General features: G+C 53.7%; 228 protein-coding genes, 1 tRNA gene, 1 other RNA gene and 2 other annotated features (1 of these 232 running past the window's edge). Of the genes, 39 read left to right on the top strand and 191 right to left on the bottom strand.

Annotated elements, in window-relative coordinates; genetic code table 11:
- The 11 genes from mtaB to gpr form a co-directional block, all read right to left on the bottom strand.
- Positions 1–826, bottom strand: partial view of a tRNA (N(6)-L-threonylcarbamoyladenosine(37)-C(2))-methylthiotransferase MtaB gene (mtaB, locus tag AV656_RS02035; RefSeq protein WP_063178303.1) — the 5' portion only. The gene continues 518 nt to the left of window position 1, outside the view; the window shows 826 of its 1,344 coding nt (coding positions 1–826); it begins with the start codon at positions 824–826; its stop codon lies off the left edge, out of view.
- Between the two features lie 5 nt (positions 827–831).
- On the bottom strand, positions 832–1,581 hold the full coding sequence (locus tag AV656_RS02030) for a 16S rRNA (uracil(1498)-N(3))-methyltransferase (RefSeq protein ID WP_063178301.1): 750 nt from the start codon (positions 1,579–1,581) through the stop codon (positions 832–834).
- Entirely contained in the window at positions 1,562–2,533 is a 972-nt protein-coding gene (prmA, locus tag AV656_RS02025) for a 50S ribosomal protein L11 methyltransferase (protein WP_063178299.1), read from the bottom strand. The genes AV656_RS02030 and prmA overlap by 20 nt, the downstream gene beginning before the upstream one ends.
- A gap of 16 nt (positions 2,534–2,549) precedes the next feature.
- Positions 2,550–3,689: a molecular chaperone DnaJ gene (dnaJ, locus tag AV656_RS02020; RefSeq protein WP_063178297.1), complete on the bottom strand. Its 1,140-nt coding sequence runs from the start codon at positions 3,687–3,689 to the stop codon at positions 2,550–2,552.
- A 178-nt stretch (positions 3,690–3,867) separates the two neighbouring features.
- On the bottom strand, positions 3,868–5,697 hold the full coding sequence (dnaK, locus tag AV656_RS02015) for a molecular chaperone DnaK (protein WP_063178295.1): 1,830 nt from the start codon (positions 5,695–5,697) through the stop codon (positions 3,868–3,870).
- 58 nt (positions 5,698–5,755) lie between these two features.
- Positions 5,756–6,376, bottom strand: a complete 621-nt coding sequence (grpE, locus tag AV656_RS02010; RefSeq protein WP_082818566.1) for a nucleotide exchange factor GrpE — start codon at positions 6,374–6,376, stop codon at positions 5,756–5,758.
- 27 nt (positions 6,377–6,403) lie between these two features.
- Positions 6,404–7,432, bottom strand: a complete 1,029-nt coding sequence (gene hrcA / locus AV656_RS02005; protein ID WP_063178293.1) for a heat-inducible transcriptional repressor HrcA — start codon at positions 7,430–7,432, stop codon at positions 6,404–6,406.
- A gap of 93 nt (positions 7,433–7,525) precedes the next feature.
- Positions 7,526–8,665, bottom strand: coding sequence for a radical SAM family heme chaperone HemW (gene hemW, locus AV656_RS02000; RefSeq protein ID WP_063178291.1), 1,140 nt, complete (start codon positions 8,663–8,665; stop codon positions 7,526–7,528).
- A 54-nt stretch (positions 8,666–8,719) separates the two neighbouring features.
- A complete protein-coding gene (gene lepA, locus AV656_RS01995; RefSeq protein WP_063178283.1) occupies positions 8,720–10,549 on the bottom strand; it encodes a translation elongation factor 4 in 1,830 nt (609 codons plus the stop codon).
- 97 nt (positions 10,550–10,646) lie between these two features.
- A complete protein-coding gene (spoIIP, locus tag AV656_RS01990) occupies positions 10,647–11,465 on the bottom strand; it encodes a stage II sporulation protein P (RefSeq protein WP_156484776.1) in 819 nt (272 codons plus the stop codon).
- A gap of 22 nt (positions 11,466–11,487) precedes the next feature.
- Positions 11,488–12,543: a GPR endopeptidase gene (gpr, locus tag AV656_RS01985; protein WP_063178279.1), complete on the bottom strand. Its 1,056-nt coding sequence runs from the start codon at positions 12,541–12,543 to the stop codon at positions 11,488–11,490.
- Between the two features lie 162 nt (positions 12,544–12,705).
- On the opposite strand from gpr, the gene rpsT reads away from it, so the two are divergent.
- On the top strand, positions 12,706–12,957 hold the full coding sequence (gene rpsT, locus AV656_RS01980) for a 30S ribosomal protein S20 (RefSeq protein ID WP_063178277.1): 252 nt from the start codon (positions 12,706–12,708) through the stop codon (positions 12,955–12,957).
- 200 nt (positions 12,958–13,157) lie between these two features.
- On the opposite strand, the gene AV656_RS01975 is transcribed toward rpsT, so the two are convergent.
- Both AV656_RS01975 and holA read right to left on the bottom strand, forming a co-directional pair.
- Entirely contained in the window at positions 13,158–13,493 is a 336-nt protein-coding gene (locus AV656_RS01975) for a hypothetical protein (protein ID WP_063178275.1), read from the bottom strand.
- Positions 13,494–13,762: 269 nt separating this feature from the next.
- Positions 13,763–14,785 (bottom strand): DNA polymerase III subunit delta, encoded by a 1,023-nt coding sequence (gene holA, locus AV656_RS01970; protein WP_063178273.1) that lies wholly within the window; start codon positions 14,783–14,785, stop codon positions 13,763–13,765.
- Between the two features lie 174 nt (positions 14,786–14,959).
- Between holA and AV656_RS16025 the strand changes: the two genes are divergently transcribed.
- The gene (locus tag AV656_RS16025; protein WP_082818565.1) at positions 14,960–15,094 is read left to right on the top strand and encodes a YqzM family protein; all 135 of its coding nucleotides are present in this window, start codon (positions 14,960–14,962) and stop codon (positions 15,092–15,094) included.
- A 38-nt stretch (positions 15,095–15,132) separates the two neighbouring features.
- Here the strand turns inward: AV656_RS16025 and AV656_RS01965 are convergent, their stop codons facing one another.
- The 11 genes from AV656_RS01965 to AV656_RS01915 all read right to left on the bottom strand — a co-directional run bounded on the left by AV656_RS01965 (position 15,133) and on the right by AV656_RS01915 (position 23,730).
- Positions 15,133–17,406: a DNA internalization-related competence protein ComEC/Rec2 gene (locus tag AV656_RS01965; protein WP_082818564.1), complete on the bottom strand. Its 2,274-nt coding sequence runs from the start codon at positions 17,404–17,406 to the stop codon at positions 15,133–15,135.
- A gap of 20 nt (positions 17,407–17,426) precedes the next feature.
- Positions 17,427–17,987 (bottom strand): ComE operon protein 2, encoded by a 561-nt coding sequence (locus AV656_RS01960; protein ID WP_063178271.1) that lies wholly within the window; start codon positions 17,985–17,987, stop codon positions 17,427–17,429.
- 70 nt (positions 17,988–18,057) lie between these two features.
- Positions 18,058–18,675: a helix-hairpin-helix domain-containing protein gene (locus tag AV656_RS01955; RefSeq protein WP_063178269.1), complete on the bottom strand. Its 618-nt coding sequence runs from the start codon at positions 18,673–18,675 to the stop codon at positions 18,058–18,060.
- Between the two features lie 76 nt (positions 18,676–18,751).
- The gene (locus AV656_RS01950) at positions 18,752–19,495 is read right to left on the bottom strand and encodes a class I SAM-dependent DNA methyltransferase (RefSeq protein ID WP_063178267.1); all 744 of its coding nucleotides are present in this window, start codon (positions 19,493–19,495) and stop codon (positions 18,752–18,754) included.
- On the bottom strand, positions 19,492–19,839 hold the full coding sequence (gene rsfS / locus AV656_RS01945) for a ribosome silencing factor (RefSeq protein ID WP_063178265.1): 348 nt from the start codon (positions 19,837–19,839) through the stop codon (positions 19,492–19,494). Before rsfS ends, AV656_RS01950 begins: the two co-directional genes overlap by 4 nt.
- Positions 19,836–20,414 (bottom strand): bis(5'-nucleosyl)-tetraphosphatase (symmetrical) YqeK, encoded by a 579-nt coding sequence (gene yqeK, locus AV656_RS01940; RefSeq protein WP_063178263.1) that lies wholly within the window; start codon positions 20,412–20,414, stop codon positions 19,836–19,838. Before yqeK ends, rsfS begins: the two co-directional genes overlap by 4 nt.
- A complete protein-coding gene (locus AV656_RS01935; RefSeq protein ID WP_082818563.1) occupies positions 20,404–20,982 on the bottom strand; it encodes a nicotinate-nucleotide adenylyltransferase in 579 nt (192 codons plus the stop codon). Before AV656_RS01935 ends, yqeK begins: the two co-directional genes overlap by 11 nt.
- Positions 20,975–21,271 (bottom strand): ribosome assembly RNA-binding protein YhbY, encoded by a 297-nt coding sequence (gene yhbY / locus AV656_RS01930; protein WP_063178261.1) that lies wholly within the window; start codon positions 21,269–21,271, stop codon positions 20,975–20,977. Before yhbY ends, AV656_RS01935 begins: the two co-directional genes overlap by 8 nt.
- Positions 21,265–22,098: a shikimate dehydrogenase gene (gene aroE / locus AV656_RS01925; RefSeq protein WP_063178259.1), complete on the bottom strand. Its 834-nt coding sequence runs from the start codon at positions 22,096–22,098 to the stop codon at positions 21,265–21,267. The genes yhbY and aroE overlap by 7 nt, the downstream gene beginning before the upstream one ends.
- 13 nt (positions 22,099–22,111) lie before the next feature.
- Entirely contained in the window at positions 22,112–23,212 is a 1,101-nt protein-coding gene (yqeH, locus tag AV656_RS01920) for a ribosome biogenesis GTPase YqeH (RefSeq protein WP_063178257.1), read from the bottom strand.
- A complete protein-coding gene (locus tag AV656_RS01915) occupies positions 23,209–23,730 on the bottom strand; it encodes a YqeG family HAD IIIA-type phosphatase (RefSeq protein WP_063178255.1) in 522 nt (173 codons plus the stop codon). The genes yqeH and AV656_RS01915 overlap by 4 nt, the downstream gene beginning before the upstream one ends.
- A 137-nt stretch (positions 23,731–23,867) precedes the next feature.
- Here AV656_RS01915 and sigK point away from each other — a divergent pair, with 137 nt between their 5' ends.
- A complete protein-coding gene (gene sigK, locus AV656_RS01910; RefSeq protein ID WP_063178253.1) occupies positions 23,868–24,599 on the top strand; it encodes an RNA polymerase sporulation sigma factor SigK in 732 nt (243 codons plus the stop codon).
- A gap of 117 nt (positions 24,600–24,716) precedes the next feature.
- Here sigK and mtnN read toward each other — a convergent pair whose 3' ends face one another.
- The 15 genes from mtnN to cymR form a co-directional block, all read right to left on the bottom strand.
- Complete coding sequence (gene mtnN / locus AV656_RS01905; RefSeq protein ID WP_063178251.1) at positions 24,717–25,433, bottom strand: 5'-methylthioadenosine/S-adenosylhomocysteine nucleosidase; 717 nt, start codon at positions 25,431–25,433, stop codon at positions 24,717–24,719.
- Positions 25,434–25,457: 24 nt separating this feature from the next.
- A complete protein-coding gene (locus tag AV656_RS01900; protein ID WP_063178249.1) occupies positions 25,458–26,147 on the bottom strand; it encodes a YrrS family protein in 690 nt (229 codons plus the stop codon).
- 301 nt (positions 26,148–26,448) lie between these two features.
- Positions 26,449–26,919 carry a transcription elongation factor GreA gene (greA, locus tag AV656_RS01895; RefSeq protein WP_063178247.1) on the bottom strand — a complete coding sequence of 157 codons (471 nt, stop codon included), beginning with the start codon at positions 26,917–26,919 and terminating at the stop codon, positions 26,449–26,451.
- Positions 26,920–27,027: 108 nt separating this feature from the next.
- Complete coding sequence (udk, locus tag AV656_RS01890; RefSeq protein ID WP_063178245.1) at positions 27,028–27,666, bottom strand: uridine kinase; 639 nt, start codon at positions 27,664–27,666, stop codon at positions 27,028–27,030.
- The gene (locus tag AV656_RS01885) at positions 27,663–28,325 is read right to left on the bottom strand and encodes an O-methyltransferase (RefSeq protein ID WP_063178243.1); all 663 of its coding nucleotides are present in this window, start codon (positions 28,323–28,325) and stop codon (positions 27,663–27,665) included. The genes udk and AV656_RS01885 overlap by 4 nt, the downstream gene beginning before the upstream one ends.
- Before the next feature lie 90 nt (positions 28,326–28,415).
- Positions 28,416–29,543 (bottom strand): endolytic transglycosylase MltG, encoded by a 1,128-nt coding sequence (gene mltG / locus AV656_RS01880; RefSeq protein ID WP_063178242.1) that lies wholly within the window; start codon positions 29,541–29,543, stop codon positions 28,416–28,418.
- A gap of 195 nt (positions 29,544–29,738) precedes the next feature.
- Positions 29,739–30,038 (bottom strand): DUF1292 domain-containing protein, encoded by a 300-nt coding sequence (locus AV656_RS01875; RefSeq protein WP_063178241.1) that lies wholly within the window; start codon positions 30,036–30,038, stop codon positions 29,739–29,741.
- A 10-nt stretch (positions 30,039–30,048) separates the two neighbouring features.
- Entirely contained in the window at positions 30,049–30,468 is a 420-nt protein-coding gene (ruvX, locus tag AV656_RS01870) for a Holliday junction resolvase RuvX (protein WP_063178240.1), read from the bottom strand.
- Entirely contained in the window at positions 30,465–30,737 is a 273-nt protein-coding gene (locus AV656_RS01865; RefSeq protein ID WP_063178895.1) for an IreB family regulatory phosphoprotein, read from the bottom strand. The genes ruvX and AV656_RS01865 overlap by 4 nt, the downstream gene beginning before the upstream one ends.
- A gap of 70 nt (positions 30,738–30,807) precedes the next feature.
- Positions 30,808–33,441: an alanine--tRNA ligase gene (gene alaS / locus AV656_RS01860; protein WP_063178239.1), complete on the bottom strand. Its 2,634-nt coding sequence runs from the start codon at positions 33,439–33,441 to the stop codon at positions 30,808–30,810.
- A gap of 303 nt (positions 33,442–33,744) precedes the next feature.
- On the bottom strand, positions 33,745–36,240 hold the full coding sequence (locus AV656_RS01855) for an ATP-dependent RecD-like DNA helicase (protein ID WP_063178238.1): 2,496 nt from the start codon (positions 36,238–36,240) through the stop codon (positions 33,745–33,747).
- 17 nt (positions 36,241–36,257) lie between these two features.
- Positions 36,258–36,926 carry a tetratricopeptide repeat protein gene (locus AV656_RS01850; protein WP_063178237.1) on the bottom strand — a complete coding sequence of 223 codons (669 nt, stop codon included), beginning with the start codon at positions 36,924–36,926 and terminating at the stop codon, positions 36,258–36,260.
- Positions 36,927–36,938: 12 nt separating this feature from the next.
- Positions 36,939–38,054 carry a tRNA 2-thiouridine(34) synthase MnmA gene (gene mnmA / locus AV656_RS01845; protein ID WP_063178894.1) on the bottom strand — a complete coding sequence of 372 codons (1,116 nt, stop codon included), beginning with the start codon at positions 38,052–38,054 and terminating at the stop codon, positions 36,939–36,941.
- 20 nt (positions 38,055–38,074) lie between these two features.
- The gene (locus tag AV656_RS01840; RefSeq protein WP_063178235.1) at positions 38,075–39,220 is read right to left on the bottom strand and encodes a cysteine desulfurase family protein; all 1,146 of its coding nucleotides are present in this window, start codon (positions 39,218–39,220) and stop codon (positions 38,075–38,077) included.
- A 73-nt stretch (positions 39,221–39,293) separates the two neighbouring features.
- Positions 39,294–39,713: a cysteine metabolism transcriptional regulator CymR gene (gene cymR / locus AV656_RS01835; protein WP_063178233.1), complete on the bottom strand. Its 420-nt coding sequence runs from the start codon at positions 39,711–39,713 to the stop codon at positions 39,294–39,296.
- Positions 39,714–39,837: 124 nt separating this feature from the next.
- Between cymR and AV656_RS01830 the strand changes: the two genes are divergently transcribed.
- Positions 39,838–41,124 (top strand): replication-associated recombination protein A, encoded by a 1,287-nt coding sequence (locus tag AV656_RS01830; protein ID WP_063178892.1) that lies wholly within the window; start codon positions 39,838–39,840, stop codon positions 41,122–41,124.
- A gap of 399 nt (positions 41,125–41,523) precedes the next feature.
- On the opposite strand, the gene AV656_RS01825 is transcribed toward AV656_RS01830, so the two are convergent.
- From AV656_RS01825 to hisS, 4 genes are all read right to left on the bottom strand, one after another.
- Positions 41,524–42,288: a tRNA threonylcarbamoyladenosine dehydratase gene (locus tag AV656_RS01825; RefSeq protein ID WP_063178231.1), complete on the bottom strand. Its 765-nt coding sequence runs from the start codon at positions 42,286–42,288 to the stop codon at positions 41,524–41,526.
- A gap of 70 nt (positions 42,289–42,358) precedes the next feature.
- Positions 42,359–42,542, bottom strand: a non-coding RNA gene (gene ssrS / locus AV656_RS01820) — 6S RNA.
- Positions 42,543–42,606: 64 nt separating this feature from the next.
- Positions 42,607–44,373, bottom strand: coding sequence for an aspartate--tRNA ligase (gene aspS, locus AV656_RS01815; RefSeq protein WP_063178229.1), 1,767 nt, complete (start codon positions 44,371–44,373; stop codon positions 42,607–42,609).
- A 21-nt stretch (positions 44,374–44,394) separates the two neighbouring features.
- Positions 44,395–45,663, bottom strand: coding sequence for a histidine--tRNA ligase (gene hisS / locus AV656_RS01810; protein ID WP_063178227.1), 1,269 nt, complete (start codon positions 45,661–45,663; stop codon positions 44,395–44,397).
- 415 nt (positions 45,664–46,078) lie between these two features.
- On the opposite strand from hisS, the gene AV656_RS01805 reads away from it, so the two are divergent.
- Entirely contained in the window at positions 46,079–47,629 is a 1,551-nt protein-coding gene (locus tag AV656_RS01805; protein WP_063178225.1) for an N-acetylmuramoyl-L-alanine amidase, read from the top strand.
- Positions 47,630–48,338: 709 nt separating this feature from the next.
- Here AV656_RS01805 and dtd read toward each other — a convergent pair.
- The 7 genes from dtd to AV656_RS01770 form a co-directional block, all read right to left on the bottom strand.
- Complete coding sequence (gene dtd, locus AV656_RS01800) at positions 48,339–48,782, bottom strand: D-aminoacyl-tRNA deacylase (RefSeq protein WP_063178224.1); 444 nt, start codon at positions 48,780–48,782, stop codon at positions 48,339–48,341.
- Between the two features lie 18 nt (positions 48,783–48,800).
- A complete protein-coding gene (locus tag AV656_RS01795) occupies positions 48,801–50,996 on the bottom strand; it encodes a RelA/SpoT family protein (RefSeq protein ID WP_063178222.1) in 2,196 nt (731 codons plus the stop codon).
- Positions 50,997–51,114: 118 nt separating this feature from the next.
- Positions 51,115–51,633 carry an adenine phosphoribosyltransferase gene (locus AV656_RS01790; RefSeq protein WP_063178220.1) on the bottom strand — a complete coding sequence of 173 codons (519 nt, stop codon included), beginning with the start codon at positions 51,631–51,633 and terminating at the stop codon, positions 51,115–51,117.
- Entirely contained in the window at positions 51,624–53,972 is a 2,349-nt protein-coding gene (gene recJ, locus AV656_RS01785) for a single-stranded-DNA-specific exonuclease RecJ (RefSeq protein ID WP_063178218.1), read from the bottom strand. Before recJ ends, AV656_RS01790 begins: the two co-directional genes overlap by 10 nt.
- Positions 53,973–54,121: 149 nt before the next feature.
- Positions 54,122–54,490 carry a LapA family protein gene (locus AV656_RS01780; RefSeq protein ID WP_063178216.1) on the bottom strand — a complete coding sequence of 123 codons (369 nt, stop codon included), beginning with the start codon at positions 54,488–54,490 and terminating at the stop codon, positions 54,122–54,124.
- Between the two features lie 76 nt (positions 54,491–54,566).
- A complete protein-coding gene (secDF, locus tag AV656_RS01775; RefSeq protein ID WP_063178214.1) occupies positions 54,567–56,834 on the bottom strand; it encodes a protein translocase subunit SecDF in 2,268 nt (755 codons plus the stop codon).
- A 116-nt stretch (positions 56,835–56,950) separates the two neighbouring features.
- Positions 56,951–57,304, bottom strand: a complete 354-nt coding sequence (locus tag AV656_RS01770) for a post-transcriptional regulator (RefSeq protein WP_063178212.1) — start codon at positions 57,302–57,304, stop codon at positions 56,951–56,953.
- Between the two features lie 94 nt (positions 57,305–57,398).
- Between AV656_RS01770 and AV656_RS01765 the strand changes: the two genes are divergently transcribed.
- The gene (locus tag AV656_RS01765) at positions 57,399–58,910 is read left to right on the top strand and encodes a putative polysaccharide biosynthesis protein (RefSeq protein ID WP_063178210.1); all 1,512 of its coding nucleotides are present in this window, start codon (positions 57,399–57,401) and stop codon (positions 58,908–58,910) included.
- A 3-nt stretch (positions 58,911–58,913) separates the two neighbouring features.
- Here AV656_RS01765 and AV656_RS01760 read toward each other — a convergent pair whose 3' ends face one another.
- The 9 genes from AV656_RS01760 to AV656_RS16560 form a co-directional block, all read right to left on the bottom strand.
- Complete coding sequence (locus tag AV656_RS01760; RefSeq protein WP_063178208.1) at positions 58,914–59,555, bottom strand: DUF421 domain-containing protein; 642 nt, start codon at positions 59,553–59,555, stop codon at positions 58,914–58,916.
- 141 nt (positions 59,556–59,696) lie between these two features.
- The gene (yajC, locus tag AV656_RS01755; RefSeq protein WP_063178206.1) at positions 59,697–59,957 is read right to left on the bottom strand and encodes a preprotein translocase subunit YajC; all 261 of its coding nucleotides are present in this window, start codon (positions 59,955–59,957) and stop codon (positions 59,697–59,699) included.
- A gap of 39 nt (positions 59,958–59,996) precedes the next feature.
- The gene (gene tgt, locus AV656_RS01750) at positions 59,997–61,139 is read right to left on the bottom strand and encodes a tRNA guanosine(34) transglycosylase Tgt (RefSeq protein ID WP_063178204.1); all 1,143 of its coding nucleotides are present in this window, start codon (positions 61,137–61,139) and stop codon (positions 59,997–59,999) included.
- Positions 61,136–62,188: a tRNA preQ1(34) S-adenosylmethionine ribosyltransferase-isomerase QueA gene (gene queA, locus AV656_RS01745; protein ID WP_063178202.1), complete on the bottom strand. Its 1,053-nt coding sequence runs from the start codon at positions 62,186–62,188 to the stop codon at positions 61,136–61,138. The genes tgt and queA overlap by 4 nt, the downstream gene beginning before the upstream one ends.
- The gene (ruvB, locus tag AV656_RS01740) at positions 62,185–63,204 is read right to left on the bottom strand and encodes a Holliday junction branch migration DNA helicase RuvB (protein WP_063178200.1); all 1,020 of its coding nucleotides are present in this window, start codon (positions 63,202–63,204) and stop codon (positions 62,185–62,187) included. Before ruvB ends, queA begins: the two co-directional genes overlap by 4 nt.
- Before the next feature lie 44 nt (positions 63,205–63,248).
- Positions 63,249–63,854: a Holliday junction branch migration protein RuvA gene (gene ruvA / locus AV656_RS01735; RefSeq protein WP_063178199.1), complete on the bottom strand. Its 606-nt coding sequence runs from the start codon at positions 63,852–63,854 to the stop codon at positions 63,249–63,251.
- 216 nt (positions 63,855–64,070) lie between these two features.
- Entirely contained in the window at positions 64,071–64,832 is a 762-nt protein-coding gene (locus tag AV656_RS01730) for a polysaccharide deacetylase family protein (RefSeq protein WP_063178198.1), read from the bottom strand.
- A 399-nt stretch (positions 64,833–65,231) separates the two neighbouring features.
- Complete coding sequence (locus AV656_RS01725; protein ID WP_063178197.1) at positions 65,232–66,104, bottom strand: aminoglycoside phosphotransferase family protein; 873 nt, start codon at positions 66,102–66,104, stop codon at positions 65,232–65,234.
- Between the two features lie 6 nt (positions 66,105–66,110).
- On the bottom strand, positions 66,111–66,803 hold the full coding sequence (locus AV656_RS16560; protein ID WP_231877230.1) for a hypothetical protein: 693 nt from the start codon (positions 66,801–66,803) through the stop codon (positions 66,111–66,113).
- Positions 66,804–66,870: 67 nt separating this feature from the next.
- Between AV656_RS16560 and AV656_RS16555 the strand changes: the two genes are divergently transcribed.
- On the top strand, positions 66,871–67,239 hold the full coding sequence (locus AV656_RS16555; protein ID WP_063178195.1) for a hypothetical protein: 369 nt from the start codon (positions 66,871–66,873) through the stop codon (positions 67,237–67,239).
- Between the two features lie 306 nt (positions 67,240–67,545).
- On the top strand, positions 67,546–68,085 hold the full coding sequence (locus tag AV656_RS01710) for a transcription repressor NadR (protein WP_063178193.1): 540 nt from the start codon (positions 67,546–67,548) through the stop codon (positions 68,083–68,085).
- A 104-nt stretch (positions 68,086–68,189) separates the two neighbouring features.
- Here the strand turns inward: AV656_RS01710 and pheA are convergent, their stop codons facing one another.
- The 32 genes from pheA to AV656_RS01550 form a co-directional block, all read right to left on the bottom strand.
- On the bottom strand, positions 68,190–69,113 hold the full coding sequence (pheA, locus tag AV656_RS01705) for a prephenate dehydratase (protein ID WP_156484774.1): 924 nt from the start codon (positions 69,111–69,113) through the stop codon (positions 68,190–68,192).
- Positions 69,088–69,543 (bottom strand): ACT domain-containing protein, encoded by a 456-nt coding sequence (locus AV656_RS01700; RefSeq protein ID WP_063178191.1) that lies wholly within the window; start codon positions 69,541–69,543, stop codon positions 69,088–69,090. The genes pheA and AV656_RS01700 overlap by 26 nt, the downstream gene beginning before the upstream one ends.
- A gap of 60 nt (positions 69,544–69,603) precedes the next feature.
- Positions 69,604–70,896 carry a GTPase ObgE gene (gene obgE, locus AV656_RS01695; RefSeq protein ID WP_063178189.1) on the bottom strand — a complete coding sequence of 431 codons (1,293 nt, stop codon included), beginning with the start codon at positions 70,894–70,896 and terminating at the stop codon, positions 69,604–69,606.
- Positions 70,896–71,429: a Spo0B domain-containing protein gene (locus tag AV656_RS01690; RefSeq protein ID WP_063178187.1), complete on the bottom strand. Its 534-nt coding sequence runs from the start codon at positions 71,427–71,429 to the stop codon at positions 70,896–70,898. Before AV656_RS01690 ends, obgE begins: the two co-directional genes overlap by 1 nt.
- A gap of 165 nt (positions 71,430–71,594) precedes the next feature.
- Positions 71,595–71,879: a 50S ribosomal protein L27 gene (gene rpmA, locus AV656_RS01685; protein ID WP_063178185.1), complete on the bottom strand. Its 285-nt coding sequence runs from the start codon at positions 71,877–71,879 to the stop codon at positions 71,595–71,597.
- A gap of 12 nt (positions 71,880–71,891) precedes the next feature.
- Positions 71,892–72,215 carry a ribosomal-processing cysteine protease Prp gene (locus AV656_RS01680; protein WP_063178183.1) on the bottom strand — a complete coding sequence of 108 codons (324 nt, stop codon included), beginning with the start codon at positions 72,213–72,215 and terminating at the stop codon, positions 71,892–71,894.
- Between the two features lie 3 nt (positions 72,216–72,218).
- Positions 72,219–72,527 carry a 50S ribosomal protein L21 gene (gene rplU / locus AV656_RS01675; protein WP_063178181.1) on the bottom strand — a complete coding sequence of 103 codons (309 nt, stop codon included), beginning with the start codon at positions 72,525–72,527 and terminating at the stop codon, positions 72,219–72,221.
- Between the two features lie 12 nt (positions 72,528–72,539).
- Positions 72,540–72,612: a sequence feature (ribosomal protein L21 leader region), on the bottom strand.
- Positions 72,613–72,643: 31 nt separating this feature from the next.
- Positions 72,644–73,267 carry a site-2 protease family protein gene (locus AV656_RS01670; RefSeq protein WP_063178179.1) on the bottom strand — a complete coding sequence of 208 codons (624 nt, stop codon included), beginning with the start codon at positions 73,265–73,267 and terminating at the stop codon, positions 72,644–72,646.
- A gap of 19 nt (positions 73,268–73,286) precedes the next feature.
- The gene (locus AV656_RS01665) at positions 73,287–73,847 is read right to left on the bottom strand and encodes a peptidoglycan DD-metalloendopeptidase family protein (RefSeq protein WP_197462184.1); all 561 of its coding nucleotides are present in this window, start codon (positions 73,845–73,847) and stop codon (positions 73,287–73,289) included.
- A 345-nt stretch (positions 73,848–74,192) separates the two neighbouring features.
- Positions 74,193–75,194 carry a nuclease-related domain-containing protein gene (locus tag AV656_RS01660; protein ID WP_063178174.1) on the bottom strand — a complete coding sequence of 334 codons (1,002 nt, stop codon included), beginning with the start codon at positions 75,192–75,194 and terminating at the stop codon, positions 74,193–74,195.
- A gap of 113 nt (positions 75,195–75,307) precedes the next feature.
- Positions 75,308–76,108 carry a septum site-determining protein MinD gene (gene minD / locus AV656_RS01655; protein ID WP_063178173.1) on the bottom strand — a complete coding sequence of 267 codons (801 nt, stop codon included), beginning with the start codon at positions 76,106–76,108 and terminating at the stop codon, positions 75,308–75,310.
- 1 nt (position 76,109) lies between these two features.
- Positions 76,110–76,781, bottom strand: coding sequence for a septum site-determining protein MinC (minC, locus tag AV656_RS01650; RefSeq protein WP_156484787.1), 672 nt, complete (start codon positions 76,779–76,781; stop codon positions 76,110–76,112).
- A gap of 27 nt (positions 76,782–76,808) precedes the next feature.
- The gene (gene mreD / locus AV656_RS01645; RefSeq protein WP_063178172.1) at positions 76,809–77,333 is read right to left on the bottom strand and encodes a rod shape-determining protein MreD; all 525 of its coding nucleotides are present in this window, start codon (positions 77,331–77,333) and stop codon (positions 76,809–76,811) included.
- Positions 77,330–78,247, bottom strand: coding sequence for a rod shape-determining protein MreC (gene mreC, locus AV656_RS01640; RefSeq protein WP_063178171.1), 918 nt, complete (start codon positions 78,245–78,247; stop codon positions 77,330–77,332). Before mreC ends, mreD begins: the two co-directional genes overlap by 4 nt.
- An 18-nt stretch (positions 78,248–78,265) precedes the next feature.
- Entirely contained in the window at positions 78,266–79,282 is a 1,017-nt protein-coding gene (locus AV656_RS01635) for a rod shape-determining protein (RefSeq protein ID WP_063178170.1), read from the bottom strand.
- Positions 79,283–79,630: 348 nt separating this feature from the next.
- Entirely contained in the window at positions 79,631–80,326 is a 696-nt protein-coding gene (radC, locus tag AV656_RS01630; RefSeq protein WP_063178169.1) for a RadC family protein, read from the bottom strand.
- On the bottom strand, positions 80,323–80,928 hold the full coding sequence (locus AV656_RS01625; RefSeq protein WP_063178168.1) for a Maf family protein: 606 nt from the start codon (positions 80,926–80,928) through the stop codon (positions 80,323–80,325). The genes radC and AV656_RS01625 overlap by 4 nt, the downstream gene beginning before the upstream one ends.
- Positions 80,929–81,021: 93 nt before the next feature.
- Entirely contained in the window at positions 81,022–81,684 is a 663-nt protein-coding gene (locus AV656_RS01620; RefSeq protein WP_063178166.1) for a hypothetical protein, read from the bottom strand.
- A gap of 87 nt (positions 81,685–81,771) precedes the next feature.
- On the bottom strand, positions 81,772–82,527 hold the full coding sequence (locus AV656_RS01615; protein ID WP_063178164.1) for a prepilin peptidase: 756 nt from the start codon (positions 82,525–82,527) through the stop codon (positions 81,772–81,774).
- A 3-nt stretch (positions 82,528–82,530) separates the two neighbouring features.
- Entirely contained in the window at positions 82,531–83,208 is a 678-nt protein-coding gene (locus AV656_RS01610; protein ID WP_063178163.1) for a hypothetical protein, read from the bottom strand.
- Positions 83,205–83,990: a hypothetical protein gene (locus AV656_RS01605; RefSeq protein WP_063178162.1), complete on the bottom strand. Its 786-nt coding sequence runs from the start codon at positions 83,988–83,990 to the stop codon at positions 83,205–83,207. Before AV656_RS01605 ends, AV656_RS01610 begins: the two co-directional genes overlap by 4 nt.
- Before the next feature lie 3 nt (positions 83,991–83,993).
- A complete protein-coding gene (gene pilM, locus AV656_RS01600) occupies positions 83,994–84,914 on the bottom strand; it encodes a type IV pilus biogenesis protein PilM (RefSeq protein WP_063178161.1) in 921 nt (306 codons plus the stop codon).
- A 14-nt stretch (positions 84,915–84,928) separates the two neighbouring features.
- Positions 84,929–85,387: a prepilin-type N-terminal cleavage/methylation domain-containing protein gene (locus tag AV656_RS01595; protein WP_063178160.1), complete on the bottom strand. Its 459-nt coding sequence runs from the start codon at positions 85,385–85,387 to the stop codon at positions 84,929–84,931.
- 127 nt (positions 85,388–85,514) lie between these two features.
- A complete protein-coding gene (locus AV656_RS01590) occupies positions 85,515–86,720 on the bottom strand; it encodes a type II secretion system F family protein (protein ID WP_063178158.1) in 1,206 nt (401 codons plus the stop codon).
- Complete coding sequence (locus tag AV656_RS01585) at positions 86,720–87,760, bottom strand: type IV pilus twitching motility protein PilT (RefSeq protein WP_063178886.1); 1,041 nt, start codon at positions 87,758–87,760, stop codon at positions 86,720–86,722. Before AV656_RS01585 ends, AV656_RS01590 begins: the two co-directional genes overlap by 1 nt.
- A gap of 33 nt (positions 87,761–87,793) precedes the next feature.
- Positions 87,794–89,449, bottom strand: a complete 1,656-nt coding sequence (locus tag AV656_RS01580; RefSeq protein ID WP_063178156.1) for a GspE/PulE family protein — start codon at positions 89,447–89,449, stop codon at positions 87,794–87,796.
- Positions 89,450–89,478: 29 nt separating this feature from the next.
- Complete coding sequence (locus AV656_RS01575) at positions 89,479–90,891, bottom strand: VanW family protein (RefSeq protein WP_063178154.1); 1,413 nt, start codon at positions 90,889–90,891, stop codon at positions 89,479–89,481.
- Complete coding sequence (locus AV656_RS01570) at positions 90,878–91,735, bottom strand: preprotein translocase subunit SecG (RefSeq protein ID WP_063178152.1); 858 nt, start codon at positions 91,733–91,735, stop codon at positions 90,878–90,880. Before AV656_RS01570 ends, AV656_RS01575 begins: the two co-directional genes overlap by 14 nt.
- Before the next feature lie 27 nt (positions 91,736–91,762).
- Entirely contained in the window at positions 91,763–93,244 is a 1,482-nt protein-coding gene (locus tag AV656_RS01565) for a hypothetical protein (protein WP_063178150.1), read from the bottom strand.
- Between the two features lie 32 nt (positions 93,245–93,276).
- Entirely contained in the window at positions 93,277–93,792 is a 516-nt protein-coding gene (locus AV656_RS01560; RefSeq protein WP_231877227.1) for a prepilin-type N-terminal cleavage/methylation domain-containing protein, read from the bottom strand.
- Between the two features lie 2 nt (positions 93,793–93,794).
- Positions 93,795–94,370, bottom strand: a complete 576-nt coding sequence (locus AV656_RS01555; protein WP_063178146.1) for a type IV pilus modification PilV family protein — start codon at positions 94,368–94,370, stop codon at positions 93,795–93,797.
- 218 nt (positions 94,371–94,588) lie between these two features.
- Positions 94,589–95,773 carry a bifunctional folylpolyglutamate synthase/dihydrofolate synthase gene (locus tag AV656_RS01550; protein WP_063178145.1) on the bottom strand — a complete coding sequence of 395 codons (1,185 nt, stop codon included), beginning with the start codon at positions 95,771–95,773 and terminating at the stop codon, positions 94,589–94,591.
- Positions 95,774–95,848: 75 nt separating this feature from the next.
- Here AV656_RS01550 and AV656_RS01545 point away from each other — a divergent pair, with 75 nt between their 5' ends.
- Positions 95,849–96,715 (top strand): ATP-grasp domain-containing protein, encoded by an 867-nt coding sequence (locus AV656_RS01545; protein ID WP_063178143.1) that lies wholly within the window; start codon positions 95,849–95,851, stop codon positions 96,713–96,715.
- The gene (locus AV656_RS01540; protein WP_063178141.1) at positions 96,712–97,509 is read left to right on the top strand and encodes an ATP-grasp domain-containing protein; all 798 of its coding nucleotides are present in this window, start codon (positions 96,712–96,714) and stop codon (positions 97,507–97,509) included. Before AV656_RS01545 ends, AV656_RS01540 begins: the two co-directional genes overlap by 4 nt.
- Before the next feature lie 127 nt (positions 97,510–97,636).
- Here the strand turns inward: AV656_RS01540 and AV656_RS01535 are convergent, their stop codons facing one another.
- Positions 97,637–98,683, bottom strand: a complete 1,047-nt coding sequence (locus AV656_RS01535) for a nuclease-related domain-containing protein (protein ID WP_063178139.1) — start codon at positions 98,681–98,683, stop codon at positions 97,637–97,639.
- Positions 98,684–99,064: 381 nt separating this feature from the next.
- Positions 99,065–101,719: a valine--tRNA ligase gene (locus AV656_RS01530; protein ID WP_063178137.1), complete on the bottom strand. Its 2,655-nt coding sequence runs from the start codon at positions 101,717–101,719 to the stop codon at positions 99,065–99,067.
- Between the two features lie 48 nt (positions 101,720–101,767).
- Positions 101,768–101,991, bottom strand: a binding site (T-box leader).
- 62 nt (positions 101,992–102,053) lie between these two features.
- On the opposite strand from AV656_RS01530, the gene AV656_RS01525 reads away from it, so the two are divergent.
- Entirely contained in the window at positions 102,054–102,245 is a 192-nt protein-coding gene (locus AV656_RS01525; RefSeq protein ID WP_063178135.1) for a hypothetical protein, read from the top strand.
- Here AV656_RS01525 and AV656_RS01520 read toward each other — a convergent pair.
- The 23 genes from AV656_RS01520 to AV656_RS01410 all read right to left on the bottom strand — a co-directional run bounded on the left by AV656_RS01520 (position 102,204) and on the right by AV656_RS01410 (position 126,729).
- A complete protein-coding gene (locus AV656_RS01520; protein WP_063178133.1) occupies positions 102,204–102,953 on the bottom strand; it encodes a hypothetical protein in 750 nt (249 codons plus the stop codon). The genes AV656_RS01525 and AV656_RS01520 overlap by 42 nt on opposite strands.
- A gap of 516 nt (positions 102,954–103,469) precedes the next feature.
- On the bottom strand, positions 103,470–104,762 hold the full coding sequence (hemL, locus tag AV656_RS01515) for a glutamate-1-semialdehyde 2,1-aminomutase (RefSeq protein ID WP_269447376.1): 1,293 nt from the start codon (positions 104,760–104,762) through the stop codon (positions 103,470–103,472).
- Between the two features lies 1 nt (position 104,763).
- Positions 104,764–105,744 (bottom strand): porphobilinogen synthase, encoded by a 981-nt coding sequence (gene hemB / locus AV656_RS01510; RefSeq protein WP_063178129.1) that lies wholly within the window; start codon positions 105,742–105,744, stop codon positions 104,764–104,766.
- Positions 105,741–106,505, bottom strand: a complete 765-nt coding sequence (locus AV656_RS01505) for a uroporphyrinogen-III synthase (protein WP_063178127.1) — start codon at positions 106,503–106,505, stop codon at positions 105,741–105,743. The genes hemB and AV656_RS01505 overlap by 4 nt, the downstream gene beginning before the upstream one ends.
- Positions 106,498–107,427, bottom strand: a complete 930-nt coding sequence (hemC, locus tag AV656_RS01500; protein ID WP_063178120.1) for a hydroxymethylbilane synthase — start codon at positions 107,425–107,427, stop codon at positions 106,498–106,500. The genes AV656_RS01505 and hemC overlap by 8 nt, the downstream gene beginning before the upstream one ends.
- Positions 107,428–107,449: 22 nt before the next feature.
- A complete protein-coding gene (locus AV656_RS01495; protein WP_063178118.1) occupies positions 107,450–108,280 on the bottom strand; it encodes a cytochrome c biogenesis protein in 831 nt (276 codons plus the stop codon).
- An 85-nt stretch (positions 108,281–108,365) separates the two neighbouring features.
- Positions 108,366–109,727, bottom strand: coding sequence for a glutamyl-tRNA reductase (hemA, locus tag AV656_RS01490; protein ID WP_063178115.1), 1,362 nt, complete (start codon positions 109,725–109,727; stop codon positions 108,366–108,368).
- 351 nt (positions 109,728–110,078) lie between these two features.
- Complete coding sequence (gene yihA / locus AV656_RS01485) at positions 110,079–110,663, bottom strand: ribosome biogenesis GTP-binding protein YihA/YsxC (RefSeq protein ID WP_063178113.1); 585 nt, start codon at positions 110,661–110,663, stop codon at positions 110,079–110,081.
- Positions 110,660–112,984 (bottom strand): endopeptidase La, encoded by a 2,325-nt coding sequence (gene lon / locus AV656_RS01480; RefSeq protein ID WP_063178111.1) that lies wholly within the window; start codon positions 112,982–112,984, stop codon positions 110,660–110,662. Before lon ends, yihA begins: the two co-directional genes overlap by 4 nt.
- A gap of 123 nt (positions 112,985–113,107) precedes the next feature.
- Positions 113,108–114,379 (bottom strand): ATP-dependent protease ATP-binding subunit ClpX, encoded by a 1,272-nt coding sequence (gene clpX, locus AV656_RS01475; RefSeq protein ID WP_063178109.1) that lies wholly within the window; start codon positions 114,377–114,379, stop codon positions 113,108–113,110.
- A gap of 166 nt (positions 114,380–114,545) precedes the next feature.
- The gene (gene tig, locus AV656_RS01470; protein ID WP_063178107.1) at positions 114,546–115,832 is read right to left on the bottom strand and encodes a trigger factor; all 1,287 of its coding nucleotides are present in this window, start codon (positions 115,830–115,832) and stop codon (positions 114,546–114,548) included.
- Between the two features lie 101 nt (positions 115,833–115,933).
- Complete coding sequence (locus AV656_RS01465) at positions 115,934–116,911, bottom strand: tetratricopeptide repeat protein (RefSeq protein WP_063178105.1); 978 nt, start codon at positions 116,909–116,911, stop codon at positions 115,934–115,936.
- A 423-nt stretch (positions 116,912–117,334) separates the two neighbouring features.
- Positions 117,335–118,870, bottom strand: a complete 1,536-nt coding sequence (locus AV656_RS01460; RefSeq protein ID WP_063178103.1) for an oligosaccharide flippase family protein — start codon at positions 118,868–118,870, stop codon at positions 117,335–117,337.
- 97 nt (positions 118,871–118,967) lie between these two features.
- Positions 118,968–120,068: an amidase domain-containing protein gene (locus AV656_RS01455; RefSeq protein ID WP_082818555.1), complete on the bottom strand. Its 1,101-nt coding sequence runs from the start codon at positions 120,066–120,068 to the stop codon at positions 118,968–118,970.
- A gap of 519 nt (positions 120,069–120,587) precedes the next feature.
- Positions 120,588–120,661: transfer RNA gene (locus tag AV656_RS01450), tRNA-Arg, on the bottom strand.
- Between the two features lie 58 nt (positions 120,662–120,719).
- Positions 120,720–121,241 (bottom strand): metallophosphoesterase, encoded by a 522-nt coding sequence (locus tag AV656_RS01445; RefSeq protein WP_063178101.1) that lies wholly within the window; start codon positions 121,239–121,241, stop codon positions 120,720–120,722.
- On the bottom strand, positions 121,238–121,843 hold the full coding sequence (locus AV656_RS01440; protein WP_063178099.1) for an XTP/dITP diphosphatase: 606 nt from the start codon (positions 121,841–121,843) through the stop codon (positions 121,238–121,240). Before AV656_RS01440 ends, AV656_RS01445 begins: the two co-directional genes overlap by 4 nt.
- A 114-nt stretch (positions 121,844–121,957) precedes the next feature.
- Positions 121,958–122,452 carry a MarR family winged helix-turn-helix transcriptional regulator gene (locus AV656_RS01435; RefSeq protein WP_063178097.1) on the bottom strand — a complete coding sequence of 165 codons (495 nt, stop codon included), beginning with the start codon at positions 122,450–122,452 and terminating at the stop codon, positions 121,958–121,960.
- 70 nt (positions 122,453–122,522) lie between these two features.
- Positions 122,523–122,747 carry a helix-turn-helix domain-containing protein gene (locus AV656_RS01430; RefSeq protein WP_008301013.1) on the bottom strand — a complete coding sequence of 75 codons (225 nt, stop codon included), beginning with the start codon at positions 122,745–122,747 and terminating at the stop codon, positions 122,523–122,525.
- Positions 122,748–122,834: 87 nt separating this feature from the next.
- Entirely contained in the window at positions 122,835–123,293 is a 459-nt protein-coding gene (locus tag AV656_RS01425) for an acyl-CoA thioesterase (RefSeq protein WP_063178096.1), read from the bottom strand.
- Between the two features lie 198 nt (positions 123,294–123,491).
- On the bottom strand, positions 123,492–124,292 hold the full coding sequence (gene sdhB, locus AV656_RS01420; RefSeq protein WP_063178094.1) for a succinate dehydrogenase iron-sulfur subunit: 801 nt from the start codon (positions 124,290–124,292) through the stop codon (positions 123,492–123,494).
- A gap of 26 nt (positions 124,293–124,318) precedes the next feature.
- Positions 124,319–126,070: a succinate dehydrogenase flavoprotein subunit gene (gene sdhA, locus AV656_RS01415; protein ID WP_063178092.1), complete on the bottom strand. Its 1,752-nt coding sequence runs from the start codon at positions 126,068–126,070 to the stop codon at positions 124,319–124,321.
- A gap of 53 nt (positions 126,071–126,123) precedes the next feature.
- On the bottom strand, positions 126,124–126,729 hold the full coding sequence (locus tag AV656_RS01410; protein ID WP_063178090.1) for a succinate dehydrogenase cytochrome b558 subunit: 606 nt from the start codon (positions 126,727–126,729) through the stop codon (positions 126,124–126,126).
- 242 nt (positions 126,730–126,971) lie between these two features.
- Between AV656_RS01410 and AV656_RS01405 the strand changes: the two genes are divergently transcribed.
- On the top strand, positions 126,972–127,388 hold the full coding sequence (locus AV656_RS01405) for a DUF2507 domain-containing protein (protein WP_063178089.1): 417 nt from the start codon (positions 126,972–126,974) through the stop codon (positions 127,386–127,388).
- Positions 127,389–127,448: 60 nt separating this feature from the next.
- On the opposite strand, the gene AV656_RS01400 is transcribed toward AV656_RS01405, so the two are convergent.
- The 13 genes from AV656_RS01400 to zapA all read right to left on the bottom strand — a co-directional run bounded on the left by AV656_RS01400 (position 127,449) and on the right by zapA (position 141,051).
- The gene (locus AV656_RS01400; protein ID WP_063178087.1) at positions 127,449–127,820 is read right to left on the bottom strand and encodes a DUF1992 domain-containing protein; all 372 of its coding nucleotides are present in this window, start codon (positions 127,818–127,820) and stop codon (positions 127,449–127,451) included.
- Between the two features lie 12 nt (positions 127,821–127,832).
- A complete protein-coding gene (uvrC, locus tag AV656_RS01395) occupies positions 127,833–129,647 on the bottom strand; it encodes an excinuclease ABC subunit UvrC (protein ID WP_063178085.1) in 1,815 nt (604 codons plus the stop codon).
- 60 nt (positions 129,648–129,707) lie between these two features.
- Complete coding sequence (trxA, locus tag AV656_RS01390) at positions 129,708–130,022, bottom strand: thioredoxin (RefSeq protein WP_063178083.1); 315 nt, start codon at positions 130,020–130,022, stop codon at positions 129,708–129,710.
- A 198-nt stretch (positions 130,023–130,220) separates the two neighbouring features.
- A complete protein-coding gene (locus AV656_RS01385) occupies positions 130,221–131,198 on the bottom strand; it encodes an electron transfer flavoprotein subunit alpha/FixB family protein (RefSeq protein ID WP_063178081.1) in 978 nt (325 codons plus the stop codon).
- A 35-nt stretch (positions 131,199–131,233) separates the two neighbouring features.
- A complete protein-coding gene (locus tag AV656_RS01380; RefSeq protein WP_063178079.1) occupies positions 131,234–132,007 on the bottom strand; it encodes an electron transfer flavoprotein subunit beta/FixA family protein in 774 nt (257 codons plus the stop codon).
- 23 nt (positions 132,008–132,030) lie between these two features.
- Entirely contained in the window at positions 132,031–132,804 is a 774-nt protein-coding gene (locus AV656_RS01375; protein ID WP_063178077.1) for an enoyl-CoA hydratase, read from the bottom strand.
- A gap of 16 nt (positions 132,805–132,820) precedes the next feature.
- On the bottom strand, positions 132,821–133,408 hold the full coding sequence (locus tag AV656_RS01370; protein WP_063178075.1) for a TetR/AcrR family transcriptional regulator: 588 nt from the start codon (positions 133,406–133,408) through the stop codon (positions 132,821–132,823).
- A gap of 90 nt (positions 133,409–133,498) precedes the next feature.
- Entirely contained in the window at positions 133,499–135,196 is a 1,698-nt protein-coding gene (locus tag AV656_RS01365; RefSeq protein ID WP_063178073.1) for a long-chain-fatty-acid--CoA ligase, read from the bottom strand.
- Positions 135,197–135,549: 353 nt separating this feature from the next.
- On the bottom strand, positions 135,550–135,963 hold the full coding sequence (locus AV656_RS01360) for a DUF350 domain-containing protein (RefSeq protein WP_063178071.1): 414 nt from the start codon (positions 135,961–135,963) through the stop codon (positions 135,550–135,552).
- 119 nt (positions 135,964–136,082) lie between these two features.
- On the bottom strand, positions 136,083–138,443 hold the full coding sequence (locus tag AV656_RS01355) for an endonuclease MutS2 (RefSeq protein WP_063178069.1): 2,361 nt from the start codon (positions 138,441–138,443) through the stop codon (positions 136,083–136,085).
- 38 nt (positions 138,444–138,481) lie between these two features.
- Positions 138,482–140,191, bottom strand: a complete 1,710-nt coding sequence (polX, locus tag AV656_RS01350; protein WP_063178882.1) for a DNA polymerase/3'-5' exonuclease PolX — start codon at positions 140,189–140,191, stop codon at positions 138,482–138,484.
- 52 nt (positions 140,192–140,243) lie between these two features.
- A complete protein-coding gene (locus AV656_RS01345; protein WP_063178067.1) occupies positions 140,244–140,783 on the bottom strand; it encodes a CvpA family protein in 540 nt (179 codons plus the stop codon).
- 7 nt (positions 140,784–140,790) lie between these two features.
- Positions 140,791–141,051, bottom strand: coding sequence for a cell division protein ZapA (zapA, locus tag AV656_RS01340; protein WP_063178065.1), 261 nt, complete (start codon positions 141,049–141,051; stop codon positions 140,791–140,793).
- 90 nt (positions 141,052–141,141) lie between these two features.
- Here zapA and rnhC point away from each other — a divergent pair, with 90 nt between their 5' ends.
- Positions 141,142–142,083: a ribonuclease HIII gene (rnhC, locus tag AV656_RS01335; RefSeq protein ID WP_063178063.1), complete on the top strand. Its 942-nt coding sequence runs from the start codon at positions 141,142–141,144 to the stop codon at positions 142,081–142,083.
- A gap of 359 nt (positions 142,084–142,442) precedes the next feature.
- On the opposite strand, the gene pheT is transcribed toward rnhC, so the two are convergent.
- The 3 genes from pheT to AV656_RS01320 form a co-directional block, all read right to left on the bottom strand.
- A complete protein-coding gene (gene pheT, locus AV656_RS01330) occupies positions 142,443–144,854 on the bottom strand; it encodes a phenylalanine--tRNA ligase subunit beta (RefSeq protein ID WP_063178061.1) in 2,412 nt (803 codons plus the stop codon).
- Between the two features lie 12 nt (positions 144,855–144,866).
- Positions 144,867–145,904, bottom strand: a complete 1,038-nt coding sequence (pheS, locus tag AV656_RS01325; protein WP_063178059.1) for a phenylalanine--tRNA ligase subunit alpha — start codon at positions 145,902–145,904, stop codon at positions 144,867–144,869.
- A 353-nt stretch (positions 145,905–146,257) separates the two neighbouring features.
- Complete coding sequence (locus AV656_RS01320) at positions 146,258–147,019, bottom strand: TrmH family RNA methyltransferase (RefSeq protein WP_063178057.1); 762 nt, start codon at positions 147,017–147,019, stop codon at positions 146,258–146,260.
- 102 nt (positions 147,020–147,121) lie between these two features.
- Here AV656_RS01320 and sspI point away from each other — a divergent pair, with 102 nt between their 5' ends.
- Entirely contained in the window at positions 147,122–147,340 is a 219-nt protein-coding gene (gene sspI, locus AV656_RS01315) for a small acid-soluble spore protein SspI (RefSeq protein WP_063178055.1), read from the top strand.
- A 46-nt stretch (positions 147,341–147,386) separates the two neighbouring features.
- Here sspI and argF read toward each other — a convergent pair whose 3' ends face one another.
- The 4 genes from argF to wrbA all read right to left on the bottom strand — a co-directional run bounded on the left by argF (position 147,387) and on the right by wrbA (position 151,469).
- Positions 147,387–148,349 carry an ornithine carbamoyltransferase gene (argF, locus tag AV656_RS01310; protein WP_231877217.1) on the bottom strand — a complete coding sequence of 321 codons (963 nt, stop codon included), beginning with the start codon at positions 148,347–148,349 and terminating at the stop codon, positions 147,387–147,389.
- Between the two features lie 160 nt (positions 148,350–148,509).
- On the bottom strand, positions 148,510–149,598 hold the full coding sequence (locus AV656_RS01305; protein WP_063178054.1) for a M42 family metallopeptidase: 1,089 nt from the start codon (positions 149,596–149,598) through the stop codon (positions 148,510–148,512).
- A gap of 83 nt (positions 149,599–149,681) precedes the next feature.
- Positions 149,682–150,731 carry a hypothetical protein gene (locus AV656_RS01300; RefSeq protein WP_063178878.1) on the bottom strand — a complete coding sequence of 350 codons (1,050 nt, stop codon included), beginning with the start codon at positions 150,729–150,731 and terminating at the stop codon, positions 149,682–149,684.
- A gap of 114 nt (positions 150,732–150,845) precedes the next feature.
- Entirely contained in the window at positions 150,846–151,469 is a 624-nt protein-coding gene (gene wrbA, locus AV656_RS01295; protein ID WP_063178877.1) for an NAD(P)H:quinone oxidoreductase, read from the bottom strand.
- 151 nt (positions 151,470–151,620) lie between these two features.
- Between wrbA and AV656_RS01290 the strand changes: the two genes are divergently transcribed.
- Positions 151,621–152,775, top strand: a complete 1,155-nt coding sequence (locus AV656_RS01290; RefSeq protein WP_063178052.1) for an MFS transporter — start codon at positions 151,621–151,623, stop codon at positions 152,773–152,775.
- Between the two features lie 74 nt (positions 152,776–152,849).
- Here AV656_RS01290 and AV656_RS01285 read toward each other — a convergent pair whose 3' ends face one another.
- The 7 genes from AV656_RS01285 to AV656_RS01255 all read right to left on the bottom strand — a co-directional run bounded on the left by AV656_RS01285 (position 152,850) and on the right by AV656_RS01255 (position 159,746).
- Positions 152,850–153,635 (bottom strand): 3D domain-containing protein, encoded by a 786-nt coding sequence (locus tag AV656_RS01285; RefSeq protein ID WP_063178050.1) that lies wholly within the window; start codon positions 153,633–153,635, stop codon positions 152,850–152,852.
- A 122-nt stretch (positions 153,636–153,757) separates the two neighbouring features.
- Positions 153,758–155,299 carry a PAS domain-containing sensor histidine kinase gene (locus AV656_RS01280; RefSeq protein WP_197462183.1) on the bottom strand — a complete coding sequence of 514 codons (1,542 nt, stop codon included), beginning with the start codon at positions 155,297–155,299 and terminating at the stop codon, positions 153,758–153,760.
- 436 nt (positions 155,300–155,735) lie between these two features.
- On the bottom strand, positions 155,736–156,410 hold the full coding sequence (locus tag AV656_RS01275) for an SOS response-associated peptidase (RefSeq protein WP_063178046.1): 675 nt from the start codon (positions 156,408–156,410) through the stop codon (positions 155,736–155,738).
- Between the two features lie 87 nt (positions 156,411–156,497).
- Positions 156,498–157,322, bottom strand: coding sequence for a DUF368 domain-containing protein (locus tag AV656_RS01270; protein WP_063178044.1), 825 nt, complete (start codon positions 157,320–157,322; stop codon positions 156,498–156,500).
- Positions 157,323–157,460: 138 nt separating this feature from the next.
- Positions 157,461–158,420, bottom strand: a complete 960-nt coding sequence (locus AV656_RS01265; protein WP_063178043.1) for a rhodanese-related sulfurtransferase — start codon at positions 158,418–158,420, stop codon at positions 157,461–157,463.
- A 127-nt stretch (positions 158,421–158,547) separates the two neighbouring features.
- Complete coding sequence (locus AV656_RS01260; protein ID WP_063178041.1) at positions 158,548–158,814, bottom strand: hypothetical protein; 267 nt, start codon at positions 158,812–158,814, stop codon at positions 158,548–158,550.
- 23 nt (positions 158,815–158,837) lie between these two features.
- Positions 158,838–159,746 carry an NAD(P)/FAD-dependent oxidoreductase gene (locus AV656_RS01255; RefSeq protein WP_419865545.1) on the bottom strand — a complete coding sequence of 303 codons (909 nt, stop codon included), beginning with the start codon at positions 159,744–159,746 and terminating at the stop codon, positions 158,838–158,840.
- Positions 159,747–160,009: 263 nt separating this feature from the next.
- Between AV656_RS01255 and AV656_RS01250 the strand changes: the two genes are divergently transcribed.
- Complete coding sequence (locus tag AV656_RS01250) at positions 160,010–160,831, top strand: STAS domain-containing protein (RefSeq protein ID WP_063178035.1); 822 nt, start codon at positions 160,010–160,012, stop codon at positions 160,829–160,831.
- 140 nt (positions 160,832–160,971) lie between these two features.
- Positions 160,972–162,672, top strand: coding sequence for a M3 family oligoendopeptidase (locus AV656_RS01245; RefSeq protein WP_063178033.1), 1,701 nt, complete (start codon positions 160,972–160,974; stop codon positions 162,670–162,672).
- A 136-nt stretch (positions 162,673–162,808) separates the two neighbouring features.
- Here AV656_RS01245 and AV656_RS01240 read toward each other — a convergent pair whose 3' ends face one another.
- The 5 genes from AV656_RS01240 to AV656_RS01220 form a co-directional block, all read right to left on the bottom strand.
- Positions 162,809–164,767: a TRAP transporter permease gene (locus AV656_RS01240; RefSeq protein WP_063178030.1), complete on the bottom strand. Its 1,959-nt coding sequence runs from the start codon at positions 164,765–164,767 to the stop codon at positions 162,809–162,811.
- A 68-nt stretch (positions 164,768–164,835) separates the two neighbouring features.
- Entirely contained in the window at positions 164,836–165,846 is a 1,011-nt protein-coding gene (locus AV656_RS01235; protein ID WP_063178028.1) for a TAXI family TRAP transporter solute-binding subunit, read from the bottom strand.
- Between the two features lie 175 nt (positions 165,847–166,021).
- Positions 166,022–166,462: a hypothetical protein gene (locus tag AV656_RS01230; RefSeq protein WP_063178025.1), complete on the bottom strand. Its 441-nt coding sequence runs from the start codon at positions 166,460–166,462 to the stop codon at positions 166,022–166,024.
- A 107-nt stretch (positions 166,463–166,569) separates the two neighbouring features.
- Positions 166,570–167,841 (bottom strand): acetyl-CoA hydrolase/transferase family protein, encoded by a 1,272-nt coding sequence (locus tag AV656_RS01225; RefSeq protein WP_063178023.1) that lies wholly within the window; start codon positions 167,839–167,841, stop codon positions 166,570–166,572.
- Between the two features lie 130 nt (positions 167,842–167,971).
- A complete protein-coding gene (locus AV656_RS01220; RefSeq protein WP_063178018.1) occupies positions 167,972–168,922 on the bottom strand; it encodes a threonine ammonia-lyase in 951 nt (316 codons plus the stop codon).
- A 162-nt stretch (positions 168,923–169,084) separates the two neighbouring features.
- Here AV656_RS01220 and AV656_RS01215 point away from each other — a divergent pair, with 162 nt between their 5' ends.
- From AV656_RS01215 to AV656_RS01200, 4 genes are all read left to right on the top strand, one after another.
- Positions 169,085–170,146, top strand: a complete 1,062-nt coding sequence (locus AV656_RS01215; protein WP_063178016.1) for a fatty acid desaturase — start codon at positions 169,085–169,087, stop codon at positions 170,144–170,146.
- Positions 170,146–171,378: a sensor histidine kinase gene (locus AV656_RS01210; protein ID WP_231877216.1), complete on the top strand. Its 1,233-nt coding sequence runs from the start codon at positions 170,146–170,148 to the stop codon at positions 171,376–171,378. Before AV656_RS01215 ends, AV656_RS01210 begins: the two co-directional genes overlap by 1 nt.
- Entirely contained in the window at positions 171,375–171,980 is a 606-nt protein-coding gene (locus tag AV656_RS01205; RefSeq protein WP_063178014.1) for a response regulator transcription factor, read from the top strand. The genes AV656_RS01210 and AV656_RS01205 overlap by 4 nt, the downstream gene beginning before the upstream one ends.
- Before the next feature lie 130 nt (positions 171,981–172,110).
- Complete coding sequence (locus tag AV656_RS01200; RefSeq protein ID WP_063178012.1) at positions 172,111–172,611, top strand: DUF421 domain-containing protein; 501 nt, start codon at positions 172,111–172,113, stop codon at positions 172,609–172,611.
- A 57-nt stretch (positions 172,612–172,668) separates the two neighbouring features.
- Here the strand turns inward: AV656_RS01200 and AV656_RS01195 are convergent, their stop codons facing one another.
- The 8 genes from AV656_RS01195 to AV656_RS01160 form a co-directional block, all read right to left on the bottom strand.
- Entirely contained in the window at positions 172,669–173,652 is a 984-nt protein-coding gene (locus tag AV656_RS01195) for a zinc-binding dehydrogenase (protein ID WP_063178011.1), read from the bottom strand.
- Entirely contained in the window at positions 173,633–174,589 is a 957-nt protein-coding gene (locus AV656_RS01190) for an ArsA family ATPase (protein WP_063178009.1), read from the bottom strand. The genes AV656_RS01195 and AV656_RS01190 overlap by 20 nt, the downstream gene beginning before the upstream one ends.
- Before the next feature lie 13 nt (positions 174,590–174,602).
- Positions 174,603–174,881 (bottom strand): cory-CC-star protein, encoded by a 279-nt coding sequence (locus AV656_RS01185; RefSeq protein ID WP_197462182.1) that lies wholly within the window; start codon positions 174,879–174,881, stop codon positions 174,603–174,605.
- 39 nt (positions 174,882–174,920) lie between these two features.
- The gene (locus AV656_RS01180) at positions 174,921–176,657 is read right to left on the bottom strand and encodes a carbon starvation protein A (RefSeq protein ID WP_063178007.1); all 1,737 of its coding nucleotides are present in this window, start codon (positions 176,655–176,657) and stop codon (positions 174,921–174,923) included.
- 197 nt (positions 176,658–176,854) lie between these two features.
- The gene (locus AV656_RS01175; RefSeq protein ID WP_063178006.1) at positions 176,855–177,307 is read right to left on the bottom strand and encodes an NUDIX hydrolase; all 453 of its coding nucleotides are present in this window, start codon (positions 177,305–177,307) and stop codon (positions 176,855–176,857) included.
- Positions 177,308–177,318: 11 nt separating this feature from the next.
- Complete coding sequence (locus AV656_RS01170) at positions 177,319–177,798, bottom strand: SRPBCC domain-containing protein (RefSeq protein ID WP_063178005.1); 480 nt, start codon at positions 177,796–177,798, stop codon at positions 177,319–177,321.
- A gap of 84 nt (positions 177,799–177,882) precedes the next feature.
- Positions 177,883–178,659 carry an exodeoxyribonuclease III gene (locus AV656_RS01165; protein ID WP_063178871.1) on the bottom strand — a complete coding sequence of 259 codons (777 nt, stop codon included), beginning with the start codon at positions 178,657–178,659 and terminating at the stop codon, positions 177,883–177,885.
- Between the two features lie 62 nt (positions 178,660–178,721).
- Positions 178,722–179,444, bottom strand: a complete 723-nt coding sequence (locus tag AV656_RS01160; protein ID WP_063178001.1) for a YebC/PmpR family DNA-binding transcriptional regulator — start codon at positions 179,442–179,444, stop codon at positions 178,722–178,724.
- A gap of 154 nt (positions 179,445–179,598) precedes the next feature.
- On the opposite strand from AV656_RS01160, the gene selD reads away from it, so the two are divergent.
- The 5 genes from selD (at position 179,599) to AV656_RS01135 (ending at position 184,131) form a co-directional block, all read left to right on the top strand.
- The gene (gene selD, locus AV656_RS01155; RefSeq protein ID WP_063178869.1) at positions 179,599–180,639 is read left to right on the top strand and encodes a selenide, water dikinase SelD; all 1,041 of its coding nucleotides are present in this window, start codon (positions 179,599–179,601) and stop codon (positions 180,637–180,639) included.
- Positions 180,640–180,663: 24 nt separating this feature from the next.
- On the top strand, positions 180,664–181,746 hold the full coding sequence (mnmH, locus tag AV656_RS01150) for a tRNA 2-selenouridine(34) synthase MnmH (protein ID WP_063177999.1): 1,083 nt from the start codon (positions 180,664–180,666) through the stop codon (positions 181,744–181,746).
- Positions 181,747–182,057: 311 nt separating this feature from the next.
- A complete protein-coding gene (locus AV656_RS01145) occupies positions 182,058–182,786 on the top strand; it encodes a phosphate ABC transporter ATP-binding protein (RefSeq protein ID WP_063177997.1) in 729 nt (242 codons plus the stop codon).
- The gene (locus AV656_RS01140) at positions 182,783–183,541 is read left to right on the top strand and encodes an ABC transporter permease (protein WP_063177994.1); all 759 of its coding nucleotides are present in this window, start codon (positions 182,783–182,785) and stop codon (positions 183,539–183,541) included. The genes AV656_RS01145 and AV656_RS01140 overlap by 4 nt, the downstream gene beginning before the upstream one ends.
- Before the next feature lie 173 nt (positions 183,542–183,714).
- Positions 183,715–184,131, top strand: coding sequence for a universal stress protein (locus tag AV656_RS01135; RefSeq protein WP_063177992.1), 417 nt, complete (start codon positions 183,715–183,717; stop codon positions 184,129–184,131).
- Positions 184,132–184,436: 305 nt separating this feature from the next.
- On the opposite strand, the gene AV656_RS01130 is transcribed toward AV656_RS01135, so the two are convergent.
- From AV656_RS01130 to AV656_RS01110, 5 genes are all read right to left on the bottom strand, one after another.
- Positions 184,437–184,805, bottom strand: a complete 369-nt coding sequence (locus tag AV656_RS01130) for a DUF4440 domain-containing protein (protein WP_063177990.1) — start codon at positions 184,803–184,805, stop codon at positions 184,437–184,439.
- Between the two features lie 25 nt (positions 184,806–184,830).
- Entirely contained in the window at positions 184,831–185,241 is a 411-nt protein-coding gene (locus tag AV656_RS01125) for a carbonic anhydrase (protein WP_063177988.1), read from the bottom strand.
- A 272-nt stretch (positions 185,242–185,513) separates the two neighbouring features.
- On the bottom strand, positions 185,514–186,701 hold the full coding sequence (locus AV656_RS01120; RefSeq protein ID WP_063177986.1) for an MFS transporter: 1,188 nt from the start codon (positions 186,699–186,701) through the stop codon (positions 185,514–185,516).
- Positions 186,702–186,731: 30 nt separating this feature from the next.
- Positions 186,732–187,151, bottom strand: a complete 420-nt coding sequence (locus tag AV656_RS01115) for a MarR family winged helix-turn-helix transcriptional regulator (RefSeq protein WP_063177984.1) — start codon at positions 187,149–187,151, stop codon at positions 186,732–186,734.
- A gap of 101 nt (positions 187,152–187,252) precedes the next feature.
- Positions 187,253–187,528: a hypothetical protein gene (locus AV656_RS01110; RefSeq protein ID WP_063177982.1), complete on the bottom strand. Its 276-nt coding sequence runs from the start codon at positions 187,526–187,528 to the stop codon at positions 187,253–187,255.
- Positions 187,529–187,687: 159 nt separating this feature from the next.
- On the opposite strand from AV656_RS01110, the gene proB reads away from it, so the two are divergent.
- Positions 187,688–188,812, top strand: a complete 1,125-nt coding sequence (gene proB / locus AV656_RS01105; protein WP_063177980.1) for a glutamate 5-kinase — start codon at positions 187,688–187,690, stop codon at positions 188,810–188,812.
- On the top strand, positions 188,809–190,071 hold the full coding sequence (locus AV656_RS01100; protein WP_063177978.1) for a glutamate-5-semialdehyde dehydrogenase: 1,263 nt from the start codon (positions 188,809–188,811) through the stop codon (positions 190,069–190,071). The genes proB and AV656_RS01100 overlap by 4 nt, the downstream gene beginning before the upstream one ends.
- A 70-nt stretch (positions 190,072–190,141) precedes the next feature.
- Here AV656_RS01100 and AV656_RS01095 read toward each other — a convergent pair whose 3' ends face one another.
- From AV656_RS01095 to AV656_RS01085, 3 genes are read right to left on the bottom strand one after another with little or no spacing between them, the layout of a single operon-like run.
- Positions 190,142–190,456 (bottom strand): DMT family transporter, encoded by a 315-nt coding sequence (locus tag AV656_RS01095; protein WP_063178865.1) that lies wholly within the window; start codon positions 190,454–190,456, stop codon positions 190,142–190,144.
- Positions 190,456–190,797, bottom strand: a complete 342-nt coding sequence (locus AV656_RS01090) for a DMT family transporter (protein WP_063178867.1) — start codon at positions 190,795–190,797, stop codon at positions 190,456–190,458. The genes AV656_RS01095 and AV656_RS01090 overlap by 1 nt, the downstream gene beginning before the upstream one ends.
- 51 nt (positions 190,798–190,848) lie before the next feature.
- Entirely contained in the window at positions 190,849–191,448 is a 600-nt protein-coding gene (locus AV656_RS01085) for a TetR family transcriptional regulator (RefSeq protein ID WP_197462181.1), read from the bottom strand.
- 111 nt (positions 191,449–191,559) lie between these two features.
- Between AV656_RS01085 and AV656_RS01080 the strand changes: the two genes are divergently transcribed.
- Positions 191,560–192,051, top strand: coding sequence for a DUF2243 domain-containing protein (locus AV656_RS01080; protein ID WP_063177974.1), 492 nt, complete (start codon positions 191,560–191,562; stop codon positions 192,049–192,051).
- Positions 192,008–192,835 carry a cytochrome c oxidase assembly protein gene (locus AV656_RS01075; protein WP_331711543.1) on the top strand — a complete coding sequence of 276 codons (828 nt, stop codon included), beginning with the start codon at positions 192,008–192,010 and terminating at the stop codon, positions 192,833–192,835. The genes AV656_RS01080 and AV656_RS01075 overlap by 44 nt, the downstream gene beginning before the upstream one ends.
- 261 nt (positions 192,836–193,096) lie before the next feature.
- Here AV656_RS01075 and AV656_RS01070 read toward each other — a convergent pair whose 3' ends face one another.
- Positions 193,097–194,479, bottom strand: a complete 1,383-nt coding sequence (locus tag AV656_RS01070) for an MATE family efflux transporter (RefSeq protein WP_063177969.1) — start codon at positions 194,477–194,479, stop codon at positions 193,097–193,099.
- Between the two features lie 171 nt (positions 194,480–194,650).
- On the opposite strand from AV656_RS01070, the gene AV656_RS01065 reads away from it, so the two are divergent.
- Positions 194,651–195,127 (top strand): S-ribosylhomocysteine lyase, encoded by a 477-nt coding sequence (locus tag AV656_RS01065; protein WP_063177967.1) that lies wholly within the window; start codon positions 194,651–194,653, stop codon positions 195,125–195,127.
- 61 nt (positions 195,128–195,188) lie between these two features.
- On the opposite strand, the gene AV656_RS01060 is transcribed toward AV656_RS01065, so the two are convergent.
- From AV656_RS01060 to AV656_RS01035, 6 genes are all read right to left on the bottom strand, one after another.
- Positions 195,189–196,607, bottom strand: a complete 1,419-nt coding sequence (locus AV656_RS01060) for a sodium:solute symporter family protein (protein WP_063177965.1) — start codon at positions 196,605–196,607, stop codon at positions 195,189–195,191.
- Positions 196,608–196,728: 121 nt separating this feature from the next.
- Positions 196,729–198,477: an aminodeoxychorismate synthase component I gene (gene pabB, locus AV656_RS01055; RefSeq protein ID WP_063177963.1), complete on the bottom strand. Its 1,749-nt coding sequence runs from the start codon at positions 198,475–198,477 to the stop codon at positions 196,729–196,731.
- Complete coding sequence (locus AV656_RS01050; protein ID WP_063177961.1) at positions 198,467–199,063, bottom strand: anthranilate synthase component II; 597 nt, start codon at positions 199,061–199,063, stop codon at positions 198,467–198,469. Before AV656_RS01050 ends, pabB begins: the two co-directional genes overlap by 11 nt.
- Before the next feature lie 136 nt (positions 199,064–199,199).
- Positions 199,200–200,339 carry a M50 family metallopeptidase gene (locus AV656_RS01045; protein ID WP_063177959.1) on the bottom strand — a complete coding sequence of 380 codons (1,140 nt, stop codon included), beginning with the start codon at positions 200,337–200,339 and terminating at the stop codon, positions 199,200–199,202.
- Positions 200,333–200,632, bottom strand: a complete 300-nt coding sequence (locus AV656_RS01040; protein ID WP_063177956.1) for a TIGR04104 family putative zinc finger protein — start codon at positions 200,630–200,632, stop codon at positions 200,333–200,335. The genes AV656_RS01045 and AV656_RS01040 overlap by 7 nt, the downstream gene beginning before the upstream one ends.
- Before the next feature lie 18 nt (positions 200,633–200,650).
- A complete protein-coding gene (locus AV656_RS01035) occupies positions 200,651–201,160 on the bottom strand; it encodes a DUF1648 domain-containing protein (protein ID WP_231877213.1) in 510 nt (169 codons plus the stop codon).
- 127 nt (positions 201,161–201,287) lie between these two features.
- On the opposite strand from AV656_RS01035, the gene AV656_RS01030 reads away from it, so the two are divergent.
- The gene (locus AV656_RS01030) at positions 201,288–202,031 is read left to right on the top strand and encodes a glycosyltransferase family 2 protein (RefSeq protein WP_063177954.1); all 744 of its coding nucleotides are present in this window, start codon (positions 201,288–201,290) and stop codon (positions 202,029–202,031) included.
- A gap of 116 nt (positions 202,032–202,147) precedes the next feature.
- Here the strand turns inward: AV656_RS01030 and AV656_RS01025 are convergent, their stop codons facing one another.
- The 4 genes from AV656_RS01025 to AV656_RS01010 form a co-directional block, all read right to left on the bottom strand.
- Positions 202,148–202,897 carry a hypothetical protein gene (locus AV656_RS01025; protein WP_063177952.1) on the bottom strand — a complete coding sequence of 250 codons (750 nt, stop codon included), beginning with the start codon at positions 202,895–202,897 and terminating at the stop codon, positions 202,148–202,150.
- A 79-nt stretch (positions 202,898–202,976) separates the two neighbouring features.
- The gene (locus tag AV656_RS01020; RefSeq protein ID WP_063177950.1) at positions 202,977–203,408 is read right to left on the bottom strand and encodes a DUF1801 domain-containing protein; all 432 of its coding nucleotides are present in this window, start codon (positions 203,406–203,408) and stop codon (positions 202,977–202,979) included.
- An 18-nt stretch (positions 203,409–203,426) separates the two neighbouring features.
- Positions 203,427–204,335, bottom strand: coding sequence for a homoserine O-acetyltransferase MetA (metA, locus tag AV656_RS01015; protein ID WP_063177948.1), 909 nt, complete (start codon positions 204,333–204,335; stop codon positions 203,427–203,429).
- A 112-nt stretch (positions 204,336–204,447) separates the two neighbouring features.
- Complete coding sequence (locus AV656_RS01010; protein WP_063178861.1) at positions 204,448–205,533, bottom strand: SDR family oxidoreductase; 1,086 nt, start codon at positions 205,531–205,533, stop codon at positions 204,448–204,450.
- Between the two features lie 205 nt (positions 205,534–205,738).
- Here AV656_RS01010 and AV656_RS01005 point away from each other — a divergent pair, with 205 nt between their 5' ends.
- A complete protein-coding gene (locus AV656_RS01005) occupies positions 205,739–205,990 on the top strand; it encodes a DUF2188 domain-containing protein (RefSeq protein WP_063177946.1) in 252 nt (83 codons plus the stop codon).
- Between the two features lie 599 nt (positions 205,991–206,589).
- Positions 206,590–206,916, top strand: coding sequence for an ArsR/SmtB family transcription factor (locus AV656_RS01000; protein ID WP_063177944.1), 327 nt, complete (start codon positions 206,590–206,592; stop codon positions 206,914–206,916).
- 84 nt (positions 206,917–207,000) lie between these two features.
- On the opposite strand, the gene AV656_RS00995 is transcribed toward AV656_RS01000, so the two are convergent.
- Positions 207,001–207,975, bottom strand: a complete 975-nt coding sequence (locus tag AV656_RS00995) for a formylglycine-generating enzyme family protein (protein WP_063177942.1) — start codon at positions 207,973–207,975, stop codon at positions 207,001–207,003.
- A gap of 101 nt (positions 207,976–208,076) precedes the next feature.
- Between AV656_RS00995 and AV656_RS00990 the strand changes: the two genes are divergently transcribed.
- Entirely contained in the window at positions 208,077–209,681 is a 1,605-nt protein-coding gene (locus AV656_RS00990; protein ID WP_063177940.1) for a sulfatase family protein, read from the top strand.
- A gap of 38 nt (positions 209,682–209,719) precedes the next feature.
- On the opposite strand, the gene AV656_RS00985 is transcribed toward AV656_RS00990, so the two are convergent.
- The 5 genes from AV656_RS00985 to AV656_RS00965 all read right to left on the bottom strand — a co-directional run bounded on the left by AV656_RS00985 (position 209,720) and on the right by AV656_RS00965 (position 214,855).
- Positions 209,720–210,643 (bottom strand): cation diffusion facilitator family transporter, encoded by a 924-nt coding sequence (locus AV656_RS00985; RefSeq protein WP_063177938.1) that lies wholly within the window; start codon positions 210,641–210,643, stop codon positions 209,720–209,722.
- Positions 210,644–210,890: 247 nt separating this feature from the next.
- Positions 210,891–211,214: a hypothetical protein gene (locus tag AV656_RS00980; protein ID WP_063177936.1), complete on the bottom strand. Its 324-nt coding sequence runs from the start codon at positions 211,212–211,214 to the stop codon at positions 210,891–210,893.
- Positions 211,215–211,335: 121 nt separating this feature from the next.
- Positions 211,336–212,853, bottom strand: coding sequence for an osmoprotectant update ABC transporter permease/substrate-binding subunit OpuFB (gene opuFB / locus AV656_RS00975; protein WP_063177934.1), 1,518 nt, complete (start codon positions 212,851–212,853; stop codon positions 211,336–211,338).
- Positions 212,846–213,805 (bottom strand): ABC transporter ATP-binding protein, encoded by a 960-nt coding sequence (locus AV656_RS00970; RefSeq protein WP_063178858.1) that lies wholly within the window; start codon positions 213,803–213,805, stop codon positions 212,846–212,848. Before AV656_RS00970 ends, opuFB begins: the two co-directional genes overlap by 8 nt.
- A 96-nt stretch (positions 213,806–213,901) precedes the next feature.
- The gene (locus AV656_RS00965) at positions 213,902–214,855 is read right to left on the bottom strand and encodes an alpha/beta hydrolase family protein (protein ID WP_063177932.1); all 954 of its coding nucleotides are present in this window, start codon (positions 214,853–214,855) and stop codon (positions 213,902–213,904) included.
- 167 nt (positions 214,856–215,022) lie between these two features.
- Between AV656_RS00965 and AV656_RS16705 the strand changes: the two genes are divergently transcribed.
- The 3 genes from AV656_RS16705 to AV656_RS00955 all read left to right on the top strand — a co-directional run bounded on the left by AV656_RS16705 (position 215,023) and on the right by AV656_RS00955 (position 216,953).
- On the top strand, positions 215,023–215,199 hold the full coding sequence (locus tag AV656_RS16705; protein WP_331711542.1) for a hypothetical protein: 177 nt from the start codon (positions 215,023–215,025) through the stop codon (positions 215,197–215,199).
- Positions 215,163–216,023 carry an LLM class flavin-dependent oxidoreductase gene (locus tag AV656_RS00960; RefSeq protein ID WP_331711546.1) on the top strand — a complete coding sequence of 287 codons (861 nt, stop codon included), beginning with the start codon at positions 215,163–215,165 and terminating at the stop codon, positions 216,021–216,023. The genes AV656_RS16705 and AV656_RS00960 overlap by 37 nt, the downstream gene beginning before the upstream one ends.
- A gap of 216 nt (positions 216,024–216,239) precedes the next feature.
- Positions 216,240–216,953 (top strand): TerC family protein, encoded by a 714-nt coding sequence (locus AV656_RS00955; RefSeq protein WP_197462180.1) that lies wholly within the window; start codon positions 216,240–216,242, stop codon positions 216,951–216,953.
- Positions 216,954–217,216: 263 nt separating this feature from the next.
- Here AV656_RS00955 and AV656_RS00950 read toward each other — a convergent pair whose 3' ends face one another.
- Positions 217,217–218,035, bottom strand: coding sequence for a serine/threonine protein kinase (locus tag AV656_RS00950; protein ID WP_063177930.1), 819 nt, complete (start codon positions 218,033–218,035; stop codon positions 217,217–217,219).
- Positions 218,036–218,256: 221 nt separating this feature from the next.
- Here AV656_RS00950 and AV656_RS00945 point away from each other — a divergent pair, with 221 nt between their 5' ends.
- Complete coding sequence (locus AV656_RS00945) at positions 218,257–219,384, top strand: trans-sulfuration enzyme family protein (RefSeq protein ID WP_063177928.1); 1,128 nt, start codon at positions 218,257–218,259, stop codon at positions 219,382–219,384.
- A 60-nt stretch (positions 219,385–219,444) separates the two neighbouring features.
- On the opposite strand, the gene AV656_RS00940 is transcribed toward AV656_RS00945, so the two are convergent.
- From AV656_RS00940 to glmS, 9 genes are all read right to left on the bottom strand, one after another.
- Positions 219,445–220,338, bottom strand: a complete 894-nt coding sequence (locus AV656_RS00940; protein WP_063177926.1) for a PhzF family phenazine biosynthesis protein — start codon at positions 220,336–220,338, stop codon at positions 219,445–219,447.
- A gap of 21 nt (positions 220,339–220,359) precedes the next feature.
- Positions 220,360–221,112, bottom strand: coding sequence for an arylamine N-acetyltransferase family protein (locus tag AV656_RS00935; RefSeq protein ID WP_063177924.1), 753 nt, complete (start codon positions 221,110–221,112; stop codon positions 220,360–220,362).
- 49 nt (positions 221,113–221,161) lie between these two features.
- Entirely contained in the window at positions 221,162–221,707 is a 546-nt protein-coding gene (locus tag AV656_RS00930) for an NADPH-dependent FMN reductase (protein WP_063177923.1), read from the bottom strand.
- A gap of 296 nt (positions 221,708–222,003) precedes the next feature.
- Positions 222,004–223,851, bottom strand: a complete 1,848-nt coding sequence (gene asnB, locus AV656_RS00925; RefSeq protein ID WP_063177921.1) for an asparagine synthase (glutamine-hydrolyzing) — start codon at positions 223,849–223,851, stop codon at positions 222,004–222,006.
- A gap of 43 nt (positions 223,852–223,894) precedes the next feature.
- The gene (glnA, locus tag AV656_RS00920) at positions 223,895–225,220 is read right to left on the bottom strand and encodes a type I glutamate--ammonia ligase (RefSeq protein ID WP_063177919.1); all 1,326 of its coding nucleotides are present in this window, start codon (positions 225,218–225,220) and stop codon (positions 223,895–223,897) included.
- Positions 225,221–225,248: 28 nt separating this feature from the next.
- Positions 225,249–226,100, bottom strand: coding sequence for a diaminopimelate epimerase (gene dapF / locus AV656_RS00915; protein ID WP_063178854.1), 852 nt, complete (start codon positions 226,098–226,100; stop codon positions 225,249–225,251).
- A gap of 27 nt (positions 226,101–226,127) precedes the next feature.
- The gene (locus AV656_RS00910) at positions 226,128–227,360 is read right to left on the bottom strand and encodes an LL-diaminopimelate aminotransferase (RefSeq protein ID WP_063177917.1); all 1,233 of its coding nucleotides are present in this window, start codon (positions 227,358–227,360) and stop codon (positions 226,128–226,130) included.
- Positions 227,361–227,546: 186 nt separating this feature from the next.
- The gene (locus AV656_RS00905) at positions 227,547–228,338 is read right to left on the bottom strand and encodes a helix-turn-helix domain-containing protein (RefSeq protein WP_063177915.1); all 792 of its coding nucleotides are present in this window, start codon (positions 228,336–228,338) and stop codon (positions 227,547–227,549) included.
- 98 nt (positions 228,339–228,436) lie between these two features.
- Entirely contained in the window at positions 228,437–230,239 is a 1,803-nt protein-coding gene (gene glmS / locus AV656_RS00900) for a glutamine--fructose-6-phosphate transaminase (isomerizing) (RefSeq protein WP_063177913.1), read from the bottom strand.
- Positions 230,240–230,686: the final 447 nt, after the last annotated feature.

The raw sequence follows: 230,686 nt of genomic DNA, 5'->3' as shown, positions 1-230,686 counted from the left end.
TATATTTCCGGCGCATCCTCTTCAGCACGGTGTCCGAACCTGATTGGATCGGAATATGGAGGTGGCGTACGACGATATTGGACTCCTTCAGCACGCTGATCACTTCATCGGTCAGCTGGCTGGCCTCGATCGAAGAGATCCTGAGACGCTTCAGCCCCGGGACTTTTGCTTCGATGTCCCGGAGAAGCTGGGCAAGATTATAATCTTTAAGATCTTCCCCGTATCCGCCGGTATGGATGCCGGTCAGCACAATCTCCTTGTATCCTGCTTCGACAAGCTGCTGTGCCTGGCGGACGACTTCCTCCGGGTCCCGTGAACGCATCAGGCCGCGAGCCCAGGGAATGATGCAAAAGGTGCAGAAGTTATTGCATCCTTCCTGGATCTTCAGGGATGCACGTGTCCTGTCGGTGAACGCAGGGACATCCAGTTCTTCATAGACACGGTTTTTCATGATGTTGCCGACCGCGTTGATCGGCTGGCGCTCACGCCGGTACTGCTCAATGTAGCCGAGCAGTTTTGTCCGGTCCTGGGTGCCGACGACGATGTCCACGCCCGGAATCTCCATGATTTCGGCGGAGGACGTCTGGGCATAGCAGCCGGTGACGCACACGACGCCATCCGGATTGGTCCGGATGGCGCGCCGGATTACCTGCCGGCTTTTTTTGTCACTCGTATTCGTGACCGTACATGTATTGACGACGTAGACATCTGCCTGGCCCTCAAACTCCGCCCGCTCATAGCCGGCGTCTTTGAAAAGCTGCCAGATGGCCTCCGTCTCATAGTGGTTTACTTTGCAGCCCAATGTATGAAAGGCAACAGTCGACATGGGGCTCACCTCTTTCCTTCTATTTCGCTTGAAATGGCGGACAGCGCATAAAGCGGTGCCGTCTCTGCCCTGAGGATGCGTGGTCCGAGCGCAATTGGCCTGAATCCCGCTTCACGGAAACGCTCCGCTTCCGCACGGCTGATGCCGCCTTCGGGACCGAAGACGGCCAATACCTTCTGTCCATGATACACGTTTTCAAGCAGAGCGGCAATCGAGCCCCCGCTCCGGTCCTTGGCGGCTTCCTCATCCGCAATGAGAAGCAGATCGAATGACTTCGCAAGACGGATCAGGCCGTCCAGACCGGACACCTCCGAAATATCCGGTATGATGCTCCGGTGCGACTGCTCCGCCGCTTCCTTTGCGATCTTTCTGAGCCGGTCGACCTTTTTGCCGCTTTTTTTGCTGTCCCACTTCACAATGGACCGCTCCGCTTCAAAAGGAATCAGGCCGGTCATCCCCAGCTCCGTTCCCTTCTGTACGATGAGGTCCAATTTATCTCCCTTTGGAAGACCTGCCGCAACCGTCACTTTGACAGGCATCTCATTGGAAGGGAGTGCTTCTCCGTCCCTGCGGATCGCCACCTCGCCGTCTGCGAGTGCAATAATTTGAGATTCAAAAGCCTCACCGCCGGATACCGCGATCAGCCTCCCGCCTTCGGACATCCGCATCACCTTCGTGATATGCCTTGCATCATCTCCGGAAATCACCGCACGGCCGTTGGCGTCGAATGGTGCATCAAGAAAGTATCTCTGCATCCTGCCCACCTGCTTCCGGTTTCCGGGCGATGATGGCGGTCCAGTCTTCCATCACCATCACTTCCTCAATTCCGAAGCCGGAAGCTGCAAGCGCATCCTTCACATCATCCTTTTTCTGGGCGATGATACCCGAAGTGATGAAGAGGCCTCCCGGCTTCAGGACCCGGTAGGCATCTTCGGTGAAAGTGACGATCACTTCAGCCAGGATATTGGCGACCGCGACATCCGGACGGCCATCGTATGCATCCAGCAGGTTGCCCTGACGGACGTCGATCTGTCCGGCCAGCCCGTTCAGAGCCGCGTTCTGGCGGGCTGACTCTACAGCCACCTCATCCAGATCGAGTGCTGTGATCCTGCCGGCGCCGAGAAGCGCGGCACCGATCGACAGGACACCTGAGCCCGTGCCGATATCGACCACTTCGTCACCTTCCCGGACGGTCTTTTCAAGTGCCTGCAGGCACATGACTGTTGTCGGGTGTGTTCCCGTGCCAAATGCCATGCCCGGATCAAGCTCGATAATCAGCTCATCCGAGCCGAGCCTCTCATATTCTTCCCAAGTCGGCACGATTGTGAACCGCTTCGAAATTTTGACCGGGTGGTAATAGTCCTTCCAGGCAGTCGACCAGTCCTCCTCATCCACTTCCGACTGGGTGACAGAGTTCGGGCCGATATCGAGCCCGTAGGATACCAGATTGGAAATTTCGTTTTTCAGTTCATTCACCGTCTCGGGAAGGAAACTGTTCACCGGCAGATAGGCTTTGACAATGGCCCCCTCTGCCGGATAATCCGCCCTGTCCAGTTCATAAAGTTCGCCAAACCGGGTATCATGCTCGAGATCGGGTTCCCGGGAGTCTTCGATCACCACTCCGCTCGCTCCGGCTTCATAAAGGAGATTCGATACGGCCTCGACAGCCTCCGTGGAAGTATGCACCGCGATTTCCGCCCATTTCATGTAAATATCCGCCCTTTCAGTCACCCTTGAATGTACGCTTCAGACGATCAAAAAGCGAACTTTGATATTCGTCCGGAACATCTCCGCTGACAGCGGCAAAGTCCCGCATCAGCTGTTTCTGCTTTTCGGTCATCTTCGTCGGGGTGACGAGCTTGATGATGACGTGCTGGTCGCCCGTCCCGTATCCATGGACGTTCGGAACGCCTTTGCCCTTCAGGCGGAACGTGGTTCCCGTCTGTGTTCCGGCAGGAATCTTCAGCTTGACCTTGCCGTGTACAGTCGGGACCTCAACTTCATCCCCGAGGGATGCCTGTGCAAAGTTGACCCGAAGTTCCAGAAGGATGTCGTCGCCTTCGCGGACAAAGCGCTCATGCGGCCGCACACGGAATTCCACGTAAAGGTCGCCTGCCGGCCCGCCGTTTACGCCGGGTTCGCCCTGGCCGGAAACGCGCAGCTGCTGGCCGTCCTCGACGCCAGCCGGGATGTTGATCTTGATTCGTTTGCGTTTAGTAACACGGCCCGCACCGTGGCATTCGGAGCATTTCTCCGGGATGATTTTCCCTGTGCCCTGGCAGTTCGCGCATGGCCGGCGGTTGACCATCTGGCCGAACGGCGTCGTCTGCGTGACGCTCACCTGTCCTGAGCCCCCGCACTCCGAGCAGGTGCTGACGCTCGTGCCCGGCTTGGCTCCGTCGCCGCCGCAGGTGTCACAGGTCTCTTCCTTATTGACATCAATTTCTGTTTCCTTGCCGAAAACGGCATCCATGAAGTCGATCGTCATCGTATAGGAGAGGTCCGCGCCCTGGCGTGGCGCATTCGGATCGCGCCGTCTGCCGCCGCCTCCAAAGAAGGTGTTCAGAATATCGTCAAAGTCGAATCCTGCGGCACCGCCGCTGAATCCTCCGCCGCCGAATCCGCCCCCGCCGAAACCGCCCGCTGCATCGGCATGACCGAACTGATCATAACGGGCACGCTTGCTTTCGTCACTCAGGACTTCATAGGCTTCGGCAATTTCCTTGAACTTTTCATCGGACCCTTCTTCTTTGTTCAGGTCCGGGTGATATTTCTTGGACAGTTGCCTGTACGCTTTCTTGATTTCATCTTTACTTGCAGATTTCGTGATACCAAGCACTTCATAGTAATCACGCTTGCTCATAGTCTCACTCCTGACTCCCTTACATGACAATCATTGTACCATGCGGAAAATGGTCTTTCAAAAACGTTAAGATGACAGCACTGCCGCCCCTTCGGAATCTGTTCATATCCCGACGCACGGCTTTAAACAGTAGAAAAGCCAAAGCCGAAACACCGACTTTGGCTTTTCCGAGGGCGGATTATTTATTGTTCTTGTCATCGTCGACTTCTTCGAAGTCTGCGTCGACGACGCCGTCATCGGAAGATCCGCCGTCTTGCTGATCCTGCTGGGCCTGGGCCGCGGCCTGCTCATACATCTTGACTGACATCTGCTGGACAATTTCCATGAGCTTGTCTTTCTTCGTGCGGATGTCTTCAATGTCATCTTTTTCGAGAGCGGCTTTCAGCTCATCTTTCGCTTCTTCAGCCTGCTTCTTTTCCTCTTCGGAGACGTTGTCGCCAAGGTCGGAAATCGTCTTTTCAGTCATGAAGACCGCCTGGTCCGCTTCATTGCGGAGTTCGGCCTCTTCCTGACGCTTCTTGTCCGCTTCGGCATTTGCCTCCGCGTCCTTGATCATTTGTTCGATTTCTTCGTCGGACAGTGTGTTATCGGACTGGATGGTGATTCGCTGCTCTTTGTTCGTACCCAGGTCCTTCGCCTTGACGTTGACGATACCGTTTTTGTCGATGTCGAATGTGACCTCGATCTGAGGAATGCCGCGCGGTGCAGGCGGGATATCGGTCAGCTGGAAGCGGCCGAGCGTCTTGTTGTCGGCTGCCATCGGGCGCTCCCCTTGGAGAACGTGGATATCCACGGCCGGCTGGTTGTCCGCAGCCGTCGAGAAGACCTGAGACTTTGAAGTCGGGATCGTCGTGTTGCGGTCGATCAGCTTGGTCATCACGCCGCCCATCGTCTCGATGCCGAGGGAAAGAGGCGTCACGTCAAGAAGAACGACATCCTGCACGTCACCAGAGAGTACTCCGCCCTGGATGGCAGCACCCATCGCGACCACTTCGTCCGGGTTTACACCGCGGTGAGGTTCTTTGCCGGTCGCTTTCTTGATCGCATCCTGAACGGCAGGGATCCGTGTGGAACCGCCGACGAGAATGACTTGGTCGAGCTCGCTTGCGGAAAGGCCTGCATCTTTGAGGGCCTGGCGTGTAGGAACCATCGTGCGCTCGACGAGGCTTGCTGTAAGTTCGTCAAATTTCGCACGGGAAAGCGTCGTCTCAAGGTGCAGCGGGCCTGCTTCCCCTGCCGTGATGAACGGCAGCGAGATTTGCGCGGAAGTCACGCCGGACAGGTCTTTCTTCGCCTTTTCCGCTGCGTCTTTCAGGCGCTGCATCGCCATTTTGTCCTTGGACAGGTCGATGCCGTTTTCCTTCCTGAACTCTTCCACGAGCCAGTCCATGATCGCCTGGTCGAAGTCGTCGCCTCCGAGCGCATTGTCGCCCGCTGTCGCGCGTACCTCGAATACTCCGTCGCCCAGTTCGAGAATCGAAACGTCGAACGTACCGCCGCCGAGGTCATATACGAGGATGGTCTGCTCGCTGTCTGTTTTGTCAAGCCCATAGGCAAGGGCAGCAGCCGTCGGCTCGTTGATGATCCGCTCGACTTCGAGGCCGGCGATGCGGCCGGCGTCTTTCGTCGCCTGGCGCGCTGCGTCATTGAAGTAAGCCGGAACCGTGATGACTGCTTTGCTGACCTTTTCTCCGAGGTAGTCTTCCGCATACCCTTTAAGATATTGAAGGATCATCGCAGAAACTTCCTGCGGGGAATAGTCGCGATCTTCAGCTGACACTTTTTCATTTGTGCCCATCAGGCGCTTGACCGACATGATTGTATTCGGATTGGTGATCGACTGGCGTTTTGCCACTTCACCGACCTGGCGTTCGCTGTTCTTGAACGATACGACGGAAGGAGTCGTCCGGTTGCCTTCCGGGTTCGGAACGACTTTCGGCTCGCCGCCTTCCAGTACCGCTACTACAGAGTTGGTTGTTCCAAGGTCGATCCCGATGATTTTGCTCATTTTCCATTCCTCCTAAAATCAATGCATCGTGAAGCATTTATGCAAGTTGTTTATTCATTTATTCGTTTACTTTTACCATCGAAGGACGCAGGATCCGATCCTTCAGCATATACCCTTTCTGGAGTTCCTCCAAAACGGTATTGGACGGCTTGGAGTCGTCCTGGCCCTGCATGACGGCATGGTGGAAGTTCGGATCAAACTCCTTGCCTTCCGCCTCGATCTCCTCGAGCCCTTCCTTTTCCATGGCGGACTTGAAGGATTGGTAGATCATCTCCATGCCTTTTTTGAGGGCAAGCGCATCTTCGGACTTCACTTCCGCATCAAACGCACGGCCGAAGTTGTCCAGTACCGGCAGCAGTTCAAGCATTAGCCGCTGAGAACGGTATTTTTCGGAAGCCTGCATGTCCGCAGCTGACCGGCGCTTGTAGTTTTCAAAATCTGAGAGCAGACGAAGATACCTGTCTTCTTTCTGATCCAGCTCTTCTTCCAGTTCGGCAATGCGGGAGTCGGTTTTACCTTCGTTTTCCTGCTCTGCCCCTTCAACCGCCGTGGCTTCAGCTTCTGAAGTGCTGGCTTCCTCAGCCAGGTTTTCTCCCTCAACCGCAGCCGTCTTGACGTTCTCTTCATTCATCTCTTTGTTTTGATCATTGGACACGAAAAAACTCCTCCAAACTCTCATACTAACCGTTGTGTTGTTTGGGAGACATCATTTGAGATGCCGGCCCAATTCACGGGAGAGTCCCCGGCTCATGTAGTCGAGTACGGACACGACCCGCGCATAGTCCATCCTTGTCGGACCGACAATGGCGATCGCGCCCTTTCTTCCCTCTCCCGCTGTATAAGAAGCAGTGATGACACTGCAATCTTCCATGGCCAGGTGGCCGTTCTCAGAGCCGATGCGGATATGGATCCCATCAGCGCCGAGATCGAACAGCAGCGCGGCAAGCGGTTCGTCTTCCATATAGTGCATGACCTGGCGCGCCTTTTCGGGATTATTGAATTCCGGCTGGGTCAGCATGTTCATACGGCCGCCGAAGAACAGGCGCTCTTCCTCATTCGTGGCACTGATCGACTCGCGGAACGACTTGAACAGCTCGCCGTACCGGCCGACATGGCGGCGGAATATGCCTGAGATCTCGGTCTGCATCCGCCGGTCGATCTCATGGAGCGGAATGCCGACCAAGTGCTCATTGAGGATATTCACCATCCGTTCGATGTCGGAAGGATGAATCTCCTCCGGTATGTGGAAATTCCGGTGTTCGACGTGGCCGCCGTCCGTGACGATGATTGCAACCGCATAGTCATCGGACAGGGGGATAATCTGGAACCGTTTCACCTTGTGCTGACCGACATCCGGGCCGAGCAGAACGGACGTATAGGACGTCAGTTCGGACAAGATGTCGGCAGTCTTCCGGATAATCAGTTCCGTCTCCAGCAGCCGGTCGTCAAAGATGGAGCGTATCCGCTCAAGGTCCGTCCTTTCCAAGCTTCTGGTTCTCAGCAGATGGTCCACATAAAAGCGGTATCCCTTCTCGGAGGGCACCCTTCCCGAGGATGTATGCGTCTTTTCCAGAAGACCGAGTTCCTCAAGGTCTGCCATATCATTCCGGATAGTCGCCGCGCTGAACGGCACCGTTTCAAGTTTGGATAGTTGGCGCGATCCGACAGGCTGGGCCGACCGGATAAACCCGTCGACGATCGCTTGCAGAATATGCAATTGGCGCTCTGTCAGCAAGATCATCACCTCTGTTAGCACTCCGTTTTATCGAGTGCTAATATATACCCAATTTATCAAAAGCCATTCCGTCCGTCAATCAAACTGCGTGCGTTATCCGAGGAACTCCTGGAACACTTCATTGCCCAGGAAAATGCCCTTCCTCGTAAGACGGACGGATTCTCCGTCTGCCGCGAGCAGGCCCTGGTCTGAGAGTTCACGGATCTGGGAGCCGTATACCTCTTTCAGTTCCTTGCCGAACCGCTCCCTGAATGCGTCAAAGCGAACACCTTCTGTCATGCGGAGACCGAGGAACATCTCCTCTTCCATCTCTTCACTTGCAGTCACTTGGTGTTGCTCAAAAATCGGACGGCGGCCCTCCCCGACTGCATTCATGTATTTCTTGAGCGGACCATGATTGGAGTATCGGATGCCGCCTGCATATCCATGCGCACCCGCTCCGGCGCCGGCGTAGGAACGATTCTGCCAGTAGAGCTTGTTGTGGACCGATTCATAGCCTTCTTTGGCAAAGTTGCTGATTTCGTACTGTTTTAGGTCTGATGCCGACATACGTTCCATCAGCTTCAGGAACATATCCGCTTCCAGGTCTTCGCCGGGCAGCGGCAGCAGATCTTTGTTCATCAGGTTATAGAAGATCGTTTTGGGCTCCACGATCAGTGAATAGGCTGAGTAGTGCGGGAGTCCGAGCGAAAGAGCACGGTCGAGTGTGTCTTCCCACTGTGCCATTGTCTGTTCGGGCAGTCCGTACATCAGGTCGATGCTGAGATTTTCAAAACCCGCTTCCCGGGCCTGCCGGACGACGCGCTCCGCATCATTCGGGCTGTGGGTGCGGCCCAGCCGTTCCAGGAGTCCGGCGTCGAATGACTGCACACCGATGCTTAGCCTCCTGACTCCGTTTTCCCAAAGGATGGCAAGCTTGTCCGGGGTGAGTTCATCGGGATTGGCTTCAGTGGAAAACTCGATCAGGCGGTCTTTGGGGACGGCGCTATCAATATGGGCAAAAAGCTTTTCCAGCTGCCGGTCTTCAAGGGCTGTCGGGGTCCCGCCGCCCAGGAAGATGGTAAGCGGCCCGCTGCTGCCGAATATCCCTTCCCCGCTCATCATCCTTAATTCTTCGCCAAGGCAGTCAATGTATTCATCAACCGGCTGATTTTTGAAAAACACTTTGTTAAAATCACAGTAAAAGCAGATCTGATGGCAGAAAGGGATATGGATATAGAGACCGTCTGTCATGATGGATTTCCTTCTTTCATGCGAAAAAGGAGGCGGCCGCCTCCTTTTCCGGTGTTAGGATTTGTCCTCGTCCATGCTGAGGACGGCCATGAAGGCTTCCTGCGGCACTTCGACCGAGCCGACCTGCTTCATTCGCTTTTTCCCGGCTTTCTGCTTCTCCAGAAGCTTCCGTTTACGGGAAATGTCGCCGCCGTAACATTTGGCAAGGACGTTTTTGCCCATGGACTTGATTGTCGAGCGCGCCACGATCTTGTTTCCGATGGCCGCCTGTACGGGCACTTCAAACTGTTGCCTCGGGATAAGTTCCTTGAGCTTTTCCACAATCGCCTTGCCCCGCTCATAGGCGAAGTCCCGGTGGACGATAAAGCTGAGTGCATCCACTTTCTCGGCGTTCAGGAGGATATCCATCTTCACCAGCTTGCTCGGACGGTACCCGATCAGTTCATAGTCGAACGATGCATACCCTTTTGTATGGGACTTCAGCTGATCAAAGAAGTCATAAACGATTTCGGACAGCGGGATCTCATAGATGATGTTGACCCGAGTCGAATCCAGATAATCCATCGTCATAAAGTGGCCGCGCTTCCGCTGGCACAGTTCCATGACAGCCCCGACGTAATCGTTCGGAACCATGATGGAAGCTTTGACATACGGTTCCTGGACCTCTTCGATTTTCTGAGGATCCGGCATCAGCGACGGGTTGTCCACCTTCAGGACGGATTCGTCCGTCATGACGACATCATAAATAACACTTGGTGCGGTGGTGATGAGGTCGATCTTGAATTCACGCTCGATCCGCTCCTGGATGATCTCCATGTGGAGCAGGCCGAGAAATCCGCAGCGGAAGCCGAAACCGAGCGCCTGGGATGTTTCCGCCTCATAGGTCAGCGCAGAATCATTCAGTTCCAGCTTCTCCAGTGCTTCCCGCAAGTCATTGTACTTGGCCGTATCAATCGGATAAAGCCCGCAGAAAACCATCGGATTAAGCTTCCGGTATCCCGGGAGAGGTTCATCCGCCGGATTCGAGGCGAGTGTGATGGTATCCCCCACTCGGGTGTCCCCCACATTTTTGATCGCCGCTGTCAGGTAGCCGACATCGCCAACGGTCAGTTCGTCGCGTTTAGTGGCTTTTGGCGTGAAGACGCCTGCCTCCACGACTTCGAATTCCTTTCCGGTCGCCATCATGCGGATCTTGTCCCCGGGCTTTACCGTCCCTTCGACAATCCGGATGTAGGCGACGACGCCCCGGTACTGATCATAAAGAGAATCGAAAATGAGTGCCTTCAGAGGCGCTTCCGGATCTCCGGTCGGTGCCGGTACTTTTTCTACAACTTGTTCAATGATCTCTTCGATGCCGATTCCCGCTTTGGCTGAAGCATGGACGGCTTCGGAAGCATCCAACCCGATCACATCTTCAATCTCCTGCTTGACCCGCTCCGGGTCTGCAGCAGGAAGGTCGATCTTGTTGATGACCGGCAGGATCTCCAGGTCGTTGTCAAGCGCCAGATACACGTTTGCCAGCGTCTGGGCCTCGATTCCCTGTGCCGCATCAACGACAAGTATGGCCCCTTCACATGCAGCCAGACTCCGTGAAACTTCATAAGTAAAGTCGACGTGCCCGGGTGTATCAATGAGGTGAAGAATATATTCTTCACCGTCTTTCGCCTTGTATTTCAGCTGGATGGCATTCAGTTTGATCGTGATGCCCCGCTCACGCTCCAGGTCCATCGAGTCGAGGAGCTGGTCTTTCATCTCCCGTGAGGTCAGGGTTTCAGTTTTCTCCAAAATTCGGTCGGCCAGCGTGGATTTCCCGTGATCAATGTGGGCGATGATCGAGAAATTCCGGATGTGGTCCCGCCGTGCAAGTCGTTCTTCGCGATTCATGTTGTCCACTCCTCTGTAAACTAGTTTGAATTATAACAGTGGACAAAACATGATTCAATCGGGGCAGTATGAGAAAGCCATTGTTTTTGCCTGACGGTTACTCTCCTGCCAGCACCTGCGCCGAGGCTTTTGCTACTATGGCTGCTGTCCGGTTAAGCTCTTCCTCCGTATTTTCCGTCCCGCCCATCTCGATCAGCAGCACGTTCGGACCGAGGTCCTGGTTGTAGATGCCGTCGACCCCGTGGCCGCTTTTTCTGAAAATCCCCTTGGAAATGCCGGGTACGAGTTCGTTCATCCTTGCCGAGATCCTTTCCGCCAATTGCCGGTTTGCCTCATGGCCTCGATGATCTTCCCCGATGACGAAATAAACTTTTGCATACAGCCCGTCCGAATGCTCCAGTGTGGTTTTGCTTCTGCCGAGGGAATCCCTGTGGATGTCCATGACAAGATCATAGGTTCCTGCCTGCATCTGCTTTTGCACATAGGGCCTTATCGCCTTATAGGCGCGGCTGTGCGGAACTCCGTTTCGGCTCATCTCGCCTGCGTTGTCATAATTCATGACATCGAGTGTAATCCCGTTCATTCCGAAGTGGGAACTGAATGCCTCGCCGAGGTTCATGATATTCTCCTTGCTGTGCGAGACGGCGGTTTTCCCTTCCTTTGCCTGAAGAATCGGCGCAAACGCTTCGTGGGAATGGGTAAAGTACATCAGCGCCTTCCCGTTTCCTCCCGGTTCCGCAGGCTCCCCATCTTCCTCCACCTCAAAGTCAAACAGGTTGGCAGCGTAGACGAGCCTGCCTGATTCCGGTGCGGCCTCACGGACATCCGTCTGCAGGCCGGGGATCTTAACCGTGATGAACGGCATAAGGAACAGGAATAGGATGAGCCATGTATAGAACTGCCACTTTTTCTTCATCAAAAGAATCCCCCCTCCCGCACTATATGGCGGAAGCAGGGGATTCAGAACCGGGCGCTGCGGGCGACAGCCATTTCACGACGCCTGCCGATACAAGTGTTGCGTACTGCAAAATCCACGTGTCGGTCTCCTTCGGCGTGACGAACATGCTTTGCTCGTCCGATGAAAGAACTTCCTCGAACAGTTTCTGCTTATCTTCCTTCGACCATTGGGACCATTCTCCGAAAATCGGCTTGAGCACCGTTTTGTCGGTTTCTTTTGTTTTGTCGTGAAGCCATGGCGTGACGGCAAGAGCGGAGGAAGGAGCATTTTTCTCTTCTATTTTAGCTGCGATGTAGTTAAACACCGACTCAATCGCGTCGGACACCATGACAGGGCCGTCCACGACCGTCGGGACACCGATTGCAGTCACCGGAATTCCGAGGACTTCCTTCGAGATCTCTTTCCGTTCGTTGCCGACACCGGATCCCGGATGGATGCCGGTGTCCGTCAGCTGGATGGTCCTGCACAGACGCTTGCTGTCTCTTGCCGCCAGTGCATCAATAACAATGATCAGGTCGGGACTGATTTTGGTTGCCAGGGCATTCACAAAATCGCTGGTCTCAAATCCTGTCTGGCCGGTCACCCCCGCCGCGTAGGCGATCAGGCCGGGATCCTCCGAATAAAAAGCCGGGACGGCATCCTGAAGCCTGTCGATGGCATAGGGACCGACCGCGTCCGGCGTAACCGAACGGTTGCCGAGTCCCACGACGAGCACTTTTGGATTTTCAGGCAGGCCCAGCGGTGTATGCATCTCCCGCAGTTTGTCTGCCAATAGCTGTTCCAGTTCCACGAAGCCTTCCGAATCATCGGCTGTGAGGCCTGGAGCCGTAAGAGTAATATAGGTGCCGGATTTTCTGCCGATTTTTTCTGCGCCATTTTCGTCCACACGGATTTCCGTCACGATAAAACGGCCCTTCCGCTTTTCGCGGAAGTCGATGCCACTGGATTCTTTCAGTTTTTCCTTGTCCTTTTCGGTTCGGTGCCTGACCATTTCTTCCGTTTCGTCAAGCAGGTCCGTCCTTCCGAATTGCAACATGTCGCTCACCTCCAAATCAGTATGCCCGGGTGTCAAGGGAATATTCTTTGCGTTTCCTGATTGCAATCAACCTTCAGTTTTGATAGAATGTTGTCTGTTGCATAAAGGCAGGCCCGGACGACGGGCCGCTTCATGATCCGACCTTGAATGGAGGTGAATCCATTGGCAAACAGCAAACAAGCGATTAAACGAATCCGCCAGAACGAAACAGTCAGCGCACAAAACGCAACGCAGAAATCCGCGATGCGTACGGCGATGAAAAAAGCGGAAACGGCGATTGCCAACAATGACGAGAACGCACAAGAGCTTCTGAAAGATGCGATCCAAAAACTCGACAAAGCGGCAAACAAAGGGCTGATCCACAAGAACACTGTGGCCCGCCAAAAATCCCGCCTTACGAAAAAAGCCCAGTAATCGATGCTTGGCTTAAGACCGTCCTGATCCGGCCTGCTGGATTCGGGGCGTTTTTTTATGGACAACCCTACTATGCCTCATGAAATTCTTCTTATTCCGGATTGGTATGCAAAAAAACTCCCCGAAAATCCTTTCGCTTAAGAAATGCGAAGCATTTTCGGGGAGTTTTGCGGCTTGGCCATGCCATCAGGTTTCGTTAATCACAGAACCTGTGAGAGTGGCATCTGCTTTTTTTCTGCAGGCCTGAGGTAACGCCAGTAGACGACTTTTTCCGTTTCATCGACGCAGACGGCGATGGTAGTATGGATAAACTTTTTCGAAAAGATGTTTCTGAAGCCGACCGGCCGGTATTCCCAGCGGTCCAGTTCTTCTTCCCATTTTTCATATTCGTACACCGGCAGCATGCCCGCCACTCGTTTTTTCAGCCCGACTTTTCTTTTACGGTTAATCAGAATAGCTGTTGTTTCGGAACCTACCTTAATGACTGCATATTTGTATTCTTTCCTGAGCAAGCCGTGGATTTGATCATCCAACATTTTAATCACCTCATGGGAAGTTGTGGGTGGGTTTAACTTGGGCAGTGGCTTGGGCATTAACATGACTTTTATCAAAAGGCTCAGGGGCGGTAGACCATAATTTACACGTACTATACCCCGATTCAATCAGTGAAGCAACCCTTTAGAAATTATCTTTTTATTAAAATTTGAGGAACTTCCGGAACCCCTCCAAAAGGCGTATCACCTCATGGATTCAAGCTCAAAAAAAGACTGCAGTCCGGGCCTTTGGGCACGGTTCTGCAGTCTGTTCATTTCGTTTCGCTTACCTTCTGCATCAGCACCAGTTCGAGAACCCGTTCCCGGTTTCCTGATACCGTTTTAAGCCTGAGATCGGCGTCTGCGAGCCGGGAAAGCGTTATGAGCAGGCGGGCATCATCTGCCAGTTTCCGGTTTTCCAGAATCAGTTTGACCCGGTACGGGTGCACCTTGAGCTGCTTGGCGATCTGGTGCTGCTGGTAGCCTTTCTTCTTCAGGGCGTTCACCTGGATCATGAGCCGTACCTGATTGGCCAGAAGTGCGTTCAGGCGGATCGGCTCCTCCTTGTTCTGCAGAAGATCCCTGTAGATCGTGAGCGCCCTGGACGAGTCTCCCTGCATATAGGCATCGAGCAGTTTGAATGCATCGTCTTCAGGTGTCTTGGCCACAAGCAGGCTGACGGTGTCCTCACCGATGTCCCTTCCCTCTCCGGCATACAGCGCGAGCTTCTCCAGCTCCGAACGGAGACGGACCAGATCTTCTCCGGCCGTTTCAATCAGCAGCCGCACGGCACTTTCCGTGACGCCGCTTCCAAGGCGGGACGCCTCCTGCTTGACCCACGTTTCGACGTCATGGGTTTTCAGCGGTTCTGCTTCCATGCAGACGGCGTGCTTGCGGAACGCCTTCACCACTTTTTTTCGGGCATCCAGCTTTTCATAGGGGGCGAGAAACAGAACGACTGCACTTTCCGGAGGGTGGGCAAGCCAGTCCATCAGCCTGTCCAGGTCATGTTCCACTTTTTCCTTCGCCTTGTCGGCCGCTTTCAGAAACGACGCGTTTCTTGCGATAATCAGTTTGCGGTCACAGAAAAACGGAAACGTATCCGCTTCTTCTATCACCGCTTCGACCGGTGTTTCGTCCAGATCGAACGTGGTAAGTTCCGATGCGGCGGCATCGGGCATGGCATCCTTCAGCCGCTTCTCGGTTTCATCAAAAAAATACATTTCCGGACCACTGACAAGGTAAACCGGGGCAATCTCCCCTTTGGCCATGTTTCTCCAACTATCCGTAAACATCGTGAACACTCCGTTTCGCTTGAGCCTGTCCTTTTATTATACATGAAGCTGTACCGCGCCACAGTTTGTGAAAGTTTCATGAACCTCGTGTCATCCGGCAAGGATTACCCTTAACAGGATAGCTTTTTTCTATGTCATCCCTTATAATATGGGGGAACCATAGGAGGGGTAGCAATGAACGAATTCGAACAGAACCCGCAGACGAAGCGCAACGACGTCATCGACTCGGGCATTGGCTTCATCGTATCCTTTGTATTCTTTTCGCTGATCTTCGTCATTGCGACAGTTATTGAACTCGTTGCAGGCTGATCAGGGCGGAGGCTTCCGGCAAACCGGAGCCTCCTTTTTTATTTTCCTGATGATCGGTGATGCGTGACCGTCATGCCCTTTTCGGGATGGAAAGAATAGGTCATCGTTCCGTAATCCGCAGTGGAAACGGCGGGAAGTCCGGAATGGCTGAAACGTTCCGTGACTTCCGGGTGCGGATGGCCATACCTGTTTTCCCTGCCGGCGGAGAAAACGGTGATTGAGGGCCTGGCTGCCTCGATAAACGGCACACTGCTGGATGTCCGGCTTCCGTGATGGCCGGCCTTGAGGAGGGTCACCGGGAAAAGATTCCCGTACTCCCCGACAATCCTCTGTTCTCCTTCTTCCTCCAGGTCCCCCGTGAACAGTACGCGAAACGGTCCGTATTCCAGATGCAGGACGAGAGAGTCGTTATTTCCGCTGTATTCTGACTCAAATGGGCTGAGGTAACGGAAATGGATGCCCCCTTCCGTCCACCCTGTCCCCGCAGCCATCTCCCTGACCGGAATGCCTTTGTCCGCCGCAACCCCGATCATATCCGCATACCCTTCCTCCCCATTCGTTCCCGGTCCAATATGGATCTCGTCCGCCCGGATTTCCTTCAATACTTCATCCGCTGCTTCCGCATGATCCGCATCGGGGTGTGACAGGACGAGCTTGTCCACCCCGGTGATTCCCCTGCCCTTTAAAAACGGCACGACAACCCGCTCGCCGACGCCGGTTCCGCTTTTCACCTCCTGCCCCTCCTCCCCGCCGAAGAGAAGCCTTCCACCCGTATCGATAAGGATGACGCCGCGTCTGTATGGAAGTTCAACCAGTGCGGCGTCTCCCTGTCCGACATCGATGAAGGTGACATGAAGCGAGGGATCCGTGTATGGAACTGCATGGACAAGCAAGCAGGATGAGGCGAGAACAGCTGCCGCCGACCAGGCTTTGCGTCCTTCCAGAAGACAAAAAAACATCAGTACTGCCGCAATAAGCAGGAAAAGCGACGGCGGGTCCGGCCTGCCCGGTGTCCAAACACTCATCGGCAGTTCCGCGCACATCAGGATCAGTCCGGACAGTGCTTCGCGGAGCGGAACATAGATGCCAAACAACATCCCGGCCAGTTCCGGAAAAAGAAAAGTCAATATGAGCAGAATCAGGTTGGCAGGAAGGATGACAGCTGAAAACAGAGGGACGAACAGCAGGTTGGCGGCAAATGATGAAAGGGATGTCTCGAAGAAATGATAGAGGAGCACCGGTGTGACCGCGACCTGGCAAATTACTGTGACCAGCCATGCCTGGTGAAGGGCACTCCGTGCCGAAGAAAGGATGGTGGAAGAATGGATCAGCGAGAATGCTGCCAAATAGCTCATCTGGAAACCGGGTTTTGAGACGGCTTGGGGGTTGATGAGCAAGAACAAAATCATCCCGGCGGAAAGAAGAATATCCATACGGGGTTTTCCGGACTTTGATTCCGGAATCAGAAGCATCAGGGAGATGAGGACAGCCCGCCATACGGGCGGTGCTCCGCCGGCCAGTATCGCATAGACGGGAAGGAAGAGCATCAGGCCGGTCCTCACAATATGGGTTCTGACTCCCAGCCTGAGCAGGCCCTCCCTGAGCAGAAAAATCAGGATCCCGACATGAAGGCCGGAAATGGCAAACAGATGGGTGATCCCGAGTCTTCTATATGCCCGTTCGTCATCCGGGGCGGTGGCTGAGCGCTCGCCGATGATGAGTGCTTCCGCCTCCGCAGCGACCGATTCGGGAAAGTGTGACCGGATGTGGCTGCCCAGAGCCTCTCTCCATCTTCTGACCGCGGCGGACATTCCGGGTGCCGGACCTGCCGGCTCGGCATCCTGCAGCCTCAGGATGCCGGATGCCCCTTCGGAAAGCAGCCACTTTTCCATGTCAAAAGCGTAAGGATGGGCGGCAGGATCCGGTTCTTCCCTCTCTGACCTGATGAGGAAACGGTGACCGGCAATGCCTTCAAGAAAAAAACGGTCCCGTTCTTCTTCAGAGCGGAACCGGTAATTGACATACCATCTGTTGCCTGCGGGATCTTCTGCGAATCCTCTCAGAAGGCCGCCCGATTCCGACACTTTGTCCGTCCAGACAATCTCATCCGGTACGGACGGCCAATGATCCGTTTTTTTATCCAGGCTAAACCAGGCATATGAGGCTGCAGTGATTCCCATGAACGCCAGCCAGACGGCCGGGGGTTCCCTCTTCACGGCTGCGACCGCGGCGACAGGCAGCAGCAATGCCATAAACAGTGGAGAGACCGTACTTGCGGCAGCCGCAGCCAGGACAGGCAGCGCCAAATACATAACAGGATTTCCGATCAGCCTCAGCCGAATAGCGTTTTCACCTTCCTGTCATATGCCTCAAGCTCTTCCTCAGGCGTTCCGGCATCCTTCAGCCTGCCCAGAAGTTCTTCATAGAGCCCGATTTTCTCCTCTGCAAGAAAATCGACTTCGCGCTCCTCAAACGGAACCTTGAGCACCCGCACTCCGGCCTGCTGGAGAAGCTGCTGGGCATACTCATTGTTTTTATAATCCTCTGCATAGACCAGCTTGGATATCCCGGCCTGGATGATGGCTTTCGTGCACTGGAGGCACGGGAAATGGGTGACATAAATTTCTGCACCCGCAACCGGCGATCCGTATTTTGCACACTGCAGAAGCGCGTTCATCTCGGCATGGATCGTCCTGACACAATGACCGTCGACGACATAGCACCCTTTATCGATACAATGGTCGCCTCCCGATATCGATCCGTTGTAGCCTCCGGCGACAATCCGGTTGTCTCGGACGATCGTCGCTCCGACCGACAGTCTCGTGCATGTGCTCCGGAGTGCCAGCAGATGGCTCTGCGCCATGAAAAATTGATCCCAACTAATCCGCTCCATGAATTCCGCCTCCTGTAACTTTGCAAATCACTTATCCTCAGTGTATCGGTGTGCGCGCCGGGATTCAATGTCATTTTGCGGTGATGAGATCCTCGAGGGCGGCAAATGTCTTGTCACCGATCCCGGTGACATCCATGAGGCCTGCCGGATCATCAAAGGCCCCGTGCTCGCTGCGGTGGGCGATGATCGCTTCGGCCTTTGCGGGACCGATTCCCGGAAGGGTCATGAGTTCTTCTGCCTCCGCAGTATTGAGGTTCACCTTTCCTTCATCCGCTCCATAGACAGACGGCAGCAATGCGCCTGCTTCTTCGGAACCCTCCGGCATGAGGAATGGCACATAAATGACCATCTCATCCCGCAGCCTCTCCGCATGGTTGATCGCATCCGGCACTGCGTCCGGAAGGAAGCCGCCCGCCCTGGCGACAGCATCAATGACACGGTCCCCTTCCTCTGCCTTATAGACGCCCGGCTTTTCGACAGCCCCCTTCACATCAACAAAAATGACCGCTGCGGACGAATCCGCACGGTCATCGGCACTGATCGGGTCCATCCCGTCAGAAACTGGTATGAATGAATCCGCAGGCACGCCTGCGGTATGGCTCTTCGTATACAGGATAAACGTCAGGATCAGGACGGAAGCCGCAATCGGGGGGATCAGCTTCCTCCAGTTCATCTTCAGCCATTCCAAGAAAACGTTCCCTCCCGGGGATGGCGGTTCATGGAGTCCCCTTCACTATACCTGAAGTCCGACTATTTGGAAAGCTTCATTTTACAGCATGGAAAAAGATTCGTTCGCTGTTTTCAGATGGCGGGTCACCCGTCCAATCAGCGGTGACCGAACGGATGGTAAACCCCGTCTCTTCCAAAAGACGGTTGTAGGTATCCGGCGTGAAGGTCCGCTGCAGATGAAATTCCTCATGACGTTCATAGAGCCCGTCCTGCCGCCGTATGAAAAAGCTGATTTCCGATTCAACGGAAAGCGGCTCATCCCCGGGATACGTATGCCAGATATACGAAACATCTTCCAGGTCCGCAGTGAATGGCCCTTCAAGGAACAGTTCTGTCATCTTATAGGGGGAGTGGACATCAAACAGCAGGCGGCCCCCGGGATTCAATGCATCGTAGGCGTGCCTGAACACCGCGGCCACTTCCTCGGCCTCCGTCACATAGTTCAGCGAGTCGATTGCAATGACCGCCACATCATATCCGGAGTGCCCTTCCATCTCCTGCATCGGCTGCTCAAAAAATTCGCCATCAAGCCCGGATTCCCCAAAACGTTCCCTTGCAGCTGCAAGCATGTCCCCGGACAGATCAATCCCTGTCACCCGGAAACCGTCACGGGCAAATCGTTCTGTCAGCACCCCCGTGCCGCATCCGATGTCCAGCAGCCTCTGGCCTCCTGCGGGCCCGGCGGCCTCAAGGACCCGTTCGGCATAGCGGCCGTATGGGATGTCTTCCATGAGCAGGTCATAGACCGAAGCGAATGCCCGGTAGGATTCCCCATTCATTGATTTTCCATTTCCAGTTCCGGCGCATCTCCCCACAGGCGCTCAAGGTTGTAATATGCCCGCTCGTCCTTGTGGAAAACATGGGCAACCACATCGCCGAGGTCGACGAGGATCCAGCGTGCAGAGTCGAATCCTTCGAGCCGCTTGACGTTGTAGCCGGCTTCTTCCGCCTTGTCCTTGATCTCGCGGGCAATCGACTGCACCTGCCGGTCCGAATTTCCGTGGCAGATCAGAAAATAATCAGCAAGGAGCGATACCCCCTGCATGTTCAGAACGACCATATCGGCCGCCTTCTTATCATCAGCGGCATTGTATACCGTTTCAAGCAATGTCTGGTTTGTCATCGGTTCAAAGCACCCTTTCCTAGCGAGAGACTATCGTTGTAGCAGCGGAGCGTATCCGGATGGATGGCGGCGCGGACAGAGGCCAGGTACTGCAGATTGTGTGCACTGCAAGCCGTGAGCGCTGCGTCAAGCGAGCGTTCAGCCTCCGCCCTCAGATTCCCTGCACCCGGAAAATCCCTGCCCGGCTCAATCATGTCGGCAATGTATATGATTTTTTCAAGACGGGACATGCCGGCGCGTCCTGTAGTATGGAACCGGACGGCGGCCAAGATATCGGGATCCCGGATCCCGAATTCGTCCCGGGCGATAACTGCCCCGGCCGGGCCGTGCCACAACTCATGATGAAATTCGAGGACGGCGGCGGGATCCCCTTCAGCTTCCGTGATTCGCTTCAGCTCTTCCTTCGGCATGGCTTTCGCCACATCATGAAGGAGTGCGGCGGTCTCCGCTTTTTCTTTGTTTTCCCCGAAACGGTCCGCGAGAATCATCGCTGTTTCCATCACCCGCAGGACATGCTGATACCTGCCGGAAGGAAGTCGCCGTGCCACCTCGTTTTTAAGACGATCAGATTCCATATAATCCCTCCTCGCGGATAAAGCGGATCACCGGATCCGGGATCAGATATTTGACCGAACGCCCCGTTTCCAGCTTTTCCCTCAGTATGGTCGAGGACAGATCAATCTGAGGAATGCCGACCATTCTGACAGGGTAGCGGCCTGATGCACTGCTTCCCGGACGGGGGACGCCGATAAACTCCACTTTCTCAACAAGTGAATCGATGTCATGCCAGGTATGCAGGTTCTCGATGCTGTCGCCGCCGATGATGAACGAAAAATCGGTGTCCGGATCCCGTTCATGGAGCAGATCCATAGTCCTGGACGTGTATGAAATGCCACCCGACTCCACTTCGATTGGCTCGGCCGTAAAATCCGGGTTGCCCCTGATAGCCAGTTTTGTCATCTCGAGGCGTTGCCATGCGTCCGCATCGCCTTCCTTCAGTTTGTGCGGCGGTACGGCGTTGGGCATGAAGCGGATTTCATCGAGGCCTGCAGCGTCGCGGACGCCTTCGGCAATCATCAGATGGCCGATATGGGGCGGATTGAACGTCCCGCCCAGGATTCCGACCTTCCTCCGCTCACTCACCCGGAAGCACGAGACGCTTGTTGTCCCTCGACTCCCGGTAAAGAACGATCGTCTTGCCGATCAACTGAACGAGCTCGGCACGGGTCCTTTCGGAAAGCACCTGTGCGACGTCCTCTTTTTCCTCCGGTGCATTCTGAAGAATGGCCACCTTGATCAGTTCACGTTTTTCCAGCGCTTCGGAAATACCGCTGATCAGTTCATCGTTGATACCCTGTTTCCCTACCTGAAAGACGGGCTGCAGATGGTGCGCCTCGCTTCTTAGGAACCGTTTCTGTTTTCCGGTCAGCATATTGTTTCCTCCGTTTCTGCTATCAGCCGTTTTCTTGTTCCAAGCGTGTCCGGCATAAGGCCCGTCCATTCATTGAAGGCAAGCGCGCCCTGCCAGATAAACATGCCAAGGCCGTCCACGATTTCATTTCCGTTGTTCATCGCCGCTTTCAGGAAGTCGGTGTGAAGGGGGCTGTAGACAATATCCGCAACAACCGCGTCCGGGTTCAAGTGGTCCACGGCGACCGGCAGTCCGCTTGTTGCGGTCGACATGCCGACCGGGGTCGTCTGGATGATTATTCCGAATTCTCCAAGCCTTCCTGCCGCTTCTTCCAGCCCAAGTGCTTCGCCGCCAATCCGCTCGCAGAGTGCCTCTGCCTTCGCCACGGTGCGATTGCAGACAGCGATCTTCCCATACCCGCCTTGCAGCATGGCAAGGGCAATCCCGTTTGCCGCACCGCCGGCACCGATGATCAGCACACGGTCATTTCTCCGGGCACTGCCGATCCGCTCCTCCAGTGAACGGACAAAACCGGGCCCGTCTGTATTCATCCCCAGTAGGCGGCCGTCCTGGAGGACCTTGACGGTATTCACCGCCTGCATCTCCGCAGCAAGCGGATCCACTTCGTCAAGATAAGGGATGATGGCCTGCTTGTGAGGCACCGTCACATTCCATCCGGAAGCACCGAGGCGGCGGAGTGCGGCAACAGCGTCGCCTACCGTTCCTGCCGGGACATGGATCGGGACATAAGATGCATCGATGCCGTTTTCCCTGAACCACTCCTCATGCATGGCCGGTGATTTGGAATGGGAAACCGGGTCACCGATGACTGCATACCATTTTTTCATTTTGTTTTCCCCCTCAGATCAGAGAAGGCCGGAGCATGACCGCTACCCCTTCGGGGGCATGGACTGCAACGATTTTCCCTGCCTGCTGGACCGTAATCCAGCCTAGCCCCGAGATGACGATATCCGTTTTCTCTTCTCTGATCGAAAATTCATGGCGCACAAGTTCCGGAAATTCTTTCGCATCCGCTGTCGGAGGCGTGAGCAGGTCGCCTTTCTGCCGGTCATACAGGTCATCCGCCTTTTCGAGCTTCGTCCGATGGATGTCGAGCGCGTTGGAGATATGGACGGTAAAGGCCGTGCGCCCTCCCCTCAGATAATCGAAGCGCGCCAGCCCTCCGAGGAATAGCGTCTGCTCCTCGTTCAGCTGGAACACTTTCGGCTTAATCTCTTTTTTCGGTGTGATCACCTTCAGATCTCTTGCATCCAGGAGATGCGCCATCTGATGATGATTGATGATGCCCGGCGTGTCGTACATGGATTTCCCGTCATCCAGCGGGATATCGATCATATCCAGCGTGGTGCCCGGGAAGTGAGATGTCGTGATCACATCGTCGCCGCCTGCGACCTGCTTGATGATCCGGTTGATAAAGGTGGACTTTCCGACATTCGTGCAGCCGACCACATATACATCGCGGCCCGCACGAAGATCTTCGATGCGCCGGATTGCGCTGTCGATGCCGGTTCCCTTGTCGGCGCTCACAAGCAGGACGTCCTCCGGCTGCAGCCCGAGCTTCCGGGATTCAGATGTCATCCAGTGGATGAGTTTGTTTTCCTTAACCGATTTCGGCAGCAGGTCCGCTTTGTTGCCGACAAGAAGCACCGGGTTGGAACCTGCGAACCGGTGCATTCCCGGAATCCAGCTTCCGTTAAAGTCGAAGATGTCGACAATATAGACGACGAGCGCGTTCTTGGATCCGATTGTATTCAGGATTTTAAGGAAATCATCATCCGTCAGGGGCACGGGCTCGAGTTCATTGTAGTTCCTTAGCCGGAAGCATCTCCTGCAGAGCGGCATCTCCTTTTCAAGTGTCGCCGCCGGTGCATATCCCGGCGCTTTTTCGTCCTCGGTCTGCAGGACGGCCCCGCAGCCGATACAGGTTTTCTCCTCGGTCACTTGATCTCCTCCCAATCGATGAGCCCACGGTTTTTAAGCTTTTTCATGATGATCCGTTCGACCTTGCGGTTAAAACGGGTGGCCAGTCCGTCAGAGCTTGCGACCGGAACGACGAGCACGGTCTGCAGCCCGCTTCGGTTCCCGCCGAAAATGTCCGTCAGCAGCTGGTCGCCGATCACGACCACCTGTTCTTTGGGAAGGCCCATCTGGCGGACGGCCCGGCGGAATGCTCTCCCCATCGGTTTGCGCGCCTGATGGATGAACGGGATGCCGAGCGGGTCGGCAAACGCCTTGACGCGTTCCTCGTTATTGTTCGACACAATGGTCACATGGATGCCTGCTTCTCGCATATCCTTCATCCAGTCGATAATTTCCGCGGTCGCATCGGGCCTGTCCCATTCGACGAGCGTATTGTCCAGGTCGGTGATGACACCCCGGATCCCATTGCTTTTCAGTTTTTCCGGAGTCACCCGGAAAACATTCTTCACATATTCATTCGGCAAAAAAAGACGATACACCCGATTCACTCCATTGACTCTGAATTCTTTCCCGATTATACCACAGCGCCGCTCCGTCCCACATCCCGGGGCCGGTCATTCTCATGATTCCTCACATTGTGACATATGGTGGCAGAAACAACATTGGAGGTGTTGGCGTGAGCGGGATCTTCACTGCACTGCTTCAGCTGTGGGCGGATATCCCCGCGCTGGTCGGCTACCTGAAAGGCCAGGCGTTCCAGAAGCCGATGAATGCGGAGGAAGAAGCGGATTGCCTGAGGCGGGTGGCAGAAGGCGACGAAAGTGCGAAAGATGAGCTGATCGAGCGCAATATGCGCCTTGTCGCCCATATCGTGAAAAAGTTCCATCCACGTCATGAGCAGCTGGACGACTACATCTCGATCGGGACGATCGGCCTGATGAAGGCGGTCGGCAGCTTTACCCCGGATAAGAAAACCAAGTTTTCCACATTCGCCGCACGCTGCATCGAAAACGAAATCCTCATGCATCTCCGTGCCCAGAAAAAAGTCCAGAAAGATGTTTCCCTCTATGAGCCGATCGGTATCGACAAAGACGGATACTCCCTCCAGATCACCGATGTCCTGAAGGTCGATGAATCAACAGCCGATGACCGGCTGGAGCGGAAGGAGCGTTTCGACCGGCTGTACCGGCACCTGACCAAGCTCGATGAGCGAGAGCTCGAAATCATCCAGAGACGCTACGGCCTGCTGGACGACAATCCGATGACCCAGAAAGAGATTGCCGCGCAGCTGAACATTTCCCGAAGTTATGTATCCCGGATCGAGAAGCGGGCCCTCGTCAAGCTTTATCAGCAGTTCAAACACGAAAAAAGCCCCTCCCCCGTCGAGCGCGGGGGAAGGGCCGACTAAATCACTTTTCGGAACCGAGCTGGAACATCATGACGCCAGCGAGGATCCCGGTCACAATTAACGAACCTGCCATCAGATAAAGCACATTGTTCACTCCCTGTCCAAGTGATGATTCACTTATCCGATTATACCATGAGATTCCTGAAGATTCGAGACCGCACGCATGACTGCTTCCGCCGAATGTTTCGCTGCCTTCGGCAAAAACTCATCGAATGACATCGCCGACTCTTTGCCCGCAATGTCAGAAAGCGCCCGGATGACAACAAACGGCACGCCGAACTGGTGGCATACCTGCGCAACTGCAGCAGCCTCCATTTCGGAAGCCAGAGCATCCGGGAACAATTCACGCACCCGGGCAACGCGGTCTGCATCGGACATGAAGGAATCTCCGGTGATGATCAATCCTTCTGCGGATGCATGCTCACCGATTTCTTCTACAGCTTTGCGCGCTGCTTCCATGAGCCTTCCGTCTGCCGTGAATGCAGGAGGAAGCTGTGGCACCTGGCCGTGTTCGTAACCGAATACCGTCACATCCACATCATGGTGCCGCACTTCACTTGAAATCACGACCGTGCCGATTTCGTGGTCACTGCTGAATCCGCCGGCTGAACCGGTATTGATCACGGCATCCGGCCTGAACCGGTCAAGCAATACGGCCGTGGACATGGCCGCGTTCACTTTTCCGATTCCGCTCTTCAGAAGGATGACGTCTGCACCATTCAGTTTGCCGGCCGTGTACTCACTGTTCCCGGCAATTGTCGTCTCTCTTTCTTCGATCCGGCTGCGCAAAAGCTCGACTTCCTCTTCCATCGCGCCTATAATGGCTATTTTCATAACAGAATCCTCCGTTCCGCTCGGTCAATAGGCCCCTTCAAGCTTGTTCAGCTTGTCGAGCCGAACAGGCATCCAGCCTTCACCGTCCACCCATTCCAGGTGGACATTATATTTTTCGCTTTTATCTGCGGTCGATACGGTCCCGATTGATTTCTGGGGCCCGCCGCCGTTTTTTAAATACCATACGATCATGTCGCTTTCAGGGATTTCTGTGGCATACGACATGGCCTTGACCTTCTCTTGCCAGTCGATATGGCCTTTCTGGTAAACCGAGACATGTTCACCCGACTGTTCGGTGCCGATCGGCTTCCAGGAAGTGTCGACAATCGTCTCATCGACAACACCATCGTCTGACGGAGTTCGGATCACTTTGCCCGGCTGATCGGATTCCTGGTCTTCTTGCTTGCCGTTTTCAGCTTCCGGATCTGATTTTTCGGAGGCCGTTTTACGGTCTGCTGATTCTTCGTTATCTGCCTCATCAGCATCATCTCCGCCGTCTGCAGCCGGTGCATTTCCGCCATCCGGGCCGCTGCCGCCTTCCGTCTGTTCCGATCCTGTCTCACGCCCGCTGTCGGCTGCCTGGTCATCTCCGCCGGTGAAGATGCCCACCGCAGTGACAACGATCAGGACGAAGACGACGCCAATCAGGATATTCAAGATCCGGTTTGACTTCTGGCGGTTTCGCGCCACCCTGGAAAAATTCTGTTCTTCCATGCCATCTCCTCCCCCGGTTACTCTATCATAAACGAATCCCGCTTATTTGACGAAATGATTACCGGATTGTTTCAGTTTCATGAAGAGGAATTTTTTGCAGCCAAATAATCAGATTCCCTGAATCGTTGCAAACTCATTGAATGTGATGCAGGGCCGTTCACAGCTTCCGCTGCTGTCCGCAATGAAAAAAGCTGATTTCGGCAGAAGGATTCCCCCGCTTGCCGCAGTTTCCCGGGACCTTCTGCTTGAATCAGCCGTTTTAGCTTTTATTGCGTTTATGACAGGCCGCTGATTGCTGCAATCAGCTGATGGACGTAATCTCGACGTCCATCTCGCCCCCAGGCGTCATGATTTTGACGCGGTCGCCGACGGTACGGCCAAGGAGGCCTTTGGCGATCGGCGAGTCGTTTGAGATGCGGCCTTCGAACGGATCCGCTTCGGCGGAACCGACGATGGTATACGATTCCTCATCGCCGTCCATTTCCTTGAATGTTACGGTCTTGCCGAGCTGCACGCGATCGTCATCACCGTTGTCTTCGATGATTTCGGCATTGCGGATCATCGATTCGAGTGTGGAGATGCGGCCTTCGATGAACGCCTGATCTTCTTTGGCCGAATCATATTCGGAGTTCTCGGAAAGGTCGCCGAAACTGCGCGCAACCTTAATGCGCTCTACGACTTCCTTCCGTTTAACCGTTTTCAGGTACTCGAGTTCTTCAATCAGCTTCTCTTTTCCCGCCTGGGTCATCGGAAATTTTTTCTCTGTGGACATAAACAATCTCTCCTTCGCGTCTTTCCTTCATAAAAAGAATACTATGCCGCCCCGTGACCGGGAATGCGACATAGCGGAAATGTGATGGTTTTAACTGACAAGAGTATATTACAGATTTTGTGGAGATTCAAGAATTGTTTTTATTTTCGTCACCATCAGGTCAATTGCGACTTTATTCTCCCCGCCTTCAGGGATAATCAGGTCCGCATAGCGTTTTGTCGGTTCGATGAACTGATTATGCATCGGCCGGACGACCGACAGATACTGGCCAATCACTGAACTGATCGAGCGGCCGCGCTCTTCGATGTCACGCTGGATACGCCGGATGATGCGGAGATCCGCATCCGTATCGACAAAGAGCTTAATATCCATCAGGTCCCGAAGTCTCGCATCGTCCAGAACGAGGATTCCTTCGATGATGATGACATCTTTCGGCTCGATGGCCTCCGTTTTGTCGGATCGCGTGTGCAGCGCATAGTCATACACCGGGCGATTGACCGGACGCCCCTCGAGCAGTTCCTTGATGTGCTCGATAAGAAGATCCGTGTCAAAAGCGAACGGGTGGTCATAGTTCGTCTTCAGTCGTTCTTCAAATGCCAGTTCGGACTGGTCTTTATAATAATAATCGTGCTCAATCACGGTGACGGAATGCTCCTTCACGACATCGTAGATCGAGCGGGTTACGCTCGTCTTGCCGGAGCCCGAGCCGCCGGCGATTCCGATGATGAGCGGCCGTTTCTTCGTCATAACACTGCACCTTCTTCGGTTGATTCTTTTTTCGTACTGATCATCAGGCCATCGCCAACCGGCAATAGAGCCGAATCGTATCCGGGATGCGCCATGAGCCATTCCGTGAACGCCTTCAGCTTGCGGATCATCGTCCGGTTTTTCCTCGGAATGTCCGTCGGATCTTCGGCTGCCAGTCCATGCATGAACATGTTGTCACAATAAATCACGCCTCGGCCGGACAGCAGCGGCTCGTAAAGGTCGAAAAACCTTCTGTATTGGCCTTTGGCGGCATCGATGAACAAGGCATCAAACGGTCCTTCGGGAAGGCCCTCTCCAAGCTCGAGCGCATCTCCGCGGACAAGCCGTATCCGTCCTTCCGCAGACGACCGACCGATATTTTCTTCGGCCTTTTCCTGCATGGCCGGTTCGCGCTCGATTGTCACCACTTCCGTGCCCGGAAGAGCCTCCGCCATCCGGATCGCCGAATACCCGATGGCCGTGCCGATCTCAAGGATTCTTGCGGGACGCTGCACACGGAGGATCTGGAGCAGCGCCTCCATCCCCTCCAGCTGCATGATCGGCACCCTGTGGTCGCGGGCGTATTGCTCCATTTCCATGATCCGTTCCGTACGGGGCGGAATCAGCCCTTCCGAATACCGGCTATATTCGTGTTCCATCTTCACACCTGCTTATCCAAAAAAATACCCGTTCATCATAGCACTAATCACATGAAAAGAGAAGGAAAGCGAAAGCTCTCCTTCTCCGGGTCATTCCCCGCTCTTCAGATACTTGTCCCTGTTCTTGAGGTGTTGTTCATACGTCTTCGCGAAATGGTTAATGCCTGACGGGTCTGCAAGGAAATAGAGATAATCAGTCTCGGACGGATTGAGTGCAGCATCAATTGATGAGCTGCCCGCATTCGAGATCGGCCCAGGAGGCAGTCCCTGGTTCTGGTACGTGTTGTAGGCATCATCGATTTCGAGGTCACTGTACATCGTCCGCTCGAGATGCTTTCCGTGTGCATAAGCGACCGTAGGGTCCGTCTGGAGCGGCATGTCCTCTTCGAGCCGGTTTTCGAAGACACTGGCGATCGATTTGCGGTCTTCCGGAGTACGGGCCTCTTTTTCCACGAGCGATGCCATCGTCAGGACCTGATGGATGGTCCGTTCCTCTTCCGCGATCGCATCACGGTAAGGGGTGATGTTCTCGTCCGTCGCGCCGATCATCTGCTCAACCAGCATTTCCAGTGTCGGCTGCTCTTCAAACACCGGGTAGGTTGCCGGGAAGAGATAGCCTTCCAGCGGGAACTTGATCTGGTCGTCCAGGATTTCTTCGGAGAGAAGGTTCGGATACTTCGTGATCAGCTCTTTGATATAGGCTTCATCCGTGACGAGTTCCATAAATTCATCAGCCGTGAAGTCCGTGTTTTTCTCGATGACTTCGGAGATCTGCGCAAGGTTCAGGCCTTCGGCAATGGTGTACTGGAATACCGGCTCCCTGTAAACCTTTCCTGTTTTCAGACTCTGGAGAAGCTCATCCGGAGTCATGGCCCTGCTCATTTCATAAGTGCCGGCCTGGAAATCACTTTCGTTGTTGAATTTGGCGTAATACTTGAAGATCCTGTCATCTTTGATGACGCCGGCCTCTTCGAGCTTCAGCGCGATCGTGTCCAGGTTTGAACCGATCGGAATCTCCACGGTGACGGTATCTTCGGCATCCGGATCCACCGGTTTAAGCGCTCCCGCCACATATGAGTAAAGGATGGCGCCTCCGATGACCATGAGGAGCAGCGCGGCAAGGAAGATGATCAGGACGATTCGCCGGACCGTCTTTACCTCTTTCTTTTTTTCATTCATGCGTTCAAGCATGACCTGCTTTTTGGATCGGTCACTCATAAACCGTGTTCCCCCTCTGCATTTCGAGGCTATTATACATGAAACGACTACAACAGGAAAGGCGTTGCAGTAAACGCACATGTCGAGCCAGTTTGTAACGTCATGCGAAAAAGCCCCCCGTTTCTGCACTGCACGGAATGTGCAGTGCGCTCGGGGAGCTGTCCGGCAGGTTAGTGCCGGTTGAATCCTAAACTCTTACTCTTCTTCGTCGTCCTCTTCGTCTTCTGCGAGGAACGTATTGAGCATTTCTTCGATCATGTCCCACTCTTCGTCGGTCTCGATCGGCTTCAGCTCTCCCTGTTCACCCTCTTCACCCGGGATGAAAGAAGATGCCATGATCTCGATTTCTTCATTCTCGTCTTCTTCCGCTCCTACCGGGTAGTAAAGGACATACGATTTGCTGAACTGCTCTGCCTCAAATGTGAACAGTACCTCGCAAAGCTGCTCGTTGCCTTCCTCGTCTACAACCGTGATGTGCGCATCTCCGTGTTCCATTCAAATCACCTCATCCGTTTTTTCTGTCCAGCCAACCCTGCAGAATCATGACGGCTGCCATCTTGTCGATGACGCTCTTGCGCTTTTTGCGGCTTACATCAGCGCTGATCAGCATCTTTTCTGCCGCCATCGTCGTCAGGCGCTCGTCATATAATTCCACAGGAAGGGAAAATTCATCCCTCAGCAGGTCTGCAAAACGCTCGGACGCCTCCGCACGCGGACCCACTGTATTGTTCATATTCTTTGGGTACCCGACAACGAATGAAGTTACACCATACTCCGCAACCAAATCGCGGATGCGGCCGATGCCGAACTCGCCGGCCTCTTCGTCGATCTTGATCGTCTCGACACCCTGGGCCGTCCAGCCGAGCCCGTCACTCACGGCGACACCGATCGTCTTGGTGCCGACGTCAAATCCCATTGCCCTCATGAACGGCCCCCGTCATTTCCGGCAATATAGAATTTCACAAGTTCTTCGATGATCTCGTCCCGCTCAAGCTTCCGGATCATGTTGCGTGCATCATCATGCCGCGGGATGTATGCAGGATCTCCAGATAGGAGGTAGCCGACAATCTGATTGATGGGGCTGTATCCCTTTTCTTTCAGCGCGGTATGGACCTTCAGCAGAACTGTCCTCACCTCATCTTCCATCGGCTCTTCCGGAAAGTTGAACTTCATCGTTTTGTCGAATGAATCCATGGTCAGCACCCCGCTTTCCCTTGGGATGCAGCAAAACCTCGCATCCCATTATAAACGTACAGATCCGCATTTAAACGGATTTGACTAAATCATACACGGATTGCAGCGCTTCATCAAGTTTGGACGAGTCTTTTCCGCCGGCCATCGCCATATCCGGACGGCCGCCGCCCTTGCCTCCGCAGGTTTCCGCAACATGGCGGACGATATTCCCCGCATGATACTGCTTGCCTGCGATATTTTTGGTCACGCCGGCAGCAAGGGTCACTTTGCCTCCGTCAGCTGAACCGAGCACGATGACGCCGCTGTCCAGTTTTTGTTTGAGCTCGTCCATCATCGTGCGGAGCTGGTTGCCGTCTGCGCCTTCCACACGCGCCGCCACAACCGATACGCCGTCGACTTCACGGGCGGATTCCAGAATCGCTCCCAGCTGTCCTTGTGCTTTCTGTGCGGAAAGCGACTCCAGCTCACGCTTCAGTTCTTTCTGCTCAGCCTGCAGGACTGAGAGCTTTTTCAGGAGGTCCTTAGGGTTTGCCTTAAGCATCGAAGCTGCCCCGTCCAGGATCTCTTCCTCCTCCTTCATGTAGAGAAAGGCCTCCTTGCCCGTCAGCGCTTCGATCCGTCTTGTGCCGGCACCGATGCCGCCTTCGGATACAATCTTGAAGAGCCCGATTTCCGCCGTATCACGGACATGGCAGCCGCCGCACAGCTCAAGCGAGTACTCGCCGATTGAAACGACGCGCACGACATCCCCATACTTTTCTCCGAACAGGGCCATGGCTCCCATTTTCTTCGCTTCATCGATCGGATGGTAGGCGGTGCCGACACCGATGCCGTCCCAGATCCGTTCATTGACGATCCGCTCGACATTGGCAATCTCCTCATCAGTCATCGCACCGAAATGGCTGAAGTCAAAGCGCAGCCGGTCAGGACCGACATAGGAACCTGCCTGGTTGACATGTCCGCCGAGGACGTCTTTGAGCGCCTGATGGAGCAAGTGGGTCGCCGTATGGTTTTTCACAGTAAGGCGCCGCTGCGCTGCATCGACTTCCGCCTTCAGCGTATCACCTTTTGCCATCGTGCCGGCCTCCACCTTCACCGAATGGAGGTTTTGTCCGTTCGGCGCCTTGCGGACATCCTGTACGGATGCACGGAAAGCGTCGCCCGTCATCGTTCCATGGTCAGCGATCTGTCCGCCGCTTTCTGCATAGAACGGTGTACGGTCGAGGATGACCTGCACTTCCTCGCCCTCTTCCACTTTTTCCACAAGTTCTCCTGCGCTGACGATCGCAATGATCTTCGCACCTGCGACGAGGTGGTCATAGCCGATGAATTCACTTTCCTCATGGAAGCCGCCGAGTGCCCCGGACTGTACCTGCATCGAACCGACATCCTGCCGGGCGGCGCGGGCACGTTCACGCTGCGCCTCCATCTCGCGCCGGAAGCCTTCCTCATCGATGGTGAGGCCCTGTTCTTCCGCATATTCGGCCGTCAGTTCCTCCGGGAAACCGAATGTGTCATACAGCCTGAACGCATCCTCACCCGAAATCTCGGTACCGCCTTCCTCTTTCACCCGCCCGATGATACCGGACAAGATTGACAGACCTTCATTCAGGGTTTCATGGAAACGGTCTTCCTCGTTCTTGATGACCCGCTGGATGAATTCGGATTTCTCTGTGACCTCCGGGTAATAGCTTTCCATGATGCTGCCGACGACCGGAACGAGGCGGTACATGAATGGCTCATCAATACCGAGCTGTTTGGCGTATCGGACCGCGCGGCGGAGAAGACGCCTGAGTACATATCCGCGGCCCTCGTTTGACGGGAAGGCACCGTCGCCGACCGCAAATGCAACGGTGCGGATATGGTCAGCGATCACCTTGAATGCTGTGTCCTTTTCAGCGTCCACTCCGTAGCCGGCACCTGAAATCTGTTCGATTTCACGGATGATCTGGATGAATAGGTCAGTGTCAAAGTTCGTCGGCACATCCTGGACCACGGACGCAATCCGCTCCAGCCCCATGCCGGTATCGATGTTCTTGTTCGGCAGCGGAGTGTACGTGTGATCCGGGTTGTGGTTGAACTGGGAAAAGACGAGGTTCCAGATTTCCAGATAGCGCTCATTTTCCCCGCCCGGGTAAAGTTCAGGGTCGGAGAAGTCATCGCCGTAGGACGGGCCCCTGTCATAGAAGATTTCGGAGTTTGGACCGGAAGGCCCTTCCCCGATGTCCCAGTAGTTCCCCTCGAGACGGATGATGCGTTCTTCAGGAACGCCGACTTCATCGCGCCAGATCAGAAGCGCTTCCTCATCTTCCGGATGGACCGTGACAGACAGTTTTTCAGGATCAAAGCCGATCCAGTCCGGATGGGTCAGGAACTCCCATGCCCAGTGGATGGATTCTCGCTTAAAGTAATCACCGATCGAGAAGTTGCCGAGCATTTCGAAGAATGTGTGATGGCGTGCCGTCTTTCCGACATTCTCAATATCGTTCGTCCGGATCGCTTTCTGGGCATTCACGATGCGCGGGTTTTCCGGCACCACGCGACCGTCAAAGTATTTCTTGAGTGTCGCGACACCGCTGTTGATCCAGAGCAGGGACGCATCATCAATTGGGACGAGCGAGGCGCTCGGCTCGACCGAGTGGCCCTTTTCCTCGAAGAACTTCAGATACATATCCCTGAGTTCCGCAGAAGTGAATGATTTCATACTGGTTCTCCTCCTCGTTGTGTCGGCGGTACGGCAATAAAAAAATCCTTCGCCCCCTATGCAAAAGGGACGAAGGATCTGTTCGCGGTACCACCCTGATTACAGCAGCATCCGCCGCTGTCTCTCAAATGCCTTAACGCGGCGGACGGCAGGGATGAGCTGCACTCTGGAGTAGCTTTCCGCATCCTTGCCTGCGGGATCCCTTTCAGTCGGGGGAATCCTTCCTGTACCGGCGCAGTGCGTACTTTCTCCGTCATCGAATTGTCTTATACCACGCATTATAGTGAAAGGGGGCGCATGTTGTCAACGGCCATCCATGAAATCATATGGCGTCACCCCGTCCATGCCGACCATCGGGTCGATGGCCTGGTGGTTGGACAGGTTCAGAGACGGCTGAGCGGACGGCTCTGCAGCCGATGGCCGCTCCGCCTCCGCAGTCAGCTCTTCTTCCGGGTCTCTGGCCGCCGGACCGGTTTCGGGCTCCTGTCCGGACACGGAAGACTCCTTCTCTGCTGTCTCGGCGGAAGGCGCTTCACCGCCCGCCACACGCTCCATGAGCGTTGTCCTCCTGCTGAGGTCATCCGCCCGGGCAATGCCTTCCCTGAAAACATCCGGCTCACCGATGAGGATCAGGAAGTTCTTCGCTCTCGTCAGGCCGGTGTACAAAAGGTTCCTTCGCAGCATCCGCCGGTAAGTCCGGACGACGGGCATGATGACCGTGCCGAATTCACTCCCCTGCGATTTATGGATCGAAATACAGTAAGCGAGCGTCAGCTGGCTGAGATCTTTCCGCTCATAGGTCACTTCCAGGCCGTCGAAGGACACGACCACCATTTCCTTTTTATCGACGGTCTCGTTCGGCTTCATGATCGCGACCACTTCTCCGATGTCACCGTTGAACACATTGCTTTCAGGCTGATTGACGAGCTGAAGCACTTTGTCGCCGATCCGGTAGGTGATGTCGCCGAAGACGGTTTCTTTACGGCCTTCCTTTGCGGGATTGACGATTTCCTGGATCAGTCTGTTGAGGTTGTCGATGCCTGCAGGACCCTTATACATCGGAGCCAGAACCTGGACATCATGGATCGACTGCCCTTTCGAGATGGCGCTTTTCAGCACTTTCTCGACCGCTTCGGGAATCTGCGGCGTACCTGCTTTGATAAAGGAGCGGTCTGACGTCCTTTTCCCCAAATCATCGGATACACCGCCCCTTTTCACCTTGTGGGCAAGTTCGATGATCGATGAACCGCTGCTCTGGCGGTAGATATCGGTAAGCTCGACCGCGGGCACCTTCCTGGAGGCAAGCAGGTCTTTCAGCACTTGGCCCGGCCCCACCGGGGGAAGCTGGTCCTGGTCACCGACAAAAATGACCTGAGCCTCGTCAGGGATCGCCTTCATCAGCTGATGCGCGAGCCAGGTGTCGACCATCGACACTTCATCTATGATGAAGAGCCGGCCTTCCAGCTCCCGCTCCGTCTCCTCTTCCCGCTCCATTCCATTAAAGCCAAGAAGCCGGTGGATGGTCATCGCAGGCAGTTCGGTCGACTCGCTCATCCGCTTTGCCGCACGTCCCGTCGGTGCGGCCAGCACGATCGGGAAGGCTTCTTCCTTTTTCGCATAATCCTTCGGCTCAAGTGAAAGTCCATGGAGCTCGGCGTACAGTTCCACGAGCCCCCGGATAACCGTTGTCTTCCCAGTCCCCGGGCCGCCCGTCAGGATCATGAATGACGAATGGAGTGCAAGCTCGATCGCTTTCACCTGCGTTTTGGCATAAGTGACGCCCAGACGTTCTTCGATGCCGCCGAGCGCCTTCCTGATTTCCGACTGGGGAAAAGCATCCTTGTGCGATTCGTCTTCAAGCAGCGATACCACCTTGGACGCGATGCCGATCTCGGAAAAGTAAAGCGACGGCAGATAGCAGCGCTGCTGCTCGACGACGATCTTGCTTTCTTCTCCAAGTTCGATGATTGCCTGCGTGATCGCTTCGAAACTGATTTTGTGCGGTTGGCTCGCCTCAAGCAGCTTCTTGGCTTCCGGCAGGAGCGCCTCCGCCTCCATGAACACATGGCCATCCGACAGCGCCGCCATATTCAGGAGATGCAGCACCGCCGCCTTCACACGGTCCTTGTGGTCGCCGGTGATGCCGAGCCGGGCCCCGAGCTCATCCGCCCGCTGGAAGCCGACTCCCTCGATCTCCCCGATCAGCCGGTATGGATTCGTCTGCAGGATGCTGACGGTCTCCTCACGGTATGTCTGGTAGATGCGCATCGCAAGCTGCGGGCCGAACCCCCATTCATTCAGCGCGATCATGATCCTTTCCAGTCCCATGTTCTCCTGCAGGACGGAAACAATCGTCTCTTTCCGCTCGTCCGACAGCCTCGGCACACGGTCAAGGGCGGACGGGTCGTTCAGGATGAGATTGATTGTCTCTTTTCCAAGTTCCTTGACGACAGCCTGTGCTGTTTTCTGTCCAATTCCGGGAAACAGGTCGGAAGACAGATAGTGGACAAGTCCCGTCTCAGTGTCGGGCAGATCTTTCGTGAATACGGTCGCCTTGAACTGGGTCCCGTATTTCGGATGCTCCACGAGGCTTCCCCGGAACTTATATGTATCCTCCCCTTCAAGGGGAGGGAAATAGCCTGCAACGACAATCTCCTTGCCGTCATAGCCGGAGTCGGTCGCCGTGACTTTGACGCGGAGAATCGAAAAGAGGTTCTGCGGATTATGGAAGACCGTCGCGACTGGCCGGCCGGTCAGATACTGTTCGTCTTCTTTGAATAGGTCCATCTGCCCGGCCATACGCTCTCCTCCTTTGCTTACTCTTCCGACTGGCTGATCATATTGTAGACTTCACGGGCCTGGATATGGTCCGGGCTGATCGTGAATGCCTTCTCGAGATGGTTGAGTGCATGTCCCCGCTGTTGTGTGGAGACCGCATACAGCACACCGAGGTTGTAATGGGCGTCCGCGTTTTCGGGATCGTGTTCCGCAACATGCTTCAGCTCATCCATCGCTTCGCCAAACATCTCCAGTGAAGCCAGGAGGATGCCGTAGGACAGCCGGATCTGCATATCATCGGGCGCCAGCTCCCGCGCACGCTGCATGTACGGCAGCGCTAATTTCAGCTTGCCTGTGCGTTCAAGCGACTTGGCCAGCATGTAAGGGGCATCCGCGCCCTCGATGCCGCCGCGGATTGCCTTTTCGTAAAGCCTGCCCGCTTCCTCATATCGCTCAAGATTGTAGTAGAGGCCGGCAAGTCCGTATACGGCCGTCATGGAGCCGGGATCGAGCGCAAGCGCCTTCTGGAAGAATTTCTCCGCTTTCAGCGCTTCCTCCTCCCGCCCGATCGATGCGAGCAGGTTCCCAAAATTGATATAGCCGATCGGATCATCCGGATTGGCATCGATCGCCTCCGTGAATGCTTTTACGGCTTCTTCGTAGTCTTCGTTGCGGATCGCTTTGATCCCTTCGGTATTGTGGTCCATTCCTATCACTCCTCAGCCGACATAGTCCAGACGGCTGCCGTTTTTGTACACTTCATCAATTGTCCCGCCGCCGAGGCAGACATCTCCGTCATAGAACACGACCGCCTGGCCTGGCGTGATCGCACGGACGGGTTCATCAAATGTCACCGACGCGGTGCCGTCTCCGTGAAGCTTCACTTCGACGCCGGTATCCGGCTGGCGGTAGCGGAATTTCGCTGTGCAGCGGAATGTTTCCGGCTTCGCCAAATCAGACGTGAATCCGACCTGGACCGCCTTCAGGCTGTCGGAATACAGCGCGTCGTTGTGGAAGTTCTGGCCGACAAGCAGCACATTGCGCTTCAAGTCCTTCCCTATGACGAACCAAGGATCGCCTGCGCCGCCGATGCCGAGGCCGTGGCGCTGCCCGATCGTATAGTACATGAGCCCGTCATGCGCACCCATGCGCTTGCCGTCCATCGTTTCCATTGCTCCGGGCTGAGCCGGAAGGTATCCGGACAGGAATTCCTTGAAGTTCCGTTCACCGATAAAGCAGATGCCGGTCGAATCCTTTTTCGTTGCCGTTGCAAGTCCTGCCTCGAGGGCGATCTTGCGGACTTCAGACTTTTCCAGGTGGCCGAGCGGGAACATCACCTTCGACAGCTGGTCCTGTGACAACTGGTTGAGGAAATACGTCTGATCCTTGTTTTCGTCGACGCCGCGGAGCATGACGGATTCATCTTCACCGTGCTCCACGCGCGCATAGTGCCCGGTCGCCAGGTAATCCGCGCCAAGACTCACCGCATGGTCCAGGAATGCCCTGAACTTGATCTCCTTGTTGCACATCACGTCCGGGTTCGGTGTGCGTCCTGCTTGATATTCATCCAGGAAGTACGTAAATACTTTATCCCAATATTGTTTTTCAAAGTTGACCGCGTAGTAAGGGATGCCGATCTGGTTGGCAACGCGGATCACGTCTTCATAATCCTCTGTCGCCGTACAGACGCCGTTTTCATCGGTATCATCCCAGTTTTTCATGAAGATGCCGATCACGTCATAGCCCTGCTCTTTCAGGAGCAGCGCGGTCACAGATGAGTCGACGCCGCCGGACATACCGACGACGACGCGTGTATCTTCGGGTTTTTTATGGATTGCCATGTTTGTTCACCTTTCTATTGTCCTGCGAGTCTCCGGACCACGGCTGCAGTCTTTTCTGCAGCTGACCGGATGTCTTCCTCCGATAGGCCGTATCCGAAGCTGAAGCGGACGGAATTCCGAAGCTCTTCTGCACTTTCCCCGTGCATCGCAACAAGCACATGCGACGGATCGATCGACCCTGCCGTGCAGGCGGAGCCGCTGGAAACATGAATACCCGCCAGGTCCAGGTTCACGAGGAGCGATTCGATATCCGTACCCGGAAAGCTGAGGTTCAGGATATTCGGCAGTGTTTCCGCCCGGTCCGCATTCACACTGAACGCCGTACCGGTCTCCTTCAGGATACCGGTCATGATCTGTTTGAATGCCTCATGACGTTCACGGCGTTCTGCAAGAGATTCCTGTGCAATTTCAGCCGCTTTTGCAAATGCCGCAATGCCCGGCACGTTTTCCGTCCCGGCACGGCGTTTTCGCTCCTGTTCGCCGCCGGATGTCGGCGGCACGATTTTCGTGCCGTTTCTCTGGTAAAGGAAACCGATCCCCTTCGGCCCGTTGATCTTATGGGCAGAGGCGCTAAGCAAGTCGACACCGAACTCTTTGACATCAACCGGGATCTCACCGAATGCCTGAACCGCATCGGTATGGAAGGTCGCACTGTGCCCCTTCAAGATTTCTCCGATCTCCCTGATCGGCTGGATGGTGCCGACTTCATTGTTCGCCGCCATGATCGTGACCAGGATCGTATCCTCCCGAAGAGCATCCTTGACATCGTCGGGTGACACGCGGCCTTCCCGGTCGACCGGAAGCCACGTCACCTCGAAACCGCGCTTTTCAAGCCGCTTGCATGCGTTGAGAACCGCATGGTGTTCGATGCCGGTCGTGATGATATGTCGGCCCTCATCTGATCTCGCCTCAGCCGTGCCGAAGATGGCGAAGTTGTCGCTTTCCGTGCCGCCGCCCGTAAAAATCATCTCTTCCGGGCGCGCTCCGATCAGCCCTGCAACGGTTGCCCGGCTGTCATCAAGCAATTTTCTCGCAGCACGCCCCGTTCCATGGATGCTCGAAGCATTGCCGAAGGTGCTTGTGAGAAGTTCAGCATAGACACGTGCCACTTCCGGGTGGACCGGTGTCGTGGCGGCGTGGTCCAAATAGATTCCGTTCATCTTCAAAACCCTTTCCCAGCAGCGCTGCCGGCTCTTCGGTCAAGCCAAAGGGCAGACAGATGACATCAGGCCATCAAATGTAGAACATGTAGCCCTCGTCTTCACTGTCAGATTTCATGTTGATCAGATCTTCAATCGTGACCGTGTCGAGTACGTCCTTAACTGCGTCACGGATTCGCCCCCAAAGCTGACGCTGGGGCTGGGGTTCATCCTCGATCCCCTCAACCGGCTGGATCGGTCCTTCCAGGACGCGGATCACGTCGCCGGCCGAGATCAGGTGCGGCGGTTTTGCCAATTTATATCCGCCGTGCGCACCCCTTACACTTTTGACAAGCCCCGAGTTGCGGAGCGGCGGAACCAGCTGTTCGAGGTAAGCCTCGGACAGATCGTTGATTTCTGCGATTTTCCGGAGCGGAACTGGCCCGCTCCCGTATTGCCGGCCGAGCTCGATCATGATTGCGAGCCCGTAACGGCCTCTGGTCGATATTTTCATCGGTACACCTCTACCCTGCGGATTTCTATCCGCCATTATAGCACATCGATTCCCGCCCCCGCGCATGAAGAGTCCCGGGAGTAGATGTATAATGGAAGGATGGATGATAGAAAGGGCTGATTTCATGCAGAACGAACCGCTCGCCTACCGGATGAGGCCGAAAAATATCGACGAAATAGCTGGCCAGCAGCATATTATCGGCGAAGGGACCGCGCTGTACCGGATGATCAAGAACGGGCACGTGCCGTCCATGCTTCTGTATGGCCGCCCCGGTGTCGGAAAAACGTCCCTCGCGCATGCGATCGCGGGTTCAAGCGGCCTGCCGTTCATCGGGCTGAATGCCACCGTATCCGGCAAAAAAGACGTAGAGCGGGTCGTCGACGAGGCACGGGTCACGGGCAAGGTGATCCTCTTCCTGGACGAGATCCACCGCTTCAACAAACTCCAGCAGGATGCGCTTCTCCCGCATGTGGAGAATGGATCGATCGTCCTGATCGGTGCCACGACCGAGAACCCGTTCCACGATGTAAACCCCGCAATACGTTCGAGATGCGGAGAAATCCTTCAGCTGAAGGGTCTGGAAACAGCGGACATCGAGGAGCTGATCCGGAGGGCGCTCACTGACGAAGATCGCGGCCTGGGGCGGATGGATATCCAAATCACCGATGACCAGATCGTCCGCCTTGCGGAAGGAGCGGGCGGAGATGCCCGAAAGGCACTAACGCTGCTTGAGTCGGCAGTACTCGCATCCGATGAGGAAGACGGCACGACGACTGTGGAAGATGCGGTGATCAAGAGCCTGATCGGACGTACCGGCGTGTTCGGAGACAAGAATGGCTCCCACTTCTATAATCTCCTTTCCGCCCTCCAAAAATCCGTGCGCGGAAGTGATGCGGATGCCGCAGTCTTCTACCTTGCCCACCTCCTGGAGTCGGGTGACCTGACGGCCGTGTGCCGGCGGCTTCTCGTCATGGCCTACGAAGATATCGGCCTCGCAAATCCCGAAGTCGGCGCTCATGTTCTGGCGGCAACCCAGTCTGCGGAACGCCTTGGCATGCCGGAGGCACGGATTCCTCTCAGCGTGGCGGTCATCGAGATGTGCCTCTCGGAAAAATCAAATTCGGCCTACCGTGCGTTTGATGCAGCGGCATCGAAGATCCATGCCGGGGATACCGGGGAGATCCCCCAGCACCTCAAGGACGCCCACTACGCCGGTGCTGCTGCGCTCGGACATACCGGATACAAGTATCCGCACGACACCCCGCTCGGTGAGTTCGGAGGCTGGACCAGTCAGCAGTACCTTCCCGACAAAGTTGCGGATGAGCGGTTCTATGAACCCGTTATCGCCGGCAAGGAGAAGAAGATGGCAGGCATCTATAAAAAGCTGAAACAATTCATGACACAACCATAAAGAAGCCGTCCCGCCCGGGACGGCTTCTTTTAATTGGATGGCAGAGAGTTTCGGCATCCCGCAGGCCGGACCGGGCATATTCATGACAGCTGCGGGGCTTCAGGCAACATCGCTGTTCATCTTTCAGCTTGGGGGTCCTTATTTCAACTCGGGAGTCCTTGTTGCAACTCCAGAGTCCTTATTTCAACTTCTCGCCCCATGTTGCAACTTCGGAGCCCATGTTTAAACCCGGAAGTCCTTGTTGCAACTTCGGAGCCCTTATTTCAACCTGGAAATCCTTGTTTCAACTCAGGAGTCCATATTTCAATTTCTCGTTTCCGGTTAACATGAAGTATTTATTCATACACTTCCCCGGATAACAAATTAAAAAAACCGCTCCCGATTGGGAACGGATTTTATTTATTCGCCTTTTACACGCTTGATCTCAATGTCTTTTACGATGTCATTCAGTACCCAGGAAGCGCAGAACAATCCGGCGGTTGACGGGACGAATGCATTAGAAGCAGGAGGCATTTTGGCCTTCCGGATCTTGGCATCTGGCTTCCCCACCACCTCGTTCACTTCCTCTTTGGAAATGATCGGGCTTTCGTCGGAGAAAACGACCGGGACGCCTTTCCGGATGCCCTCCTTGCGAAGCGTCGTCCGGATCACTTTGGCAAGCGGATCGGTGTGAGTCTTCGAGATGTCTACAATCCGCAGCCGGGTCGGATCGGTTTTCCGGGCAACCCCCATGCAGGAAATCACCTTCACGCCGCGCTTTACGCACTCTTTGATCAGATGAATCTTGTAGGCAATCGTATCGGACGCATCAATCACATAGTCGGGATTCAGGTCGAACAGCTGGTCCGCAGTTTCTTCGGTATAGAACATATTGAGTGTGACCACTTCACAGTCCGGATTGATGTCCGCGATCCGCTCTTTCATGATGTCGGCTTTTTTCCGCCCGACAGTAGACAGGTAAGCGACAAGCTGGCGGTTGACGTTCGTGATGTCGACTTCGTCCTTGTCGATCAGGATGATCCGGCCGATCCCTGTCCGTGCGCAGGCTTCTGCCGCGAATGAGCCGACCCCGCCGACGCCGAGTATGGCTACGGTGGTCTGCCTGTAGCGGTCCAGCCCCTCTTTTCCTATGGAAAGTTCATTTCTGGAAAACTGGTGCAGCATGAGGGTTCCTTCCTTTCGCAATCAAAATAAAAGCCTCCCGCTCAGGCGGGAGGCGGTCAGTCAAAACGGGACAGATCCCGATCGTGCCGTCTTTGGGTAATCGTTTTGAACCCGCACAATGCAGGTGGGTGTCCTCACCGGCACGTTTGACTTCCCCGCTGGGGGGCATGCCAGCAATGCCGGTATTCGGACTCCCTTACGATTTAAATGTTCGGTCAAAACTGATAGACAAATAACGAACACATCAGGATCTGTATTGGAATTAATAGTAACATATCTGAATCTCGGATTCAACGCTGAATAGTTGTGGCTTACGCCTTATTTTCCTGTCCGGAGCTTTATACCCAATTCCTGGAGTTGCGCATCGGATACGCCGGACGGCGCTTCAACCATGAGGTCGCTGGCACTTGCCGTTTTAGGGAATGCGATGACGTCACGCAGGCTGGAAGAACCGGAAAGGAGCATCGCCAGCCGGTCAAGTCCGAATGCAATCCCGCCGTGCGGAGGCGTGCCGTAATCGAACGCGTCCAGGAGGAATCCGAATTGGGCCTTGGCCTCTTCCTCTGAAAATCCGAGTGCTTTGAACATTTTTTCCTGGATGTCGCGCTCATAGATCCGCAGGGAACCTCCGCCGAGTTCAAATCCGTTCAGTACCATGTCATAGGCCATCGCCCGGACTTCTTGCGGTTCCGTTCCAAGCTTTTCAATGTCTTCCCGGACCGGCATGGTGAACGGATGGTGGGCAGCATAGAATCGGCCGTCTTCTTCGTCATATTCAAACAGCGGCCAGTCGGTCACCCATAGGAATGCGTAACGGGATTCATCGATCAGGTCCCGCTCCTTGCCGAGTTTTTGCCGGAGCGCGCCGAGTGCATCTGCGACGACCTGCTTCTTGTCGGCAACGAAGAGCAGGAGGTCTCCGGATTCGGCTTCAAGCGCGGACTTCAGCTGTTCCCCGGTCTCGCCTTCGAAGAATTTGGCGATCGGCCCCTTCAGACCGTCATCCTCGACTTTCATCCAGGCAAGTCCCTTGGCACCGTGCCGGCCCGCAAATTCTCCGAGCGCGTCGATGTCTTTTCGGGAATAATCGCCCGCGGCGCCCTTGACGTTGATCGCCTTGACCTGGCCACCCGAGGACACCGCACCTGCGAACACCTTGAAGGAGGAGTCAGCGACGACTTCGGATACATCCTGAAGCTCAAGTCCGAATCGGACATCCGGTTTGTCGGAACCGTACCGGGCCATCGCCTCGTCATAGGTCATGCGCTGGAACGGCACAGGAACTTCGACTCCCTTGACGTCCTTCATGACCTTTTGGATCAGCGCTTCGTTCAATCCGATGACGTCTTCCATCTCGACAAAGCTCATCTCCATATCGATCTGGGTGAATTCCGGCTGACGGTCCGCCCGCAGATCCTCGTCCCGGAAGCATCGGACAATCTGGTAATACTTGTCGAACCCGGATACCATCAGCAGTTGCTTGAAAAGCTGCGGAGACTGCGGAAGCGCATAGAATTCCCCGTCATGGACCCGGCTCGGCACGAGGTAGTCACGGGCGCCTTCCGGAGTCGACTTTGTCAGGTACGGTGTCTCGACTTCCATGAAGCCGTTATCATCCAGGAAGTTCCGCACAGTCTTCATAATGTCCGAACGCATTTTGAATGTCCGGTACATTTCCGGGCGGCGCAGGTCGAGATAGCGGTATTTCAGGCGCGTTTCCTCGCCCACATTGGCTGCATCGTCAATGACGAACGGCGGATTCTTCGCTTCGTTGATGATGGTGATCTCTTCCGCCTGAACCTCGATCTTACCGGTTTTCAGATTCGGGTTCACCTGGTTCTCCTGACGGCCGACCACAGTGCCGCGCACCTCGATGACGAATTCGTTCCGCAGGCGGTCACCCGTCTGCATGGCCTCTCCCGAAAAGTCCGGGTTGAAGACGACCTGGACGATTCCCGTGCGGTCACGGAGATCGACGAAGATCAGACCGCCAAGGTCCCGGCGCCGCTGCACCCATCCTTTCAGGACGACTTTCTGTCCGCTCTGTGCCTCGGTGACTTCACCGCAATAGTTGGTTCTCTTCATGTCAGCTCTTCCTTCCTACACTCAAGATCTGCTTTTCAGGGTTTCTGCAAGACGTGCAAATTCCACCGTCTCCTGTGTGCCTTCCGCCATATTTTTGACGCCGGCCGCTCCGTTCTTCAGCTCATCTTCGCCGATTACGATAACATATCCGGCTTTCTGGCGGTCTGCCGCCTTCATCTGCGCCTTCATCTTCCTGTCCATATAATCCATATCGGCCGCGATGCCTTCCCGGCGAAGGTTACCGAGAATTTTCACCGCCTCTTTGCGGGATTCCTCGTCCAGAGCGACGATGAATGCATCCAGCTTGCTCTCGGTATCCGGCATTTTGCCTTCTGCCTCCAGCGCCATGAGGAAGCGCTCGATGCTCATGGCAAATCCGATGCCCGGCGCTTCCGGGCCGCCGATTTCTTCCGAGAGCCCGTTGTAGCGTCCGCCGCCGCAAAGCGTCGTAATGGCCCCGAATCCATCCGAAGTGCTCATGATCTCAAAAGCGGTGTGGTTATAGTAATCAAGGCCCCTGACAAGGTTCGGATCGACCACGTATTCGATACCGAGTGCGTCCAGTGCCTCTTTCACGTCTTCAAAATAGGCTGCGGAATCCGTGTTCAGGTAGTCGGTAAGCGCCGGTGCGGTTTTCATCAACGGATGATCCCGGTCCACCTTGCAGTCCAGGATCCGGAGCGGGTTTTTCTCCAGACGGTTCTGACAGTCACTGCAGAACTCCCCGATTGACGGCTTAAAATGGCTGATCAGCGCATCGCGGTGTGCGTTCCGGCTGTCCTTGTCGCCGAGCGAATTGATCACGAGTCGCAGATCCTTGAGTCCGGCACGCTGGTAGACATCCATCGCAAGAGAGATGACTTCCGCGTCGATGGCCGGCGAGGCGCTTCCGATTGCCTCTACGCCGAACTGCACAAACTGCCGGTAGCGGCCTGCCTGCTGGCGTTCATAGCGAAACATCGGCCCCATATAGTAAAGCTTCACCGGCTGATCCGGCGAGCCGAACATCTTGTTTTCGACAAATGCCCGGACAACCGGCGCGGTGCCTTCCGGCCGGAGGGTCAGCGAACGCCCGCCCCGGTCTTCGAATGTGTACATCTCCTTCTGAACGATATCCGTCGTGTCACCGACACTTCTCGTAAACAGTTCCGTCTGCTCGAAAACCGGTGTCCTGATTTCCTCATACCGGTAAAGCCGGCATGTTTCCCGGATCAGCGACTCGACCGCCTGCCAGCTTCCCGTCTCTTCGGGAAGCAGATCCTTCGTTCCTCTAGGCACTTTGAACATCATTGAATTCCCATCCTTCCCAGGAATGAAAAAAAGCCCCCGTCCCCTGCATCTCTGCAAGGGACGAAGGCTTATTTTTTGCCACCGCGGTTCCACCCTGATTGGCACAGCACGGCTGCGCCCACTCGGTCCGGGTAACGGCCGGTGCCGTCTTCTCCTACGCGGGGATGTTCTCCCTTTTCGAAGAAGAGCCTCTCGGATGTTGTTCACTGCCCGTGTCCTGCAGGCGGGATTTCAGCCCGGGTCCCACCCTCTCTTTTCAGGACAATGGGCCGCTACTTTTCCGGTCTGTGGCGTCCATTCCAGTTTCAATTAACCATTATGTTAATGACTTAAGAATCAACTGTCAACCGTTTTCGAAAAAGGTATAGAATTCTCCCTGCCTTAACCGTAAACTTATCCTAAAGGAGGTGGATAAATGAGAAACAAAAGAAAAATCGGATTATCCATCCTGCTTGTCTGCGGACTGCTGCTCGGCTTCCAGGGAACACCCGGCACTGCCAGGGCGGCGGGCACAGTGACTGTCGACACCGAGTCGATCAATGTGCGTTCGGGGCCGGGCCTCACCCACAGTGTGACCGGTTCTCTGAAACGGGGCAACACGGTCAAGGTGCTCGGTTCCGAAGGGGATTGGCTGTATGTGGATACAGGGTCATCCAAAGGGTATATCGCCGCCTACCTCACAAAGACATCCGCTGCCCCGGCATCCGGATCGGACACCGTCATCTCGCAGGTGGACAGGCTGAATGTGCGTGCACAGCCGACCACTTCGTCCGCGGTTCTGCTGAAGTTGAACCGCGGCGACCAGGCCACTTCCCGGGGAACATCGGGCGGTTGGACGGAAGTGACCGTGAACGGAACGAGCGGCTGGGTATCCAGTCAATACATAACCGCTTCTTCGGCAGAGCCGGAGAGCCAAAAAGTGAAGTCTGAGAATGAGACATTCACGGTCGCTGTATCTGCGCTCAACGTCAGGGAAAAACCGGACTTGAACGCCGGCAAAGCCGCAGTGGTCCGCGAGGGCGAGACCTATCCGATCACTGAAACCAGCGGGAACTGGGTCAGGCTCTCGATTGGCGGCAAGGAAGGCTGGGTCTATTCGTTCCATGGCATCCGCTCGTCCGGCGGTGTTTCCGAAGTCAGTTCCGACAGCGGATCAGAGGCGGAAAAAGAATCAGCAACCGTCACGATCCTTTATGACGGGACGAACCTCCGCAGCAGCGCCTCCACTTCCTCCCGGGTTGTGGACCTTGCAGCTGCAGGACAAACCTACAGCGGCGTTCCTGAAGGAGACTGGTACCGGATCTCACTTAACGACGGTGAGGAAGCCTATGTGGCGAGCTGGGTCGTCTCCGTCGGCGGCGAAGCAGCAGAACAACAGAAAGACAAAGAGAAAAAAGCCGACCGCAAGGCGGGAACGCTGAACGGGCTGACGCTCGTGATCGACCCCGGACATGGCGGCAATGACGGCGGAACAACCGGCATACGGGGGACGGACGAAAAAGACCTCACCCTCCCCACAGCGGAACTTCTGGCATCCAAACTGAGAGCCGCCGGTGCCGAGGTGATCCTGACCCGGGAAACCGATGAATACGTCGGCCTGAGAAAGCGGGTTTCGATGAGCAACCAGGCAGGTGCCGATGCGTTCATCAGCCTTCACTACGATGCAACAACCGACCACTCGGTCCGCGGATTCACGACTTATTATCAGAAGTCGATTGAGGAATCACTCGCAGAATCAGTCAACAAGTCACTCGGAAAATCAGTGAACCTGAAGGACCGGGGTGTCCAGAAAGGCAATTATCTCGTGCTGCGGGAAAACATGCAGCCGGCCATCCTCATCGAACTTGGTTTCCTGAGCAACCTGTCCGAAGAACGCCGAGTAAATAATCCGGAATACCGCGAACAGGCCACAGACGGCATTTATAAAGGCATTATCAAATACTTCGATTCCCAATTGGGAGAATAATAAAATGCTGCAGACCAAGAGAGCGCATGGCTCCTGAGTCTGCAGTTTTTTCATGTGGCTTTGTATAAGGCGTGTTGATTTCCGTTACGGGCGAACGCTTTCCGCGGGGAAGGCATCGAGCCTTCTGCGAAGTCTCTCCGCGCTTCCTTCTCCGCAGGAGTCGTCGCCCTCCACTCCAATCAACCCATCAATACATAATAGTAACGGGATAGCCTAGGGGGCCAGCAGATCGGATGAATGGTTACCTAGGTGGAGCGAGTGATTACCCGGCTGTCTCCCAATCGCAACCAACCCACTCCTAAATCCCAACCACGCCCAGTTGAATCACAACAAACACCGCCCGTCAGCAACGGCAGGAATTTCTGGTTTTTCTTCTAACCGGATGGCACTTTGGAGGTGAGATTTGTTCTATCTGATATCGACATCACTTGTTGTTTAAACTGCTAACTTGATAAAACAGGAATCGTTTGCCTAATACACTACATGGCGGATTAAAGCGGAGGGCCCGAGACTCCTGCGGGAAAAGCGTTAGCCGAAGACCCCGCAGGACGCAGTCCGAGGAGGCTAAGGCAACGCCCGCGGAAAGCGAGGGCCCGCAGCGTAAATCCGAATGGATTTTAAAGAGAAATCCTTTATAAAGAAAAAACTGCAGATATAGGAGACATCTGCAGTAAGTGTAGAACTATTTAAATTCTACTTTTTTAATAAGTCACTTCTTCGACTCAACAATCACGGTGACGGGACCGTCGTTGACGAGGCTGACGTCCATCATGGCGCCGAATACACCGGTTTCTACGTGAAGTCCGAGGTTCCGGAGCTCCTCGTTGAACTGCTCGTAGATCGGCTCGGCCTGTTCTGGCCTCGCTGCCTCCGAAAAGCCTGGACGGCGTCCTTTTGCAGTATCCGCATACAAGGTAAATTGGGACACCGAAAGCACGGAGCCGCCGGCTTCAAGGATCGACAGGTTCATCTTTCCGTTCTCATCTTCAAACAGGCGCAGGTTCGCGACCTTGTTCGCCACATACCGCACATCATCTTCCGTATCAGTATGGGTGATGCCGACAAGAAGCACATAGCCGCGGTCAATTGCGCCCCTCACATTTCCATCGACCGTGACGGATGCCTCCCCGCTCCTCTGGATGACCACTTTCATTCCAATCTCCCCCTTTACTCAGTTTGTGACCCGCTGGACGTAATAGATGTCGCGGATCTGCTTGATGCGTTCAACGATCCGGTGAAGGTGGGTGATGTTTGTGATCAGGAGCGTCATGTTGATGGTGGCAATCTTGTTTTTGTCGCTTTTCGCACTGACGGCCGTGATCACCGTCTTCAGGTCATTGACGATGTGCATCACTTCGTTCAGCAGGCCAGGCCGGTCGAACCCGGACACTTCGATATCCACCTGGTACTCCTTCTGTTTCCCTTCAGAACTGTTTGCCCATTCCACATCGATCAGCCGGCTATCGGAATCATCCGGCGACACATTCGGGCAATCTTCCCTATGCACGGATACTCCGCGGCCCTTTGTGATATAACCGACGATTTCGTCGCCTGGCACCGGACTGCAGCATCTGGACAGCCGGATCATCAGGTTTTCGATGCCCGGAACGATCACACCCGATTCTGTCTCTTTTTTCGGGGCGGGTGCGGCCATCTCTTTAGTGATCTTCTCCAGCTGCAGCTCGGCTTCTTTTTCTTTGCGGAGCTTTTCCGTCAGCCGGTTGACCACCTGCTGGACCGTGATGCCGTTAAATCCGACTGCTGCATGCATGTCCTCTTCATTGGCAAAGTTGAACTTGTCACATACCCGCTTGATGTTTTCATCGGTGAGGACCTCTTTTTTCGAGAGTCCCCTTTCCCTAAGCTCCTGCTCAATCATCTCGCGACCCTTGATGATGTTTTCATCACGCAGCTGCTTTTTGAAGAACTGCTTGATCTTGTTTTTAGCCTGCGAGGTATTGGCGATCTTGAGCCAGTCGCGGCTCGGCCCGAACGACTGCTTGGACGTCAGGATCTCGACGATATCCCCCGTGCTGAGCTCGGTGTCGAGCGGGACAATCTTGCCATTGACCTTTGCGCCGATCATTTTATTCCCGACTTCAGAGTGGACCCGGTAGGCAAAGTCGATCGGCACCGATCCTGACCGGAGCTCCAGGACGTCGCCGTTTGGCGTGAAGACGTAGACCATGTCTGAGAACAGGTCATACTTGAGCGATTCCATGAATTCTTCCGCATTTGATGACTCGTTCTGGAAGTCGAGGATCTCGCGGAACCAGGTCAGCTTGGAATCGAGGCTGTCCTGCTTTTCCTGGAGGTTTTTGCCTTCCTTATACGCCCAGTGCGCAGCCACCCCGTACTCTGCGATGCGGTGCATCTCATCCGTACGGATCTGAACCTCGAGCGGCTCGCCATGCGGACCGACGACCGTCGTATGGATCGACTGGTACAGGTTCTGTTTCGGCATGGCGATGTAGTCCTTGAACCGTCCCGGCATCGGCTTCCATAGTGTATGGATGATTCCGAGGACGGCATAGCAGTCTTTGATGCTCGAGACCTGGACGCGGATGGCGAGCAAGTCATAGATTTCATTGAACTGCTTGTTCTGCATGACCATCTTGCGATAAATGCTGTAGATATGCTTCGGCCTTCCGGACAGGTCGGTCTTGATGTTGACCTGTTCCAGTTCGTCGCGGATCTGATCCATGACCTTCCGGAGGTAATTTTCCCTCTCCGTCCGCTTCCGCTTCATCAGGTTGACGATCCGGTAGTACTGTTGCGGATTCAGGTAGCGAAGAGCCGTATCTTCCAGTTCCCACTTGATTGTCGAGATTCCGAGCCGGTGCGCAAGCGGGGCGAAGATTTCAAGCGTCTCCGCCGAAACGCGCCGCTGCTTTTCGGGGCTCGTATATTTGAGCGTCCGCATATTGTGAAGGCGGTCGGCCAGCTTGATCAGAATGACCCGGATGTCCTGTGCCATCGCGAGGAACATCTTCCGGTGGTTTTCCGCCTGCTTTTCTTCCTTCGATTTATACTTCAGCTTGTCCAGCTTGGTCACGCCATCTACCAGCCTGGCAACTTCCTCCCCGAACCGGGAAACAAGCTCTTCCCTCGTGACGCCGGTGTCTTCCACGACATCGTGCAGAAAACCCGCTGCCACCGTTTCCGGGTCCATCTGAAGTTCTGCCAGGATGCCAGCTACCTGCACGGGATGTGTAATATACGGTTCGCCCGAGCTCCTGGACTGCCCTCTATGTGCCGTTTCCGCCACTTCATAGGCATCCTTCACGAACTGGACGTGTTCCTCATTCATATAGGAGGAGACGGATGCGAAAACATCTTCCACCGTCATCACCGTATTTTTCGCCATGCCGTCCACCGCCTTTCCATTGCTTTTCTGATATAAATTAAAACTATTTTATCAAAAAAGCGCGTTTTTGCAAAAACGCGCCCTCGAATCAGACCCCCGGCTTCCGCCGGGGGCCGAATCAGTCTTCGTATTTCATCAGTGCGTGCACATCGTAGCCTTTCAGGCGTTCACGGCCGTCCAGGTAGGAAAGTTCGATGAGGAAGGCGCAGCCGGCCACTTCGCCGCCGAGCTCTTCAACCAGCTTGACGGTGGCTTCGACTGTGCCGCCGGTAGCCAGGAGATCGTCGACAATCAGGACTTTCTGTCCCGGTTTGATCGCATCACGGTGGATGGTCAGGACATCTTTGCCATACTCGAGGCCGTACTCGACCCTGATCGTTTCGCGCGGAAGCTTGCCTTCCTTCCGGACAGGCGCGAAGCCGATGCCGAGTGCATAAGCAACCGGGCACCCGATGATAAATCCGCGTGCTTCCGGACCGACAATGATTTCCGCCCCGACTTTCTTCGCGTACTCCACGATCTGGTCGGTCGCGTATTTATAGACTGGACCATTGTCCATGATCGTCGTAATATCCTTGAAGCTGATGCCCTCCTTCGGATAGTTCTCGACAATCGTCACATATTGCTTTAAATCCATAGTTGTTGCTCCTCCCGGGCGGGTTCGGGCGCATCCAGGATGCTGCCGATGACCCGCCGTAATTCCTGATAGGGCGAATAAAGTAAAGTCTGCTCTATATCGATCCGCCGCTCCAGCCCAGAATACGTTTCTGATTCGGACAGGTCCCGCTTAGGCGGGTTGCCCACGACTGCGGCGAGTCCGTCCTCCATTGTAACAAAACCGAGCTCAAAAAACACCTTTGTCATAAAAATAACCGTGTCCCGGCTCCAGCCTTTGTGCTTGGCAAGCCGCTCCCCTTCGCGCATCACGTGAAAGCTGCCCTGCTGCTTCAGGAACGCATAATACCAGCCGAACTGCTTCCTGTCCGGAATGCCCATGAAATAGCGGGATTCCGGCACATGGAAATGTGCATAGATCCGGGACGGACCGCAGGAACCGAGAAGTCCTTCAAGCTGTTCCAGGGAGTCGGGAAGATCCAAAAGAACGAGTGCAGACGAACGCGCAGGGTCCAGCTCCGCAGGCTGCACAATGTCTTTCCCGGTGTCTGCGCGGAACTTCCGGACACTTTCCTTTCTGAAGGCGACGAATACTGCATCATCCGGTATGGTAGGAAGCCATCTGGACAGCAGGCGCTCCCCGCGCACATCAAACAGCTGCCAGCCGTCCGATTTGAGGTCGGTCAGCATGAGCTGCGGCTTTTTCCTGCCGTTCCACTCGTTGATCTGCAAATCCCCCGCAAGGCTGACACGCGCATCCGGTGTCAGCTGGTCCTCCAGATGGCCGAGCCCGAATCCGACGACATCCAGCGTGTTGGCACCGTCCGATACGCTGAGCTTGAGATGGTTTTTCATCGACCCGATTTTACGGCTCGACTCCACGCCCAGATCGGGCAGGCAGTAAACCGGCTTGGCAAAGCCGACACCGTACGGACCGAGTTCAGTCAGGGATTCGATCGACGCGATATCGACTTCATCCAATGTCAGCCGGACGTCTACGTCCAGTGTGGGGATCAGGTCCTCATCCGTCAGCACTTCCTCGCCCTGCATGATGAGATTCTCCCGAAGCTGTCCGACATGTCCGATCGGCAGTGTCAGACCTGCTGCCATCGGGTGGCCTCCGAAGTGCGGGACGAGATCCGCATTTTTCTTGAGCTCCCGGTACATGTGGAAGCCCTCGATGCTTCTTGCAGATCCTTTCGCAATGCCCTTTTCCGGGTCCAGCGCGAGCACGATCGAAGGACGGTAATACTTTTCCGTGATCCTCGATGCAACGATTCCGACGACACCCGGATTCCATCCTTCTCCCGCGACCGTCAGCACATGAGGGACCGCATCACCATACGTATCCTCGATCTGCGCGATCGCCTCATCGGCGATGGAGGCGACCATCTTCTGCCGTTCCTTATTTCGGTCATTCAGCTGTGCGGCAAGCATCGAGGCTTCCGCCGCATCTTCCGTAAGGAACATACGGACGGCCGGCTCCGCGTCCCCCAGCCTTCCGAGCGCATTGATCCTCGGGCCGAATGCAAAACCAATGGTCTCTTCATTGATTTCCGGCTGACGCACATCCGACACGCTGCTAAGCGCCCGGACGGCCGGATTCGAAGTGTTCCTCAACTTCTCAATGCCCATCCTGACGATGAACCGGTTCTCATCATGCAACGGGACGAGGTCGGCAACAGTGCCGATCGCTCCGAAAATCAGTGAGTCTGCCGGAAATTCGCCGGTCAGTGCATGGGCAACTTTTAGTGCCACCCCGACACCGGCAAGCTCCCCGAACGGGTAGTTCCCTTCCGGATGCCGCGGATGAATGATGGCATCCGCCTGCGGCAGGACTTCGCCGGGCTCGTGGTGATCCGTGATGATCACATCCATGCCCATCTCTTTGGCCGCAGCCACTTGCTCATTGCCGGAAATGCCGTTGTCGACCGTCACGATCAGTGAGGCTCCGCGTTCGTAGACTTCGCGGAACAGGTCGGTATTCGGGCCATACCCGTGTTTAAATCGGTTTGGGATGACATAGAAGGCATCTGCACCAAGAGCAAGCAATGCTTTCATAAGGACAGTCGTGCTGGTGACGCCGTCCGCATCATAATCCCCGTAGACGGCGATCCTCCGCCCTGTCCGGATATGTTTATGGATCAGTTCGACTGCCTTGTCCATATCTTTCATGAGAAACGGATCGTGCCAGCTTTCCAGACCGATCCGGATGAACGCGGACGCTTTTTCCGGGTCCGTGAATCCCCGGGAAGCCAGAACCTTCGCCGCAATCGGCGAAAGCCCGAGGGCCCTACGGAGCTGTTCCGCCGCCTCGGTGTTGTTGTCCTGCGTCCTCCAGCGCTTCATCGATTCTATCATTCCATCACTTCCTTGGAGTCTATTATACATGAGAATGTGCCCCAGTACCCGGCTTGGCATAACTTGAAATCACATCCCGTACTCCGGAGGCAGCCGGTTTCATTGCGGTCCCTTTATTGCCGGGAAAATAAAAAACTCCTGACAGGTTGTCAGGAGTTGCGGCTGTCGCCGCCTAGGTTGTTGTCACGAATCTCTGCATCCTCCTCGGGAGTAAATGCCGAAGCGGCATGCTGAAGCGTGGCAATTTCGTTTTGCTGGTCAGCGATCATGATTTCCTTCTCGTTCACCTCACGCTCCAGCCTTTTGATCTTCCGCTGCTGCATGATGGTGCGGAACATCGACACGAATCCGCTCACCGCGGCACCGAGCAGCGCCGAAACCAGAATTACGATGATGAGCGGCCATTCAGACGTCCCGAATACATAGTTCACCGGTACCGGATCCACATTGACGATCGCGAACCAGGCCACAATGATGGCAAGGATGAGGCCCAAAAGCAATGTCCACTGGAATTTCATGGCGGTCCTCCTTTCCATACAAAAAAAGACAGGGCATACAGATGTATACCCTGTCCATTCCGGAGCGGAAACCTGGTCAGACGACCGGTTCATCGGAGCCCCAGTTCTTTTCTTTTTTCTGGACGTCGAGCGTCCCTTTCTTGTTGATCTCCCTCTTTTTGAGCTGCAGCCACAGTTGCGCTGCGATGAAGATCGACGAGTAGGTACCGGCGATCAGGCCGAACAGCAGTGCAAGCGAGAAGTTGCGGATCGATTCGGCTCCGAAGAAGATCAGTGCCAGGACAACGAGGACAACAGTTAGCACAGTGTTGACAGAGCGCCCAAGCGTCTGCCGGAGCGATTTGTTGACCACTTTTTTCAGGTCATCTTCCGTCTCAATCTTCTTCATCTTGTGCAGATTCTCCCGGATCCGGTCGAAGGTGACGATCGTATCATTGATCGAGTACCCGACAATGGTCAGGACGGCGGCGATGAAGGTGATGTCGACTTCAAGCCTCAGCAGGCTGAAGAGTGCAACCATGAAGAATGCGTCATGCAGAAGGCCGACGATTGAGGCAACACCCATCCGCCATTCAAATCGGAAGGCCACATAGATGATGATCCCGAGCATGGCAATGGCCAGTGCCTTGACCGCATTTTCCGCCAGCTCCCGCCCGACAGTAGGAGAAACGGTGCTGATATTCGGCTCATGGCCGTAAAGCTCACTGAGTTCCGCTTTGAGCCCGTTGATCTCGCCCTGACTCAAATCTTCCTTGTATCGGAAGACAGCCATATCCTTGTTTTCGCCCGAAATCAGAATATCTTCGGTCGGGTGGCCGGCCTCTTCAAGAGTAGCGGCTACCTCTTCCTGGGTCAGCGGCTCATTGGACAGCACTTCCACACGGGTACCGCTCGAGAAGTCGATTCCGAGGTTGAGCCTGAACATTCCTAGGACGACTGCGCCAGCAATCAGGAAGATGATGGAGGCCGTAAAGAACTTTTTCCGGTTCCCTGCGAAATCAAAACGGTCGAATCTCGTTGTGAGTTCGAGGACATCCATCTCTTCCTCTTTGGAATGGATATACTTTTTCGAAAGGCCGAAAGCACCGGGCTTGCCGTCCAGTATTCCGCTGTGCACAAGCAGCCCGAGCAGCAGGCGCGATCCCCAGACCGCGGTGACAAAGCTGAGCAGGATCGACAGGATGAGCATCGTCGCAAACCCTTTGACGGAGCTTGTCCCGAAGACGAACAGGACACCAGCCGCAATCAGCGTGGTGATATTCGCGTCAAGGATCGCCGTAAAGGAGGATTTTGCCCCTGCCTTGAATGCTTCCTTCACCGTACCGCCGATCCGGAGCTCCTCACGGATCCGCTCGTACGTCAGGATGTTGGCATCGACCGCCATCCCGACACCGAGCACGAGCGCCGCGATGCCCGGAAGCGTAAGAACACCATTCAGGAGATTAAAGACGAGCAGTACCAGATAAACATACACGGACAGCGTAGCCAGTGCCACAAAGCCCGCTACCCGGTAGTAAACGAGCATGAAGAGAAGGACAAGAGCGATGCCGATCGCCGCGGCGATGACTGTCTGCTCAAGTGCCTGCTCACCGAACTGGGCTCCAACCGAAGTCGAATAGATTTCTTCCAGATTGACCGGAAGCGCCCCCGCATTCAGGATACCGGCCAGATGTTTGGTTTCGTCAACCGTGAACGAGCCTGAAATCTCGACATCCGATGAAAGGATCGGCTTGGAAACATTCGGAGCGGAGATGAATTTCGGCTCTTGTTTCGTCGCTTCCTCTGCAAAGCTGTCAACGCCCTCTTCAAAGTCGAGCCAGATGACAAGCTGGTTGTTCGGGGCCATCGAGGCGATTTCGGAGGTGACCTCTCCGAACTTCTCAGCGCTCTTCAACTGAAGCGTGACGATCGGCTGTCCCTGATCACTGAACGTTGACTTGGCACCGCCTTCCACCAGATCATCACCGTCTAGCATCAGGCGATCATTGGTGTCGCGGAATGTCAGGTTGGCCTGTGTGGACAGCAACTCCCGTGCCGACTCCTGATCCTCGACGCCGGCCAGCTGGACACGGATCCGATTTCCGGACTCGATCTGGATGCTCGGCTCACTCACGCCCAGCACGTCAATCCGGTCGGTCAGCGCCCGGGCGGTATCAGCCACAACCTCTTCGGTGATCTCCTGGCCTTCACGAAGCGGTTCCACCTGGTAAAGCACTTCGAAACCGCCCTGAAGGTCCAGGCCGAGATTGACTTCCTGGGCGATCTGCTTGCCCGTTCCGCCAATTGTTGTGGCAAAGAGTACCAAGAGCAAAAGAAAAGCGACTATGCGCCCACGAGTTTTCATATGTGTTCCCCCTATTCAATTCGAAGAAAAAGACAGTGTCCTTCTACTTGCGGACACCTTTTTATAGACGCACAAAAAAAGCAACAGTTCCATTATGGAACACGTTGCCTGTCGTGTCAATTCGGCCTATTGGCTGTTTTTGGCTCCCCTTTTCGACCTTTTGGAGCGAGGAGCTCACGGAATTCTTCCTCATCCAGCCCGGCAAAACCGCTGCTTTCGGCTGCTTTTTTGAATCCTTCCACCTGCGTGTGGGTCATGTAGCGTGTGGGAGAGATGGACAGGATGTCACCCACGGCCTCATGGACCTGAATCGTCGCCGGATCCTTTTTGCGCCACAGCTTTCCGATGCAGTATGTCCACAGATCCTCTTCCGTGACGGAACCGTAGCCGTAGAAACTGAATTCATCGGCTTTGTTCGAAAGCGCCGGACGGACCCTCTCAAAGAGATTCCCGAAACCTTCCTGAACCACGTTGTCACATCCTCCGGGTGAGTCGTACGGGCCCTTGCTCCCGCATACGGATATTGTATAAGATTTCGGCCACCATGAGAAGGAAGTGTTCAATGTGTCGACATTTTTCCGGGGCACCGTCATCCTGATGGGCGCGGTCTTCCTGTCCAAGTTTTTCGGCTTCATCTACCGGATGCAATTTATGCGGGTTGCAGGGGAAGAAGCGGTCGGCACTTACATGACCGCCTATCCGGCGTTCATCTTCTTCCTTGCGCTGATCCAGCTCGGCCTGCCGATCGGCGTCGCCAAGGTCATCGCGGAACTGCACGCAAAAGGTGAACGGAGCGGCCTCCAGCAGGTGATGCGAACATCGGTCATCCTGTCCGTCGCCGCTTCAATTGTCCTCCTCCCGATGCTCATCCTGGGCGTTCCCTATTTGTCCGGGACGCTTCTCGGAAATCCGGAGACTTCTGTCGTCCTGTACATCTCGATGGCCGCACTGCCGATAGCGACCGCATCAGGGCTGATCCGGGGGTATTTTCAGGGCATTGCCCGCATCGAAGAGACAGCCTGGTCACAAATTCTCGAACAGACAGTCCGGATTGCCCTCATCAGCTTTCTTCTTCCGTTCTTTGCCGACCCGTCCCGCCCTGCGATGACGGCCGGCTACGCAATGGCCATCACCGGAGCGGCTGAAGTCGCGACCCTGCTTTATCTGTATATCAAGTACCGCCAGGTCAAAAAGGCTAAAAAACAAGATGCGAAGGGCTTTTACCCTCTGCGCCCGATCCTGTCCGTCTCTCTTCCGTCATCCGGGAGCCGGCTGTTCGGATCATTCACCTGGTTTCTGGAGCCAATTGTCTTTATCCGTGCGCTCGGCATGGCAGGAATCGGTGTCACAGCTGCGACTTCGCTGTACGGTGTGATCTCGGGTGTCCTCATCCCGTTGCTGCTGTTCCCGGCCTTTATCTCGCATGCACTGTCCGTCGTCCTCGTCCCTGCTGTCTCAAGTGCAGTTGCACTGAATGATGTCCGTCTTCTGCGGGAGCGCATCCATCTGTCGCTCCGGATTTCAGCGATAACGGGAAGCGTTGCCGCCGCTGTGTTTTTCCTCCACGGCGAAGAGATGGCGGTCAAGCTGTTTCATATCTCTGACGGCGGGGCATATATGCTGATGCTTGCACCGATTTTCTTCTTCTACTATATCCAGGGTCCCCTTCACTCCATCCTCCAGGCGATGCAGGAGGCAAAGGCCGCAATGATGAACTCCGTCTATGGAGGAATCGGGAAGTTGCTGGTCATGTTCGTCCTGGCTTCACAGCCGGGCCTTCAGGAAGCGGGTGCCGTCATGGCCATCGGTTTCGGAGTGCTTGTGACCTCATTTCTTCATATCGCAACACTGCGCAAAAAACGGGATGCCTCCACCGGTTTCACGATGTTCGTCATTCCGTATCTGTCCTTTATCCTGACCGTGGTCGCCCGGCCGCTGCTGATTGAGGAAGTGCCGTTCGGGATGCTCGGCGATATCATTGTCACATCTGGCTTCCTTCTTATACTGCTCTTGCTGTTCCGGTATTTCCGGCTTTCTGATCTGCAGACGGTCCGCAAGCTCGCCAAGCGGTTCTGATCATCAGCCCGTCTTGCCCTTTTTCTGAATGTGGATGCCATCCTTGTCAACGGTACAGAAAAAGATTTGTTCCGGTCCGGTATAGCCTGCTGCTTCCAATTCCCCCATCAGCCAGTTCATGTCCTTGCCGATCAGGGGAAGGTGCTCGGTCTGGACCACACCATCGGAGATCAGCGGCAGAATCGGACGGTCGCTGTCTTTTTCGAACACCGCCAAGTTTCCGCTCGGCTCCAGGAAAGCATAGGCCACGTTCCGTACGGAAGCCACTTGCTGCTCCCTGAGCTGCTGAAGCAGATCGTCGATGTTGTATCGCTGTTTTCTCATATTCTGTTCCTCAATCACACCGTTCCGGATGATGACCGCGGGGTCTCCCTCGACGACATCCCGGAACTTTTTGCTTTTGAGGGAGAAGTAAGAGGCCGAAACCTGAATGATGAGCAGGACGATAATCGGCAAGATGGCCAAAAACATCGAACTCTTCGGGTCTTCCAGAGCAAACGCAGCCACTTCGGCCATCAGGACGGAAATGACGAGGTCGACAACGCTCAGTTCCCCGAGCTCCCGCTTTCCCATCAGCCGAAGCACAATGATGAGCAGCACATACAGGAACACCGTCCGCCATACCACTGTCAGAAAATCTTCCATGATGCACCTCTTTTCCCGTTCAGTATGGGCATCGGTGCGGGAAACATTCAACGTGTCGGGCGAAGGTACCTCGTTTAGAAAACACAAAAAACCGCAGGCACAGTGGGACTCACCCGCTGTGCCTGCGGTCATTTAGACGGATCAGTTGTCGAGCACACGGCCGATAGCCGCGCGTTCGAACTGGAGACGGGTTCCGTCGGCGCATTTCACAAACACGGTCGCATCATCGACTGCATCGACCGTGCCGTGAAGGCCGCCGATTGTGACGATTTTGTCGCCGCGCTGAATTTCATTTTGCATTTTCTGTGTGGCTTTCTGCCGCTTTTGCGCCGGGCGGATCAGGAAGAACCACATGACGGCGAACATCAGAATCAGCGGCATCAGGGCTACTAATGTTTCCATTTATTTTCCCCCTTTCTGTATGGTACAAGTATACAAGCTTCAGAAGTTTTTTGCATTTGGTTTGTTGTATCCATACTGTTCAAAGAACTCTTCACGGAAATCACCGAGACGGTCTTCCCTTATGGCCTGCCTGACCTGCTCCATCAAGTTCATGAGGAAGTACAGATTGTGGTAGGATGTCAGCCGGATGCCGAACGACTCTTCCGCCTTAATCAAGTGGCGGATGTAGGCGCGGCTATAATTTTGGCATACATAGCAGTCGCAATTCTCGTCCAGCGGCCGGAAATCGCGCGCAAACTTTGCGTTTTTGACAACAAGACGCCCTTCACTCGTCATGAGTGTTCCGTTGCGGGCAATCCGTGTCGGCAATACGCAGTCGAACATGTCGATGCCCCGGATCGACCCGTCGATGAGCGCATCCGGAGATCCGACGCCCATCAGATAGCGCGGTTTTCCTTCGGGCAGAAGCGGCGTTGTGAAATCGAGTACCCGGTTCATGACGTCCTTCGGCTCTCCGACAGAAAGGCCCCCTACCGCATAGCCGGGGAAGTCGAGCGAGATGAGGTCCTGAGCGCTCTGGCGACGCAGGTCTTCGAACTCGCCGCCCTGGACGATGCCGAACAGTCCCTGGTCCCCCGGGCGGCTGTGCGCCTCCAGGCAACGTTCCGCCCAGCGGGACGTCCGCTCGACACTCGCCTTCATGTATTCATGGGATGCAGGATATGGCGGACATTCATCGAATGCCATCATGATATCCGAACCGAGCGCATTCTGGATTTCCATCGCTTTTTCGGGGCTGAGGAACAGCTTGCTGCCGTCGAGGTGGTGGCGGAAATGGACGCCTTCTTCCTCGATTTTCCTCATGTCACTCAGCGAGAAAACCTGGAATCCGCCGGAGTCGGTCAGGATGGCGCGGTCCCAGTTCATGAATTTGTGAAGGCCCCCCGCTTCCCTGATGATGTCATGGCCCGGGCGGAGCCATAGATGGTACGTGTTGCTCAGGATGATTCCGGACTTCATCTCTTTAAGGTCTTCCGGTGACATTGTCTTGACGGTGGCCTGTGTACCGACCGGCATGAATGCCGGAGTCTCGAACGAGCCGTGCGGCGTATGGACGATGCCGAGCCGTGCACCCGTCTGCTTGTCTTTTTTGATCAGTTCATAGGTGATCGCTGGAGTCATTCGCTTCTCCCTTTCTTTGGAGGCTTCAGGAACATCGCGTCACCGAAGCTGAAGAACCGGTAACGCTCGTCCACCGCATGCCTGTATGCATTCAGGATAATATCCCGGGACGAGAAGGCTGACACGAGCATGATCAGTGTCGACTTCGGCAGGTGGAAGTTGGTGATGAGCCCGTCGATTGCCTTGTATTCATATCCCGGGTAGATGAAGATCGATGTCCAGCCGCCGGCGGCGACAATCTCTCCGCCATGTTCGGTGGCGATCGTCTCAAGCGTCCGGGTCGATGTCGTGCCGACCGCAATCACACGGCCGCCCGCTTCCTTCGTTTTCCGGATCGCTGCGGCAGCTTCTTCGGAGACACTGTAATACTCGGAGTGCATCTCATGGCTCTCGATCGTGTCGACGCTCACCGGGCGGAATGTGCCGAGCCCGACATGGAGCGTGATGAAGACGATCTCGACTCCTTTATCCCGGATCTTGCCCAGCAGTTCCTCAGTGAAATGGAGCCCTGCCGTCGGTGCCGCCGCCGAGCCGCGTTCCTTTGCGAATACAGTCTGGTATCGGTCACGGTCATCCAGCTTTTCGTGGATATAAGGCGGCAGGGGCATTTCTCCCAGCCGGTCGAGCACTTCATAGAAAATGCCTTCATAGGTGAACTTGAACGTCCGCCCGCCGTGGTCTCCCAGACCGGTGCATTCCGCCTTGAGCAGCCCGTCACCGAATGTCACGACCGTTCCCGGCTTCACTCGCTTTGCCGGTTTGACGAGCGTCTCCCACTCGTCCCCGCCCTTGTCCGTCAAAAGCAGAACTTCTATCGTGGCCCCCGTCTCTTCTTTCGTTCCCAAAAGACGGGCCGGGAGAACCTTTGTATCGTTCAGGACCAGGCAGTCGCCCGGTTCGAAATACCCGAGGATATCCGAAAACTTGCGGTCCTCGAAATTGCCGGTTTCCCGGTCCACGACGAGCAGCCGGGATGCCGTCCGTTCTTTTAGCGGAGTCTGCGCGATCAGTTCTTCCGGCAGATGAAAATCAAAATCTTCTACATTCATGGTTGGTTCCTTCTTCCGTCGTCCGGCATTTCCATGCCGAAATGTTCATAGGCGCGCGGTGTGACCACACGCCCGCGTGGTGTACGCTGCAGGAATCCGATCTGCAGCAGGTAAGGTTCATAGACATCTTCAATCGTGGCCGATTCTTCTCCGATGCTCGCGGCGATCGTGTCAAGGCCGACCGGACCGCCCCGGAACCGCTCAATCATGGAAAGGAGCAATTTATGGTCGATGCTGTCCAGGCCGTGAGAGTCGACCTGGAGCAGCTCCAGGGCTTCCTGTGCAGCGGGAAGCGTGATCTGCCCGTTCCCGCGCACCTGTGCAAAGTCCCTGACGCGACGGAGCAGGCGGTTGGCGATCCGCGGCGTACCGCGTGACCGCATCGCCATCTCCTCCGCCGCTTCCCGTGTAATCGGGGCTTCGAAAATATCGGCACTCCTCACGACAATCTCTGCCAGCGCTGCCCGGTCATAATAGTCGAGCCGGAGCGGCACGCCGAACCGGTCCCGGAGCGGGGCAGACAGGGAGCCGGCCCTCGTGGTGGCTCCGATCAGCGTGAACGGCGGCAGGTCAAAACGGATCGATCTTGCATCCGGTCCCTTGCCGACGACGATGTCGAGACAAAAGTCTTCCATCGCCGGATACAGCACTTCCTCAACCGCACGGCTCAGCCGGTGGATCTCGTCGATAAACAGGACGTCCCCCGGCTCAAGCGAGCTGACGATGGCTGCAAGGTCCCCGGGACGCTCGATCGCTGGACCGCTCGTCGTCCGGAAATTGACGCCCATCTCGTTTGCGATGACCGAGGCGAGCGTCGTCTTGCCGAGGCCCGGAGGTCCGTAGAGGAGCACATGATCCAGGCTTTCCTCCCGCTGTTTTGCCGCCTCGATGAAAATACCGAGGTTGTGTTTGACCCGTTCCTGACCGATATACTGACCGAGCCGCTGGGGTCTGAGCGACTGCTCAAACCCGTCGTCGAATGCGGAGGCTTCGCCGGAAATCACCCGTTCTCCCATCAGTCCCCCTCCTTTCCTTCAGGTTGTTCAAAGCGGTTCGCCTTTTAACCCTGCTTCAGCAGCAGTGCCAGCGCCCGCTTCATGTAAGCTTCCGTATGATCCAGGGATTCTTTCTCGAGCTTCGGCCGGACCTTTGCGAGCTCCCGCTCCGAGTAGCCGAGCGCAGTGAGTGCAAGCATCGCCTCTTCAAGATCGTGATTTGAATCAAGAACCGCTTCCGGCTCAGTTTCCGTCATGAAGACGACTTCATCCGTCACGCCGTCCAGCTTTCCTTTCAGGTCAAGAATGATCTGCCGTGCGGTCTTTTTGCCGACGCCGGGGAATTTGACGAGGAACTTCTCATCTTCCGCCTCGATGGCTGCGACGACCTGTGCGGTCATCCCTCCGGCCAGTATCGCCAGCGCCCCTTTGGGCCCGATACCGGAGACAGTGATCAGCTTCCTGAACAGTTCCCGCTGCTCCGGAGCCTGGAAACCGATGAGCTGCATCACGTCCTCCCTGACATGGAGGTGCGTAAAGATCTGCTTTTCCTCATCCGTATGGAAGACATACGGATTGGGCGTGATCACCTGATAACCGATGCCGCCTTGTTCAACCGTGATATACTCGGGCGTCACCCTGGTGATGCGCCCTTTTATGTAATCGTACAAGCCGTGTTCCCCCTCTGCCACAATGAGTAGATTATAGCATATTGTCAGAACGCATTCCGGGACGATGTTTTGAGTGGTAAGTCGTTGGCATCCCATTTTAAAAGGCTCGTACAGCCGCGGCCTTCCAAATGAGTTACCAGGATCCGGGGAGATGCTATGAGACGAAGTTAAAAGCACCGGCCAAACCCGGGTGGTTTAGTCAGTGCCCTGTCTTTTTTAATCTTTCTTATTTTGGTTGTCAAGCTCAACTTGCTTTTCATGCTGATGATTTTCTTTTATAACCATAAGGTCTGAAATGGTCACAAATTTATAGCCTCTCCGTTTAAACTCCGGCAGGATTTGCTTTAACGCTTCTACAGTTTGGTGACGATTACCGCCGCCATCATGAAAAAGTACAACATTTCCCTCTCTTGCCCCGTCCGTGACTTTGTTCACTATTCTATTGACCCCAGGATTTTTCCAGTCCAAAGTATCCAAGTGCCAAGACCACATCACTAATTTATAGCCTTCTTTTGAAACGGCTTCTACCTGCTCATCCGTGTAAATTCCTTCAACAGGACGGAATAAATTCGTTTGGTTTCCGGTGATGGCGTGAATTGTCTCATGTGTTTTCCTGATTTCCCTGATTAATTCAGATGTCCTCATCCTTCGTTTGTGGGTGTATGTGTGATTTGCTATTTCGTGTCCCTCGTCAAACATCCGGAGCACGAGATCCGGGTTCTTTTCAGCATGCGCTCCGACTACAAAGAATGTCGCACTCGCATCATACTCTTCCAGGATATCCAATATTTCTGCCGTATATTTCCGGTGAGGACCATCATCAAAAGTCAAAGCAATGACTTTCTCTTCGGTGTTGATTTCCCAAAGGATTTGTCCCGCTTCCTCATAGTATTGTCTTCCTTTATCGGAAGCGTTGCTACTTTTAATTGCCACAAACAGGGCCATAATAAGGATTAAAGGCAATATCATTTTTTTCATGATGATCACACTCCCTCAAGCAGATTAATGCCGTTAGTATTCATCAATCAGCCGAGTAAATCCCTGTTCGTTTTTGGATGTCCTTCATTAAGCTTTGCTGGTGTTGTCCGACTGGTGGTTGCTGTGTTTTCGCGGAGCTGCCGGACGGCCAGGCGCCTAATTTGCCTTTCCTCATCCGCTCACCGTCATTCAGTTAGGTGTTTTACGTTTCTCATCATGCAGTTATCCGGGCCTTCGCGAGTTGACGAAGTTTTATTCTCTTCGCTTCCCGGCATAAGCAGGAGGATGGGGACAGGGGTGGCATCATGCTGGTATTTACATAATAAATATATCAGATGTTTATTGGCACAAAAATGCCGTGGATCTCTCATCTCTGAAAGAGACCCGCGGCAATAGCATTCATTGATCCGCGTGCTTTGATACCTGATAGCAGAGCGGGATCCAGGCGGACACGGCTTTTTCCGTGAACCGGTCCAGCTTCACTTTCATGTGCTTCTGTTTGTCTTCGTCAAGGGACAGCAGGTACAGCCATTCCCTCAGCAGTTCATTCGGGTAAAGCAGCAGATTGAACGACGACTCAGAAAGTGAGGCAAGTTCCGGCTGCTCGCCGCACAGATAATCCAGGTCGAAATCGACATGCGGCAGGACACGGTGGATCCAGAGCGCGGTTTCCGTACCGGCCGGACCGGTGCATGCCAGGTCAAAATCGATCATGACGTACTTGCCATCCGGGCCCTTCAGGAAATTGTGGTGGACGACGTCCCCGTGAAGGAGTGTGCAGTCCTCTTCCGGATCATACGTTTTCCTGATGGCCCTCAGCGCCTCCTCGGCGTGATAGACAATGGCGTCATAATTTGCACTTCCGATCAGAGGGAGCAGTTTCTTTTTCTGATTGCGAAACTTTGCAAGGCGGTCTTCCCATTTGGGGATCAGCGGATACCTGTAGAGCACCCCGGTGCCTTCCCAGTTCACCTGATCGGACGTTCCATGCAGTATGCGGAGAATGGATAGCGTCCGATCCCGCCCTGCCCTGCTTGAATAGTCGGCTGGTCTGGCACGGTCCAGCCAAGGCTGGATGACCGCCCGCTCATCCGCCGAACCAATGATCGGCAGGACATACGGGAAGCCGATATTTTCAAGTTCTTCATGAATCCGCCTTACTTTTCGTGCCTGCTGGACGGAATCATATTTCTTCAGAGAATATCGCTTACCGCCGACGTCCCATTTCCAGACGTTCTGCTTGATCTGTCGGATGTTGCCTCCGGCAGCCATGGATAATCAGTAGCCGCCGTATCCGAACGGTGATCCGCATACATTGCAGCATTGTCCGTGATGGTGTCCGTGATGATGGCCATAGCCCGGATAAGGCTGCATCGTTGGCTGCGGCCAGTAATTCCATGCGGCAGCCTGGATGGAATACGGCACGGCATGCCCGGAACCGGAGCCCGAGCCGCAGCCGCAGCCGCCAGGCGACTCAGCCGGGTACATGTGCATCGGGGCGTGGGACATGTGGTGATGGTGGACCATCGGCGACTCCGCTTCGTGCTGTTTACCCATATATGCATCCAGCGAGGATGAATAGGAACTTGATTCACCCATCTTCCAGCCCTGCTCCCGCGATTCATCCTCCGACATTCCCTCTGCCATAGGCAGTGTGTAGCCCGGTGCTGTCGGCATCTGCGGCATCTCCGGAGACTGTTCCATTTCATGGTACTGCATCATCTCCGGAGACTGCTCCATCTCATGGTACTCCATCATTTCCGGAGACTGCTCCATCTCCGAGTACTGCATCATTTCCGGATACTGCATCATTCCCGGATACTGCATCATTTCCGGATATGGCTGCATCATGTGATGGTGATGCATGTGATGATAAGGCTGCATCATCTGATGGTGATGCATATGACCATGGCCGCACATCGGGCAGCACATATCAAACACCGGCATGTAACAGAATGGCATTTGCATCATCGGAAGGACTGCCTCCTTCTCCGGCGGGCATGGTTGCATCGGCGAGGCCGGCATTTCCATTTCCGGCATGACCGGAGGCGGAGCCATCGACGACTCTTCTTCCATCATCGGCGGCTTTGGCGGTGGTGGCGGCGGGGCCATCGGAGACTCTTCGATCGGCATCAGCGGCGGCGGTGTTGGCTTTGGTGGCGGTGGTGGCATTGGAGCCGGCTTTGGCGGTGCTGGTTTCGGTGCCGGCTTTGGCGGTGCCGGTTTTGGCGGGGCTGGCTTTGGTGCAGGCTTTGGCGGTGCCGGCTTCGGTGCCGGCTTCGGTGCAGGCTTCGGTGCATGCTTCTCCATCGGCGGCGGTGGCATTTCCGGCGATTCCATCTCGTGCTTTTCCCTCATCGGTTTCTTCGGGCGTCCATCCTTGTATGGATGTTCAGCCGGCGGATGACCCTTGCCTTTCTTCGCATGATCCGGCAGGAAAATCTTCATCCCCGGTACGATGTAGTCCGGATTTGCCAGGTGAGCATTAAGCCGTTTAACTTCTTCAAAGGGAACCCCATACTGCCTGGAGATTTTCCAGAGGGTATCCCCTTTCTGCACTATGTGCACGTGCATTGCTTCTCCCCCTTCCATCGGTATAGCGTATGAACCCGCACTGGGCGATGACACTGAAACTTTGACAGACTCCGAGGACGTCTTCACAATAAGCTATGAGAAAACGAACAGCAGTTATGACGGGAAGGAGTCGAAGCCCATGGAAAAGTTAAAGGGGGACGAGCGGAGGGAACGGATCCTCAAGAAACTGAAAGACAGCAAACGTCCGATTAAAGGGGCAGAGCTTGCGAAAATTTGCGGTGTGAGCCGCCAGGTCATCGTCGGGGATATCACCCTCCTGAAGGCACACGGCGAGTCGATCATGGCGACGAGTTCAGGATATGTCCACCTCGGAGGCGAGGCGCCCGAGCGCCCAGGCGCCCGTTCGCGAAAGGTTGCCTGCACACACACACCGGACCAGACCGAATCAGAGCTGAACCTGATCGTCGACGCAGGTGCTTCGGTCCGCGATGTCACTGTCGAGCACCCGGTGTACGGTGAACTCAACGCGGCAATCATGGTCAATAACCGTCATGATGTGGGCCAGTTCCTTGCCCGGGTGCAGGATACCGGATCACCGTTTCTGCTGGAGCTCACCGGCGGCCCGCACCTCCATACCATTACCGCAGACAGCGAAGAAATCCTCGACCGTGCGGTGCAGGCGCTCAGGGAGCATGGATTTTTGACTGACGAAGCGTAAGAGGCGTTTGCGGCTTTCCTGATGTCGGAATATCGTACATCCGGCCAAATTGTACTAACGGACCAACCCCAGATCATCAGCCAAAACAAAAAACCGGACCGCGCTTAATTTTCGCGCGGTGCCGGTTTTATTTCATATGTCCTGTAGGTGCCAAGCGGCTTGACGACGCAGCCGAGTGCGGCGAGTTCTTCCATGGCGCCCTTCATCATCGGTTCGTCTTTTCCAGCGGCCACATCGACGATGAAAAAGTAGTCGCCGAGTCCCGTTTTCATCGGGCGGGATTCAATCTTGGTCAGGTTCAGCCGCCTCCAGGCAAATACCGACAGCACCTGGTGAAGCGCCCCGGAGCGGTTGTCCTTCGGCAGGTTGACCATGAGGGTCGACTTGACTTTATCCCCGCTGCCGGGCTTGCCGATCTCCCCCTCCCGCTTCGACAGAACGACAAAGCGCGTCCGGTTGAAGTGGAAGTCATTGATGCTGTCCTGCACGATTTTCAGGCCGTATTTCTCTGCCGCAAACCGGTTGCCGATTGCCGCAATCTGCAGCTCCGGATTTTCGGCCGCGTATTTTGCCGCACCGGACGTTGAGGTCGCCTGGATCAGCGGCACGCCGCGGAACCGGTAGTGCAGGAATTTGTGGCACTGGGCCAGCGCCTGCGGGTGGGAATGGATCGACTCCACCTCTTCCCACCTGTCCGCCTGCTCCGGGTGAACCATGAGATGCTGGTCGATCGGCTGCAGGATTTCGGCTGTGATATAAAGCTCCACTTCGTGGTAAAGGTAATCAACCGTCAGGGAGACGGCGCCTTCCAATGCATTTTCAATCGGGACGACCGCATAGTCCGCACGGTCTTCCGATACGGCTTCAATCGCTTCCGGAATGGTCGTATAAGGCATGAGCCAGTCCCCGTGGAACAGCCCGTCCGCCGCCAGATGAGTAAACGACGCCTCCGGTCCGAGATAAGCCACCCGTGTCACTGTTTCTTCCAAAACCTCTTCCCCCTTAATACGCGCCCGAGCTGACGACATCCGCAGATTCGATGAACGGCAGCCGCTTGAGCGTCTGCAGGAACGTGTTCAGCTCCATCGTCATCGCAGTCACGTCCAGGGAAAGCGTCACATTGGCCCTGCCCTGAATCGGGATCGTCTGGTGGATCGTCAACACATTGCACTGCGCCTCGGCTACGGTGCGCAGCAGTTCTGCCAGCGCCCCTTCCCGGTCCTCCAGCTGCATGAAGACCGTCAGGATCCGCTCCTGGACGACCGAATGGAACGGAAAGACCGTGTCGCGGTATTTATAGAATGCACTCCGTGACAGGCCGACCCGCTTCACGGCATCCCAGATGGTGGACTCCTCGCCATTCTGCAGGAGGCGCTTTGCTTCGAGCGTTTTCTGCATCGATTCCGTCAGGACGTCTTCCCTGACGAGGTAATAATTTTCATCCGAAACGTCTTTCATTGTTTCAGTCCTCTTTTCTTGGCCCGCCGGTTTGCCTGCAGGCCCCCTTATGGGCAGGTCTCAGTCAACGAATTCGAATTCGTATTCCATGATGCGGACTGTGTCTCCGTCCTTGACGCCGCGCTCGCGCAGCGCATCGTCAATGCCCATTCCGCGGAGCTGGCGGCCGAACCGGCGGACCGATTCCTCATGCGAGAAGTTGGTCATCTTGAACAGCTTCTCGACCGCCGGACCGCCGACCGTATACGCACCGTCGTCGTCCCGGCCGATGACGAATTCGTCTTTTTTCTCCGCTTCGAACTTGTACAGGACGTGGCGGGATTCTTCCACTTCCTCAGGGTCGTAAAGCGGGAATTCCGGCGTCTCTTCGAGAAGGTCCGCCACAGCGTACAGCAGATCCGACAGGCCCTGGCGTGTGATTGCAGAAATCGGATACACCTTTACATCGGACGGAATCTGCTCCTTGAATTCCGCGAGGTTCATTTCCGCCTCGGGCATGTCCATCTTATTGGCCACGACGATCTGAGGCCGCTCCGTCAGGCGGAGATTGTACTGCTCCAGCTCCTCATTGATCGTCTCGTAATCCTCATAAGGATCGCGGCCTTCCATGCCGGACATGTCGATGACGTGAACAATGACTCGCGTACGCTCGATATGGCGGAGGAACTGATGGCCGAGGCCGACGCCCTGGTGAGCGCCTTCGATCAGGCCCGGCAGGTCAGCCATGACGAAACTCCGCCCGTCACCGGAGTCCACGACACCGAGGTTCGGAACGATTGTCGTAAAATGATAATCGCCGATCTTCGGCTTGGCAGCGGAGACGACGGACAGCAGGGTCGACTTGCCGACACTCGGGAAGCCGACAAGGCCGACGTCCGCGAGCACTTTCAGCTCAAGGACGACTTCCAGCTCATAGCCCGGCTCGCCCTTCTCGGAAATTTCAGGTGCCGGATTGGCCGGTGTCGCAAAGCGGATGTTTCCCCGTCCGCCGCGGCCTCCTTTTGCGATGACCGCACGCTGGCCGTGCTCGGTCAGGTCCGCGATGATGGCGCCTGATTCCGCATCCGTCACCGTCGTGCCCGGCGGCACTTTGACGGTCATGTCTTTCGCATTTTTTCCGTGCATGCTCTTGCTCATCCCGTGCTCGCCGCGCTGGGCCTTGAAATGTCTCTGATAACGGAAATCCATCAGCGTACGGAGGCCTTCGTCCACTTCAAAAATGACATCGGCTCCCTTGCCTCCGTCGCCCCCCGCAGGACCGCCCATCGGTTCGTATTTTTCCCGGCGGAACGCGACCATTCCATTGCCGCCGTCCCCGCCTTTCACATAGATCTTTACGTGATCGACAAACATCACCGATCCACCTTCCTTCCAGCTACTGTCATGATCAGTTGTCCATCTTCCTCAGAATGATGGAACGTAAACCGTGCATCGGATGATGCCTCCGGCAATCCTTCTTCCAGTTCGTGAGGTCCCGTCAGCACGAAAGTGACCGACCACGTCCCGGACTCAGTCTTTACCCGGATCTGTGCCCCGTACTCCGCATAAGGGCTCAAGCCCTCCTGGAGTTCCGAGAACAGTTCTTCGAGAAATGCCTCCGTTTCCCGGTCGGCCCCGATGTCACCCCGGCCTTCCGCGGACACATCCAGTGATACCTCATATTCCGGGAAGCGCCAGCCAAAGGTCAGAAGCCATACTGCCAGACACGGCATGCCGGCGGACGCCAGTGCGGCTTCGTGCCGTGCCTGTTCCACGGCATCGTCGATCGCTTTCCGCACATCATCCTCCCTGCCGAGATCCAGCAGCATCCGAATCAGATGAAGGGTGTTCATATGATCGTGCCTCGAGTATTTCAGCAGTTCCTGTGCCGACAGCCGTTCTTCCATTGCAGTCACTTCCCGTCTCACAAAGTTCGTGTTCATCCCGTACGTACAGTATACCACTACAGGACACGCCTGTTTCAATGCAGGCGTCTAAAATCGGAGGTCTTTTTCGGGCAATAAAAAAGCGGGCCGCATGAGAATCATGCAGCCCGCTCATCCATCTGGTGCTTATTGAGCAGCCGGATAGACGCTAACTTTTTTCTTGTCGCGGCCGTAGCGCTCGAAGCGCACGACACCGTCAACCTTTGCGAACAGCGTATCATCGCCGCCGCGGCCAACGTTTTCACCAGGGTGGATTTTAGTCCCGCGCTGGCGGTACAGAATGGAGCCGCCGGTTACGAATTGGCCGTCCGCGCGCTTCGCACCAAGGCGTTTCGCTTCGGAGTCACGGCCGTTCTTCGTGGAACCTACCCCTTTCTTCGACGCGAAGAACTGGAGATCCAAACGTAGCATGTAGTCCACCTCCTATCGGTTGAAAGTCACTTTAATATGTTCACCATAGTCCCGCTCAATGGTCTGCAATGAAACGATCATGGACTTCAGGATCAGCTGGACGGATCCGTCTTCCGGATCCGGCACGCGGACGGACAAATATCCGCCATCGTCTCCGAGTTCCACATCGGGCTCCGTTTCCGTCAGTGCGTACACCGAGTTCACGGCGCCGAACGATACGGCCGAGGCCGCAGCGCAGACAAGATCCTTTCCATGTTCCGCGAAGTCCGCATGGCCGGTCATCTCAAATGAGGTGATGCGGCCATCTGATGTTTCATCCACAATTACCCGGATCACGGCTTACAGGTTGATGCCGTCGATGACGACTTTCGTGTAAGGCTGACGGTGACCCTGTTTCTTGCGGTAGTTTTTACGGCGCTTGTATTTGAAGACAACGATTTTCTTGCCGCGGCCGTGCTTGGCGATCTTACCTGTAACGGTTGCGCCTTCCACGTATGGAGCTCCGACTTTCACGTCGTCGCCGCCGACGAACAATACTTTATCGAATGTGATCGTCTCTTCGACGTCACCTGCGAGCTTTTCGATGTAGATCTCCTGGCCCGCTTCAACTTTAACTTGCTTGCCGCCTGTTTCAATGATTGCGTACATGCTTGCACCTCCTCTTAAACTAAGACTCGCCCTTCAAGGTGACCATTCGGTGCTTAGGACCTTGTTGGTGCGGTTGTAGTAGCACGGGTGCGCTACAAACCAACATGAAAATACTATCACAGACCCGACTTCCGGTCAACTGCCGGCTTCGGGAAACTTCCGGAATAAACGCGCTCCAGCACACGTTCATATTTTCGGTACCGCCAGTGAAGGATATTTTGAAGCAACAGGAACAGGGCAAGGAACAGATAAGGCGCCGACTGGGGCAGATAAAGGATGAAAAATACGGCTGCAGCAGCCGATACGGAAATAGATAATAGAATGAGTGCGATTTTTTGCTCAGGAAAGAAAATAAGCGCTGCCCGACCGCCGTCCAGCGGCAAAAACGGCAGCAGATTCAGGCCGAGCAGGGCCAGCTGTGTTGAGATGAGCAGGTCCCGCCCGGGCATCTGCACGAAAAATGAGATGGCCAGCAGAAGCGCAGTTGCGGCAGGTCCTCCTGCGACAATCAGCAGCCTGTCCGCTCTCGGCAATCGGGAAAAACGGGGTATCACGATTTCCCCGCCGTACGGCATGATGACGCATTGCCTCACGGGTCCGCCCGTCCACTTCGCAGCCAGCAGGTGACCGGCCTCGTGGAATAGGAGCGAGCCGAGGACGATCGCGTAGAATGAGACATTCCCGCTCGCAATGATGGCGAGCAGGAACGGGATCATGACCGGATGCATCCGGTACTTCATCCGCAGAGGACTCCGGTTGTCATTCCCCCGTCCCCCTCAGCGACGCCAGCCAGTTTTTCACACCTTCCGCATCCATCACATCGCCATCCCGCTGCACGCCCAGGAACATCGCCCCGGACTCCAGCTCCGCGATCGCCTCACCTTCGCCGACCGTCGTATACGGCAGCGTCAGAAACTTGCCGATAAATCCGTAGGTCACCGTATCCCCGTCATCATACTGTACTGTCACGGTCTTCCCCGTCTGGCGCGTATGTCCGGTATAGATGACCAGCCCGTCCCCCTTCGCCGTCACCGGAATGGTCGCAGCATACGACAGCACCACCCCTTCACGGAACGGCTGGAGAGTGGAAAACTCCGCCATCGCCGGCGTCGTCCCGTCGGCCGTCACCGGAATCGTCGTCTCCGGACGCCCCTGGTCCACGAACGACATCACCCATTTCTTCAGTACAGTCAGCTCCTCACCCGACCGCACCAGATGCGTGATCTGTGTCTTCATCACCTGATGCTCCTCCAGCTTCGCCACCCCGAACAGTACGATGGTCACAAGCAGCGCCGCCACCCATTTCTCCCTCCACCTCATCAGCACCACACCCCTGCGAAATGTTTTCTCTATCATATGTAGGAGGGGCCGGTGTGATGATAAATTGTTGAGAGATTTGGAGAGTGGGCGATTCAGGTGTTAACGTGTCACGTCAAGTGCCGTTACTCTAAATTAGGAGGCTTTACTCCAAGTGAGGGGTGCCTTACTCCAAACCAGGCATCCTTACTCCAAATGGGGGGTGCCTACTCCAAACTAGGCATCCTTACTCCAAATGAGAGGTGCCTTACTCCAAACTAGGCATTCTTACTCCAAATGAGAGGTGCCTTACTCCAGACTAGGCTTCCTTAATCAACTTAGACAATCTTAATCTAAAGTTGGCGGTGCTCATAATTTCTTTTTATACATCAAGTGGTTGATAAATTTCTCCAACCGATATTTCTCATCTAGGATCGTCCATTTTCTATTTCGATTTTGGTTCCCTTTATATTGACTTGATGATGATGAAGACAATAGTCTAATTGCGCTTTGAATATTGATTAAGCCCAGAAACCGCTGTGCATCGCTGCTAGTGATTTGTCCTCCAAACAAGATTCGGTACTCCTGCAGCACAGCAAGGTGGGCATCGTTTGATGAGGTATCGCAATTCTTACAAATCCATCTCCCATGGCCCCGCTCCATACCAATCCTAAAGCAAGATGGACACCTAACACCGAGTTTAATATCAGAAAATGCAAGATTATACCACCTCAAATAATGGTCTTGTCTTTCGCGGAACAGCAGGTCTAGCGTATCGGTCACAAATTGTAAATTCGTCCTCTTTAAAATCGCCCGATTCTCCTCCTCCAATTTCTCCACATACCCAGGCAGACGGTCGACCGGGAATATGGGTCTGCTTACGGGCCCCTGGATAATCAGCCCGTTATAGCTGGCGAGCACGATGGCTCCGTGGACCCGGACCGGCAATTCGATTGAAGCCAGGAAGCGTTCGGTTGCAGCGACTGCCCGGTTCAGCTGGTCTTCGGGGTTTCTCATGCCTTCGCGCATGCCATTTTTCATCCGGTAAAACTGTCCGGTGGCTTCGTCGAAGTAGAGTTCCCCTGTCATGTTCTTCACTTCCAGCACCAGCACAAATGCGGGATGCAACACGAGTGTATCCACTTGGACGAAGCGGCCGCCTGAAGGCACCATCACGTCCTTCAGCACTACCGGATTCTCCTTGAGTCTGGCTTCCTCCAGATAAAAGTCCGCTTTCTTCTCCCCGGCATAACCCGCGAGCCGCATCTCCATGTCGGCCCGGATGCGCTCATACCCGGGATGCTCCGCTGATACCCTCGATTCCAGCACCGCCAGTGCAGCGAGCCGCTCCGGCACACTCCGTTTCCCCACCGCCTTTTCCTCCCTTCCATCATGAAAAACCCCCATCCGCACGCCTGAACAGGCATGCGATGGGGGTCACATTGTCGAATCCGCTTATTTGCTCCCGATTTCCCGGGAAACGATTATTTCGTGAAAATGGACTTCAGCTTTCCTAAGAAGCCTTTTTTCGGTTCGTCCATGGACATGAGCGGAACCGATTCGCCGAGGATACGGCGGGCAATGTTGCGGTAGCCCGTTGCGGCGCGGTTGGCAGGATTGAGAACGACCGGTTCGCCTTTATTGGATGAAGAAATGACATTTTCGTCATCCATGACGATCCCAAGGAGGTCGATCGACAGGTGGGTCGTGATCTCGTTGACATCAAGCGCCTCGCCGGATTCCATGAGGTGGCGCTTGATCCGGTTGATGATGAGCTTCGGCGGCTCGATGCCTTCTTCCTGCTCGAGCAGTCCGATGATCCGGTCGGCGTCGCGCACCGCGGAAATTTCCGGTGTCGTGACGACGATTGCGCGGTCGGCGCCGGCGACTGCGTTCTGGTAGCCCTGCTCAATACCGGCCGGGCAGTCAATCAAGATATAGTCATATTCGCGCTTCAGTTCTGTGACAAGTTCCCTCATCTGCTCAGGCGAAACAGCGAGCTTGTCCGCTGTCTGGGCCGCCGGCAGAAGGAACAGCCGGTCCTCGAAGCGTTTGTCTTTCACCAGCGCCTGGTTTACACGGCAGCGTCCTTCCACCACGTCGACAAGGTCGTAGATGATCCGGTTTTCAAGGCCGAGCACGACGTCCAGGTTCCGGAGGCCGATGTCCGTGTCAATCAGGCAGACTTTCTTGCCTTGAAGGGCCAATGCAGTTCCAAGGTTGGCGGTCGTCGTCGTCTTGCCGACGCCCCCCTTCCCTGATGTCACAACGATGGCTTCTCCCACATTAGCTTCCTCCCTTGAATGTAGATAGGTACGGCCTCAGGATGCGGAGCTCCTGAAGTCGGTCGATGGCGATGAAGCCGCTCCGGTGGATGTAGGCACACTCCATTTCCGGACGTTCGGACAGAACCGTCAGTTCGTCCGTCATCGTCTCGACTTTATCGGCGATCATCAGATGCGTCGCTTCCAGCCAGGAAGCTGCGATGACCGCGTCCCGATTGCCTCCGGCTCCGGCGTGGGCGATGCCCTTCAGCCGGCCGAGGACAAAGATGTTCCCGTTCGCGATGGCCTTCCCGTTCGGGTTGACGTCACCGATGATGACGAGGTCGCCCTCCGCCTGTACGACCTGCCCGGAGCGCACGATTCCGACAAACGTCTCGGACTGGCTTTCCTTGATGAGGCGGTTGCACTCTTCCACACGGATGACGTCACTCTGCACTTTCGAAACTCGGAGATGGGGAGATTCTTGTACACAGTTGATGAGCTCCTTGACCTGCTCATCGGTGCAGTACCGGTTACCGAGGTGGAGCTGGATCTCCGTCGTCCCCTCAAGTGCCTCCTCCCGGACTTTCTGCTCCAGTTCCGACACCAGTTCGGAATAGGCGCATTGGTCGTCAAGGCGCAACACGAGGCCCGACTTCGTTCCTTTGATCATGACAAGCTGTTTTCTAGTCACTTGCGTCACCCCAATTCTCCTCCATGCTTACAACATTCCTTCCCTCTTCTGGATGCTCCGCCGGTTGGCAAGCGATTTGAACACCCAGCCCAACAGGACAAGGAACACCGAGTTGGCGATCATCGTCGGCAAAAGGCGGGTCGTGACGAATTCACCGAATGGCATCCCGATGAACCCGATCAGCGTGAAGAATCCGTACAGCGCCGTCTCAAGCACCGCCACAAGAAGCAGCGTAATGAGCGTAACGACGGCGATGTGTTTGTGGATATGCTTCACGGCCCAGATGGCCAGCAGGCAGACGGCCGGGTACAGGAAGGCGTATAGTCCAATAATATCAATGTGAAATAAATCGTACAAGAGTCCGAAAATGATTGCGTACACGAGGGCACGCTGCCGGCTGTAGTAGACTCCGACAAAGATCAGGAACATGATCAGAAACCGCGGGATGAGGAAGCGGAGTTTATCGCCGACCTCGATCGGCGAAAACAGGCCGAACACCGGCTCCACATAGAATAAAACGACGGCGACAAATGGAATGAGGAGCCGGATCATGAGCCGTCCCCGTCTTTCCCGCCATCCGCCGTTTTATCCATTGCCTCATCCGTGTTGCCGGCATCCGAACCGTCGACCGCAGTCGATGACCGCTTGGCGACGATGACATGCTCCAGCATCGAGAAGTCGGCAGCAGGTTTAATATGTGCCTGCTTCGTCAGTCCGAAGTCGTCCGTCGTCACCTCGGTGATTTCCCCGATCAGGAGCCCTTTCGGGAAGATGCCGCCGAGTCCGGAAGAAATGACCTTCTGGCCTTCCTTGATCTCGAAAGCAGAATCGATCCGCTTGAGAATCAGCTCACGCCGCTCGGTGTCGAATCCCTCAATGAGGCCGAACGCTTCCGTTTCGCCCGTGACAAGTGCGGATACCCGGAAATCCGGATCCTGAGTCGCAAGAAGCTGGACGGTTGACGTGAACGGCGTCGTGAGAATGACTTTCCCGATCAGGCCGTCTGCGGTCATGACCGCCATATTCTTCTTGACGCCGTGGGATTCGCCTCGGTCAATGACCACCTTCTCTTCCCATTGATCGGGGTTCCTTGCAAGGACCGATGCATGGATCGGTTCAAAGTCCCTGAGGTCATCCTCTTTGCCGACGATGTCCTTCAGCCGCTCATTCTCTTTCCGGACATCACTGAGTTCTGCCTGGACGGCTGCGTACTCGACGAGCCGTGAGCGCAGGCGCTGGTTCTCCTCATAGGTGTTCAGGAGTGAATCCACATCATCGACCAGGTCCGTTATGTAGTGTGCCGGCTTCGAGAACAGCTGCTGCCCGAAGCCGACGACATCTTTTACGATCTGTTCGGGCACGTTCGCGTGATCGCGGTCCCTGAGAGAGAAGAAGATCAGGGCGACCAGCACGATGACACCGACGAGGAGGAGGATCAGCCGTTTGTTAGAGAAAAACTGCGGCATGCTGCCATCACTCCCGTATTATCTGGCTTGCTGTTTCTTGATGACATCAAAATTGTCGAGCGCCTTGCCGGTGCCGATTGCCACACAGTCAAGCGGATCTTCCGCGATGGATACCGGCATGTTCGTCTCTTCCGCGATCACCTTGTCTAGATTGCTGAGCAGCGCGCCGCCGCCCGTAAGCACGATGCCGCGCTCCATGACGTCCGCGGACAGTTCAGGCGGAGTATGCTCGAGAGTCTTTTTCACGCCGTCGATGATTGCCGTGATGGATTCCTTGAGCGCTTCCGCGATTTCCTCGGAAGAGATCTCGATCGTTTTCGGAAGACCTGTAAGCAGGTCGCGTCCGCGGATCTCCATTTTCTCCGGCTTATCTGTAACGCTGGCGGAGCCGATCTCGATCTTGATCTGTTCGGCCGTGCGGTCACCGATGGTCAGGTTATAGGTTTTGCGGATATACGAAATGATTGCCTGGTCCATTGCGTCGCCGCCGACACGGATGGATTCGCTCGTAACGATGCCTCCGAGCGAGATGACGGCCACTTCCGTCGTCCCGCCACCAATATCGACGACCATGCTGCCGGTTGGTTCCCATACAGGCAGATTCGCGCCGATCGCAGCCGCAAACGGCTCTTCAATGGTGAAGGCGTCTTTTGCGCCGGCCTGGCGGGATGCGTCAATCACGGCACGCTGTTCAACCGATGTGATGCCGTATGGCACGCAGATCATGACATTCGGCTTTTTCCATGTACCGCCGGATGCTTTCTGTGCTTCGCGCAGGTAATACTGAATCATCGCTGTCGTGGTGTCGAAGTCCGCGATGACACCATCTTTCATCGGACGTGTCGCAATGATCGAACCCGGTGTCCGGCCGATCATATTCTTTGCATCATTCCCGACCGCAACAATCTCCCCGGTCTTGACGTTCTTCGCGACGACGGACGGTTCGCGGAGAACAATCCCCTTGTTCTTGATAAATACCAATGTATTTGCTGTGCCGAGGTCAATCCCGACATCTTTTGATCCGAGTCCAAACACGCTATTAATCTCCCTTTCTGCGCGGCCGTTACTGTTGCCGGTTTGAAATCATACACATCATTATAACGGATTCAGAGAGAAAGTGACAATCTTATATGAAGCTATAGCGTGTAATAGATTAAAGTAAGTATATTCTTGCTTTAGTTTGTAAAGTGTGGGTAGATTTGCGCTACAGGCCCTTGTTGGCCAACGCTTACGCTTTTGGCCACAGACGCCGTTCTTCGTGACGGCGTCCGCTAGTCCGCGGGCTGCGCTCTGCGGGGTCTTCGGCTAACGCTTTTCCCGCAGGTGTCTCGGGCCTTTTTGCTTCAATCTACATATCCAAGGTTAGGCAGCTCCGACCTTACATTAGATAAAGTCTCCTTCTTTAAGACTGAGGAATTTGTGGTCGCCGATGATGATGTGGTCGAGGAGGTCGATGCCGACGATTTTGCCGGCTTCGGCGAGGCGTTTGGTGACTTCGATATCTTCCGGGCTCGGGGCCGGGTTGCCGCTCGGGTGATTGTGGGCGCAGATGATGGAAGCCGCGGAGCGTTTGACTGCTTCCCGGAACACCTCCCTCGGATGGACGATCGAGGAGTTCAGGCTTCCTATAAATATAGTCCGGCTGTGGAGCACCTCGTTTTTCACGTTCAGGAACAACACGACAAAGTGTTCCTGATTGAGATTCGACATGTCCGGCATCAGATAGGCGGCGGCATCTTCCGGGGAACGGATGACATAACGCTCTGTCGACTGCTTGCGGGTAAGGCGCTTGCCGAGTTCGACGGCCGCCAGCAGCTGCACCGCCTTTGCTTCGCCGATGCCCTTCACTGATGTCATTTCTTCGAGTGTCGCGTGCTGCATGTCCTGGATCCGGTCGAAAAAGGCCAGCACTCGGTTGGAAAGCTGAAGGACCGATTCCTGTCTGGTCCCGCTCCGGAGCAGAATCGCGATCAGCTCCTGGTTGGACAGGCTCTCTGCCCCCTGATGGATGAGCCGCTCCCTCGGCCGGTCGGCAATGTGGAGCTCGCTGATCTTCGGCACATACAGATCCGTCGTCAAAGCCCGTCCCCCTCTCCGCCGATGATCACACCCATCTCATTCAACACCTCGAATACGTCAGCGACCGGAAGTCCGACGACCGCGTGATAATCTCCCCTGATTTCCTTCACAAACAGCGCGCCGCCGGACTGGATTCCGTAGGCGCCGGCCTTGTCCATCGGGTCGCCGGAGTCGACGTACCGGTCAACAACCCAGCCCGGGACATTTCTGAACTCGACATACGTCGTAACCGAAAACTTCCGCTCCTGTTCACCATCCGTCACGCAGACCCCTGTCGAAACGGAATGGACAGATCCGCAGAGCGACTCGAGAAACGCCTTCGCCTCTTCCCTGTCGGACGGTTTGCCGTACACTTGTCCCCCCTGATGCACGACCGTGTCCGACCCGATCACGACCGATCCCGGTTCATGTTCTGCTACATCCCACGCCTTCAGCCTCGCAAGCCGTTCCGCGTAGCGTGACGGTTCCTCCCCCTGCCGGATCGGCGGCTCTTCCACCTGTGGCTTCCGGACGATAAACGGGATCCCCGCCACCCCCATAAGCTCACTTCTCCTTGGTGATCCCGATGCGAGGATCACCTGCCGGTTCGTCTTGAATTCCATGTGCCATTCCCCCTAAACGGTTTGTTCCCATCATAGCCGAGCCGGGGGGATTAGAGAAATCTGCACTTTACAATTTCGGACATGAAAAATGCCTCAAAACTCGATTTTGAGGCACTCGGCTGCTTCGGCATATTGGCTGACCAGATGCAGCCTCATGATGGCAGGATCTTCTGTGATCCCTTGCACGGCGCTGACATTCTTTTTCCATCCTTCCGGCAGGGCATCATCTTTTGTCTTATCGTCAAATTTGAATTTTGCAGCGTCCTGGCCGGCAAGGAGAACCGGGAGTTTTCCGCTGGTTTCGGCAGGGCATGCTGCGGCGTCAACGGTGAATGGCTTGACGAAGGTATCCTTCACAACCGAGGCTCTCGCCTCCGAATCGGTCAGATGAATGGCCGACCAGAGATAGAACTTGTCCGCCACACGGACGATTGCTGCCTTGTCCAACTGGGCCTGAGACGAAAGGAAGCCGGATGCCGCATCGTAGCTTGAGAACATGCCGTGCTGAATGGCGAAGAACATCGTCTTCCTGTTGCCCGTCGCCTCTTCGCCTTCCCCTTTTTTCGCTTCTTCCTTCGCCGGTTGCGCATCCGCAGGCACCGTTTCCCCGGACTTCGTCGCCTCGGCGCCGCCCGACTCTCCGTCTTCCGACATGACGATAAACCCGAACAGCAGCACGCCGCCGATCCCCATCAGAAAGCCGTGCAGCATGGCCATCGCGATCGCCCCTCGCGAATACTTTTTCCGTAACCGCATGACACCACCCCTTTTAAGAAGAACGATACCAGCCTGACGATAAAAAAGGACAAGACGGCTGTCGTCTTGTCCTTTAAATTTATCGGGTTAAACAAACAGGTTCAGATACCAGCCGACAATCTCGCTCCCGTACAGGTAGGCAATCGTGGCGCCAAACGCGATCGACGGGCCGAACGGGACCGGCGTGCGCCTTCCCTTGCCCTGCCTCTTCAGGATGATAAAACCGGCAACCGCCCCGACCAGAGACGCGATGAACAGCGATAAAAATGAATTTGTCAGCCCGAGCACGAGTCCGATCACCACATACAGTTTGATGTCGCCCCCGCCCATGCCGCCCTTCGACACTATGGCAATCAGCAGAAGAAGCGCCGGCATAACCAGCGCCGCGGCAGGCCCGTCCCACCATGGCTCCGTGGGGAAGGCGATCCTGAGCAGGAGGATCGGAATACCAAGCGCAAGGAGAATCTTGTCGGGGATAAGCATATACGCAATATCCGAGACGGTGATGATGACGAGAAGCGACAGGAACAGCAGCGCCACAACCAGTTCACCGGAAAAACCGAACCGGAGATACGCGAGTGCAAAGACAATCCCGGTCAGAAGCTCCATCACCGGATACACCCAATGGATCTTCGAGCCGCAGCCCCGACATTTCCCCTTCAGGAAGACAAACGAGAAAAACGGCACAAGGTCGGCCGCCGTCAACCGCCGTTTACAACTTGGACAGCTGGACGGCGGCCGGACGATCGACTGCCTTTCCGGGACACGGAGTCCGACGACGTTGAAGAAAGAGCCGAAGACAAGACCGTATATAAAGAAGAGCACTGCCCATAGCCATGTCATCGGTCAGTTCCCCTGTTCCGATTTGTCTTCAAACTTAAACGGATCTTCCTTCATGGATGCCGGAGGCGCCGGTGCCTTTGGAACTTCTTCCTTAAGTGACTCGAGGTCGTCGCGGTAGAACGACGAGAAGGTCAGCTCCATCGGGATCGGCTCGTCCTCATCCGCTTCCTCCCGCTTCTCGGTAGGACCGGAAACACTGATGGCATCGGTGACGGTGATTCGCTCGAGCTTTTCCACTTCATCGATGAACGTGATGATGCCGTCATAATCCTTGGAAGTGATCTGGACCGTTGTCAGGAGCTCATCGACGCTTTCCACACCTTCCGGCGGGTTTTCGATCAGCATTTCGCCCGTCGAGAATGAAACACCCTGGATTTCTGTACCGGAGACGACTTCGGCCTTACCGACCTGCAGGAGGATGATTTCCTCGACCGGCAGCACCGGCACTTTCTGCTGGAGCGGCTGGCTGCTGGCCGGCTCGGTGTACTCAACACCGGCGACCTGCTGCTGGAGTGTCGAGAGCACCTGGCGTTCCGTCTGTACCGTCTGCTGGGCCTGAAGACGTTCATCACGGGCCGGGGTGAACAGCATGAAATACGAATACAGCAAAAGCGAAATAAAGAACAGGATGGAGACAAACAGGAGGATGGTTTCTTTCTTGTCCATATTCAGCCGGTTCACTGTCCATCTCCCCCTTCCGCAGTTCCGTCTTCAGGCTGTTCCCCAGCCGGATCCGTTTCCGTGTTGACGTTGACGTCGACGTCCTGATTTTGATCGACGTCCTGCTCCACATCGACATCGACATCGGTTTCTTCCCCTTCGGCAGGCGCTTCTTCCTCGCCTTCCACCGGTTCTTCACCGACTGCTGTTCCTTCCGCGTCGTCGCGGGTATCGACGAATTCGATCGTGTACACCGCACGGTAGCGCGGGACGAGTGTCTCATCAGGATTGTCCGGGTTGCCTTCTTCATCCGTTTCTTCCTCAAGCGGTTCCGCCGTCACTTCTGTCATCGCCGCAGTTTCAATGATCTCTGTCGCTTTCAGCCTAGCGAGATAATGGGCGGCCTGCTCGTAGCGGTCGAACTGGATGTCGAGCTCGGCCGTATGCGGTCCGGTATAGGTGAAGTCCATGATGAACCCTCGCAGCGGCAGGAGCGAGACAAGTTGGCGGAGGAGCAGCGCGGTCGGATACCGGTAGCTTTCCGCCCACTCGACCGTCGCCTCAAGCTGCTGGCGTTCGGCCATCGTGTCGGTTCCGGTCATGACGGAGCGAAGCTCCTCCTGACGGCCACGGATCTGCTCTGACTGGGCATTAAGACGGACCGCTTCGTCGGCATTCCGTTCCGCCATGATGAACAGCGTCAGCCAGAACAGGAGCGCCGCCGCAATAAAGGCCAGCGACACCAGAAGGGCCTTGGAGGCCCCCCTCTCCCGTTCCGGCAATAAGTTAATATCGACGAGCAATCGTTACACCTCTTTCAATGCCAGGCCGATCACCCGGTCGAATCTCGCAGGCCATTCCTGGCCTGACGCATCTTGCGCCGGACCGTTCAGGACATGCCCGGTTTCCTGGCCCATCTGTTCGCGGAAGAGCCGGTTCAGTTCCTCGGCCCCTTCATATTCACCCGCGATGAACAGACAGTCGATTGTCTCGTTGCCGTCCATCATATTAAATGTGTAGAAATTGATGATCTTTGATATTTCACGGTATGCCGCGTCAGGCGACCGGTCCTCATCATCTCCGAAGTCAATCGGCCGCATAAACAGCGGCTGATGATTGTGGAAGATCGAAACAGTCAGATTGCCGTCATGAAAATCGGCGATCAGGACGTTTCGTTTTTCTTCCAGTCCGTGCTGGATATAGGCAAGGCGGTACAGGGCGAGCGGGGCGATGTCACACTCCACGGGCTTCAGCTTCGCGCCGTCCAGCGCACGCTCATATTGCCGGATCACGCTTTCCTTCGTGGCAATAATGAGCGACTCCCGCTCTTCCCCTTCACCGGCATACGGCACGACGTCGAACAGCGGATCGTCGAACGGCAAATAAAGAGAAGAGCCGATCTCAATGAAGAAGTAGCCTTTCAGCTCATCTTCAGGGACATCGGCCGGAGTTTGCACTTTTCGGATCATGACATAATTATCGGGCGCGAGGAACCGGACACGCCTGCGTCCGATCCCCCACTGCCCGACCGCCCCCTCCACCGCCGCAGCGAGGGCCGCCGGATCGGCGACCTGGCCGCCATCGACAGCACCTGCCGGCAGAGGCACCTCACCGACCCGCTCAAGGACGAGCGGATCGGCAGACCGCAGCTCCGCGTAGCGGATCGCGTCGGATTCGATCGTCACTGACACGACGCGCTGACGGCGTTTGAAAAGGGATGGGGACATGGGGTCAACTCCTATTACTCGTCTATTGTAATTCCATCCTCATCATCTACTTCGCTACCCTTTGTGTCATCATCGTTAATACCTTGAATAGTAGCTCCAGTAAATGTTACAGATTTAGTACCCGAAAATACAATTGGTGTACCGGCTGGAGTTGTTAATGCATGTGGACTGTTTGCACTAACTGTTGAGGCATCTGGAATCTCGCCTGATGATTCCAAAAAGTTATCATTTTTCAGAATTTCTACCGTTACAGGTGTAACTGGAGAAGCTGTATCAGTGTAATACAATTGCGCGGCATTAATTACGTTAATTGCATCACTTTTAACAGCTGTGTATCGACTATTTTCCATGATATTTCCAATCGCCGGAATCGCAATCGCTGCAATGATTGCCAAAATGACAATAACCGCCAAGAGCTCGATCAGTGTGAGCCCTTTTTCCTCTTTTAATTTCTTTTGGACAAACTTCAACATAAGACTTTCCCCCTATGACTTTATGATTACTTCAAACCTATTATAGGCTAGATTAATAGATTTGCATAGATGTTCTCTCTTTTTTCTTTTCTACACATTTCGACCGTTTTCTTGTGGTTTTTCCTGCCTATCCCACCTGCTCGTACATGCTGAACATCGGAATCATGATGGCCATGACGATTGTTCCGACAATGATAGCCAAAAAAATCATCATGAGCGGTTCGATCAATGCCTTCATCCGCTCGGTTGCCGTTTCTACTTCTTTCTCATAGAATTCGGCGACTTTGACGAGCATTTTGTCGAGGGCACCAGTCTGTTCGCCGATTGCGATCATATGCGGGATGAGCGGCGGAAACGCCCAGTGGCCGTTCATCGGTGCTGCAATGGAGTTCCCCTGCTGGAGGGAGTTCCGCGATTCCCTCATGACTTTTGCAATAACGGCGTTGTCGACGATCCGTTCGGTGATCGTCATCGCCTGCAGGATCGGGACCGAACTCGTAAACAGCGAGCTGAGCGTCCGGGTCATCGTTGACAGCACCGATTTCTTCATCAAGTCGCCGATCAGTGGCATCCGGAGGAGGAACGTGTCAATCATGTACTTGCCTTCCTTCGTCCGGTTCATCACATAGATTCCGATGACAACCAGCAGAACAAAACCGACGAGAATATACCAATACTTCTGCATAAACTCACTCGCCCCAAGGACGAACAGAGTAATCGCTGGAAGTTCCGCATCCAGGCTCTCAAACATCTCGACGAACATCGGGACGATCGAGGTAAGCAGGAAGATAACGACTCCGAATGCAAGAACGAGCACGACGACCGGGTACACCATCGCCGAGACGACCTTTTGGCGGGTCGCATACGACTTTTCATAGTGGACGGCCAGGCGGTCGAGTGAGTCGTCGATCGTTCCGGATGCTTCACCCGCTGCAATCATATTGAGCGTGAGCGGCTCGAACACTTTTGGGTGCTTGGCCATCGCTTCACTGAGAGAGCCCCCGCCACGCAGGTCATCCCCGATTTCCGACAGGATCTTCCGGAACGGCTTGGACTCGACTTGCTGGGAGAGGATGGTGATCGCTTCGACGATCGTCACGCCGGCTCGGAGCAGTGTGGAAAACTGCTGAAGGAACATGATGAGCTGAGGCCGTTTTACCGGGCTGCCGATGGAAATTTCCTTCGTCAGTGTCGTCTCTGGCATCTCATTGATGTTTAGAACCCGTATGCCCTGGTCACGGAGCTTCAGCACCGCTTCGCGGCGATTGTCCGCCTGGATCGTGCCCTTCCTCACTCGTTTCCGGTCCCTGCCGTCATATTGATAGCGCGGCATCAGTGGTCCTCGCTTTCCAGATAGCCTTTGGCGATTTCACGGTCGATGGCCCCACTGTCGACCAGTGCCTGGACGGAAGTGGACATCGTATGCATGCCGGCTGCGCGGTTTGTCTGGATGACACTTGGGATCTGGTGAATCTTCTCCGTCCTGATCAGGTTGCCGATCGCCGGGTTGTTGATCATGATTTCCGTGGCGGCACGGCGCCCCTTGCCGTCCTTTGTCTTGAACAGTCGTTGCGAGACGACCGCTTTCAGGACACCCGCCAGCTGAATCCGGATCTGGGTCTGCTGGGAGGAAGGAAATACGTCAATAATTCGGTCGATTGTCGATGCCGCGCTCCATGTGTGGAGCGTTCCGAAGACGAGATGGCCGGTTTCCGCCGCTGTGATGGCAATCGAGATCGTCTCAAGATCCCGCATTTCCCCGACGAGGATCACATCCGGGTCCTGACGTAGTGCCGCACGCAACCCGTCCGCGAACGAATCGGTGTCGAAACCGACTTCCCGCTGGTCGATGATCGATGTGCCGTGATTGTGGACGAATTCGATCGGGTCTTCCAGCGTGATGATGTGCTTCCGCATTTTTTCATTGATGTGCCTGATCATTGCTGCAAGAGTTGTTGACTTCCCGGAACCGGTCGGGCCGGTCACGAGAATCAGGCCCTGCGGCGTTTCCGCAAGCTCCTTCAGAACTTCCGGCATTCCCAGGTCCTCGACACTCATGATCTTTGTCGGGATCGTCCGGAATGCGAGCGAAACGGAACCGCGCTGGCGATAGGCGTTCACCCGGAACCGGGAAATTCCGTGAACCGCATACGAGAAGTCCAGTTGCCCTTTTTCAAGAAAATCATCGTAAAGCGTCTCGGGGATCACCGCCTTCGCGATGTCTTCCGTGAACTGCGGCTTGTTGATTTCCTTGCCGTACCTCTTAAGTTCACCGTGGACACGGAAGATCGGCGGCACGCCCACCGAGAAGTGGATGTCCGAGGCACTGTAATTGAAGGCCGCCGTCAAAATAGAATCAATTGTTTCTTTCATCGATATTAATTGTTCATTCATCATTCATCCCGCCTAATCGAGCATCGCGACACGGAACACTTCTTCCGTCGTCGTGATTCCCTGTTTTACTTTGAGGAGGCCGTCATCCATGAGGAAGATCGTCTTGTTCCGGATGGCGATTTCCTTCATTTTTGCAGCCCCTTCGCCCCGGTTGATCGCCGAACGCATGTCATCGTCGACCACCAGTACTTCATGGATCGCGATCCGGCCCCGGTAACCGGACATGTTGCAGGACGGGCAGCCCGCCCCGCGCGTCACTTCCTCGATCTTGATTCCTCGCTTTGCGGAGATTTCCCGCTCGCGTTCCGTTGCCGGCATTTTCTCACCGCAGTCCCGGCATACCCGCCGGAGAAGCCGCTGGGCGACGACCGCGTTCAGCGAGGCCGTCACGAGGAATGGTTCCACGCCCATGTCGAGGAGACGGGTAATTGTGGAGACCGAATCGTTCGTGTGGATCGTGCTCAGGACAAGGTGGCCGGTCAGCGATGCCCGGACCGCTATATCTACGGTTTCCCTGTCCCGGATTTCCCCGACCATGATGATGTCCGGGTCCTGCCTGAGAATCGAGCGGAGCCCGGCAGCAAACGTCATCCCGACATTTGAATTCACCTGTACCTGGTTGATGCCGCCCAACTGGTATTCGACCGGATCTTCCACGGTGATGATGTTGACTTCCTCGCGGTTCAGCTGGTTGAGTGCTGCGTACAGCGTCGAGGACTTTCCTGAACCCGTCGGACCCGAGATCAGAACGATCCCGCTCGGCTTCATGATCTCTTTCGTGAACCGGTCCAAGTTGATCCGGTTGAATCCGAGCCGTCCCATGTCGGTCAGTGAACTGCTCAGGTCGAGAATCCGCATGACGATCTTCTCGCCGTAAACGGTCGGAAGGGACGATACACGCAGGTCGATCGGCCGGAAATCCACATTTGTCTTAATCCTTCCATCTTGCGGAACCCGGTGTTCGGTGATGTCCAATCCGGACATGATCTTGATTCGCGCCGTCACCATCGCCTGCATATGTTTCGGCAGTGCCCGTTCGTCCTTCAGCATGCCATCCACCCGGAACCGTACTAGCACCTTGTGCTCCCTCGGATCAAAGTGGATGTCAGATGCTTTCTGGACGACAGCAGCCGACAGGATCTGGTTGACAAGGCGAACAATCGGCGAGTCGAGGTCGGTAAGGCTCTCCTCGTCCTCTTCCTTGTTTTTCTGATCTTCTATGAACAGGTCATCAAACGTTTCTTCATAGAATTTGGCGATTGTCTTCTGGATGTCGTCCTGTGAGGCGAGGACCGGCTCGATCTGGAATCCGGTGGACAGCCGGAGGTCTTCAATTGCGATATAGTCAGTCGGATTGATCATGGCAACAAACAGCTTGTCCCCCTCGATTTTCAAGGGCACAAGCAGATTCCGCTTGGCGAATTCTTTTGACACGAGCGAGAAAATCTGCGGCTCAAAAGGATAACGGAACAGATTGACGTGAGGAATGCCCAACTGCAGCTCAAGCGTTTCAACCAGCTGCATATCCGTGATGAAGCCCTTTTGCACGAGCGCCTCGCCCAGCCGCTGCTCCTTCGGCTTTTCTTTCAGAACGGTTTCCAGCTGTTCAGCGGTGATATGGCCGGACTCGATCAGCATGTCTCCCAGCCGCATTCTGGCCTGCACCATCAGATCCTCCTCCTCTCTATGCATGCTTATCATGGCTCGATCGGATTGCCACCTTTGTCATAAATGATCTCTTCGCTGTCGTCTTGGTTAGAGTCACCATCATCCGTCGAACCCTCATCGGATCCTTTCCCGGTATTGCCGGATCCGCCAGTGTTTTCGGTGGAACCTCCGCCAGAACCTGTTTCGGAACCGTTATCGTCATTTTCCTCAGAGGTTTCCGAGCTATCGGAACCGTCAGCGTCATCATCTGTTTCCTTACCCTCGCCGTTCTCGGCAGCCGGCTGTTCCTTCGGTTTTAACCTGTGGACTTCGATCCGGTGGACAGGGGCATAGAAGTCAGTTGATACTTCCTCAACCGATTGCTCGATGGACCCGGCCGAGACATGCTTTAGGACTGTAACCCGGACTCCTTCTTCCCCCTCTTCATCAATTCTAGGGGAAGCTGTCCGTACATTTTCACTGAACTGTTTAATCGTCCGTGGGTCGAAGTTTTCCAAACCGGTGACCGATGTTGAGTAGTCATACATGAGCGGCAACCCTTCGAGTGCAACAGTCAGTGAATCGCCAGTGACATCCGTTCTGATCGTGAACGCAGATCCGTTAGGATTGGTGAATTTGAAATCCATGCCCGTGGAGATGTTGACTGCTGCCTCATAGCCGACAGGAATTCCTTCGGGAAGCCGGTCGCTGATGGACCGCTCATCGATGATGAAGTTAGTGTTGAGCACCGTTGCGTACAGGACGGAAGCAATCCGTGTCATCTCAGCCTCGGTCAGGGTACCGTTCTCCGTCGACTCTAGCATTTGAATGAATGATACGGATGATCCTGCTTCTACTAGATAACCGTCCAAAGCAGCCATGGCATTCAGAAGACCGTTGCTGACCGGTTGGCCGCTGAAAGTGGTAGAAGCCACCTGGTCAGCCGCAGAAAGCCGGTTGGCATCCATGAAGTCGGTGATCTGGATATTGGCCGGCATTGTCCCGGACCTTAGCCGCCGTTCGATCCCGTCTGTGATGGAACTGAGTTCCTGCTCCGTGAAGCTCAGCTCTCCAAAGTTTTGTGACAGGAGCGTACGTACCGCTTCCCCATTCACTTGAGCGAGCATCGGGTTTTCCTGACCGCTGGATGCGTTGTCGATTGTACCGTCAACATCATAAGAAACGGCCTCTTGCGGCAGCTGGAAAGAGGCGTCCTGGTAGACGATATTCACGTCAAAGCGGCCCTGCAAATCCGTTACCCCATCACTCAGCACCTTCACCGTCTCGGGTTCTTTGAAGTCAGACACATCGTAAGGACCGATATAGGTGTTCTCCCCGAAGTCTTTTGAAGGGAACAGGAGGTTCCCCGCAAGCATCGATCCGCCTGAAGCGAATATATAGAAGAAAAATGTGGAGGCGAGAACGCCCATAAATACCGATAATGATTTCTTATTGCTTTCCATCTTGTCCATCCTCCACAATCAGGTCTTCTTCACTTAAGAGCCCAAACGGGTCAGGCTCGGGTTCAGCTTCCTCGTTTTCCCTCTGCATCTCATCAGGAGGGTCAGGACGTGAAGACAGCCAGGATTCCAGATCCTCTTCGAGAAAGTCGTCTTCATCTGCCCAATCAGGTGCCGGGTGTCCGCTTTCTCCCCTCGGAGCTTCATGGGATGTTTGAATCGGCGTGCCGACGACCGGCAATTCATCGTCGTCGGTCAGCAGCCCGGCATTTTCCTCCGCTGAAGTGGGTATTTCAGGTTCATACTGCATCGGCTCTTCACGGAGCGCCCCCAATTTTGCAGTTTCTGCGGATGCAGCCGACTCTTCGCGTGTGACCTGGATTTTTAGAGGAGTGCTAATTTCCAGTTCGTCGTGGATTTCATCAGACTCTTCGTCCGCCGCAGCAGTTGTTTCGGCCGCTTGCAGTGACATCTGTGATCCTGAGCCATCCTTAATGGACTCTACTAGAAGTTCAAATTCATCCGCTTCGCTACGGGGCATTTGGGAATCGAACGACTCCTCACGGAAATCAACTGGTCCCACCAACACATCCGGGACATCTGCAACCGCCTCTTCGCCGGCACGCTTGCCGATCAGGACTGAAGCGGCAAACGAAAGCCCCAGCATGCCGAGGAAAGAATAGTAGAGAGTGAATTGGTTCTGCAGGTAGATGCCCGCAAGCGCGATGAAGAACCCAGAGGATGCAATGGTGACCAAGAGCTTACCTGCCTTCCCTTTCTGCATGAGCAAAAAGAGAATCGGAAATAGGATGATGGCCGCAATCACCAAGAAGATATAATCGAGCATGTCGGACCCTCTTTCAATGTTTCATAGTTAATAATCGACCTTGATGTCGTAATCTGAACCGATCACGTTCGGCTCTGAAATCTCAACCGTCGTCAGCTCCTTGATGCTGACGCCGCATGACTCGAGGAAGCCGGAATAGCTGTCCGCCTTTTGTACATAGGCGTTGTAATCGATCTTGTTCGGCTGCCGCTCTTCCATCACAAGCTTTTTCCCGCTCTCCGAATAGTAAATGAGCGATGCACTGTCGGAGATGACCAGCTCTTTTTTCAGGCGCTGGATGCCGGACGGGTCAAGGCGGTCGAGATCAATACAAAGCTTGGAGTAATCACTCACCTCAAAGTGCTGTCCCCACTCCAGCGGAGCAGGATTTTGAGACGTATTGCCCAGAATGAGGAAGTTGGTATTGTCCATATCCTTGATGTTGTTGCCGGTCTTCAGGCCTTTAACGATGATTTGCTGTTTGTTTCCGTCCTTACCCATATTCATGATGTTGTTGCCGGGATTGAGCGTACCGTTGATGATGAGGGTCGCTTTCTTCAGGTTGTTCATGTTGTTGAACTTGCTGTCGTCCATGACGGGGACGTAAACATTGATTCCGCTGAAATCGATATTGTTCAGGTTTTTGCACTCGGCAGCTCCCGTTCCGCATGCATCTCTGAGAAAATCTGAAGAGTGAACGGTGAAATCGGAAGGGTCCAGGCCTTTGTCTTTCAGCAATGCCACAAAGTTTTCAATCGACATCCCATCAATTTTGCAATGATAGGGAGCTTCCACCAGGTTTCCTTCTGTCTGATTCAGGATTCTGCCAATATAATCTGCTGTACATGATTCCGCAGGTTTGGAAGAGTTGAATACATCTTCATAAGTAAGGTCCTCTATTTCCTCAATCGTCGTAACCGGAACCCTGGAACCCTCATCCGGATTCAGGAAATAATCAGGTACTTGAATGGTAAGTGCGGCGGTAAGTTCATCTGTCCTTCCATTCGCCTGACCCTCGATTGGAAACTTGAATGTCACTTTTTTGATCGAAGGGTCGGCGGTATCCAAGGACGGAGTAACCTCGACAGCCGTTTTTCTGAACATTACATCGGTGTCGATCTCTTTCTGTACAGTTAGGCCAGATCTGCTTTTAAGCCCTCTAAGTTCATCAAAGAAGATACCTCTGATTGTTTTTTCGATCTCCTGTTCAAATGCATCCCTCTTTTGTTCTGTATCACATTTTTCCCCGACGGGAGGCGTGATACAGGCCCTGAGCTCATTCAGTTCTTTACGGGTTTCTACATTGATTACTGCAAGAAGCTCTTTGAATTGGGCGCTGAAATGCGCGGATTCATAGTCAATCCCGATTTCTGCCGCGGCCACGGCCTGTGTTCCTGTCTCCACCGTCCGCTCCTGCCGGGAATGATTCAGAGATCCGGCCATGAATGTGGCTGAAAAAGCGAGCAGCAGGGTGACGATCAGCAGGACAATCACCAATGTGTATCCTTGCTCATTCCTCACTCGTTTCATGATTGTCCCCTCCGACGATTTAAAAGTCCCACTCATTCTTTGTAACGCGTAAGCATAGTGGTCTGCGAAAATTCCCTTCCGCCGTCCATTTCCAGTGTTAGCGTCAACTTGACGTTTTCGGAAAAGGGATCGATCGGCAGCGTCAGCGGATCAATTGGATTTGCAGGATCAGGGGGAGACATCTGGATTCGGTCGATAGAAACTTCAACCGAGTAGCTTTCTGCAAATCGATCCTCAATTGGCGGTGACAGTTCGGAAGTGGTGCATGCCCCTCTTCTTGAACCGCCTTCTCTTTCGAAAACCTTGCGGACCAGTCCTGTGGCGCCCGGGTAAAGTTCATAGCAGTCGCCTGACCGGTGCGCATGTGTCAGTTGGGTAATCAGGAGATTCATCTCTTGCTGCAACTTCACCTTTTCGGTTTCAGCCGCCTGATATTTCGCACCGATTCCAAATGCCGTCATGGTGATCGTGAGTACAAGAGAAGCAAGAACAAGAACCGCCAGGAGTTCCGTCAGTGTCAGCCCCTTCTCGTTTTTAAGGCTTTCCATCTTCACGGACCCACCTCCGGTTTTCTTTCTACTTTCAGATAACCGTAGTTTTTTGATATCGGATTTGTGGAGGTTGCTGATTCATACACTTCTATTTTCATCTTTCTCAGGAAGAACGTATCGAACACTTCATCAAACTTCTTTATATCCGTACAATCATCCGAGCATTGATCCGGCTTTTGAACATGTGCCTCTACCCGGTTTCCGTTGTCCAGAGAATAGTTCAGTGTTATATCAAGAGCCCCCGGGTTTGTGGTCACTGAAAGCGAGGATTCAACGAGATCTGGCCGGTTTTTCAGAACCGTTTCCAATTGCCCGGCAATCAGGTTGTTGTCCGCTTCTGTCATTCCCGTGACTTTCTCCCACTTCAGTTCCAGCGGGATCGTTTTAAGAACCGAGGTCTCCTGCCTTGCCACATTCATCGTGTCCAGCTTCACTTCGGTCCGTTCGTTGAAAAGAGTCATCTGAGGGAAGAGGGTCATGATGCCGATGAAGACGATGCCGAGAATCACGAGGGTGGCGAGGATTTCGACAAGAGTCAGCCCCTTTTCGTTCCAATTCTGCCTGAATCTATTCATCTATCTCCCCTCCTCTTCACAATCTTCCTTCATTATCTTAAATCCGAGCCGTTTTGTCATGACTTTCCTACTTCTTTTTTCCTACAATTTCCGACATGCATGAAAAAAGACCGGTTTCCCGGTCTATCACCCCTGATAGATTCCACCACTTGCCTGTTTTCGGCCGACATAAAGTACGCGGTCGGCAATATTCCACCGTAACGCGGTTTCCTGGGAAATTACAGGAAAACAGGACGGATCATAGAGATTAGGGACAAGGACCCAGTAATGATGAGCGGCTTTTGCTGTCGATCTACTGCTCCTTTGCTGAGTTCGCTGATTGAAAGAATTGAGGCTCGGACGGTTGCGGACTCTGCAAGTGTTGAAGCAGGTACAGCATCCTGATCAGGAAAATCTAAGAACGTAACCGACGCGGCAATCGGTTCAAGCAGTTGAATGACCTGCTGGTAGTCTTTTCTGGCAAGCATGCCGATCATCAAATTGACTTTCGCATCATACCCGAATTGTTCCCGAACCGTCCGGACGAGCGCTTCAGCCGCCGCAGGATTATGGGCACCATCCAAGTAGACGTCCGGACTAATCTGTTCAAACCTTCCGGGGAGAAATGCAGTCTCCGCTCCTGTTCTCAGTTTTTCCGGATCCAGAGGAAACTCCGTCGCCTTCAGAGCTTCCGCGGCGAGCGCCAGGTTCACTTCCTGATGGGGACCTGATAGTCCCGGATGAATCCCGGGAATTGCGGTAAAGTCTCTTCCATAGATGGAGATCGGAGCATTGGCATCCTTTGCGACTCGTGTTACCTCCTCCAAAGCTTCAGGTTGGAGCGGGCCAATGATTCCCGGCTTTCCGGGCTTCAGGATTCCTGCTTTGTGCCAGGCAATTTCTTTAATTGTGCCGCCTAGAAAGCCAGTGTGGTCCAAGCCGATCGACGTGATGACGGATGCTTCCGGCACGATAACATTTGTGCTGTCAAACCGCCCGCCCATGCCTGCTTCAAGAAAAACAAGATCTGGCTGGTGGTTTTTGAAGATGAGAAATGCCGCGGTTGTGAGCAGCTCGAAATCGGTGAGCAGTCCCGAGATCCCGGCTTTTTTCATTTCTGCAAATGCAGCGTCGGCTTCTTTTTCCGTGATCGGCCGGCCATTAAGCCGGATCTGATCATGGAGATCCGTTGTTGCAGGAGACGTGAATGAGCCTGTCCGGAGGCCGTGCGCCCGGGCGATGGATTCCATGAAGGCCACCGTGGACCCCTTGCCGTTCGTGCCGGCAACATGGATATAACGCATTCCCCGTTCCGGATAACCAAGCTTGCCGAGTGCCTCTTCCATCGCCTCCAGCCCCGGACGGATCTCATCCGCGCTCATCAGTTCGTGCTTCTTTTGATAGAAATCCAGTTTTGGAATCAAAGCCGTCTCCTCCGTGTGGTAAACTTGTGATGAATTCATTTTAGCGTAGAGCGCGGTTTAAGTGGAGGAAGAGCGATGAAGAGTTGTTGGGTCATTTACAATGGCAGCCTCGTATCGGATAAGTTTGCGGACCAGGCACGTCTTGTTGCCGAGGCGGCGGAACGCGCCGGAGTCCTGGCCGAAATCCGGAAAAACTATGAGGTCATGATGGATCTGCAGCGAGGAATCGGTGCGCCGCCTTCATTCGTCGTGTTCTTGGACAAGGACATCCTGCTGGCCACCTGGCTGAAGGCATCCGGCATTCCGGTATTCAACGATCCGGAAGTGATCGAGACGTGCGACAATAAGGCCAAGCAGTACATCCGGCTGGCCCGGGCGGGAATTCCGATGCCGCGGACGGTCATCGCGCCGAAAGTCTATCCGAACTTCTCTATAGCCGGGACCGGATACTTCGAGCGGGTGCTCTCTGATTTCGGATTGCCGATGATTATCAAGGAAGGCCATGGATCATTCGGCGCAAAGGTGTACCTGATCGAAACGGAAGAGGCGTTTTATGAGAAGGTGGAGTCTCTTCGGGGCGTCGACTTCGTCTTCCAGGAGTTCATCACTTCCAGCCGTGGGCGCGACATTCGGGTGAACACGGTCGGCGGCCGGATCGTTGCGGCGATGTACCGGCACTCCGAGACCGACTTCCGGGCAAACATCACGAACGGCGGGGTTGCAGAGCCCGTGGAGCTGACTGATGAGCAGCAGCGGATTGCATTAGAGGCGGCAAGGGCTGTCGGTGCCGAATTCGCCGGTGTCGACCTCCTGTTCGGCCCGGACGGCCGGCCGCTCGTCTGCGAAGTCAATGCCGCCGCACATATCCGCAATATCTATCATGTGACCGGCATCAACGTTGCCGACGTGATGATTGAATACATATTGGAGAAACTGCAATGAAGCACGGCATTGTTTATTACCGTCCGGATGAGGCTGCCCGCAATGTCGGCTTCATCAAACTCCTGAAGCTTGCTGCCGAGCGCGCAGGCCTTTTGCTGACCTTATCGATGTATCCGGAAGACCTGTCGCCGGACGCCGACTTCGTCATCTTCAGGGAACGGAACCCGAAACTTGCACGTGAGCTGGAAAATGCCGGCCACCGACTGTTTAACCGTGCGAGGGTCAACCAAATCTCGAACGACAAATTCGCGACCTTTCAGCTGGCGACATTCATGGGGGTCCCTGCGGTTCCGAGCCGGCTCGTCGAATGCCCGGATGAATTGGACAGCTACCCGGCGGTCCTGAAGACCGTTGACGGACACGGAGGTGTCGAGGTCGCCCGGGTCCTCGACGAGATGGAAGCCGGCTGGTTCTTCACCCGCTTCATGGACCGCCGCATCATCGGCCAGCCCTTTATCGAATCCGGAGCCGCCGACGTCCGCCTCTTCATGGTCGGCAACGAACTTGCCGGCGCCGTCAAACGCACCGGCAGCTCCGGATTCAAATCCAACTATACGCTCGGCGGCCGCGTCGACCCGTACCGCCCGACACCGGACATGGTGCGCGCCGCCCAGCGCCTCACCCGCGCCCTGAAAAGCGACTACATCGGCGTCGACTTCCTCCTCCTCCCCGACGGAGGTTTCCTCCTGAACGAAATCGAGGACCCCGTCGGCGCCCGATCGCTCTATGAAACAAGCGACACCGACATCGCGGAAGTGCTGATGCAGCATATCAGGGTGAAGTTGAACGAATGATCCCCCGGCGGGTAGAGGCCGGGGGATTTTTGGTGTGGCGCGATGTGAGGGGGTTCCTGGTCTTTCGTTGTCTCTGCCTGGTCTCTCGTTGTCTTTGCCTGGTCTCTCGTTGTCTTTGCCTGGTCTCTTAATTGCTCTGCTTGGTCTTTCGCATGTTCTGCTTGGACTCTTGTTTATTCATCCGCTGCGTTCCATGAGATCTCCATTCATCAATAATGCTCTGCACGGTTGCCGACCGGTGAAATTCTGCATAGTCTGCCCGAAAACCGATGTATCCACCTGACCCGATACGAGTGACAGGCAGTTGCATGATTAACTTCCGTGCACTCTTGTGAGATTGATAATTGAATAAGGACAAACATTGCTGTGGAGTTATTGTCGAACTGATCAGCAGGAACCATGTCAGCAACATTTCCAGATGAGGCTTATGGCTGATCATCCTGCATGATTCGCATTCCCAGCTTCGTTCCGTCCGTTTCTTGAGATAGCTCCCACATCGATTACAAAGCATTCCACGGTAAAGTAATACCGAATTCATCTTGTAATGTTCACTATACGGAAAAGGTAAATAGGGCTTCGAATGATGTCGGAGTGAATTTGCGATGGATAACACTTTTTCGTTATCGATCACCGCAGGTTTGTTTATGTGAGAACGGATTTGAACACGGAGCTCACGCAATTTGACGACTGGCATCGCCGCTGGAATTGCCTCAATTACCGGATTATTCGCGAACACGACAAACCCCTGTATGTTTGTTCTTAGATCGAGAAGTTCCAGCCAATCATTCAGGTTACCGATTTGATCATGAAGTTGTGTGACCGGGCAATCAAAAGTCTGAATGATTCTCCCGGTATCATCGACTTTTCTCAGTTCGGCAGGCCCCTGATGAAAACGAAGCCTGCCGCCGATTTGTTTCGTCACCAGCAGGAGAATGCCGCTGCGTGCAATCAATGCAAAATCAATCTGGAACTGCAATCCGCCTAACAGTGGCAAGTTCAAGTTTTCAATGATGCAACAGTCCTCCGGAAGAGAGACAGAGCGAATGGTCTCCAATACCTTCCTCTCTCCGTCAGCTCCCGCCCGGACATTATTTAATTGCTTTTCCAGCTCACCATATTCCCGACTCCGTTCCGGCAGTCTAAAGAGTGCTTGTTCCATTGCAAACTCCAGCATCTTCGTGTCCCATTGGGTTCCTATCCCGACTACCCACTTTCCTTTTTCCCGAGCTTATCATGGCAGTGCACAGCATGGAACCACGTGGACCATCTTTCAATTTTGCGGCATCAATGTAACTCGAAAAATTAATCTTAAGTCACGTGTGGGATTGTCAGGTTTTCAATGCCCGGGTCTTTTCTCCTGGAACAGAGCTTGAAATAACGAAAGACCAAGAAGAGCTCTTGAATGTCCAAGTGTTTGGAATGAGAGTCCAAGCAGGCACAACGAGAGTCCAAGCAGAGACAATAAGAGTCCAGGAACCCCGTCTGCTCACAACCGCCACCCGCCCGCTCCCATCCAAAAAAACCCCGCCATCACCGGCGGGGGTCCATCTCATATTCAGATCTCTTTCAGTTCTGCAATGCGTTTTTGCACGGCGTCGTATTTCTCCTGGTAGTCTTTTTGCTTGGCACGTTCTTCTTCGACTACGGCTTCCGGGGCTTTGGAGACGAAGCGTTCGTTGGAGAGCTTGCCTTCGACGCGCTTCAGCTCGCCCTGCCATTTGCCCAATTCTTTCTCAAGCCGTGCGAGTTCCTCTTCGATATTGATGAGTCCCTCAAGCGGCATGAAGAGTTCGGCGCCGGTGACGACGGCGGACATGGATTTGTCCGGTGCAGCGAGGTCGCGGCCGATCTCGAGTGTTTCCGGGTTGCAGAAGCGCTCGAGGTACGCGCGGTTGTTTTCAAGCGCGGCCTGTGTCGAGTCGTCATGTGTGCGGATCGCGAGCGCGACTTTCTTGCTCATCGGCGTGTTCACTTCAGCACGGATGTTGCGGACCGCCTTGATGACATCCATGAGCGTCTTCATTACGCCGGCGCGCTGCTCATCGGACAGCGCCGGATCGGCGACCGGCCATTTGGCAGCGACAATCGACTCGCCTTCGTGCGGCAGGCTCTGCCAGATCTCTTCCGTGATGAACGGCATGAACGGGTGGAGCAGGCGCATCGTGTTGTCGAGAACGTAAGCGAGGATCGAGCGGGTCGTCTTCTTCGCTGCTTCGTCTTCGCCATACAAAGGCAGTTTCGCCATCTCGATGTACCAGTCGCAGAAGTCATCCCAGATGAAGTTGTACAGCGCGCGGCCGACTTCACCGAATTCGTATTTGTCGGCAAGCTTTGTCACAGTCTCGATCGTCTCGTTCAGGCGTGTGAGGATCCAGGCATCTGCCGCGGACTTCTCGCCGCTCAGGTCGATTTCCTCATACTTCAGGCCATCCATGTTCATCAGAGCGAAGCGGGATGCGTTCCAGATCTTGTTCGCGAAGTTCCAGACGGATTCGACTTTCTCGTTCGAGAAGCGCAGGTCCTGCCCAGGGGACGAGCCCGTCGCAAGGAAGTAGCGCAGCGAGTCCGCTCCGTACTGGTCGATGACGTCCATCGGGTCGACACCGTTGCCGAGCGACTTGGACATCTTGCGGCCGTCTTCGGCGCGCACGAGTCCGTGGATGAGAACGTCTTCGAACGGACGCTCGCCGGTGAATTCAAGGCCCTGGAAAATCATCCGGGAAACCCAGAAGAAGATGATGTCATAGCCCGTAACGAGAGCATCCGTCGGGTAGTAGCGCTTGAACAGCTCGTTTTCCTCATCCGGCCAGTTCAGCGTCGAGAACGGCCACAGTGCGGACGAGAACCAGGTGTCGAGGACGTCTTCGTCCTGCTTCCAGTTTTCCAAATCAGCCGGCGCTTCCATGCCGACGTGGATTTCTCCCGTTTCCTTGTGGTACCAGGCCGGGATCTGGTGGCCCCACCAGAGCTGGCGGGAGATGCACCAGTCTCGGATGTTCTCCATCCAGTTCAGGTATGTTTTCTCGAAGCGCTCAGGGACAAAGTTGACTTTCTCCTCGCCCTTCTGGAGCTCGACCGCGGCTTCCGCGAGCGGCTCCATCTTGACGAACCACTGTGTGGAAAGGTACGGCTCGACGACCGCGCCGCTCCGCTCGGAGTGTCCGACGGAGTGCATATGCTCCTCGATTTCGAAGAGCACGCCCATTTCCTGAAGGTCCTTCACGATCTGCTTGCGGCACTCAAACCGGTCCATGCCCTGATACTTGCCGGCACGCTCGTTCATCGAGCCGTCTTCGTTCATGACCAGAACGCGCTCGAGGTTGTGGCGGTTGCCGATTTCGAAGTCGTTCGGGTCGTGGGCCGGCGTGATCTTCACCGCACCGCTTCCGAAATCCATCTCGACATAGTCGTCCGCAACGATCGGGATCTCGCGGCCGACGATCGGCAGCTTGACCGTCTTGCCGATCAGGTGCTTGTAGCGCTCATCTTCCGGGTGTACGGCGACTGCAGTATCACCGAGCATCGTCTCCGGACGGGTCGTCGCAATTTCGATCGATCCCGTGCCATCTGCAAGCGGGTAGCGCATATGATAGAAGGCACCCTGTACGTCTTTGTAGATGACTTCGATGTCCGACAGGGCCGTCTTTGTCTGCGGGTCCCAGTTGATGATGTACTCGCCGCGGTAGATCAGGCCTTTTTCATACAGCTTGACGAAGACGGTACGGACCGCTTCAGACAGACCCTCGTCAAGAGTAAAGCGTTCGCGGGAATAATCGAGGCCGAGGCCTAGCTTCGCCCACTGCTCGCGGATATGCCCGGCATACTCCTCTTTCCATTTCCACGACTCTTCAAGGAATTTTTCGCGGCCGAGGTCGTAGCGGCTCTTCCCTTCTTCGCGGAGCTTGCCTTCGACCTTCGCCTGTGTCGCAATGCCGGCATGGTCCATACCCGGTAGCCAGAGCGCATCGCATCCCTGCATGCGCTTCATGCGGGTTAGGATGTCCTGAAGTGTCGTGTCCCAGGCGTGGCCAAGGTGGAGCTTGCCCGTGACGTTCGGAGGCGGGATGACAATCGTATATGGCTCCTTGCCGCTTTCCGGCTGCGCTTCGAAGAACTTGCCGTTCACCCACCATTCATATCTGCCGCGCTCGATCGACTGTGGATCGTACTTTGTCGGCAGGGACGTTTCCTGCTGTCCGTTCTGTTCCATCTCAACATCCTCCTTTTGTTTCCGGGAAATCAAAAAACCCTCCGTCCAATAAAGGACGAAGGGCTGACTTCGCGGTACCACCTTTAGTTCCGGCACGCAAAAACTGAGCGGCCGGCGCTCGAAACGATAACGGTCGTCTGACCGGCACTCCGCTACTCGATTCGCGGAGGCTGCTCACGGGCGACTTCGGACGGTGCTGACGGAAGCTCTCACCAGCCGCTCCCTCTCTCCTGACAACTACCGTTCCTACTCTTCCCGCTCACTGCATCGTTATCCATTTCGTTCATTGTACAAAACCGGCATCCGCCCGTCAATACGAAAGGAGGTGTTCCCCTTGAGAAAGAACTACAATCCGTGGCTCCTGCCGCCCTGCCTCCGGAAGATCCGCTTCTACTGCAAGATGATCATCATTCCAATTACTGTGTTCCAGCTGATCCGTACGCTCTTCGTCCCGACGACCGGAGATTTCCTCCTGCTCGTGGTGTTAATCGGACTCTGCGTCGCGTTTTACAAGGATCTTATATGAAGGATAGGAAAAGACGGTATACGTATCTTCCAGGCCCGCGATGAATGCCCTGACCTCATCCGGGCTGCTTTGTGATGTCTCGGAAGCTCCCACGGCGGCCCGGGGCTTTTCTGCAGGGACGGCTGCGGCAACAGGCTGTCTCAGCTCGGGCTCGGCAGCTGCGCGAACCGATGAAGATTCGGCTTCCTCAACCTTTGCCAGCTCCGGTGACCGGTGGTGGCTGCTGCTGCTTTCCGGCCTGGACGAAGATTCATCCTTTGCTTCCAGCACTTCCGCCTTCGGGGACTGCTCCGATTCATCCGACTCATCATCCATATTGCTGCCATACAGGCAGTCGACCTTCCAAGTGACACACAGTGCTCCGTCTTCATTGACATGAGCCCGGACGTCCTGCGACTTGATTGAAGCTCCCTCGCCCGTCTCAGAGGGAAGGTCGACATAGAGCGGTACCGCATATTCGAAGTAACCCGTCTCCCCGTCCATGTCGATTTCTTCGATCATCGTCGCGCCTTCCGGCTCGGGGGTTCCCCCTTCCCCGTCAAACACAGCCATGCACGTCAGGTGATAAATACCGGTCAGCCGGTAGGCATTTTCCGTATGCTCGTCCGTGTACTGGGGCGTCACATTCACTGATTCCGCACGCACCGGCTCACCGCAACCCTGCGGAAAGCGGAACGTCTGCTCCATCGTCCATGCCGACATCGCCATCTGCTTCTCCTCCTCTATGTTCGCGCATAAAACAATATATGCATCCGGACGCTCCAATATGGCGGGGTCGGGCGATGTATTTTTGGGCATTGAAGGTGATGAAGGAATTGGATGAAGAGCCGTCACTTGCAGCATAGCCGCCGGAGTTGAAATATGGACCTGCAACTTGCAACAAGGACGCTGAAGTTGAAACAAGGAACCGCAACTTGCAATATGTACGCCCGAGTTGAAATAAGGAACCGTAACTTGCAACATGGACGCCGGAGTTGAAATAAGGAGCCACAACTTGCAATATGTACGCCCGATTTGAAATAAGGAACCGCAACTTGCAACATGGACGCTCGAGTTGAAACAAGGAACCGCAACTTGCAACATGGACGCCGAAATTGAAACATGGATCCTTAAGTTGAAATAGAGAGCTTCAACCGCAATAAGGAGGGACATCTCCACTAACCTAATCACTCCCCCGCCCCAATAAAAAACCGCCCCATTACGGGACGGTTCACTTACAAATATTTATCGCTTCAGCTGCCCGAACACTTTGTGGAACGCTTCCACCGTGCGGTCGATATGCTCTTCTGTGTGGGCAGTGGAGATGAAGACGCCTTCGAACTGGGACGGCGGCAGGTAGATGCCTTCTTCCGCCATCAGCGCATAGTACTTGCCGAACAGTTCCGTGTCGGACGTCTTGGCGCTCTCGAAGTCGGTCACTTCCTCATTGGTGAGGAAGTAGCCGATCATCGAGCCGGCGCGGTTGACGGTGTGCGGGATGTTGTTTGCTTCAGCCGCTTCGCGGAAGCCGGCTTCCAGACGGTCGCCGAGTGCCTTGAAGTGGTCGTACGATTCAGGTGTCAGTTTTTGCAGGGTGGCAATCCCGGCAGCCATCGCGAGCGGGTTGCCGGATAATGTGCCGGCCTGGTAGATCGGGCCGGCCGGTGCGACCTGCTCCATGATCTCGCGCTTGCCGCCGAATGCGCCGACCGGCAGGCCGCCGCCGATGACCTTGCCGAGGCAGGTCAGGTCAGGTGTCACGTCGAACAGTCCCTGGCCGCTGTTGTAGCCGACGCGGAAGCCGGTCATGACTTCGTCGAAGATAAGGAGCGAGCCGTGCTGCTTGGTCACTTCGCGGAGACCTTCCAGGAAGCCTTCATTCGGAGGCACGACACCCATGTTGCCCGCAACCGGCTCGACGATCACCGCGGCGATGTCTTCGCCGTAGTTTTCGAATGCCTGGCGGACGGCGTCGAGGTCATTGTAGGCAACAGTGATCGTATTGCCCGCGATCGAAGCCGGGACACCCGGGCTGTCAGGCAGTCCGAGTGTCGCTACGCCGGAACCCGCTTTGATGAGGAGCGAGTCGCCATGGCCGTGGTAGCAGCCTTCGAACTTCAGGATTTTGTCACGTCCGGTCACTCCGCGTGCCACGCGGAGTGCACTCATCGTCGCTTCCGTGCCGGATGACACCATGCGAACCATCTCAATCGACGGGACGCGGTCGATCACGATTTTTGCAAGCTCGTTTTCGGCCAGCGTGGACGCGCCGAAGCTGGATCCTTTTTCCGCCTGCTCACGGATTGCCGCGACCACATCGTCGTCGGCATGGCCGTGAATCAGCGGGCCCCAGGACAGGACATAGTCGATGTAGTCATTGCCGTCGATATCCGTGATGACGGCTCCCTTGCCGCTTTCCATGAAAACCGGTTCCATGTCTACCGCCTTGAACGCGCGGACCGGCGAGTTGACACCGCCCGGCATCAGGTTGACGGCTTCGGAAAAGGCTTTTTTCGAGTTCTCATACGATCGGGCCAAATCAGTTCCCCTCCATGTATCGTACCGCATCTTTGGCGAAGTACGTGATAATCATGTCGGCGCCAGCGCGCTTCATCGAAGTCAGTGTCTCCATGACGATCTTTTCCTCGTCGACCCAGCCGTTCTGTGCGGCGGCCTTGATCATCGAGTACTCGCCGCTTACGTTGTAGGCGACGACCGGCATGCCGGAGAAATCCTTCACTTCGCGCATGACATCCATATATGAAAGCGACGGCTTCACGATCAGCATGTCCGCGCCTTCCTCGATATCGGACTGCGCTTCGCGGATCGCCTCAAGGCGGTTCGCAGGATCCATCTGGTAGGTCTTGCGGTCGCCGAACTGCGGCGTGCTTCCCGCAGCTTCGCGGAACGGGCCGTAATAGGCGGATGCGTACTTGACCGCATACGACATGATCGGCACATCTTCGAAGCCCGCCTCATCCAGCGCATGGCGGATTACTGTGACGAACCCGTCCATCATGTTCGACGGCGCGATAATATCCGCTCCCGCCTCGGCCTGGCTGACAGCCGTGCGTGCGAGCAGGTCGAGCGACGGATCGTTCAGGATCCGGCCATCTTCGATCAGGCCGCAGTGACCGTGATCCGTATATTCGCACAGGCAGGTATCGGCAACGACGAGCAATTCCGGGTGACGCTCTTTAATGAGGCGCGTCGCCTCCTGGACAATGCCGTGATCATGATACGCTTCGGTTCCTTCTGCATCCTTGTGCTCGGGCACGCCGAACAGGAGGACGGCAGGAATGCCGAGTGAAACGACCTCGTCCACTTCCGCACCGAGGTTGTCGAGTGACAGATTGAAAACCCCCGGCATCGAGCTGACTTCCGTGCGGATGTTTTTGCCTTCCGCCACGAAAATCGGATAGATCAGATCTTCCTTGTTCAGGACGGTCTCGCGCACCATCGACCGCATCGCTGCGGAATTGCGGAGGCGGCGATGACGTGCAAACTGAAGTTTGTTCATGACATTCCTTCCTTTCGGTTGCCTAATTCATGGACGAGGTCGAGCAGTGTGTACCGTTCGGGTTTGACATGGACTTCGGCCCCTGCTTCATGAAGCGCCTGTTCGGTCACATGGCCGATTGCACCGATTGTGAATCCGGTCCATCCTGTATCCTCGGCAATCTGCTCTTCGAATATCCGGACGGCAGAAGGGCTTGCAAACAGAACGGCGGTACGCCCGCCCTCTTTGAGCAGGCCGGTCACGCCGCGGATTCCCTCCTCGTCGGGCACCGTCTCGTAGACGGTCCATTCATCGACTTCATTCGGAAGTCCTTCCTTAATCGTCTCTTTCGCGAGGTCACCTTTAAGAAACAGGCAGCGCTCCGCTTCGTCGGAGACGGCCGGGAATTCCTCCACGAAACAATCTGCACTGAACGTGGTCGGGATAAAATCCGCCTTAAAGCCGATGTCTTCGAGTGCTTTGGCCGTCTCGCTTCCGACGGCCGCGATTTTCACGGGGATGTCTTCCGCTGTCAGGCCTTCCTGCTGCATCTTGCGGCCGAAAAAATGGACCGCGTTGGCACTAGTGAAAATCAGCCACTCATAGGAGGCGCAAGTCTGCATCCTGAGCGGATCGGTCGGAACCATCTTCTCTACGGTCTTGATGAGGGGCAGGATGACGGGGTCGCCGCCCTGCAGCTGGACGGAGGCTACCGCTTCCTTCGCCTTCGGGGTTCCGGTGAAAATCACCGTCATCCCGGAGAGGGGATGCTTGTCACTCATCAAGGTCCGCCTTCACTTTCCGCAGGACTTCGTCGGCACCCTGCTCTTTCAGCATACGTGCCGCCTCCTTTCCGGCATTGACCGGGTCGGCATCCATGACAGTTGCACGGAAGACATCATCCGCATCAGGCGAGGCAACAAAGCCTGTCAGGCGGATCTGTCCGCCGTCGACAACCGCGTGGCCACCGATCGGCACCTGGCAGCTTCCGTCCATCTCGGACAGGAACGTGCGCTCGGCCGTAACAGCCTGGTGAGTTGTCGGCTCGGTCAGTTTCGCAAGCTCACGGAGAAGCTCCTTATCGTCAGAACGGCATTCGATGCCGAGTGCGCCCTGGCCCACAGCCGGAATGCACTGATCCGGCTCCAGGTAATGGGTGACGAGATCTTTGTCCCAGCCCATCCGGTTCAGGCCGGCAGTCGCCAGGATAATCGCATCGTATTCCCCGTCGCGGAGTTTTCTGAGCCGTGTCTCGATATTCCCGCGGATCCATTTGATCTCAAGGTCCGGACGCATGAGGAGCAGCTGGGAGCTGCGGCGGAGACTGGATGTCCCGACAACCGCCCCTTCCGGCAGGTCTTCCAGGCGGATATGTCCGTTTGCGATGTAGGCGTCACGTGCATCTTCACGCTCCGGCACACAACCGATCGTCAGGCCTTCCTGGAGCACGGCAGGCATATCCTTCATGGAGTGCACCGCAAAGTCGATCTCTTTATTGATCAGCGCCTGCTCGATCTCCTTGACGAACAGTCCCTTGCCGCCGACTTTCGACAGCATGACATCCAGGATCTTGTCACCTTTCGTCACGATTTCTTTTACTTCAAATTCAAACGGCGCACCCGCTGCCTTCATCTGATCGATGAACCAGTTGGTCTGCGTCAGCGCCAGATTGGAACGTCTTGAACCGACAATAATCTTTCTCAAAAAGAACCCACCCTTTCAGATATCAGTACCAGAAATGAAACACGGATAACCTGCTGATCAGCAGGAAGTTCACGATCACCGCAAGAAACGCCAGAATATGGCCCCATGCGATATCAGGCCCGTTCAGTCTGCCGCGGTTCTGCATAACGAGCAGAACACAGTAGATCACGAAAAGCAGGAACGACCCGATGATCTTCGGGTCCCATACAGAGAACGGCCCCGCTGCGATAAATGCCCACTGCAGCCCGAGAATCAGGCTGACCAATAGGACAGGCACTCCGATAACCGCAGAGATCGTCATCGCCCGTCTTGCCTGGTCGAGTGACGGCAGCCTGCCCCATTGCCCGCCCCATTTTTTCTTTTTCAGTGTACGGTACAGCAGCAAGTAAAGAATCGCAAAAACGAACGACAGTGAAAAAGCCGTATAAGAGATCATCGCAGATGTGATATGGATAAACAACAGCTCCGAGATCAGTGCCTCACTGACTGCGCTGCCGGGCGTTCCCGCTTCACCAAATGCCGTAATGACGACTGCTGCAAAGCCGATCACGTTCAGGAAGAATACCGCAAAATCCGCCTTCCTGAAAAAGTGGACGACCAGTGACATTGTAATCAGCAGCCATGCGTAAAAGTTAATGCCTTCCGAGAGGCTGAGCACCGGAAAACGCTGCTCTTCCACAATATTTCCCACCAGGAACATCGTCTGCATCAGCCAGACAGCGGAGAGCGTGTAGAATGCCGCCTTCCGCGCCTTTGGCTGGCTGTTCAGGAAGTCGGTAAAATAAAACACGAGGCTGGCCGCATAGAGGACGACCATCACCTCATGCAGTCTGATCAGTCCGATTTCGGTCATTGAAACCCTCTGCTTTCTTATTAAAAAAGAGCGTTTCCGCGTCTATAGTGTATCACATAGATGCGGAAACGCCCTTTAAAAACAATCAGTGCACCGTTGACGGTTTCATGGCGGCAAGGCCGGCTTCCTTGGCCCGTTTTTCCTTTGCACGCACCGCCGTTTCGGCATACTCCTCCGCGACGGCTTCTTCAATTCCGAAGATTCGCTGGAACAGCTCCAGCTGCCGGGCGGCATCCGGTGATCCCGCAATTTCCTTGGCCTGCAGGATCGGTTCCTTCAGCATCTGGTTGATGATCGACTTTGTATGCTTGCTGAGGACTTTCTTCTCGCGCTCCGTCAGATCCGGCATCTTGTTGAGGATGCTTTCCATCGTTTCTTCCTGGATGGAGAGTGCCTTCTTGCGGAGTGCGGAGATGACCGGAACGACGCCGAGCGTGGTGAGCCATTCGTCGAAGGAGACAAGCTCCGTTTCGATCATGTCCATGATCTGGTCTGCGGCGCGACGGCGTTCGGCAAGGTTCGCTTCAACAATTCCATGCAGGTCGTCAATGTCGTAAAGGAAGACGTTCGGCAGATCGCCGATTTTCGGGTCGAGGTCCCGCGGAACCGCGATATCGACCATGAAGAGCGGCTTGCCTTTCCGAAGCTTTTCGACATTTTCCATCATATCGTGGTCGATGACGAAATCCTGCGCGCCTGTCGAACTGATCACGATGTCGGCCTCAAGCAACGAGCACTGGAGTTCATTCATCGGCTTGGCAGTACCGTTGAACTTCTCGGCCATCGCCTCCGCCTTGCTGAGCGTACGGTTGAGGACGGTCACTTTGCCGACTCCGCTTCCGTGAAGGTTCTTGATGGCCAGCTCGCCCATCTTGCCAGCTCCGACAATCACGACATGCTTGCGGTTGAGCGAACCGAAGATCTTCTTGGCCAGCTCGACTGCCGCATAGGATACAGATACAGCATTTTCACCGATCTCCGTTTCAGAATGCGCGCGTTTCGCATTGGTGATCGCCCGCTTGAACAGCTCGTTAAAGACCGTACCGGTCGTGCCATGCTCCTGACCAATCAGGAAGCTCGAGCGGACCTGGCCGAGAATCTGGGTTTCGCCGAGCACCATCGAGTCAATACCTGCAGCGACCTTGTACAGATGTCGAACCGCTTCGTCCTGCACTTCGATGGTGAGATACGGTTCGATCTCTTCCAGCTCCATCCCGAACCACTTCGCCAGGAAGCGTTTGACATAATAACGTACGGTGTGGAGCTGATCCCCGACGGCATAGATCTCGGTGCGGTTGCAAGTCGAGACAATGACATTCTCCAGGATGCTCTTTTCATTCTGCAGCGCCTGCATGGCCGCGGGAAGGTCGGACTCAAGGAAACTGAGCCGCTCCCTGAGCTCGACAGGCGCCGTCCGGTGGTTTACACCGACGACAATGGAATACATAAAGGTGTCACACCTCTCACGTTCATTTCACGGCTCCCATTATAGCACGTTTCGACAGAGCTTGAACGGCACAATTGTGAACAAGCCATGAAAGCCAATTTATAATGATTACAATCTAAGTATAGCAAATGGCCACCGGCGAATCAAAGGGCGTGCCTGATGTAAATAAAGGATATGGTTGACTATAAACATCCGGCCGCAAGATTAAACCTGGCGGCACTTCACTGTTCACGATTCCCGTTAATGTACCAATGTATGCGGATAAAGAATCATGCATGATTCAGGACAATCATCCGGGCACGCATAAAAGCGGCACCGGCCCTTCATTGGGACCTGCACCGCTTTCGTGTGTTACTTCATGCGTTCTTCGAGGACGGCCCATGCTTCTTCCTTGCCCTGCCCGGTTTCGGACGAGAAGAGGATCAGCGGGTCGCCTTCTTCAAGGTCAAGCGCTTCCTTGATGATTTTTCTGTGTTTCTGCAGCCTGCTTCTCGGAATCTTGTCGGCCTTCGTGGCAACGACGATCGTCGGCAGGTTGTAATGCTTCAGGAAATCATACATGAGGATATCATCCTCTGTCGGCGGATGGCGGAGGTCGATCAGCTGGATGACGGACTTGAGCTGTTCGCGGCCCGTCATATACCGCTCGATCATCTTGCCCCATGCCTCCCGCTCCGACTTGGATACTTTCGCATAGCCGTAGCCCGGCACGTCGACAAAATAAAAGGTCTCTTCGATTTTATAGAAGTTCAGTGTCTGCGTCTTCCCCGGCTTGGACGATGTGCGGGCAAGGCTTTTACGGCCGATCATCTTGTTGATGAATGATGACTTGCCGACATTCGAGCGTCCCGCCAGCGCGAATTCCGGATAACCCTCATCGGGATACTGTTCCGGCTTCACTGCGCTGATGGTGATCTCGGCTTGGTTGACTTTCATTTGCGTTCCTCCTCCAGCGCGATTTTCAGCACTTCCGTCACGTTGTTGACAGGATGGAACGTCAGCTCTTCACGGACAGTGTCGGGGATGTCCTCGATATCCCGTTCATTGTCCGCCGGAATGATGATGGTCGTCAGTCCCGCGCGGTGCGCGCTTAGTGTTTTCTCTTTCAGGCCGCCGATCGGCAGGACCCGGCCCCGGAGCGTAATTTCCCCCGTCATGCCGACTTCTCGCCGTACGGGGCGCTTCGTCAGCGCCGACACAAGCGCAGTCGCGATTGTGATGCCGGCAGAAGGTCCGTCCTTCGGAACAGCCCCTTCCGGTACATGGATGTGGATGTCCGTATCTTCATGGAAAGCAGGATTGATGCCGAGCTCATCGGCATGGGAGCGCACATAGGACAGCGCCGTCTGTGCAGACTCCTTCATGACATCCCCAAGCTTGCCGGTCAGGATCAGGTGTCCCTTGCCCGCGGACAGGGAAACTTCGATTTGGAGCGTGTCCCCGCCGACGGTCGTATAAGCCAGACCTGTTGCGGCACCGACCTGGTTTTCCTGTTCCGCCACCCCGTAGCGGAATTTTGGCTTGCCGAGCATGTCCGTGATGAGCTTAGGCGTCACCTGGACACGCTTGTTTTTCCCGGAGATGATCCGTTTCACTGCTTTGCGGGCGATGGCGGCAATCTGCCGTTCCAGCGAGCGGACACCCGCTTCGCGCGTATAGTATTGGATCAGATAGCGGAAAGACTCATCTGAAATGCGGAGCTGTGCCTTCGTCAGGCCGTGACGCTCCAGCTGTCTCGGATACAGGTGATTTTTCGCGATCAGCTGCTTTTCCAGCTCGGTATAGCCGGGAATTGTAATGATTTCCATACGATCCCGAAGCGGGCCCGGAATCATGCTGAGATCATTCGCGGTGGCTATGAACATGACCTTCGAGAGATCGTACGTTTCTTCAATGTAATGATCGCTGAAATTATGGTTCTGTTCGGGGTCGAGCACCTCGAGCATGGCTGAAGACGGGTCACCCCGGAAGTCGTTCGACATTTTGTCGATCTCATCCAGCAGGAAGACCGGATTGATCGTGCCCGACTTGCGCATTCCCTGGATGATCCGTCCCGGCATCGCACCGATATAAGTCCGGCGGTGCCCGCGGATCTCGGATTCATCCCTTACGCCGCCAAGCGCAATCCGCACGAACTTCCGCCCCAATGATGTGGCTATGGAACGGGCAAGGGACGTCTTCCCGACCCCCGGTGGCCCGGCCAGGCAGAGAATCGGCCCGCGGAGCGAACCGGTCATCTGCTGGACGGCCAAGTATTCGAGAATCCGCTCCTTGACCTGCTCCAATCCGTCGTGTTCGCGGTTCAGGATCCGTTCGGCGCGTTTCAGGTCGAGGCGGTCGTCTGTTTCCTCGGTCCAAGGGAGGGCGAGAAGCCAGTCGACATAGCTCCGGATGACGCCGCTTTCCGCGGCTGCGGCAGGAAGCCGTTCATAACGGTCCAATTCACGCAGTGCTGCGGTCAGTACATGTTTCGGCATGCCGGATTCCAAGACCCGCTCACGCAGTTCGGCCGCTTCCCCGCCCTTGCCGTCCGCATCGCCAAGTTCTGTCTGGATCGCTTTCATCTGCTCGCGCAGATAAAATTCTTTCTGCGTTTTTTCCATCGCTTCTTTGACGCGCTTGTTGATCTTTTGCTCCAGGCTGAGCACTTCCTGCTCATTGAGAAGCCGGCTGATCAGCCATTCGATCCGTTCCTTCACGTCAAACAGCTCAAGCACTTCCTGCTTGCCCGCGACCTTCAGCGGAAGATTGGCCGCCACCATATCGGCAAGTCGCCCCGGCTCGGATATATCCGCCACCGATTCATACGTCTCGTCGGTGATTTTCTTGGAGAGCTTGGAATATTTCCTGAACTGCTCGAGCATAGTCCGCATGAGTGCTTCGTGCTCGATGTCAGCTTCCAGATCCGGCTCGATCACTTCAATGTCGGCAGTCGAATAGGTCTCCCCGTCATCCAGCGCAATCAGCTTTGCGCGGTCGAGCCCCTCGATCAGCACCCTCATCGTGCCGTTCGGCAGTTTGACCGTCTGCTTCACTTCTGCAAGCGTCCCGATGCCGTACAATTCTTCAAGAGTCGGCTGTTCAACGGAAATATCACGCTGGGAAACGAGGAAAATCTGATTTTCTTCCACGATGGCCTGTTCGATTGCTGCCATTGACCGTTCACGGCCAACGTCGATGTGGAGCACCATTTTCGGAAACACCAGCATCCCGCGCAAAGGCAGGTATGGGATGCGATTTAGTTTAGTTGTCGGCATTAGGAGTCACCTCCATGTATTCATGTCCGTTTCAGGACGGGTTAAAACGCATATGTGCGAAAAGAGCCGGCATCCGCCCGTGCCGTTCCAGACGGCAGAAGGATGCCGGCTCTTCCTGTAGGATCAAGCCGATGTCTTTTCGTTATCAGAACCGTTGTCGATCGGATCCCCGTTTTCATCCAGGAGAATCGGAGACGCCCCGTCGGTGACGGCTGCCTTCGTGATGATGCAGTCCAGCACATCTTCACGGGAAGGCAGGTCATACATGACATCGAGCATGATTTTCTCGATGATTGACCGGAGTCCGCGTGCGCCTGTCTTGCGCTCAATCGCCTCGGCGGCGATGGCACGGAGTGCTTCTTCTTCAAAGGTCAGACGGACACCGTCCAGCTCGAGCATCTTCTGATATTGCTTGACGACCGCATTTTTCGGTCCGGTAAGAATCTGGACAAGCGTGTCTTCATCCAGCTGCTCCAGGCTTGCGAGAACAGGCAGGCGCCCGATAAACTCGGGGATCAGGCCGAAGCGCAGCAGGTCTTCCGGAATCAGACGGGAAAGAAGGGACTCTTCTTCGTCCGCGTTTGCCTTCTCGGAACCGAAGCCGATGACTTTCTTGCCGATCCGGCGCTTGATGATGTCTTCGATGCCGTCGAAAGCTCCGCCCACGATGAACAGGACATTCGTTGTATCGATCTGGATGAATTCCTGATGCGGGTGCTTTCGTCCGCCTTGTGGCGGGACACTTGCAACCGTTCCTTCAAGAATCTTCAGGAGCGCCTGCTGGACCCCTTCGCCCGAGACGTCGCGTGTAATGGACGGATTCTCGGATTTCCGGGCTACTTTATCAATCTCATCGATATAGATGATGCCTTTTTCGGCACGCTCGACATCATAGTCCGCGGATTGGATCAGCTTCAGCAGAATGTTTTCGACGTCTTCGCCGACATAGCCGGCTTCCGTCAGGGACGTGGCATCCGCCATGGCGAACGGCACGTCGAGGATGCGCGCCAGTGTCTGGGCCAGGAGTGTTTTACCGCTCCCCGTAGGCCCGATGAGCACGATATTGGATTTCGCCAGTTCCACATCATCGATCTTGGAGTTGGAATTGACTCGTTTGTAGTGGTTATATACTGCGACGGACAATGCCTTTTTCGCACGGTCCTGCCCGATCACGTATTCGTCGAGGATGGTCTGGATATCGCGCGGTTTCGGAACATCCTTCAGCTCGAATCCTTCTTCGGTGCCGACTTCCTCTTCGACGATTTCGGAGCACAGCTCGATGCATTCGTCACAGATATAGACACCCGGACCTGCAACCAGCTTGCGGACCTGTTCCTGTGGTTTGCCGCAGAAGGAGCAGTTCAGGTTTTCATTTTCATCGTTGAATTTAAACAAAGTCGTTCACCCCTATTCAAGTGACAATCTTACAAGATTGCCTAATCGTTGGCAAACATTTCGTACCGGTCGTGCATCGCACAGAAAACTCCCGAATGTATGAAAGAAGGCGCTGGAGTCAACCGGCGCCTGTTTCTTTCATTTTTCTCCATATGGCAGGAGGGGATTATTCGTTGATTTTCGCGTTTTCGACGAGGAACTCGATCGTTTTCTTGAAGCGGATATCGTTTTCGAGCATTTCCGTGCCGCCGAGGATCTGCTTGATCTGCTCGGTGTCCATGTTGAACTGGCCGGACATCGTCTGGAGCTCTTCCTGGATATCTTCTTCGTTAACCGCTACGCCTTCCGCTTCTGCGATGGCTTCAAGAACAAGGGATACACGTACGCGTGTTTCCGCATCTTCCTTCATCTGTGCGCGGAGGGCAGCTTCGTCCTGGCCGGAGAACTGGTAGTACAGGTCAAGTGTCATGCCCTGCTGCTGGAGCCGCTGTCCGAATTCCTGGACCATGCGGTCAACTTCGCTCTCGACCATCACTTCAGGGATGTCGATGTCTGCGTTTTTCGCAGCCTGTTCAACCAGTTCGTCACGGAGTGCCGCTTCGGAAGCATCTTTCTTTTCCTGGGCAGTCTGTTCCTTCAGCTTGCTGCGGAGCTCATCGAGGCTTTCGACTTCGCTGTCCACTTCTTTTGCGAACTCGTCGTCAAGTTCAGGAAGTTCACGGCCCTTCACTTCATGAACCGTCACTTTGAACGTTGCCGGCTTGCCTGCGAGCTCTGCTGCGTGGTATTCCTCTGGGAAGGAAACTTCCACGTCTTTCGATTCACCGGCTTTTACGCCGACCAGCTGCTCTTCGAAGCCCGGGATGAAGCTGTTGGAACCGAGCTCAAGCTCGTAGCCTTCTGCTTTTCCGCCTTCGAATGCTTCGCCGTCAGTGAAGCCTTCGAAATCGATGACGACTGTGTCGCCTTCTTTTGCCGGCTCATCTTCTTTGATGACGAATTCGGCATTGCCCTGGCGGCGGTCGTTCAGCTGCTCTTCGATTTCTTCATCAGTGACAGCCGTTTCCTGACGCGTGACTTCGAGGCCTTTGTAGTCGCCGAGTTTGACTTCAGGCTTGACCGTTACGTTCGCCTTGAAGACGACCGGCTGGCCCGCTTCAATTTCCTCGACATCGATTTCCGGCTGTGCCACCGGGTTGATGCCTGCTTCGTCGATCGCGTTCGTGTAGGCTTCAGGCAGGACTGCGTCGATTGCATCCTGATAGAGGGATTCTACGCCGAACATCTGCTCGAAGATCTTGCGCGGAACTTTCCCTTTGCGGAAGCCCGGTACGTTTACTTGCTTGACCACTTTTTTGAATGCCTGGTCCAGGCCCTTGCTGAATGTTTCTGCAGGGACTTCAAACGTGAGGATCCCCTGATTACCTTCTTGCTTTTCCCAATTTACTGCCATGTTTACATACCTCCAGACGATATAATTCGCTTTGCAGCGCTTGCGTTCACTGGTTTGACAACTTTCTCAGTATAGCACAGATGTGTCCATATTCAAGAATTTCATAGTTGCCGTCTGTTGTGAAAAAGTTCGATTTTGTTGATAAGGTCGATGACCGGATGTGCGCCGGCATCGGTGCCGTCAAACAGGCTTTCGATATATGTATGGTACGCGTCGGCAACCTCCTCTGCTGACAGGCCCGGCCATTCAAACGGATAGGCGGTGAACCGGTAGGTACGAAGGAGCTGGGCGGCGATCTGCTCTTTTGATGGGTCCTGCGCAAACTGTTCTTTCAGAATCGCCTCCACCTCACCGGCCTTCTGCATATCCTCGGGCCCGGGCAGCCGTGCCGGATCGACGGTTTCCTCCGTTCCGAACTTCCTGACCGTCACCGGGGAAGAATAACCGATGCCGGCAAGAAGCACAAGCGAATAGGTTTTTAAAAGGGGCGAAGCGTCCTCATGTGCCGCCAGGGCCGCCAGGAATTCACCCCATGCCGGCAGCTCGTGATCCGGCACAGACGACAGACGGCTGTGCTGTTCCCCCTCCGGAAGGGAAAGGAACTCATCCAGTCCCGGCGGCTTATCCGGTGTTTCGGGCGGCTCGTCGTAGCGGTCCATCAGCCTCCGGTTAAGTCCCTGGAGATAAAGGAACTTCTCCCGCCTGTCCGGCGGAATGATGCCTTCATCAAGCAGTGCGGAGATCGTATCTTCCACCTCATCGTAATCGCGGAGCTGGATGCAGATGGAAAGATAAAGTTCCATCGCCTCGATGTAGTTGGCGGGACCCGCCTGCAGATACCGTGTGGCAGCCTCTTTGGCCTCCGTGTACTCCCGGAGTTCGTATAGGGAGACGGTCAGCGCACCGAGAAGGTTGGCATGGCCGGCTTCATAGGAGAGGGCCTGGCGGATGAGCGGGACTGCATCGTCATACCGTTCTTCGGAGACCGCACGCAGCCCGTCATCCATCAGCCGTTCGAAAGTGCCCGGCATGACGATGACTTTGCCGTGTTTTCTGAGCTGTCGCCTCTTCCTGCGCATCCGTTCCCATCCCCTCTCTTTCCATCCATGATAGCATAGCCGCCTTACCCTGTGCATATGCTTTTCCGCCGTGCAAAATCCGTGTCCGAAGTTTTCTTTTGCGTAAAAAGAAAAAGCACCGCCATCCGGCGATGCTGTTGACGTCCCAGGAGGAATTCTTTTATCGTTGATTTAACAGCATTCTCGGTTGTCGATGTGTAAAATGAATTTTACGTTCTACTATTCATATGCTTTATTAACCTACATTAAAGTTCTTGAACTTTTACCACTTGGTCTGGCTCAATTTCATTCGTCATGAGTTTCAATCCACTTATTTAACCAATCTATTTCCTCTTGAGATATTTCTTGCTCTGTTTCCCTTTGATTAATATTCAGTTGGGATTCTTCACATATAATAAACGCTTCCTTATAATTTCCATTTAGTTAGCGATAACTTCTAAAGCTTCCCCTTCCCCAAAATCGTAGCAGCAAGAATAAAGCAATGCATCCTATAAAAAATAGCATGCTGCCTAGCGATTGCATGGTTCTTGATTCTATACCGATATACAACAGAAAGTATTCGAACGGAACGTTAATAAAGCCTATTGACGTAAGAAAAATTAAATATGCCAATAACATCATTACAGGAAACGCGCCTTTGCATCTTTTTTGTATAATGAGCGCATTCCAGAGGAGGGATGTTATTTCCAAGATAAAAGCACTAATCGCAACACCTGCATAACCGAATCCCGGTATTGCCGTTAAATAATAAGCGGCGATGGCAGAACAAATAAGGCCCACTAGTAAACCGACTAGGGGAGCCTTTTTTTGATCAGCCGCCCAAAGGATCGTTGTCGTTAGCTCCCGCATGCCGGCAATAAGAGGAGCAAAAGACATGTAGCGTATTGCTTCGGTCGCCTCTTGACTACCCACAATTAGCATAGATAAATCATCCGCATAAAAAAAAAGGATTAACATGGAACTGATTCCCCAGAACCACCCTATTTCTAAGGACAGACTGGAACGCTCAACAAATCTACTTTTTTTTTCGTATTGCCAATTGGCCGTCAACTTAGCAGCCATCGTATATGATATTGCTGCGGTAACAATAGTAGGTAGATACACGATAGTTGTCGCGATTCCGAATACTTGTCCGAAAATGGCAATAGCCTCTGATTGACTTAGGCCGGAAACTTGCAGACGGCTAGGAATGATTAACGCATCAAGAAAATCGGACGCAGGCATAACGATACGCGTTAATGTAATAGCAAAGGATGATTTGAAAAACAAAAACATTCCAGGTCCAAGAATCAGCCACCGGGCGGATTTATTATATGTTCCGTTATTAGTGGCAGGTATCAGCTTCAATCTTTTATTATATTTCAGCAACCAAAGAAACAGTAATGCGATACAGGCACCTGTAAATGCACCGAAAACGGCACCCCCTGCGGCAGCATAAGTGCCTTGTTTCATCCATAGAACGACAAGCAAAAGCATTGTTCCAACACGAACCGTTTGTTCTATTAGTTCAGAAACGGCCACATATCCGTAGAACTCCACACCTTGTAAGAATCCTCGGTATAGCTGAAGCAGTGGAACAATAAAAAGCGCCGGAGCTAGGCAGCGGATGGGAAACGTCAAGCTTTTATCTCCGAGAAAATGTGCAATATTAGGCGCTATGGCGAAACAAAGCAAACTGGAAACAGTTCCAAGGAACAAAACGGGTACAGCCAGACTTTTATAAACAAGCCAACCCTGTTTTTTATCCTTAGCGGTCAATAATGCCAACGATGTAGGAAAACCACCTGAGAGTAACGTAAGTGCGAATCCATAAACAGAATAAACAATTTGATAAATTCCCATTCCTTCTGAGCCGAGAAGCCTAAACAAAGGAATGCGAACGGCGAGGCCGATGACTTTAACGAGAAATATAGCACCAGTTCGCAGCGCTGTTTGTTTAATAAAGATAGGCATTCTCATCTTTTCACCCCAAGTGACCTTGTCCTAATAACTATATGAACAAGATCACAGGGGTAGACTACGGAGACTTTTTACAAAGACCTTTTTCGATTTTCGATTAATCATTGATATGAACGAGGATATATTTCGTTGTTTTATCCCAGCCGAGGTCAAACGGTACACGATACCGATCCGCAGTATGGGAATTCACTAACGGATAGCCGTTAGCATCTTGCCCTATCACAACCGAAAAATGGTCCGTATCTCCATTTAGCGTGTAGCCGATCACGTCACCTGGCTTTAATCTTGAGATTGCTCCATGTGGATGTTTGTCGCTTGATTCAGTAACTTCTGTAAATGTCCCCTTTGCAATCAAACTTCCATATCCGGAATTGAGCAAGAAATGTTCAAAAGCATCCGTTTGTACCCATGCTTTACTTCCACTTCTCCAATTGTGCGTTGTCTGCAAACCGCCGCCTTCCTCCTTGTCGCCAAGAACTTGGGATACAAAGTTGGTACAGTCTCCGCCAAGTGGTGTGTAATCCATATATTTCGAATTGTAACGGTTATTATTCCCGGCTCCCCAAGCTAGGCCTGCGTACTTATTGGCATAGGCCACTGCACGTTCTCGATTATATCGCCCTTTATTCTGCGAAGTTTCGTTGTCGGCAGAAAGATGGGGGAAGCCCACTGGTGAATCCGCTATTAACTCTGAGTTTTCTTCAAGCGGATCCAAATACCATTCCTTTAATACCATCCAATTACCGTCTATTTTCTTCAATGTAAGAGCATGCCGCGTACCGACACCAAAGGCTTGGGGTGGTGGATAAACTGTATTGTAGTCATACGATATTTTGGCCGTCTGTATCAGGGAAACATACGCTACATCCCCATTTTTTTTGAAACGAGTAATACGAATGGTGGGTTCTGCTTCTATAAGCCGTATGCCACGTTTATCTGCCCAGGTATTGATGTACTTTCCACGTCTTAATTCCATTTGATAAGCGTAGCTGCTTACCTTCTCCGTATGGATATAATATTTGTTAATGGATTCCGGAAGCCGATTGACAAGAAAGGCATTACGATCAACATACAACTGTGTCAGGAAAGAATCAACCTCCCTTTTGTCGTCATCCTCTTGAGCAAAAGTTTCATAAGCATTCAATGAAATCAACCCGACTAATAAAGTCATTCCGAACAATAGAACCAAGCGGAACAAGCCAAACTCCTCCTTACTTGATGGTGCCCTACTTTTCAATCCAGCTTATGATGGTTCACTTCAATATAAATTATCCGTTTCCTAATCAAACATGGAAACCAGCCGTTTTTCCGATATTTGATTAGGAAATATCGGAATATACCCGGAGCAAAGGTGAAGTTTTTACCAAGCATACCAAATCGATTTGAAGGGGGAGAGTCAGCTCCTGATGGCAGAAGTTTATAAACGTCTCCATAGAAGCATAGAATATTGTTTGATACTCCTTGGACTGACTTCAGGAATGCAGTGACAGAGGCATGGGATTACAAAAGCGTCAGGGGGTTCAAAGGATTGAAAGCCGTCACTTCTAACATGAGCATAATGTTTGAGGACATGGCGAGTACGTTGAATGTGTAAAATTTGTGTGAAATGATTTCATTTTCTATCGTTTCTAAAACAAAGAATGACCACAAACGCTGTCGTATCAACGTTTGTGGTCATTCTCCTTACTTCTTAACGTGTTCAGTTTTTACTGAAATACGTCCCAGGCAGGATTCGAACCTGCGACCGACAGCTTAGAAGGCTGTTGCTCTATCCTGCTGAGCTACTGGGACAAGGCAACCATGCGGTTGCGCAAGACAAAGATAATTATAGGTTCCCTGCTCCGAAAAGTCAACGGCGTTTCTGAAAATCCGGAAAGTCGGCTGAATCCGCCTCTGAACTGTCCGTCTGCACGAACCGGACAGCCACGCCTTTCGCTCTTCCTTCGATGACTGCGTAGGTGGCCGGACGGCCGGGCGGCGGCCTGTGCGTGCTGCCCGGATTCACAAACAGAATCCCGTCATGAACTTCCGCTCCATAAAGATGCGTATGGCCGAACAGGACGATATTGGCCCCCGCTTCCTCCGCCCTGTAACGGAGCGGCAACAGGCCCGTCTTTACCCGATCCAGATGGCCATGTGTGACGAGCACACGATATCCGCCGGCTTCCAGCATCCGGTACTCGGGCAGCCCATCCGGGTCACAGTTGCCTTTGACAGCGGCCAAGGTTTCAAGAAGCGGGTCTTCCGCCGGCAGCTCGCTGTCCCCGCAGTGGATGAGTTGCTCAGAGTCCGACTGCCTGTCCAGAAAATGACGGACCGTCTCCGTGTCCCCATGCGAATCGCTCATCACCGCAATGCGCCAGTTCGTCATTGCTTCTCCCCGAACAATTCCCCCGCCTGTTCCTCGAGGCTCCGGATGGCTTCGCCACGGTGGGACACGACCGCTTTCTCCTCGGGTGTCAGCTGCGCCATTGTCCGTTCTTCCCTCGGGACATAGAAGACGGGATCATAGCCGAAACCGTTTTCCCCTGCCGGTGCCCGCAGGATCCGCCCCTCGCATGTCCCCTCAAAAAATCGGGTTTCCGCACCCGGCGCTGCGACCGCGAGTACACAGACAAAGCGCGCAGTGCGTTCCTCATCCTGTACGCCGGAAAGATCCGCAAGCAGTTTTTCAATGTTGCGCTCGTCCGTTGCTCCTTCGCCGCTGTAGCGCGCGGAATAGACGCCCGGCTTTCCGTCCAGCGCATCCACGGCAAGGCCGCTGTCATCGGCAATGACCATTTTTCCGAGTTTTTCTGCAACCGTCTCAGCCTTCAGAGCCGCGTTTTCCCTGAATGTCGTGCCCGTTTCCTCGATTTCAAGTTCAGGTGCCACATCGAACAGCGTAAGCACCCTGATGCCATAAGGCGACAGCAGCGCCTCAAAGTCCTTTGCCTTCCCGCGGTTTTTTGTCGCGATAATCACTTCATTCATCCGTACCTTCTCCTTCCGCCCGGCAGTTGCCGTCTTAACTATCATAACCGTTCCGGGACGGCGAAAAACCCGAAGCGCTTCCTGCTCCGGGCCTCATCAGCCGTCCGATTTTTATCACTCTTTATTCCTCATATCCATTCTTCGTTTCCTGCCTTCCTTCATGCCGCTGTGCAGCTTGGACAGCATGCCGGAAAGGCGGACGACTTCCTCCGCCGAAAAATCAGACAGCACAGCCTGAAGGTCCTTCTGCCGCTTCTCGATGACTTCCTGGATGATCCGTTCCCCGTCCTCCAGCAGATGGATCCGAACGACCCGCCGGTCCTGTTCGTCACGCACCCGCTTTACAAGACGGTTCTTTTCCATTCTGTCAACGAGGTCGGTCGTCGTCGAAAAGGCCAGGTACATCTTATTCGACAAGTCGCCGATTGTCATATCTCCCAGTTCGAGCAGCCATTGCAGCGCCACGAACTGAGGCGGAGTGATCGGATAATTGTCGAGAATTTCCCGTCCGCTCTGCTTGATCAGCGCAGCGATATGACGCAGCTCCTTTTCGACGAAGGCGATATCTTCCCCGTTATGCTTCAGGTCCTCTCCGTTCAAGCCAGCCATCAACTCACCACTCCCGAAACCGTTTGAATAATTATATTGTGAACGGTTTACGGCGGAATGGCAAGTATATTTAGTCAAGCGAGAGTTCCGACAGCCGGAGAAGCTCGACGATTGCCTGAGCGCGTCCGGATACCCCAAGTTTCTGAATGGTGTTCGAAATATGATTCCGGACGGTCTTTTCGCTGATTCCCAGCCTGGCTGCAATTTCCTTCGTTGTCTGATCCTTCACCAGCAGCTGGAAAATCTCTCTTTCCCTTCCGGTAAGTAATGAACGATGATGCAGCTCATCCGCCACGTAGCGCCCCTCCCCTCAACTCTTCATCGTAGAGTATGAAGGGACGGGTCCGGCGGTGACGGCATTTGCCCGGCAATCAAAGGTTTATCACGATAAAGCTGATGCAGCACCGATTGCGTCGAGGGCTTTGTCCGACCACGGAAGCGGTTTTCCGGTCTTCCGGCCTACCTGGACAATCGTCCCGCGTCCGGTAAATGCCGGCTCCCCGTCCCGGCCGGTCGCGAGGTAATGGATATCCAGCGACGTGCTCCCGACTCTTGCCGTCTTGACATGGATGTCAAGCTGTTCATCGAAAAACACCTGCTTCAGGTAATCACACTGCAGGTCTGCCACAACTGTGATTGCCCCTTCCTCCTCATCCAGCCAGTTCTCCATAAGACCAAGATGCTTCAGATACTCGATCCTTGCATGTTCAAAATACGTAAAGTTGACCGTATTATTCAGATGTCCGAACATATCCGTCTCAGAAAATCGGACCGTGACCGGTACCGAAAAATTGAAACCTTTTCTCCATTCTTCATAGTCCCCGATGTATGATGCCCTCATGACCATTCCTCCACAACTCAAAATGAATGACTATTCATTCTTTTATCATATCAGAAGAAACGGATGATGAGAAGGCGCACGCGGATGTTCCTACTATATAAAACAACCGGCCCGTGTGACACGGCAGCCCTGCGGCTTGGAGAAAAATAAAAATCCCCCGCAATCCGGACGGGCCGGTTTGCGGGGGACGGCGCAGCATCAGTCGACCATGTGGTCGGAACCGAAGAAGCGCTTAAAGGAGTATACGGATGCTGCGCGGTTCATTGCAGCGATCGATGTGGTGAGCGGAATGCCTTTCGGGCAGGCGACAACACAGTTCTGCGAGTTACCGCATTCTGCGAGTCCGCCGTCCTGCATCAGCGCATCCAGACGCTCGTCACGGTTCATCGCGCCTGTAGGGTGCGAGTTGAACAGGCGGACCTGGGAAATCAGCGCAGGGCCGATGAAGTTCGTCTTGTCGTTGACGTTCGGGCAAGCTTCGAGGCATACGCCGCAGGTCATGCACTTGGAAAGCTCATAAGCCCACTGGCGCTTGCGCTCAGGCATGCGCGGTCCTTCACCGAGGTCATACGTACCGTCGATCGGCACCCATGCCTTAACCTTCTTGAGCGAGTCGAACATGACCTCACGATCTACGACCAGGTCGCGGACGACCGGGAACGTACGCATCGGCTCAAGCGTGATCGGCTGGGTCAGCTGGTCGACAAGCGCCGTACAAGACTGGCGCGGGCGGCCGTTGATGACCATCGAGCAGGCACCGCAGACTTCCTCGAGACAGTTCATTTCCCACTGGATCGGAGAAGTTGCCTTGCCTTCAGAGTTTACCGGGTTCCGGCGGATTTCCATGAGCGCCGAAATGACGTTCATGTTCTGGCGGTATGGAACGTTGAACGTTTCCCAGTAAGGGCTCGATTCCGGGCTATCCTGACGCTGGATCTTAAACTGGACGGTCTTTGCAGCCGTCGCCTCATTCCGTTCCTTTACAGCATTTTCAGCCATTTTTATGCGTCTCCTTTCTCAGAGAATCAGTGCTTCGATGTATAGTCGCGCTTACGCGGCTTGATCAGGGAAACATCGACATCGGCATATTCGAACTTCGGTGCGTTGGCGCCGCCATTGAACGAAGCCATTGTCGTCTTCAGGAACTCTTCGTCGTTCCGCTCAGGGAAGTCCGGCTTGTAGTGCGCACCGCGGCTTTCGTCACGGTTAAGTGCCCCGATCGTGATGACGCGCGCCAGGTAAAGCATGTTCTTCAGCTGGCGGGTAAATGCCGCACCCTGGTTGGACCAGCGTGACGTATCGTGGACGTTGATGTTTTCGTAGCGCTCGAGGAGTTCCTGGATTTTGTAGTCCGTCTCCTGGAGCTTGTCATTGAAGCGGACGACCGTGACGTTGTCGGTCATGATCTCGCCAAGTTCCTTATGCAGGACATAGGCGTTTTCCTTGCCGTCCATCTTCATGATGTTTTCCCACTTCTGCCCTTCCGACTTTTCGACGTTGTCGTAGAGTGTCGAAGAAAGATCTTCGGCATGCTTGTCCAGGCCTTCCATGTACTTGACAGCGTTCGGACCTGCAACCATGCCGCCGTAAATCGCGGACAGGAGGGAGTTCGCACCGAGGCGGTTTGCGCCGTGCATGGAGTAATCCGCCTCACCTGCAGCGAAGAGTCCCGGGATGTTTGTCATCTGGTCATAGTCTACCCAGAGGCCGCCCATCGAGTAGTGGACTGCCGGGAAGATCTTCATCGGTACTTTACGAGGATCGTCGCCTGTGAACTTCTCATAGATTTCGATGATTCCGCCGAGCTTGACATCGAGCTCGTGCGCATCTTTATGGGAAAGGTCCAGGTAAACCATGTTCTCGCCGTTGATGCCGAGTTTCTGGTTGACGCAGACATCGAAGATTTCACGGGTTGCGATGTCACGCGGCACGAGGTTCCCGTAGGCCGGATATTTCTCTTCAAGGAAGTACCAAGGCTTGCCGTCCTTGTAAGTCCAGACACGTCCGCCTTCGCCGCGTGCCGACTCGGACATGAGACGGAGCTTGTCGTCACCAGGGATTGCCGTTGGGTGAATCTGGATGAATTCGCCGTTCGCGTAGATTGCGCCCTGCTGATAAGCGATTGCTGCAGCGGAACCTGTGTTGATGACAGAGTTTGTCGACTTCCCGAAGATGATCCCCGGTCCGCCTGTCGCCAGAATAACAGCGTCAGAGCGGAATGTCTTGATTTCCATCGTTTTCAGGTCTTGCGCAGAGACCCCGCGGCAGACGCCTTCATCGTCAAGAACAACGCCGAGGAACTCCCAGTTTTCATACTTTTTGACGAGGCCTTCCACTTCAAAGCGGCGGACCTGCTCGTCCAGCGCATAAAGAAGCTGCTGGCCGGTTGTCGCACCGGCAAAAGCCGTGCGGTGGTGGAGCGTTCCGCCGAAACGGCGGAAGTCGAGCAGACCTTCAGGTGTCCGGTTGAACATGACGCCCATCCGGTCCATCAGGTGGATGATTCCAGGAGCCGCTTCAGCCATCGCCTTTACAGGAGGCTGGTTCGCCAGGAAGTCACCGCCATACACAGTGTCATCAAAGTGGATCATAGGGGAATCGCCTTCCCCTTTCGTGTTGACCGCACCATTGATGCCGCCCTGTGCACAAACGGAGTGGGAACGTTTTACAGGGACAAGGGAAAACAATTCGACGGGCGTGCCTGCTTCGGCAGCCTTAATCGTCGCCATCAGGCCGGCAAGGCCGCCGCCGACGACGATCAACTTGCTTTTCGCCATTCTATCTTTCACTCCTCAGTTAGATCAAAGTAGGTGACGCGGGATGCCAGTCATCACACGAATGCAAAGATGGCACGGAGACCGATCACGGACAGGACGAGGAACAGTCCCATCATAACGAACGTAGAGATGCGCTGCGAACGCGGAGACTGGGTGATTCCCCATGTGACGAGGAACGACCAGAAGCCGTTCGCAAAGTGGAACGTTGCGGAGATGACGCCGAGTACGTAGAACACGATCATGAACGGATTGGCGAAGATATCTGCCATCATGTCGAAGTCAACATCGGCGCCGAGTGCCTTCTGGATCCGCGTCTGCCAGATGTGCCAAGCGATGAAGATCACAAGGAATACACCCGTAATGCGCTGCAGGAAGAACATCCAGTTGCGGTATGTACCGTAGCGGTTCGTGTTCGGCTTGGCGGTAAACGCGATATAAAGGCCGAAGAATGCGTGGAACATGAGCGGGATGTAGATGACGATCCACTCAAGCCAGAGAACGAAAGGCAGGTTGCCCATGAAGTCCGACGCTGTGTTGAATGCCTCAACCCCCTGCGTTGCAAAGTGGTTGATGATGAGGTGCTGCGTTAGGAACAGGCCGATCGGGATGATCCCAAGCAGCGAGTGCAGCCGGCGCAAGCCAAAATCAGAATCTCTCATGAAATCTTTTACCCCCCTTAGTACTGACAAACAGGCAGACAAGGATGCCCCCGCCTGCCGGCGGAAGCGTGCATTGACTGCATATTTAATCATGTTTACAATATTTAAGACATGACCATTGTACTCCTGAAATAAGGGGAAATCAAGGTGACGGTCACATTTTCGACAAAAGCCGCGTATGCGGTCCCCGGACAGCTAAAAAGGCTTCCGGTCAAGATTTGCAACGGAAGAGGCGAACATAAATGGAGTTGAAACCGGAAAGTGCCGAGGCGGGAAAAGGAAAAGCGACTGAGTTCGGCTATGCCCTTTTCCGTGATCATATTCTTCCATCTGTCCTCGGAAGGCACGAGGAAGAGATTCTCTACTGGGCCGGCAAGGAGCTGGCAGCCGAATTCCCTCTTTTTGATATGGATGAGGCCGCCGGATTTTTCCTTGAAGCGGGCTGGGGAATGCTCAGCCGGGAATCTGCCGGCAAAAGAGAGATCATCTATGTGCTGGAATCCGATGCCGAACAGGTGAAGAAAGGCCGGCGATGTTATTCGGTCGAAGCCGGGTTTCTTGCGGCGCAGTACCAGAAAATCCATGACAGGGTTGCCGAGTGCCGCCCCGAAGCGGATCGCCGCCAGGGCGTAGTTAGACTCACGCTGGCATGGGATTGATGTTTTGCGGAACAATAGAGCGGCCGTGCGACGGATATCCGTTGCACGGCCGCTCTGTGCTTAGTCCCATTTCAGCCGGTCGTTGATCTGCCGGCTGTACTGCCTGAATGCGGAACTGTTGGTCCGGACACCCTTTTTTGAAAGAATGCTGTTCATCTTTCTCATTTGCTGATTATAGGCCTGCTCCAGCTCGGTCTTCTCCTCATCGGGAGCGTGCTTGAGCCGGCTGCCCAGTTCGTTCATTTCCCTCTGTACGAACATGGCTTCTTCATCATAACCGCTGTTTTTTAGGATCCGGACCGCCATCCGGATGTCAGGCGGCACATGCTCCAGTTCGTCTTTCGGCAGCGGCTTGCCCGCGCCGGGAAGATTGTTGAACTTCCCTTCTTCCCGCGCCCTGAGGATGGCATCCTCGACCATTCTCCAGTTCATCCCGCTCCTCCTTTATTCGCCGGTACCGGATGTCTTATCTTCCTTTGCCTTGTCCTGCTCCCTGAAATACTCCTCCACGGTTTCCGCAACGGACTGCGGCAGTCCCGCTTCCTTCAGTTCATCCACTCCAGCAGCCCGGATTTTTTTGACCGATCCGAAATGTCTGAGGAGCTGGTTTTTCCGCTTGGCCCCGACTCCAGGGATCCCGTCCAGCGAGGAAGTGAGGGACTTCGCTCCCCTGCGCTGCCGGTGAAACGTGATGGCGAACCGGTGCACTTCGTCCTGTATCCGCTGCAGCAGGTAGAAAGCTTCGCCGGTGCGCTTCAGCGGAATGACTTCCGGCGGGTCCCCGTACAGGAGCAGCGCAGTCTGGTGCTTGTCATCCTTTGCGAGGCCGGCAACCGGAATATCGAGTCCGAGCTCATCCTCGATCACTTCCCTGGCAGCGCTGATCTGCCCTTTCCCCCCGTCGATGAGGACGAGATCCGGAAGCGGGAGATCGTCCCTCAGCACACGGACGTACCTTCTCCTGACCACTTCCCTCATCGCACCATAGTCGTCATGGCGTGAGGCTGACTTCGTCTTGTATTTCCGGTAGCCTTTTTTGTCCGGCCGCCCGTCGACGAATGTGACCATCGCAGACACCGCCTCCGCTCCGAAAGTATGCGAGTTGTCGAACGCTTCAATGCGGAATGGTGAAGCGATGCCCATCGCTTCGCCGAGCTGTTCGCAGGCCCCGACTGTCCGCTGTTCCCTCCGTTCAATCAGCTGGAACTTTTCGGAAAGTGCAATCCGCGCATTTTTTTCGGCAAGCTTCACCATGTCCTTTTTCTGTCCGCGCTGAGGCACCGTTACCTTAGCGGCGAGCAGCTGGCTGACGATCTCGACGTCCGTCCCTTCGGGGAAGAAGATTTCCTTTGGCTGAATATGCTCCGGCTTATCATAGAATGACCCGATGTACGTCAGGAATTCCTCGTCCGGATCGCGGTAGATCGGAAAAAGCGAAACGTCCCGCTCAATCAGCTTGCCCTGACGGATGAAAAATACCTGGACGCACATCCACCCTTTGTCGACCGCATAGCCGAAGACGTCCCGATCGGTCATGTCAGTTGTGGTCATTTTCTGCTTTTCCATGACGGCTTCGATATTTGAGATCTGGTCGCGGTATTCCTTTGCCCGTTCGAACTCCAGCTTTTCCGCCGCTTCTTCCATCTTACGGGACAGGTCATCTTTGACTTCCTTGTACCCGCCATTCAGGAATCTGGTGATGCCGGTTGTCATCTCCCGGTAAGTCTCCGGCAGAACCTCATTTACACAAGGTGCCAGGCACTGGCCGAGGTGATAATAGAGACACACCCGGTCCGGCAGCGTATTGCATTTCCGGAGCGGATAGATCCGGTCGAGCAGTTTCTTCGTCTCCTGTGCCGCATAGGCATTCGGATAGGGCCCGAAGTACTTTCCCTTATCCTTCTTCACCTTCCGCGTGACAATCAGGCGCGGATGGCGTTCGGCGGTCAGCTTGATGTAAGGATAGGTTTTGTCGTCCTTGAGCATGATATTGTATTTCGGATCATGCTTCTTGATCAGATTAAGCTCCAGGATGAGCGCTTCGATGTCGGAGGACGTGACAAAGTATTCAAAGTCCTCGATTTCGCTCACGAGCCGCTGTGTCTTGGCATCATGCGATCCGGTGAAATAGGAGCGGACACGGTTCTTGAGCACTTTTGCCTTTCCGACATAGATGATGGTGCCCTGCCGGTCTTTCATGAGGTAACATCCCGGCTGATCGGGCAGAATCGCCAGTTTCTGGCGGATTGTTTCATTCATATGGATTCACCTGCCAAAAAAACCGGGCACCTCTGAGGGACCCGGTCAGCGTTCTTGTTGTTACGCGTACTGCTCGATGAACTGGACAAGCTTTTCTTTCGGATTGAAGCCGACGACCTTGTCGACGATCTCGCCGTCTTTGAAGAGAACGAGTGTCGGAATCGACATGATGCCGTATTTGCCGGCTGTCTGCTGGTTTTCGTCGACGTCGACTTTGACAATCTGAACTTTGTCGCCGATTTCCGCATCGACTTCTTCAAGAACAGGAGCGATCATCTTGCACGGTCCGCACCATGTTGCCCAGAAATCGACGAGGACGAGCCCGTCGGAAACTTTTGTTTGGAAATCTTGATCGGTTGCATGTTGAATAGCCATTAGATTACCTCCTCATGATTAACCACTCTTGGGTCATTATAGCACCTGCCCGAATGGCCGGCGAATGTTCTGCCTGTACAGGATAACCGCTTACCGGGTATGCGGTTCATCAATTGTTTACCCGCTCTGCAAAAATCTATTCTGTAGCCGCAGACACCAAAAACAGGGCCGTCCCTGAACCGGACAGCCCCGCTATGATCAGGCGTTTACCTTGAGCTGCTTGATCTCTTCGATCATCATCGGGATGACTTCGAAAAGGTCTCCAACGATGCCGTAGTCCGCCACCTTGAAGATGTTGGCTTCAGGGTCTTTGTTGATCGCGACGATCACTTTGGAGTTGGACATGCCGGCAAGGTGCTGGATGGCGCCGGAAATGCCTGCCGCGATGTAAAGATCTGGCGTAACTACCTTGCCCGTCTGGCCGATTTGGAGCGAGTAGTCACAGTAGTCGGCATCGCACGCTCCGCGTGACGCACCGATTGCACCGCCGAGCAGATCCGCAAGCTCTTTGAGCGGCTCGAAACCTTCAGGCCCCTTGACGCCGCGACCGCCGGCCACAATGACTTTCGCCTCGGACATGTCGACACCATCAGTCGCTTTTGTCACGACGTCCTTCACGACCGAGCGCAGGTTCTGAATGGTTGCGCTGACCGCCGAGACATCGCCGGAGCGGTCCGCATCCTGTGCGAGCGGCTCGATGTTGTTCGGGCGGATGGTGACGAACACCGTACCTTCATTAATCTTGACCTTTTCAAAGGCCTTGCCGGAGTATATCGGGCGGATAAAGACGGCGTCATCATCCTCACCCTCGATCTCCGTCACATCGGAGACAAGCCCGCTCTGGAGCTTCGCCGCAATTTTTGGTGACAGGTCCTTGCCGAGGGCCGTATGGCCGAAGACAATCGCTTCAGGCTCTTCCTGTTCATGGACAGCCATGAATGCCTGGCCGAACCCGTCGGATGTATAGTGCTTCAGATGCGGATGCTCAACTGTCACGACTCGGTCGGCCCCGTACTGAACCAGTTCCTGTCCGAGGTCCTGGACGGAATCCCCGATCAGGACTCCGACAATCTCGCCCCCGCCTGAAATTTTCTTCGCAGCTGCAATCGCTTCAAAAGAGACGTTGCGCAATGCGCCGTCCCGTACTTCCCCTAGAACAATCACTTTTTTGGACATAGTTTACCCCTCCTGTATCGAATGTGCCGGTCGGCTCAGATGACTTTCGCTTCGGTGCGGAGCAGCTGGACAAGCTCCTTGACCTGGTCCTGGAGGTCGCCCTCGAGAACTCGGCCGGCCTGCTTTTCAGGCGGAAGGAAAATATCCACACGCTCGACCTTCACTTCGACATCGTCTTCATCGAGATCGATGTCATCAAGCTCAAGTTCTTCAAGCGGCTTCTTTTTGGCTTTCATGATCCCCGGAAGGGACGGATAGCGAGGGTCATTCAGACCTTGCTGTGCCGTGACGAGAAGCGGCATTTGGGCCTCGATCGTTTCGGAATCGCCTTCAACATCGCGGATGACGGTCGCCTTGTCCCCGTCAATCTTCAGCTCGGTGATCGTCGTGACATAGTTGATGTCAAGGAGTTCAGCAACACGCGGGCCGACCTGGCCGGAACCTCCGTCAATTGCCACGTTTCCGGCGAGGATGAGATCCGCATCTTTATCCTTCAGGTATTCCGCGATGATCGTCGCTGCACCGAACTCGTCCAGCTCGTCGAGGTCGTCCTCGGTATTGATGAGAACGGCTTTATCGGCGCCCATGGCAAGGGCCGTGCGCAGCTGCTTTTCCGCTTCTTCGGAGCCGATCGTAAGGACGGTCACTTCCCCGCCGTGTTCGTCGCGGACACGGATTGCTTCTTCCACTGCGTATTCATCGTATGGGTTGATGATGAATTCTGCACCGTCCTCTGCGATTTCGCCGTTTTGGACGGAGATTTTTTCTTCCGTATCGAATGTGCGTTTCACCAGTGCGTAAATGTTCATTTTGCCATCCTCCCCTTCGTGTCTTACTTGCCTTGGAATACAGGTTTCCGCTTCTCCAAAAATGCGGAAATCCCTTCTTTTGCATCCTGTGATGCGAATACTTCGCCAAACGAGTCCGCTTCGGCCTTTACGCCCTCGTGGAATCCGGCATGCTTGCCGTATTGGAGCATGCGGAGCGCGGCACGGACCGATACCGGGCTCTTATCCGCAATTCTCCGCGCGATGGCAAGAGTTCCTTCAAGCAGCTCTTCTTCACCAAAGACCTTATTTGCCAGCCCGGCGGAAACCGCCTCCTCGCCGGAGATCGGGTCCGAAGTAAGCATCATTTCGGCCGCTTTTGCAGGACCGACATAACGCGGCAGCCGCTGTGTGCCGGCGAACCCGGGAATCAGCCCGAGCTGAAGCTCCGGCAGCCCCAGTTTCGCGTCTGCAGTGACAAACCGCATATGGCAGGCCATGGCGAGCTCGAGGCCTCCTCCGAGAGCGGCTCCATGAATTGCGGCAATGACTGGCTTCGGGAAATTTTCAAGACGTTCGAAAACTCCCTGTCCATTGCCTGCAAGCTTGGTGAAGCCGGCCGCATCCGGAACTTCCGTGAATTCCTTGATGTCAGCCCCTGCGGAGAAGAACCGTCCTTCCCCGTGCAGCACGACAACACGGACTTCATCATCATGCTCGACAAGATCCAGGAGTTCGTTTACTTCTTTGACCAGACCTTGTGAAAGCGCATTCGCCGGCGGCCGGTTAATAGCGGCCAGCGCAATGCCGTCTTCCTTTTTCACATTCAAGAATTCCAATGTCCACCCATCCCCCTTACGTGGCTTTCATGCCTTTCATGAGCAGCCTATGTACATCCGGCGCAAGTTTAATTAAATCATATTTCTGATCATTCATCACCCATGAGGTGGAAATCTCATCAATGGTTCCGAATACCATCTGCCTTGCCAGCCGGATGTCCATATCTCCTTCGAACTCACCGCGCTCGATTCCTTCTTGAAGAATGCGATCCAGCATGGACAAGTAGTCTTTAAGGACCTCATTGATCTTTAGCCTCAGTTCCTTATTGGACTGGCGCAGTTCCAGCTGGGTGACAATGGCCAGGTGACGGTCCGAATAGAGTACGCTGAAATGATTTTCGATCATCCGGAACAGTTTTTCTTCGGATGCCATCTGTCCGTCTTCCAGCACCGGTCTGAGGTTGTCCATGAATAATGCCATTTTCTCACGGAACACCGAGACGAGAATGTCCTCTTTGTTTTTGAAATACAAATAGATCGTTCCGTCTGCCACCCCCGCCTGTTTGGCGATTTTCGACACCTGGGCCTGGTGGTACCCGTTCTCCGCGATGGCAATCACGGCCGCATCCACAATTTGTCCGTACTTCGGCTTATTCCGATTCATTGGGTTCACCACCAAATAAAAAAGAAATATGAATGATGATTCATTCATATTTCTATATTATTCTCAGTTTGACCGGATGTCAAGGCTTGTTCAGGAGATGACCTTTTCCTCTTCCATCTTCTTTTTTTCTTCGTCGATCAGTGTGCGCCTCAGTATCTTTCCGACTGCCGTTTTCGGAAGTTCTTTACGGAACTCGTAAAGTTTCGGCACCTTGTATGCGGCGAGGCTCTTGCGGCAATGTTCGTTCAGCTCTTCCTCCGTCAGTTCAGCGCCTTCCTTCCGGACGATATACGCCTTCACGGTCTCCCCCCGGTACGGGTCGGGGACTCCGGCCACGACACATTCTGCGACTCCGGGGTGCTCATAGAGCACTTCCTCGATCTCTCTCGGGTATACATTAAAACCGCTGGCTATGATCATATCTTTCTTGCGGTCTACCACATAAAAGTAGCCGTCATCATCCATGTAACCAAGATCTCCGGTGAGAAGCCATCCGTCTTTTACTGTGGCAGCCGTTTCTTCAGGACGGTTCCAGTAACCTTTCATGACCTGCGGGCCTTTTACTGCAATCTCCCCCACTTCCCCCTGTTCCGCCGGCTCTGTCGTACCGGTCCTGAAGATTGCCGCTTGTGTATCCGGCCACGGAAGTCCGACTGAGCCTTTTTTCCTCTCGCCGTCCCAGATCAGGTTGGCGTGTGTCACAGGTGACGATTCGGAAAGGCCGTATCCTTCGACCAGCTTGCCTTTTGTGATACTTTCGAACTGGGTCTGGATATCCACCGGAAGCGGAGCGGAACCGCTCAGGCATGCCTTGATGGAAGACAGGTCATAATTTTTGATGTCAGGGTGATTCAACAGGCCGATGTAAATGGTCGGCGCTCCCGGGAAAAGGGTTGGTGACTGCTTGTCGATCAATTTCAGAACCGTCTCGGGGTCAAACTTAGGCACGAGCACCATCTTGTTCCCCTGGCTGACCGACAGCACCAGCACGGTCGTCATCCCGTAGACATGGAAAAACGGCAGGATTCCGAGGACCACTTCCTCCCCGGGTTCGCATCGGTACATCCAGGCGGCACACATCTCCGTGTTTGCAATCAGGTTCCGGTGTGTGAGCATGACGCCCTTCGGCGATCCTGTCGTCCCGCCTGTGTATTGGAGAAGTGCGAGATCATCCTGATCAATGCCTGCGATCTCGATCGGTTCAGCTTGAGTGCGCTTCATGATCTCGGTGAACAGATGATTGCGTCCGCGATGTTCGACTTTGACCGTCATGCCGTACTCTCTTTTCTGAACAAACGGATAAAGGACGTTTTTGGGGAAAGGAAGGTAGTCTTTGATCCCTGTGACGATGACGTTCTCCAATGCCGTATCACCGATGACTTTGGATACTTTCGGGAAGAGAATGTCCAGAGTGAGAATCGCCCTGGCACCGGAATCGTTCATCTGGTAAGCGAGTTCCTTTTCTGTATATAGGGGATTCGTCTGAACAACAATGCCTCCCGCGTACAGAATGCCGTAGAATGCAATGACATTCTGGGGACAGTTCGGAAGCATGATCGCCACCCGGTCGCCTTTTCCGATTCCGAGGCTCTTCAGGTAATTCCCGAATTTCAGTGCGGATCCATACAGTTCCTCGTAGCTCACCTGTCTGCCAAGAAAATGGATGGCCGTTTTTTCGGGATACTTGGATGCCGAACGGGTCAGGCCGTCCTGCAGCGGTTCATCAGGGTAGTCGAGCGTCGGCGGGATTCCTTCGGGATAGTTCTTGAGCCATGGTTTTTCCGTCATGATCAGACCCCTTCCTTAGAATCGTTAGAAAATTCCTATTACTATCTTACCTTATGATGTATGCGCTTTCAACATCAATGTAAAAAGACGCAGGTTTCCCTGCGCCGCTGAAAAGTGCCTGTACTGAAGGTGAGAAAGGCTGTATAAATGCATTTTTCATGTGTGACTTTGGGAGTCGTACGGCAACTGGTCGCGCAACGCTTCCCAACTTGACGTTCCGTCTCTTGCACCAGTCTTCAGAAAAACAGCCACCAGATGCCGACGATGATGAAGCCGGCACACAATACCAGCAGCACCTTGGCCAATTTGATCATATCCATACCATATACCGCCTTTCGGGACGGACCCGGAAATCAGGTGATGCTTGCCGAGATGACATAGCTCAGCCCCACCGAAATGATCAGGGAGATGAGGCCCACTGCCCGGTTGCCGTTTCCGATCTCTTCGTCCACATTGAATCGGGGAGTCAAAAATTCGAAAAGCCAGTACGCCATAATGAGGAGGAAAAATCCGAACCCACCCCATGCGAGCATCTCCGGCAGTGAGGAATGCTGCTCGATGGAATGGCGGAATATGTTCGCCACCCCAAAAATTTTGCCGCCTGTCGCAAGTGCGACTGCCACATTGCCATTTTTGATCTCTTCCCAGTTCTTGTATTTCGTCACGATTTCAAAAATCACCATTGATACGACCAGGCAGAGGACCGTGACGCTGAAATAGCCGGCCGTCTCCACAAGTGGATGAGACCAGAAACTCGATAGCAGCATTCCGTTTGCTCCTTTGCTGTTTAGATACCTATACGGATTGCAGATGGGGAAGTTTCACTTCTGCACGATTCCGGAGTGGAGAGATGTGCCGACGGGCCATGAGTGGAAATCAGGCCGTCCTATTTGAGCTCGACCACAGTGACTCCGTAGCCGCCTTCGCCCGCTTCTCCGAAGCGGAAGCTGTTGACACGTGGGTGGCGCCGGAGGAACTTCTGGATTCCCTCACGGAGGGCACCCGTGCCTTTCCCGTGGATGATTGACACACGCGGATAGTTGGCAAGAAGTGCATCATCGATGTACTTCTCAGTCCGCCGGATCGCATCCTCGTACCGCTCGCCCCGAAGGTCGAGTTCCAGTTTGACTCCTGAGCCAGACCGGCCGCGGACCGCGTTGACGCTGACAGTCTCTTTTTCCTTCTCGGGCTTCACATACTCAAGGTCGGATTCGTCGATTTTCATCTTCAGTATGCCTAGCTGGACCATCCACTCTCCGTCAGACATCTTCTCAACAAGCGAACCCTTCTGGCCGTAGCTGAGCACCTTGACTTCGTCTCCGGGACGGAATTCCCTCTTGGCCGGCTTCGCCTTCTGCTTCGGCTTCTTTGCCAGTTCTTCTTCAGGGATCGCCCCTTCCAGACGCTTTTTGGCATCGATCAGTTCGTGCTCTTTGACCGAAGCCCCGGCGTTCAGCCTGAGCGCACGGAGTTCCGAGATGACTGACTCTGCTTCCCTGCGCGCATCCTCGACGATTTTCTTCGCCTTCTCGCGCGCTTTCTGCTCGAGCGACTCCTTTTTCGTTTCATACTCTGATAGCAGGGTTTCCAGCTGTTCTCGTAGCAACTCGGATTCCTCGAGGACCCTTGCCGTTTCTTCAGCGTCTTTTTCCGCCTGAACCCTGCTCGCCTCCAGCGAGGTGATCATCGTTTCCACCTCGTTGCGGTTTTCGCCGGTAAAGGTTTCTGCATGCCTGATGATGCTGTCCGGCAATCCAAGGCGGCTGGAAATCTCGAATGCGTTGCTCCGCCCCGGCACACCGATCAAAAGCCGGTAGGTCGGGCTGAGGGTTTCGACATCGAATTCAACGCTCGCATTGACCACGCCGGGGCGGTTGTATCCGTAGGCCTTCAGCTCGGGATAGTGCGTTGTTGCCATGACCCGGGCTCCCCGGCCGTGGACCTCGTCCAGAATGGAGATGGCCAGTGCTGCTCCCTCCTGCGGATCCGTTCCGGAACCAAGCTCGTCGAACAGGACAAGTGATTCCGAGTCGAACTTATTCAGGATGTCGACAATGTTGACCATATGGGACGAGAATGTACTCAGGCTCTGTTCGATGGACTGCTCATCGCCGATATCGGCGAAAACATCCTTGAACACGGCCATCTCCGAGCCGTCAAGCGCCGGGATCGGGATCCCGGCCTGTGTCATGAGCGTGCAGAGTCCGACCGTTTTCAGTGTGACGGTTTTACCGCCGGTGTTCGGACCCGTGATCACGATTGCCGTCGTATCCCTGCCGAATTCTATCGTGTTCGGCACGGCCTCTTCCCTCGGCAAGAGCGGATGACGCCCTTTCACGAGGCGGATATAACCTTCCTCATTGACCTTCGGCACGGTCGCCTTCTGGGTCATTCCGTATTTGGCCTTAGCGAGCACCGCATCCATATCCCCCAGGATGCGGACCATGACAAACAGCTCATGGGCGTGCTCCTGCACATGTCCGCTCAGCTCGCGGAGGATGCGCTCGATCTCTTCTTTTTCCTTCGCCTTCAGCTGCCGGATTTCGTTGTTCGCCTGGACGACCGCGTCCGGCTCGATGAACAGCGTCTGCCCCGATGAAGATTGGTCGTGGACAATCCCGCCGAAATGTGTCCGGTATTCCTGCTTGACCGGAATGACGTAACGGTCGTTCCGGATCGTGACGATCGAGTCGGACAGCATCTTGGAATTGTTCCGGGTGTACTGTCCCAGCTTTTCGCGGATCCGGCCCTCCTGGGTCCGCAGCTGCTGGCGGATTGAACGTAGCGCCGGTGAAGCGCTGTCCAGCACTTTGCCGTTTTCATCGATGCAGGCGTTGATTTCATGTTCGAGCGCGGTAAGGACAGGCATCTCCTCTTTTTTCTCAAGAAAGAGCGGGATGTCGATCTCCCCTTCTTCCCCGATCGCCTCCAGGAACTGACGGATGATCCGGCTGGCACGGATCGTGCTCGCCGTTTCCATCAGCTCGCCTGCGCCCAGTGTGCCGCCGGCCTGAGCACGCTTGGCGTACATCCGGATGTCGAATAGGCCGCCCATCGGAACGTTTCCGCGGATGCGGTAGATGGCCAGTGCTTCGTCAGTTTCTTCGAGGAGCGAGCGCACCTTTTCAATATCATGAGATGGGACAAGTTCCTCGATCCGTGCCCGTCCCAGTGCCGACGTGCAGTGTCCGGTCACTTCGGAACGGATCTTATCAAATTCGAGTGTTTTCAGGACCCGGGCCTCCATGTGCCCCACTTCCTTTCAGATCTGGTCTGTCTTATGTTTCAGCGTTCCCTGCCGAGGTGCGACAGGAAACGGTCGAGTGTCCATGTATTGACGATCATATCCCTGTTCAGCCATGCACGTTGCGCATAGAGGACGCCGGTTTCCATATAGGACAGTTGCCCGACGCTATGGGCGTCGGTATTGATCGCGATCGGCACGCCTTTTTCCGCGGCAAGCTCAAGCCATTCTTCGGCAAGGTCCAGCCGGTACGGGTTGGCATTCAGCTCGAGGATCTTGCCGTACTCTGCAGCCCATTCGATCAATTGTGCCACGTCCGGCGAGTATCCGTCCCGGCGTCCGATGATGCGTCCGGTCGGATGCGCGATCATATCCACATGCGGGTTGGAAACCGCCGCAAACAGGCGCTCCATGATCTTTTCTTGTGGCTGGCTGAAGTTGGAATGGATCGAAGCGATGACAAAGTCCAGTTCGGACAGCAATTCATCATCAAAGTCCAGCGTGGCGTCCGGCAGAATATCCATTTCGGTCCCGCATAGAATCTTGATGCCATCGACTTCCGAATCCGCTTCCCTGACTTCACGGATCTGGTCGCGGAGGCGCTCAGGCGTAAGCCCGTTCGCAACCCGCAGATAGCGGGAGTGGTCCGTGATGACGATATGGCTGTAACCGAGTTCCCGGCAGGCTTCCGCCATTTCGCGGATCGATTCGGCACCGTCCGACCATACCGTGTGCATATGAAGGTCTGAACGGATGTCTTCCGGCCGGATCAGGGTTTCCAGTTCATCCGCCCGCTCCAGCTCTGTCCCGTCTTTCCGGACAGTGGGCGGGAAAAACGGCAGATCGAAATGGGCAAAGAAGTCATTCTCGGAATCAAACGTGAGGACACTGCCGTCCTCCTGTTCCACTCCGTATTCACTGATCTTTTCGCCCCGCTCTTTTGCAATTTGGCGCATTCGGACGTTATGATCCTTCGATCCGGTAAAGTGGTGGATAGCGCTCGCAAACTGTTCCTCAGTGACAAACCGGAAATCCACATCCACCGGCTCGTCCGCATCGACGGTGACTGACAGCTTGGCAGCCCCGGAAGCATCCGTCCCGATCACAGGCAGGGCAGCTGCCAGTGCTTCGTTGACCCGTTCCGGTTCTTTGGTGACCACGATAAAGTCCAGGTCACTGCTCATTTCTGCAGTCCGCCGGTAGCTTCCCGTCACCTGGTGGCGGTTGACCTCCGGAATCGCGTCCAGCACGTTTCCGATCATCCGGACCACCGGTTCCAGCTGCCAGTGCGGCAGCTTGTCCGGACGCTGGCCGAACGCCTCCAGCGCCGCAAGTATTTTTTCTTCCGACTTTTTGCCGAATCCGGCCAGCTTGCTCACTTCGCAGGCCTCACAGGCTGCACGGAGCGAGTCCGCGGAATCAATGCCGAGCTCTTTGTGCAGCTTGGCGATCTTTTTGCCGCCAAGGCCCGGAATCTTGAGAAGCGGAATCAGGCCATCCGGTACCCGTTCCCGAAGCTCTTTCAGAAGCTCGGATTCCCCTTTTTCCAACAGGTCGGTAATCACCGCACCGGTGCCTTTCCCGATCCCTTTCAGTGAAAGGATATCATCCATTTCTGCCAGGCTGCGCGGATCCTGCTCGAGTACGCCGGCCGCCTTCCGGAATGCCCCGACTTTGAACGGGTTCTCGCCCAGCAGTTCCATATGGAGGGCAATTTCTTCAAGCGTCTTAATGATGATTTTCTTGTTCACCGTCACCATTCCCCTTTCGGATAAAAAGCTTCCCTCATCGGAAGGGAAGCTCTCATTTTGCATAGATGAACCACCAGTCTTTCACCATTTCGGAGATTACCGGTGTATGTTTCAGAATCACGCCCGACAGGAGCGATGAATCGATCATATTCTGGATCGCCGCTATCGGTACCATCGCCACGATATAGAGGATGAAAAACAGGATCAGATAAAACTCCAGGAAACCGAGTGCCGCCCCGGCAAACGAATTCACAGACCCGAGCACCGGCAGGTACTTCAGGAAGTCCAGTGCGGATGCAATCAGGTGCAGCACGAGTTTGACTGCCAGGAAGATAAAGACAAAAGCCAGCAACCGGTAGAATGTCTCGTCAAAATCAATGCTCCCGAATGCAATCCGGAGCGAGTTCCCCGCCTCCACAGCGGGATACGGAACCCACAGCACGAACTTCTCTGCAAGCGGTTTATAGTATTTCCACGCGACAATCAGCGCAATGATGATACCGGTCATATGTAGAAGCTGGACGATCAGGCCCCGCTTGAAGCCCGCGACGAGGCCCCCCAGTAGAACAATCAGTATGATTAAATCAAGCATGCATGTGTCAGCCCTTCAATTGTTTCAGTTCGTTTTCAAGTTCTTCGATCCGCTCTTTTTGTTTGAGCGATTCATTTACTGTATTGAGTGCTGTCAGCACCGCGATTTTCGTAGTATCGAGCGAGCGGTTTTTCGATGAGATCTCGCGCATCATGTCATCCACAAAAGAAGCGACGAGCCGCATATGTCCGACAGTTTCTTTACCCATCATCTGGTATGTCTGACCGTAGATATCGACGGACACACGGTTTTTTTCCGGTTCAGCCACTTCCGCCACCTCCTTGAAAAATCCCATACACCATATTACCATGAAAAGACTTGCCATGTGTAGGTACGAAACGGCGGAAGGATGAGAATCATGTCGAATGCTGTAATCCAGCTGGGCCCGGATCGGATCCGGGAACTCATGGCCCACTATGCGGGCTCCAAAATCGAAAGGAACGCTCCCGGCGTGGTGTTTGCCGCCAAGTCCGGAGGCGTCTCCATCACCGCCTATAAATCCGGAAAAGTGCTGTTCCAGGGAGGGGGAGCCGAAACGGAAGCTTCCAGATGGGGCGGTAATTCTTCCACAAGTGCCAAAAAGCCATCCGCACCCAAAGGAGAAAAACTGCCGTCCGGCCTTGCGCGCATGTCGGTGCTCGGGTCGGACGAAACCGGAACGGGCGACTTTTTCGGTCCGGTTACCGTTGCTGCGTGCTATGTGCCCGCGGAAAAGATAGCACTTGCCGAAGAGCTGGGCGTCAAAGACTCCAAGATGCTGACAGATGCCCATATGCTGAAAATCGGCCCGGAGATCAAGGAAACATTTGAAAACAGCGTGCTTGTTCTGCCGAACGAAAAATACAATAACGTCCAGGCCAAGGGCTGGTCGCAGGGAAAGATCAAGGCACTGCTCCATAACCAGGCGCTCAAACATGTTCTGCGGAAGTTGGACGGGACAAAGCCCGACCTCATCCTGATCGATCAGTTTGCAGAACGCGGCATCTATTACCGCCATATCGCATCGGAACCGGAAATCATCCGTGAAAACGTCCTTTTTTCCACCAAGGCGGAAAACCTGCATGTTTCCGTGGCCTGCGCGTCAATCCTCGCCAGAGTGGCATTCCTGGAGGAAATGGACCGGCTGAGCGAAAAAGCTGGAGTCCCTCTGCCGAAAGGTGCCGGAAAGCCGGTCGATGAGGCAGCCGCCAGAATCCTGTTAAAAAAAGGCGATGACTTCCTCGCCTCGATTACGAAGAGGCATTTCGCCAATACACGAAAAGCCGCGGCCCTCGCATCCAAGCGTTCCGGGAGGTCGTGAAACTTGCCACACGGATGTCCGGCTAATGCCGGACGGCTTTTTTTGGCGGCAATGTATGGGGAGGGACGTGCACGAATTTTCATAAGCGAACGACTTGGATTCGTGTGCAAATCCGGGAGGCCCGGCACTTTTCGTACGCGAACTTTCCGGATTCGTGTTCAAACCCGGGAGGTCCACCACTTTCGTACGCGAAGTTCCCGGATTCGCACGCAAACTCGATAGGTTCACTCAAGTCAGTGCCTCCACGACACCTCACTCCTCATTTCCGTTTTAATCGGTTAAATCCTCCCTCTCCCTTGGAATTCATAGGACCAATCAATAAAAAGCCCCCGCCTTCAACAAGACGGGGGCTTCATTGTTCAATTCCTGATCTGTGCCCCTTCTGCTTCAAGGGCAGACACGATCCGTTTATGTGCTTCGGAGACCTCTTCATCCGTGAGTGTTCGCTCCGGATCCAGATAGGTCATCGAGAACGCAATTGATTTCATGCCTTCTTCCATCCGGTCGCCTTCATATACGTCAAAGATGCGGACGTCTTTCAGCGTCTTTCCGGCATGGGTCCTGATGGTGTTTTCAAGTACCGCGGCCTGAACAGCCTTCGGCACGACAAGCGCAATGTCCCGGCTGATCGAAGGGAACTTCGGCACAGGCGTGTAAATCAGTGCTTCCGTCTCTTCCCTGAGCAGTTGCTGCAGGTTCAGCTCAAAGACAATCGTTTCCTTCAGATCACGCGCTTTCTGTTCGGACGGGTGCAACTGGCCGATGATGCCGACCCGCTCGCCGTCCAGCAACACATCTGCCGTCCGGCCGGGGTGGAGGCCGTCCATCTCGCCTTTGCGGAAGGACAGCTTTTCTGAAAGTCCCAGTTCTTCTGCAAGTCCTTCCACAATTCCTTTCACCGCATAAAAGTCTACCGGCTTTTGTCCGTCCTGCCAGCCGCCGCCGGACCATTCGCCCGTAACGGCGCCGGCCGCATGTTCGACTTCGGTCGGCAGCCCGTCTTCGCCTTCCCCGAGGAAGACGGAGCCGACTTCATAAAGCGCAACCGAGTTTGTCTGACGCGCCGTGTTGTAGGTGACTGCCTCCAGAAGGTGCGGCAGCAGGCTCTGCCGGAGCGTGCTCCGCTCCTCGCTCATCGGCATGAGCAGCCGGGTGACCGGAGCGGTCTCAAGTGCGAACTTCTGAGATTCAGATTCTGATGTCAGCGAGTAGGTAATCGCCTGATATAGCCCCGCCCCTTCCAGATAGCGGCGGACCGTGCGGCGTTTTGCCTGATAAGGGGTAAGACCGCCCGGAATCGACTCCGTTACCGGCAGGGTCGCCGGAATCTCGTCATAGCCGTAGAGGCGTGCGATCTCTTCCACAATGTCCTCAGGGATGGAGATATCCACACGGCGTGTCGGGGCATCGATGACGAACTGTCCGTTCACTGCTTCATACGGGAACTGGAGCCGGCGCAGAATCTCTTCCATTTCCTCAAACGGGATCTTCATTCCGAGCCGCTCATTGATGAAGTCCGGAGAAACGGTGACCCGTTTCGGCTCTTTGTCCAGTTCATCGAACAAGACCGTGCCGGCAAGCACTTCGCCTCCCGCAAGATCCGCCATGAGGGCGGCGGCGCGCTCTCCCGCCTCTGCAACGCGATTCGGGTCCACCCCTTTTTCAAAGCGGGTGCTGGCATCACTTCTGAGCCCCAGTTCACGTGACGTTTTCCGGACGGATGCCGGGCTGAAGTAAGCCGCTTCGATGACTACCGTTGTGGTGCCATCATGGACTTCGGAGTTGGCCCCGCCCATCACCCCTGCGAGTGCAACAGGTTCACGACCGTTCGTAATCACCAGATGATGCGGCTCCAGTTTCCGCTCCGTTCCGTCGAGCGTCTCGATGACCTCGCCGTCGGATGCGTGCCGGACGACAATCTCACCCGTGGCGAGCCGGTCATAGTCGAACGCGTGAAGCGGCTGGCCGTATTCCATCAGTACATAGTTCGTGATGTCCACAATATTGTTGAGCGGACGGACACCGGCAGCCATGAGACGCGCCTTCAGCCATTCCGGAGATTCCCCGACTTTGACATTGCGGACCACCTTGGCCGCGTATAGCGGGTTGGCTTCCGACGCATCGACGCGGAGATTCAGCCGACCGGACGCCGGCTCTGCCGCTTCCTCATGTGCCGTTTCGGGAAGCTTCACGTCTTTCGACAGGATTGCAGCGGTCTCATAGGCCACGCCGAGCATGCTGAGCGCATCGGAGCGGTTCGGTGTCAAATCGAGTTCAAGCACCGTGTCATCCAGTCCGAGCAGCCCGAGTGCGTCCTCACCCGGCCGTGCATCTTCAGGAAGCACATAAATTCCCGAAGCATAGGCTTTCGGGACGACCTTTCCGTCAAACCCGAGTTCCTGCAGCGAGCAGATCATGCCGTGGGATTCCTCGCCGCGCAGTTTTGCCTTCTTGATCTTCACACCGCCCGGCAGTCGTGCACCCGGCCGCGCAACAACGACTTTTTGTCCTGCGGCGACATTCGGTGCACCGCAGATGATCTGGCTCGGCTCTTCCTCACCGACATCAACACGGCAGATGTTCAGCTTGTCCGCCTGCGGATGCTGACTGCACTCCAGCACATGACCGACGACGATGTTTTTCAGCCCTTCCGAGCGGTTATCAACGGCATCCACTTCGATACCGGACCTTGTAATTTTTTCTGCCAGCTCGGCCGGCTCCACGCCTTCATAATCGACATAATCGCTTAACCAGTTCAGTGATACTTTCATGTGTCGCCCTCCTCAGCCTTCCGTCCTGCGGAATTGTCCGATGAACCGGAGATCATCCGTGTAGAAATGGCGGATGTCCTCGATTCCGTATTTCAGCATTGCAATCCGCTCCGGCCCCATGCCGAATGCGAAACCGGAATGTACATCCGGATCATAGCCGCCCATGCGGAGCACGTTCGGGTGGACCATGCCGGCCCCCAAAATCTCGATCCAGCCTGTTTTTTTGCAGACGTTACAGCCCGAGCCGCCGCACTTGAAGCAGGAAATGTCCATCTCGACCGACGGTTCCGTGAACGGGAAGTAGCTTGGGCGGAGACGGATTTCCCGGTCTTCGCCGAACATCTTCTTGGCAAAACGGTCCAGTGTCCCTTTCAGGTCACTCATCCGGATATTCTCGCCGACGACCAGCCCCTCGATCTGTGTGAACTGATGGGAGTGGGTCGCGTCGTCATTGTCCCGGCGGTAAACCTTGCCCGGACAGATGATCTTAAACGGCTTGCCTTCTTTCACTTCCATCGTGCGTGCCTGCACCGGCGATGTATGCGTCCTGAGGAGGATGTCCTCGGTGATGTAGAAAGAATCCTGCATATCGCGTGCCGGGTGGCCCTTGGGCAGATTCAGTGCTTCAAAGTTATAGTAGTCCTTCTCCACTTCCGGACCTTCCGCGACTTCATAGCCCATCGAAATGAAGAAGTCTTCGATCTCCTCGATGATGCGGGTGAGCGGATGGTGGTTGCCTGTCTTCACCGCCGTGCCAGGAAGCGTCACGTCGATCGATTCCGCTTCAAGCTTCTTCGCGACTGCCTGCTCCTCCAGTGCAGCCATCCGGCTCTCGAGCTCTGCGGTCACCTCGCCGCGCACCTCATTGACGAGCGCGCCCATTTTTGGCCGTTCTTCTGCCGGAAGCTTGCCCATTCCCTTTAACAGGTCCGTAACCGGCCCCTTCTTGCCCAGGTACTTGACCCGGACATCATTGAGCGACTTCACATCAGCCGCCGATGCGATGGCCTGAAGCGCTTCTTCCTTCAACTGCTGCAGTTGCTGCTCCATTCGGATTCTCCTTTCGTTAACCAGACTGCCGCCTGTCCTTGCATTTCCGGGCATACAAAAAGCCCCGCCCCTGATATAGGGACGAGGCTGAACTCGCGGTACCACCCTGATTACCGCACATGGGTGCGGTCACTCTGGACAGGATAACGGCTGTGTGCCGGCTCGCCTTTACAGCTGATGCTGGTCCCGGCGGCAACTCGCGGGGTGAACTTCGACGCCTTCCGATCACCGGCGCTTCCAGTCTCTGGCGCCAGCTCCCTGTCATCCGATGGGCAGCCTACTCTTCCCGCTCAATGTCTTTGGTCGTTTACTTCTCCAGTATATCGGAACTTTCTGCCGAGGGTCAAGCCGGTTCAGGCCCGCAGTGCATAGAGCAGAATCCCCGTCGCGACGGCAACATTCAGTGATTCGGCCAGTCCACGGAGAGGAACCATCAGTTTCTTGTCCGTTTCTGCCAGCAGATCCGGATTCACTCCATTCCCCTCATTGCCGACAATCAGCGCGAATGTGTCGCCTTTACCCGGATCGTCATATGCAACTGCTCCCTCGAGTGCCGTGCCGTAAACCGGAATTCCCCTGCTTTTCAGCTCGAGGACCGTTTCCTGCAGATCCCCGCGAATGACAGGCAGATGGAAATGCGAGCCCTGTGCGGAACGGACTGTTTTGGGAGCATAGGGATCCGCACTTCCTTTTCCGAGAATCACTGCATCGATGCCGGCCGCATCGGCGGTGCGGATCATCGTTCCGATATTGCCCGGATCCTGGACGGCATCAATGAGAAGCAAGGTTTTCCAGCTCTCCTGCTCGTCCGCACTCACTTCCGGAATCCGGCACTGCGCATAGATTCCCTGCGGGTGTTCGGTATCCGTGATTTCCCGTTCGACCTGGGAAGTGATTTCAATCAGCTGGACTTCGCCGGTCTCCCAGTAGTCCGGAAGCGTGATCCCTTCCCTGAAAATCAGTGCCAGTACGGCACCTTCTTTTTTTAGCGCCTCTTCCGCCAGATGTTCCCCTTCTACGAGAAACTCTCCGGTTTTGTCCCGTTCTTTCCTGGTGTTGACCAGCTTTTTCCAATGCTTCACAAGCGAGTTCTGTGTGGATTCAATCCGCTTCAATCTGTGACACCTTCCGTCATCCGTTATTTGCCTTAAGTGTAGCAAAACAGATGTATAGCCGGCGAGCAAAACGGAGAACCTTTTTGCAGGAGGGTGATGAACATGAACTTCCAGATCCGCGATGCCATCACGGCCAACATGCAGGGGAACTCGGCAGAAGACATTCGGGGCGTCATCGATGACGCCATCGCCCGGGGCGAGGAGCATCTGCTTCCGGGCCTCGGCGTGATCTTCGAGAAATTCTGGCAGCAGGCCGATCCGGCCGAAAAGCAGAACGTCCTGGCCGACCTGGAATCCGCATTCGGCAAAAAGGTACAGTAAGCCAATAGGAAAAGCCGCCGGTATCGGCGGCTTTTTACGTGTTCACTTAAAGAATCGATGCGAGAACCGCTTTTTGTGCATGGAGACGGTTTTCGGCCTGCTGGAAGATGTAGGAGTTCGGGCCGTCGATGACGGATGCCGCTACTTCTTCGCCGCGGTGGGCCGGCAGGCAGTGAAGGAACATGTAATCCTCCTTCGCGTGCTTGACGAGCTCATCGTCGACCATGAAGCCCTTAAACACTTCAAGCCTTGCTGCCGTTTCCTCTTCCTGCCCCATGCTGGTCCAGGTGTCGGTGTAGACGGCATCCGCCCCGCTGACCGCCTTGACCGGATCGGAGGTCCAGCTGACCTGCCCCCCGGTCTTTCCTGCGATGGCGACGGCTGTTTCCATCACATCCGGTGACGGCTCATAGCCTTCAGGAGTTGCGACCGCAATCTCCATTCCGGTATGTGCAGCGGCGATGATCAGGGAGTGTGCCACATTGTTCCCGTCTCCCACATAAGCGATCTTGCGGCCTTCCAGCCCGCCCTTCACCTCACGCACTGTCAGGAGGTCGGCGAGCGCCTGGCACGGATGATAGATATCCGTCAGCCCGTTGATGACCGGAATGCTTGCCTCGTCCGCCAGCTCCTGCACCATGGTGTGCTTATTGGCCCGGATCATGATCGCATCCAGGTACCCCGACAGCACATGCGCAGTGTCATAAACCGATTCTCCGCGGCCGATCTGCATGTCACGCGAGTTCATATACATTGCATGACCCCCGAGCTGGATCATGCCGGACTCAAAGGAAATCCTCGTTCGGGTCGAATGTTTCTCGAAGATCATTCCGAGGATCTTCCCGGCGAGCAGTTTCGGGTAACGGCCCTCCGAACCGAGTTTTTTCAGTACAACCCCCAGTTCCACCAGGCCTTTTACTTCATCGCCCGAAAGCTGGTCCAGTGCCAGCAGATCTTTCCCCTTCAGGCTTTCAACCAATACCATCTCCTGCATCCCCGTCATGAACATTCAACTCACCCTTCCGTTTATTCATCTTGTTGCATCATTATACAATTGTATAAATATTAAATCAAGCGGTTCTTTATTACCATTTTCTATTTTTTTCTTGAACTTATACACAAAAAAAACCTCCCCGCCAACCGGTAAGGAATGGCGGGGAGGTTCATGATTATTCGAATGTCAGGCGGTCGACCGTTTCACGGTCCAGTTTCTTGATGACTTCCACGATCAGCTGTACCGCGTGCTCGTAATCCTTTTTGTGCAGGATCGCCGCATGGCTGTGGATGTAGCGGGTCGGGATGCAGATCGCGAGGGACGGGACACCTTCGTTTGCCAGGTGGATGGAGCCTGCATCCGTTCCGCCTCCCGGAATGGTTTCAAACTGATACGGGATCCCCTGCTCTTCGGCCGTATCCACGACCAGGTCCCGGAGGCCTTTGTGGGAGACCATCGATGCGTCGAACAGGACGATTTGCGGGCCGTCGCCCATCTTGCCGGAAGCCTCTTTGGACGAGACGCCGGGCGTGTCTCCCGCGATGCCCACATCCACGGCAAAGCCGATGTCCGGCTTTACCTTGGCAGCGACTGTCCGGGCACCGCGCAGGCCGATCTCTTCCTGGACGGCTCCTGCCGAGAAGACGGTGTTCGGGTGCTGCTCATCTTTCAGCTTGCGCAGAACATCAATGGCGATGGCGCAGCCGATCCGGTTATCCCAGGCTTTGGCAAGCAGGTAATCCGGATTGTTCATGACCGTGAATTCAAAGTAAGGGGCAACCATGTCTCCCGGGCGCACGCCCCACTCCATCGCCTCATCCTTTGAGGAAGCACCGATATCGATAAACATATCCTTGATGTCGACCGGCTTCTTGCGGGCATCGGCAGACAGAATATGCGGCGGCTTGGAGCCGATCACACCCGTGATTTCACGCCCGTCACGGGTCACGATTGTCACGCGCTGTGCGAGCATGACCTGCGACCACCAGCCCCCGACTGTCTGGAAACTCAAAAAGCCTTTTTCATCGATTTTGGAAATCATGAAGCCGACTTCATCAAGGTGGCCGGCCACCAGCACGCGCGGGCCTCCCTCTGCGCCTTTCTTTTCGGCAATCAGTGAACCGAGTCCGTCATAGTCAATCGAATCGGCAAACGGTTCGATGTAACGCTTCATCACTTCTCGGGGTTCCCGTTCGTTACCCGGGATTCCTTTTGCATCTGTCAGGTCTTTCAGCATCTGTAGCTGTTCATCAAGCTGTACCATTACTTCGACCTCCTAAACATGTGTCATTCAAATTATAGTGGATGGAGCAAATGTTTTCAAAACATTTTGGCAAAAGATGGCCATCAATGATCATCCAACTCTTTTTTCAGGCGCCTGATGAACGCATCCTTTTCATCCGTCCTGACCGCGACCGCACGGTAAGGTCTGCGGATTCCCATAAACAGAGTTGCGGAAACCGGCTGCTTCAGCCTGAGCAGGACATCAGGATGGGCCGCCTCAAAGTCTCTGGCGATGAACACTGCGGTGTCTTTGGTGAGCTTGCCGGACAGTTCCTCCCCTTCGGTCACCACTTCTTCGATGTCCGAATAACGGATTTCCATCCGGTTGGACATGCCAAGAGACAGGTAAAGGTGGTCGCCGCCGAAAACCGACGGGGTGAGCCGGACTGCCTGCATGTCCGCGATCAGGTAGATCACCGAATACAGGTTCAGGATAAGAAGGATAATTGATAGGACAAGCGACTTTTCATGGAGCCACCAGTGGATGCCGATCGTTTCGATGATAATGGCATGGATCAGCATCATCTGCATGGCCATGTGACTGGTGTTCCTGTGGAGGGTAAACGCATCCTCGGTTAGGCGGGGCTTCCTTTTCCATGATCCGAATGCATAGTAGAACATCAGCATCTCCGAACAGAATGCATGGATAATCGGATGGCTCCGGATATGGCTATCGACGGCAGCAGGGAACGCAAAAAGGAGAGGCTTCGGATCCTCACCGGTTGTCCGGATAATCTTTGGCAGGTAGACAAACAGCGAGACGACGAGCACCAACTCCAGAAGTATAAATGCCCCTTCGGCAGCAAAGCCGATATAGGTGATCGGCGTATAGCTGCCCAGCCACTCGTCAGGAATGAGGAACCGCGCCGCGATCAGACCTGTGGCCGCGCCGAAAAGGAATCCCTTCAGCGTGATCGATCTTCTCCAAGCAAGAAACAGGAGCGGCGCCACGATTGCCAGGTCGATCAGGGAGCCGATCACGACCGTCCCGGATGCCCCCGAAAGCACATGGCCGCCGAATTCGGTCCTGTAGAGAATCAGGTTGGATCCAAGCACAAGCAATAGCAGGATCAGCCAGACGGGATTTGCAGATTTGCGGACGACAGCGTTCATCGGATCACCCTCCACTTTCATTTACTTCTATTATACGCGGCCGCTGCATCCCTCTCCTTCAGCGGCAGGAATAAACCGCCCCCGGATTGGAGGCGGTTCACACAATGTTCAGATTCAGCCGTTGGAACCTTGCTTGACCCACTTGGCGACTTCAATCGTACGACGGGCCTGATGCTGAACGGCTGCTTTGATTTTGTCTTCCCCTTCGACCATATTGCCGTCCTGGTCGACCGAGACACTCGTACCGTATGGGTTCCCGCCCGCTGCAAATACCGACTGATCCGTGTAACCGGGAGCGGCAATGATGGCGCCCCAGTGGAAGAGTGACGTGTACAGCGAAAGGATGGTCGCTTCCTGCCCGCCGTGCGGATTCTGGGCTGAGGACATCGCGCTGCATACTTTGTTGACGAGCTTGCCCTGCGCCCAAAGACCGCCGGTCGTATCGAAGAACTGCTGCATCTGGACTGACTTGCTGCCGAAGCGGGTCGGTGCGCTGAAGATGATGGCGTCCGCCCATTCCAGGTCTTCCGGCTTGGCTTCCGGCTCATCCTTCACCGAGTCATAGTGCTGTTTCCAGGCAGGATTTGACGAAATCGCTGCTTCCGGAGCTGTTTCGGCAACCTTCAGGACCTTGACTTCCGCACCTGCTTCCTGTGCTGCTTCACCGGCCCAGTGAGCCAGTTTATGATTGGTTCCGGTCGAACTGTAGTGAATCACTGCAAGCTTGATTGAATCCATACGAACAACTCCTTTGAATTCGTGATAGTTGAAAGCAAACATTACTACTATTGCCTCCTCCCCGTAAGGATAAACTCCATTCCTGAACTGATGACGGATGCCGGCCCTCATGATAAAGTGAACTTACGATGCTCCGGAAAGAGGCCTGGTCATGCGTATCTTCATTTACTTCATCATTTTCTTCTCGTTTTTTGACCTGTTCAGCCAGTTGCCGGTGATGAGCCCTCATGCTGTTCTGCTCGGTGCGACTCCCTTTGTCACCGGTCTGGTCGTCGGCATCTATTCATTCGCCAATACGATCGGCAACGTCTTTTCAGGTTTTGCCACAGACCGGCTTGGCCCCTTTCCGATCCTGGTCAGCGGCCTGCTTTTATCCTCGGCTGCCCTGTTCCTCTATACACCCGTAGACACACCAACCTCCCTTCTGGCAGTTCGGGTGATCCACGGTTTCATGGAGGGGCTGATTGTTCCGGCGGCATTCACGTTCATCGCCAACCGTTCGGAAGAATCCAACCGGGGCAGGAACTCCGCCTTGTCGGGTGCTTTCGTCGGACTGGCTGCCATTGCCGGTCCTGCTTTGAGCGGCATCATCGCATCCAAAACCGGCGCACCCTTCATCATGATGATGAATGGCGTTTTTCTCCTGATACTCGCGGCCCTTGCCCTGTTCATCCTTCGCGGCAACGCGAAACAAAGAAATGATCAAGCGGAATCCGGCGATTCTTCCGGGCATTTCCCGGTGGGTGCCCTGTTCCGGCATGCCGGTGTTGTCCGGGCATTTGCAGGCGCATTCTTCCTGATGTTCTCCCAGGGCGTACTCGCACTGGTCCTGCCTCTCAGGGTCGAGGCGCTCGGGTTCGATACAAAAACAAGCGGCCTGCTGCTCAGCGTCTTCGGCCTTGTCGCCATCCTGATTTTCATCCTGCCGACCAACCGCCTGTTTGATCGTGTCAGGCCCGAGGCGACACTCGCATTCGGCATCGCCCTCATGGGAGCCAGCATGCTCTTTCTTTCTTCGGCAGGACAGTTGCCTCTGCTTTATGCTGCCATGTCCCTTTACGGTGTCGGGTTTGCCTTCCTGTTCCCTTCCGTCAATTCTCTTCTGATCGACTCAACAGATGCACATTACCGGGGCAAGGCCTATGGCTATTTCTATGCCTTTTTCTCAATCGGTGTGGTTGCGGGATCCGGCCTGATTGGTCTTCTCGGCCTGAACGCCCGCGGAGCTTTCTTGCTCACCGGGGCGGTCCTGCTTGCCGTGGCCGCCTATGCACTGTCCGGACTGAGACGCACGAAAGCAGATTGATTTCATTCTTGAAACACAAAACGGCCATCCGCTACCTGTAGAACAGGTTCGGATGGCCGTTTGGCATATCTTGATTAGTCGAGAATCTTAACAGTGACTGTCTTGGATCCCCACTGAAGTGCGCGGCTCTTGTTCGGGATAAAGACATCGATGCGGTTGCCTTTGATGGCGCCGCCGGTGTCTCCTGCGATGGCTTCACCGTAACCTTCAACCCAAACTTTCGTTCCGAGCGGAATGACTTTAGGGTCGACTGCGATGACTTTCTGGTTAGGATTGGCTTTCAGGTCGATGCCCGTGGCCGTAATTCCGGAGCAGCCGTTGCAGTATGCCGTGTATGCAGTTGCACGAACAGAGAGTTCACGCGTTGCAGATGGTTCAGACTTGGAAGCGGACGCCGCGTTGTCAGACTTGGAAGCAGACGCCGTGTTGGACGCGCTTGCCTGGACAACTTTGCCGGAAACTTTCAGGGCTTGTCCCGGATGAATCAGCGTGCTGCTGAGACCGTTCAGTCCCATCAGCGTGTTGACGCTGATTCCATGGTTGGTCGCGATTCGGTAGAGCGTATCGCCGCTCTTGACGGTATATGTGGAGGCGGATGCTGCCGGCTTCGCTGCAGCAGACGCTTTCTGATTGGTTTGAGTCGCTTTGCTGTCCCCGGAGGTAGTCAGAACATCTCCCGGATAGATCAGATCAGAGGAAAGGGAATTCCACTGTTTCAGCTGTGCGACTGTGACAGAGTTGGCCTGAGAGATGGACCAGAGTGTATCACCTTTGGATACGGTATGACCCGAAGCGGAAACTGTTCCTGCACCTGCACCCAGTGTCAGCGCTGCCGTCAGCGCAATCAAGCTTTTTTTCATAATGGTAAATGTCTCCTTTCTTCAACGACACCCACTCTACCACGCCTATGTTACAGTGGCGTAACAAATCGATGAAGAAACGAAAACAAACTATTACACTCTCGAAATAGTTTCATAGAATCTCAATTAGTCGAATTGCTTTCACGCGGCAGCCAGACCCTCGCAGTCGTTCCCTTTCCTACTTCACTTTCAAACTCAATCGAGCCCTCATGCCGTTCGATGATCTTAAAACTTTTCATCAGGCCCATGCCTGTGCCTTTTTCTTTGTTTGAATAGAAGGGCTCCCCAAGACGGGGCAGCCGTTCCTCGGGAATACCGATGCCTTCATCCCTGACTTCGATGATCGTCCCTTCCCCCGCATCCCAGGCTGCCAGTTGGACCGTCCCGCCATCCGGCATGGCCTCAATGGAATTCTTCACCAGATTGATGATCACATGCTTGATCTCATCGGTTTTGCAGATGGCAAGAAGCGGTCCTTCCGGTATTTTAAATCGGAGTATACAGTTATGCATCCGGGCTTCCGCCTTGAGAAGATGCATGACTTCCGACAGCACTTTCACCAGGTCAGCCGATTTCATTTCGTCTTCCTGGTGGGGGTCTGCCAGCATCAGCAGTTCATCGACAATTTCTCCAATGCGATCCATTTGTTCCAAGATGATGTCGGTATAGGTGCCGGCAGAACCAGCTTCATCCATCAGCTGCATGAATCCTTTGACAACTGTAAGGGGTGTTCTTACCTCATGCGCTATTCCGGCGGCCAAGTGGCCGACCATGCCAAGTTTTTCCCATTTGAGGCTCATTTCTTCCGAAAATTTCTGCTTTGTAATATCCTGCGTGAACCCGATTGAACGGATCACCCGTTCGTCACTGTCGCGAACCGCTACCGACTTCGTACGCAGCCACTTCATCCCCTTGCCGGGAGCCAGAATCCGATATTCCACTTCACCGGTGACAGACTCGGAGCTGACAAGCGTTTTTTCTATCAGGGCCAAATCGTCCGGGTGGATATGATGGTGGATCGCCCGCGGGTTCGCATAGATATCATTCAGATCCATGTCAAATAAACCTTCGATGGCCGGGTTCAGATAAATGAACTTTTCGCGTATGAAATCAAACTGGGCAACACCCAAGTCGGTATTTTCCATGATATCGACAATGAGCTGGTCGCGATCTTTGATAATCCGTTCCTGAAGCTGGATTAGTGACCGGGTGGCTGCTGCCGATTCTTTGGAAACCATGACGGCAGTTGTCGCGGCAAGACGGCCTTCACTGTCATAAACCGGATACGCCCGGATGCTGACCAGAACACGGGTACCGTCTTTTTTCAGCCTTACTGTCTCCAGGCTGATCTTTTTTTCCCCAGCCAGCAGACGGTCTCTGGTGAGATGAAACTCCTCCTGAAGATCCTCGGGAACGTATGGAAGGATTCCCCCCACAAGGTCATCTTTCGTCCAGCCATATTCATTCGTGAAGGCCGCGTTAATTTGCATGACTTCACCATCAGGTTTTAACAGGAGCGCCGCTTCTTCCATGAATTCAAAAAACGGGCTGCTCCAGGCAGCCGGCGGGTTGATAGTTGCGAGCTGGACAGGATTTTTTGTGATCGGAAAAGCTTGCATCAGCACATGATGCTCATCAATCCGTTCAATCCGTTCCACATACATCGGGGAATGGTCAGCGTCCTTGCCCCTAACCGAAAAAGGGATGAATTCCCCGCCGGCGTGCGCAACGCGAATCCTTTCAAAAAAGAGCGGCAAATCCTTGAAATGAGCCATGTCATGGACAGAGTAATCCAATGATGAGGGGAGTCTGCAAGATTCCTCCTTTCCACTTGCAACCATACAATAATGTCCGCTTTCAATATGCAGCACAGAATATAGATATCCGGAATTGTTTGCTTGGAAAAGCTCTGTGTTCTCCATTCTTCATCTCGCTCTCATCCAGAAAATCGAACCTTAAGTCGCCCTTCCTGACCTAAAGCCTTACTTTTCAGTCTCTTTATTAAGTATATTATACTAGTATTTTTTGCATTAGAGAAGAACTATCGCATGATTATGCCGAGAGGTTGGAATAACGGCCGAAATTATACTGAATACTGGTTCAGCAATATGGCTTAATCAGTTCGGGGCTGTTGTTCTTTGGCGAGTTCACGTCAGGCGAGATTTCATAAGCCTCCATTTTGGCCGCCTCGTACGGGACGAGCAGCCGGCTCAGTGTTCCCGTGTCCCGGATATCCGGGTTTAGCCACTCTGCTTCATTTGCAGGATCCAGAATCACGGGCATGCGGTCATGGATCTTTTCCATCAGCCGGTTTGGACGGGTCGTAATGGCTGTGCATGTGTGGACTTTCTCTCCATCGGGAGAAATCCAGGTCTCCCAAAGTCCGGCCATGCCAAATACCGGTTCGTCCTTCAGCCGTATTCTCATCGGCCTGCGGTTTTCCCCTTCCCGTTGCCATTCATAGAACGAATCGGCCGGAATGATGCAGCGGCGGCGCTCAAATGCCTGCCGGAAACTCGGCTTTTCCGCCAAGGTTTCTGCACGGGCATTAATCATTCGGTTTCCGATTTTTACATCTTTCGCCCATCCGGGGACTAGCCCCCAGCGCAGTTTGCCCATCCGGTTTTCCCTGCCGTCATTGATCACGGCCACCACCTGCTGGGTCGGTGCGATATTGTAGCTTGGGAGATATTCTTCTTCTTCGAATGCCCGCGTGACACCAAACCGTTCAATCAGTTCCCTGTATGGGACATACAAAGTAAACCTTCCGCACATCGCAAGTCCCTCCCTGTCCATTTGCTTTTAACCGTTATACATAAAAAGAACGGTCCGTGCAAGTGCACGAACCGTTTTCTTTCGTATTTAGCGGACCTCGCGATTCCTTCCCGCCCTGCCGATGGCTGCCGTCAGGATCAGGCCCGCAAAAAATGTGACCAGGCTAATGATTCCGGTCAGGAAGTCTCCCGGCAGTCCCGGGAAGATGACGAACACGGACCCGGCGATCAGACCGATGATGATGGCATACATCAAGGTAGGAATTCTGCTGAGCAGATAGTGGATCACTTTGCTGCTGATGATGAAGCCGACCCCTACTCCCGCACCGATCACCGCAATGATCGGCAGGTTCAGGTCAGACAAAGCTGCAATCGCCGTTGAATAAGCACCGAGCAACAGCAGAATGAACGAGCCGCTGATCCCCGGCAGAAGCATAGCCATACTGCCGAGCCAGCCTGCAAAAAACAGCCCCAGGGCATTGGAGGCGTTCAGCTCGCGGATCGGTTCAGATTCTGCCGGACTCAGGAAAGCGGTGGCGGCAAGCGCGATTCCGACTGCAATAAGAAGCGCGTAGTGAACAGGTCCGAAGTTCCGTGCCATCCCCGCTTCTCTCGTCAGGAAAGGCAAGACACCGAGTACCAGTCCGATAAAGAAGAATTGCGTCGGAACGATATGATACGTCAGCAAATAATCAATCAGCCGGCTGAACAGCAACAGGGCCGCTCCAATTCCCGCCCCAAGAGGAATCAGAAACAGGAGGTGCTTTTTCCAGTCCTTGCTGAAGAATCCGCTGATGGCCGACAGCAGACGATCATAAATTCCGAGGATCAGGGCGATCGTCCCCCCGCTCACCCCGGGAATCAGGTCGCTGATGCCCATCATGAGGCCGCGATATATGTTTTTCCATTCCATAAAAAGTTTCCATCCTCCCAAATTCAAATCAACGACTCCAGTATAGCACTGAAGATCGCGGCATATGAACAATCGTCGGGATACAGCAGGTTTTCTTGCAGTCATCAAAAAGCCCGCGCCGGAGCGCGGGTTACAGAATCAAGCCTGCCGGGCTTTAAGTTCATCCACTTTCTTCTGCCACTCCGCTTCCGTCATACCCGTTTCAAGGAAGTAACGGTTGCGCGGATGTTCGCGGCACTCATCAGAGCAGCTGCGGCGGTGAAGAAGTTCGTTCTCTTCGGAAGCCAGGATTTTTTTGTTGCATTCCGGATTTGCGCAGTTGACGTAGCGTTCGCAAGGCGTACCGTCGAAGTGGTCGCGGCCGACGACGACATGCTCCACCTGGTTGACCGGCACCGCGATGCGGTTGTCAAACACATAGCACTGACCGTCCCAGAGCTGTCCTTTGGCGACAGGGTCTTTCCCGTAGGTGACGATTCCGCCGTGCAGGTGAGCCACATCTTCAAAGCCTTCACGCTTTAGCCAGCCTGTGAATTTCTCACAGCGGATACCGCCGGTGCAGTAGGCCAAAATTTTCTTGCCTTCAAACTTTTCGCGGTTCTCACGGACCCACTCCGGCAGCTCGCGGAATGTTTCCACTTCGGGGCGGATCGCGCCGCGGAAGTGGCCGAGATCGTATTCATAATCATTGCGGGCGTCAAGGACGACGACGTCCTCACGCTGCATCTGCTCAAGAAATTCTGCCGGTTCCAGATATTCACCGGTCAGCTCGTTCGGATTGACGTCTTCATCAAGGCTGAGGTTGACGATCTCATTGCGGTGGCGGACATGCATTTTCTTGAATGCATGGCCTTCCGTTTCATCCACTTTGAATTCCATGTCGCTGAAACGCTCATCCGCATGCATCGCATCCATGTATTTTTGAGTTTGTTCAATCGTGCCGGAGCACGTTCCGTTGATACCTTCACTGCCTATGAGGATGCGGCCTTTTAGCCCGAGCTCCCTGCAAAATGCAAGATGCTCCTGCGCAAATGTTTCCGGATCCTCAATCGGCACATATTTATAATACAAGAGGACTCTGTGTGTGAATTTTCCCATAATCCGACACCATTCCCTTTCTCCTTTAAATTAAAAATGCCACACACCAATATAACAAAAAACGCTTCGGATGTGTAGCGGGAATCAACGGAAACAGGCCCGCCAATCGGATGGCGGGCCTGTTTCTTCAATTTCTGATCTCCCTGTAGCTGCTGATGAATCCATCCGGCGATTCTTCCGTCCGGAAGGCGAATACACCCTCGTCTGTATGGAGATACAAAAACCAGCATCGGCTTGCTGCCGGACGGGCACTCATATCCCAAACTTTCGACAACGCAAAATCACGTTCGGAAGAAATGACGGCTTCTTCCGTCAAAATCAGCTTGCACTCAACGTCTTCCGTCCGCTGCTGGAGTCGCCGGATTGACCGTTCTGTCCGTATGTAGCGGATCACCGCTACTGCCTGCTCCCATCCCGTCATTTGAATACGGAAGTGCTGTGGAGCGGCTGGACACGGGACTTCGGATCGAGGTAGGCCTTCGCATTGTTAATGGCGATCGGAGCCTCTCCGAGACCGACGGCAATCAGCTTGACTTTGCCGTCGTATGTGGTCACATCGCCTGCGGCATAGATTCCCTCGATACTGGTCTCCATCTTCGTATTGACAACAATCGAATTTTTCTCCATCTCCAGTCCCCACTCTTTGAGCGGTCCGAGAGAAGAGACGTTTCCGTAGTTGACGATGACATGATCGGCATGAAGATTCGTTTCTTCGCCTGCTTTGCTGACGAGTACGACTTCATCCAGCCGTCCCTCATCCCCCTGCAGAATTTTGACATTATGAGATGTCTTCACTTCGACAGTCGACTCGTGCAACTTCGTGACACTCGTTTCGTGCGCCGTGAATCGTTCACGACGGTGGACAAGGGTCACTTTGTCTGCAACCCCTTCAAGCATCAGAGCCCAGTCAACCGCGGAGTCGCCTCCGCCGCATACGAGGACTTCTGTTCCCTTGAAGCTCGAGAGGTCTTTGACGCCATAATGCAGCGTTTTCCCTTCAAAGCTTTCGGCTCCCTCTACATTCAGCTTGCGGGGTTGGAATGCCCCTACTCCTGCAGTGATCAGAACGGTGCGGGAATAGTGGACGCCTTTGTCTGTCTCGATTACAAACAGATCGCCGTCCCGGTTTGCCGCCAGGACGGTTTCACCCAGGCAGATTTCCGGCTTGCCATAATTAGCCTGTTCAGCAAGGTTGGCTACAAGATCTTTCGCAAGGATTTTCGGAAAACCGCCGACATCATATATATATTTGTCCGGATAGAGCTCCGAAAGCTGGCCGCCGAGCTGCGGAAGGCTGTCGAGGATCTTGACCTTCATCTCCCGCATCCCGGCATAAAATGAAGCGAAGAGACCGGTGGGACCTCCGCCGATAATCGTTATATCGAATACTTCGTGTCCGTTTTCCAACATAGTTCACTCCTATTTAGGTGCGGCTGAGAATTCTTTTCAGTTCACATTATAACGGTAACCTGTCCTTAGGAAAAGACATTGCTCCGACCTTATCCCGTGCATCGCCTTCTGCCTTGCTTTAAAATAAGGGGCGGATGCAGGACTATCGGAAAAATTAACTGAAGAAAGGTTGTTATAGCGTGGGAAAGCGGGAGGACATCTACGATTATATCATCGGCCGCAAGCAAGAACTGGCAGATGAGTGGCTTGAACGGAGCACTGGCAGCGGAGAAGAGTCCGTCTTCCGCTCGGATGAAAAAAGGAAGCTCAACATTCAGCACGATCAGCTGGTGGAAAGCGTAAGCCGAATCTTCATCGAAGACAATGACTTTAAACTACATATCGACGAATGGTCCGAATCTGTCGCGGTTCACTGGGTAAAGAGCGGAGTGACCATGCATGAGACCATCGCGCAGTTCCGCCTGATCCGAACAGACTATTGGAACGCGGTAAAGAATTATATTCTGTCGGACAGGCAGGGCTTTACTATCGAAGAAGCTTTCTACTGGAGCAATGTCGTCAATGATGCCTTTGATTTTATCATGGAAAACTTCGCCAGACACTTTGAAGAGGCTCACAGGAAAATCCTATCTTCCCAGCAGCAGATGATCACTGAGCTAAGCAGCCCGGTCATCCCGGTAAAACGCGGCATCGGTATTCTGCCGCTGGTCGGCGACATCGATACATACCGCGCCCGCATCATTTTGGAAACCGGTCTGGAGCAGGCAGCCAAGCAGAAGCTTGACATGCTGTTTATCGATTTATCTGCTGTCCCGATTGTCGATACGATGGTTGCCCACCAGCTGTTCCAGCTGATCGACGCACTGCGGCTGATCGGTGTGGAAGCCATCCTTTCCGGGATCCGCCCCGAAATCGCCCAGACCGCCGTACAGCTCGGAATCGAATTCCGGGGCATCAAAACTCAGGCTACTCTTATGAATGCACTGGAACTCTACAGTTGAACGGCTGAAGCCCCCTCCCCTACTCCGGGAGGGGGTTTTTCGTTGACCCACTTTTCTTAATTCTCCGCCGATTGCCATTGCAATTTCCCTGTTGTTCATCAAAAATGGAACGGAAGACATTTTTTTAAGAGGGAGTGGTTATGGTGACCACATTCAAAGACTACGAGTATCAGCGGCCGGATATGGAGTCACTTAAGACAGAGTGGAACAAACACCTGACCCGGTTCCGGCAAGCCGGTTCGGCGGACGGACAGGATCAGGAAATCCGGGAACTGAATCGGCTGGCAGATGACTTTTCCACAGCCTCCAATCTGGTGTACATCCGCTCCTCCATCGATACGAATGATGCTTATTATGAAGGGCAGCGGGACTACTTTAATGAAATCGGGCCTGAATTCGATGAGCTGAACACAGCTTTCTACAAGGAACTTGTGGCAAGCCCGTTCCGGGAGGAGCTCGAAAAGCGCTGGGGTTCCCAGTTGTTCACCATCGCCGACCAGAAAATCCGCTCATTCTCGGCTGAAGCAATTCCGCTTCTCCAGCAGGAAAACAAACTGGCTTCCGAATACGCGAAGCTGATCGCTTCTGCACAGATTGAGTTCGACGGAAAAACGCTCACACTTGCACAGCTCGGCCCCTATACCCAATCAACAGACAGGGAAATACGGAAAGTTGCGAACGAAGCGAGATTCGGCTTTTTCGCCGAGCACAAAAAAGAGTTTGACGGGATTTACCAAAAGCTTGTCGAAGTCCGTCATCAGATCGCCCAGATCCTTGGCTATAAAGACTTTGTCGACGTCGGTTATCTGAGGATGAACCGGATCGGCTATGACCGGGAAATGGTGAAGAACTTCCGAGAACAGGTCAAACGGCATATCGTGCCTCTTGCTACCCGTCTGTATGAGCGGCAGGCAGCACGGATCGGCGTGGACAGCCTCACCTATCATGATGAAGGACTTAACTTCGTCACCGGCAATGCCGTTCCGAAGGGCGATCCGGAATGGATCATCGAAAACGGGAAAAAGATGTATGATGAGCTTTCGCCGGAAACCTCGGAATTCTTCCGCTTCATGATGGAGCGGGACCTGATGGACCTGATCGCCAAAAAAGGAAAAGAAGGCGGCGGTTATTGTACGTTTATCGATAACTATGATTCGCCGTTCATCTTCTCGAATTTCAACGGCACATCCGACGATATTGACGTCCTCACTCACGAAGCGGGCCACGCTTTCCAGGTTTACTCCAGCAGGAATATTGGGGTGCCCGAGTATATCTGGCCGACCAGCGAAGCAGCCGAGATCCATTCGATGAGCATGGAGTTCTTCACCTGGCCGTGGATGGAGCAATTTTTTAAGGAAGACACCGAAAAATATAAGTTCAGCCACCTGAGTTCAGCACTGCTGTTCCTGCCATACGGTGTGGCTGTTGATGAATTCCAGCACATCATCTATGAAAACCCGGGAATGACACCTGATGACAGGAAAGCCGCCTGGAAAAAACTCGAGTCCGAATACCTTCCGCATCGCAACTACGAAGGCCTCGAGTACCTTGAAGAGGGCGGCTTCTGGCAGCGCCAGGCCCATATCTACGAAGTGCCGTTCTACTACATCGATTACTGCCTTGCGCAAATCTGTGCGCTGCAGTTCTGGAAACGGTCCCGGGAAGAACGTGAGGCCGCTTGGGCTGATTATCTGCAACTTTGCCGTCTGGGCGGCTCCCTTCCGTTCACTGAACTTGTAAAGGAAGCCAATCTGCTGTCCCCATTCGAGGATGGATGCATTGAATCGGTCATCGGACCCATCACTGAATGGCTCGATGCCGTGGATGACCGGGCTCTCTAATTAAAACGAAACAAAAGAACAGGCCCCTCGGCCTGTTCTTTTGTTTCCCAACATCACTTTATCAAGATGGATTGCTCGTCTGGAGAAGCCGGGAACTCAACAATACGACGTTTGGCGGAACTTATTTCCTCTCAGTTCATGCCAGACGCGGCGGCCGGTTCTCTGATTCCCTTTTGCGCTGAATCGCCCAAATCCCCGCAATCATCGTAATTCCAATGAGATTGGTGACCATGGCGGGATCGATCAGGCACAGCCCACCAACGATCAGGAGAAGCCGCTCCCACCAACTGGATGGACTGACGAAATATCCGATCAGTCCACTGCTCACTCCCGCCATACCGATCAGCGCAGTCAAGATGGCGATGGTGATGCCCATTACTGTGATGTCAACACCGACAAGGATCGGGTTATAGATAAAAATATAAGGAATGATAAACGCGGCAATGGCAAGCTTTACTGCCGTAACGCCAGTTTTGAACGGATTGGCCCTCGCGATGCCGGCACCCGCGTAGGCTGCCAGGCAAACAGGCGGTGTGATGTCCGCCACAATACCAAAGTAAAAAACAAACATATGCGCCGCAATGGGTACGACTCCAAAATCATTGATTAGCGCGGGTGCAGCGATTGTCGCAGTGACCACATAATTTGCGGTTGTCGGAAGACCCATTCCAAGGACAATGCAGGCGATCATCGTGAAAATAAGCGCCAGGAGCAGATATCCATTTGCAAGTGCGATGATGCCTGCGGCGAATTTGGATCCAAGTCCGGTCATACTGACGACCCCGGCGATGATTCCGGCTGTCGCAACCGCAGCGATCACAGGGAGCGCCACGCGGGCGCCTTCCTCAAGCACCCTGATCGTGCCACGCAGGGACATCCGTGTATCCTTCCTGACCAGGCTCACCAAAAAAGCAGAGAGTATGCCGTATAGCGCCGCGCGTTGCGGAGTAAACCCCACAAGGATCGTCCCAATGATGACAACCAGGGGTATAAGCATGTATCCGTTTTTCATCAGCAGCTGTTTGAAAATCGGCAACTGTTCCTTTGGCATCCCGCTGATGCCGAGCCGCTTCGCTTCATAGTGAGTCCCTATAAAAATTCCTGCAAAATAAAGAATCGCCGGTATGACGGCAGCAGCCATGATATCCGTATACGGGACTCCAAGATATTCCATCATGATAAAGGCAGCTGCTCCCATAAGAGGCGGCATGATTTGTCCGCCAGTGGATGCAGAAGCTTCCGTTGCGGCTGCAAATTCCGGCTTGAAACCCGATTTCTTCATCATGGGTATCGTGAACGATCCGGAAGCGACCGTGTTGCCGACAGAACTTCCCGAGATCATCCCCTGAAGCGCACTTGCGGTTACTGCGGCCTTGGCCGTGCCTCCAGTAAACCTTCCTGTTACCGAGTAGGCGACGTCATTGAAAAACTGCCCGATTTTCGTGTGGACAAGCATCACTCCAAAGAACAAAAAGAGGAAAATGAACTTTGCGGAGATTTGGATCGGCGTCCCGAACACGCCGCTCTCCCTGTACCAAAGATTTGTGGTCGTGCGTTCAAATGAAAATCCTGCATGGGACAGGATCTGAGTGGGAATGTAATTGCCGAATACGGCGTATGCAATCATTACGGAAGCCACGATGACGATAGGAAGGCCGACAGTACGCCTGGTCGCTTCCAGCACGAGGAGTATCCCGGCTACGGATATGATGACGTCGGGAGTACTATAACCGGAAATCCTGCTCTGCAGAATCGAATCGAAAAAGATAATCTTATGATAAGTGACATACATGGCGGTAAATGCAAGAATGACATCGTACCACGGAACGCTGCTTTGCGTTTTTTGGAGGCCTGCTTTGGCCGGAAACAGCAGAAAGATGATTCCCAATGCTGTACCCAGATGGACCGCGCCCTGCTTTTGCGAAGGCAGCATTCCGAAATAAGCTGTGTAGAGATGGAAAACCGTCAGCCCCACCCCGAGAAAAGTCACGATCCACGCCCACCTGCCGAGATTCGTCCTCATATGACTTTCTCTGTCGTATTTTTCGAGCACCTCACGGGCGTCCATCTCTTGCCCTTTACCTCTGCTTCCCATCCATTCATCCCCCTTCCAAAAAAGAAGACAAAGAGGGCGACAATCCATCCTCTCTGCCTCCCGTTTTATCAGTTCAGATCTTCAAAACCGGTGATGCCACTCGCTTCCCTTGTGACGATCTGGACGACTTCAGGATAAATTTGGCCGATAAACGCGGCATTTGGGACGCTATTGTCTTCAAAGTCCTGTTCCCCGTTTACGGCAAATAGCGCTGTCTCATGAACAGTCATTCCCAGATCCATATTGCCTTCCCGGATCGTTGCCATGTTTTCGATTGACGCCCCTGTCTCCGTATTGGTGATATTGATGCCGTCAACGGTCTTGTTCCAGATGGTGGCCATTTCTCCGCCGAGCGGATAGTAGGTGCCGCCCTGGCTTCCTGTTCCGAGAACCAGCTCTTTCTTGGATCCGTCTGCCGTGACTTCCGCTACGGGATTATCCACAGTCAGCCCTTGCTCTTCATAATAGCGTTTGGCGCCAGGATGGATCGGCAAACCTTCCGATCCTTTAAGTGCATTTTCAAGAGTCGTTTCCTTGGCTTGGGCATGGGTATTTTCACTCGCTTTTTCAATCATGGTTTTTGTGAGCTGATAGCCCGTTTCTTCGTCAATTGTATCTGTATTCGCCATAAGGATTGCATAGGCAGTGACGGTTTGGACATCTTCGTCCTGAAAATCATATGTGCCTGCAGGGATCGTCATGGCTTTGTATTGTGTGTTTTTCTCTATGTGGGCTACGGCTTCATCTGTTAGGCTGATCAGCTTTACATCGCCTGCAGCCGATTGGAGATTTTCGATGCTTGCCGCCGGCAGGCCAAGAATCCCGATCGAGATATCGATGTTTCCATCTTGCACACCGTCAGCTGCATCGCCGAAACCTTCCTGGAATTCCTTGTAGTCCCCTTCTTCCAGACCGTATGCTTCAAAGATCACTTTGGAAAGCCCATTCGTCGCACTTGCCGGCGGCCCGATTGCGATGTTGGCTCCGCTTCCGTCACCACTGCCTTCGCCGCCGCAGGCGGAAAGGACCAGCAACGTCACCGATAGTACGATCATCCCCCAAAATCTCTTCCCCTTCATTGGTCATCCCCCTTTTATATGGTCCGCATCCGGCTGGATGCAGAATAGATATAATTCAATTATATGGATTTACAAATTAATTTGCAATAATATTCTGAAAAGACCATTTCCTTTTGTATTTCCATATCAAAAAGGACGGCGAAGTCAATAAAACTTCGCCGTCCCGCTGTCCTATTCACCATAAAGCCGGTTTGACTACCATGAAATAAAGCATGAACATCAGCAGAATAATATACGTCCAAAGGTTTCTGTTCAGGATTCCCAGTAACCTATCCCGCTCATCCCGGTTCTTCCTGATTTCCGTAATGACGGGTTTGAATGCCCGTGCCAAAAAGACGATGGAAGCGAGCATGACCAGTATCGTCATGGCCACCCACGACGTTGTCCATCTGTAACCGGAGGACACAAGCAAAAGGACTCCCGACAGGACGAGAAGATGGCCGGCGTGCTTGACGACCCGGACCGCAGATTGGAAAACCGACAGTTGGACATCCAGGATTGCATCATCAGCTGATTTCATCCGCCCGATCAGCGGAACGAGGACAAAAAACGGTCCGATTGAAAGTGCGGCACTAAATACATGTACATACAAGACGAGTGAATAGTAAACGCTCATTTCCTTATACCGCCCGCATCATTTAAAGGTTGTGCGGACGGTCCCTTCTCCGCATTTTCCAAACAGGACTGCAGATTTCTCTTTCCCGTGCTGCCCTCTCCCTGATGTCAGATAAAGAAACCGGCCTTTTTCGCTTCAAACTCCAGCTCTTCCCGGAATTTCGGATGGGCGATGGAGATGAGCCGTCGTGCCCTTTCGGAAAACGGCTGGCCGTACAGGTCGGCAATCCCGTACTCGGTGACAATGGACCCGACCGAGTTTTTGGAAGTGGTCACGACGGAGCCGGGTGTGAGTGCCACTCTGATCCGGGACAGCGTATCATTTTTGGCAGTGGAATGAAGACAGATAAATCCTTTCCCATATTTGGAGAACCGGACGCCGTTTGCGAAGTCCGCCTGACCGCCGCTCAGCGAGTAGTACTTTCCGGCGACCGTTTCGGAAGCCGCCTGGCCATACAGGTCGATTTCTGTAGAGGCATTGATTGATACCATGTGATCCTCACGGGCGATATTGGCCGGGTTGTTGACGATATTGACGGGCTGGAATTCTACCCCCGGATTGTCATGGAGGAAGTCGTACAGCTTTTGGTCACCAAGGGCGAAAGTACAGACAATTTTTCCGCGGTTGGTTGCTTTCCTGGTGCCATCGACCGCTCCCGCGTTATAAAGATCAACCACGCTGTTCGTCAGCATTTCTGTATGGATGCCGAGATGTCGGTGGTCTTTCAGCATCGCCATGACGGCATTCGGGATGGCGCCAATCCCGACCTGGATGGTGTCTCCGTCTTCAATGCGTTCCACGACTCTTTCCGCAATGGCAATATCCTTTTCGCCGACCGGTGGGGCTTCCGCCTGAACCAAAGGCGAATCATGGCGGATGAAGCCTTTGATCTGGCTGATATGGATCTGGTTCTGGCCGAATGTTCTTGGCAGGTTTTCATTGACTTCAAGGACGAATGGAACGCTTCCGATAAACTCAGCGACATAGTCCGCGTTCGTGCCAAGCGAAAAGTATCCGTGCTCGTCCATTGGGGATGCCTTTGCCAAAACCATCGACAGCTTGGTTGTCCGTCTCAGCAGATAGGGGACATCCGAGAAGTTGTTCGGTACCAGTTCGATGGTTCCGTTATGATAGGCTTTCCGGGTCGCCCCGCTTAGGAAATAAGAAACGTGATTCAGCTTTCCGTTAAACTCCCCATTAATATAACGGCGCTCACGGATCACGTGCATCTGGTGAATCCGTACACCTTCAAGTTGATCTGCTTGTGACTCCAAAATGTCCAGAAGACGGACCGGTTCCCCGTTGGCAATCGGGACGATCAGGTCGTCTCCCTGCTTGATCATCGAAAGGAATTCCTGTTCCGTCATTTCCTTAGTCATAGGTGTGTGCCACTCCAATCCATTTAGCTGTTTTGTCTCCTCGATCGTACCATATCAAGGCTGTACCAATGAACGGTGGCGGACTGTTGTCACTGAACTGTCGAAGAGGAGATCGCCCGGCAGCCGTCCGTCAGGCTTTCAGTATTTCCGAGAAACCTTCGGCGGAAACATTTCCTCCCGATAGCACGGCGGCCGTCTTCTTTCCCGTAATGCCCGACCTGCCCGAGAGGAGTCCGGCGAACGCTACCGCGCCGGAAGGTTCCACCACTTGTTTGGTGGCCTGGAACAAGAGTCTGCATGCTTCCGCAATCTCCTCGTCCGAAACCATGATGAGCCGGTCAAGATGGTTCTGCAGAATCGGGAATGTCAGTTCCCCGGGTATCGAAGTCCTGAGGCCGTCCGCTATTGTCCGGGTCGGTCCGATTGCGACTCTGATACCTGATTCCAAAGACTGTTTTGTGTCATCCGCCGTTTCCGGCTCCACACCGATCACGATGATATCCGGGTTCAGCTGCTTGACCGCACAGACAATCCCTGCTGCCAGTCCTCCTCCGCCTACCGGCACAAAAACCACTTCACAGCCGGGAACCTGGGAGATGATCTCCATCCCTGCTGTCCCCTGCCCGGCGATAATGTCCGGATCATCGTATGGGGGAACAAACAAGCCTCCGGTCTCTTCTGCAATCCTGAATGCTTCCGGAATCCGTTCAGCCGAGGTAAGGCCACACCTCACCACCCGGCCCCCGTATGCTTCAATCGCCGATATTTTCACAGGCGATGCGTCTTCCGGCACCACAATGGTCGCCTGCACGCCCGACTTTCCGGCAATATAGGCGACCGCCTGACCGTGATTGCCCGAGGATGCAGCAACGACATGGCTTGTACCTGTGCGGACCGCTTTCAGAATCTTGTTAGATGCACCGCGGATCTTGAACGATCCTGTCTTTTGAAGATGCTCCCCCTTCAGAAACACTTCATTTCCCGTCCGTTCGTTCAGCCTCGTTGAAGTCAGTACCGGTGTACGGTGGATGACTCCACCAATTTCCTCTGCCGCTTCACGGATTTTGTCCAGCCCGATCATGTTCATTCCCCCTATTCTTTTCCTACATATAGTTTACGTTCCCTGAATATGCCGGGGCAACCATGACAGTTGTCATACGCAACTGTTTACACCTGTGCCTGTTTTCAGAAATTACTTCCGGGTAAGATAAAATCATCATCAATATCACCCGGGAGGAAAACTATGAGCAGAGAAAAAACGATCCAGCTCCGTAAAAGTGTCAAGCCCTTTGAGACCACCGACAAAAAGGCGAGCGTGATCCAGATTCTGAACACGATCCCGCCCTTCTTCATTTTGTGGGCACTGGCCTACATGAGCCTGTCGGTCTCAGTCTGGCTTACCGTCGGACTGTCCGTGATTGCAGCAGGATTCCTCGTCAGGACATTTATTATTTTCCATGATTGCACCCATGGTTCGTTCTTCAAAAACAAAAAGGCAAACGATACACTGGGGACGATTACGGGCATCATGACCCTTTTCCCCTATGAAAAGTGGAAGCGCGAGCACTCGATCCACCATGCGACGAGCGGCAATCTCGACAAGCGCGGAACAGGCGACATCTGGGTCATGACAGTCGAAGAGTATCGGGCGGCCACTCCGCTCCAGAGACTCGGTTACCGGCTCTACCGGAATCCGATCGTCATGTTCGGCTTCGGCCCGCTTTATCTGTTCCTTATCTCCGGCCGATTCAACCGCAAAGATGCGAAGCCGAAAGAACGCCGGAACACTTGGTTCATCAATGTGGCTGTCATCGTCATCTACACAGTGACGGCGCTGCTCGTAGGATGGAAAGCTTTCCTACTAATCCATGGCACCATCATGTTCGTAGGCGGCATGCTCGGAATCTGGCTGTTCTATGTTCAGCACCAATTCGAGGATTCTTATTTCGAGGATGAATCGGAATGGGATTACGTGAAAGCGGCTGTCGATGGAAGTTCCTACTATAAACTTCCGCTCGTGCTCCAGTGGGTTACCGGCAATATCGGTTATCACCACGTTCACCACTTGGCGCCGCGTGTACCAAACTATAAGCTTGAAGAAGCCCATGAATCTGTTGAACCATTACAGAAAGCAACGACAATCACTCTTAAAACCAGCCTGGAATCCCTCCGCTTCAAGCTGTTCGACGAAGCGAACAAGCGCTTCATCACATTCCGTGAACTGAAGACTGCTGCACCGGCCCGCACACGATCTGCCCTCGGCGAGGCCATCCGCCAGCCGAAGCCGGATGCGAGGAAATCCTGATGAACAGCCGCCCGGAACAATCCGGTGCGGCTGTCCGCATTTCCGGAGTCTGGTATAATGCAGAAAACAGACTGATGGGACTGAAGGCATCCGTGCAGAAATGGTATCAATTGTATCCCAAAAACCGCTGGTTCAATATTTACGCATGGATCTTCTTTTTGGCCATGCCGTTCTTTTTCATCTTCAGGACCATGTCAGCAAGAGAAATCGGCACCGGAATCATTTTGTTCGCGCTCTTCCTGGTAGCCTACAAATTTTCTTTCACCCAGAATACAGGGGTCCGCTATGCCTGTCTGACCTTCGAGATCCTGATCAGTTTCACGCTGACCGTGGCATTCGGCTACATCTACTTTTTCCTGTTCCTTGCCCTGTTTATCGGGGAAATCAGGAGACGGACACCGTTCTTCCTGTTCTACTCGTTTAATATTGCGGCATCCGTCGCCGCTCTTGTTCTGGTCATCTTCACCGAACCGGAAATCTTCAGGACACAATATTCGTTCCTGATCATGTCGGTGATCGGCGTCATCCTGATCCCTTTCCATAAATACAGCCGGCACCGCCAGGAAGTTCTTGAAGAGAAACTTGAAGATGCCAACCGCCTGATCGGCGAACTTCTTGTTCACGAGGAGCGCCAGCGCATCGCAAGGGATCTTCATGACACGCTCGGTCAGAAGCTTTCGCTGATCGGGATGAAAAGTGATCTTGCCTCAAAGCTTGCCGGGAGGGACGCAGAACGTGCCGAAAAGGAAATGCTCGATGTCCGGCAGACCGCCAGGACCGCACTGAAGGAAGTGCGCGACCTGGTATCCGGCATGAGGGGCACCACACTCGAAATCGAGATGGCCAGAGCCGTGCAAATCCTCGGCGCTGCGGAAATCGACGCCACCATCGACAATGACCCAAATGATTTCAAGCCCGGGCCGCTGATCGACGATGTTCTCGGGATGTGCCTGATGGAGGCGGTCACGAATATTGTCCGTCACAGCGGCGCTTCGTCCTGTACGATCCGCCTTTCAGAAACCGCCGCGGGAATCCGGCTGGAAGTGTGCGATGACGGAATCGGAATCAGCGGACAGCCTTCTCGGGGCAATGGCCTTCGAGGGATGAGGGAACGCCTGGACTTTGTCAACGGAACCCTTCGTGTGGAAGGAAACGGGCCTGCAGGCGGAACACGCCTGCTCATCGAAGTGCCTGATGTGATTCAGGAAGGGAGAAAGGAAGGGATCGGATGATCCGGATTGTGATTGCGGAAGATCAGCGTCTCCTTCTTGGCGCTCTCGCTTCCCTGCTTGACCTTGAAGAGGATATGTCCGTCGTCGGACAGGCGGCTGATGGCGCGGAGGCGGTGCGGCTTGTCAGGACACTCAACCCTGATGTCTGCATCATGGATATCGAAATGCCGGTGAAGACCGGACTCGATGCCGCGGATGAGCTGGGTGACCATCCTTGCAAAATCATCATTCTGACGACTTTTGCAAGAGCCGGCTACTTTGAGCGGGCGCGTCATGCACATGTCGACGGGTATCTCCTCAAAGACAGTCCGAGTGAGGATCTCGCGGACTCCATCCGTTCGATCGTAGACGGCCGGAAAATCTACGCACCCGAACTGGTTGATATGGCTTTCAGCAATCCGAATCCTCTCACCGCGAGGGAGACCGAAGTGATGGAACTGATCGCAAAAGGGAAAGAAACCAAGGAAATTGCAGAAGAATTGTTCCTCACTACAGGAACCGTCCGAAACTATATTTCCACCATCCTGGACAAACTGAATGTCGGCAACCGGATCGAAGCCGTTGCCCGGTTCCGTGAAAACGGATGGTTCCGGGGAAAGTAACCCACCTCAACTGACCAAAAAAAAGACAGCCAGATACATCGCGCATCCGGCTGTCTTTTTGCTTTCCGGCGTAAGGGTTTGCAGACAACCTTCCGTGGTAAAAGCCTATTAGACAGGGAGGTGTGCACATATGTTTTTTGACAGTTGGGAAGCCATCGGCAATATCATGGTTACTGGAGTCATTTCCTATGTTCTGCTGATCATTTTCCTGAGAGTGTCGGGAAAACGGGCTCTGTCCAAGATGAACATGTTTGACTTTGTCGTGACCATTGCGCTCGGTTCGTTGCTGGCGACGATTCTGCTGGATAATAATACGCCACTTCTAAACGGGATTACCGCAGTGGGTCTGCTCCTGCTCCTCCAATTTATAGTGTCATGGCTGACCGTGAGATGGGAAGCCGCGAGAAACCTGATCAAGGGCTCACCCGAAGCCCTTTATGAAAATGGAACTTTCCGTGAAGAAGCTATGAGGAGGACCCGGGTACATCGAACTGAAATGCTGCAAAGCGTTCGTGAACGAGGAGTCGCCTCCCTTGAACAAGTAGAAGCAATCGTCCTGGAATCGAATGGCGACATCTCCGTAGTCAAAAAAACGACAAGGAGCATGTGGCGGATGCACTCGATGATGTGAACGGTATTGAAAAGACGCCGGCCCGATAAAGGGCCTGGCGTCTTTTTTGTGATTCATTTATTCTGTAATGCGTATGGCGATCTTGCCGAACTGTGTGCTGTTCTCCAGCTTATCCATGGCTTCCCGGATATCTGCCAGCGTATAAACCGAATCGACGACAGGATGGATATCCTTGTCCTCCATTAATTCCAGCAGGGCACGCAGTTCTTCCCGGTTCCCCATCGTCGAGCCGAGCAGATCATATTGACCGTAGAAGAAAGAACGCAGATCAAAACGGATGTGATCATCTGTCGTTGCTCCGAATGTGACGATGCGGCCGCCTTTTTTCAGCACCCCGATCGACCGGTTGAATGTCGCCTCTCCCACACTGTCGATGACGAGATCGATGGTTTCATCATTCAGTTCTTCTGTCCAGTCCGAATTCGTGTCGATGGCGCGGTCCGCACCGATTTCGACCGCCCGGCTGCGCTTGTCCTCGCTTCTTGAAGAAACAAGGACCCTGGCCCCCAGCGCTTTGGCGAACTGGATCAGGTAGGTCGCAACACCGCTTCCCGCCCCCGGGATGAACACAGTCTGTCCGGCTTCGACCTGTCCCCGGGTGACGAGAGCCCGGTATCCCGTCATGGCAGCAAGCGACAGGACGCCGGCCTCTTCCCATGACAGGCCCGCGGGCTTCGGCTCCAGCTGGTCTGCCGGCAGTACGATTTTCTCAGCCATCGTTCCGTTATCGGGCATGCCAAGGATTTCGAAGCCGGCTGGAGGGGCAGCGGATTGCTCCATCCATCCGAGAGCCGGGTTGATGATGACTTCATCACCTTCTTTGAATTGGCGCACGCCTTCCCCAACCTGGCTGATCACACCCGCGCCGTCAGAACCGATGACGACCGCTTCCTTATCCGGACCGAGACGTCCGGGTATGTACAGGTCGCGGCGGTTCAGACCGGACACTTTCAATGACACAACCGCCTCACCCGGCCCTGCGACCGGATCTTCCATTTCCTTCAGTTTCCATTCTCCCATTTCATAAACGAATGCCTTCAACTTCTCCACCTGCCTTAAAATGTTGACTGAATGACTCAAGATCCTCCATCGAGGTGATATCCCTCGGGAATAGGGGCACGAAGATCTGTTCCTGCTGCCCGAAAGTTTCAGCGATCAATTTCAGATACCCACGCTCAAGCACTCTCCGTTCACGGAGAAATTCACCGTCTGCTTCTTCCGGCAACACCTTATTGACGATCAGTGTCCTGACGTGAAGGTCATGCCTGCCGAGAAGCGATACAGCCTTTTCCGTTTCAAGAATCGGCAGCCTCTCCGGATTGAGGACGAAGATGAATCCGGTCTTGTCCGAATCAAGAAGGATTTCACGTACCCGTGTAAAACGGTCCTGCCGTTCCCTCAGGACATCATAGATGGGGTCTTCCACAGGATCCCCGTCATTCAGAAGCGCCGAATAGTTTTCATTGGTCTTTCTTCTTCTCTCCAGCAAACCGCGGATCCAGACCCCCATAAGCTCGGGCAGTGTAAGCAGACGGATCGTATGGCCTGTCGGTGCGGTATCAAAGATGATCCGGTCAAACCGGTCCCGCTCCTCGAGGAGTATGGTCACAAGCCGGTCAAACAACGCGGCCTCATCTGCGCCGGGAGAAGCCTTGGCGGTGTCGAGCTGCCGGTTGACTTCATCAGCCATGGAAGAGTGGACAACCCCCTTCAGATTGTTCTTTACAGTCCCGATGTAAGTCTCGGTCTCCCTGTCCGGATCGATTTCCAGCGCCGACAGGCCCTCCGCCACTTCTGTTATCTTCCCGTCCAATTTCCTTCCGAAGATATCCCCTGTGTTATGGGCCGGGTCCGTGGAGACAAGGAGGGTTCTGTGCCCGGCTGCCGCCGACCTTAAAGCAATGGCTGCAGCCGATGTCGATTTTCCGACCCCGCCCTTCCCCCCTACAAAAATGACTTCCTTGTTCAGAACATCCATTCTGATCCCCCCTTCAGCAGCACCGGATTCCGGTCAGCGGGGATTTCTCCATCCCCATCCGGAGGTGCCAGTCGTGAAACTTCTCAATCATGTACGGGTACAGTTCCAGTGTATAGTAATAGACCGGATTTGGGATGCCGATCATCTCGGAGTACAGGAGAAGAAGGAAAAGATCGTCCTCATCCCGGAGTTCTGCCGCGATTTCCCGCTTGTGGGGAAGGCTGATGACTTCCTCATAATACCGGATCAGTTTCTTGAGCTTATCTGTCAGTTCGATCTGATTCACCTCCATAAAAGAAAGGGGCCGTACGGACGGCCCCCGTTCCCCACATCAGTCTTCAGCCGGAAGTTTTTGGTCACTGCCCCTCGTCAGGACATTGAAGGCAGTCAGGATGATCCAGACCGCAAACACGAAGATGATCGAGCCAAAGACGAACAGGAGCATATTCGAGTTGGTGCCCCACATGGACCATTGGAAGAACACCTGCTGGAACATGGCGATCAGCGTCATGAACAGGAGGAAAATCATCGGGATCAGCGCAATCATATAATTCCTGCCGAGCTTTTTCAGCCAGACCGCAATCAGCATCAGGCTGATGCCTGCAAGCAGCTGGTTAGCCGTACCGAACAGCGGCCACAGCAGATAACCGCCGGATCCGAAACCGTTCGGCCCTTTCGGAATCAGAACGAGTGCCGCGCTGGAGAGGACGGCAACCGACGTAGCCACATGCGGCTTGGCAAGCGTCGGCATCTTATACTCCATCCCGATTTCTGCGATGATATACCGCATGAGACGGACGGAAGAGTCCAATGTCGTTGCCGCAAAGCTGATGATGATGATCGATACGATCGTCGCCGCTACAGAAGGCGGGATGCCAAGCCCCTGTGCAAGACCGGATGCCCCCTGGACAAAGTTTCCGAGACCGCCTGCATTGGCTGCGCCAAAGCTGCTGTATGCCTCAGAAAATGCAGCAGCAGTCGGGAACAGTGTCACAACAGCCAGGATGGAGATCAGTGCAAGAATCCCTTCCCCGACGGCCCCAAGATAACCGACAAAACGAGCATCGGGTTCTTTATCCAACTGCTTTGAAGACGTTCCGGACGATACGAGTCCGTGGAATCCGGAGATGGCCCCGCACGCAATGGTAATGAAGAGGAGCGGGAACCAGGAAACGTCACTTGCAGCATGGACGGCTGGCGCGGTGATTTCCGGATTCGTGAAAATCAGGCCCAGATACAGAATTCCGAGACCGACCACAAGCTGGTGAGAGTTGATGAAGTCACGCGGCTGGAGAAGTTTCCAGACCGGCAGTGTCGATGCGATATACACATAGATCATCAGTATGACAATCCAGATAAAGAAGGCTGTCGAAACAGCGCCCAAGCCGAACAGACCGGCCCCTTCCTCCCCGCCCATCATGGAGACCAGGTCCACCTGCATCCAACTTACCTGACTGGCGATGATTGCCGTGATATACATGACCGCAAGCGCAATCAGGGACGGTACAAGCATCTTTTTCTGTCGTTTATAGACGGCATACCCGATCCAGACAGCCAGCGGAATCTGGATAAAGACCGGAAGCACGCTTGACGGATATTGAATAAAGAGATTGGAAATAACCCAGGCGAATACGGCATTGACCATCAGGACAAGAATCAGAATGATGAACAGAAACAGCATTTTTGCCCGCTGCCCGATCAGCCGGTCCGCTATCGTTCCGACCGACTGGCCCTTGTTCCGGACAGAAAGAGCAAGCGTTCCGAAATCATGGACACCCGCTGCGAAAACGGTTCCCAGGACCACCCACAGGAATGCCGGCAGCCATCCCCAGTATACGGCAATCGCCGGTCCCAGGATCGGAGCCGCTCCGGCTACGGAGGTGAAGTGGTGTCCCCACAGGACAAACTTGTTTGTCGGAACAAAATCGACGCCGTCTTTGTATTTATGGGACGGTGTGACGTAATTCGGATCGAGACGGAAAATGCGCTCCGCGACAAACTTGGAATAATAGCGATAACCGAGCGCGAACACAACCATCCCGATCACGGCAACCAGAATTGCGTTCAAACGATTTACCCCCTTTTTGATTGGTTATATGGAACCCGCTGACGGCAACTTGCCGCAGTGGCGGAAACCCGGTTTCTCTTTTTGGCACTCACTTTATGTATATGTGTTCATTATAATTGAAATTTCTGTTAATTCAAACCTATCAAACAAGTTTACGGGTTTTTTGTCAACAAAAAAAGACGGGGTCCGGGCCCCCGTCACTTCCTGTGCTTTAAATATTGCATGATTTGCTGCCTGATCATCGGGTTCAGCCCTTCCGGAAGTTCATCCGGGCGGAAAAACCGGGCTTCGGCAGTTTCCTTCCCATCCGGTCTCGGCTCCTGGTCCCTCTCTGTATGAGAAGCATAGACGATGGTCACGGAAAAGTATTCGTGACCGTTTTTCAGTCGCGTAAACGTCTGCGGGCCGGAGATGACTGTCACAAGGGACATTTCACCGATTTCTATGCCGGTTTCTTCGAGCACTTCGCGGCGGCCCGCATCCTCTGCGGACTCGCCCAGTTCCATGAATCCCCCGGGAATGCCCCAGCGCCCGTCAAAATCTTTTTGCAGGAGGATCCGGCCGCGGCCGTCCAGGACACCGACCCCCACGCCGGTCAGAAGAAGCGGTCTGCTTCCGGTCAGCTCCCTTAGTTCCTCAATGTACCCCACCCTGATCCCTCCTACAGTTCCCCGACGGCCCGGCCATAAGCTTCATTCCATTTTTCCCAGTCGGCATGCCGGTCTTCCGGCTGCCCCCCGTCGAGAAGGATGCCGATCACATCGAGGCAAACATGCCAGCCGGCCAGATCCTTTACGGTCTGTTCTGTCAGTTTCCGGACGGTTTCTTTGAATGCGAGCACAGTACCGCTTCCGTCAGTGACCAGGTCGAACCGGACCACATCACCAAACCAATCAAATTCTACTGTCTCTCCGGGTTCAAACCTGAAGATCTCCAGCTTTTCTCTCCCGTGCTCTCCCATGTCAAACAGGTAATGGCCGCCTTCGGCCGCTTCCCCCATCCTCAGCTCATCAAACCAGCCGGAAAGCCGGTCATTGTCGGTCAGATACTCCCACACTTTTGCTGTCTCATGAGGATACCGGACTTCCCGATAAGCCGTGAGCCCTTCTCCGTTCCTGTTCAATTCAGCAATTTCAGCCATTTGTCTCCCCCTCAAAAAAATCAATCCGCCCTGCCATCATTTCGGCAGGGCGGATCCGGATTCCTTCTTACTGTGACAAACCGTTCAGGCCAATACACGGCCCGGTTCCAGATCGGCTTCGAGGACAATCGGACAGTGATCGCTTCCCATGATGTCGCATTGGATATCTGCATTTGTCAGAAGCGGCGCCAGCCGTTCCGAAGCAAGAAAATAATCGATCCGCCATCCGATGTTGCGTTCGCGGACCTTGTTCATATACGACCACCAGGAGTAAACATCGGTCCGGTCAGGATGGAAATGCCGGAACGTATCAATAAAACCCGCCTCGAGCAGTTCCGTCATTTTTCTGCGTTCCTCGAAGGTGAATCCCGAGTTTCCGACATTCGTCTTTGCATTTTTCAGGTCGATCTCCCTATGGGCAACATTCAGGTCACCGCACAGGATCACCGGTTTCTCTTTATCCAGCCGCTTGACATGGTCCAGGAAACGGTCTTCCCATTCCAGCCGGAACGGCAGCCGCGCCAGATCCCGCTGGGAGTTGGGTGTATAGACGGTGATCACATAAAAAGCCGGAAACTCTAGCGTAAGGATCCTGCCCTCTTCCTGGGCATCCTCCTTACCAAGGCCGTAGCGGACAGATAGCGGCTCGTGCTTTGTGAACACCGCGGTGCCGGAGTAGCCCTTTTTCACCGCATAGTTCCAATACTGATGGTAGCCGTCCAGGTCGAGGCTGATCTGGCCCTCCTGCAGTTTGGTCTCCTGCACACAGAAGATGTCGGCATCCGCCTCATTAAAGTAGTCAAGAAACCCTTTTTTCACGCAGGCCCGCAGACCGTTGACATTCCAGGAAACAAATTTCATCTTGATGCTCCTTCCAAACAAAAGCCCGCCTTCCTTGGAGGGCGGGCTTGCGTATCATCTTATCATTCATCGCCGAGATCGACATTGTGATAGACCTGCTGGACATCTTCGAGGTCATCAAGCACATCGATCATTTTTTCAAACTGGGCCAGGTCCTCTTCGCTGAGAGAAACTTCCGTTTGCGGAAGCATGCTGAGTTCAGCCACCTGAAATTCCGTGATGCCATTATCCTTGAAGGCCTCCTGTACTGCGTGGAAGTCCTCAGGCTCGGCGTAGACAAACACGCTGCCCTCTTCATCGAATACGTCACGGACTTCAATGTCTTCTTCCATCAGCATCTCAAGAATTTCTTCCTCGCCTTTGCCTTCAATGCCGAAAACGGCCGTGGAGTCGAACATATAGGAAACCGATCCTGCCACACCCATATTCCCGCCATTCTTGCCAAATGCCGCACGTACTTCCGATACCGTCCGGTTAACGTTGTTGGACAGCGCATCGACAATAACCATCGACCCGCCCGGACCGAAACCTTCATATCGGAATTCATCGTAGTTTTCATCCGAGCCGCCTTTTGCCTTGTCGATCGCCCGGTCGATGATGTGTTTGGGTACGTTATAAGTTTTTGCACGCTCGAGCACCATTTTTAGTGCCTGGTTTGATTCGGGGTCCGGTTCGCCGCGCCGTGCAGCCACGTAGATTTCACGTCCGAACTTTGCATTCACCCGGCTGGTGCTCTGGTCTTTTGCAGCTTTTTTGTCCTTGATGTTGTTCCATTTACGTCCCATTAAATCCACTCTCTTTCGGATTTGAACTCTCTGCAATAATACAGTATACCATTTTCTCCTAGCAATATGAATCCTGAAGCGTCACCACCCTATCCCGTCGGGCCAATATGATAAGATGGGAAGAAAAGACTTGCCAAAGAAAGGCCGGGATAACATGGCTTCAATCAAATTGACTACACTGACCAAAAAAGGCGGATGCGGATGCAAAATCGGACCTGCTGACCTCGCGGGCGTGCTCAAAGAACTGCCTGCAGCCGTTCCGGACCCGAATCTTCTCGTCGGGCTCGACACAAGTGATGATGCAGGGGTCTACAAGCTGACTGAGGACCTTGCACTTGTCCAGACGACCGACTTTTTCACGCCAATCGTCGATGACCCTTATGACTTCGGCCAGATCGCCGCAACCAATGCCATCAGCGACATCTATGCCATGGGCGGCACCCCCGTCACGGCACTGAACATCGTGGCGTTTCCGATCGGCAACCTCGACAAAAAGATCCTTGCCGATATCCTTCGGGGCGCGGCGGACAAAATGAAGGAAGCCGGCGTCACGCTTGTCGGCGGCCATTCGATCGATGATCAGGAACCGAAATACGGCTTGGCGGTCACCGGGACGATCCACCCGGACAAAATCCGTACAAATGCCGGAGCCAAACCCGGCGACAAACTGATTCTGACTAAACCGATCGGTGTCGGCATCTACACAACCGCCCTGAAGCGTGACCTTCTTTCCGAAGAAGACATCCTGGAAGTGACGAAAGTGATGACAACGCTCAACAAAACGGCGGCTGAGACGATGGATGATTATGCTGTCCATGCCACTACCGATGTGACCGGGTTCGGACTTCTCGGCCATGCAACAGAAATGGCTCAGGGCAGCGGAACAGGACTTGTTATCCGCTCGAAGGATGTTCCTGTCCTCCCCCGCACCCATGAACTCGCCGAACAGGGTGCCGTCCCCGGCGGAACCAAAAACAATCATGCTCATGTTGCGGAAAGCATCACCTACCCGGAAACGATGGATGAGACCGGACAATGGATCCTCTGCGATGCAGTCACCTCAGGCGGACTTCTGGCTGCAGTGGATGGCAGCCAGGCTGACGGACTGCTGGATGCCCTCCGGAAAAAGGGTGTCGATGCGCATATGATCGGCGAAGTGACTGAAGAGAACGCAGGCACGATCCGCGTCCTGTAAGCCACCAAAAGGAAAGAGATGAATATGAAGCGAGAACTTACACTGGAAGAATTATTTAAGCAGCGGCAAAACGGCAATCACGCCCTCGTGGATGTGCGGTCCCCGAAGGAGTTCGCTGAAGGCACCATGCCCGGCGCCATCAACATTCCGATCTTCGACAACGAAGAACGGGCTGAAGTCGGCACCATCTACAAGCAGGAAGGCCAGCAGGCCGCGATGAAGCGCGGACTGGAGATCTTCTCCGCCAAACTTCCTGAATACGTCGATGAATTCCGCAGTCTGGACAGGCCGTTCACGGTCTTTTGCTGGCGCGGCGGCATGCGGAGCAAAACGGCCGCCACAATGACAGATCTGATGGGACTGCGTGCCAGCAGACTGATCGGCGGCATCCGCACCTATCGCCAGTGGGTGGTTTCCGAGCTTGAGAAAGCGGAATTCAGCCCTCCCCTCATCGTACTGAACGGATATACGGGCGGCGGCAAAACAGCAATTCTGCATCGCCTGGAACAAGACGGCTTCCCCGTCATGGACCTGGAAGGGATGGCCGGCCACCGGGGGTCCATTTTCGGCGCGATCGGCATGGAGCCGAGCAACCAAAAGAAGTTCGATGCCCTCCTGGTCGGTGCCATGAAGAAATATGAAGTTGCGCCTTATGTCATCATCGAAGGGGAAAGCCGGAGAATCGGCAAAGCTGTCCTTCCCGAGTTTTTCGACCGCAAGAAGCAGGAAGGATTGCATCTGTTCCTCCGCCTTCCGATTGAAGAGCGGGTACAGAATATCCTGGATGACTATGACACGGAAGCTTATCCGGAACAATTCCTTGAAGCCTTCTCCAAAATTGAACGCAGGGTCCACACACCAATTGCCAAGGACATTCGGAAGCACCTGGAGGAAAATCGGTTCAGGGAAGCATTTCGCCTGCTTCTGGAGTTCTATTACGATCCCCGCTACGAGCATTCCGCAGGCCTGGATGAAGACGACGAAAGCCAAATCTTCATTGATGCGGACAATATGGAAGACGCCTACCGGAAAGTCCGGCAACAGATTCAGCGCATCGGAAGGAAACTTGCATCCGGAGAAGCCGCTGCAGGCCAGGACAAGCATTGAAAGATCAGAATAGCAGACGGGGAACTCTCTTCATCCCCGCCTGCTTTTAATTTGCCTGCCAGGAGCTTAGCCCCGTCGTGTGTCCGGCAATGGAAACCAAGCCGGAAAATCAGTTTCCGATCAGTTTCGTCATTCATAGCGTTAAATTTCATCATTCGTCCTTCCAATTTCGTCATTCGGGTGTGTAAGCCGGAAGTTGAATGACGAAATTGAAGCAGTCGGGTTTACCCATTAAGAGCAAACGGTTTATTCCTCACCGGATATGTGCTACATTATAATTATTCTAATTTAGGTTTCAGGAGCGATGCCAAGTGACAACATACGAACCTGCCATCCACTTTAAGGATGTCCGATATTCGATAGACGAAAATCCGATCATCGGCCCGATTACCGGGTCATTTCCCGCTGGCCGGATCACCACATTGGTCGGCCCTTCCGGTGCAGGAAAAACAACCGTACTGAAATTATGTAATGGTCTGATCTCCGCCGATTCCGGAGAAATACTTGTGGAAGGCAAGCCAGTGGGATCCATGGAACCGACAGCACTCCGCCGCAAAGTCGGAATGGCCCTCCAGGATGCGCCGATGGTGAACGGGTCTGTTTATGACAACCTGGCCCTGCCTCTCCGGCTTCAGAAAAAGGAAATTTCCGAAGACGAAGCTGTTTCCTGGCTTGAGGATGTCGGTTTATCAAGTGATTATCTCCATAAGAAAGCATCTGAACTTTCAGGCGGCCAGCGGCAGAAAGTATCGATTGCCCGGACCCTCGTCAACCGCTCCGATATTTTGCTGATGGACGAAATCACTTCTGCTCTCGACCGGGCATCGCGGCGTGAGATCGAGTCACTCATCACCCGCATCAACCAAAAATACGGTACGACGATCATTTGGATCACACACAATCTTGAACAGGCCATTTCAATCGGTGACTACACGTGGGTTCTGATTGCCGGTGAACTGGTCGAGACCGGAGAAAGCCGGATCCTTGAAGACCCTGCCGATGAACGGGTACGCCGATTTGTAAAGGGGGAACTGCAATGAGCCCGATTGCCCTGTCACTGACTCTCATTTTCGTCCTCATTCCCCTGCTTCTTTCCCGGACTTTGAACCTCGGGCTGGAGAAAGACACAATCGTCGCCACGATCCGGTCAATCATCCAACTGTTTGCGGTTGGGTATATCCTGAAGTTCGTCTTTGACTCTGACAGCTATCTGTATATTTTGCTGATGATTGCCCTCATGATTTTTGCAGCGGTACATAATGCTTCAAAGAAAGGCAAGGCCATTCCGGGTATCTTGTGGAAGATTACTGTGACGATTATCGCAGTCGAGGTGCTGACTCAGGCGATCCTGCTCGGATTTGGCATTGTACCTGCAACCGCCCAGTACATCATTCCGATCAGCGGAATGGTCGTGGGAAATTCGATGGTCCTTTCCATCTTGTTCCTGAACCGTTTCACTTCTGAAATGGAATCACAAAAAAACCGGACAGAACTGATCCTTTCACTCGGGGGCACCCCGAAACAGGCTGTCCATACCCAGCTGACCGACGCCATCAAGGCGAGCACCATCCCCACGATCGAAAGCCAGAAGACAATGGGGCTGGTCCAATTGCCGGGCATGATGAGCGGCCAGATTATTGCCGGCGCCGACCCGGTTCAGGCGGTCCAGTTCCAGCTTCTTATTCTGTTCCTGTTGCTGACAACCGCTGTCGTTTCAAGCATTCTGCTCGGCTTCCTTTCCTACCCTTCCCTGTTTAATGAGCGAATGCAGATGATCCGGCAGACAAACAGCTAATCCCGAAGCCCGCAGCCCAATGTGCTGCGGGCTTTTCATACCCGGCCTAAGAAGGATTTTCTTCCTCCAGGGCGGAACCTTTTTAAAGAAGAGGTGCATTCTTGCGTGAAGCATAAAAGTTTCGGGAAGAGTAATAATCAGGTCTGCCAGAGAGACAGAGGAGGAGATCGTATATGTATAAACGGATACTTCTGGCTGTAGACGGTTCCGATCATTCTCTCCGTGCCGCCGAACATGCCGCCGCGATTGCGAAAGCGATGGATGGTGCCATTGAGATCGCCTATGTTGCCGATTACTCGAAATCCAAGGATTCTGTCCTGCATGCCAAGGGACGTTCCGACCTGGAGATGCAGAGAAGACAGCGTCTCCTCCCGGCTGAAGAGTTGCTGAAAAAGGAAGATATCCCTTACGAAGTGAACATCCTTCACGGTGATCCGGGACCGGCGATTGTTTCACACGCCAACGCCCATTCCTTCGATCTGGTCATCATCGGAAGCAGAGGACTGAATCCCCTGCAGGAAATGGTTCTCGGCAGCGTCAGCCATAAAGTCATGAAACGCTCCGATTGCCCGGTGATGATCATTAAATGACCTCTTCTCCGGATATGAAAACGGGAGCTGCGAACGAATCCGCAGCTCCCGTTTTTTGTGGCTGATCAGCGCCAGTTTTTCATGATTCCGAGACCGATGATGGCGATAAATGCAACGATTGATACAATGATCAGAATCGGAAGTAAAGTATCTCCCAAGTAATTCAAGGCAGTTCCTCCTTAACACCAATTCAATAACTTGATCCGGGTGTAACCCTTCACTCTTCATTGTACCCCATACCAGGATTTTGTGACAGATAGTCTCTGCTAAAATTGTGTGCGGAGTCTTTCTGAATCACGATTTTTTCACGAATCTGCCACTACTTCGGACGGAACAGGCGTCCCCTGATGAAACATCATCTTCCAGGTGATCCCATCGGACTTCCAGATCGAGCTTCGGTTTGCCGTTTTTCCGGTTTCCGGATTCTCCGTCCGGTAAACGGCAAGTACGGCACGTTCACTGATCGGAAGCAGCTTAAATTGACTGATGCGGAGATTGACACTTCCGAGCGTTCCGCCTTCCAGACAGTCCGCCTTCGAGAATCTTCTCCCCGACTGCCCATGTTCTATAAAAGAATCGTGTAGCAGCGGCCCAAACCGGGCCGGATCGTTTCTGACCGAGGTATCCAATAATTCCTGCTCAAGCTTAAGGATATGATGTGTCAGTTTTTCCATACGGCTTTCACCTCTATACCGGGTTTCAAGCCTCTACGGGATTGTCGGTCTTGATACAGACGACCTCAACTTCCCACTTTTCGTTAATATAAAGTCCGGCGATTTCCTTGAATCCAAGGTTCCAGGATTCAATCAGATCCACCGAATCAAGGATCTTGCCTTTTTTCTTCTCTGCACTCACCGGATAACCGGCACAGTCATAATGGCCGGCAATCGCAATATACTGGGACCCGTGACGGTCGGTCGAGACACGGACACGGTCATGGATATTTTCAATCAGAACTTTATTATCGCTTCTGAGCAGTTTGTTCGGGCCAGCTTCTGTGATCATATCCACATAAAGCGCATCGTAGCGTTCTTTCATCCAGTTCATGACCGGTTCCTGAACACGGCCGTCCATACAGTTGATTGCTGTCACAAATTCATTTTTTGCCATGACGTTCCTCCGTTTCCGGACGGCCGAATGGGCACGATCCGATTAATCTTCCACAAACTATAAATAGAATATCAATTTTCCCGTCCTCTGATGCAAATTGTTTCGATATTTGTCGAAATCGTTCTATAGTCATGGTTCTCCGGAAGGGGATCCCGAAAGCATGACCCCGGATAATCTGGGATCTTCACTCGGTTGTAAGCGATTATACACGAATCTCCCTATCTCGTCTCCGGAAAACCAAAAAGGATGCCAGGATCGGCATCCTTTATGCTTTATGCAGTTTTTCTCAGACGGTGTTCCTTCACCCCATAAACGGCCACGTATAATAATAGGGCGAACAAGACCACTCCGGCCAAGAGCTTATAGATCCCCGCATATCCTAAGAGCGGAACGAGGCTTCCCAGGATGTAGGGACCGAAGCCTACGCCGAAATCGAGGAAGATAAAGAATGTGGAGGTGGCGAGCCCCATCCGATGGGGATCCGCCACTTTTACAGAGATGGCCTGTGCACTCGACTGGAAGTTACCGAAACCAAGACCGATCAGCACTCCCGCTCCGAGCAGCATGACGCCTGTTGCTGATTCGCTGAGCAGGATCAGTCCTCCTGCAAAGAGAAGAAGAGCAGGCACGATTACGATGTTGCCGCCTTTCAGATCCAATAGCTTTCCGGTGAAAGGCCTTGAAAGCAGCACAGTTACCGCATAGACGAGGAAGAAGAAGCTGGAAGCCGTCACAAGATCCATTTCTTCCGAGTAAAACATGATAAAACTCAGCACCCCGCCATATGCGACTGCTACAAACAGTGTGACAACGCCGATTGGAAGTGCATTCTTCTCAACGACCGACCAGATGCTGAATCGTTTCTTTTCCTCCTGTACGCTGGCAGGTTCCAATTTTTCATCTGCCTTGATCGTAATGGCCAAAATGAAAGAGGCAAGAGCCAATATCGTACAGAAAAGGAAGAGCATCGTAAACGGCAGATGCTTTGCAAGCAATATACCGAGAAATGGTCCCAGTGCAGCCCCGAGAACAGAACTCAAGCTATAATATCCGATTCCTTCCCCCCTGCGGTCCGGAGGCAGCACCCTGGCGACGATTGATCCAGTTGCGGTCGAACCGACTCCCATTCCCATGCCGTGGACAAAGCGGATTAAAACAAGAAGCGGCAGGTTGAAGGCAAAAAAGTAGGTAGCCCCAGAAATGACGTAAAGAAGCGTACCGGCCAGCAATACTTTCTTGTTGCCGATTTTTTCGACTAACGGACCGGCAACGAAACGTGCCATCAGAGCACCGATGATATAGGAACCCGAAACGAGTCCTGCCGTTCCGGCATCCGCCTGGAATCTGTCTGCAGCAAACGGACCGATCGTCACCATCAAAAGGTACATGACGATAATCAGGAAAAAGTTAATGAGTGAAGCAAAAATAAAATCTTTCGTCCAAAGCTTATGACTTTGCATATACAACCTCTTTCTAAACAACGCGCTGTATTACAGGCGCTCCCGCATCTCCGTCAAGCGTCTGATCATGGTGTTTTGTTCTTGCTCCGGAATGTCACCGACCACTTCCCGTTCAAGTTTTTCGATGGATGATGACGTCCTGTCATATGTCTCGTGTCCTTTTACAGTCAGCAGGATGATCTTGGCCCTCTTATCCTGACCCTGCCTGGTTTCAATCATTCCGCTTTCCAACAGCTGCTGAATTGTCCTGGAAACGGTCGGTTTTTCGACAAACTGCCGTGCTGCAAGCTCAGCCGGTGACATTTCATCCTGCTCGGCAATGAGACGCAGAGCCGACCATTGTGGAACAGTCAGTCCCTCTTTTGCCAGAACTTCGGCCGACCTTTGGATGAACGGACGGTACAGGTCAGTAAACCTCCTGAAAAACAATTGGTGCGATTTCAGTTCCATGGAATCCCCACCCGATAGTTAGTTAGTTTTGCTAACTAATATTATCACGGGTTGCCTGCCGTGTAAATATTTCCGACCCGCATAAGAAAAACAGCAGATGCTTACTTGCCATCCGCTGCTTCAGGTAATAGGACTCTTTCGCCCAATTTTTTCTTTGATAAACCATCTGCCGCCGTGTAATCCAGCTTCATTTTTTCCAGTTCAATCTTCATTTTTTCCGTTTCGGCGATAAAGTTCTGCTGTTTCAGTTTTTCAAGTTCAATTTCATCCTGGAGCCTGTCAGCCTGGTATCTGGCCATTCTTCTTCTGTGATCGGTGATAATTGCAGTAAGTGGAATCGTCATGACAATCATCACAATAAAAATCGCACCCAGCATTTTCATAGCTCCCCTTTGGTTCCATTTTATACAGTTACGGTTTACTATTAGAAAAGATTCGTTTAAAAAAAGAAAAAATATTTTGCGCCAGTTTCTTATTGATTAAAAATCAGAAATGTTGCATAATAATTCTTAACATTCGCATTGGGGGCGTTTCGGATGAAGAAAAGGCGGATTGTCGTCAAAATAGGGAGCAGTTCACTAACGGATACGTGTGGCGGATTGTCGCCCGAAAAGGTCCGCGAACATACGGCTGCAATCGCTTTGCTTATGGAGGCCGGCCATGAAGTCGTTCTCGTTTCGTCAGGCGCAGTGGCTGCCGGATTCCGGGACCTCGGGTATGCTGCCCGTCCCGGCACGACTGCCGGCAAGCAGGCGGCAGCCGCTGTCGGACAGGGTCTGCTGATGCAGGCCTATACAGATGCATTCAGGAGCCATGGAATTGTGACCGCTCAGTTGCTTCTGACGAGGCAGGACCTCATCCGCAAGGAGCGTTTCCATAATACCGGAAGGATGCTCGAAGAATTGCTTCACAGAAGGGCCCTGCCAATTGTGAACGAGAATGATTCCGTTTCGGTAGAGGGAATTACATTTGGAGACAATGATATGCTGTCCGCACTTGTAGCAGGACTTGTACATGCCGAATACCTCGTCATACTCACCGATGTCAACGGGCTTTACGACGGCAATCCTAACAAGAATCCCAATGCCAAGAAATACAGTTTCATCCCCGAAATCCATGATGGACTTCTGAAGCAGGCATCAGGTGCCGGATCTTCGGTCGGAACCGGAGGAATGCGCTCGAAAGTCCTCGCCGCCAGAACAGCAGGAAGTCTTGGCGTCCATGTATTCATCGGGACGGGAGACGGCCCCGAGAAACTCATCGATATTATGGAAGGACGCGGTGATGGAACTTATATCGGAATTTCCTCTCTGATGTCCGGTAAGGATTCCAAACGCTGGATGGCCCTTTGCTCAGTACCGGCCGGGAGCATCACCGTTGACGGCGGCGCGGCCCGCGCACTTGCAGGAAAAGGTACCAGCCTTCTCCCTATCGGCATCACCTCCGTCAGCGGGAACTTCAATCAGGGTGAAGTGGTCAATGTCCTCGATGAGGGCGGTGAACTGATCGGAAGGGGCATGGTGAACTATCCTGCCGACACCGTCAGTCAGATCATCGGCAAGCCGGGAGACGAAGCCATGAAAATTTCCGGCGGAACCACGCCTGAAGTCATCCACTGCAACCGGTGGATCCATCTTAAAACCAAGGAGGCGGTACGATGACGAACGTACAGATCACTCAAGCCGATGAGCTTCAAACAAAGGGCGAAAAAGCAAAACACGCAGCCTCAATCATGGGCGGCCTGACGACACCGGTGAAGGACGAGGCACTAAAAGCCATCTCTGCCGGTCTGCTGTCCAATACACCGTCCATCATCGAAGCAAACCATGCAGATTTGGAAGCAGGGCGTGAAGCAGGCCTGTCCGACTCCCTCCTTGACCGGCTCATGCTGGATGAAGGCCGCATCAAAGCGATGGCGGACGCACTGATCGACCTGACCAAGCTGACCGATCCGGTCGGCCAGGTACTTGAAGAATGGGAGCGGCCGAACGGATTAAAACTGTCCACGGTACGTGTACCTCTCGGCGTCGTCGGGATCATCTATGAGGCACGACCGAATGTCACGGTGGACGCGGCCGCACTTTGCCTGAAAACGGGAAATGCCGTGATATTGAGAGGCAGCTCTTCCGCCATCCACTCCAACAAGGCACTGGTGAGTGTCATCCGGGAGGCCATCGCCACAGCCGGGCTTCCGGAAGATGCCGTACAGCTTGTGGAAGACACGAGCCGTGAGACAGCCGCCCGCCTCTTCAAGATGAATGACGTCCTCGATGTCCTCATCCCACGTGGCAGCGCAAACCTGATCCGTACCGTGGTCGACAATGCGACCGTTCCCGTGATCGAAACGGGTGCAGGAAACTGCCATGTCTACATCGATGAAACCGCAGATAAGGATATGGCGATCAGCATTGCGGTAAATGCCAAGACGCAACGCCCTTCCGTCTGCAATGCCGCTGAGAAGATTTTGATCCATCAGAACTGGCCCCACACGGCAGACCTTGTTGCAGCGCTCCAATGGGAAGGTGTCGTTGTCCACGGTGACGATGCGGTCGTCCATCTTGCAGACGGCGTGCTTGTCGCAACAGATGAAGACTGGGGATTGGAATACCTCGATCTGGAAGTTGCCGTCAAGATTGTCGCTTCCACCGAGGAAGCCATCGCCCATATCAATACGTACGGCACGCGCCACTCAGAAGCCATTGTGACATCCAGCCTGCCTGATGCGGCAAAGTTCCAGCTTGGAGTGGATGCCGCGGCAGTCTATCACAATGCCTCCACTCGCTTCACCGACGGTTTCGAGTTCGGTTTCGGCGCAGAACTCGGAATCAGCACCCAGAAATTGCATGCGCGCGGGCCGATGGGTCTCCCGGCCCTTACCTCAGTTAAAACCCTGATTTCTGGCCACGGTCAGTGCAAGTAACCTTTCGCCACCTGTTATGAAATTCCTGCATGGCAGATACAGCCGGCTCCAATACACGGAGCCGGCTTTTTCATGACACTATTTTCAGGCCGACCACGCCCGCCAGAATTACGAGCAGACTGAGAATCCGGTGCAAATTGCGGGTTTCATTGAACAGCAGCATATTCATCAGGACGGCTCCTGCTGTGCCGAGTCCGACCCAGACAGCATAGGCGATACTCAGCTGCAGATAGGAAAGCGACTGATACAGCAGAATGAAAGACAGTCCGAATCCGCCGGCATACAGCAGCATGCGGATCCAATCTCTTTTCTTGCTATACAGATTCAGTCCGATAGCACCGATGACTTCAAACAGAGCGGCAGCCCCTACAAACATCCAGCCCATCATCCATTCACCTTTCTTTCTTCATTTCCGTCAGCCATTTTGAGGGAGATCACTCCTGCCACAAGCAGCAAGATAAAGAATAGCTTGTCTCCGTTCATCGTCCCTCCGAACAGATACACATCCATCACTACCGTACCGACAGCTCCTGCCGCGGCGAAAACCGCGTAGACCGTTCCGGTAGGCAACTGTTCACACGCTTTCGCAAGAAAATGAAAATCCACGACAATGATTCCAAGAATCAGTGCCCAATGCCACCACCTGTCCGCCGTGCTGAAACCATAAACCCATAACAGTTCAAATGTGCAGGTGAGCATGACGTAAAACCATGCTTTGTTCATTATTGCTCCTCCTACTGAATGACTTTCAGTCACTATGGTTTATAAAACTACGCTTTACATCCGTAAAGCGTTAATGACAAATTCATAAACTGCTTCTTGTTGTTTCTGTTCTTCTGCCGGATCAAAGGAATCGAACAGATAAACCTGTTCTGCTGCGGACTCGGCAAGCCCGATTAATAATCTCGCCGTCCTGTGCGGATCTGTCTTGCGGACTCCGCCCTCCCTCTCCCATTCTTCAATAATCGTTGCAACCCTCATGTAGAGAGGCCGGTAAATATCCTCCCATTCCCTGACATGCTCTGTCGCAGAAAGCCCTGCATAGACAAGGGCGGATACATCCCGGTACTCACCGGTGACGGTGAATACGGCTCCGATCATCTCACGGAGCTGGCCTGTCCACTCTTTTTGTGAATCTACACTTTGTCGGATGGCCCCTTCCATGCGAGCAGCCATTTTCTCGGCAATGGCCGGCATGACAGAGAGTTTGGATGGAAAGTACAGGTAAAACGTCCCCTGGGCAATCTGTGCTTTTTTCACGATATCGGAGATTTTGGTTTTCTCTATTCCGTGTTCCCGAAATACTTCTATTGCGGCTTGAATGATCCGCTCCCGCTTATCCAACGTATCCTCTCCAATGCTATGACTGACTTTCATTCATTTTAATGGTACTGATTCAAGACTGTCAATCTTGTCATGTGGTTTACCATCTTTTGCATAAGGCAATACTTGTCATAACTTTACATTGCCAGCAGAAAGGAGGAAGCGGTGACCTTGTCACAGGATCACAAATACAGCCATCGGAAAAAGAACTTATGGGCAGGCATTCTGTTCGGTCTGGGATTTGTCGCTTTTATTGATGAAACCATCTTTCACCAGTTGCTTCACTGGCATAAGTTCTATGACCGCTCGACGACTTCCGCGGGACTCATTTCAGACGGTCTTTTTCACGCCTTCAGCTGGTTTGCAACAGTAGGCGGACTTTATCTGGTGGCAGACCTGATGCGCCGCCGCGCCTTTTGGCACAAGATGTTCTGGGGTGGAAAGCTGCTGGGCGGAGGCGGATTTCAACTGTATGACGGAACCATCCAGCATAAGCTGATGAGGCTCCACCAGATCCGGTATCATGTTGACATTCTGCCATACGACCTTATCTGGAACATCACAGCCGTTATCATGATCATTGCGGGACTTCTTCTAATCCGCAGCGCAAGAAATGACAGTATTCGGGCAAACGGAGGCGAGACCCTTGCATTATGACCAGCAACACCTTCCCCCTGCCCTGCAGATACTCGTTGGAATCATTGCATTTTCCGGAGCAATAGGATATTTGATTTTGATGATCCGGACAAACAGGGTCAGGCGGCTGAAGCACTGGCCGGGCCGGCGTCTTTTCTTTTGGCTGTCCGGAACTTTGTCGGCAATGCTGGTTTTTATCGGACCGTTTGCCGAGGCTGCCCATCATGATTTCCGTATTCATATGGCCGGTCACCTGCTATTGGGGATGCTTGCCCCGCTCCTGATCGCCCTTTCGGCACCCGTTACCCTTCTTCTCCGGGCACTTCCGGTACCTGCGGCCAGACGGTTGACGAAAGCGCTCCGCCACCCGATTGCACGCTTCTACCGGAATCCGGTGACGGCATCCGTACTGAACATTGGCGGACTCTGGCTTCTTTACGCCACTCCACTGTTTCAGCTGATGCACCACCACCTGTGGCTTTACTTGCTCATTCACGTTCATGTATTTGCTGCGGGCTATCTGTTCACCATATCCATGCTTTATATCGACCCTGCCCCGCATCGCTGCAGTTATGTTTTTCGGACTATCGTTTTTATCTGTGCACTCGCGGCGCACGGAATTTTGAGCAAATCCATTTATGCAGATCTGCTGCCCGGGTTTCCGCCGGACCAGGTCCGGGAAGGTGCCATGCTGATGTATTACGGAGGGGATCTCGTTGACCTTGTCATCATCATTCTTTTGTTTCACGGCTGGTATCGGGATACCGCTCCCCGGCATTCCTATCAAAAAATTGAATCATCCTGATCCCTCCCTCACTGGAATAGGGACTTTCCAATGACTGAAATGGGCTGGGTATTTATGTGCAAGATCATTTCAATCTTACTGAAGAAAAACTCCGCGATTTTCAGTTGATATCCTTGATTATGCCGTGGCCTGACAGCCGATTCCCCATTACAGGGGGTCGGCTGTTTCTTTTAATGCAAGAGCTGAATTTTTCAGCACAAAAAACGCACAAGGCAAAAAACGGCCTTGTGCGTTCCAGTCCGGATACATCTTATGTTACTGTTATGCAATCTCAGGGACCGGCTGCACGTCGTCATCGACAAGGGCATGCCTCTGCCAGGCCCGGCTTTTCCAGCGGAGCGCCATGCAGATACCGCGTGTCCATTCATCGGCAGCGATGGCCAGCCAGACACCGACAAGTCCGAGATCCATGATAAACACAAGGAAATAGCCGAGCGGCAGGCTCATGAGGACCATCGAGACAGCCGCCATGAAGACCGGGAATTTCGCGTCACCCGATGCGCGGAGCGAGTTAATGATGACGATATTGAATGTTCTGCCGGTCTCGAGCAGGAATGCCAGCAGGAGTACGGTTGCCCCCAGTTCGATGATTGCCTCATTATCCGTAAACATGCGCATGAGCGGATAGCGGAACACCATGACCACCGCAACCATGATGACGGTGAACAGAAACGCCCATTTCAGACTTCTCCAAAGTCCTCTGTAAGCCTCATCCTTATTCCCCGCCCCTACAAGACGGCCGGTAATGATAGATGTCCCGAGACCAATCGCCAGGGCGAACAAGTAGCTGAACATCGAGATGTTTACCGCATACTGCCGGGCTGCAAGCGCCTCTGTGCCGAGATGCGTCACATAGTATAGGAAGACGAGCTGGCATCCCTGGTACAGGATCTGCTCAAACGCGCTTGGAAGCCCGATATTCAGGATTTTCGCAATGTACGAACGGGTCCAGGTAATGTAGTACCTGAATTCGACCTTATACTCCATTACCCTGTACAGCAGCCAGAAAAAGACGAACATGGCAATGAGACGGCTTCCGACGGACGAAATTGCGGCGCCCTGCACGCCGAGTTCGGGCAGCCCGAACTTCCCGAAGATCAGGGCATAGTTGCCGATTACGTGGATAATATTCATCCCGAGTGAAACGAACATCGTCTGCTTCGTAAAGCCGTGCACACGAATCACAGCAGCAAGAGAATTAATGATGGCCTGCAGGAAAATGGCACCGCCCACAATGGACAAATAGGCTTCTGCATGGGCAAGAACTTCGCCCTGCAAATTCATGGCAGTCATCAGCCGGTTTGTAAACAGCATAAACATGCCACTAAGGCCCAGACCGACAAGGAGGTTAAGCGAAACCGCCAGGCCCGAAATTTTGGCTGCTTCTATATAACGCTTGGACCCCAGGTACTGGGAGACAACGATTGCAGCTCCGTTCCCTACGACTTCAAGCACAAGAATTGCGATATGGATATACTGGTTGGCAGCTCCGACCCCGGAGACGGCATCATCCGAAAGTGAACTCAGCATGAAGGTATCCGTTAATCCCATCAGCATGAACAAAAACAACTCTAGAAAAATCGGCCACGTCAGATGAAAGAGGCTCAGCTTCTTTTCCTGGCCGCCAACTGCAGTCGCAGACACCGCATTTCCTTCTTCCTTTTTTTAGAATCAAAACAGGAAATATCATACCATGCCGGTTCCGCGTTGAAAACTGTTTAACTTGTTTTTTCTCTGGAAAGTTTAGATGGTTTATTTTGTATTTTAAATCTGATATGATAAATAGGAATTGAATCAGGAAAGGATGATGGCCCAATGGCACAAGTCGAAAGCTTCCTTCTGGACCATAACAAGGTGATTGCCCCGTATGTCCGGCTTGCAGGTACAGAGCAGCATACAAAAGGCTCATCGCTCCAAAAATATGACCTCCGTTTCCTCCAGCCAAACAAGGATGCCATGCCGACCTCAGCAGTCCACACGCTAGAGCACCTGCTCGCAACTTATATGCGGGATGAAGTCGAAGGCATTGTTGATATTTCTCCGATGGGTTGCCGGACTGGCTTTTATATGATCATCTGGGATGAGCACGACCCTGCAGAAATTGCACGGGGCCTCAAGGCAACCTTGGAAAAAGTGATTGAAACAGAGACCGTACCGGCCGTTTCCGCACTGGAATGCGGCAACTACCGGGATCACTCTTTGTTCGCTGCCAAAGAGTATGCCAAGCAGGTTCTTGAAGCCGGTATCAGCATCGATGCATTCGAACGGAAATTCGCAGAACCTGTAAAGTGACTGCCATAAATAAAAGGAGACTCCCTCTGGGAGTCTCCTTTTATTTATTCCTGGACTGATATCAAGTAAGAACAGGTTGATTCCTGCCGGGAAGAAGCATCGATACCAATATTGTCAGAATCGCCGAAACGAGCACCCCCCACAGGATACCGGAAGTGACCGATACGATCGATCCGGCCAGAATTCCGGCTCTTGCCCCCCATACCGTGACACGGCTGTTCCGCTTTCCCATTTCAAACCTCTCCTTTTTCCTCTGCTTCCACAGAAGCCCGACGATCAGCACCGGTATAACACCTCCGCCTGCCATCGTGTAGGCAAGCGAGAATAGGTCAATGATCGACTCGAATAGGAGGGCAGCTCCGACGGAGAATACACCCACCAATAAAACGCACCATCGGGTCATGCTGACATAGAAGGTTTCTTCCCTCCTCTTCATATTCGGGATGATCAGGTCATTGACGATCACCACAGAAGCGGCATGAAGAAGCGAGGATGCACTGGAAATGGCTGCAAGGAAAACGAGCAGGAAAAAGGCCAGCACTGCAACAGGAGTCAGTTCTTCCAGAATGAAATAGGAGATGGCCTGGTTCGGATCCAGCGACTGGTCTTTCGTATAAACGACAAGCCCGGCCAGCGTCGTGAGTGAAGTGAACACGATGGCGACAATTCCGCCGATCAGCATCGCACGGCTGGCCACTTTAGGGCTTTTTGCCGCAAAACATCGCTGCCAATATACCTGCGCGGCCAGTATGCCGAACACACCGGTCACGAACAGGCTCAATACCTCCATGGCCGAAAGATTCAGTGATGCCAGATGGAGTCCTTCAACATCGGCAAGCCGCGACTGGAGTGTTGAATAACTGAAGTCGACCTCACTGAAGACACGGTAATAAAACCATAGCGCGATCGCGATGAGAAGCGAACCTTGGATAAAATCCGTCCACACGACCGAATACATGCCGCCGATCGTCGTATAGACGATAAACACTCCGGAAAAAAGAAGAATCATCGGAAGCGGTTCCGTTCCCGTGAATGTCGAGAAAAGTGCCCCCATCCCGATGGCCTGCCCGCTCGTCCATGCAATCATGATCGCTGAAGTGAGGATGGCGATCAGAGCCCTGGCAATACGGTCCCGCAAGATCAGATCATCCATCATCTCGGCAATTGTCACGTATGTAAATCGTGCTGCAAACCCGGCAAACACGAGGGCAAACAGGATCTTTGCCCCCTGCTCTCCAAAGACGAACGGGATATTGGCCACCCCGATTTCGTATCCTTTGGCAGAGTGTCCGACAAAATTGCCGACCCCCATGATGGTTGCAATATCCGTGAAGAGAATCAGAATAAAAGGAAGTGTTCCGCCGGCAATCGCATACTGAACAAAACTCTCTCCTGATTTTTTTCTGAAAAGGAACGCGACCATGATGAAGAGTGCACACAATACGATGGTCATTCCCCAAATCCAAGCTGAAATATTCACGAAGTACCCCCTATTCGCTGTCTTTCTCCTCCCTTCAACAACTTTCTGCAGGATTCCTTTGTTTCTCCGTTTTTATCGGATGAATAAAAAAGGCCGTGCGGTTGCACAGCCTCTTCCCCATCTATTTCTCTTGTACCAGACGGACCTCCACCCATTTCCTCACACTGTTGACCAGCCAGATTTTCGTGCAGGATTCCAGGTCCGATACAGACAGCTCTCTTTCTGCAATGACACCTTCCTTGAGCAGAACATCCCGGTAAGTACCGGCAAGCAGGCCACTGGATACCGGTGGCGTCCAGCGCCTGCCGCCGATTTCAACTACCAGGTTACCATTGATAAATTCTGTCAGCTGACCTGCCTGATTCCACAGAAGCACATCATAGCAGCCGGGAACTGCACGCTCATCATAAATTGCCCGGTGTGTCGTTTTATGATAGAGGAACGGATTTTCCCGATCGACCGGGCCATCAGCGAGAACGACTTCGGGAAGGCAGGGTGCTTCCCCGATCTGTTGGCTTTCTGCGAACGGCTTTCCGTTACGGTTGAGCAGACAGCGTATTTTATAATCGTCTTCAGTCAGCGACTCCGCCAGCTCGTCAAGATGATCCGAGACCAATTCCCGGTCGAACGGAAAGCCGAAGTATCGTGCAGAGCGTGACATCCGGTCGAGATGCGCATCTTTCAGGAAGTAACAGCCTTCCTCAAGCAAAAGGCTTTCCAGAAGGCTAAATTCCGGCCGGTCCAGTTCAAGAAAGCTCGACTTGGCCAGAACTTCTCCATATTCCTCTTCGCTGGTCGAATCCCATGTGATTCCGCCACCCACACCGCAAGTGGCGTTTCCATTCGTCTGATCGATCATGACCGTCCGGATCGGAACATTGAACACCGCTTCCCGTTCCGGTGTGATGAACCCGATGGCGCCGCAGTACACTTCGCGAGGAGAATCCTCAAGCTTTGAGATCAGATCCATCGTGCTGACCTTGGGTGCACCGGTGATGGAGCCACATGGAAAGAGAGCACCAAAGATGTCGGTCAGACCTGTTCCTTCCTCCAGGTCTGCCTCAACGGTGGAAGTCATCTGGTGTACAGTCGGATAGCGTTCGATTTCAAAAAGCTTTGATACTTCAACGCTGCCTGTCCGGGCAATTCTTCCAAGATCATTTCTAAGAAGATCGACGATCATTACATTCTCCGCCCGGTTTTTCTCGGAACCGGCCAGCCACTCCGAGAGAGCCTGATCTTCTTCTGTTGTCTTCCCTCTTTTAACAGTCCCCTTCATCGGCCTGGTCGTGATGCGGCTGCCCTCCACCCTGAAAAACAGCTCAGGAGAAGCAGAAAGCACGGAATGCTCACCGGTGTTGATATACGCGCTGTAATTACAGGACTGGGCCCGCTTCATGCGTTCGAACAGCGCCACATCATTTCCCCGGAAATGACTGTGTAGCCGGATTGTATAATTTGTCTGATAGGTTTCTCCGTGCTCGATCGCCTGTTTGATGGTGCGGATGGCCTCTCTGTATTCCTGCTCCCCGGTGTCCGGCTTCCAGTCGGAAACATTGAACGGACCTGACGGGCGGAGTGCCCTATATTCCGGTTCCCGGAATATACCGAACCATAGGAGCGGCATCGTTTGCCCCTCTCTCACCCGATAAGCCGGATCAAAGGCAGGTGATGCTTCATAAGAGAGAAAACCGGCTGCATACCAGCCGGCGTCCACAGCTTCCTGGACCTCCCGGAGTGCGGGAATGACTTCGTCAATCTGTTCTGCCCGGATCACCTTCTCGGGATTGCGGAACGTACGCGGGATGATATGCCCTTTGGCGGAGGCATACTCAAATGACAAAAAAGGCTCACGGCCGTTATTCTGCATGACGGATCACCTCCGGGCTGTTCGCCTGCAAAACGAAGTTCATCAGCATATCCAGTCCCTTTTCGGTGAGGATGGCTTCCGGGTGGAACTGGACGCCTTCTACCGGATACACTTTGTGGCGGATCGCCATGATCTCCCCTTCTGCTGTTCTGGCGGACACTTCAAGGCATTCAGGAAGCGTTTCTTCCTCAACCACAAGGGAGTGGTACCTGGCCACTCTTAGTGGTGATGGGAGTCCCGCGAATACACCGCGGCCATCGTGCATGATTGGAGAAGTTTTGCCGTGAACCGGACGGCTTCCTTTCATGACGAAGCCGCCGAATGCCCGGGCGATCACCTGCTGTCCGAGACAGACGCCGATGATGGGGATTTCACTGTGGAACCTTCCGACAATCTCCAGGCAAACGCCCGAAGTATCCGGATTTCCCGGGCCCGGAGAGATCAGGATCGCCCCGGGGGCCATCTTCCGGACTTCCTCCGCGGTCACTTCGTCATTTCGGCGTACTGAAACCTCCATTCCGATGCGGCGCAGGTATTGGACAAGATTAAAAGTGAACGAATCGAAATTATCTATTACCAGTATCATTGTTCGTCTCCATTATCGGTTATTCGGTATCCTCCCCAGTATAATGTCCCACGCTCTTCCCGTACATAGAGAAAGCCGATAGGGTCCTCACAAGCTGCTGCTTGTCGGGGCCATCCGGCAAAGAGAACCATGCAGTCTAACCATTGGATGGACGGGCCACATCGAGAGCCCGCCTTAACTCGAGGATCCGTCCCTTTTCAAACTTTCCTTCCAGATACAGTGAATGCCATGGGCCGAGTACACGTTCCAGCTGATCCAAGTAATCGCCCAACTGCCCGGGCCGGCCGTCCAAAATTTCAGAATAGGCATCCCGGAACAGATGGGTTACCTTTTCGGCATCACTGATCCGGCTGAGCTTCGTACGGATTTCCGGCTCGGCGGCGAGTTTCCCGGCAGCATAAAGTGCATGGACCATGGCGATGTCTGCCATGTCCTGAAGCGGGTCTATTTTCTGCTGCCGTTCTCGGAATGCAATGCCACGCCCGAGCGCCTCGGAATCCTCCGGATTTCCGTTTATGTAATAGGGAGACAGAGACGCATACAAGGCAGGCGTCAGCGAATGATCCGGATATCGCCTGATCAGCTCTTCGGCTGTTCTCACTGTTTCCGGATTCCAGTCTGTCCCTTCCGCATCTTCCTGCATGAGGCGATAGCTGACCAGCACCAGTTCCTTGCCCGGAGTTTTTCCGGAAAGCATGGACAGATGCTTTCCGTCCGTCATCATTCCCTTGCTGTCTGTCGGGATCAGGTTTGCCGCTCCAAGCAGGAGATTGACGATAGCAAATGTCAGCAAGACACCCGACGGCAGGATTGTGTAAACAAGCACAACCGAAATGGCTGCCGCGATCATATTTGCTGCAGGACCACCGGCCACGTACTGCTTGAGCCGCGATTCCATCTGTTCCTCAGTGGTCTCGGCAGGAAACCGCAGCATGGCACGCCCCAGGTATCCGAGAGCGGGCTTCTGAAAAATGATCCGGGCTTTTCCGCCTGACCGGATCATGACAATCGGACCGATGCTCATATTCATGAACGTCATGCCTGAGACGGCTCCGGCGATGGCATGTCCGAATTCATGAATGATCAGGGCGAGGACCGCACTGACAAAGATCGAGACAATGATGATCATGATATTTCGAAGGTCGATCACCGGTTCATGAATATACAAATAGGGAAGGAACACTGGCCACAGAACAACACCGATGGCAAGCCCGGCCAATGTCTGCCCCAGGCTTTTGTTCTTTTGTCCTTTCCCCTTATCGGATGCCGTCACCAAATCGGTTCCTCTTTATCAGTGAGTTCGATCATCCGGGGGTAAACCAGGTTGAAGACAACCGCGATCAGCACCATTCCCCCGATGACGGTTAGCCAGTTCAGATCGAAAAATACATTTAGCAGCATGGGAATCAGTACCAGAAACGGTGCGAAGGCTCCCCGTTTTCTTGAAGCGGACGTCAGATGCTGTTCCTTTCTGCAGTTCGGACAGGTCATTGTCGGCTTCAGAGTATACATCGCCCGCAACGTTTCCTTGAATGACCACCGATGATGACAAGTTGCACAGACCGGCATGCCGGTCCCCTCCTTTCGTTACCGGTGTCTAAGCGACCGGATCATGAAAATAATCATTGGAGCAAATATAAGGACGAGAAAGATCGGCAGGAACATCACTCCAAGATAGTCTGCTTCGCCGAGTGCCACCTGTGTCGTGCGGTAGCTCAGATAAACAAAGGCATGGACGATCAGGTTCTTGAGGACATTCAGCAACATCCTGGAATTCCAATATTGGAATTCAATGTTCCGTTCATTAAGTTCCGTCATGTAATTATGCCATTCAGGATGCTCTTCAAGAAAGGTCATTCCCACCCAAAGCAGAGCGGCAATGACGGGCAGCATCACGAGCTCCCATCTCGATCCCCAGCGGTCTACTTCTCCTGCCCCATTGAAGTGGGCCGGAATTTGTTCCGGCAAAATTCCCCAGACAGATACCAGATAAAAGACTATCCAAACCAATGCACCGATCGCTGCTCCGTCAATCAACCGTTCAAACATTCCCTTCGGAATGTCCAGCTTCGGACGATCATTGGTCTTCACGATCATCACCCCTGCCTCTCTATACGATCATTCCCCCCTGCCGGTTTCACCCTTCTAGCCGGTAATCCGGTTTGCATACAACTGCTGAAACGGGTATAGGACAGTAACCACGTATCCGGAAGGAGGCACGAATTTGAATCAAGCAATCATCATTCCCGCATATAATCCGGATCAAAATTTGCCTGACTATATCCGGCAGCTTAAACAACATGGAGATTTCGGGATCATTGTTGTCGACGATGGGAGCACACTTCCATCAAAACCGATCTTTGATTCCATCCGGGGAATAGAGGGATGTACCGTACTCATCCACGAGCGGAACCTTGGAAAAGGAGCTGCGCTTAAAACGGCATTCCGGCATGTACTTGAAGATTGTAAGACAGTCACTCATGTCGTGACTGCCGATGCCGACGGACAGCATGCCGTCGAAGATGTCATCCAGGTTACCAGGGAAACTACCAGGTCGGCCCGAGGGCTGGTTTTCGGAGTCAGGGACTTTGTCCATCCAGCAATCCCCGGCAGAAGTTTGTTCGGCAACCGGCTGACATCCCGGCTGTTCCACATGCTTTTCGGCAGACGGATCCAAGATACCCAAACCGGTCTTCGGGGAATTTCCCGCAGGGAGCTCCGCTGGCTCATGATGATCCGGGGAAACAGATACGACTTCGAAATGAACACCCTGATTCATGCGGTGCGGGAAAATGTTGAAATCCGTGAAGTGGGAATCCGGACCATCTATCTGGATCACAATTCAAGCTCCCATTACCGCCCCGTACTTGATTCGGTCCGGATTTTCCTTAAAATCATTGCTGGCTATTTCAGCGGAAGCTCACTGTACGTGAAACGTGCAGAACGGGAGTTAGTCGAAGAAACTTGAATACACCAAGCCTGTCCGCCAATTTCGGACAGGCTTTATTACGTTGTATTTCCGGACACAAAAGAGGTCTATTCTATTTCTCTATATACCCGTTTTTTCTGCCTGGAAAGTGGGCTTTAGTGAGTGGTCATACCGCTCATCTCATCAAGGACGTCATCAGGAATGTCAATTCCCTCCACCTCGTTCATCCGGTAGTATTCCAGCCGATAGCTGATGGTTTCAGTCTGATCATTTTCCGTCCCGGTAACGGTATACTGAAAATCTTTCATGATCGATGATTGGTCATCCAGACGCACCTCCAGCTGACTGCTTGCCGCTTCCGGTTGGATTGACGTGAAGGAAACTGACAGTGTTTTTTTAAATGCGTCAAACACGGTTTGGCTGTCACCTTCATAGATAATCCTGCCGGAATCATCGGTGTCCAGTTCCTCTTCCACTTTCCTCAGCAACTGTACAATGTCCATATAACGGACCGATGGCAGATCATCCGCAGTGATGTCTTCTGTACTTCTGTTTGTCCATCCGTCTCCCAGATTGATCACCAGGCGTTCCCCTGCCTGGTAGTATTCCAGTGCGGGCGTATTCTCCTGTGAAACCACTTCGGGCATCCTTTCGTAGACGGCGTGCATCTCCGGCATATCGAAGTCTGCGACTTTGATCTTTCCCATGGTCGCCTCTTGCTTTCCGTCAGCCGTTTCTGCCAGGATTTCAACATTCATTTCGTAGGAGTCCACTTCAGAGATGGTGCCGAGAAGCTCGCTCAATCGCTGCTCTCCGGATTTTTCGCTATCGGTTATTTTTTCAGATTCCCCGCTGCATCCTGACAGGACGAGGATGAACATCATGAGCCACACTTGTTTTTTCATCTGCATCCCTCCGGCTGTTCGTACTTACTTTACCCGCCGGACAAAAAAGGAACCTGCTTGTTCCGCAGGTTCCCTCATCTTATTCGATGCCATCAGGATACGTCTTTTCAAGGAATCCGATGGTGCTCAGAATCATTTCTTTCAGAACGTCGGGGTCGATGTCATCGAGCTTGTTGATATAGATACAAGACTTGCCGGATGTATGCTTGCCGAGACGGGAAAGCTGCTCATCACGTTTTGAAACATTTTCTGCCGTCACGTAAAGGCTGATTTTGGACTTTCTCGGAGAGAAGCCGACAAGCGGCGCGTCCCCCTCGTGGCCCGAAGCATACTTGTAATGATACTTCCCGAATCCGATGATGCTCGGCCCCCACATCACCGCTTCCCTTCCGGTCGTCTCCGTGAAAAGATCGAGGAGACGGTAGGCGTCCTCTTTTTTCCTCGGTTGGTCCACCTGCTCGATAAACTCAATCACGCTGTCATCGGACGGTTTTGTTTTCTGTTCGTACACACGGATTCCCTCCCCCTGTTATTCCCAGACGTAAGGCGTTTCCTGGTATACATAATAATTGAGCCAGTTGGAAAACAGCAGGAACGTATGGGAACGCCAGGTATTAAGCGGAATGTTCTCCGGGTCGTCGTCCGGGAAGTAATGCTCGGGGATGGCTGTACCCAGACCTTTTTTCTGGTCACGCCGATACTCAATCGCAAGGGTATCCGCATCGTATTCCAGGTGCCCGGTGATCATGATATGCCTTTCATCTTTGGATACAATGATGAAGGCACCCGCCTCGTCCGACTCGGACAGAAGGTGAAGCTTCGGATGATTTCGGATGTCTTCCGAGTCCACCTCTGTATAGCGGGAGTGCGGCGCGACGAACAGGTCGTTGAATCCCCGTGCCAGCCGGACAGTCGGATCTGAGATGGTATGCCTGTATATTCCGAAGCATTTTTCCGGAAGCGGCCGCTTCCCGATTCCGTAGAAATGGTAGAGCGCTGCCTGTGCGCCCCAGCAGATATTCAGAAGTGACGTGACATTTTGGTCCGACCATTCAAAGATCTCTTTTAACTCGTTCCAGTAATTCACTTCTTCGAAATCCAGATGCTCAATCGGCGCACCGGTGATGATCATTCCATCAAACCGGCGATGCCTGATCTCTTCGAACGTGACATAGAAGGCATCCAGATGCGACTTGCTCGTAGTTTTCGACTGATGGCTCGCCATCGTCATGAATGTGACATTCACCTGCAGCGGCGTATTTCCGAGAAGCCGCAGCAATTGGAGTTCAGTCCGTTCCTTTTCAGGCATGAGGTTCAGGATCAGGATGTTCAGAGGACGGATGTCCTGAGAAACTGCACGATCCGAGTCCATGACAAATATTTTCTCTTCCTTCAGCTTCATTGCGGCAGGAAGATCTTTCGGTATGTTAATCGGCATGTCCGATTTCCCCCTTCTTGGCAGGTTGTCTATATGAAGGCATATGGATAAACCGCAATACCCAAATGATAGACGATTCCGTGCCCGAATGGTAGGAGAAAGTTTCAGAATATCAGACGACTTCGATTAATTTGGCAGGATCATTCCGATGCAGCCGGTAGTATTCCACCGCTGCCGGGATGTAATCGGCAAAGTCCGGGCATTTGATGCCGGCCGGTTCGAGATCCCGCTGTGCTTCCGTGCAATCATAAACCGCCTCAAGCCGGAAATAGTCCAGCGTCTCCTTTTCCACTTTCACCCACCTCCGTAATGGAGGGAATGACAGCATGATCCTGACCGTCGAATGAGGCATCGTGAATGAAGGCGCTTTCCCGGTAAGCGCCTCGGAAATCAGCCTGAATGCTTCTCTTGCCTGATAAGGATTCGGGTCCGTCAGGTGATACACCTTGTCCGCTCCGGCGGGATGACGGGACAGATAAACAGTAGCCTCAACAATATAATCAACGGGCACAAGGTTAATCAGCGCCTCCCCTTTACCCACATAGGGAATCGGCATCCGTGAAAACTTATCCAGATAGCGCATCATGAAATAAGGGCCGTCGAACTTGGCTGTTTCCCCGGTTTTGGAATCCCCGAGAACAATGCCCGGCCGGATAATGGTGGTTGGGATTCGGTCTCGCATGTACTGGACAAGCACTTCCGCATCATGCTTCGTCTTTTCATAGTGGTTTTTGAAATCCTGGCCAAGTGCGAGTTCATTTTCATAAATGGTGCCTTTCCGGTCGCCGGATACATAGGCAGTGCTGAAATACACATAACGCTCAATCGCTTTGCATTCCAAAACCCAAAGGTTCACATTCCTCGTCCCCGTGACATTTACTGACTGGGCGATTCGATCATGGACGGCAAGGTCGTAGATGGCTGCCAGATGAAAGACATGGGTCACCGTCTCTTGCAGGCGCTCGGACAATGTCCTCTCCATTTTCAGGTTGGTCTTCGTAATATCGCCGGCATGGATCCTGAATCGTTTAGTGCGTTTGTTTCCCCTGAGCCTCTGGACAATGCGCTCCGCCTCAGGGATGGCGGATTCCTGGACAAGCAGCTCAAATTCGGATTCCGGCTCCTCCTCGGCCAGCCTGCTGATAATCCGTGTCGCGAGAAACCCGGGAAATCCCGTGAATAAATAAATGCGCTTCACCAACTCCTGTTACCTCCCCCATATCATCTCTTTCAAGGACCCGTAGGAACGTTCGACTATGCCGGCTTTTTCTGCGCCGCCGATACCGATTCCTCCTCATTCAGAAAGAAAGTCAAAACAAGATGTGATCTCACCTGATTCGACAGCCGTTTCATGAAAGGCAAACGGGGAAAACACAAACTATCACGGATAGGGAGGGTTCATCATGCCAGGAAGAAATGACAATGGCCCTGAAAAGTACTTTGGAAATCGCGCCGGAACCGGAAAGGCAAACTATCATGTCGTCCCGGATGACGGCAAATGGGCATTGAAAAAAGAAGGCGAAGAAGAGCAGATGATGCAGGAGGATGACAAATCCCAGGTCGTTTCCCGCGCCAAAGAATTGGCGGAAGAATACGGCAGCATGGCCATCATCCATGATGATGATGGGAAGATCGAGGATCAGATCGAATATTGAAGCCAGCAACAAGGCCACCTCAGACTGTAGACAAAGTGAGTATTTTTGCTCCTTTGACTGCAGTCTTTTCTTTTCCTGAGAATCCTCCGGATTTCCGCTGCGGGTCCTTGTTGACCAAAGCAAAGCTTTGGTCACAGACGCCGTTCTCCGTAACGGCGCCCGCTAGTCCGCGGGCGTTGCCTTAGCCGGCGCCAGTACGAAGACTGGCGTCTGTGCGCATCGTGAAGCGTTGCGCAACATCCTGCGGGGTCTTCGGCTAACGCTTTTCCCGCAGGACAGAGAAACTTCCCCGAATCCGCCTCGCACGAAGGAAATGCGAAGCATTTTCGAGGAGTCTCGGGCCCTCCGCTTCAATCCGCCATACGGCTTATTGAGGCAAACGGTACCTGTTTATATAATCGAGATAACAGATTACAATACGGGTGACGGATATGATGTCGAAATCGAAGGATCCAATGGCGATCAATAGAAACTAAAGAAGGCAATCGATTTTTGGTCATTTAAGATTTTTAGGAGCTAATTTGAACTGAGGCGGCCGCATCATGGCCTCCTTTTTTCTTTTGCTATAATGGAATCAATCGGTACAAGGAGGCGGAGACATGCAGGACGAAACGAATCCCATACCATCCGGCGAGAATGAACTGGATGAGGAGACGCTGTTTATCGTCTCCCAGACTTTCAAGGCACTGTCCGATCCGACAAGACTGCGGATCCTTCACCTACTTTCTGAGCATGAGTATCCGGTGAATGAAATAGCTGCCCGGCTTTCCCTTCTTCAGAGCACCGTTTCCCACCAGCTGCGCTTTCTGAAGAACCTGCGGCTCGTGAAATACAGGAGAGAAGGAACTTCCCTGCATTACTCCATCGATGATGAACATGTCGTGGACCTTCTCAGACAGGCCATTGATCATGCCAGACACCATTAAGGTGACCCGCATACCCGCGGATCACCTTTTTTATTTCGCCCCGGTCCACCGAGGGAAGATGCTTATGATTGGATGAGAGCCGCATTATCGGCGGCCTGTTTCTGTTTTGATATGTTCTGCATCGGCTACACAGCGGAAGCCGGTATTTCCGGTCGAACTATCGGGTGAGTTCGACGATCTTGCGGAGACGCGGTATCGGTTACAGTACGAATGATGGCACAGATAAGATCCGCCCTTAGTCACCTTCGTCATCCCCCTTTCCGGTCCTGCAGGATTACGGCTGCCGCTCCGGCGTTCTGTGAACCAGTCTGAGCACCACTCCCATACGTTGCCCGACATATTGTACAGGCCGTACCCGTTCGGCGAATAGGATCGCACGGGAGCCGTTCCGACATATCCGTCACATGCCGTATTGATCATCGGGAACTCTCCCTGCCAGATGTTGCATCTATGCTCTCCTTCCGGCAAGAGATCATCTCCCCACGGATACTTCTTAGACTCAAGGCCCCCTCTTGCTGCATACTCCCATTCCGCCTCCGTCGGCAGGCGCTTGCCGGCCCATCTGCAGTAAGCAAGCCCATCGCGATAAGATACATGGACGACCGGATGATCCTTACAATCATCAATCCCCGAGTCCGGACCTGCCGGATGCCGCCAGTCCGCTCCCGGCACCGCGAGCCACCATGGTGCTTGCGGGACACTGCCTATTACTGTTTCAGCTGTCCTGTCGCTGATCAGCAGATGAAAGACAAACGACCATCCGAACCGTTCAGCATCGGTCGTGTAGCCGGTCTGATCGATAAATTCGCGGAATGATTCATTCGTAACGGCAACAGGATCGATCAGAAACGAGTCCACCCTTACTTCTCGCACGGGCCCTTCCCCGTCTTGCGAAAAACCATCCCCATCCTCTGTTCCCATCAGAAATGAGCCACCCGGTATGTAAACCATATTCTCTTGATCACGGGTTTTCTTGGACGGTACTATAATGAAAGAATTCTCTGTCTGGTAATGGTGCTTTCGTCCGGGGGTGCAGCAGCCAGTATCCGAATTTTCCATCTCATTCATTCCTTTTCACCTGGTTCGTATCATTCTTCCCTGTTTGCCCAACAGCCCAAACAGGGAAGAATGATACGACAATCTAATTTGGAGTGAATGAAATGACACAGAAAAAGCCAAATGTCGTGTTGATTCTCGCAGATGATCTCGGATATGGAGACGTCTCATCCTTTAACCCGGAATCCAAAATCAACACAGCAAACATCGATGCCCTGGCGGAAGGCGGCATGCGCTTTACGGATTCCCATGCAACATCCGCCCTCTGCACACCATCAAGATACGGTCTGCTGACCGGAAGATACAATTGGAGGTCCAGGCTGAAGAGTTTTGTCTGTCCCGGTGACTCCGAACCGCTGATCGAAAAGAACAGAAGAACGATGGCGCAGATGCTGAAGGATCAGGGGTATCAAACCGCGGCGGTCGGGAAATGGCATCTTGGCCTTGGCTGGCAACTGAAAGACGGATATGACTTTGAAGGGTTCGGCCTGGATGAGGAGAAATTTGAGGTGCCCGACACCCGAATGGGCCGTGACGGAAACTTCGACCCGAGTGTCGGGATCATCGACCTGGAAGGCCTGGACATCGACTATTCAAAACCGATTACCTATGGACCGCTCCAGATGGGATTCGATTATTTCTATGGAACCCCGGCTTCTCTGGATCAGCCGCCGTTTGTCTATATCGAAAACGACAGGGTGTTGGAAGAGCCGACAGAAATCACAGGGGTCCCGGGACTCGACCGGCTTGGCGCCAGCCAGCAGAAAGCCTGGCAGGTAGGTGTGAAAGCGCCGCATTTTGTTCATGAAGAGGTCCCGGCCGACATGCAAAACAAAGTACTGGAGCTGATCGGCCAATTTGCTGAAAGCGACCGGCCGTTCTTCCTCTATTATCCTGTCCACCTGGTCCATGGCCCCATCCTGCCCCTTAAGGAATTCCGGGGCAAGTCGGGTATCGGAGATTACGGAGATTGGGTTCTTCAGCTTGATGCCTACGTCGGCGAGATCATGGACAAGCTGAAAAAGAAAGGGATATTCGAGGAAACCATCTTCATCTTTACGAGTGACAATGGTGCATCCGGAGTCGCCGACTTTTCCCGCCTTCTCAAACAAGGACACAACCCTAGCTACCATTTCCGCGGGAAAAAGTCAGATATCTGGGAGGGCGGCCACCGGGAACCGACCATTATTTCTTATCCTCCAGTGATCAAGAGTGGTTCCTCCTCCAATCATATGGTGAGCCTGTCGGACCTGTATCGTACCCTTGCCGAGCTGACCGGTGCAGAACTTGGGGAAAATGAAGCAGAAGACTCGGTATCCACCCTTCCGCTCTGGGAGGGCCGGGATCGGCCTGTCCGCGGCGATATCGTCCATTCCTCGGGTAACGGCGGACTATCCATCAGAAGGGGCCACTGGAAACTGAATCTCGTAACAGATGGAGGAAGCATGGATGACATTGGTCCGGATATTTCATTCAAGCCTGCCGAACTGTTCGATCTCAGCCGGGATGTCAAAGAACTTCATAATGTCATCGACCGGCATCCGGATGTGATTGACTCTCTGATGGAAGATCTCGAGGATTATGTGAAGAAGGGACGTTCCACACCCGGTGACCCCCAGCAAAACGAGCGCAATAACCCGACCGGCGAATGGCCGCAACTGGAGTGGATGGACGGATACCGGGACTATATTGAGCAATTTAATAAATAACAAAAAAGGTGATCCGCAAATCAGCGGATCACCTTTTATCAGTTACATGTTCCATGAGGGCTCGGGCAGCCGCCCCCGTCGGTCTCAAGCTGGATGGTGCTGTGATCGATGGAGTACCGGTCGTGAAGAATCCGATGTGCGTTGTGGAGGATCCGGTCCGGATCGCCCTGCCCGTTGATGGTCATATGGCAGCTGAGGAGTGGCTCATCCGGAGTGATTGACCAGAGATGAAGGTCATGGACGTCATTCACGCCATCCAGCTCTTCAAGAGACTTACGGACTTCTTCAGGGTTGATTCCATCAGGAGCCGATTCCATCAGAACATTGGCCGCATCCTTGGTTACCCGCCATCCGCTTACCAGCACGAGGATAGAGACGATGATGCTGGCAATCGGGTCTGCGATCCACCAGCCAAAGAGAATCATCAATACCGCGGCCGTAATTGCACCGACTGAGCCGAGCATATCGCCGATCACGTGCAGAAGTGCGCTCCGCACGTTCAGATTGTCGTCTTTGCCTCCCCGCATGAGGATGAAGGCTGCGGCAATGTTGATCAGCAGCCCGATGACCGCTATGACCAGCATGCCCGTGCTCTGGACTTCCGGCGGGGCCATAAAACGGCGAACCGCTTCAAACATGATCACCGCTGCGATCACAATGAGTGTAATGCCATTCACGGCGGCAGCCAGAATTTCAAAGCGGCGGTATCCGAATGACTTCTCGCCTGTCGCCTTTCTGGCGCCCAGAAGAATGGCGAGAAAGCTTAGGCCAAGTGCTGCGGAATCGCTCAACATATGACCGGCATCCGATAAAAGCGCAAGACTGTTTGTCAGTAACCCGCCGATAAATTCAACAGCCATAAACGCAGTGATCAGGACAAACGCCCAGAACAACGCTTTTTTATTGGAAGATGCATGACTGTGCGAATGGCCGTGCGAATGGCCGTGATGGTGATGACCCATGTAATCTCCTCCCGAACCCCTTATATGACTATATGTTCATATATACAGTATGTCAGTCCGGTCAAAATTGTGCAAGCGGCTCATTCTTTCTTTTTACCCTTTTCCGGCACAAGCCATTCAGGCAAAAAAGAGCAGCCGGTTATCGGCTGCCCCTTACTCCTCTATGAACTTTGGATTCCCTTGAAAGGAACCAGCTGATTACCGCTTATTAGCCAATATCGGCATTGTGCGAGTCCTAAACAATGATTCATAGGATTTTTCGGTATCTCTTATACGTGTAACCATCATTTGCAAATGTCTTCTTGCCGGCAACGGCTTCAGGAGGTGCCTCTTTCCGTTCCGAAATCGTGTCCCCGCTGACTGTGACAAGCTCAGCTTGTGTGCCATTGATCACCAAAAAGTACGCCTCTTTGCCCTTCAGCTGGCTGACAGTCCGATTCAATGTCAGCACTTCATCGAACAGCATATCCACAAGCCGCGTCTTTCTTTCTGCAAACCCGGTCCTGATCAGCTCATACACTGTTGAGTCTTCCGGTACTTTCTCCAATACTGTTGCCTCTGCTCTGTTCATGGGGGTCCTCTCCTTAGCCGAATTCACCAGTCTACAATTGATATACGGCTGGAGCCGGAAATGGTTTCAATACTGCAGAATCTGACCTGTGCAGCAAATGCTTGCAGAGGAGCAACAGACCTTAACTTTCAATCAGGCCTTCCGATTCAAGATAGTCACTGGCGACGTCTTCGGCAGCAACTCCGTCGACATTGACCCGGTAATTCATTTCACGCATTTCATCATCTGAAATTCTGCCGGACAGCGTATTCAGCACCTTTACAACTTCAGGGTGGTTATCTGCGGTTTCTTCCATCATGAGCGGTGCTCCCTGGTAAGGCGGGAACAGATTCCGGTCATCCTGCAGCACTTTCAGGCTGTACCGTTCGATTTCGCTGTCTGTGGAATAGGCATCGACCAGATTGATGTCTCCCGACTCGATCGCTGTATACCTCAGCTTCGGCTCCATCGTAACGATATCGGAAAATTGGATGCCGTACAGGGATTGGATGCCCAGGTACCCGTCTTCACGGTCCGAGAATTCGAGTGTGAATCCTGCCCTTACCTCACCTTCAATTTTCTCCAGGTCGGATATGGCATCCAGGCCGTGTTCTTCTGCAAATCCTTCCTGCACTGCCAGTGTATATGTATTGTTGTACTGCATCGGTTCAAGCAGGACCATTTCAAAATGTTCGGACAGTCCATCACGTGCCTGCTCGTAGACCTCCCGGCTGTCTGTGGTTTCTGCAGTTTCTTTCAGGAACTCAGAGATGGCCGTCCCGGTAAATTCGGGGTAAATATCGATTTCTCCCGAGCGGAGGGCGTTGAAAACAAAACTCGTCTTTCCGAGACCCGGCTTCAGCTCAACCTCAAGATCCGTCTCCTCTTCAATCAGGATTTTGTACATATTGATCAGAATCTCCGGTTCCGAACCGAGCTTTCCGGCGATGACCAGCTTGCTCTCGTCCTTCGAGAAAAGAGATGCCAGCATGACAATGGCTGAAAGCGCGAAAATCACTGCAATAGCCAAAAGACTTTTCCTGAACGGCATTTGCTCGAGCTGTTTCAGAATCAGGTCAAAGACGATGGCCAGCAAGGCTGCCGGAATGGCGCCCAGTACGATCAGGGCGGTGTTGTTTCGGTCGATTCCGAGCAGGATCAGATCGCCGAGCCCCCCTGCACCAATCAGCGCTGCAAGCGTTGCGGTCCCGATGATCAGGACGGTTGATGTACGGATTCCAGCCATAATGACCGGCATGGCAAGAGGCATCTCCACTTTCAGGAGCCGTCTGCGCGTGTTCATGCCCATCGCCTGCGCCGCTTCAATCAGGGACGGATCGATTTCACGGATTCCGGTATAGGTGTTCCGGAGAATGGGAAGCAGTGCATAGGCCGTCAGGGCGATGACCGCGGGAATCCGCCCGATTCCTACGAGCGGGATCAATAGACCGAGCAGGGCAAGTGAGGGGATGGTCTGAATGACGGAAGTCACCCCGATGATTCCGTCGGCCAGCTTCCTCCTGCGGGTCAGCCATATACCAGTCGGCACCGCAATCAGGACGGCAAATAACAGGGAGATGAATGATATCTCGATATGTTCCAGAAGTGCGATCCATAAATCGTTTTTCCGCTGCCCAAAGACAGAAAAAAACTCAGTCATGATGGCCTGCCCCCTTCTCCTCGGCTGCAAGAAGGCGGAAAGCCGTGGCCCGGTCAATCAGGCCGATGAGTTCGCCTCCATCTTCCACACCAACTGTTTCATGCTCGGCCATCACGGTGACGAGGCGGTCTGCCCGGACGTCTGCGGGAAGAACAGCCCCCGATGGCAGATCTTCTGCAGAAGCAGCAGACACCCACTGTCTCAAGTCCAAGTATTCATGCATGCTGCCTTTTTCCCTTCCGATGAATTCACTCACAAATGCGCCGGCAGGATTTCGCATCAATTCATCAGGCGTGCCGGTCTGAATGACTTTTCCATCCCGCATCAGGAAAATCCGGTCTGCAAGTTTGAGTGCTTCGGTCATGTCGTGGGTGACAAACACGGTGGTTTTTTTTATTGTTCCTTTCAGATGGAGAAGGTCATCCTGGAGTTTTTCCCTCGCTACCGGATCGAGCGCACTGAACGGCTCGTCCATCAGGAGAATATCCGGATCCGCTGCCAATGCCCGGATGACACCGACCCGCTGCTGCTGGCCGCCGGATAATTCGGAGGGTTTTCTCTGTGCGAAAACGGCCGGATCAAGGCCGACCTGTTCCATGAGCTCATGGGCGCGCCGTTTCATCGCCGCTTTGGCCGTTTGTTTCATCTCGGGGACGACCATGATGTTCTCTTCGACGGTCATATGCGGAAAAAGGGCGATCTGCTGAAGCACATAGCCGATATTCCACCGGAGCCGGTGAACATCATAGCTTCCGGCATTTTCCCCGTTGATCAGAATCGTTCCGGCAGTCGGTTCGATCAGCCGGTTGATCATCTTGAGGGTGGTCGTTTTACCGCATCCGCTCGGCCCGATCAGGGCGATGAATTCACCGCTTTTGATCTCGATATCGAGGGAATCCACGGCTTTTGTACCGTCCCCGTATTCTTTTGTTACGTTCTGAAATTCAATGATGGATGCGATTGTCTCTCTCCCCCTTCCGATTGTTGTCCCCATTTTACCATTTACATAAAACAACGGCGTTCCGGAATGGACCGGAATGCCGTTCTTTTATCTTGGTTGAGCCGACTTTTGCTGAACAAGCCATTCTCCGATGACACTGGTTAATATCGGTGACAGCGGACTGTCTGCAACCGATTTGTACTCCTTCAAGAGTCCGAGCATGGTGTGCTCGCCTTCATACTCTTTCAGCAGATGATTCATATCCGGGATGATGTGCCATTCGGACTCGCCCGGAACCGTTTCAGCGATCAGGCGGGCGTGTTCCGGCGGCACCTGGAGATCCTTGTCTCCGGTCACTGCAAGCACCGGACAAGTTGCCCGCTCGAGATATTCCACAACATTGTAAGCCAGCGTTTCCCGGAGCCATTTTGCATTCATTTTGATTCCCTTGACTCTCATGACCGGCTTGTCGGAATCAGCCACTTTCCCGAAGATCTGCTCGTTCTGCTTTCTGGCGCGGTCCGTCACTTTAAATGTCCTGAAGACCCAGCCTTTCAGCCCTTTCGCTTCATTCATCTCTGCGTAGGCCAATTCATTTTGCCTCGGCATGAGGTCGACTGACGGCTCCGCTGCTCCGGCCACCAGAATCATTCCGGCCACCGGCTCACGGTCGTGTACTGCAGGTGCGATCAACGCACCTTCACTGTGGCCCAGTATGAAAATGCGCTCCGGGTCAGCTGACGGATGATGCTTGAGAAACCGTACTCCCTCGACAGCATCATCGATCAGGTCAGAAAGCCCGGCTTCATTGAATGTTCCCTCGCTCTTATAGGTTCCGCGTTTGTCATAACGGAGTGTCATATATCCCTGCAAGGTCAGAAATTCTGCCAGCTCCTTATAGATATTCATCTGCAGATTCTTAAGGTTTCCATCCCGGTCGCCCTTTCCGGAGCCTGCAATGATGAGTACAGCCGGATAGGTGCCCTGCTTTTCATCCGGCATTGTCAGTGTCCCGCTCAGCGGAAAAGTCGATTCGATCGTAACCAGCGCCTCATTATGCATTTCTGTACCTCCTGCTATTTTACAATTTACACCTTTTCAATTCGCCAAGTGGCCCTCCGTCTCCTTTCCGGTCAACGGCTATATAAAACCGTCAGCCGGCCCGGTTTCCGCATGCTGTGATAGAGTGGGGATTAACTGATCAAGAGCCAAAAAAGGAGAAATGAAGAGTGGTCATCTATAACGTCCTCGACTATTCACCAATCGATGAAGGATCAGACGGCCGCCAGGCACTGCTTGCTACGACAGAACTCGCAAATCTGGCGGAAAATTGGGCTACAGGCGGTTCTGGGTATCCGAACATCATCATGTGCGCTCGGTTGCCGGCAGCAGTCCCGAAATGCTGATGATGCATCTTGCCGATTCAACTGAACACATCCGGATCGGATCCGGCGGCGTCATGCTCCCCCATTACAGCCCCTATAAGGTCGCAGAGAACTTCCGTGTCCTTGAAGCACTGCATCCGAACCGGATCGATCTCGGCATCGGCCGTTCTCCCAGCTACCAGCTGGTCAATCGCGCCCTAAATGAATCAAAAGGAAAACGCTTATCCTATGAACAGCAGATCGAGGATATTCGCAACTTTTTATCTGAACCCGCCGATGGCCATCGCTTTCAGGACCTTACTGCCATGCCGGTTATTGAGACTGCTCCGGAGTTGTGGCTTCTCGGAACCGGCCGGGGCAGTGCGGAAATTGCAGCTGATCAGGGCATGTCCTATGCCTTTGCGCATCTCGGCAATCCCGAGGGAGGAATGGATGCCGTCGATCATTACAGGAAGAACTTCCGCCCGTCCCCTCTTCTCGAAAGTTCCAAAGTGATGATTGCCGTGTTCGCTGTTGTCGCAGAAACTGCAGAGAAGGCAGAGGCGCTGGCCACCGCATTCGACCTTTGGCTGCTGACTGTGGAATCCTCCAGTCCTCCTCCGTATTACCCATCCGTCAAAACGGCATTGGAGCGGGGAGTCAGTGCGCTTGAAAGGGAGAAGATCCGGCACAACAGGAGACGAATGTTTATCGGAACACCCGACCAGGTTGCAGAAAAAATCCGAAAGGCCGCCGAAACCTATCAGGCTGACGAAGTGACCATCGTCCCCAATGTCTTTGGCGCCGAAAACCGCATGAAGTCCATCACCCTGCTGGCGGAAGAACTGGGCATTAAAAAAGTATGAACAAAAGCCTTTCGGGGCAGGCAGAATGCCGCTCCGAAAGGCTTATTAGTTATGGACAATATGAAATAAACATAAAATGTATCCGTATTGGCAACCTATCCCAATACGAAAAGCATGTGATCTCTAATACACTGCAAGATTGTATATACCAAATTATAGGAGTAAGATATGTAGTTGTAGTTAAGGATTCAATATTAAATTAGGAGGAATTGTTCGATGGACATACAATCGATTGTCGGACTGGCCATCACTTCAGCAGCAACTGTCATGTTATTAAAAATTATTGCGATCGATATTATCTTATCGGGAGACAATGCGGTCGTCATTGCAATGGCAACCAGAAACCTTCCGAAACACCAGCAAAACAAAGCGATTTTTATTGGAACAGCAGGGGCCGTCATTTTACGCATATTCTTTGCGGCCATGATCGTCTACTTATTAAAAATTCCCTATGTCAATGTGATTGGCGGAGCATTGCTTCTTCTCATCGCTTATAAGGTGTTGGCCGAAGACGAAGGAGATGCACACGTGAAAGCTTCGACCGGCCTGACCGCTGCAATCGGGACCATCATTATGGCGGATGCGGTCATGAGCCTTGATAATGTCGTAGCGGTTGCAGGTGCTGCCGATGGTCACATCGGCCTGATCGCGCTTGGCGTTGCAGTGAGTATCCCGATTATGATCTTTGGTTCTAAATTCATCGTAAGAGCCATGAACAAATATGCCTGGATTGCTTACGCCGGTGCGGGAATTCTCGCGTGGACTGCAGGTGAAATGATCTTAAAGGATAAAGGCTTCACTGATTTCCTTCATATTGAACACGGGCCGACATCCTATCTCATCCCGGCTATTTTAACGGTTATGGTGTTGGGACTCGGGTTTATGCACAATAAAAAAGTCGAGGCCAATAAAATTCACACAGTAGGATAAGTCACTAAAAAAATGCTGGATGTCCATACTACTTCCGGACGAGCTTTTGTCATTCGTTGCGTGTTAAGATGAAAAACATATTTCAGACACGAAAAGAGGTCAGGCATGTTTAAGAAAATCTTGAAACAGCTGAAAAACCTGTCTCGCGGAAGCAGTTCAAGAAGACACCATCATTATCGCCGGGGCAGCTCAAGCAGCCGGAGATCCAATCGTTCACCGATGAGCGGAAGCAAATACTATAAGAGGCGAGGCAGGAGCAGCAGCTAACCTTTTCTTCTTGTACTTGAAATTGCGTGCCGGACATCAGCGGTAATTTCTCCGATGTCCTCATAAGATTCTTTAATGCCAAGCAAGCGCTTAAGCAGATGGACGGTTCCATTGCTTAATGTCAGCTCTTCTGTCCAAGGAAGAGCTTTTTTATTTTTTGGGGTGTACGTGGTGTAGAGCAGAAAGAGCAGAATCTCCCCCATATCATGGTAATCCTGAAGCCTCAGCTGTTCAATTTTTTTATGTTTACCCGATCGATTGGCTGTCTGTAAAATTTCGTCTTCACACACTGCAAGCCCGAAATCAATGAGATAAAAATCGTCACGGCTGATTAAGATGTTGGGGATTCGCAGGTCCTGATGATAGATTCCCTTTCCATGAAGATCATCGACGATCTGCAGCAGACGATATAGGATTTGCAGTGATTCTTCCTCACTGAACGATCTCTGCTCGGCGAAAATCTGCTCTTCCATATTTTCTGCTTCAATGAACGTCATCGCAAAGAATAGGTGCTGACCATCATCCGAAAAATCTTCAATGAACACCGGCATTTTGGGGTGATCCAATTTTCTCATGATCGATATTTCGTGCTGAAACATGCTGACCTCTTTATTGCGATGCCTCTTGCTCGGCCGAAGTTGCTTGACAACTGTTTTTTTCGATACTTGTAAATCGGTGCAAAGATAAACGATTCCGTAACTGCCCGTTCCGATGACATCAGAAACCTGATACCGCCCGTGCAGTACTGTCCCCTCACGGATCGGCCAGTCTACAAAGAACTGACGGGTTTTTCTTATAACGCGCAGAATGTCCATATCGGTATAAGTGATCCCTTCATTAAAAGCTGATTTCGGGCCTGTCTTCTATAGACCACTTTATCATTTCCGGTTTCAAATGACGTTTAATCGCGTTCTTGAAACGGGATGCATTTTTTAATTAATCGGATTTGTATTAATTAGTGTAAAATGAAGTAGGAGCGTAATTTGAATCACACAAATTCATCTCTTCATACATAACAGGAAAGCGAGGCCTTTATATGCGTTTTGAAACAAAAGCGATTCACGCCGGACGTTCGGTTGATCCGTCAACAAGCGCGGTCACGATGCCCATCCACCTTTCATCAACTTATGAGAGATCTGGAGACGGCTCTTATCCGAATGAATTCATTTACAGCCGGATTGATAATCCAAATCGGCGGGCTCTTGAAGAATGCCTGACATCACTCGAAAATGGGATCGACACGGTGACCTTCGGATCTGGCATGGCGGCCATTTCCACTTTAATCGAAGCACTCCCTGCCGATAAACCCCGACGCATGATCATGCCGGATGATATGTATCACGGAATCCGTTCCCTGCTTGCAGACACGGATATCGGCACCCACTTCGATGTTGCATTCGTTGACATGACAGATCTCGCTCAAGTTGAAGAAGCGATCAAACAGGCACCGACCGGTCTTGTTTGGATGGAGACGCCTTCAAACCCCCAACTGAAAGTGACGGATATTGAGGCAGTTGTAAAGTTGGCCAGCGCAGCGGGCGCATATACCGTGGTGGACAACACATGGGCCACCCCGGTTCTTCAGAACCCCCTGAGCCTGGGCGTGGATTTTTCCCTTCACTCAGTGACCAAATATATCGGTGGACACAGTGATCTGCTCCTTGGTTCAGTCACTGCAAAATCCGAAAGCCCGATGTTGGCCAGATTAAAGGCAGCCCAACAGGCAAAAGGGGCTGTCCCCTCCCCGTTCGAATGCTGGCTGGCCCTGCGGGGCGTTCAAACGCTTCCTCAGCGCATGGCGACCCACTGTTCAAATGCTGCGGAAATCGCGGACTTCCTGAAACAGCACCCAAATGTGGAAGCCGTCCATTATCCTGGACTTTCTGAACATCCGGGACACGAAATTGCGGCAAAGCAGATGAGTTCGTTTGGCGGCATGCTGTCCTTCCAGGTAAAAGGCGGACAGGAAGCGGCCATGAAGGTCGCTGCAAAAGTGAAATTGTTTATCCGGGCAACAAGCCTTGGCGGAACACACAGCCTGATCGAGCACAGGGCTTCAATTGAAGGCGTCCATGCTGTTGCTCCTGTCAATCTGCTGCGTGTTTCAGTCGGACTCGAGCACGTGGAAGACCTTAAAGAAGATTTATTGCAGGCCCTGGAATAAATGCGAAATGGTATCGCAAAAGTCAAAAGATGATCTTGGGATTTTCCCAAGATCATCTTTTTAAGGTAACGAAATTTGCAGCTCTTTCACATACACGGCTTTTCCTGTGATTTGTACATCCATTGTCTCCTGACTGTTCGAGATATGGACAGCAACCCGTCCATCTTTTCCGATTTCCTGTCCCTGCTCAACCAAGAGATCCAGATCAGAAGATCCGGAAGTGATGTACTTCGCATAGTAAGCGCCCATGACTGCGGAGGCTGTGCCTGTGACGGCATCTTCAATCGTTCCGGCAAAAGGTGAGCTGAAATGCCGGCCATGCATATCCGCAGCCGGATCGTAGGTTTCCAGGCAAAATGGATGAATGGATGAACGCGGCACTTCTTGCAGCACTTCCGGGAATCGTTGATTATCCGGCTTCATCTCTTTAAACACTGAAAGATGTTTTACCGGAACGAGAAGTGTCCAGCTTCCCGTGCTTCCGTAAAGGATAGGCAAAGTCGGATGAAGATCGGATTCCTTTAATCCGATCGAATGCATCAATACTTCTTTTGAGCCCCCGAATTCAATGAACTTCGGAGCTGCCTGTTTCATCGTAATGGCCCATTCACCGTCATGGTTTCTGCTGATTCTGAGAGGCAGAATCCCCGCCTTGGTCTCGATCGTCAGCTGCTCTTTTCCGTCCAATTCACCCCTGCTGGCGAGTGCGAAGATCATCGCCATGGTCGCATGGCCGCAAAGATCTGTTTCATAGCCTGGAGTGAAATAACGGATCCTCAAGTCTGCTTGATCCGAATCCAGTAAAAATGCTGTTTCGTTGTATCCTGCTCTAGCCGTGATTTCCTGCATGTCGGAGTCAGTCAAACCTTCACTTCTCAATACCACTCCCGCCGGATTCCCCTTGTCCGGCTCAGTGCTGAAAGCATCATATTGATAAACCGTCACTGTTCCCAATCTTTATCCCCCACTTCACCATCACCGGTCCAGATCAATTCCAAAATCCTGTTGCAGAACTGTGGGCATGTCCTTGTCGTCGATGACTGTTTTATGTTTTTTATCAAGGCTTGTCGTCGTCAATGTGTTCCCTGACAGTGTCAGCCTGCCGTCTGGTGTCGCCAACGTAACAAGTGGCCGCCTTGTAAAAGGGGACTGAGGTGAAGTCTGGTTGTACTGGCAGACCTCATCAAAATCATTTAGTGATCTCAGATCCGTATCGAGGCGATACAGCGTCTCCCAACCGTTTTCATTCTGCCATTTCTGGAGATCAAAGCACCCGTCCTCCAATTTTGCGAGCCGGTAAGTTCCGCTGACGTCATTCCTCTCTTCCCCTGTTAAAGGAAGCGGCACCCTGACCGAATCACCGAAGCCGACATCGACAAGGTAGGGCTTCTCCATTTCAACAATCACACAGGCATGACTTCCGGACAGCGTCCAGCCGCCATCCGGCCGTCTGACTGTTGCAGATGCCAGCCGGCTATTGAAACCTAAACTCTGTAGCAGCCAGTTAAATAATCCGTTCAGCTCATAGCAAAAACCGCCCCGATGATTTAAAACCACTTTCCTGAAATAAGCCTCCACATCAAGCGGAATCCGGACTTTTCGAATCACATCCAGATTTTCAAAAGGAATATGCAGCATATGATGCTCCTGAAGTTGAAGAAGAGTCTCCAAATTCACTTCATCGGGGCCACTCCAATTGATCCGCTGAAGGTAGCGCTCTACTTCCATTTCGACCCCTCCCATTGATTATATAATTGTGTCAGGCACATGAAGGAGATCAGTCCCTGTTCATGAGTCCGCGTTGTAAATCAATCATTTCTTCAGCCATTTTACGGATTCGCTCCATCATTCGTTTGTCCATTATTTCATCCGTCTCGGGATCAAAATAGTCATTCAATATAAAAACATTGTCTGTGGGAATCAGGCCTTTGAAATACGAAAGGATCGATCCAAGATGATATTCCAGCACCAGGAAATGTTTCTCCGTCAACCCTGTTGCAACCATTCCAGTCACCTTGTTTCTGAAAGCATGTTCCGGCAAGTGATCGAACAGGTTTTTTAAGGCTCCTGTAAGAGATGCCTGATAGATGGGGGTTCCGAACACAAGAAAGTCTGCAGATTGGATTTTTTTGACGACGTTCCAGGTGTCCTCATTGTACGCCGCCAAGGGTAGCCCGGCTGCAAAATCAATTTCGTAATCCCTCAGGTCTATTAATTCCGTGTCTATACTCGAATCCAGATGACGGGCTGCAGCCAGAACACTGCCCACAGCTACAGATGTTTTTCCACCGGCAAGTGCACCGGAAACACCTACTAGTTTCATGTATGCTTCTACCTCTTTTCGTAATGAGTTCCCTGATTACTGTATTCCCGATTGACCCTATTGCTCAACCTCAGACAGATTTTCATCCCTCCAGATTCGGCATTGAGCTGTCATCAACGGGCACCACCAACTGGTCTCCAGCTCGGCCCCCGGACGGTTCCAACACATCGTCATGAACGCTGACCTGTTCATCCTTTCATTCCATTCGTCTCATTTAGATTCACTTTACACCAAAAAATCATCAAGGGCAGTTTCTATAACGGGAAAAACAGCAGGAACATGTCCTGCTGCTCTGTTCAGCTTTCGATAATATCAATGCTGTAATGGTCAAGCCATGTATGGATCTGTGAAAGATGTGCGATCAGTTGGGGTGCGGTCATCAGCTGGCCGAACCAAGGCGCCTTGAAAGAGGAGCCGTCTGAATCGAGGATCTCTCTGACTTTTGTCTTTGACACAATCTCCCAAAGCGGTGAAGGCTGCTCGAGAATGCCCTGCAGCTTTTCCTTTACAAGCATCATGTATGCAGGGTGATGGGTTTTCGGATACGGACTTTTTTTGCGGTTGAGAATTTCCTTGGGGAGAACTCCTTCCATCGCTTTTCGCAGAAGCCCCTTTTCTCGGCCCTCCAGCATTTTCATGTCCCATGGAATGTTCCAGGCATATTCGACGAGTCGGTGATCGGCAAACGGAACACGGACTTCCAGACCTGCCCCCATGCTCATCCGGTCTTTCCGCTCCAGCAAAGTCTGCATGAACCATGTCATATTCAGGTAAAACATTTCTCGTCGCCGGGCTTCTGTCGAATCCTCTCCATCAAGACCCGGTACCTCGGCAATTGTCCGGTCATAGCATTCCCTGACATACTCTTGGAGCGAAAGTTTCTTCTGCCAACCCTCAAGCAGCAATCCTGCCCTTTCTTCCTGCGATGTCATCCACGGAAACCGGTTATTCTGTAGGAGGTCAGACCTGTGAAACCAAGGATACCCTCCAAAAATTTCGTCCGCGCATTCTCCCGACAAGGCGACTGTATGGTCTTGCCGGATCTGCTCACAGAACCACAGGAGAGAAGCGTCCACATCCGCCATTCCGGGGAGATCACGAACTCGTACCGCCCTGTCCAGCCCGTTAACCAGTGTCTGATGATCAATCACCTTGGCATGATGTGCCGTACCGATGTAGTCAGACACTTTATCAATCCATGGCGCATCCTGATCCGGCTGAAAAACACTTGATTTGAAATAGTGCCGGTTCTGGTCATAGTCGATCGAATACGTGTTCAGCTGTCCTCTGCCTTCCTCACGGAATCGTCCGGCAGCAACCGCAGTGATAATGCTGGAATCCAATCCTCCCGACAGGAAGGTGCAGACCGGAACATCTGCTATGAGCTGCCGACTGATTGAATCTTTCACGAGGAACGAAACCCTTTCCAGTGTTTCGTTCAGACTATCGTTATGCTTCCTGCTTTCCACATTCCAGTAACGCCATTTTCTGAGGCCGCTTCTGTCAAAAACCATGGCATGAGCCGGCGGAAGCTCTTCGATTCCACGAAGGATGCCGTTTCCCGGACTGCGTGACGGACCCAATCCGAATACCTCTCTTAACCCGGCACGGTCTATTTCGGCTTTTATCTCCGGGTGTTCCAAAATCGCTTTGATCTCTGAAGCAAACATCAGGGAATCGGCATCTTCATGATAGAATAACGGCTTCACACCCAACCGGTCTCTCCCAAGGAAAAGCCGATCCATCGATTCGTCCCATATACCGAAGGCAAAAATTCCGTTCAGCCGCTCCAGGCAACGATCTCCCCATTCGATATAGGCGGTCAGCAGCACTTCCGTATCGGAACGGGAGTGGAACGGATACCCCTTGACGATCAGTTCTTTTCTGATTTCCTCTGTGTTGTAAAGCTCACCATTGTAAACAATCCGGTAAGTGCGTCCCTGTGATACTTTGGTCATCGGCTGCGACCCGCCGGCAGGGTCGACGACGGTCAGGCGTGTGTGACCAAGGGCCAGATGCCGGGAACACCATATGTTCAGGGCATCCGGCCCGCGTCTTGATAGTGTGGCGGCCATTGACTGTATCACCGGTGCTTGCTGTCTGAGATCCCGCTGCCAATCTGCCCAACCGGTTATTCCACACATTCTTGCTCACTCTTTCCATAATGTTTTCACAGGCTGCCGCGGCTCAATATTGAGTCAGATATTGTTCCCGCTCCCAAGGATGAATCTGTGTGCGGAATAGATCCCATTCAATTTCCTTGGACTCCACAAAGTGTTCAAACAAGTGGCTCCCCAAACCTTTGACGATCACTTCATCTTTCTTCAGAAGTTCCAGGGCATGGGCCAGCGTGGACGGAAGGTCGATAATCCCGTTTTCTCTTCTCTCCTTCCGGGACATGTCGTAGATGTTCTGATCGATCGGCTCCGGAGCCTTTAGTTGATTCCTGACCCCATCCAGCCCGGCTGAAAGAAGAACGGCCATCGCCAGATAGGGGTTCGCGGACGGGTCCACGCTTCGCACTTCGACTCGGGTGCTCAGACCCCGCGATGCCGGAATCCGGATGAGCGGGCTCCGGTTTCTTCCGGACCATGCCACATAGCAGGGCGCCTCGTAGCCCGGAACGAGCCGCTTATAGGAATTGACTGTCGGATTCGTAATGGCAGTAAAACTTGGGGCATGCTTCAGGATGCCGGCCAGGAAGTGCCTGGCGGTATCGCTCATTTCCATCGGACCGTGCGGGTCATAGAACGCATTTTCTTCCCCTTTGAAGAGACTCAGGTTGCAGTGCATGCCGGAGCCATTGATGCCGAACAGCGGCTTTGGCATGAAGGTTGCCAGGAGTCCGTGTTTCCGGGCAATCGTTTTGACAACCAGTTTAAACGTCTGGATATCATCACAGGCTTTTAGTGCTGACTGGTACTTGAAGTCGATCTCATGCTGGCCGGGAGCCACTTCATGGTGGGAAGCTTCCACCTCGAAGCCCATCTCTTCGAGTTCAAGTACGATATCCCGGCGGCAGTTTTCCCCCAGATCGGTCGGTGCCAGGTCGAAATAGCCTCCGCTGTCATTGAGTTCGAGGGTCGGCTTCCCGTTTGCGTCAAGTTTAAATAGGAAGAACTCCGGTTCAGGACCAAGATTAAAGTGGGTAAAACCCAGTTCTTCCATCTCTTTCAGCACCCGCTTGAGATTGGCGCGTGGATCCCCTTCAAATGGATTGCCGTCGGGATGGGCGATGTCGCAGATCAGACGGGCCACCTTGCCTTTTTCGGACGTCCACGGGAAGATGACGAATGTGTCGAGGTCTGGACACAGATACATATCGGATTCTTCGATCCGAACGAACCCTTCAATCGAGGAGCCATCGAACATCATTTTATTATCCAATGCTTTCGGGAGCTGGCTGACCGGGATTTCCACATTTTTGATCGATCCGAACAAATCCGTGAACTGAAGGCGGATGAACCGCACATTCTCTTCCTTCACCATTTCCATCACTCGCTGTTTATCCATTCCCCCAGCTCCTTTTCTTTTAGTTGATTCAGGCAATGAGCTCCCCTGAGCAGATATAGGCGGCTTCCCCACTTTTCCTGACGTGCCCATTTTCGTCCCAGATAATCTCCAGATCACCACCGGGCAAATGAACGGTAATGGGCTGATGCGGATCCACAAAACCATTCAACGTTGCGGCGACGACGGCTGCGCATGCACCTGTGCCGCATGCCATCGTGACCCCGGAGCCCCTTTCCCAGACTCGGTACCCGATTTCCCGGGGGCCTTTGATCTGCACCCATCCCACATTCACCCGTTCCGGAAACAGGCTGGAATGCTCGATTACCGGGCCGAGCCGCTCCACTGGTACGGCCTGCACGTCTTCGGTGAAGATGATGGCATGGGGATTTCCCATAGAAACGCAGGTGAGGCACAGTGATTGTTCTCCAAAAACATGGAATTCATTGATGGCCCGGTCATCCGGATTTCCATGCATCGGGATCGACCGCTTCCTCAATCCGGGTTCGCCCATGTCCACCGTCACAAAGCTTACTTGAGGCTTCTCTGCCACTCTTTCTTCTTCCACCTCTACACTTACAACGCCACCCAAAGTCTCGATTGTGAAGTGAGGCCGGATGGTGTATCCGTGGTCGAAAACGTATTTCGCCACGCAGCGCAGGCCGTTTCCGCAGTTTTTGGCTTCCGATCCATCCTCATTGAATATCCTCATTTTAAAATCCGCCTTTTGCGACTCGCCGATCAGGATGATTCCGTCAGATCCGATTCCAAAATTAATTTCTGATACCTTCCTGGATAGTGCAGAATACCGATTCTCCTCAAGGACATTGCCCGGGTCATCCAGTTGGTTGAAGATTACATAATTGTTCCCGAGTCCGTGCATCTTCGTGAATTTCACTTCCTCACCTCCTTAAAAGAAGAATTGGCATGATTGGAGCCTGTTTCTGATTTCATCCAGAACTATTTGCTCTCCTTCCGGTCCATCGGCTTCAAAGGTCACCGAGAAGCGCACGTACGATCCCGCATCATCCCAGGGCACAGTTGAAATGGAGTGCTCTTGGATCAGATAGTGGCTGAATGCTTCGGCATCTTCAAATGTTGGTCCGCTCTCGACTCCGGCAGGCGCTTTTACATAGAGGAAGAAAGACCCTTTGGGTTTAACGGCGTCCAATCCGCTTTCACGCAAGATGGATGACAGTTGTTCGTGTCTCCTCGAATACTTTTCAGCCGTTTCTATCGTGATTTCCGGGTGGGCCAGTGCATAGGCGGCCGCTTTCTGGATCGGGATGAACTGACCTGAATCATAGTTGTTTTTCACTGCCGCGAAGGCAGATATCAGCCTGGCGTTTCCCGCGATAAAACCGATCCGCCACCCCGTCATATTGAATGACTTGGAAAGCGAGTGAAGTTCCACGCCAACTTCTTTCGCACCTGGGACTGACAGGAAACTGAGCGGTTTGTTGCCGTCAAAAACCAGGGCTGCATAGGCGGCATCATGGACGACGATCAGTTCGTGGTCTTTGGCGAAACGGATGACCTCTTCAAAGAAATCGATGCCGGCCACCGCGCCTGTCGGGTTATTCGGGTAGTTCAGGTAAAGCAACTTCGCTCTCTTCAATGTCTCCTCTGACAAAGTTTGAAGATCCGGCAGAAAACCGTTTTCTTCAAGGAGCGGAAGTTCAGCGATTTCCCCTCCAAGATATCGGGTTTGGGTTCCGAGTACCGGATATCCGGGGCTCGTGACGATCGACACATCTCCGGGGTTGATCAGCACCTGAGGCAGCATGGCCAGGGCAGATTTTGTCCCAATTACATGGTTGATTTCAGTTTCCGGATCCAGGCCGGCCACTCCGAACACTTCATGCATATAAGCCGCAGCAACCTGCCTGAATTCCGGGATTCCGTTGTCGGCATAAAATCGATTTTCCGGTTTCCTGCTTTCAATCATCAATTCTCTAAGAACACCATCATCAGCCATGGCATCCGGCTCCCCGACACCGAGGTCAATCAGAACTTTGCCGGAATTTCTTCGAAGCGCTTCCCGCTTGGCCTGTTTGATTTTCTCGAATTTATAAACCTCGGTTCCCGTACCGAATCGGGCACCTCCGATCCGTTCGGCAAACTGGTTCCGGATATCATTCAAATCGTGATTCGCCTCCGTTCCGACTGGTTTTCTCAGTTTTATGTTATTGCGATTAAAAGGAAAAGTCTTTAAAGGTTTTGAATAAAGGTTTGCACTTTTTCGGCAAAGATTCTCCAGTACACACGAAAAAGGCTGAACGGAGTCTTTCTCGTCAGACTCCATTCAGCCTCTTGTCATAGCCATATGTTACCGGATATCGGATGGATTCTTTCCGGTATATTGCTTAAATTGCCGGCTGAAAAAATGAAGATCCCGATAACCAAGCGCACGTGCAGCTTCGGTTACATTCATTCCCGTAAAGTGAAGGAGATGCTCGGCACGTTTGATTCTGCAGTGGACCACGTAGGATTTAACGGTGTGGCCGATAATCTGTTTGAATTTCCGGGAAAAATAGCGTTCGGAAAGATGAGCCCGCTCCGCCAGGTCTCTGACCGTATGCGGTTCAGCCGGATGTTGCCGGATATAGTTTGCTATTTCAAGAATGGACTCCTCAAGTTGCCGGCTGCTTCTGTTCATCACTTTTGATAAGGATTCGTGTTCTTCCCTCAGGAGATGGATCATGAGTTGTTTGAGAATCAGTTTTCCTTCTGTTTCGGCGCCATAGGTGTGGACCAGAAACAGCCGGACATATCGGCTGAGCAATGACTCAAAGCTGATCGGGTCCCCCAAAACTCTGTGCGGACCCGGAAGCAGCCTTGGGTTGTTTGCCAGGTCGAAATGTATATAAGTCAGCACTAAAGGATTCTGGGCATCATGGAAGGCTTCAATCTCATCGCCCGGCCGGAACAGGAAGCAATGGCCCTTCTCCACTTCGTAAGTCTTTTTGTTTAATAAGACAGTACCTGCTCCGTTCCATACATAGAACAGATCGAAATTTGGCATGGGCTGATTTCTTCTCTTCCAACTCCAATCAGGCTCGCAGTGGATGGTTGCCATTGCAGGCTTCAAGTCAAAATCCTCAGGATTTATTTCAAGCATCCCATCCCTCCCTTTTCCGAATGTGATCAGGCATGCGGGCTTATATAAAGAAAGACCCCGGAAAACTTACCGGAGCCTCAAATCGCCTTTTCTTAAAGTTATTCTACAGTGACGGATTTCGCCAGGTTGCGCGGCTTATCCACGTCACACCCGCGGTGGAGAGCTGCATAGTAGCTGATCAGCTGTAGCGGAATGACCGAGACAAGCGGTGTCAGCATCGGGTGAACGGACGGGATGACGATCCGGTCCCCTTCCTCCTCAATGCCTTCCATCGAGATGATGCACGACTTGGCCCCACGGGCACCGACTTCTTTTACATTGCCACGGATATTCGGGCTGACGGCTTCCTGAGTGGCAAGCGCGAACACAGGCGTGCCTTCCTCAATGAGGGCAATGGTCCCGTGCTTCAGTTCCCCTCCGGCGAACCCTTCTGCCTGAATATAAGATATTTCCTTGAGCTTGAGTGCCCCTTCCAGGCTGACAAAATAATCGAGGCCGCGCCCGATAAAGAAAGCGTTCCGGCTCAGTTCGAGGAAATCGAAGGAGAGGCCTTCCATTTCCTCTTTCCTTACGATCATCGTCTGAACGGCATTCGCGGCAATTCCGAGCTCTTGGACCAGGTCGAAACCGATCTCTTTGCCTTTCGCTTCAGCAGCAAGGGCCGCGAGTATGGCGAGCACCGCAACCTGTGCAGTATAGGCTTTTGTGGAAGCCACCGCAATTTCCGGACCGGCATGAAGCAGGACCGTGTGATCCGCTTCTCGCGACAGGGTCGAGCCCGGAACGTTCGTCACGGTAAGGGACGGATGGCCAATCTCTTTGATCTTGACCAGCACCTGGCGGCTGTCTGCCGTCTCCCCCGATTGGGAGATAAAGACGAACAGCGGCTTTTCGGAAAGCAGCGGCATGTTGTAGCCGAATTCGCTGGAGATATGGACCTCAGTCGGCACACCGGCAAGCTTTTCAAAGTATTCCTTCCCTACGAGACCCGCATGGTAGCTTGTTCCGGCGGCAATGACATAGATCCGGTCCGCATGGTTGATTGCCTCGAGAGTTTCCCGCTCCAGACTGAGCTTGCCGTTTTCATCCTGATAGGCCTGGATGATCTTCCTGAGAACCGCAGGCTGTTCGTCGATTTCCTTCAGCATGTAATGGGGGTAAGTGCCTTTTTCGATATCCGCAGCATCAAATTCTGCCGTATACGGTTCACGGCTGATGGCTTCTCCGGAAATCGTCCTGATCCGGACATGTTCTTTCGTGACAATCACCAATTCACGGTCATGCAGTTCAACAAACTGGTCGGTTACCTGAAGCATCGCCATCGCATCGGATGCGACCACATTGAATCCTTCTCCCAGGCCTACGAGAAGCGGCGACTTGTTTTTGGCGACGAAGATTGTGTCAGGCTCTTCTTCATCCAGCAGGGCAATGGCATAAGAACCGTGAAGCATACCCAGTGCCTCTGCAAACGCCTCTTCCGTTTTCATCCCTTCAGACACCAGTTTGGAGATCAGCTGGACGATAATTTCAGTATCGGTATCCGAGACCAGCTGTACATCGGCAAGTTCCTCGCGGTAAAGCTTTTCATAGTTTTCAATGACCCCATTGTGGACGAGCGTGAAACGCCCGGAAATATCCTGGTGGGGGTGTGCATTTTTCACGTTCGGCACACCGTGTGTCGCCCATCGTGTGTGGCCGATTCCGGTATGGGCTTCAACCGATTCATCAACGATGGCCCGCAGGTCGGCAATTCGGCCCTTCGACTTGAAGAGCGATACCCCTTCTCCGTTTGCCACAGCGATTCCCGCAGAATCATATCCGCGGTATTCGAGCTTTCCCAGCCCTCTCAACAAAATTTCCTTGGCATCTGATTTTCCGATATAGCCTACAATTCCGCACATATTCAATTCCTCCAATATTAGTCAATGTCAAATAAGCGTCCGGTTTTCCGTTTTTTAAAACGGACAGTGGGCGCTGTTCTTACAAGTTGGGTTATTCCGCACGAGCAGGCAGTTCCTGCTCCCGTATGCGGAGGATGATGCCGGCTTTCCCCTCTGTGTCACACAATCGCTTGTGTGTTTTGCTGGAAAGCATGACAACCGGGCATCACGGTCGGGAGGCATCCGCCGAATTGTCGATGAACCTCCACCTCGTCTGCTGGGACTATGTTCTGATTTCCCCAGCTCAGGCGCTTTTGATTGTTTTCCGATTTTGGCGTGCCGCCGGTCCTCCTTCGCCTTTTTTCACTGCTTTTGTAATGTATTATATGGAAAGTGACATTGTCAATTACCTTTTACTTCAAGATCATAATTTTTATTGCAGATTCTGCACCATCCGATATAAATGTT

It is taken from the genome of Bhargavaea cecembensis, assembly GCF_001619585.1.
GTDB classification, from domain to species: Bacteria; Bacillota; Bacilli; order Bacillales_A; family Planococcaceae; genus Bhargavaea; species Bhargavaea cecembensis_A.
Note: the sequence above shows the minus strand (reverse complement) of the source record. Positions and strands in the feature narration are given on the sequence as shown.

Excerpts from the sequence above, each read along its gene's own strand:
- AV656_RS01960 (WP_063178271.1), bottom strand. The coding sequence starts at position 17,987 with ATGGAGCGGATTAGTTGGGATCAATTTTTCATGGCGCAGAGCCATCTG.
- AV656_RS01185 (WP_197462182.1), bottom strand. The coding sequence starts at position 174,881 with ATGGAGGTGAATCAGATCGAACTGACAGATAAGCTCAAGAAACTGATC.
- AV656_RS01280 (WP_197462183.1), bottom strand. The coding sequence starts at position 155,299 with ATGTATGTGGAACGGATTGAACGGATTGATGAGCATCATGTGCTGATG.
- AV656_RS01065 (WP_063177967.1), top strand. The coding sequence starts at position 194,651 with ATGGCACAAGTCGAAAGCTTCCTTCTGGACCATAACAAGGTGATTGCC.
- AV656_RS01535 (WP_063178139.1), bottom strand. The coding sequence starts at position 98,683 with ATGCTGGAGTTTGCAATGGAACAAGCACTCTTTAGACTGCCGGAACGG.
- prmA (WP_063178299.1), bottom strand. The coding sequence starts at position 2,533 with ATGAAATGGGCGGAAATCGCGGTGCATACTTCCACGGAGGCTGTCGAG.
- AV656_RS01120 (WP_063177986.1), bottom strand. The coding sequence starts at position 186,701 with ATGCAAAGTCATAAGCTTTGGACGAAAGATTTTATTTTTGCTTCACTC.
- AV656_RS01370 (WP_063178075.1), bottom strand. The coding sequence starts at position 133,408 with ATGAATCGGAATAAGCCGAAGTACGGACAAATTGTGGATGCGGCCGTG.
- glmS (WP_063177913.1), bottom strand. The coding sequence starts at position 230,239 with ATGTGCGGAATTGTAGGCTATATCGGAAAATCAGATGCCAAGGAAATT.
- AV656_RS00985 (WP_063177938.1), bottom strand. The coding sequence starts at position 210,643 with ATGGGTCATCACCATCACGGCCATTCGCACGGCCATTCGCACAGTCAT.
- AV656_RS01900 (WP_063178249.1), bottom strand. The coding sequence starts at position 26,147 with ATGGAAGAACAGAATTTTTCCAGGGTGGCGCGAAACCGCCAGAAGTCA.
- AV656_RS01585 (WP_063178886.1), bottom strand. The coding sequence starts at position 87,760 with ATGAAAGAAACAATTGATTCTATTTTGACGGCGGCCTTCAATTACAGT.
- AV656_RS00935 (WP_063177924.1), bottom strand. The coding sequence starts at position 221,112 with ATGGAAGTAGAGCGCTACCTTCAGCGGATCAATTGGAGTGGCCCCGAT.
- AV656_RS01425 (WP_063178096.1), bottom strand. The coding sequence starts at position 123,293 with ATGAGGGCATCATACATCGGGGACTATGAAGAATGGAGAAAAGGTTTC.
- alaS (WP_063178239.1), bottom strand. The coding sequence starts at position 33,441 with ATGAAATCATTCACTTCTGCGGAACTCAGGGATATGTATCTGAAGTTC.
- AV656_RS01355 (WP_063178069.1), bottom strand. The coding sequence starts at position 138,443 with ATGGAGGCCCGGGTCCTGAAAACACTCGAATTTGATAAGATCCGTTCC.
- AV656_RS01520 (WP_063178133.1), bottom strand. The coding sequence starts at position 102,953 with ATGGCGATGTCGGCATGGACGATGGAGCAGACGTTCCGCTTTCCGCAG.
- AV656_RS01790 (WP_063178220.1), bottom strand. The coding sequence starts at position 51,633 with ATGGATTTAAAGCAATATGTGACGATTGTCGAGAACTATCCGAAGGAG.
- hemB (WP_063178129.1), bottom strand. The coding sequence starts at position 105,744 with ATGAACAAACTTCAGTTTGCACGTCATCGCCGCCTCCGCAATTCCGCA.
- AV656_RS01095 (WP_063178865.1), bottom strand. The coding sequence starts at position 190,456 with ATGGGCTGGATGTTTGTAGGGGCTGCCGCTCTGTTTGAAGTCATCGGT.
- AV656_RS00995 (WP_063177942.1), bottom strand. The coding sequence starts at position 207,975 with ATGGAAAATTCGGATACTGGCTGCTGCACCCCCGGACGAAAGCACCAT.
- AV656_RS01825 (WP_063178231.1), bottom strand. The coding sequence starts at position 42,288 with ATGCTGCACCAGTTTTCCAGAAATGAACTTTCCATAGGAAAAGAGGGG.
- AV656_RS01270 (WP_063178044.1), bottom strand. The coding sequence starts at position 157,322 with ATGGAATGGAAAAACATATATCGCGGCCTCATGATGGGCATCAGCGAC.
- greA (WP_063178247.1), bottom strand. The coding sequence starts at position 26,919 with ATGTCCACAGAGAAAAAATTTCCGATGACCCAGGCGGGAAAAGAGAAG.
- AV656_RS01505 (WP_063178127.1), bottom strand. The coding sequence starts at position 106,505 with ATGAGTGACAAGCATCCCCTCTCCGGGATGACGGTGATTTTCACCGGA.
- opuFB (WP_063177934.1), bottom strand. The coding sequence starts at position 212,853 with ATGACTGAGTTTTTTTCTGTCTTTGGGCAGCGGAAAAACGATTTATGG.
- AV656_RS01950 (WP_063178267.1), bottom strand. The coding sequence starts at position 19,495 with ATGAATGGGGAATCCTACCGGGCATTCGCTTCGGTCTATGACCTGCTC.
- AV656_RS00955 (WP_197462180.1), top strand. The coding sequence starts at position 216,240 with ATGGACATACAATCGATTGTCGGACTGGCCATCACTTCAGCAGCAACT.
- AV656_RS01710 (WP_063178193.1), top strand. The coding sequence starts at position 67,546 with ATGGAAAAGTTAAAGGGGGACGAGCGGAGGGAACGGATCCTCAAGAAA.
- rpmA (WP_063178185.1), bottom strand. The coding sequence starts at position 71,879 with ATGCTACGTTTGGATCTCCAGTTCTTCGCGTCGAAGAAAGGGGTAGGT.
- AV656_RS01565 (WP_063178150.1), bottom strand. The coding sequence starts at position 93,244 with ATGAAACGAGTGAGGAATGAGCAAGGATACACATTGGTGATTGTCCTG.
- rplU (WP_063178181.1), bottom strand. The coding sequence starts at position 72,527 with ATGTACGCAATCATTGAAACAGGCGGCAAGCAAGTTAAAGTTGAAGCG.
- AV656_RS01570 (WP_063178152.1), bottom strand. The coding sequence starts at position 91,735 with ATGCTCGATTATATCTTCTTGGTGATTGCGGCCATCATCCTATTTCCG.
- tig (WP_063178107.1), bottom strand. The coding sequence starts at position 115,832 with ATGGCAGTAAATTGGGAAAAGCAAGAAGGTAATCAGGGGATCCTCACG.
- aroE (WP_063178259.1), bottom strand. The coding sequence starts at position 22,098 with ATGAAAAAATGGTATGCAGTCATCGGTGACCCGGTTTCCCATTCCAAA.
- queA (WP_063178202.1), bottom strand. The coding sequence starts at position 62,188 with ATGAATGTAGAAGATTTTGATTTTCATCTGCCGGAAGAACTGATCGCG.
- AV656_RS01240 (WP_063178030.1), bottom strand. The coding sequence starts at position 164,767 with ATGGGAAGCAGAGGTAAAGGGCAAGAGATGGACGCCCGTGAGGTGCTC.
- sspI (WP_063178055.1), top strand. The coding sequence starts at position 147,122 with ATGAACTTCCAGATCCGCGATGCCATCACGGCCAACATGCAGGGGAAC.
- AV656_RS01130 (WP_063177990.1), bottom strand. The coding sequence starts at position 184,805 with ATGGAAAAACTGACACATCATATCCTTAAGCTTGAGCAGGAATTATTG.
- obgE (WP_063178189.1), bottom strand. The coding sequence starts at position 70,896 with ATGTTTGTCGATCACGTAAAGATCTATGTGAAAGGCGGGGACGGCGGC.
- AV656_RS01405 (WP_063178089.1), top strand. The coding sequence starts at position 126,972 with ATGGAGTTGAAACCGGAAAGTGCCGAGGCGGGAAAAGGAAAAGCGACT.
- AV656_RS01085 (WP_197462181.1), bottom strand. The coding sequence starts at position 191,448 with ATGAAAGTCAGTCATAGCATTGGAGAGGATACGTTGGATAAGCGGGAG.
- AV656_RS01300 (WP_063178878.1), bottom strand. The coding sequence starts at position 150,731 with ATGAACGCTGTCGTCCGCAAATCTGCAAATCCCGTCTGGCTGATCCTG.
- AV656_RS01210 (WP_231877216.1), top strand. The coding sequence starts at position 170,146 with ATGAACAGCCGCCCGGAACAATCCGGTGCGGCTGTCCGCATTTCCGGA.
- spoIIP (WP_156484776.1), bottom strand. The coding sequence starts at position 11,465 with ATGAAGAAAAAGTGGCAGTTCTATACATGGCTCATCCTATTCCTGTTC.
- tgt (WP_063178204.1), bottom strand. The coding sequence starts at position 61,139 with ATGACTCCAGCGATCACCTATGAACTGATCAAAAAAGACAAGCAGACG.
- AV656_RS01885 (WP_063178243.1), bottom strand. The coding sequence starts at position 28,325 with ATGGAACACGAATATAGCCGGTATTCGGAAGGGCTGATTCCGCCCCGT.
- AV656_RS01275 (WP_063178046.1), bottom strand. The coding sequence starts at position 156,410 with ATGTGCGGAAGGTTTACTTTGTATGTCCCATACAGGGAACTGATTGAA.
- dapF (WP_063178854.1), bottom strand. The coding sequence starts at position 226,100 with ATGCACGGACTCGGGAACAATTATGTAATCTTCAACCAACTGGATGAC.
- aspS (WP_063178229.1), bottom strand. The coding sequence starts at position 44,373 with ATGAAGAGAACCAACTATTGCGGTGAAGTCACCGAGGCACAGAGCGGA.
- AV656_RS01540 (WP_063178141.1), top strand. The coding sequence starts at position 96,712 with ATGAAGCACGGCATTGTTTATTACCGTCCGGATGAGGCTGCCCGCAAT.
- AV656_RS01555 (WP_063178146.1), bottom strand. The coding sequence starts at position 94,370 with ATGAATAGATTCAGGCAGAATTGGAACGAAAAGGGGCTGACTCTTGTC.
- ruvX (WP_063178240.1), bottom strand. The coding sequence starts at position 30,468 with ATGAGGGCAATGGGATTTGACGTCGGCACCAAGACGATCGGTGTCGCC.
- AV656_RS01965 (WP_082818564.1), bottom strand. The coding sequence starts at position 17,406 with ATGTATTTGGCGCTGCCTGTCCTGGCTGCGGCTGCCGCAAGTACGGTC.
- pheS (WP_063178059.1), bottom strand. The coding sequence starts at position 145,904 with ATGGAGCAGCAACTGCAGCAGTTGAAGGAAGAAGCGCTTCAGGCCATC.
- AV656_RS01730 (WP_063178198.1), bottom strand. The coding sequence starts at position 64,832 with ATGAAAAAAATGATATTGCCTTTAATCCTTATTATGGCCCTGTTTGTG.
- dnaJ (WP_063178297.1), bottom strand. The coding sequence starts at position 3,689 with ATGAGCAAGCGTGATTACTATGAAGTGCTTGGTATCACGAAATCTGCA.
- AV656_RS01595 (WP_063178160.1), bottom strand. The coding sequence starts at position 85,387 with ATGTTGAAGTTTGTCCAAAAGAAATTAAAAGAGGAAAAAGGGCTCACA.
- AV656_RS01225 (WP_063178023.1), bottom strand. The coding sequence starts at position 167,841 with ATGACTAAGGAAATGACGGAACAGGAATTCCTTTCGATGATCAAGCAG.
- AV656_RS01140 (WP_063177994.1), top strand. The coding sequence starts at position 182,783 with ATGAGCCCGATTGCCCTGTCACTGACTCTCATTTTCGTCCTCATTCCC.
- mreC (WP_063178171.1), bottom strand. The coding sequence starts at position 78,247 with ATGCCGCAGTTTTTCTCTAACAAACGGCTGATCCTCCTCCTCGTCGGT.
- mreD (WP_063178172.1), bottom strand. The coding sequence starts at position 77,333 with ATGATCCGGCTCCTCATTCCATTTGTCGCCGTCGTTTTATTCTATGTG.
- AV656_RS00980 (WP_063177936.1), bottom strand. The coding sequence starts at position 211,214 with ATGAACAGAGCAGAGGCAACAGTATTGGAGAAAGTACCGGAAGACTCA.
- AV656_RS01625 (WP_063178168.1), bottom strand. The coding sequence starts at position 80,928 with ATGGAATTCAAGACGAACCGGCAGGTGATCCTCGCATCGGGATCACCA.
- secDF (WP_063178214.1), bottom strand. The coding sequence starts at position 56,834 with ATGAAAACTCGTGGGCGCATAGTCGCTTTTCTTTTGCTCTTGGTACTC.
- ruvB (WP_063178200.1), bottom strand. The coding sequence starts at position 63,204 with ATGGGAGAACGGGTGATTTCCGGCGAAGCCTCCGCATTCGACGACGGG.
- AV656_RS00945 (WP_063177928.1), top strand. The coding sequence starts at position 218,257 with ATGCGTTTTGAAACAAAAGCGATTCACGCCGGACGTTCGGTTGATCCG.
- AV656_RS00965 (WP_063177932.1), bottom strand. The coding sequence starts at position 214,855 with ATGCATAATGAGGCGCTGGTTACGATCGAATCGACTTTTCCGCTGAGC.
- AV656_RS01290 (WP_063178052.1), top strand. The coding sequence starts at position 151,621 with ATGCGTATCTTCATTTACTTCATCATTTTCTTCTCGTTTTTTGACCTG.
- AV656_RS01265 (WP_063178043.1), bottom strand. The coding sequence starts at position 158,420 with ATGGGAAAATTCACACACAGAGTCCTCTTGTATTATAAATATGTGCCG.
- AV656_RS01805 (WP_063178225.1), top strand. The coding sequence starts at position 46,079 with ATGAGAAACAAAAGAAAAATCGGATTATCCATCCTGCTTGTCTGCGGA.
- uvrC (WP_063178085.1), bottom strand. The coding sequence starts at position 129,647 with ATGAATGAAACAATCCGCCAGAAACTGGCGATTCTGCCCGATCAGCCG.
- AV656_RS01100 (WP_063177978.1), top strand. The coding sequence starts at position 188,809 with ATGACGAACGTACAGATCACTCAAGCCGATGAGCTTCAAACAAAGGGC.
- cymR (WP_063178233.1), bottom strand. The coding sequence starts at position 39,713 with ATGAAAATATCGACCAGAGGCCGTTACGGGCTCGCAATCATGATCGAG.
- dnaK (WP_063178295.1), bottom strand. The coding sequence starts at position 5,697 with ATGAGCAAAATCATCGGGATCGACCTTGGAACAACCAACTCTGTAGTA.
- hemA (WP_063178115.1), bottom strand. The coding sequence starts at position 109,727 with ATGTATTCCATTGTCGTCGGTGTAAACCACCGGACGGCGCCTGTCGAG.
- AV656_RS00905 (WP_063177915.1), bottom strand. The coding sequence starts at position 228,338 with ATGCTTGAAATAAATCCTGAGGATTTTGACTTGAAGCCTGCAATGGCA.
- AV656_RS01040 (WP_063177956.1), bottom strand. The coding sequence starts at position 200,632 with ATGCCGGTCTGTGCAACTTGTCATCATCGGTGGTCATTCAAGGAAACG.
- AV656_RS01580 (WP_063178156.1), bottom strand. The coding sequence starts at position 89,449 with ATGGTGCAGGCCAGAATGCGGCTGGGAGACATGCTGATCGAGTCCGGC.
- selD (WP_063178869.1), top strand. The coding sequence starts at position 179,599 with ATGGCTTCAATCAAATTGACTACACTGACCAAAAAAGGCGGATGCGGA.
- AV656_RS01840 (WP_063178235.1), bottom strand. The coding sequence starts at position 39,220 with ATGAACGGAATCTATTTGGACCACGCCGCCACGACACCGGTCCACCCG.
- AV656_RS01255 (WP_419865545.1), bottom strand. The coding sequence starts at position 159,746 with ATGCGGGAGATGAAGGTCAAGATCCTCGACAGCCTTCCGCAGCTCGGC.
- AV656_RS01975 (WP_063178275.1), bottom strand. The coding sequence starts at position 13,493 with ATGTTGGATGATCAAATCCACGGCTTGCTCAGGAAAGAATACAAATAT.
- glnA (WP_063177919.1), bottom strand. The coding sequence starts at position 225,220 with ATGGATAAACAGCGAGTGATGGAAATGGTGAAGGAAGAGAATGTGCGG.
- AV656_RS01215 (WP_063178016.1), top strand. The coding sequence starts at position 169,085 with ATGAGCAGAGAAAAAACGATCCAGCTCCGTAAAAGTGTCAAGCCCTTT.
- yhbY (WP_063178261.1), bottom strand. The coding sequence starts at position 21,271 with ATGCTGACCGGAAAACAGAAACGGTTCCTAAGAAGCGAGGCGCACCAT.
- rsfS (WP_063178265.1), bottom strand. The coding sequence starts at position 19,839 with ATGACAAACCAGACATTGCTTGAAACGGTATACAATGCCGCTGATGAT.
- AV656_RS01665 (WP_197462184.1), bottom strand. The coding sequence starts at position 73,847 with ATGAGGTGGAGGGAGAAATGGGTGGCGGCGCTGCTTGTGACCATCGTA.
- gpr (WP_063178279.1), bottom strand. The coding sequence starts at position 12,543 with ATGTTGCAATTCGGAAGGACGGACCTGCTTGACGAAACGGAAGAAATG.
- hisS (WP_063178227.1), bottom strand. The coding sequence starts at position 45,663 with ATGATGTTCAAAGTGCCTAGAGGAACGAAGGATCTGCTTCCCGAAGAG.
- AV656_RS01830 (WP_063178892.1), top strand. The coding sequence starts at position 39,838 with ATGCAGAACGAACCGCTCGCCTACCGGATGAGGCCGAAAAATATCGAC.
- AV656_RS01780 (WP_063178216.1), bottom strand. The coding sequence starts at position 54,490 with ATGAAATTCCAGTGGACATTGCTTTTGGGCCTCATCCTTGCCATCATT.
- AV656_RS01575 (WP_063178154.1), bottom strand. The coding sequence starts at position 90,891 with ATGGAAAGCAATAAGAAATCATTATCGGTATTTATGGGCGTTCTCGCC.
- AV656_RS01530 (WP_063178137.1), bottom strand. The coding sequence starts at position 101,719 with ATGGAACAGAACGGACAGCAGGAAACGTCCCTGCCGACAAAGTACGAT.
- AV656_RS01495 (WP_063178118.1), bottom strand. The coding sequence starts at position 108,280 with ATGACCGAAATCGGACTGATCAGACTGCATGAGGTGATGGTCGTCCTC.
- AV656_RS01545 (WP_063178143.1), top strand. The coding sequence starts at position 95,849 with ATGAAGAGTTGTTGGGTCATTTACAATGGCAGCCTCGTATCGGATAAG.
- AV656_RS01670 (WP_063178179.1), bottom strand. The coding sequence starts at position 73,267 with ATGAAGTACCGGATGCATCCGGTCATGATCCCGTTCCTGCTCGCCATC.
- asnB (WP_063177921.1), bottom strand. The coding sequence starts at position 223,851 with ATGTGTGGAATAACCGGTTGGGCAGATTGGCAGCGGGATCTCAGACAG.
- AV656_RS01560 (WP_231877227.1), bottom strand. The coding sequence starts at position 93,792 with ATGGAAAGCCTTAAAAACGAGAAGGGGCTGACACTGACGGAACTCCTG.
- AV656_RS01230 (WP_063178025.1), bottom strand. The coding sequence starts at position 166,462 with ATGAGCGTTTACTATTCACTCGTCTTGTATGTACATGTATTTAGTGCC.
- AV656_RS01700 (WP_063178191.1), bottom strand. The coding sequence starts at position 69,543 with ATGAAAGACGTTTCGGATGAAAATTATTACCTCGTCAGGGAAGACGTC.
- AV656_RS01035 (WP_231877213.1), bottom strand. The coding sequence starts at position 201,160 with ATGATCGTGAAGACCAATGATCGTCCGAAGCTGGACATTCCGAAGGGA.
- AV656_RS01190 (WP_063178009.1), bottom strand. The coding sequence starts at position 174,589 with ATGGATGTTCTGAACAAGGAAGTCATTTTTGTAGGGGGGAAGGGCGGG.
- AV656_RS01465 (WP_063178105.1), bottom strand. The coding sequence starts at position 116,911 with ATGCGCAGGAAGAGGCGACAGCTCAGAAAACACGGCAAAGTCATCGTC.
- yqeK (WP_063178263.1), bottom strand. The coding sequence starts at position 20,414 with ATGGAATCTGATCGTCTTAAAAACGAGGTGGCACGGCGACTTCCTTCC.
- argF (WP_231877217.1), bottom strand. The coding sequence starts at position 148,349 with ATGTTCATGACGGGGATGCAGGAGATGGTATTGGTTGAAAGCCTGAAG.
- mltG (WP_063178242.1), bottom strand. The coding sequence starts at position 29,543 with ATGAGTGACCGATCCAAAAAGCAGGTCATGCTTGAACGCATGAATGAA.
- AV656_RS01725 (WP_063178197.1), bottom strand. The coding sequence starts at position 66,104 with ATGGCTGCCGGAGGCAACATCCGACAGATCAAGCAGAACGTCTGGAAA.
- AV656_RS01245 (WP_063178033.1), top strand. The coding sequence starts at position 160,972 with ATGGTGACCACATTCAAAGACTACGAGTATCAGCGGCCGGATATGGAG.
- grpE (WP_082818566.1), bottom strand. The coding sequence starts at position 6,376 with ATGAGAGTTTGGAGGAGTTTTTTCGTGTCCAATGATCAAAACAAAGAG.
- AV656_RS01135 (WP_063177992.1), top strand. The coding sequence starts at position 183,715 with ATGTATAAACGGATACTTCTGGCTGTAGACGGTTCCGATCATTCTCTC.
- AV656_RS01025 (WP_063177952.1), bottom strand. The coding sequence starts at position 202,897 with ATGAAAAAACAAGTGTGGCTCATGATGTTCATCCTCGTCCTGTCAGGA.
- AV656_RS01285 (WP_063178050.1), bottom strand. The coding sequence starts at position 153,635 with ATGAAAAAAAGCTTGATTGCGCTGACGGCAGCGCTGACACTGGGTGCA.
- mtnN (WP_063178251.1), bottom strand. The coding sequence starts at position 25,433 with ATGAAAATAGCCATTATAGGCGCGATGGAAGAGGAAGTCGAGCTTTTG.
- AV656_RS01690 (WP_063178187.1), bottom strand. The coding sequence starts at position 71,429 with ATGGAAGAACGGCTGTCGGCACAGGAACTGCTGAAATACTCGAGGCAC.
- AV656_RS01205 (WP_063178014.1), top strand. The coding sequence starts at position 171,375 with ATGATCCGGATTGTGATTGCGGAAGATCAGCGTCTCCTTCTTGGCGCT.
- AV656_RS01435 (WP_063178097.1), bottom strand. The coding sequence starts at position 122,452 with ATGGCTGGCTTGAACGGAGAGGACCTGAAGCATAACGGGGAAGATATC.
- hemW (WP_063178291.1), bottom strand. The coding sequence starts at position 8,665 with ATGACAGACGGTCTCTATATCCATATCCCTTTCTGCCATCAGATCTGC.
- AV656_RS01360 (WP_063178071.1), bottom strand. The coding sequence starts at position 135,963 with ATGCTGCTATCGAGTTTCTGGTCTCATCCACTTGTGGAGACGGCCGGC.
- holA (WP_063178273.1), bottom strand. The coding sequence starts at position 14,785 with ATGTTTACGGATAGTTGGAGAAACATGGCCAAAGGGGAGATTGCCCCG.
- AV656_RS01050 (WP_063177961.1), bottom strand. The coding sequence starts at position 199,063 with ATGATACTGGTAATAGATAATTTCGATTCGTTCACTTTTAATCTTGTC.
- pilM (WP_063178161.1), bottom strand. The coding sequence starts at position 84,914 with ATGTCCCCATCCCTTTTCAAACGCCGTCAGCGCGTCGTGTCAGTGACG.
- sdhA (WP_063178092.1), bottom strand. The coding sequence starts at position 126,070 with ATGGCGAAAAGCAAGTTGATCGTCGTCGGCGGCGGCCTTGCCGGCCTG.
- AV656_RS01855 (WP_063178238.1), bottom strand. The coding sequence starts at position 36,240 with ATGGCCGGGCAGATGGACCTATTCAAAGAAGACGAACAGTATCTGACC.
- AV656_RS01165 (WP_063178871.1), bottom strand. The coding sequence starts at position 178,659 with ATGAAATTTGTTTCCTGGAATGTCAACGGTCTGCGGGCCTGCGTGAAA.
- wrbA (WP_063178877.1), bottom strand. The coding sequence starts at position 151,469 with ATGGATTCAATCAAGCTTGCAGTGATTCACTACAGTTCGACCGGAACC.
- AV656_RS01400 (WP_063178087.1), bottom strand. The coding sequence starts at position 127,820 with ATGAACTGGAGAATGGTCGAGGATGCCATCCTCAGGGCGCGGGAAGAA.
- AV656_RS16560 (WP_231877230.1), bottom strand. The coding sequence starts at position 66,803 with ATGATGCAAATGCCATTCTGTTACATGCCGGTGTTTGATATGTGCTGC.
- AV656_RS01795 (WP_063178222.1), bottom strand. The coding sequence starts at position 50,996 with ATGGCGAAAAATACGGTGATGACGGTGGAAGATGTTTTCGCATCCGTC.
- AV656_RS16555 (WP_063178195.1), top strand. The coding sequence starts at position 66,871 with ATGACCGGAGGCGGAGCCATCGACGACTCTTCTTCCATCATCGGCGGC.
- sdhB (WP_063178094.1), bottom strand. The coding sequence starts at position 124,292 with ATGGCTGAAAATGCTGTAAAGGAACGGAATGAGGCGACGGCTGCAAAG.
- AV656_RS01850 (WP_063178237.1), bottom strand. The coding sequence starts at position 36,926 with ATGGACCACAATACCGAAGGGATCAAAGCGATCCGCAACGAAGACTAC.
- metA (WP_063177948.1), bottom strand. The coding sequence starts at position 204,335 with ATGCCGATTAACATACCGAAAGATCTTCCTGCCGCAATGAAGCTGAAG.
- yajC (WP_063178206.1), bottom strand. The coding sequence starts at position 59,957 with ATGGAAACATTAGTAGCCCTGATGCCGCTGATTCTGATGTTCGCCGTC.
- recJ (WP_063178218.1), bottom strand. The coding sequence starts at position 53,972 with ATGATAGAATCGATGAAGCGCTGGAGGACGCAGGACAACAACACCGAG.
- pheT (WP_063178061.1), bottom strand. The coding sequence starts at position 144,854 with ATGAAAGTATCACTGAACTGGTTAAGCGATTATGTCGATTATGAAGGC.
- AV656_RS01200 (WP_063178012.1), top strand. The coding sequence starts at position 172,111 with ATGTTTTTTGACAGTTGGGAAGCCATCGGCAATATCATGGTTACTGGA.
- AV656_RS01125 (WP_063177988.1), bottom strand. The coding sequence starts at position 185,241 with ATGGCAAAAAATGAATTTGTGACAGCAATCAACTGTATGGACGGCCGT.
- lon (WP_063178111.1), bottom strand. The coding sequence starts at position 112,984 with ATGCCGACAACTAAACTAAATCGCATCCCATACCTGCCTTTGCGCGGG.
- trxA (WP_063178083.1), bottom strand. The coding sequence starts at position 130,022 with ATGGCTATTCAACATGCAACCGATCAAGATTTCCAAACAAAAGTTTCC.
- AV656_RS02030 (WP_063178301.1), bottom strand. The coding sequence starts at position 1,581 with ATGCAGAGATACTTTCTTGATGCACCATTCGACGCCAACGGCCGTGCG.
- AV656_RS00950 (WP_063177930.1), bottom strand. The coding sequence starts at position 218,035 with ATGGACATTCTGCGCGTTATAAGAAAAACCCGTCAGTTCTTTGTAGAC.
- mnmH (WP_063177999.1), top strand. The coding sequence starts at position 180,664 with ATGAAGCGAGAACTTACACTGGAAGAATTATTTAAGCAGCGGCAAAAC.
- pabB (WP_063177963.1), bottom strand. The coding sequence starts at position 198,477 with ATGCAGAATAACGGCCGTGAGCCTTTTTTGTCATTTGAGTATGCCTCC.
- udk (WP_063178245.1), bottom strand. The coding sequence starts at position 27,666 with ATGACGAAGAAACGGCCGCTCATCATCGGAATCGCCGGCGGCTCGGGC.
- AV656_RS01075 (WP_331711543.1), top strand. The coding sequence starts at position 192,008 with ATGACAGTATTCGGGCAAACGGAGGCGAGACCCTTGCATTATGACCAG.
- rnhC (WP_063178063.1), top strand. The coding sequence starts at position 141,142 with ATGTCGAATGCTGTAATCCAGCTGGGCCCGGATCGGATCCGGGAACTC.
- AV656_RS01615 (WP_063178164.1), bottom strand. The coding sequence starts at position 82,527 with ATGACATGGCTATGGGCAGTGCTCTTCTTTATATACGGTCTTGTCTTC.
- AV656_RS01365 (WP_063178073.1), bottom strand. The coding sequence starts at position 135,196 with ATGACGGAAAAACCATGGCTCAAGAACTATCCCGAAGGAATCCCGCCG.
- AV656_RS01865 (WP_063178895.1), bottom strand. The coding sequence starts at position 30,737 with ATGGATTCATTCGACAAAACGATGAAGTTCAACTTTCCGGAAGAGCCG.
- AV656_RS00990 (WP_063177940.1), top strand. The coding sequence starts at position 208,077 with ATGACACAGAAAAAGCCAAATGTCGTGTTGATTCTCGCAGATGATCTC.
- AV656_RS01305 (WP_063178054.1), bottom strand. The coding sequence starts at position 149,598 with ATGGTACAGCTTGATGAACAGCTACAGATGCTGAAAGACCTGACAGAT.
- AV656_RS16025 (WP_082818565.1), top strand. The coding sequence starts at position 14,960 with ATGAACGAATTCGAACAGAACCCGCAGACGAAGCGCAACGACGTCATC.
- AV656_RS01760 (WP_063178208.1), bottom strand. The coding sequence starts at position 59,555 with ATGGAAGATTTTCTGACAGTGGTATGGCGGACGGTGTTCCTGTATGTG.
- proB (WP_063177980.1), top strand. The coding sequence starts at position 187,688 with ATGAAGAAAAGGCGGATTGTCGTCAAAATAGGGAGCAGTTCACTAACG.
- AV656_RS01875 (WP_063178241.1), bottom strand. The coding sequence starts at position 30,038 with ATGGAACACGGAGATGCGCACATCACGGTTGTAGACGAGGAAGGCAAC.
- lepA (WP_063178283.1), bottom strand. The coding sequence starts at position 10,549 with ATGAATCGCGAAGAACGACTTGCACGGCGGGACCACATCCGGAATTTC.
- AV656_RS01410 (WP_063178090.1), bottom strand. The coding sequence starts at position 126,729 with ATGAGAGATTCTGATTTTGGCTTGCGCCGGCTGCACTCGCTGCTTGGG.
- AV656_RS01385 (WP_063178081.1), bottom strand. The coding sequence starts at position 131,198 with ATGTCCAAAAAAGTGATTGTTCTAGGGGAAGTACGGGACGGCGCATTG.
- dtd (WP_063178224.1), bottom strand. The coding sequence starts at position 48,782 with ATGAAAGTGGTCATCCAGAGGAGCGGGGAGGCATCCGTCACGGTCGAT.
- AV656_RS01380 (WP_063178079.1), bottom strand. The coding sequence starts at position 132,007 with ATGAACATTTACGCACTGGTGAAACGCACATTCGATACGGAAGAAAAA.
- AV656_RS00930 (WP_063177923.1), bottom strand. The coding sequence starts at position 221,707 with ATGAAACTAGTAGGTGTTTCCGGTGCACTTGCCGGTGGAAAAACATCT.
- AV656_RS01220 (WP_063178018.1), bottom strand. The coding sequence starts at position 168,922 with ATGATCGGGCTGGACAAAATCCGTGAAGCGGCAGAGGAAATTGGTGGA.
- AV656_RS01440 (WP_063178099.1), bottom strand. The coding sequence starts at position 121,843 with ATGAATGAAGTGATTATCGCGACAAAAAACCGCGGGAAGGCAAAGGAC.
- AV656_RS01005 (WP_063177946.1), top strand. The coding sequence starts at position 205,739 with ATGCCAGGAAGAAATGACAATGGCCCTGAAAAGTACTTTGGAAATCGC.
- AV656_RS01620 (WP_063178166.1), bottom strand. The coding sequence starts at position 81,684 with ATGCGGTTACGGAAAAAGTATTCGCGAGGGGCGATCGCGATGGCCATG.
- AV656_RS01235 (WP_063178028.1), bottom strand. The coding sequence starts at position 165,846 with ATGAAGGGGAAGAGATTTTGGGGGATGATCGTACTATCGGTGACGTTG.
- yihA (WP_063178113.1), bottom strand. The coding sequence starts at position 110,663 with ATGAAAGTCAACCAAGCCGAGATCACCATCAGCGCAGTGAAGCCGGAA.
- AV656_RS01460 (WP_063178103.1), bottom strand. The coding sequence starts at position 118,870 with ATGAGAATGCCTATCTTTATTAAACAAACAGCGCTGCGAACTGGTGCT.
- AV656_RS01445 (WP_063178101.1), bottom strand. The coding sequence starts at position 121,241 with ATGACGAACTGGCGCATTGCGGTGATGAGCGATTCGCATGGGGACACG.
- AV656_RS01590 (WP_063178158.1), bottom strand. The coding sequence starts at position 86,720 with ATGCCGCGCTATCAATATGACGGCAGGGACCGGAAACGAGTGAGGAAG.
- AV656_RS01160 (WP_063178001.1), bottom strand. The coding sequence starts at position 179,444 with ATGGGACGTAAATGGAACAACATCAAGGACAAAAAAGCTGCAAAAGAC.
- AV656_RS01110 (WP_063177982.1), bottom strand. The coding sequence starts at position 187,528 with ATGCTGGGTGCGATTTTTATTGTGATGATTGTCATGACGATTCCACTT.
- AV656_RS01345 (WP_063178067.1), bottom strand. The coding sequence starts at position 140,783 with ATGCTTGATTTAATCATACTGATTGTTCTACTGGGGGGCCTCGTCGCG.
- AV656_RS01115 (WP_063177984.1), bottom strand. The coding sequence starts at position 187,151 with ATGGAACTGAAATCGCACCAATTGTTTTTCAGGAGGTTTACTGACCTG.
- pheA (WP_156484774.1), bottom strand. The coding sequence starts at position 69,113 with ATGTCGTCAGCTCGGGCGCGTATTAAGGGGGAAGAGGTTTTGGAAGAA.
- AV656_RS01170 (WP_063178005.1), bottom strand. The coding sequence starts at position 177,798 with ATGGCTGAAATTGCTGAATTGAACAGGAACGGAGAAGGGCTCACGGCT.
- AV656_RS01000 (WP_063177944.1), top strand. The coding sequence starts at position 206,590 with ATGCAGGACGAAACGAATCCCATACCATCCGGCGAGAATGAACTGGAT.